The 227,186-nt window shown below is 71.4% G+C and carries 221 protein-coding genes, 1 tRNA gene and 1 riboswitch (2 of these 223 running past the window's edge); of the genes, 147 read left to right on the forward strand and 75 right to left on the reverse strand.

Annotated elements, in window-relative coordinates; all coding sequences use genetic code 11:
• The 12 genes from IEZ25_RS04540 to IEZ25_RS04595 all read left to right on the forward strand — a co-directional run.
• Positions 1-878 carry the 3' portion of an MCE family protein gene (locus IEZ25_RS04540; protein ID WP_191198232.1) on the forward strand. The gene continues 160 nt to the left of window position 1, outside the view, so 878 of the gene's 1,038 nt are visible here — the last part of the coding sequence; its start codon lies off the left edge, out of view; its stop codon occupies positions 876-878.
• The gene (locus tag IEZ25_RS04545; RefSeq protein ID WP_191198233.1) at positions 875-1,840 is read left to right on the forward strand and encodes an MCE family protein; all 966 of its coding nucleotides are present in this window, start codon (positions 875-877) and stop codon (positions 1,838-1,840) included. Before IEZ25_RS04540 ends, IEZ25_RS04545 begins: the two co-directional genes overlap by 4 nt.
• 1 nt (position 1,841) lies before the next feature.
• Positions 1,842-3,011 carry an MCE family protein gene (locus IEZ25_RS04550; RefSeq protein WP_191198234.1) on the forward strand — a complete coding sequence of 390 codons (1,170 nt, stop codon included), beginning with the start codon at positions 1,842-1,844 and terminating at the stop codon, positions 3,009-3,011.
• Positions 3,008-4,489 (forward strand): MCE family protein, encoded by a 1,482-nt coding sequence (locus IEZ25_RS04555; protein ID WP_191198235.1) that lies wholly within the window; start codon positions 3,008-3,010, stop codon positions 4,487-4,489. The genes IEZ25_RS04550 and IEZ25_RS04555 overlap by 4 nt, the downstream gene beginning before the upstream one ends.
• Positions 4,486-5,799 (forward strand): MCE family protein, encoded by a 1,314-nt coding sequence (locus IEZ25_RS04560; RefSeq protein WP_191198236.1) that lies wholly within the window; start codon positions 4,486-4,488, stop codon positions 5,797-5,799. The genes IEZ25_RS04555 and IEZ25_RS04560 overlap by 4 nt, the downstream gene beginning before the upstream one ends.
• A 51-nt stretch (positions 5,800-5,850) precedes the next feature.
• Entirely contained in the window at positions 5,851-6,546 is a 696-nt protein-coding gene (locus tag IEZ25_RS04565; RefSeq protein WP_191198237.1) for a hypothetical protein, read from the forward strand.
• Positions 6,543-7,310, forward strand: coding sequence for a DnaJ domain-containing protein (locus IEZ25_RS04570; protein ID WP_191198238.1), 768 nt, complete (start codon positions 6,543-6,545; stop codon positions 7,308-7,310). Before IEZ25_RS04565 ends, IEZ25_RS04570 begins: the two co-directional genes overlap by 4 nt.
• A 263-nt stretch (positions 7,311-7,573) precedes the next feature.
• Complete coding sequence (gene rpoB, locus IEZ25_RS04575) at positions 7,574-11,155, forward strand: DNA-directed RNA polymerase subunit beta (protein ID WP_191198239.1); 3,582 nt, start codon at positions 7,574-7,576, stop codon at positions 11,153-11,155.
• An 88-nt stretch (positions 11,156-11,243) separates the two neighbouring features.
• Positions 11,244-15,092 (forward strand): DNA-directed RNA polymerase subunit beta', encoded by a 3,849-nt coding sequence (locus IEZ25_RS04580; protein ID WP_191198240.1) that lies wholly within the window; start codon positions 11,244-11,246, stop codon positions 15,090-15,092.
• Positions 15,093-15,213: 121 nt separating this feature from the next.
• Positions 15,214-15,768 carry a DUF4232 domain-containing protein gene (locus tag IEZ25_RS04585; RefSeq protein ID WP_191198241.1) on the forward strand — a complete coding sequence of 185 codons (555 nt, stop codon included), beginning with the start codon at positions 15,214-15,216 and terminating at the stop codon, positions 15,766-15,768.
• Positions 15,769-15,838: 70 nt separating this feature from the next.
• Positions 15,839-17,119 (forward strand): geranylgeranyl reductase family protein, encoded by a 1,281-nt coding sequence (locus IEZ25_RS04590; protein ID WP_191198242.1) that lies wholly within the window; start codon positions 15,839-15,841, stop codon positions 17,117-17,119.
• A gap of 61 nt (positions 17,120-17,180) precedes the next feature.
• Complete coding sequence (locus IEZ25_RS04595) at positions 17,181-17,966, forward strand: lysophospholipid acyltransferase family protein (RefSeq protein WP_191198243.1); 786 nt, start codon at positions 17,181-17,183, stop codon at positions 17,964-17,966.
• Here the strand turns inward: IEZ25_RS04595 and IEZ25_RS04600 are convergent.
• Positions 17,941-18,963, reverse strand: coding sequence for an acyltransferase family protein (locus tag IEZ25_RS04600; RefSeq protein WP_191198244.1), 1,023 nt, complete (start codon positions 18,961-18,963; stop codon positions 17,941-17,943). The genes IEZ25_RS04595 and IEZ25_RS04600 overlap by 26 nt on opposite strands.
• Positions 18,964-18,994: 31 nt before the next feature.
• Between IEZ25_RS04600 and IEZ25_RS04605 the strand changes: the two genes are divergently transcribed.
• Both IEZ25_RS04605 and IEZ25_RS04610 read left to right on the forward strand, forming a co-directional pair.
• Positions 18,995-19,885 carry an NUDIX domain-containing protein gene (locus IEZ25_RS04605; protein ID WP_191198245.1) on the forward strand — a complete coding sequence of 297 codons (891 nt, stop codon included), beginning with the start codon at positions 18,995-18,997 and terminating at the stop codon, positions 19,883-19,885.
• Positions 19,886-20,009: 124 nt separating this feature from the next.
• Positions 20,010-21,230, forward strand: coding sequence for a class I SAM-dependent methyltransferase (locus IEZ25_RS04610; RefSeq protein ID WP_191198246.1), 1,221 nt, complete (start codon positions 20,010-20,012; stop codon positions 21,228-21,230).
• Between the two features lie 18 nt (positions 21,231-21,248).
• On the opposite strand, the gene IEZ25_RS04615 is transcribed toward IEZ25_RS04610, so the two are convergent.
• Both IEZ25_RS04615 and IEZ25_RS04620 read right to left on the reverse strand, forming a co-directional pair.
• Positions 21,249-21,389, reverse strand: coding sequence for an MFS transporter small subunit (locus IEZ25_RS04615; protein ID WP_191198247.1), 141 nt, complete (start codon positions 21,387-21,389; stop codon positions 21,249-21,251).
• Positions 21,386-22,780: an OFA family MFS transporter gene (locus tag IEZ25_RS04620; protein WP_224748488.1), complete on the reverse strand. Its 1,395-nt coding sequence runs from the start codon at positions 22,778-22,780 to the stop codon at positions 21,386-21,388. Before IEZ25_RS04620 ends, IEZ25_RS04615 begins: the two co-directional genes overlap by 4 nt.
• A gap of 143 nt (positions 22,781-22,923) precedes the next feature.
• On the opposite strand from IEZ25_RS04620, the gene IEZ25_RS04625 reads away from it, so the two are divergent.
• Entirely contained in the window at positions 22,924-23,802 is an 879-nt protein-coding gene (locus tag IEZ25_RS04625; protein WP_191198249.1) for a hypothetical protein, read from the forward strand.
• Between the two features lie 115 nt (positions 23,803-23,917).
• Here IEZ25_RS04625 and IEZ25_RS04630 read toward each other — a convergent pair whose 3' ends face one another.
• Both IEZ25_RS04630 and IEZ25_RS04635 read right to left on the reverse strand, forming a co-directional pair.
• The gene (locus IEZ25_RS04630; RefSeq protein WP_191198250.1) at positions 23,918-24,607 is read right to left on the reverse strand and encodes an aspartate/glutamate racemase family protein; all 690 of its coding nucleotides are present in this window, start codon (positions 24,605-24,607) and stop codon (positions 23,918-23,920) included.
• Positions 24,608-24,624: 17 nt separating this feature from the next.
• Positions 24,625-25,380: an SDR family NAD(P)-dependent oxidoreductase gene (locus IEZ25_RS04635; protein WP_191198251.1), complete on the reverse strand. Its 756-nt coding sequence runs from the start codon at positions 25,378-25,380 to the stop codon at positions 24,625-24,627.
• Between the two features lie 41 nt (positions 25,381-25,421).
• Between IEZ25_RS04635 and IEZ25_RS04640 the strand changes: the two genes are divergently transcribed.
• The 4 genes from IEZ25_RS04640 (at position 25,422) to IEZ25_RS04655 (ending at position 28,587) form a co-directional block, all read left to right on the forward strand.
• Complete coding sequence (locus tag IEZ25_RS04640; RefSeq protein WP_191198252.1) at positions 25,422-26,300, forward strand: RNase H family protein; 879 nt, start codon at positions 25,422-25,424, stop codon at positions 26,298-26,300.
• A 38-nt stretch (positions 26,301-26,338) separates the two neighbouring features.
• A complete protein-coding gene (locus IEZ25_RS04645; RefSeq protein WP_191198253.1) occupies positions 26,339-26,713 on the forward strand; it encodes a hypothetical protein in 375 nt (124 codons plus the stop codon).
• 105 nt (positions 26,714-26,818) lie between these two features.
• Entirely contained in the window at positions 26,819-28,075 is a 1,257-nt protein-coding gene (gene mshA / locus IEZ25_RS04650) for a D-inositol-3-phosphate glycosyltransferase (RefSeq protein WP_318152044.1), read from the forward strand.
• Positions 28,072-28,587, forward strand: coding sequence for a type III secretion system chaperone family protein (locus tag IEZ25_RS04655; RefSeq protein WP_191198255.1), 516 nt, complete (start codon positions 28,072-28,074; stop codon positions 28,585-28,587). The genes mshA and IEZ25_RS04655 overlap by 4 nt, the downstream gene beginning before the upstream one ends.
• Before the next feature lie 33 nt (positions 28,588-28,620).
• Here the strand turns inward: IEZ25_RS04655 and IEZ25_RS04660 are convergent, their stop codons facing one another.
• From IEZ25_RS04660 to IEZ25_RS04670, 3 genes are all read right to left on the reverse strand, one after another.
• On the reverse strand, positions 28,621-29,529 hold the full coding sequence (locus IEZ25_RS04660) for a DMT family transporter (protein WP_318152045.1): 909 nt from the start codon (positions 29,527-29,529) through the stop codon (positions 28,621-28,623).
• A gap of 227 nt (positions 29,530-29,756) precedes the next feature.
• Entirely contained in the window at positions 29,757-30,434 is a 678-nt protein-coding gene (locus IEZ25_RS04665; RefSeq protein ID WP_191198256.1) for a response regulator transcription factor, read from the reverse strand.
• Positions 30,431-31,669, reverse strand: a complete 1,239-nt coding sequence (locus IEZ25_RS04670; RefSeq protein ID WP_191198257.1) for a sensor histidine kinase — start codon at positions 31,667-31,669, stop codon at positions 30,431-30,433. The genes IEZ25_RS04665 and IEZ25_RS04670 overlap by 4 nt, the downstream gene beginning before the upstream one ends.
• A gap of 121 nt (positions 31,670-31,790) precedes the next feature.
• Here IEZ25_RS04670 and phoU point away from each other — a divergent pair, with 121 nt between their 5' ends.
• Positions 31,791-32,441, forward strand: a complete 651-nt coding sequence (gene phoU, locus IEZ25_RS04675) for a phosphate signaling complex protein PhoU (RefSeq protein WP_191198258.1) — start codon at positions 31,791-31,793, stop codon at positions 32,439-32,441.
• A 236-nt stretch (positions 32,442-32,677) separates the two neighbouring features.
• Here the strand turns inward: phoU and IEZ25_RS04680 are convergent, their stop codons facing one another.
• From IEZ25_RS04680 to IEZ25_RS04690, 3 genes are read right to left on the reverse strand one after another with little or no spacing between them, the layout of a single operon-like run.
• Positions 32,678-33,421, reverse strand: a complete 744-nt coding sequence (locus IEZ25_RS04680; RefSeq protein ID WP_191198259.1) for a phosphoglyceromutase — start codon at positions 33,419-33,421, stop codon at positions 32,678-32,680.
• Positions 33,418-33,888 (reverse strand): hypothetical protein, encoded by a 471-nt coding sequence (locus IEZ25_RS04685; protein WP_191198260.1) that lies wholly within the window; start codon positions 33,886-33,888, stop codon positions 33,418-33,420. Before IEZ25_RS04685 ends, IEZ25_RS04680 begins: the two co-directional genes overlap by 4 nt.
• Before the next feature lie 21 nt (positions 33,889-33,909).
• Positions 33,910-34,608 (reverse strand): UbiA family prenyltransferase, encoded by a 699-nt coding sequence (locus tag IEZ25_RS04690; RefSeq protein WP_191198261.1) that lies wholly within the window; start codon positions 34,606-34,608, stop codon positions 33,910-33,912.
• 167 nt (positions 34,609-34,775) lie between these two features.
• On the opposite strand from IEZ25_RS04690, the gene IEZ25_RS04695 reads away from it, so the two are divergent.
• A complete protein-coding gene (locus IEZ25_RS04695) occupies positions 34,776-35,261 on the forward strand; it encodes a CarD family transcriptional regulator (protein ID WP_191198262.1) in 486 nt (161 codons plus the stop codon).
• 98 nt (positions 35,262-35,359) lie between these two features.
• A complete protein-coding gene (locus IEZ25_RS04700; RefSeq protein WP_191198263.1) occupies positions 35,360-35,932 on the forward strand; it encodes a 2-C-methyl-D-erythritol 4-phosphate cytidylyltransferase in 573 nt (190 codons plus the stop codon).
• Here the strand turns inward: IEZ25_RS04700 and IEZ25_RS04705 are convergent.
• Together IEZ25_RS04705 and ispF are read right to left on the reverse strand one after the other, a co-directional pair.
• Positions 35,913-36,608: an IspD/TarI family cytidylyltransferase gene (locus IEZ25_RS04705; RefSeq protein ID WP_191198264.1), complete on the reverse strand. Its 696-nt coding sequence runs from the start codon at positions 36,606-36,608 to the stop codon at positions 35,913-35,915. The two genes, IEZ25_RS04700 and IEZ25_RS04705, sit on opposite strands and share 20 nt — an antisense overlap.
• Positions 36,605-37,081: a 2-C-methyl-D-erythritol 2,4-cyclodiphosphate synthase gene (gene ispF / locus IEZ25_RS04710; RefSeq protein ID WP_191198265.1), complete on the reverse strand. Its 477-nt coding sequence runs from the start codon at positions 37,079-37,081 to the stop codon at positions 36,605-36,607. Before ispF ends, IEZ25_RS04705 begins: the two co-directional genes overlap by 4 nt.
• A gap of 36 nt (positions 37,082-37,117) precedes the next feature.
• On the opposite strand from ispF, the gene IEZ25_RS04715 reads away from it, so the two are divergent.
• Positions 37,118-38,635, forward strand: coding sequence for a molybdopterin-dependent oxidoreductase (locus IEZ25_RS04715; protein WP_191198266.1), 1,518 nt, complete (start codon positions 37,118-37,120; stop codon positions 38,633-38,635).
• Between the two features lie 18 nt (positions 38,636-38,653).
• On the opposite strand, the gene IEZ25_RS04720 is transcribed toward IEZ25_RS04715, so the two are convergent.
• The gene (locus IEZ25_RS04720; protein WP_191198267.1) at positions 38,654-39,883 is read right to left on the reverse strand and encodes a C39 family peptidase; all 1,230 of its coding nucleotides are present in this window, start codon (positions 39,881-39,883) and stop codon (positions 38,654-38,656) included.
• Between the two features lie 100 nt (positions 39,884-39,983).
• On the opposite strand from IEZ25_RS04720, the gene cysS reads away from it, so the two are divergent.
• Genes cysS through IEZ25_RS04735 form a run of 3 tightly spaced genes read left to right on the forward strand, consistent with a single transcriptional unit; the run spans position 39,984 to position 43,911 of the window.
• Positions 39,984-41,402 carry a cysteine--tRNA ligase gene (gene cysS / locus IEZ25_RS04725; RefSeq protein ID WP_191198268.1) on the forward strand — a complete coding sequence of 473 codons (1,419 nt, stop codon included), beginning with the start codon at positions 39,984-39,986 and terminating at the stop codon, positions 41,400-41,402.
• A gap of 6 nt (positions 41,403-41,408) precedes the next feature.
• A complete protein-coding gene (gene rlmB, locus IEZ25_RS04730) occupies positions 41,409-42,368 on the forward strand; it encodes a 23S rRNA (guanosine(2251)-2'-O)-methyltransferase RlmB (RefSeq protein WP_191198269.1) in 960 nt (319 codons plus the stop codon).
• 22 nt (positions 42,369-42,390) lie between these two features.
• Positions 42,391-43,911, forward strand: a complete 1,521-nt coding sequence (locus IEZ25_RS04735; RefSeq protein WP_191198270.1) for a metallophosphoesterase family protein — start codon at positions 42,391-42,393, stop codon at positions 43,909-43,911.
• Here IEZ25_RS04735 and IEZ25_RS04740 read toward each other — a convergent pair.
• Entirely contained in the window at positions 43,895-45,103 is a 1,209-nt protein-coding gene (locus tag IEZ25_RS04740; RefSeq protein ID WP_191198271.1) for a DUF4032 domain-containing protein, read from the reverse strand. The two genes, IEZ25_RS04735 and IEZ25_RS04740, sit on opposite strands and share 17 nt — an antisense overlap.
• Positions 45,104-45,114: 11 nt before the next feature.
• Positions 45,115-46,944, reverse strand: coding sequence for a glycoside hydrolase family 13 protein (locus tag IEZ25_RS04745; protein ID WP_191198272.1), 1,830 nt, complete (start codon positions 46,942-46,944; stop codon positions 45,115-45,117).
• 60 nt (positions 46,945-47,004) lie between these two features.
• On the opposite strand from IEZ25_RS04745, the gene IEZ25_RS04750 reads away from it, so the two are divergent.
• Positions 47,005-47,077 (forward strand) — tRNA-Thr (locus IEZ25_RS04750).
• Positions 47,078-47,095: 18 nt separating this feature from the next.
• Here the strand turns inward: IEZ25_RS04750 and pdxY are convergent.
• From pdxY to IEZ25_RS04780, 6 genes are all read right to left on the reverse strand, one after another.
• Positions 47,096-47,959, reverse strand: a complete 864-nt coding sequence (gene pdxY, locus IEZ25_RS04755; RefSeq protein WP_191198273.1) for a pyridoxal kinase PdxY — start codon at positions 47,957-47,959, stop codon at positions 47,096-47,098.
• Positions 47,960-47,981: 22 nt separating this feature from the next.
• A complete protein-coding gene (locus tag IEZ25_RS04760) occupies positions 47,982-48,755 on the reverse strand; it encodes a dioxygenase family protein (RefSeq protein ID WP_191198274.1) in 774 nt (257 codons plus the stop codon).
• A 128-nt stretch (positions 48,756-48,883) separates the two neighbouring features.
• Positions 48,884-49,603 carry a uracil-DNA glycosylase gene (locus tag IEZ25_RS04765; RefSeq protein WP_191198275.1) on the reverse strand — a complete coding sequence of 240 codons (720 nt, stop codon included), beginning with the start codon at positions 49,601-49,603 and terminating at the stop codon, positions 48,884-48,886.
• Positions 49,600-51,039, reverse strand: coding sequence for a pyridoxal phosphate-dependent decarboxylase family protein (locus IEZ25_RS04770; protein ID WP_191198276.1), 1,440 nt, complete (start codon positions 51,037-51,039; stop codon positions 49,600-49,602). The genes IEZ25_RS04765 and IEZ25_RS04770 overlap by 4 nt, the downstream gene beginning before the upstream one ends.
• Positions 51,036-52,406, reverse strand: coding sequence for an MFS transporter (locus IEZ25_RS04775; RefSeq protein WP_318152046.1), 1,371 nt, complete (start codon positions 52,404-52,406; stop codon positions 51,036-51,038). The genes IEZ25_RS04770 and IEZ25_RS04775 overlap by 4 nt, the downstream gene beginning before the upstream one ends.
• A complete protein-coding gene (locus IEZ25_RS04780; RefSeq protein ID WP_224748489.1) occupies positions 52,403-53,719 on the reverse strand; it encodes an alpha/beta fold hydrolase in 1,317 nt (438 codons plus the stop codon). Before IEZ25_RS04780 ends, IEZ25_RS04775 begins: the two co-directional genes overlap by 4 nt.
• Positions 53,720-53,816: 97 nt before the next feature.
• Between IEZ25_RS04780 and IEZ25_RS04785 the strand changes: the two genes are divergently transcribed.
• From IEZ25_RS04785 to IEZ25_RS04800, 4 genes are all read left to right on the forward strand, one after another.
• Entirely contained in the window at positions 53,817-54,455 is a 639-nt protein-coding gene (locus IEZ25_RS04785; protein WP_191198277.1) for a fasciclin domain-containing protein, read from the forward strand.
• Positions 54,456-54,551: 96 nt separating this feature from the next.
• Positions 54,552-55,142, forward strand: coding sequence for an RNA polymerase sigma factor (locus IEZ25_RS04790; protein WP_318152047.1), 591 nt, complete (start codon positions 54,552-54,554; stop codon positions 55,140-55,142).
• Positions 55,129-55,866, forward strand: a complete 738-nt coding sequence (locus tag IEZ25_RS04795; RefSeq protein ID WP_191198278.1) for an anti-sigma factor — start codon at positions 55,129-55,131, stop codon at positions 55,864-55,866. Before IEZ25_RS04790 ends, IEZ25_RS04795 begins: the two co-directional genes overlap by 14 nt.
• Before the next feature lie 67 nt (positions 55,867-55,933).
• Positions 55,934-57,487 (forward strand): FMN-binding glutamate synthase family protein, encoded by a 1,554-nt coding sequence (locus tag IEZ25_RS04800; protein ID WP_191198279.1) that lies wholly within the window; start codon positions 55,934-55,936, stop codon positions 57,485-57,487.
• Between the two features lie 28 nt (positions 57,488-57,515).
• Here the strand turns inward: IEZ25_RS04800 and IEZ25_RS04805 are convergent, their stop codons facing one another.
• Positions 57,516-58,958 (reverse strand): alpha,alpha-trehalose-phosphate synthase (UDP-forming), encoded by a 1,443-nt coding sequence (locus IEZ25_RS04805; RefSeq protein ID WP_191198280.1) that lies wholly within the window; start codon positions 58,956-58,958, stop codon positions 57,516-57,518.
• A gap of 181 nt (positions 58,959-59,139) precedes the next feature.
• Here IEZ25_RS04805 and IEZ25_RS04810 point away from each other — a divergent pair, with 181 nt between their 5' ends.
• From IEZ25_RS04810 to IEZ25_RS04835, 6 genes are all read left to right on the forward strand, one after another.
• On the forward strand, positions 59,140-59,433 hold the full coding sequence (locus tag IEZ25_RS04810) for a DUF3263 domain-containing protein (RefSeq protein WP_191198281.1): 294 nt from the start codon (positions 59,140-59,142) through the stop codon (positions 59,431-59,433).
• 125 nt (positions 59,434-59,558) lie between these two features.
• Complete coding sequence (locus tag IEZ25_RS04815) at positions 59,559-60,038, forward strand: LytR C-terminal domain-containing protein (protein ID WP_318152048.1); 480 nt, start codon at positions 59,559-59,561, stop codon at positions 60,036-60,038.
• Positions 60,039-60,111: 73 nt separating this feature from the next.
• Positions 60,112-60,942 (forward strand): trehalose-phosphatase, encoded by an 831-nt coding sequence (otsB, locus tag IEZ25_RS04820; protein ID WP_191198283.1) that lies wholly within the window; start codon positions 60,112-60,114, stop codon positions 60,940-60,942.
• Positions 60,943-61,017: 75 nt separating this feature from the next.
• Positions 61,018-61,156, forward strand: a riboswitch (SAM riboswitch).
• 10 nt (positions 61,157-61,166) lie between these two features.
• Positions 61,167-62,438: a threonine synthase gene (thrC, locus tag IEZ25_RS04825; protein WP_191198284.1), complete on the forward strand. Its 1,272-nt coding sequence runs from the start codon at positions 61,167-61,169 to the stop codon at positions 62,436-62,438.
• 32 nt (positions 62,439-62,470) lie between these two features.
• The gene (locus IEZ25_RS04830; protein ID WP_191198285.1) at positions 62,471-62,746 is read left to right on the forward strand and encodes a MoaD/ThiS family protein; all 276 of its coding nucleotides are present in this window, start codon (positions 62,471-62,473) and stop codon (positions 62,744-62,746) included.
• A 45-nt stretch (positions 62,747-62,791) separates the two neighbouring features.
• On the forward strand, positions 62,792-63,262 hold the full coding sequence (locus IEZ25_RS04835) for a DUF6174 domain-containing protein (RefSeq protein WP_191198286.1): 471 nt from the start codon (positions 62,792-62,794) through the stop codon (positions 63,260-63,262).
• A gap of 18 nt (positions 63,263-63,280) precedes the next feature.
• Here IEZ25_RS04835 and IEZ25_RS04840 read toward each other — a convergent pair whose 3' ends face one another.
• Both IEZ25_RS04840 and IEZ25_RS04845 read right to left on the reverse strand, forming a co-directional pair.
• Positions 63,281-63,754, reverse strand: coding sequence for a GDYXXLXY domain-containing protein (locus IEZ25_RS04840; protein WP_191198287.1), 474 nt, complete (start codon positions 63,752-63,754; stop codon positions 63,281-63,283).
• Positions 63,751-64,962, reverse strand: a complete 1,212-nt coding sequence (locus IEZ25_RS04845) for a DUF2157 domain-containing protein (protein WP_191198288.1) — start codon at positions 64,960-64,962, stop codon at positions 63,751-63,753. The genes IEZ25_RS04840 and IEZ25_RS04845 overlap by 4 nt, the downstream gene beginning before the upstream one ends.
• 136 nt (positions 64,963-65,098) lie before the next feature.
• Here IEZ25_RS04845 and IEZ25_RS04850 point away from each other — a divergent pair, with 136 nt between their 5' ends.
• From IEZ25_RS04850 to IEZ25_RS04935, 18 genes are all read left to right on the forward strand, one after another.
• Positions 65,099-65,938: an SGNH/GDSL hydrolase family protein gene (locus tag IEZ25_RS04850; protein ID WP_318152049.1), complete on the forward strand. Its 840-nt coding sequence runs from the start codon at positions 65,099-65,101 to the stop codon at positions 65,936-65,938.
• Between the two features lie 9 nt (positions 65,939-65,947).
• Positions 65,948-66,784, forward strand: a complete 837-nt coding sequence (locus tag IEZ25_RS04855; protein WP_191198289.1) for a class I SAM-dependent methyltransferase — start codon at positions 65,948-65,950, stop codon at positions 66,782-66,784.
• Positions 66,781-67,641, forward strand: coding sequence for an ATP-grasp domain-containing protein (locus IEZ25_RS22110; RefSeq protein WP_191198290.1), 861 nt, complete (start codon positions 66,781-66,783; stop codon positions 67,639-67,641). The genes IEZ25_RS04855 and IEZ25_RS22110 overlap by 4 nt, the downstream gene beginning before the upstream one ends.
• A gap of 213 nt (positions 67,642-67,854) precedes the next feature.
• Positions 67,855-68,523: a TadE/TadG family type IV pilus assembly protein gene (locus IEZ25_RS04865; RefSeq protein WP_318152050.1), complete on the forward strand. Its 669-nt coding sequence runs from the start codon at positions 67,855-67,857 to the stop codon at positions 68,521-68,523.
• Positions 68,510-70,357: a pilus assembly protein TadG-related protein gene (locus IEZ25_RS04870; protein WP_191198291.1), complete on the forward strand. Its 1,848-nt coding sequence runs from the start codon at positions 68,510-68,512 to the stop codon at positions 70,355-70,357. Before IEZ25_RS04865 ends, IEZ25_RS04870 begins: the two co-directional genes overlap by 14 nt.
• A gap of 237 nt (positions 70,358-70,594) precedes the next feature.
• The gene (groL, locus tag IEZ25_RS04875; RefSeq protein ID WP_191198292.1) at positions 70,595-72,226 is read left to right on the forward strand and encodes a chaperonin GroEL; all 1,632 of its coding nucleotides are present in this window, start codon (positions 70,595-70,597) and stop codon (positions 72,224-72,226) included.
• A 93-nt stretch (positions 72,227-72,319) separates the two neighbouring features.
• Positions 72,320-72,967 (forward strand): hypothetical protein, encoded by a 648-nt coding sequence (locus IEZ25_RS04880; RefSeq protein WP_191198293.1) that lies wholly within the window; start codon positions 72,320-72,322, stop codon positions 72,965-72,967.
• A gap of 123 nt (positions 72,968-73,090) precedes the next feature.
• On the forward strand, positions 73,091-73,579 hold the full coding sequence (locus tag IEZ25_RS04885; protein WP_191198294.1) for a hypothetical protein: 489 nt from the start codon (positions 73,091-73,093) through the stop codon (positions 73,577-73,579).
• Positions 73,576-74,127 carry a nucleotidyltransferase family protein gene (locus tag IEZ25_RS04890; RefSeq protein ID WP_191198295.1) on the forward strand — a complete coding sequence of 184 codons (552 nt, stop codon included), beginning with the start codon at positions 73,576-73,578 and terminating at the stop codon, positions 74,125-74,127. Before IEZ25_RS04885 ends, IEZ25_RS04890 begins: the two co-directional genes overlap by 4 nt.
• 55 nt (positions 74,128-74,182) lie before the next feature.
• Positions 74,183-75,061, forward strand: a complete 879-nt coding sequence (locus tag IEZ25_RS04895; protein WP_191198296.1) for an AAA family ATPase — start codon at positions 74,183-74,185, stop codon at positions 75,059-75,061.
• A complete protein-coding gene (locus IEZ25_RS04900) occupies positions 75,058-76,194 on the forward strand; it encodes a vWA domain-containing protein (protein ID WP_191198297.1) in 1,137 nt (378 codons plus the stop codon). Before IEZ25_RS04895 ends, IEZ25_RS04900 begins: the two co-directional genes overlap by 4 nt.
• Positions 76,187-77,320, forward strand: a complete 1,134-nt coding sequence (locus IEZ25_RS04905) for an XdhC family protein (protein ID WP_191198298.1) — start codon at positions 76,187-76,189, stop codon at positions 77,318-77,320. The genes IEZ25_RS04900 and IEZ25_RS04905 overlap by 8 nt, the downstream gene beginning before the upstream one ends.
• Before the next feature lie 71 nt (positions 77,321-77,391).
• Complete coding sequence (locus IEZ25_RS04910; protein ID WP_191198299.1) at positions 77,392-78,618, forward strand: transcriptional regulator; 1,227 nt, start codon at positions 77,392-77,394, stop codon at positions 78,616-78,618.
• Positions 78,619-78,731: 113 nt separating this feature from the next.
• Positions 78,732-79,793 carry a ScyD/ScyE family protein gene (locus IEZ25_RS04915; protein WP_191198300.1) on the forward strand — a complete coding sequence of 354 codons (1,062 nt, stop codon included), beginning with the start codon at positions 78,732-78,734 and terminating at the stop codon, positions 79,791-79,793.
• A gap of 93 nt (positions 79,794-79,886) precedes the next feature.
• Complete coding sequence (locus IEZ25_RS04920) at positions 79,887-80,360, forward strand: (2Fe-2S)-binding protein (RefSeq protein ID WP_191198301.1); 474 nt, start codon at positions 79,887-79,889, stop codon at positions 80,358-80,360.
• Entirely contained in the window at positions 80,357-82,852 is a 2,496-nt protein-coding gene (locus tag IEZ25_RS04925; protein WP_191198302.1) for a xanthine dehydrogenase family protein molybdopterin-binding subunit, read from the forward strand. Before IEZ25_RS04920 ends, IEZ25_RS04925 begins: the two co-directional genes overlap by 4 nt.
• Entirely contained in the window at positions 82,849-83,694 is an 846-nt protein-coding gene (locus IEZ25_RS22115) for an FAD binding domain-containing protein (RefSeq protein WP_191198303.1), read from the forward strand. Before IEZ25_RS04925 ends, IEZ25_RS22115 begins: the two co-directional genes overlap by 4 nt.
• A gap of 4 nt (positions 83,695-83,698) precedes the next feature.
• Positions 83,699-84,397 carry an SRPBCC family protein gene (locus tag IEZ25_RS04935; RefSeq protein WP_191198304.1) on the forward strand — a complete coding sequence of 233 codons (699 nt, stop codon included), beginning with the start codon at positions 83,699-83,701 and terminating at the stop codon, positions 84,395-84,397.
• Between the two features lie 4 nt (positions 84,398-84,401).
• On the opposite strand, the gene IEZ25_RS04940 is transcribed toward IEZ25_RS04935, so the two are convergent.
• Positions 84,402-85,013 (reverse strand): alpha-ketoglutarate-dependent dioxygenase AlkB, encoded by a 612-nt coding sequence (locus tag IEZ25_RS04940; protein ID WP_318152051.1) that lies wholly within the window; start codon positions 85,011-85,013, stop codon positions 84,402-84,404.
• 117 nt (positions 85,014-85,130) lie between these two features.
• On the opposite strand from IEZ25_RS04940, the gene IEZ25_RS04945 reads away from it, so the two are divergent.
• Positions 85,131-85,853, forward strand: coding sequence for a GntR family transcriptional regulator (locus IEZ25_RS04945; protein WP_224748490.1), 723 nt, complete (start codon positions 85,131-85,133; stop codon positions 85,851-85,853).
• On the opposite strand, the gene IEZ25_RS04950 is transcribed toward IEZ25_RS04945, so the two are convergent.
• From IEZ25_RS04950 to IEZ25_RS04970, 5 genes are all read right to left on the reverse strand, one after another.
• Positions 85,854-86,444, reverse strand: a complete 591-nt coding sequence (locus IEZ25_RS04950; RefSeq protein ID WP_191198306.1) for an HD domain-containing protein — start codon at positions 86,442-86,444, stop codon at positions 85,854-85,856.
• A complete protein-coding gene (locus tag IEZ25_RS04955) occupies positions 86,441-87,325 on the reverse strand; it encodes an oxygenase MpaB family protein (RefSeq protein WP_318152052.1) in 885 nt (294 codons plus the stop codon). Before IEZ25_RS04955 ends, IEZ25_RS04950 begins: the two co-directional genes overlap by 4 nt.
• Before the next feature lie 75 nt (positions 87,326-87,400).
• Positions 87,401-89,047, reverse strand: coding sequence for a DNA repair helicase XPB (locus IEZ25_RS04960; protein WP_191198308.1), 1,647 nt, complete (start codon positions 89,045-89,047; stop codon positions 87,401-87,403).
• A 16-nt stretch (positions 89,048-89,063) separates the two neighbouring features.
• A complete protein-coding gene (locus tag IEZ25_RS22120) occupies positions 89,064-89,588 on the reverse strand; it encodes a CGNR zinc finger domain-containing protein (protein ID WP_191198309.1) in 525 nt (174 codons plus the stop codon).
• Positions 89,589-89,717: 129 nt separating this feature from the next.
• A complete protein-coding gene (locus IEZ25_RS04970; protein WP_318152053.1) occupies positions 89,718-91,733 on the reverse strand; it encodes a helicase C-terminal domain-containing protein in 2,016 nt (671 codons plus the stop codon).
• Positions 91,734-92,054: 321 nt separating this feature from the next.
• Between IEZ25_RS04970 and IEZ25_RS04975 the strand changes: the two genes are divergently transcribed.
• Genes IEZ25_RS04975 through IEZ25_RS22125 form a run of 3 tightly spaced genes read left to right on the forward strand, consistent with a single transcriptional unit; the run spans position 92,055 to position 95,270 of the window.
• Positions 92,055-92,870, forward strand: coding sequence for a PP2C family protein-serine/threonine phosphatase (locus IEZ25_RS04975; RefSeq protein WP_191198311.1), 816 nt, complete (start codon positions 92,055-92,057; stop codon positions 92,868-92,870).
• Positions 92,867-94,069 carry an FHA domain-containing protein gene (locus tag IEZ25_RS04980; protein ID WP_191198312.1) on the forward strand — a complete coding sequence of 401 codons (1,203 nt, stop codon included), beginning with the start codon at positions 92,867-92,869 and terminating at the stop codon, positions 94,067-94,069. Before IEZ25_RS04975 ends, IEZ25_RS04980 begins: the two co-directional genes overlap by 4 nt.
• Positions 94,070-94,076: 7 nt before the next feature.
• The gene (locus tag IEZ25_RS22125) at positions 94,077-95,270 is read left to right on the forward strand and encodes an RDD family protein (RefSeq protein ID WP_191198313.1); all 1,194 of its coding nucleotides are present in this window, start codon (positions 94,077-94,079) and stop codon (positions 95,268-95,270) included.
• Between the two features lie 39 nt (positions 95,271-95,309).
• Here the strand turns inward: IEZ25_RS22125 and IEZ25_RS04990 are convergent, their stop codons facing one another.
• On the reverse strand, positions 95,310-97,424 hold the full coding sequence (locus IEZ25_RS04990; protein WP_191198314.1) for a S8 family serine peptidase: 2,115 nt from the start codon (positions 97,422-97,424) through the stop codon (positions 95,310-95,312).
• Positions 97,425-97,670: 246 nt separating this feature from the next.
• On the opposite strand from IEZ25_RS04990, the gene IEZ25_RS22130 reads away from it, so the two are divergent.
• Entirely contained in the window at positions 97,671-98,066 is a 396-nt protein-coding gene (locus tag IEZ25_RS22130) for a cold-shock protein (protein ID WP_191198315.1), read from the forward strand.
• A 12-nt stretch (positions 98,067-98,078) separates the two neighbouring features.
• Here the strand turns inward: IEZ25_RS22130 and IEZ25_RS05000 are convergent, their stop codons facing one another.
• Positions 98,079-99,518 carry an MFS transporter gene (locus IEZ25_RS05000; protein WP_318152054.1) on the reverse strand — a complete coding sequence of 480 codons (1,440 nt, stop codon included), beginning with the start codon at positions 99,516-99,518 and terminating at the stop codon, positions 98,079-98,081.
• A 97-nt stretch (positions 99,519-99,615) separates the two neighbouring features.
• Here IEZ25_RS05000 and IEZ25_RS05005 point away from each other — a divergent pair, with 97 nt between their 5' ends.
• On the forward strand, positions 99,616-100,401 hold the full coding sequence (locus IEZ25_RS05005) for a DUF3027 domain-containing protein (RefSeq protein WP_191198316.1): 786 nt from the start codon (positions 99,616-99,618) through the stop codon (positions 100,399-100,401).
• Between the two features lie 24 nt (positions 100,402-100,425).
• On the opposite strand, the gene IEZ25_RS05010 is transcribed toward IEZ25_RS05005, so the two are convergent.
• Positions 100,426-101,025 (reverse strand): class I SAM-dependent methyltransferase, encoded by a 600-nt coding sequence (locus IEZ25_RS05010; RefSeq protein WP_191198317.1) that lies wholly within the window; start codon positions 101,023-101,025, stop codon positions 100,426-100,428.
• Positions 101,022-101,309 carry a DUF2530 domain-containing protein gene (locus IEZ25_RS05015; protein ID WP_318152055.1) on the reverse strand — a complete coding sequence of 96 codons (288 nt, stop codon included), beginning with the start codon at positions 101,307-101,309 and terminating at the stop codon, positions 101,022-101,024. Before IEZ25_RS05015 ends, IEZ25_RS05010 begins: the two co-directional genes overlap by 4 nt.
• A 70-nt stretch (positions 101,310-101,379) precedes the next feature.
• Here IEZ25_RS05015 and IEZ25_RS05020 point away from each other — a divergent pair, with 70 nt between their 5' ends.
• From IEZ25_RS05020 to IEZ25_RS05060, 9 genes are all read left to right on the forward strand, one after another.
• The gene (locus IEZ25_RS05020; protein ID WP_191198318.1) at positions 101,380-102,867 is read left to right on the forward strand and encodes an NCS2 family permease; all 1,488 of its coding nucleotides are present in this window, start codon (positions 101,380-101,382) and stop codon (positions 102,865-102,867) included.
• Between the two features lie 101 nt (positions 102,868-102,968).
• Positions 102,969-103,415 carry a MarR family winged helix-turn-helix transcriptional regulator gene (locus IEZ25_RS05025; RefSeq protein ID WP_224748492.1) on the forward strand — a complete coding sequence of 149 codons (447 nt, stop codon included), beginning with the start codon at positions 102,969-102,971 and terminating at the stop codon, positions 103,413-103,415.
• Between the two features lie 56 nt (positions 103,416-103,471).
• The gene (locus tag IEZ25_RS05030; RefSeq protein WP_224748573.1) at positions 103,472-104,728 is read left to right on the forward strand and encodes an MFS transporter; all 1,257 of its coding nucleotides are present in this window, start codon (positions 103,472-103,474) and stop codon (positions 104,726-104,728) included.
• A 204-nt stretch (positions 104,729-104,932) separates the two neighbouring features.
• Entirely contained in the window at positions 104,933-105,304 is a 372-nt protein-coding gene (gene rpsL / locus IEZ25_RS05035; RefSeq protein WP_056599611.1) for a 30S ribosomal protein S12, read from the forward strand.
• Positions 105,304-105,774 carry a 30S ribosomal protein S7 gene (rpsG, locus tag IEZ25_RS05040; protein ID WP_191198320.1) on the forward strand — a complete coding sequence of 157 codons (471 nt, stop codon included), beginning with the start codon at positions 105,304-105,306 and terminating at the stop codon, positions 105,772-105,774. Before rpsL ends, rpsG begins: the two co-directional genes overlap by 1 nt.
• A gap of 86 nt (positions 105,775-105,860) precedes the next feature.
• Positions 105,861-107,975 carry an elongation factor G gene (gene fusA, locus IEZ25_RS05045; protein WP_191198321.1) on the forward strand — a complete coding sequence of 705 codons (2,115 nt, stop codon included), beginning with the start codon at positions 105,861-105,863 and terminating at the stop codon, positions 107,973-107,975.
• Positions 107,976-108,049: 74 nt separating this feature from the next.
• A complete protein-coding gene (tuf, locus tag IEZ25_RS05050) occupies positions 108,050-109,243 on the forward strand; it encodes an elongation factor Tu (protein WP_191198322.1) in 1,194 nt (397 codons plus the stop codon).
• A 113-nt stretch (positions 109,244-109,356) separates the two neighbouring features.
• A complete protein-coding gene (locus IEZ25_RS05055) occupies positions 109,357-109,728 on the forward strand; it encodes a VOC family protein (RefSeq protein ID WP_191198323.1) in 372 nt (123 codons plus the stop codon).
• A gap of 118 nt (positions 109,729-109,846) precedes the next feature.
• On the forward strand, positions 109,847-110,455 hold the full coding sequence (locus IEZ25_RS05060; RefSeq protein WP_318152056.1) for a mismatch-specific DNA-glycosylase: 609 nt from the start codon (positions 109,847-109,849) through the stop codon (positions 110,453-110,455).
• A gap of 46 nt (positions 110,456-110,501) precedes the next feature.
• On the opposite strand, the gene IEZ25_RS05065 is transcribed toward IEZ25_RS05060, so the two are convergent.
• From IEZ25_RS05065 to IEZ25_RS05115, 11 genes are read right to left on the reverse strand one after another with little or no spacing between them, the layout of a single operon-like run.
• Positions 110,502-110,945: a VOC family protein gene (locus IEZ25_RS05065; RefSeq protein ID WP_191198324.1), complete on the reverse strand. Its 444-nt coding sequence runs from the start codon at positions 110,943-110,945 to the stop codon at positions 110,502-110,504.
• A 9-nt stretch (positions 110,946-110,954) separates the two neighbouring features.
• Positions 110,955-111,413, reverse strand: a complete 459-nt coding sequence (locus tag IEZ25_RS05070; protein ID WP_191198325.1) for a helix-turn-helix domain-containing protein — start codon at positions 111,411-111,413, stop codon at positions 110,955-110,957.
• Positions 111,410-112,768 carry a transaminase gene (locus IEZ25_RS05075; RefSeq protein WP_318152057.1) on the reverse strand — a complete coding sequence of 453 codons (1,359 nt, stop codon included), beginning with the start codon at positions 112,766-112,768 and terminating at the stop codon, positions 111,410-111,412. The genes IEZ25_RS05070 and IEZ25_RS05075 overlap by 4 nt, the downstream gene beginning before the upstream one ends.
• Positions 112,769-112,817: 49 nt before the next feature.
• Entirely contained in the window at positions 112,818-114,272 is a 1,455-nt protein-coding gene (locus tag IEZ25_RS05080; protein WP_191198327.1) for an NAD-dependent succinate-semialdehyde dehydrogenase, read from the reverse strand.
• On the reverse strand, positions 114,272-115,627 hold the full coding sequence (gene gabT, locus IEZ25_RS05085) for a 4-aminobutyrate--2-oxoglutarate transaminase (protein ID WP_191198328.1): 1,356 nt from the start codon (positions 115,625-115,627) through the stop codon (positions 114,272-114,274). Before gabT ends, IEZ25_RS05080 begins: the two co-directional genes overlap by 1 nt.
• Positions 115,624-116,919 carry a saccharopine dehydrogenase family protein gene (locus IEZ25_RS05090; RefSeq protein WP_224748493.1) on the reverse strand — a complete coding sequence of 432 codons (1,296 nt, stop codon included), beginning with the start codon at positions 116,917-116,919 and terminating at the stop codon, positions 115,624-115,626. Before IEZ25_RS05090 ends, gabT begins: the two co-directional genes overlap by 4 nt.
• A 20-nt stretch (positions 116,920-116,939) precedes the next feature.
• Entirely contained in the window at positions 116,940-117,824 is an 885-nt protein-coding gene (locus tag IEZ25_RS05095) for an ABC transporter permease (protein WP_191198329.1), read from the reverse strand.
• Position 117,825: 1 nt separating this feature from the next.
• A complete protein-coding gene (locus IEZ25_RS05100) occupies positions 117,826-118,746 on the reverse strand; it encodes an ABC transporter permease (protein ID WP_191198330.1) in 921 nt (306 codons plus the stop codon).
• Complete coding sequence (locus IEZ25_RS05105) at positions 118,743-119,843, reverse strand: ABC transporter ATP-binding protein (protein ID WP_191198331.1); 1,101 nt, start codon at positions 119,841-119,843, stop codon at positions 118,743-118,745. Before IEZ25_RS05105 ends, IEZ25_RS05100 begins: the two co-directional genes overlap by 4 nt.
• 1 nt (position 119,844) lies before the next feature.
• The gene (locus IEZ25_RS05110) at positions 119,845-121,095 is read right to left on the reverse strand and encodes an ABC transporter substrate-binding protein (RefSeq protein ID WP_191198332.1); all 1,251 of its coding nucleotides are present in this window, start codon (positions 121,093-121,095) and stop codon (positions 119,845-119,847) included.
• Between the two features lie 4 nt (positions 121,096-121,099).
• Positions 121,100-122,545 carry a gamma-aminobutyraldehyde dehydrogenase gene (locus tag IEZ25_RS05115; protein ID WP_191198333.1) on the reverse strand — a complete coding sequence of 482 codons (1,446 nt, stop codon included), beginning with the start codon at positions 122,543-122,545 and terminating at the stop codon, positions 121,100-121,102.
• Positions 122,546-122,713: 168 nt separating this feature from the next.
• Here IEZ25_RS05115 and IEZ25_RS05120 point away from each other — a divergent pair, with 168 nt between their 5' ends.
• The 29 genes from IEZ25_RS05120 to IEZ25_RS05260 all read left to right on the forward strand — a co-directional run bounded on the left by IEZ25_RS05120 (position 122,714) and on the right by IEZ25_RS05260 (position 140,606).
• Positions 122,714-123,172 carry an Lrp/AsnC family transcriptional regulator gene (locus IEZ25_RS05120; protein WP_191198334.1) on the forward strand — a complete coding sequence of 153 codons (459 nt, stop codon included), beginning with the start codon at positions 122,714-122,716 and terminating at the stop codon, positions 123,170-123,172.
• 2 nt (positions 123,173-123,174) lie between these two features.
• The gene (locus IEZ25_RS05125) at positions 123,175-124,548 is read left to right on the forward strand and encodes an aspartate aminotransferase family protein (RefSeq protein ID WP_191198335.1); all 1,374 of its coding nucleotides are present in this window, start codon (positions 123,175-123,177) and stop codon (positions 124,546-124,548) included.
• Positions 124,549-124,642: 94 nt separating this feature from the next.
• Positions 124,643-125,368 (forward strand): tRNA (guanine(46)-N(7))-methyltransferase TrmB, encoded by a 726-nt coding sequence (gene trmB / locus IEZ25_RS05130; RefSeq protein ID WP_318152058.1) that lies wholly within the window; start codon positions 124,643-124,645, stop codon positions 125,366-125,368.
• 2 nt (positions 125,369-125,370) lie between these two features.
• Entirely contained in the window at positions 125,371-126,153 is a 783-nt protein-coding gene (locus IEZ25_RS05135) for an alpha/beta hydrolase family protein (protein ID WP_191198336.1), read from the forward strand.
• Between the two features lie 403 nt (positions 126,154-126,556).
• Positions 126,557-126,865 (forward strand): 30S ribosomal protein S10, encoded by a 309-nt coding sequence (rpsJ, locus tag IEZ25_RS05140; protein ID WP_008360994.1) that lies wholly within the window; start codon positions 126,557-126,559, stop codon positions 126,863-126,865.
• 10 nt (positions 126,866-126,875) lie between these two features.
• On the forward strand, positions 126,876-127,541 hold the full coding sequence (gene rplC / locus IEZ25_RS05145; RefSeq protein ID WP_191198337.1) for a 50S ribosomal protein L3: 666 nt from the start codon (positions 126,876-126,878) through the stop codon (positions 127,539-127,541).
• Positions 127,542-127,543: 2 nt separating this feature from the next.
• Complete coding sequence (rplD, locus tag IEZ25_RS05150; protein WP_191198338.1) at positions 127,544-128,470, forward strand: 50S ribosomal protein L4, sunset domain variant; 927 nt, start codon at positions 127,544-127,546, stop codon at positions 128,468-128,470.
• Positions 128,467-128,772: a 50S ribosomal protein L23 gene (gene rplW / locus IEZ25_RS05155; RefSeq protein WP_090969261.1), complete on the forward strand. Its 306-nt coding sequence runs from the start codon at positions 128,467-128,469 to the stop codon at positions 128,770-128,772. Before rplD ends, rplW begins: the two co-directional genes overlap by 4 nt.
• Positions 128,773-128,796: 24 nt before the next feature.
• Positions 128,797-129,633, forward strand: coding sequence for a 50S ribosomal protein L2 (rplB, locus tag IEZ25_RS05160; protein ID WP_090969262.1), 837 nt, complete (start codon positions 128,797-128,799; stop codon positions 129,631-129,633).
• Positions 129,634-129,638: 5 nt separating this feature from the next.
• On the forward strand, positions 129,639-129,920 hold the full coding sequence (gene rpsS, locus IEZ25_RS05165) for a 30S ribosomal protein S19 (protein WP_056599671.1): 282 nt from the start codon (positions 129,639-129,641) through the stop codon (positions 129,918-129,920).
• Positions 129,917-130,366, forward strand: a complete 450-nt coding sequence (gene rplV / locus IEZ25_RS05170; RefSeq protein WP_191198339.1) for a 50S ribosomal protein L22 — start codon at positions 129,917-129,919, stop codon at positions 130,364-130,366. The genes rpsS and rplV overlap by 4 nt, the downstream gene beginning before the upstream one ends.
• Positions 130,366-131,172 carry a 30S ribosomal protein S3 gene (rpsC, locus tag IEZ25_RS05175; RefSeq protein ID WP_191198340.1) on the forward strand — a complete coding sequence of 269 codons (807 nt, stop codon included), beginning with the start codon at positions 130,366-130,368 and terminating at the stop codon, positions 131,170-131,172. The genes rplV and rpsC overlap by 1 nt, the downstream gene beginning before the upstream one ends.
• Positions 131,173-131,175: 3 nt before the next feature.
• A complete protein-coding gene (rplP, locus tag IEZ25_RS05180; protein ID WP_191198341.1) occupies positions 131,176-131,595 on the forward strand; it encodes a 50S ribosomal protein L16 in 420 nt (139 codons plus the stop codon).
• A complete protein-coding gene (rpmC, locus tag IEZ25_RS05185; RefSeq protein WP_224748494.1) occupies positions 131,595-131,837 on the forward strand; it encodes a 50S ribosomal protein L29 in 243 nt (80 codons plus the stop codon). The genes rplP and rpmC overlap by 1 nt, the downstream gene beginning before the upstream one ends.
• Positions 131,834-132,118 (forward strand): 30S ribosomal protein S17, encoded by a 285-nt coding sequence (gene rpsQ, locus IEZ25_RS05190; RefSeq protein WP_191198342.1) that lies wholly within the window; start codon positions 131,834-131,836, stop codon positions 132,116-132,118. The genes rpmC and rpsQ overlap by 4 nt, the downstream gene beginning before the upstream one ends.
• A gap of 103 nt (positions 132,119-132,221) precedes the next feature.
• On the forward strand, positions 132,222-132,590 hold the full coding sequence (rplN, locus tag IEZ25_RS05195) for a 50S ribosomal protein L14 (protein ID WP_056887123.1): 369 nt from the start codon (positions 132,222-132,224) through the stop codon (positions 132,588-132,590).
• A 15-nt stretch (positions 132,591-132,605) separates the two neighbouring features.
• Entirely contained in the window at positions 132,606-132,947 is a 342-nt protein-coding gene (gene rplX, locus IEZ25_RS05200; protein WP_191198343.1) for a 50S ribosomal protein L24, read from the forward strand.
• A 1-nt stretch (position 132,948) separates the two neighbouring features.
• Positions 132,949-133,524 carry a 50S ribosomal protein L5 gene (gene rplE / locus IEZ25_RS05205; RefSeq protein ID WP_191198344.1) on the forward strand — a complete coding sequence of 192 codons (576 nt, stop codon included), beginning with the start codon at positions 132,949-132,951 and terminating at the stop codon, positions 133,522-133,524.
• A gap of 1 nt (position 133,525) precedes the next feature.
• Entirely contained in the window at positions 133,526-133,711 is a 186-nt protein-coding gene (locus IEZ25_RS05210) for a type Z 30S ribosomal protein S14 (RefSeq protein WP_056599702.1), read from the forward strand.
• Between the two features lie 69 nt (positions 133,712-133,780).
• Positions 133,781-134,200 (forward strand): 30S ribosomal protein S8, encoded by a 420-nt coding sequence (gene rpsH, locus IEZ25_RS05215; protein WP_191198345.1) that lies wholly within the window; start codon positions 133,781-133,783, stop codon positions 134,198-134,200.
• A gap of 34 nt (positions 134,201-134,234) precedes the next feature.
• Positions 134,235-134,777 carry a 50S ribosomal protein L6 gene (gene rplF / locus IEZ25_RS05220; protein ID WP_191198346.1) on the forward strand — a complete coding sequence of 181 codons (543 nt, stop codon included), beginning with the start codon at positions 134,235-134,237 and terminating at the stop codon, positions 134,775-134,777.
• Between the two features lies 1 nt (position 134,778).
• Positions 134,779-135,162, forward strand: a complete 384-nt coding sequence (gene rplR, locus IEZ25_RS05225) for a 50S ribosomal protein L18 (protein WP_191198347.1) — start codon at positions 134,779-134,781, stop codon at positions 135,160-135,162.
• Between the two features lie 46 nt (positions 135,163-135,208).
• Positions 135,209-135,826: a 30S ribosomal protein S5 gene (gene rpsE, locus IEZ25_RS05230; protein WP_191198348.1), complete on the forward strand. Its 618-nt coding sequence runs from the start codon at positions 135,209-135,211 to the stop codon at positions 135,824-135,826.
• A complete protein-coding gene (gene rpmD / locus IEZ25_RS05235) occupies positions 135,826-136,008 on the forward strand; it encodes a 50S ribosomal protein L30 (RefSeq protein WP_191198349.1) in 183 nt (60 codons plus the stop codon). The genes rpsE and rpmD overlap by 1 nt, the downstream gene beginning before the upstream one ends.
• Before the next feature lies 1 nt (position 136,009).
• On the forward strand, positions 136,010-136,450 hold the full coding sequence (rplO, locus tag IEZ25_RS05240) for a 50S ribosomal protein L15 (protein ID WP_191198350.1): 441 nt from the start codon (positions 136,010-136,012) through the stop codon (positions 136,448-136,450).
• Positions 136,451-136,642: 192 nt separating this feature from the next.
• Complete coding sequence (secY, locus tag IEZ25_RS05245; protein WP_191198351.1) at positions 136,643-137,938, forward strand: preprotein translocase subunit SecY; 1,296 nt, start codon at positions 136,643-136,645, stop codon at positions 137,936-137,938.
• Positions 137,939-138,514, forward strand: coding sequence for an adenylate kinase (locus IEZ25_RS05250; RefSeq protein ID WP_191198352.1), 576 nt, complete (start codon positions 137,939-137,941; stop codon positions 138,512-138,514).
• A gap of 19 nt (positions 138,515-138,533) precedes the next feature.
• Entirely contained in the window at positions 138,534-139,358 is an 825-nt protein-coding gene (gene map / locus IEZ25_RS05255; protein ID WP_191198353.1) for a type I methionyl aminopeptidase, read from the forward strand.
• A gap of 222 nt (positions 139,359-139,580) precedes the next feature.
• Positions 139,581-140,606, forward strand: coding sequence for a TerC family protein (locus tag IEZ25_RS05260; protein ID WP_191198354.1), 1,026 nt, complete (start codon positions 139,581-139,583; stop codon positions 140,604-140,606).
• Between the two features lie 9 nt (positions 140,607-140,615).
• Here the strand turns inward: IEZ25_RS05260 and IEZ25_RS05265 are convergent, their stop codons facing one another.
• From IEZ25_RS05265 to IEZ25_RS05275, 3 genes are read right to left on the reverse strand one after another with little or no spacing between them, the layout of a single operon-like run.
• Positions 140,616-141,305: an HNH endonuclease family protein gene (locus tag IEZ25_RS05265; RefSeq protein WP_191198355.1), complete on the reverse strand. Its 690-nt coding sequence runs from the start codon at positions 141,303-141,305 to the stop codon at positions 140,616-140,618.
• Positions 141,293-142,699: a serine/threonine protein kinase gene (locus IEZ25_RS05270; protein ID WP_191198356.1), complete on the reverse strand. Its 1,407-nt coding sequence runs from the start codon at positions 142,697-142,699 to the stop codon at positions 141,293-141,295. The genes IEZ25_RS05265 and IEZ25_RS05270 overlap by 13 nt, the downstream gene beginning before the upstream one ends.
• Positions 142,696-143,877, reverse strand: a complete 1,182-nt coding sequence (locus IEZ25_RS05275; protein ID WP_318152090.1) for an FHA domain-containing protein — start codon at positions 143,875-143,877, stop codon at positions 142,696-142,698. The genes IEZ25_RS05270 and IEZ25_RS05275 overlap by 4 nt, the downstream gene beginning before the upstream one ends.
• A gap of 162 nt (positions 143,878-144,039) precedes the next feature.
• On the opposite strand from IEZ25_RS05275, the gene IEZ25_RS22135 reads away from it, so the two are divergent.
• From IEZ25_RS22135 to rplQ, 11 genes are all read left to right on the forward strand, one after another.
• Positions 144,040-150,303, forward strand: coding sequence for an Ig-like domain-containing protein (locus tag IEZ25_RS22135; RefSeq protein ID WP_191198358.1), 6,264 nt, complete (start codon positions 144,040-144,042; stop codon positions 150,301-150,303).
• 49 nt (positions 150,304-150,352) lie between these two features.
• A complete protein-coding gene (locus tag IEZ25_RS05285; RefSeq protein WP_191198359.1) occupies positions 150,353-151,324 on the forward strand; it encodes an AAA family ATPase in 972 nt (323 codons plus the stop codon).
• Positions 151,325-151,332: 8 nt separating this feature from the next.
• Entirely contained in the window at positions 151,333-152,514 is a 1,182-nt protein-coding gene (locus IEZ25_RS05290; protein ID WP_191198360.1) for a DUF58 domain-containing protein, read from the forward strand.
• Positions 152,511-155,060, forward strand: a complete 2,550-nt coding sequence (locus IEZ25_RS05295; RefSeq protein WP_191198361.1) for a DUF3488 and transglutaminase-like domain-containing protein — start codon at positions 152,511-152,513, stop codon at positions 155,058-155,060. Before IEZ25_RS05290 ends, IEZ25_RS05295 begins: the two co-directional genes overlap by 4 nt.
• A gap of 202 nt (positions 155,061-155,262) precedes the next feature.
• Positions 155,263-155,484, forward strand: coding sequence for a translation initiation factor IF-1 (gene infA, locus IEZ25_RS05300; protein WP_056599768.1), 222 nt, complete (start codon positions 155,263-155,265; stop codon positions 155,482-155,484).
• A gap of 31 nt (positions 155,485-155,515) precedes the next feature.
• On the forward strand, positions 155,516-155,629 hold the full coding sequence (gene rpmJ, locus IEZ25_RS05305) for a 50S ribosomal protein L36 (RefSeq protein WP_004008316.1): 114 nt from the start codon (positions 155,516-155,518) through the stop codon (positions 155,627-155,629).
• A 186-nt stretch (positions 155,630-155,815) separates the two neighbouring features.
• A complete protein-coding gene (gene rpsM, locus IEZ25_RS05310; protein ID WP_036490072.1) occupies positions 155,816-156,190 on the forward strand; it encodes a 30S ribosomal protein S13 in 375 nt (124 codons plus the stop codon).
• Between the two features lie 67 nt (positions 156,191-156,257).
• On the forward strand, positions 156,258-156,653 hold the full coding sequence (gene rpsK, locus IEZ25_RS05315) for a 30S ribosomal protein S11 (RefSeq protein WP_010831742.1): 396 nt from the start codon (positions 156,258-156,260) through the stop codon (positions 156,651-156,653).
• A gap of 30 nt (positions 156,654-156,683) precedes the next feature.
• Positions 156,684-157,292, forward strand: a complete 609-nt coding sequence (gene rpsD, locus IEZ25_RS05320; RefSeq protein WP_191198362.1) for a 30S ribosomal protein S4 — start codon at positions 156,684-156,686, stop codon at positions 157,290-157,292.
• Positions 157,293-157,416: 124 nt separating this feature from the next.
• Positions 157,417-158,433 carry a DNA-directed RNA polymerase subunit alpha gene (locus IEZ25_RS05325; RefSeq protein WP_179619758.1) on the forward strand — a complete coding sequence of 339 codons (1,017 nt, stop codon included), beginning with the start codon at positions 157,417-157,419 and terminating at the stop codon, positions 158,431-158,433.
• Between the two features lie 66 nt (positions 158,434-158,499).
• Positions 158,500-159,108 carry a 50S ribosomal protein L17 gene (gene rplQ / locus IEZ25_RS05330; protein WP_191198363.1) on the forward strand — a complete coding sequence of 203 codons (609 nt, stop codon included), beginning with the start codon at positions 158,500-158,502 and terminating at the stop codon, positions 159,106-159,108.
• Between the two features lie 65 nt (positions 159,109-159,173).
• Here rplQ and IEZ25_RS05335 read toward each other — a convergent pair whose 3' ends face one another.
• The 6 genes from IEZ25_RS05335 to IEZ25_RS05360 all read right to left on the reverse strand — a co-directional run bounded on the left by IEZ25_RS05335 (position 159,174) and on the right by IEZ25_RS05360 (position 162,802).
• Positions 159,174-160,133, reverse strand: coding sequence for a ketopantoate reductase family protein (locus IEZ25_RS05335; RefSeq protein ID WP_191198364.1), 960 nt, complete (start codon positions 160,131-160,133; stop codon positions 159,174-159,176).
• Between the two features lie 20 nt (positions 160,134-160,153).
• Positions 160,154-160,753 (reverse strand): dihydrofolate reductase family protein, encoded by a 600-nt coding sequence (locus tag IEZ25_RS05340; RefSeq protein WP_191198365.1) that lies wholly within the window; start codon positions 160,751-160,753, stop codon positions 160,154-160,156.
• The gene (locus IEZ25_RS05345; RefSeq protein WP_191198366.1) at positions 160,750-161,328 is read right to left on the reverse strand and encodes a TIGR03086 family metal-binding protein; all 579 of its coding nucleotides are present in this window, start codon (positions 161,326-161,328) and stop codon (positions 160,750-160,752) included. Before IEZ25_RS05345 ends, IEZ25_RS05340 begins: the two co-directional genes overlap by 4 nt.
• Entirely contained in the window at positions 161,328-161,837 is a 510-nt protein-coding gene (locus tag IEZ25_RS05350) for an SRPBCC domain-containing protein (RefSeq protein WP_191198367.1), read from the reverse strand. The genes IEZ25_RS05345 and IEZ25_RS05350 overlap by 1 nt, the downstream gene beginning before the upstream one ends.
• The gene (locus IEZ25_RS05355; protein WP_191198368.1) at positions 161,834-162,211 is read right to left on the reverse strand and encodes an ArsR/SmtB family transcription factor; all 378 of its coding nucleotides are present in this window, start codon (positions 162,209-162,211) and stop codon (positions 161,834-161,836) included. The genes IEZ25_RS05350 and IEZ25_RS05355 overlap by 4 nt, the downstream gene beginning before the upstream one ends.
• 81 nt (positions 162,212-162,292) lie before the next feature.
• Positions 162,293-162,802: a hypothetical protein gene (locus tag IEZ25_RS05360; RefSeq protein ID WP_191198369.1), complete on the reverse strand. Its 510-nt coding sequence runs from the start codon at positions 162,800-162,802 to the stop codon at positions 162,293-162,295.
• Positions 162,803-162,881: 79 nt separating this feature from the next.
• On the opposite strand from IEZ25_RS05360, the gene truA reads away from it, so the two are divergent.
• Positions 162,882-163,718, forward strand: coding sequence for a tRNA pseudouridine(38-40) synthase TruA (truA, locus tag IEZ25_RS05365; RefSeq protein WP_191198370.1), 837 nt, complete (start codon positions 162,882-162,884; stop codon positions 163,716-163,718).
• Positions 163,711-164,319 (forward strand): class I SAM-dependent methyltransferase, encoded by a 609-nt coding sequence (locus IEZ25_RS05370; protein WP_191198371.1) that lies wholly within the window; start codon positions 163,711-163,713, stop codon positions 164,317-164,319. Before truA ends, IEZ25_RS05370 begins: the two co-directional genes overlap by 8 nt.
• A gap of 5 nt (positions 164,320-164,324) precedes the next feature.
• Here IEZ25_RS05370 and IEZ25_RS05375 read toward each other — a convergent pair whose 3' ends face one another.
• Both IEZ25_RS05375 and IEZ25_RS05380 read right to left on the reverse strand, forming a co-directional pair.
• Positions 164,325-165,056, reverse strand: a complete 732-nt coding sequence (locus tag IEZ25_RS05375; RefSeq protein WP_191198372.1) for a sortase domain-containing protein — start codon at positions 165,054-165,056, stop codon at positions 164,325-164,327.
• Between the two features lie 33 nt (positions 165,057-165,089).
• Positions 165,090-166,334, reverse strand: coding sequence for a cytochrome P450 (locus IEZ25_RS05380; RefSeq protein ID WP_224748496.1), 1,245 nt, complete (start codon positions 166,332-166,334; stop codon positions 165,090-165,092).
• Between the two features lie 99 nt (positions 166,335-166,433).
• Here IEZ25_RS05380 and mgrA point away from each other — a divergent pair, with 99 nt between their 5' ends.
• Together mgrA and IEZ25_RS05390 are read left to right on the forward strand one after the other, a co-directional pair.
• The gene (gene mgrA / locus IEZ25_RS05385) at positions 166,434-167,468 is read left to right on the forward strand and encodes an L-glyceraldehyde 3-phosphate reductase (protein ID WP_191198373.1); all 1,035 of its coding nucleotides are present in this window, start codon (positions 166,434-166,436) and stop codon (positions 167,466-167,468) included.
• Positions 167,465-168,847, forward strand: a complete 1,383-nt coding sequence (locus tag IEZ25_RS05390) for an FAD-dependent oxidoreductase (protein WP_318152059.1) — start codon at positions 167,465-167,467, stop codon at positions 168,845-168,847. Before mgrA ends, IEZ25_RS05390 begins: the two co-directional genes overlap by 4 nt.
• A gap of 2 nt (positions 168,848-168,849) precedes the next feature.
• On the opposite strand, the gene IEZ25_RS05395 is transcribed toward IEZ25_RS05390, so the two are convergent.
• Positions 168,850-170,109: an Nramp family divalent metal transporter gene (locus tag IEZ25_RS05395; RefSeq protein ID WP_224748497.1), complete on the reverse strand. Its 1,260-nt coding sequence runs from the start codon at positions 170,107-170,109 to the stop codon at positions 168,850-168,852.
• Between the two features lie 75 nt (positions 170,110-170,184).
• Here IEZ25_RS05395 and IEZ25_RS05400 point away from each other — a divergent pair, with 75 nt between their 5' ends.
• Both IEZ25_RS05400 and IEZ25_RS05405 read left to right on the forward strand, forming a co-directional pair.
• On the forward strand, positions 170,185-171,864 hold the full coding sequence (locus IEZ25_RS05400; protein ID WP_191198375.1) for an ABC-F family ATP-binding cassette domain-containing protein: 1,680 nt from the start codon (positions 170,185-170,187) through the stop codon (positions 171,862-171,864).
• Positions 171,861-172,208 (forward strand): GNAT family N-acetyltransferase, encoded by a 348-nt coding sequence (locus IEZ25_RS05405; protein WP_191198376.1) that lies wholly within the window; start codon positions 171,861-171,863, stop codon positions 172,206-172,208. Before IEZ25_RS05400 ends, IEZ25_RS05405 begins: the two co-directional genes overlap by 4 nt.
• Positions 172,209-172,537: 329 nt before the next feature.
• Here IEZ25_RS05405 and IEZ25_RS05410 read toward each other — a convergent pair whose 3' ends face one another.
• The 6 genes from IEZ25_RS05410 to IEZ25_RS05435 all read right to left on the reverse strand — a co-directional run bounded on the left by IEZ25_RS05410 (position 172,538) and on the right by IEZ25_RS05435 (position 180,409).
• Positions 172,538-173,686, reverse strand: a complete 1,149-nt coding sequence (locus IEZ25_RS05410; protein ID WP_191198377.1) for an acyl-CoA dehydrogenase family protein — start codon at positions 173,684-173,686, stop codon at positions 172,538-172,540.
• Entirely contained in the window at positions 173,686-174,825 is a 1,140-nt protein-coding gene (locus IEZ25_RS05415) for an acyl-CoA dehydrogenase family protein (RefSeq protein ID WP_191198378.1), read from the reverse strand. The genes IEZ25_RS05410 and IEZ25_RS05415 overlap by 1 nt, the downstream gene beginning before the upstream one ends.
• A gap of 10 nt (positions 174,826-174,835) precedes the next feature.
• Positions 174,836-175,987: an acyl-CoA dehydrogenase family protein gene (locus IEZ25_RS05420; protein ID WP_191198379.1), complete on the reverse strand. Its 1,152-nt coding sequence runs from the start codon at positions 175,985-175,987 to the stop codon at positions 174,836-174,838.
• A gap of 92 nt (positions 175,988-176,079) precedes the next feature.
• A complete protein-coding gene (locus IEZ25_RS05425; protein WP_224748499.1) occupies positions 176,080-177,474 on the reverse strand; it encodes a S1C family serine protease in 1,395 nt (464 codons plus the stop codon).
• A 162-nt stretch (positions 177,475-177,636) separates the two neighbouring features.
• The gene (locus IEZ25_RS05430; RefSeq protein ID WP_191198380.1) at positions 177,637-178,941 is read right to left on the reverse strand and encodes a citrate synthase; all 1,305 of its coding nucleotides are present in this window, start codon (positions 178,939-178,941) and stop codon (positions 177,637-177,639) included.
• A 142-nt stretch (positions 178,942-179,083) separates the two neighbouring features.
• Entirely contained in the window at positions 179,084-180,409 is a 1,326-nt protein-coding gene (locus tag IEZ25_RS05435; RefSeq protein WP_318152060.1) for an NAD(P)/FAD-dependent oxidoreductase, read from the reverse strand.
• A gap of 245 nt (positions 180,410-180,654) precedes the next feature.
• Here IEZ25_RS05435 and rplM point away from each other — a divergent pair, with 245 nt between their 5' ends.
• The 3 genes from rplM to glmM are packed head-to-tail and all read left to right on the forward strand — an operon-like array spanning position 180,655 to position 182,974.
• On the forward strand, positions 180,655-181,098 hold the full coding sequence (gene rplM / locus IEZ25_RS05440) for a 50S ribosomal protein L13 (protein ID WP_191198382.1): 444 nt from the start codon (positions 180,655-180,657) through the stop codon (positions 181,096-181,098).
• 14 nt (positions 181,099-181,112) lie between these two features.
• A complete protein-coding gene (gene rpsI / locus IEZ25_RS05445) occupies positions 181,113-181,625 on the forward strand; it encodes a 30S ribosomal protein S9 (protein WP_191198383.1) in 513 nt (170 codons plus the stop codon).
• A gap of 2 nt (positions 181,626-181,627) precedes the next feature.
• Entirely contained in the window at positions 181,628-182,974 is a 1,347-nt protein-coding gene (gene glmM, locus IEZ25_RS05450) for a phosphoglucosamine mutase (protein WP_191198384.1), read from the forward strand.
• Here glmM and IEZ25_RS05455 read toward each other — a convergent pair.
• The gene (locus IEZ25_RS05455) at positions 182,971-183,333 is read right to left on the reverse strand and encodes a GatB/YqeY domain-containing protein (protein ID WP_191198385.1); all 363 of its coding nucleotides are present in this window, start codon (positions 183,331-183,333) and stop codon (positions 182,971-182,973) included. The two genes, glmM and IEZ25_RS05455, sit on opposite strands and share 4 nt — an antisense overlap.
• 83 nt (positions 183,334-183,416) lie before the next feature.
• Between IEZ25_RS05455 and IEZ25_RS05460 the strand changes: the two genes are divergently transcribed.
• A complete protein-coding gene (locus tag IEZ25_RS05460; protein ID WP_191198386.1) occupies positions 183,417-184,409 on the forward strand; it encodes a GNAT family N-acetyltransferase in 993 nt (330 codons plus the stop codon).
• 234 nt (positions 184,410-184,643) lie between these two features.
• On the forward strand, positions 184,644-185,600 hold the full coding sequence (locus IEZ25_RS05465) for a hypothetical protein (RefSeq protein WP_191198387.1): 957 nt from the start codon (positions 184,644-184,646) through the stop codon (positions 185,598-185,600).
• 120 nt (positions 185,601-185,720) lie between these two features.
• Here IEZ25_RS05465 and coaA read toward each other — a convergent pair whose 3' ends face one another.
• Positions 185,721-186,692 (reverse strand): type I pantothenate kinase, encoded by a 972-nt coding sequence (gene coaA, locus IEZ25_RS05470; protein ID WP_191198388.1) that lies wholly within the window; start codon positions 186,690-186,692, stop codon positions 185,721-185,723.
• Positions 186,693-186,757: 65 nt separating this feature from the next.
• Between coaA and glmS the strand changes: the two genes are divergently transcribed.
• Genes glmS through tsaD form a run of 9 tightly spaced genes read left to right on the forward strand, consistent with a single transcriptional unit; the run spans position 186,758 to position 195,678 of the window.
• A complete protein-coding gene (gene glmS, locus IEZ25_RS05475) occupies positions 186,758-188,602 on the forward strand; it encodes a glutamine--fructose-6-phosphate transaminase (isomerizing) (RefSeq protein WP_191198389.1) in 1,845 nt (614 codons plus the stop codon).
• Between the two features lie 15 nt (positions 188,603-188,617).
• On the forward strand, positions 188,618-188,971 hold the full coding sequence (locus IEZ25_RS05480) for a holo-ACP synthase (RefSeq protein WP_191198390.1): 354 nt from the start codon (positions 188,618-188,620) through the stop codon (positions 188,969-188,971).
• A 10-nt stretch (positions 188,972-188,981) separates the two neighbouring features.
• The gene (locus tag IEZ25_RS05485; RefSeq protein ID WP_191198391.1) at positions 188,982-190,385 is read left to right on the forward strand and encodes an NAD(P)H-hydrate dehydratase; all 1,404 of its coding nucleotides are present in this window, start codon (positions 188,982-188,984) and stop codon (positions 190,383-190,385) included.
• Positions 190,386-190,393: 8 nt separating this feature from the next.
• Positions 190,394-191,584: an alanine racemase gene (gene alr, locus IEZ25_RS05490; RefSeq protein ID WP_191198392.1), complete on the forward strand. Its 1,191-nt coding sequence runs from the start codon at positions 190,394-190,396 to the stop codon at positions 191,582-191,584.
• Entirely contained in the window at positions 191,581-192,651 is a 1,071-nt protein-coding gene (locus IEZ25_RS05495) for an alpha/beta fold hydrolase (protein WP_191198393.1), read from the forward strand. The genes alr and IEZ25_RS05495 overlap by 4 nt, the downstream gene beginning before the upstream one ends.
• Positions 192,648-193,538 carry a tRNA (adenosine(37)-N6)-threonylcarbamoyltransferase complex ATPase subunit type 1 TsaE gene (gene tsaE / locus IEZ25_RS05500; protein WP_191198394.1) on the forward strand — a complete coding sequence of 297 codons (891 nt, stop codon included), beginning with the start codon at positions 192,648-192,650 and terminating at the stop codon, positions 193,536-193,538. Before IEZ25_RS05495 ends, tsaE begins: the two co-directional genes overlap by 4 nt.
• Before the next feature lie 10 nt (positions 193,539-193,548).
• Entirely contained in the window at positions 193,549-194,187 is a 639-nt protein-coding gene (gene tsaB, locus IEZ25_RS05505; protein WP_318152061.1) for a tRNA (adenosine(37)-N6)-threonylcarbamoyltransferase complex dimerization subunit type 1 TsaB, read from the forward strand.
• On the forward strand, positions 194,184-194,639 hold the full coding sequence (locus IEZ25_RS05510) for a GNAT family N-acetyltransferase (RefSeq protein ID WP_191198396.1): 456 nt from the start codon (positions 194,184-194,186) through the stop codon (positions 194,637-194,639). Before tsaB ends, IEZ25_RS05510 begins: the two co-directional genes overlap by 4 nt.
• Entirely contained in the window at positions 194,632-195,678 is a 1,047-nt protein-coding gene (gene tsaD, locus IEZ25_RS05515; protein ID WP_191198397.1) for a tRNA (adenosine(37)-N6)-threonylcarbamoyltransferase complex transferase subunit TsaD, read from the forward strand. The genes IEZ25_RS05510 and tsaD overlap by 8 nt, the downstream gene beginning before the upstream one ends.
• 93 nt (positions 195,679-195,771) lie before the next feature.
• Here tsaD and IEZ25_RS05520 read toward each other — a convergent pair whose 3' ends face one another.
• Both IEZ25_RS05520 and IEZ25_RS05525 read right to left on the reverse strand, forming a co-directional pair.
• On the reverse strand, positions 195,772-197,214 hold the full coding sequence (locus tag IEZ25_RS05520; protein WP_191198398.1) for a hypothetical protein: 1,443 nt from the start codon (positions 197,212-197,214) through the stop codon (positions 195,772-195,774).
• A gap of 4 nt (positions 197,215-197,218) precedes the next feature.
• Positions 197,219-197,632 (reverse strand): hypothetical protein, encoded by a 414-nt coding sequence (locus IEZ25_RS05525; protein ID WP_191198399.1) that lies wholly within the window; start codon positions 197,630-197,632, stop codon positions 197,219-197,221.
• Positions 197,633-197,726: 94 nt separating this feature from the next.
• Between IEZ25_RS05525 and IEZ25_RS05530 the strand changes: the two genes are divergently transcribed.
• Positions 197,727-198,335, forward strand: a complete 609-nt coding sequence (locus IEZ25_RS05530; protein WP_191198400.1) for a hypothetical protein — start codon at positions 197,727-197,729, stop codon at positions 198,333-198,335.
• Here the strand turns inward: IEZ25_RS05530 and IEZ25_RS05535 are convergent.
• Together IEZ25_RS05535 and IEZ25_RS05540 are read right to left on the reverse strand one after the other, a co-directional pair.
• On the reverse strand, positions 198,332-199,564 hold the full coding sequence (locus IEZ25_RS05535) for a hypothetical protein (protein WP_191198401.1): 1,233 nt from the start codon (positions 199,562-199,564) through the stop codon (positions 198,332-198,334). The genes IEZ25_RS05530 and IEZ25_RS05535 overlap by 4 nt on opposite strands.
• Entirely contained in the window at positions 199,561-200,121 is a 561-nt protein-coding gene (locus IEZ25_RS05540) for a SigE family RNA polymerase sigma factor (RefSeq protein ID WP_191198402.1), read from the reverse strand. Before IEZ25_RS05540 ends, IEZ25_RS05535 begins: the two co-directional genes overlap by 4 nt.
• 204 nt (positions 200,122-200,325) lie before the next feature.
• Here IEZ25_RS05540 and IEZ25_RS05545 point away from each other — a divergent pair, with 204 nt between their 5' ends.
• Together IEZ25_RS05545 and IEZ25_RS05550 are read left to right on the forward strand one after the other, a co-directional pair.
• Positions 200,326-201,432, forward strand: a complete 1,107-nt coding sequence (locus IEZ25_RS05545; RefSeq protein ID WP_191198403.1) for an S-(hydroxymethyl)mycothiol dehydrogenase — start codon at positions 200,326-200,328, stop codon at positions 201,430-201,432.
• Complete coding sequence (locus tag IEZ25_RS05550; protein ID WP_191198404.1) at positions 201,432-202,052, forward strand: MBL fold metallo-hydrolase; 621 nt, start codon at positions 201,432-201,434, stop codon at positions 202,050-202,052. The genes IEZ25_RS05545 and IEZ25_RS05550 overlap by 1 nt, the downstream gene beginning before the upstream one ends.
• A 9-nt stretch (positions 202,053-202,061) precedes the next feature.
• On the opposite strand, the gene IEZ25_RS05555 is transcribed toward IEZ25_RS05550, so the two are convergent.
• The gene (locus IEZ25_RS05555; protein WP_191198405.1) at positions 202,062-202,622 is read right to left on the reverse strand and encodes a TOPRIM nucleotidyl transferase/hydrolase domain-containing protein; all 561 of its coding nucleotides are present in this window, start codon (positions 202,620-202,622) and stop codon (positions 202,062-202,064) included.
• A gap of 91 nt (positions 202,623-202,713) precedes the next feature.
• Between IEZ25_RS05555 and IEZ25_RS05560 the strand changes: the two genes are divergently transcribed.
• Complete coding sequence (locus IEZ25_RS05560; protein WP_191198406.1) at positions 202,714-204,498, forward strand: glycoside hydrolase family 3 protein; 1,785 nt, start codon at positions 202,714-202,716, stop codon at positions 204,496-204,498.
• Between the two features lie 24 nt (positions 204,499-204,522).
• On the opposite strand, the gene IEZ25_RS05565 is transcribed toward IEZ25_RS05560, so the two are convergent.
• Positions 204,523-205,698: a class I SAM-dependent methyltransferase gene (locus IEZ25_RS05565; protein ID WP_191198407.1), complete on the reverse strand. Its 1,176-nt coding sequence runs from the start codon at positions 205,696-205,698 to the stop codon at positions 204,523-204,525.
• Between the two features lie 228 nt (positions 205,699-205,926).
• Here IEZ25_RS05565 and groES point away from each other — a divergent pair, with 228 nt between their 5' ends.
• From groES to IEZ25_RS05585, 4 genes are all read left to right on the forward strand, one after another.
• Entirely contained in the window at positions 205,927-206,220 is a 294-nt protein-coding gene (gene groES, locus IEZ25_RS05570; RefSeq protein WP_191198408.1) for a co-chaperone GroES, read from the forward strand.
• 104 nt (positions 206,221-206,324) lie between these two features.
• Positions 206,325-207,947 carry a chaperonin GroEL gene (gene groL, locus IEZ25_RS05575; RefSeq protein ID WP_191198409.1) on the forward strand — a complete coding sequence of 541 codons (1,623 nt, stop codon included), beginning with the start codon at positions 206,325-206,327 and terminating at the stop codon, positions 207,945-207,947.
• A gap of 172 nt (positions 207,948-208,119) precedes the next feature.
• Positions 208,120-208,998: a GNAT family N-acetyltransferase gene (locus IEZ25_RS05580; RefSeq protein WP_224748500.1), complete on the forward strand. Its 879-nt coding sequence runs from the start codon at positions 208,120-208,122 to the stop codon at positions 208,996-208,998.
• A 131-nt stretch (positions 208,999-209,129) separates the two neighbouring features.
• A complete protein-coding gene (locus IEZ25_RS05585) occupies positions 209,130-209,975 on the forward strand; it encodes a glycoside hydrolase family 16 protein (RefSeq protein WP_224748501.1) in 846 nt (281 codons plus the stop codon).
• 17 nt (positions 209,976-209,992) lie between these two features.
• Here IEZ25_RS05585 and IEZ25_RS05590 read toward each other — a convergent pair whose 3' ends face one another.
• A complete protein-coding gene (locus tag IEZ25_RS05590) occupies positions 209,993-211,585 on the reverse strand; it encodes a hypothetical protein (RefSeq protein ID WP_191198411.1) in 1,593 nt (530 codons plus the stop codon).
• A gap of 45 nt (positions 211,586-211,630) precedes the next feature.
• On the opposite strand from IEZ25_RS05590, the gene guaB reads away from it, so the two are divergent.
• The 3 genes from guaB to IEZ25_RS05605 all read left to right on the forward strand — a co-directional run bounded on the left by guaB (position 211,631) and on the right by IEZ25_RS05605 (position 216,205).
• A complete protein-coding gene (guaB, locus tag IEZ25_RS05595; RefSeq protein WP_191198412.1) occupies positions 211,631-213,133 on the forward strand; it encodes an IMP dehydrogenase in 1,503 nt (500 codons plus the stop codon).
• A 159-nt stretch (positions 213,134-213,292) separates the two neighbouring features.
• A complete protein-coding gene (locus tag IEZ25_RS05600) occupies positions 213,293-215,269 on the forward strand; it encodes a pre-peptidase C-terminal domain-containing protein (RefSeq protein WP_191198413.1) in 1,977 nt (658 codons plus the stop codon).
• Positions 215,270-215,572: 303 nt separating this feature from the next.
• Positions 215,573-216,205: a TetR family transcriptional regulator gene (locus IEZ25_RS05605; RefSeq protein WP_191198414.1), complete on the forward strand. Its 633-nt coding sequence runs from the start codon at positions 215,573-215,575 to the stop codon at positions 216,203-216,205.
• 4 nt (positions 216,206-216,209) lie between these two features.
• Here the strand turns inward: IEZ25_RS05605 and IEZ25_RS05610 are convergent, their stop codons facing one another.
• Positions 216,210-217,937: a CHAP domain-containing protein gene (locus IEZ25_RS05610; protein WP_191198415.1), complete on the reverse strand. Its 1,728-nt coding sequence runs from the start codon at positions 217,935-217,937 to the stop codon at positions 216,210-216,212.
• Positions 217,938-218,046: 109 nt separating this feature from the next.
• Here IEZ25_RS05610 and IEZ25_RS05615 point away from each other — a divergent pair, with 109 nt between their 5' ends.
• From IEZ25_RS05615 to IEZ25_RS05625, 3 genes are all read left to right on the forward strand, one after another.
• Positions 218,047-219,156: a GuaB3 family IMP dehydrogenase-related protein gene (locus IEZ25_RS05615; protein ID WP_191198416.1), complete on the forward strand. Its 1,110-nt coding sequence runs from the start codon at positions 218,047-218,049 to the stop codon at positions 219,154-219,156.
• A 280-nt stretch (positions 219,157-219,436) separates the two neighbouring features.
• Complete coding sequence (locus IEZ25_RS05620) at positions 219,437-219,940, forward strand: hypothetical protein (RefSeq protein ID WP_224748503.1); 504 nt, start codon at positions 219,437-219,439, stop codon at positions 219,938-219,940.
• Entirely contained in the window at positions 219,937-221,661 is a 1,725-nt protein-coding gene (locus IEZ25_RS05625) for a glycerol-3-phosphate dehydrogenase/oxidase (RefSeq protein ID WP_191198417.1), read from the forward strand. Before IEZ25_RS05620 ends, IEZ25_RS05625 begins: the two co-directional genes overlap by 4 nt.
• 9 nt (positions 221,662-221,670) lie before the next feature.
• Here IEZ25_RS05625 and IEZ25_RS05630 read toward each other — a convergent pair whose 3' ends face one another.
• A complete protein-coding gene (locus IEZ25_RS05630; protein ID WP_191198418.1) occupies positions 221,671-222,177 on the reverse strand; it encodes a hypothetical protein in 507 nt (168 codons plus the stop codon).
• 104 nt (positions 222,178-222,281) lie between these two features.
• On the opposite strand from IEZ25_RS05630, the gene IEZ25_RS05635 reads away from it, so the two are divergent.
• The 3 genes from IEZ25_RS05635 to guaA form a co-directional block, all read left to right on the forward strand.
• Positions 222,282-223,910: a succinic semialdehyde dehydrogenase gene (locus IEZ25_RS05635; RefSeq protein WP_191198419.1), complete on the forward strand. Its 1,629-nt coding sequence runs from the start codon at positions 222,282-222,284 to the stop codon at positions 223,908-223,910.
• A gap of 1 nt (position 223,911) precedes the next feature.
• Positions 223,912-225,645, forward strand: coding sequence for a GMC family oxidoreductase (locus tag IEZ25_RS05640; protein WP_318152062.1), 1,734 nt, complete (start codon positions 223,912-223,914; stop codon positions 225,643-225,645).
• A gap of 249 nt (positions 225,646-225,894) precedes the next feature.
• A protein-coding gene (gene guaA / locus IEZ25_RS05645) for a glutamine-hydrolyzing GMP synthase (protein WP_191198420.1) crosses the window boundary here: on the forward strand, positions 225,895-227,186 show its 5' portion. Its footprint extends 286 nt past the window's final position; the window shows 1,292 of its 1,578 coding nt (coding positions 1-1,292); its start codon is at positions 225,895-225,897; its stop codon lies off the right edge, out of view.

A 227,186-nucleotide genomic window follows, 5' to 3' on the forward strand; every position in this document is an offset into this window, starting at 1 on the left:
GCGTCAACAAGGGCGACGACGTCCGGGTCGCCGGCGTGCGGGTCGGCACGGTGCGCGGCGTCGAGGTGGTCGACCGCACGCGGGCGCTCATCACGTTCACCGTCGACGACGACACCTCGGTCAACGGCGGCACCAACGCCGCCATCCGCTACCGCAACCTGGTCGGCCAGCGCTACGTCTCGCTCACCCAGGAGGTCGGTGACACCGCGCGCATGCCGGAAGGCGCGACGATCCCGGTCTCGCGCACGAAGGCGGCCCTCGACCTGACCGTGCTCTTCAACGGCTTCAAGCCGCTCTTCCAGGCACTGTCGCCCGCTGACGTCAACCAGCTGTCGTTCGAGCTCGTGCAGGTCTTCCAGGGCGAGGGCGGCACCCTCGAGGGACTGCTCGCCCACACCGCCTCGGTCACCTCGACGCTGGCCGACCGCGACGAGGTCATCGGCGAGCTGATCGACAACCTGTCGCTGGTGCTGGACCACGTCGCCGACCGCGACCAGCAGCTGACCCGGCTGATCACCTCGTTCCGCGACCTCGTCGGCGGGCTCAAGAAGGACCGCAACGCCATCCTCGGCTCCCTCGAGGACGTGTCCTCGCTGTCGGTCGAGACCGCCTCGCTCCTCGACGGGATCCGCGAGCCCTTCGTGAAGGACATCAAGGAGCTGCGCGCGGTGGCCGGCAACCTCGACGAGAACAAGGCCGAGCTCGACCGTGCCCTGCAGGTGCTGCCGATCAAGCTCGACAAGATCGGCCGCACGGCGATCTACGGCTCGTTCTTCAACTTCTACCTCTGCGAGTTCCAGGGGCGGGTCAACCTGCCCGGCGACACCCAGATCCCGGTGACGTACAGCACCGGCTCCGACAGGTGTGACCTCGGGTGAAGCCGTTCCGGGAGCGCAACCCCGTCGTCGTCGGTGCGGTGAGCATCGTCGTGCTGGTGATGCTGCTCGTCGCCGCCTTCCGCGCCGACGACCTGCCGGTCATCGGCGGGGGCGACACCTACCACGCGATGTTCTCCGAGGCCGGCGGCCTCCGGGTCGACGACGAGGTACGCATCGCGGGCGTCCGGGTCGGCCAGGTCGACGACATCGAGCTCGCCGACGACCAGGTCCGGGTGAGCTTCACCATCGACGAGTCCGCCGCGTTCGGCCCCGACACCCGGGCCGCGATCAAGGTCAAGACGATCCTCGGGTCGATGTTCCTGGCCCTCGAGCCGGCCGGTGGCGGTCAGCTCGCCCGCGGCGCCACGATCCCGGTCGCGCACACGTCCTCGCCCTTCGACGTGGTGGAGGCGTTCGAGGGGCTGGCCTCCACGACCGAGCAGATCGACACCGACCAGCTCGCCGAGTCGCTGACCACCCTCGCCGACCTGACCCGCAACACCCCCGAGGAGTTCAAGGGCGCACTCGACGGCCTGAGCAGGCTCTCGGCCAACGTCGCCGCCAAGGACGAGCAGCTCGAGGGTCTGCTGGTCAACCTCGAACGCGTCTCCACGGTGCTCGACGAGCGCGACGAGGACATCATCGCGCTGATGAAGGACAGCGACGTGCTGTTCCGGGCGCTGGTGGCCCGCCGCGACGCCGTGCACGAGCTGCTGGTGTCGACCTCCCAGCTGTCGCGGGAGCTGACGACGCTGATCCGCCAGTCCCGCGCCGACCTGGCGCCCGCGCTCGCCCACCTGGAGAACGTCGTCGCGGTGCTCAACAAGAACGAGGACAACCTAGACAGCAGCCTGCGGCTGATGGCGCCGTTCTACCGGGTCTTCGCCAACACGCTCGGCACCGGTCCGTGGTTCGACACCTGGATCGCCAACTTCCCTCCCGTCCCGCAGGTGGGCGGCTGACATGGACCTCGTGAAGCGCCTCCTCGTCCCGCTCGTCGTGCTGGGCTTCGTCGTCGCGGCCGCCGTCAGCGTCCTCGGGGGCGACACCAGCAGGACGGTCGTCGCCCACTTCCCGCGCACCATCTCCGTCTACGAGGGCAGCGACGTGCGCGTGCTCGGCGTGCCGGTCGGCACCGTCACCCGCGTCGAGCCGACCGGCACCGACGTCACGGTGACGATGACGTACGACGACGAGGTCCGGCTGCCGGCAGACGCGAGGGCCGTGATCATCGCGCCGTCGGTCGTCGGCGACCGCTACGTGCAGCTCACCCCGGCCTACCCGGGCACCGGCGACGTGCTGGCCGACGGCGCCGTGCTCAGCCTGGAGCAGACCTCGCAGCCGCTCGAGCTCGACCAGATCTACGACAGCCTCGACCGGCTCAACGTCGCGCTCGGCCCCCGGGGAGCCAACGAGGACGGGGCGCTGTCCGACCTGCTCGCGGTGACGGCCGACAACTTCGGCGGCCAGGGCACCACCTTCCGCCAGACCGTCCGGGACTTCTCGCGGCTCACGTCCACGCTGGCGGGCAACAAGGAGGAGCTGTTCGGCTCCGTCGAGGCGCTCGAGGGCTTCATCGGCACGCTCGCGGACAACGACCAGACCGTGCGGCGCTTCAACCAGTCGCTCGCCGACGTCTCGACGATGCTGGCGGGGGAGCGCGAGGAGCTCGTCGCCGCGACGCAGAACCTCTCGGTCGCGCTCACCGACGTCCAGGGGTTCGTGGAGGAGAACAAGGACTCCCTGAGCCGCAACATCTCCGGCATCAACCGGGTCGCCAAGGTCCTGGTGCGCCAGCGCGACGCGCTCGACGAGATCCTCCACGTCGCCCCCGGCGCCCTCAACAACCTCGCGCTGACCTACAACCCCCAGGCCGGCACGCTCGACACCCGCGCCAACCTCGGTGAGGCGATCAACCAGGTCCGGTACGACCCGGCCGCGCTGCTGTGCGGCTTCGTCAGCCAGGCCGAGCGGTCCGGCCAGGTGTGCGACACGATCACCCAGCTGCTCGCGAACAACCGGCCCGGTGCGCTGGGGGAGAAGGGCGGCGAGCGGGCGAAGCTGCCGGCCCGCGACGTGTTCGACCCGACCCTCGGTGGTCTCGTCCCGTCCGACGCGGAGGTGGCGCGATGACCCGCTCGACGACCCGGTTCGCGGCCCGGTTCAGGGTCCTGGTGCTCGGCGTCCTCGCCGCGATGGCGATGTCGGCGTGCGACGCGAGCGTCTACTCGCTGCCCCTGCCCGGCGGGCCCGACGTCGGCGACGACCCGATGACGATCAAGGTGGAGTTCGCCGACGTCCTCGACCTGGTGCCCCAGTCGACGGTCAAGGTCAACGACGTCAACGTCGGCAAGGTCACCGCGATCGACCTCGAGGGCTACCAGGCCCTCGTCACCCTCCAGGTGCGGCGCGACGTCGACCTCCCGGGCAACGCGGTCGCGCAGCTGCGCCAGACCAGCCTGCTGGGGGAGAAGTTCGTCGAGCTCGGCCCCCCGGCCGACGGCGCCGTCGAGGCCCGTCTCGGTGACGGCGCGACGATCCCGATCCAGCGGGCGGGTCGCAACCCCGAGGTCGAGGAGGTGCTCGGCGCGCTGAGCCTGCTGCTCAACGGTGGCGGCGTCGCCCAGCTGAAGACCATCACCCAGGAGCTCAACCAGGCGCTCGAGGGACGGGAGGACTCGGCGAGGTCGGTGCTGCGCAACCTGCGTGGGCTCACCGGCCAGCTCGACGACAACAAGGCCGACATCGTGAACGCCATCGAGAAGCTCAACCGGCTGGCCGTCGAGGCCGAGAAGCAGCTGCCGACGATCGACCGTGCCCTCGACGAGCTGCCCAGCGCGCTCGACTCGATCAACCGTCAGCGCGACGACCTCGTCGAGATGCTGCAGGCCCTCGACCAGCTCTCGTCGGTCGCCGTCGACGTGATCACCCGGTCCAAGGGCGCCACGATCACCTCCCTGCAGCGGCTCGACCCGGTGCTGACCCAGCTGGCGGCCTCGGGCGACGACCTCACCAACGCCTTCAACGTCTTCCTCACCTACCCCTTCGTCGACGAGGTCGTCGGCCGGGACCCGCAGGTGGCCCGCAACCTGCACATGGGCGACTACACCAACCTGTCGATCACCCTCGACGTCGACCTGACCGGGATCCCGACGACGATCCCCACCACGCTGCCCACGGAGGCGTGCATCCCCCTCAGCGCTCTTCCGCAGGACGGCCCCCTGCCGGACACCAGCCGGCTGTGCCAGGACGCCCTCGACGCGATCAACGCCTGCCTCGAGGGGCTGCGCCGCGGAGACGTCTCCGCCTGCGTGAACCTGCCCGGCTCGGTGATCGAGGTCGTCTGCCAGCAGTACCCGGTGCCGGGACTGTGCGGTGCCTCCGGCACCCCGACGCTCCCGCTGCCCACGCCGACCGTGCCGACGCTCCCGATCCCCACCACCCTGCCGACGATCACCCTGCCGGGCCTGCCGCGCGTCGGGACGGCGTACGACGACCCACCCGACGCCGCTCCCGACCCCTCGCGCGGACCGACGATCGGGCAGCTCAGCGAGGTCTACGACCCGGCCCTGGTCAGCCTGCTCGTGCCCGGGATGGTGGTGGAGCGATGATCACCCGCCGGACCAGGCTGCAGCTGCTGGTGTTCGCCCTCATCACGATGGTCGGCGTCAGCTTCGTCGGTGCGCGCTACGCCCGGCTCGACCGGCTCCTCGTCGACCGCACCTACACCGTCGTGGCGCACTTCGCGGAGTCCGGCGGCGCGTTCCAGGGTGCGGAGGTCTCCTACCGCGGGGTCCGGGTCGGGGAGGTGAGGGAGCTGGTCCTCACCGACGACGGGGTGGACCTGGTCCTCGACATCGACAAGGAGGCCGGCGGCATCCCGGCCGACGCGCGGGCGCTGGTGGGCAACCGGTCCGCCGTCGGCGAGCAGTACGTCGAGCTCCAGCCGCAGAGCGACCGCGGCCCGTTCCTGCGCGACGACTCCCAGATCCCGCGCGAGCGCACGAGCACGCCGATCCGCACCGACACGCTGCTCACGCACCTCGACGAGACCGTGCGCAGCGTCGACCAGGACGACCTCCGCACGGTCACCTCCGAGCTCGGCCTCGCCTTCAACGACGCGGGCGGCGACCTGCAGACCATCCTCGACAGCAGCAACGAGTTCATCGAGGCCGCCGACCAGAACTTCGAGGTGACCGTCGACCTGATCCGCGACGCCAACACGGTGCTGCGCGGACAGGTCGACTCCGAGGGCGCCTTCCGCCGCTTCGCGCGCGACCTCTCGACGTTCTCCACGACGGTGGCCGACCACGACGACGACCTGCGCACCCTCATCGACAACGGCTCGCTCGGGGCCAACGAGCTCCGCGCCTTCCTGGAGGCCAACGAGGTCGAGCTCGGCGACCTGATCAACAACCTGGTCACCACCGGCGACGTCGTGGTCGAGCACCTCGACGGCATCGAGCAGCTCCTGGTGATCTACCCCTACGTGGTCGAGGGCGCCTTCACGGTCGTGGCCAAGTCGCCGGGCACCGGCCTCTACGACGCCCACTTCGGCCTGGTGCTGACTCAGGACCCCGCCGTGTGCCACGCGGGATACGAGGACACCGACCGGCGCTCGCCGCTCGACGGGACCAACCGGCCGATGAAGGAGGACGCCCGCTGCACCGCGCCGGCCTCGGAGAGCAACGCCCGGGGCGCGCAGAACATCCAGGCACCGCGAGCGGCGACCGGGTGGGGGCCGGCGGACCTCGCCTACGACCCCGACACCGGCACGCTCACCTCCGACCCCGCGACCGTCCAGCGGCTCGTCGGGCAGCGCGAGAGCGCCCCGCGCACCCTCGGGGAGGACTCCTGGAAGTGGCTCTACCTCGAGCCCCTGCTCGGTGGCGGCGTGACCCCGGAAGCCCCGGCTCGTTGAGCCAGCGGGACCCGGGAGGGGGTCCTGAGGCGTTCTCGAGGGAGGGGACACATGTCCGTGCTGACCACGTCCGAACGGCGCGAGGACCTCGCGCCGGGGATCTCCGGCAGCCCAGGCAACCCTGATGGGTCCGGTCCTCGCGACCGGTCGCGGGTGCGTCGGCTGCTCGCCGGACTGCTGGTGATCGTGGTGGTGGCCAGCGCCGCGGTCCTCGTCTGGCTCGCGACCGGTGGTCGCTCCTCCGCGCAGGGCACCGACCTGCCCGCGGAGCGCGAGCAGGTGATGAGCCTGACCAGCCAGTTCGTCAAGCGGCTCGGCACCTACAGCCCCGACATGCTCGACGAGGCGGGCCGGATGCCGGACTACCGCGACCAGGTGCGCGAGGTCATCACGCCCAAGTTCGCGGCCGACTTCGACCAGGAGGTCACGACCGCAGAGCAGCTGGTCGCGCAGGGCGGCATCACCCGCAGCGCCGACGTCTTCGCCACCGCCGTGTCCGCGATCGACGACGACTCGGCCCGGGTGCTGGTCGCCGGGGCCTTCACCGACAGCTACACCCAGGCCGCCGGCACGAAGGGCGGCAACGACACCGGCAAGCAGGACCGCACGGTCGACCAGGAGCCGCTCCCGTTCCGCTTCACGGTCGACCTGGTGCTGGTCGGCGGCGAGTGGCTCGTCGACGACTTCGCTCCGGTGGCCTCCCCGGGCGGCCCGGGCCAGGGCGCGACCGAGGGGAGCGCGCCATGAGCGACGTCCCCACCTGGTACGACCTGCTCGACGTGGCGCGTGACGCCTCGACCGACGAGGTCCGCGCTGCCTGGAAGGCCCAGATCGCCGACCTCGAGCCCGGCGAGCGCCGCTTCGACGCCCTCAACCGCGCGGCCAGGGTGCTGCTCGACCCCGCCGCGCGGGCGGCGTACGACGCCGAGCACCCAGTGGTCGACGACCAGCACTGCGATGAGCGCGAGCCCGAGGAGCCGCTGGTGGCGTCCCTGCCTTCCTGGGACGGCCGCAACGGCGGGGTGCCGTCGTGGCTGCTCGCCGGGCTCGCGGTCGTGGCAGCCGGCCTGGTCACGATCACCGCGTGGACGTGGACGAGCAGCAGCGCCGGTGCGTCCGGGACCGACCCGTCCGTCCGGCAGGCGCAGGTCGCGGCGGAGCGGGCGGTCGTCCCCGTGCTGTCCTACGACTACGAGCACCTCGACGACGACCAGCGTGCCGCCCAGGCGCTGATGACCGGCAGCTATCGCCAGGAGTACGACAAGCTCTTCTCGGTGCTCCAGGAGAACGCACCCCGGACGCAGACGAGGGTGACGGCGTCGGTGGTCGCCTCGGGCATCGTCCGGGCGAGCGGGGACCGGGTGCAGGTGCTGGTGTTCGTCGACCGGCCCACGACCAACAAGCTGGGCTCGGAGCCGGTCGTCTACAAGGACCAGGTGACGCTCTCGATGCAGCTCGTCGACGGCGAGTGGCTGGTCGACGACCTCATCACCTCGCCGGTCCAGGGCTGAGGCGAGCCGGGAGGGCAGGCCACGCGTCGTCCACAGAGTCGTCGATTCCGCGCGTCCGGCTTGACCCCGGCGGCATCAGAGTTCATAGTCATGGCCAACGCGTGGCACTCTCCCATCGGGAATTCGACCCCGCGTTTGTGGCGTGTCCTCATCTGCGCTATCGTGGGCCCTTGCGCCTGCCCTCAGATGCCCGACGCCCTCCGGACGGCTGTTGCGGTGGTCGGCCGGCGCCGAGATCACTTGATCATTTGTGAGGACACCTCTTGGCCGCGCGCAGCTCCGCTGGTAACCACCGTCGCACCTCTTTCGCAAAGATCACCGAACCTCTCGAGGTTCCCCCCCTCATCTCGCTCCAGACGAGCAGCTTCGACTGGCTGGTCGGCGGAGAGCGTTGGGAGGAGGAGGTGGCTGCCCGCAAGGCCGCCGGTGAGGACGTCTCCGAGAAGACCGGTCTGCAGGAGATCTTCGAGGAGATCTCCCCGATCGAGGACTTCTCCGAGACGATGATGCTCTCCTTCGACAATCCCGTCTTCCTGGACGAGAAGTACACCGAGGAGGAGTGCAAGGAGAAGGACTTCACCTACTCCCGGCCCCTCTACGTCTCGGCCGAGTTCATGAACCACGAGACCGGTGAGATCAAGGGCCAGACGGTCTTCATGGGCGACTTCCCCATGATGACCAAGAAGGGCACCTTCATCATCAACGGCACCGAGCGGGTCGTCGTGTCCCAGCTCGTCCGCTCGCCGGGCGTCTACTTCGAGTCCTCGCCCGACAAGACGTCCGACAAGGACATCTACACCGCCAAGCTCATCCCGAGCCGTGGCGCGTGGCTCGAGTTCGAGATCGACAAGCGCGACCTCGTCGGCGTGCGCCTGGACCGCAAGCGCAAGCAGAACGTCACCGTCCTGCTCAAGGCGCTCGGCTGGACCACCGACCAGATCCGCGAGGAGTTCGGTCAGTACGAGTCGATGATGCTGACCCTCGAGAAGGACAGCGTCCGCTACGAGGTCGTCCACGAGGAGCTGCAGAAGAAGGCGCGGGGCGAGGCCCCGACCGCCGAGCAGGTCAACGACGAGGTCACCCGTCTCGCGCTGCTCGACATCTACCGCAAGCTCCGCCCCGGCGAGCCGCCGACGGCCGAGGCCGCGCAGACGCTGCTGAACAACTACTACTTCAACGGCAAGCGCTACGACCTGGCGAAGGTCGGCCGCTACAAGATCAACAAGAAGCTCGGCCTCCACGAGGCGTTCGACCAGCAGACGCTGACCATCGACGACGTCGTCGCCGCCATCCGCTACGTCGTGCAGCTGCACGCCGCGGGTGTGCAGGCCCCGGCGCCGGACCTGGTCGACGCCGAGGGCAACGTCGTCGAGGGTCCTGACGGTGCTCCCGTCAAGGTCCAGGCCGACGACATCGACCACTTCGGCAACCGGCGCATGCGCACGGTGGGCGAGCTCATCCAGAACCAGCTCCGCACGGGCCTGGCCCGCATGGAGCGCGTCGTGCGCGAGCGGATGACGACGCAGGACGTCGAGGCCATCACGCCGCAGTCCCTGATCAACATCCGTCCCGTGGTCGCGGCGCTGAAGGAGTTCTTCGGCACCTCGCAGCTGAGCCAGTTCATGGACCAGACCAACCCGATCGCCGGCCTGACGCACAAGCGTCGCCTCTCGGCGCTCGGTCCCGGTGGTCTGTCCCGCGACCGTGCCGGCATGGAGGTCCGTGACGTCCACCCGTCGCACTACGGCCGCATGTGCCCGATCGAGACCCCGGAAGGCCCGAACATCGGCCTGATCGGCTCGCTCGCGTCCTACGGTCGGATCAACCCGTTCGGCTTCGTCGAGACCCCCTACCGCCGCGTGGTCAAGGGTGTCGTCACCGACGAGATCGACTACCTGACCGCCGACGACGAGGACCGCTACGTCATCGCGCAGGCCAACGCCCCGCTCGACGCGAAGATGAAGTTCGCCGAGGAGCGCGTCCTGGTCCGGCAGAAGAACGGTGAGGTCGACGCGATCCTCGCCGAAGAGGTCGACTACATGGACGTCTCGCCGCGCCAGATGGTGTCGGTCGCGACGGCCCTGATCCCGTTCCTCGAGCACGACGACGCCAACCGGGCGCTCATGGGCGCCAACATGCAGCGCCAGGCCGTCCCGCTGGTCGTCAGCGACAGCCCGCTGGTCGGCACCGGCATGGAGTACCGAGCCGCCGTCGACGCCGGTGACGTGGTCGTCGCCGACAACGCCGGAGTGGTGAAGGAGGTGTCCGCCGACGCCATCGAGACGATGAACGACGACGGCACCTACCAGACCTACAAGCTGGCCAAGTTCAAGCGGTCCAACCAGGGCACCTGCATCAACCAGCGTCCGCTGGTGAAGTCCGGTGACCGTCTCGAGGTCGGCACGCCGATCGCCGACGGTCCGTGCACCGACGACGCCGAGATGGCGCTGGGCACCAACCTGCTCGTCGCCTTCATGCCGTGGCAGGGCCACAACTACGAGGACGCCATCATCCTCAGCCAGCGCCTGGTGCAGGAGGACGTCCTCACCTCGATCCACATCGAGGAGCACGAGGTCGACGCCCGCGACACCAAGCTCGGCCCCGAGGAGATCACCCGGGACATCCCGAACATCTCCGAGGAGGGCCTGGCCGACCTCGACGAGCGCGGCATCATCCGCATCGGCGCCGAGGTCACCACCGGTGACATCCTGGTCGGCAAGGTCACGCCCAAGGGCGAGACCGAGCTCACCCCCGAGGAGCGCCTGCTCCGCGCGATCTTCGGTGAGAAGGCGCGCGAGGTGCGCGACACCTCGATGAAGGTGCCGCACGGTGAGTCCGGCACGGTCATCGGCGTGCGGGTCTTCGACCGCGAGGACGGCGACGACCTTCCTCCGGGCGTGAACCAGCTGGTCCGCGTCTACGTCGCCCAGAAGCGCAAGATCTCCGTCGGTGACAAGCTCGCCGGCCGTCACGGCAACAAGGGCGTCATCGCCAAGATCCTGCCGGTCGAGGACATGCCGTTCATGGAGGACGGCACCCCGGTCGACGTCGTGCTCAACCCGCTGGGTGTGCCGCGACGGATGAACATCGGCCAGATCCTCGAGCTGCACCTCGGCTGGCTCGCCAAGCAGGGGTGGGACCTCAACCTCTCCGGTGAGAAGGGCGAGGCGGACTGGAAGAAGCGCCTGATCAAGATCGGCGCCGAGAAGGCCGACCCCAACACCAAGGTCGCCACCCCGGTGTTCGACGGTGCGCGCGAGGACGAGATCACCGGCCTGCTCGGTGCGACGCTGCCCAACCGTGACGGTGAGCGGATGGTCAAGGAGGACGGCAAGGCCGCCCTCTTCGACGGTCGCTCGGGTGAGCCGTTCCCGGAGCCGGTGGCCGTGGGCTACATGTACATCCTCAAGCTCCACCACCTCGTCGACGACAAGATCCACGCTCGCTCGACCGGCCCCTACTCGATGATCACGCAGCAGCCCCTGGGCGGTAAGGCCCAGTTCGGCGGCCAGCGGTTCGGCGAGATGGAGGTCTGGGCGATGGAGGCCTACGGCGCCGCCTACGCCCTCCAGGAGCTGCTGACGATCAAGTCCGACGACGTGCCGGGACGCGTGAAGGTCTACGAGGCCATCGTCAAGGGCGAGAACATCCCCGACTCCGGCATCCCCGAGTCGTTCAAGGTGCTCGTCAAGGAGATGCAGTCGCTCTGCCTCAACGTGGAGGTGCTGTCGCAGGACGGCTCCACCATCTCGCTCAAGGACGCCGAGGAAGACGTCTTCCGGGCGGCCGAGGAGCTCGGCATCGACCTGTCGCGCCGCGAGCCCAGCTCCGTCGAAGAAGTCTGAGTGGTGCGTACGGCGACCGCACGCCGGTCGCCGTACCCCCTCAGTCACCAGCATCTACACCACGTACTAACGAAGGACTGCAGCCATCGTGCTCGACGTTAACTTCTTCGACCAGCTTCAGATCGGCCTGGCCACCGCGGACGACATCCGCACGTGGAGCCACGGCGAGGTCAAGAAGCCGGAGACCATCAACTACCGCACGCTCAAGCCCGAGCGTGACGGCCTCTTCTGCGAGAAGATCTTCGGTCCCACCCGGGACTGGGAGTGCTACTGCGGCAAGTACAAGCGGGTGCGCTTCAAGGGCATCATCTGCGAGCGCTGTGGCGTCGAGGTCACCCGTTCCAAGGTGCGCCGCGAGCGCATGGGCCACATCGAGCTCGCCGCTCCCGTGACCCACATCTGGTACTTCAAGGGCGTCCCCTCGCGCCTGGGCTACCTGCTCGACCTGGCGCCGAAGGACCTCGAGAAGGTCATCTACTTCGCCGCCTACATGATCACCTCGGTCGACGAGGACGCCCGTCACCGCGACCAGGACTCCCTCGAGAACAAGGTCGGCCTGGAGCGCGAGCGCCTCGAGAAGCGCCGCGACACCTCCGTCGACGACCGCGCCAAGAAGCTCGAGGAGGACCTCGCCACCCTCGAGGCCGAGGGCGCCAAGGCCGACGCCAAGCGCAAGGTGCGCGACGGTGCCGACCGCGAGATGAACCAGCTCCGTGACCGCGCCAACCGCGAGATCGCGCGGCTGGAGGAGGTCTGGGACACGTTCAAGAACCTCAAGGTGCAGGACCTGCTCGGCGACGAGCTCCTCTACCGCGAGATGAAGACGTGGTTCGGCAAGTACTTCGAGGGCCACATGGGCGCCACGGCGATCCAGAAGCGCCTCCAGGACTTCGACATCGAGGCCGAGGTCGAGTCGCTGCGCGACACGATCGCCAACGGCAAGGGCCAGCGCAAGGTCCGCGCCCTCAAGCGCCTCAAGGTCGTCGACGCCTTCCGCAAGACCGGCAACCAGCCCATCGGCATGGTGCTCGACGCCGTCCCGGTGATCCCGCCGGACCTGCGTCCGATGGTCCAGCTCGACGGTGGCCGCTTCGCGACCTCCGACCTGAACGACCTCTACCGCCGCGTCATCAACCGCAACAACCGCCTCAAGCGACTGCTCGACCTCGGTGCGCCCGAGATCATCGTCAACAACGAGAAGCGGATGCTGCAGGAGGCCGTCGACAGCCTCTTCGACAACGGCCGTCGCGGCCGCCCCGTCACCGGCCCGGGCAACCGGCCGCTGAAGTCGCTGTCCGACATGCTCAAGGGCAAGCAGGGGCGCTTCCGCCAGAACCTGCTCGGCAAGCGCGTCGACTACTCGGGTCGCTCCGTCATCGTCTCGGGCCCGACGCTCAAGCTGCACCAGTGCGGTCTGCCCAAGCAGATGGCGCTCGAGCTGTTCAAGCCCTTCGTGATGAAGCGCCTGGTCGACCTGTCGCACGCGCAGAACATCAAGTCCGCCAAGCGGATGGTCGAGCGCGGCATCCGGGCCGAGGTCTGGGACGTGCTCGAGGAGGTCATCACCGAGCACCCCGTGCTGCTCAACCGTGCGCCCACCCTGCACCGCCTCGGCATCCAGGCCTTCGAGCCGCAGCTGATCGAAGGCAAGGCCATCCAGCTCCACCCGCTCGTGTGCGGTGCGTTCAACGCCGACTTCGACGGCGACCAGATGGCCGTGCACCTGCCGCTGTCCGCGGAGGCGCAGGCCGAGGCGCGCATCCTGATGCTGTCGACCAACAACATCTTGAAGCCGTCCGACGGTCGTCCGGTGACCATGCCCTCGCAGGACATGATCATCGGCCTGTTCTGGCTGACGTCGGACCGTGACGGCGAGGTCGGCGAGGGCCGCATCTTCTCCACCCCGTCGGAGGCGATCATGGCCTACGACCGTGGCGAGATCGGCCTGCAGAGCAAGATCAAGATCCGCCTCGACGACATCGTCCCGCCGCTCGACCTCGAGCTGGGCTCGGACTGGGAGGAGCGGACCGCGATCCTGCTCGACACCACGCTGGGCCGCGTCTACTTCAACGACACGCTGCCGGTCGACTACCCCTTCGTCAACGAGGAGGTCGGCAAGAAGCGTCTCGGTGCGATCGTCAACGACCTGGCCGAGCGCTACACCAAGGTCCAGGTCGCTGCCTCGCTCGACGCCCTCAAGGACGCCGGCTTCCACTGGGCCACGCGCTCGGGTGTGACCGTCTCGATCGACGACGTCACCACGCCCGACAGCAAGGTCGAGATCCTCGGCCGCTACGAGGCGCAGGCGGAGAAGGTCCAGAAGAACTACGAGCGCGGCGTGATGACCGACGACGAGCGTCGTCAGGAGCTCATCGAGCTGTGGACCCAGGCGGCAGCCGAGGTCGGTCGCGCGATGGAGACCAACTTCGACCGCAAGAACCCGATCTACATGATGGTCGACTCGGGTGCGTCGGGAAACATGAACCAGATCCGGCAGGTCGCGGCCATGCGTGGTCTGGTGGCCAACCCGAAGGGCGAGATCATCCCGCGCCCGATCAAGGCCAACTTCCGCGAGGGCCTCTCGGTGCTCGAGTACTTCATCTCGACCCACGGTGCCCGCAAGGGTCTGGCCGACACCGCGCTCCGCACCGCGGACTCGGGCTACCTGACCCGTCGCCTGGTCGACGTGTCGCAGGACGTCATCATCCGTGAGGACGACTGTGGCACCGAGCGTGGCCTGCCCAAGCGGATCGACGACGAGCACGTGGAGACCGCGGCCTACGCCCGTGCCTCCGCGGTCGAGATCACCCACCCGGAGACCGGCGAGGTCCTCGCCGCCGCCGGTGAGGACCTCGGCGACGTCAAGATCGGCGAGCTCGTGGCGGCCGGTGTCACCGAGGTCAAGGTCCGCTCGGTCCTGACCTGCGACGCCCGCACCGGCACGTGTGCCAAGTGCTACGGCCGCTCGCTGGCCACCGGCCAGCTGGTCGACATCGGTGAGGCGGTCGGCATCATCGCCGCCCAGTCCATCGGTGAGCCCGGCACGCAGCTGACCATGCGCACCTTCCACACCGGTGGTGTGGCCTCGGCCGACGACATCACGCAGGGTCTGCCCCGCGTGGTCGAGCTCTTCGAGGCCCGCTCGCCCAAGGGTCGTACGCCGATCTCGGAGTCGGCCGGTCGCGTCAAGATCGAGGAGACCGACAAGGCTCGCGTCGTCCTGGTCACCCCCGACGACGGCTCGGAGGTGCAGGAGATCCCGGTCTCGAAGCGCTCGCGCCTCAACGTCGAGGACGGCCAGCACATCGAGGTCGGTCACCACATCACCTCCGGTACGCCCGACCCGCAGGACGTGCTGCGCATCCTCGGCGTCCGCAAGGCGCAGGAGCACCTCGTGGACGAGGTCCAGGAGGTCTACCGGTCGCAGGGTGTGTCGATCCACGACAAGCACATCGAGATCATCATCCGGCAGATGCTGCGCCGCGTGACGGTCATCGAGTCCGGTGACACCAACCTGCTCCCGTCCGACCTGGTCGACCGGGTGCGGTTCGAGGAGGAGAACCGTCGCGTGGTCTCCGAGGGCGGCAAGCCGGCCTCGGGTCGCCCGGTCCTCATGGGCATCACCAAGGCCTCGCTCGCGACCGAGTCGTGGCTCTCGGCGGCCTCCTTCCAGGAGACCACCCGGGTGCTCACCGACGCCGCGATCAACGGTCGCTCCGACAGCCTGCGCGGTCTGAAGGAGAACGTGATCATCGGAAAGCTCATCCCGGCCGGCACCGGCCTCGAGCGCTACCGCAACATCCGGGTGGAGCCCACCGAGGAGGCGCGCGCCGCGGCCTACTCGGTCACCGGCTACGACGCCTACGACTACGACTTCGGTCCGTCGTCGCAGGCCGTCGCACTCGACGACTTTGATTTCGGTTCCTACCAGAACTGACCCGAGGTCGTAGCAAGGCAACCCGGACCCCGGTCTCCCGCGAGGGAGACCGGGGTCCGGTGCATCTGCGGCACATCGCGGACCCTTGGCCTCGTGTCCGGGCCGACGCACACTGGAGGACATGGCTCGATCGCTCTGGCACCGGTCCCTGTGGTCCATGCTCGCCCTCTGCGGCTTCGCGCTGGCCGCCTCGCTCCACCTGAACGGCGCGCCGCCGGCGCAGGCGGCGGCCGTGTCCGCCCCCAGCTCGTCGAGCGCGGTGCCCGAGTGCCGCAGTGCCGACCTGCGCGCCGACTACCGCGCGCGCGACGCCGCGACCGGGCACCGCTTCGGCGTGATCCGGCTGCGCAACGTCTCCGACCGCACCTGCGTGGTGCAGGGCTACGGCGGGCTGTCGTACGTCGGCGGAGGTGACGGCACCCAGGTCGGCGCCGCTGCCGACCGCGATCCGGGGCAGGCCCGGCGCGTCGTGCTGCAGCCGGGGGAGCGGGCCCGCAGCGAGATCTCGGAGACCGTGGCGCAGAACTACCCGCGGGCCAGGTGCCGCCCGACCCCGGTCGACGGCTTCCGGGTCTATGTGCCGGACTCCACGCGCTCGCAGTTCGTCGCGCGCCCGACCACGGGCTGCCGCAACGACGCCGTGCACCTCCTCTCGCACAAGCCGTTCCACCGCTGAGCCGGCGGTGCCGTCGCCGGCACCCGTGCGGCTTTCCTGACCCGAGGCGTCATCTGACACAATCCGCCGCGTGACACCGCCCACCCCGCGTCCCGCCTCGACCGACGTGCTCGTCGTCGGCGCCGGCCCCGCGGGGTCGGCTGCTGCGGCGTGGGCGGCCCGCGCCGGGCTCGACGTGGTGCTCGCGGACGCCGCGACCTTCCCGCGCGACAAGACCTGCGGCGACGGCCTGACCCCGCGTGCCATCGGCGAGATGCAGAAGCTCGGCCTCGAGGACTGGCTCCGGTCCCACACCGTCAACCAGGGGCTCCGCGCCCACGGCTTCGGCCAGACCCTGCTGCTGCCCTGGCCGGGCGGATCCCTGCCCGACTGGGGTTCGGCGGTCGCGCGCACCGAGCTCGACGACCACCTGCGCACGGTGGCCCTCGACAGCGGGGCCGTCGGGGTCGAGGGCGCCCGCGCGGTCGGCGTACGACGTGAGGGCGAGCGGGTGGCGGCGGTCAGGTTTCGAGGCTCGCAGGCTCGCGCCGCGACCGACGACGGTGGGGACGACGGCACGTTCGAGATCGCCTGCCGCTGGCTCGTGGTGGCCGACGGCGTCCGGTCGCCGCTCGGCAAGGTGCTCGGGCGAGAGTGGCACCGCGACACGGTCTACGCCGTCGCGGGGCGCTCCTACGTCGACTCCGTCATGTCGGACGACCCGTGGATCAGCTCGCACCTCGAGCTGCGCGACGAGCGCGACGAGCTGGTGTCGGGCTACGGCTGGATCTTCCCGCTCGGCGACGGCACGGTGAACCTCGGCGCCGGCACCCTCGCGACCAGCAGGCGACCGGCCGAGGTGGCCATCAAGCCGCTGATGCAGACCTATGCCGACACCATCGGCACGGACTTCGGGCTCTCGGGCGAGCTGCGGATGCCGACCTCGGCGCTGCTGCCGATGGGCGGCGCGGTGTCCAACGTCGCCGGCCCCAACTGGGCCCTCATCGGGGACGCCGCCGCATGCGTGAACCCGCTCAACGGCGAGGGCATCGACTACGGCCTGGAGACCGGACGCCTGGTCGCCGAGCACATCTCCAGCGGCACCGGTCTGGGCGAGGCCTGGCGCGCCACGCTCCTCGAGCACTACGGCGAGTCCTTCTCCATCGCCCGTCGCCTGGCCGGCATCGCGACCCAGCCGAAGGTGGTCGCAGCGCTCGGTCCGGCCGGCATGCGCTCGGACTGGCTGATGACGCTGGCCCTGCGGTGGATGGGCAACCTGGTCGACGACGCCGACCGTGATCGCGCCGCCCGGGTCTGGCGCTGGGCGGGCAGGCGGTCGATCGCGCGCGACGCGAGGCCTCCGTTCTCGTGAGCGGGGACGTCGAGTGACGCGCTGGTCCGATCCGGCCCGGAGCTGGCGCCGAACCACGGGCGTGAACGAGCACGTCTACCGCGCGACCAACCTCGTGGGTCGCACCGCGCTGCGGCTGCTCGACGTGCGGATGAGCTGGACGGGCCTCGAGCACCTGCCCCGGAGCGGTCCGGTGATCCTCGCCGCCACCCACGTGTCCTATCCCGACTTCCTCTTCATCCAGGCCGCCGCACGACCGGTGCGTCGCTACATCCGCTTCATGTCGCGCCACGAGCCGTGGGGCATGCGCGGTCTGTCCCGGGCGATGGTCTCGATGCGCCACATCCCGGTCGACCGCAAGGCACCCGCAGCGGCGTACGTCATGGCACGCCGGCTGCTGGACGAGGGCGAGGCCGTCTGCGCGTTCCCCGAGGCCGGGATCAGCTACTCCTACACGGTCCGCTCGCTCATGCGCGGCGTGGCGGCGCTGGCCCAGGAGACCGGTGCGCCGGTGGTGCCGGTCGCCCTGTGGGGTGCGCAGCGGATCTACTCCGTCGGGGTCCCCGACGAGCACGGCAGGGAGCCTCGACCCGACCTGACGCGCGGGCGCCGCGTCGACGTCGACTTCGGGGCCCCGCTGACGGTGGCCCGGGGTGAGGACCTGACCGAGTGGACCCGCCGGCTCGGCCACCTGCTGACCGACCAGCTCGAGGCACTCCAGCGCCTCCCGCACCACCAGCCGCGGCCGGGCGAGTGCGCCCCGTGGCACCCGGCGCACCTCGGCGGCCACGCCCCGACGCGCGCGGAGGCGGCCCATCTCGACATCGTGCCGCGCTCGGCGATCAGCCCGACGTGGGGGCCTTGCTAGCGCGTCGCCTGGCCTCGATCCACCCCAGCGGGTTGGTGAACGGCTCCAGCACGCGGCGCACGGGCGGGCTGGCCAGCAGCAGCGCGAGACCGACCGCGCCCAGCACGGTGAGCACCAGCCCGAGCACGGCGTGCTGCGCGGTGAAGTCGGGCCAGCCGAGGGCCTTGACGGTCTTGATGACGAAGCCGTGGAAGAGGTAGACCACCAGCGTGGCCGTGCCCATCGTGGTGAACCAGCCGAGGTTGCGCCGGGGCACCAGCGACATCGCCGCGAACGCGCCCACGAGGCCGACCATCATCACGGTCAGCCTGGTCTGGAAGACGACCTCGTTGTCGATCGGGATGTCGGCGTAGCCGGTGTCGTACCAGAGCAGCGCGGCCGCGGCCCAGGTGTCGGTGTAGGCCGCCATGACGCCGATCCCGATGAGCATCGGGACCGCGGCGAGGCGCACCCACATGTCGTCGAGGTGCTTGAGGTGTCGCGGCTTGAGGTGGAGGCCGAGCACGAAGAACGGCAGGAGGCCGAGGAACCGCGGGATCATCAGGGTGTCGTCGGTCCAGAGCCCGCCGAGCAGGCTGACGATCACCGACAGCGGCAGGAAGAGCCAGTGCAGCTTGAGGATCGGCGTGATCAGGCGCCACATGAGCAGCACGATGAGGTACCACATGGTCCAGTGCGGGACGAGCCACAGCGGGCCCTGCACGCCCTCGTCGGCGACGTACCTGCGGAAGTAGAACAGGGCCGGCTCGAAGAGCAGGTAGGGGACCAGGAGCGTGTAGACGAGGTTCTTCAACCGGCGCCGGTCCCACTCGAACGACTTCGACAGGTAGCCGCTCACGAAGACGAACGCAGGGATGTGCCAGAGGTAGATGAAGTCGTAGACCCAGTGGCTGCCGGCGGTCGACTCGGCGAGGCTGATCGCGTGCCCGATGACGACCAGGGTGACCAGGACCATCTTGACGTTGTCGAGCCACGGATCACGGGACGGGGGAGCCACGGCGGACACCGTACTTCACTAGGTTGGGCCCATGAGCTCCCTCCCGAGACGACAGCGAGTGGCCGCGTACGCCGTGGTGCTCCGCGAGCGTGAGGGACGTGTCGAGATCCTCCTGAGCCGGCTCGCGCCGAAGGTCTCGCGCACCGAGCTGTGGACCCTGCCGGGAGGCGGTGTCGACCACGGCGAGGACCCGCGCGCGGCGCTGGTCCGCGAGATCCACGAGGAGACCGGGCTCGACGCGACGGTGGGCGAGACGGCCCACGTCTACAGCGCCCACCTGCCCCGGGCCACCCGAGACGGCCGGCTGGTGGACGCGCACGCCATCCGGATCGTGTACGACGCCTGCGTGCCCGCCGACGCGCCGGTGCCGCACGTGGTCGAGGTCGACGGCTCCACGGCCGAGGCCGCCTGGCACGCGCTGGAGGACGTCGCGTCGGGCGCCGTCCCGGTGGCCGCACAGGTCACCGACGCGCTGGTCGACCACCAGCCGTTCCGGCTGCAGCGCGTCGCCGCCTACGCGCTCGTCACCCGCCCCGAGCAGGTCCTGCTGACGCGGCTCTCGCCCCGCGCGGCCCACCCCGGCCGGTGGACGCTGCCCGGGGGTGGCGTCGACCACGGCGAGCACCCGTCGGACGCGCTCGCGCGCGAGGTCGAGGAGGAGTGCGGGCTCACCTGCCGGGTCGGCGACCTGCTCGGGGTGCACGACACCCACTTCGCCGGGCATGCGCCCTCCGGCCGGATCGAGGACTACCACGGCATCCACCTGATCTTCCGCGCGAGCGTCGCCGACGGTGAGCCGCAGGTCCAGGACGTCGGCGGCACCACCGACGAGGTGGCGTGGGTCGACCTCTCCGCGGTCGACTCGGGTCAGGTCCCGGTCCTCGACGTGGTCATCCACGCCCTGGCCCTGGGCGAGGCCTGAGCCGTGACCGCACCTCCTGCGACCGCGCCACCTAGACTGACGAGGTGAATCCCCGTCAGCGTCGCCTCGTGATCCCGGTGGCGCTGGTGGCCCTCCTCGTCATCGTCGTCGTCGCCGCCGTCCTGTGAGCGAGTGGGCGCAGCTCCGCGCTGCCATCCTCGAGACCGACCACCTGGTGCGCGCCCTGGCCAGCGGGCGGCGCAAGGGACAGCCGGCACCGGTCGTGGAGGGTCGCGAGGTCCGCCGCGTGGAGCTGCGGGTCGTCGACCTCAAGGGTGGCCGCCACCTGCAGGTGGTGTCGTACGACGCCGTGCAGGCGCACACCACCAACCACCTGCTCGGCGACGCGGCCGCCGCCGCGGTGGACGGCCTGCTGGCCCAACCCTTCGCCAACTGGCACGTGGACACCGCGACGGAGACCCACCAGCTCCGGGTGACCAAGAAGGGTGTGCCGATGCTCCACACGTCGACGCGTGCGGAGCCGGTCGAGGTCTCGCGCGACCACGACCGTGACAAGGACCGGTTGCTGCGTGAGGACGACCCGGCCCTCGTCGCGCTCGGTATCAGCGACGCCCAGGGACGGGTCAAGCCGAGCCGGCAGGCGAAGTACCGCCAGGTCGAGGAGTTCCTGCGGCTGCTCGACGCGAGCCTGACCGACGGCCTGGCCAAGGGGCACCTGCGCACGCCCACGGCCGACGACCCGCTCCGCGTCGTCGACCTCGGGTGCGGCAACGCCTACCTCACCTTCGCCGCCCACCAGCTCCTCACCGGCCCGGTCGAGGCGGGCGGGCGCGGCCTGCCGGTCCGGATGACCGGCGTCGACGTCCGCCAGCAGTCGGCCGACCACAACTCCCGGATCGCCGCCGAGCTCGGCATCGAGACCGACTTCGTCGTCGGCACCATCTCCGACGCCTCGCTCGAGCTCGCGCCCGACGTCGTGCTCGCGCTGCACGCCTGCGACACCGCCACGGACGACGCGCTGGCCCGCGCCGTCGAGTGGGGGGCGCCGCTGGTGCTCGCGGCGCCGTGCTGCCACCACGACATCGCCAGCCAGCTGCGCAAGGCCCCGCCGCCTGCGCCCTACGCGGCGCTGACCCGCGACGGGATCCTGCGTGAGCGGCTCGCGGACACGCTGACCGACGCCCTGCGCGCCGAGCTCCTCCGGGGGCTGGGCTACCGCGTGGACGTGGTGCAGTTCGTCGAGAGCGCCCACACGCCCCGCAACACGCTCATCCGCGCCGTCCGGGTGGGCGAGGCGAGCGAGGCCGCGACGCACGACGCCCCACACGACCTGGCGGTCGCATGGGGCGTACGTCCGAAGCTGGCGGAGCTGCTCGGCCGGTGACCGGTCGGCGCTCGACCCTCAGCCGGTGAACAGCGCCGAGGCGCGGTCGATCGTCTGCCAGAGTCCGTAGGCGAGCGGGATGCCCACCATCAGCCAGGCCAGGGCGATCAGGATCGGGCTCGTGGTGGTCGTGTCGGCGGTGGTCTCGTCGGTGCTCATCGGCTCGCCTCCTGGCGCTTGGAGATGCGGTCCTCGTTGGCGGAGTTCGCCTCCTGGTCGAAGTGGCTCTCGTCGACCGGCCTGATCATCAGGTTGGCCACGAAGCCGACCGCGAGCACGCCGACCATCGTCAGCAGCGCGGGACGGTAGTCGGAGGCCACGAGGTTCCCGGGCTCACCGATGCGGTCGAGGATGCCGTTGACGATGAGCGGGCCGGCGACGCCGGCCGCGGCCCAGGCCGTGAGCAGGCGACCGTGGATGGCGCCGACCTCGAGGGTGCCGAACAGGTCCTTGAGGTAGGCCGGGACGGTCGCGAAGCCACCGCCGTAGTAGGACAGGATCACCACGGCGAGGACCACGAAGACGACGGTCGAGCTGCTGCCGAAGAGGGCGAGCAGCAGGTAGAGCACCGCGCCCACGCCGAGGTACATGACGTACGTCGGCTTGCGGCCGATGCGGTCCGAGAGGCTGGACCACGCGATGCGGCCGAGCATGTTGGCCAGCGACAGCACGCCGACGAAGCCACCCGCCGCAGCGGCCGAGACCGAGCTCGTGCCGTTGTCGCGGAAGAAGTCCTGGATCATCGGGGCGGCCTGCTCGAGGATGCCGATGCCCGCGGTGACGTTGCAGAAGAGCACGACCCACAGGAACCAGAACTGGCGCGTGCGGATCGCCTTCGAGGCCCGCACGAGCGCGCCGTTGGTGCCGGGGGAGTGCTCCGCCGTCGTGTCGTCGCCGTGGCCCGGTGGCACCCGGATCAGCGCCGCGCCGATCAGCATGAACACGGTGTAGACCACGCCGAGCGTGACGAACGTCTGGGCCAGGGCCGACCCGGAGGCCACCGCGCCCGGCTCCGTCGGCGCGAAGCTGGGGTCGTACATCCCCATCAGGCGGTTGGAGAGCGGGGAGGCGATGAGCGCACCGCCGCCGAAGCCCATGATCGCCATGCCGGTGGCCAGACCCGGACGGTCGGGGAACCACTTGATCAGCGTGGACACCGGGGAGATGTAGCCGATGCCCAGGCCGATGCCGCCGATGACGCCGTAGCCGAGGTAGAGCAGCCACAGCTGCGAGGTCGCGATGCCGGCCGAGCCGATCATGAAGCCGACGCCCCAGCACAGCGCAGCAGCGAGCATCGCCTTGCGCGGACCGGAGCGCTCCACCCACGTGCCGAGCACGGCGGCCGAGAGACCGAGCATCACGATCGCGATCGAGAACACCCAGCCGATCGCCGTGAGGCTGGTGTCGAAGCTGTCGACCAGGGAGTTCTTGAACACCGAGAAGGCGTAGACCTGCCCGATCGAGAGATGGACCGCCAGTGCGGCGGGTGGGATCAGCCAACGGCTGTAGCCCGGTCCGGCGACGATCGCCGACTTGTCGAGACGCGACATGCGCATCCTTTCCGCGAGAGAGAACCTCTCGCCACGCTACGGACGGGTGATTGATCTGTCACCTACGCGTAGGGGTGGCACGACGAGCGGTAGGTCAGGCACGACCAACGGTCCGCGAGGACGTCCCCGGCTACCGTGGCCGTGTGGGAGCGAGACGGCTGGCGGCGGCGACGGTCGTGGCCCTGCCCTTCCTGCTGGGTGCTGCCTCCGGCTCCCCGGACGTGCCTGCGGACCCCGTGTTCCGCTTCGGCGACCCCGACGTCGTGGAGTCGAGCGGCCTGGTCGTCGTCGACGGGCTCGTCGTCACGGTCAACGACTCCGGTGACTCCGGGCGCGTGTTCGTGGTCGACCCGACCAGTGGCGAGACCGTCGGGGTGACATCGTGGAGCCCGGACCCCGTCGACGTCGAGGCCCTGGCGCCGGCCGGCGCGGGGCACGTGTGGGTCGCCGACACCGGCGACAACCGCCGCGTGCGCGACTCGGTCTCGGTGCTCCGGGTGCCGGTGGGCAGGGGAGACCGCACGGTCGACCCGGAGGCGTACGAGCTCGTCTACCCCGACGGGGCCCGCGACGCCGAGGCACTGGTCCGGCACCCGCTCACCGGACGCCTTTTCGTGATCACCAAGGGCGTCTTCGCCGGCAGCGTGTACGCCGCCCCACCGAGGTTGCGTGCCGACCGGCCCAACCCGCTGGTCGAGGTGGGGCAGGCGCCGGGCATCGTGACGGACGCGACCTTCCTCCCCGGCGGTGGCGGGGTCGTGATGCGGACCTACTCCAGCGCCCACCTGGCGGCCCACCCCTCGTGGGAGCAGGTGGCCTCGTGGACGCTGCCGCGGCAGGACCAGGGCGAGGGCATCGCGCTCGCCGGCAGTGGCCTGCTGCTCAGCACCGAGGGCGCGCGGTCGGAGGTGCTCCGGGTCCCGCTCCCACCCGAGGCGCGCACGACCGACCTCGGCTCGCCGGCCTGGACGGCGCTCCGCTGGCTCGCGCTCGCCCGGGGGCTCCCGCTGTCCGTCGGTTGAGCAGGTCGGCCAGCCCGTGGGCCGGCGGCGCTGATCGGGTGAGGGTGGCGGCGCGCGACATCAGATCGGGCGTCGCGGGTGTCGTACGCCGCCAGGGTCGGCGGGTCCGGCGGCCTCAGGCGAGTGCGGCGTCCAGCGCGGCCTGGACGTGCAGGGTCGTGCAGGGGAAGACGGGCAGCTCGACGTCGGCCTGCTTGACCAGCAGCTCGAGCTCGGTGCAGCCGAGCAGCACACCACCGGCGCCCGCGTCCCAGAGCTCCTCGATGATGGCGACCACACGGCTGCGGGTGCGGGGGAGCACGACGCCGTGGACGAGCTCCTCGTAGATGGCGTCGTTGAGGAGGTCGTGGTGACGCGCGTCGGGGACGACCACGCTCAGGCCGTGGCCCTCGAGCCGGTCGGTGAAGAACGACTCCGACATCGCGACCTTCGTGCCGATGAGGCCGACGGTCGAGATCCCCGCGGCGCGGACCGCCTCGGCGACCACGTCGGCGAGGTGCAGCACGGGGATGTCGACGGCCTCCTCGACCTGGTCGGCGACCTTGTGGAACGTGGTGGTGCACAGCAGCAGGAAGTCGGCGCCGGCGCGTTCGACGCCGCGGGCGGCGTCGGCCAGCAGCGTGCCGACCTGGTCCCACTGCTCCTCGTCCTCGAGGTGGGTCACCTCGGCGAAGTCGACCGTGGTCAGGGCCAGCTTCGGCGAGGACAGCCCGCCGAGGCGCTCGCGCATCCCGAGGTTGAGGTCGCGGTAGTAGGCCGCGCTGCTCTCCCAGCTCATCCCGCCGACGAGTCCGATGGTCTTCACGCGCGGAAGTCTGCCATCTACTCCCTGCGGTGCACCTTGTGTGCCGCAGCCTGGGCACGGGGCTTGATCACGATCTCGTCGATGTCGACGTGGGAGGGACGCGTCGCGACCCAGGCCACCGCGTCGGCGACGTCCTCGGCGAGCAGCGGCTGGTCGACACCGGCGTACACCGCGTCGGCCCTGGCCTGGTCGCCGCCGAAGCGGACCAGCGCGAACTCGTCGGTGCGCACCATGCCGGGGGCGACCTCGCAGATGCGGATCGGCTCGCCGTTGAGCTCGAGCCGCAGCGTCTCGGAGACGACCTTCACCGCGTGCTTGGCGGTGGTGTAGCCGGCGCCACCCTCGTAGGCCCAGCGACCGGCCGTCGAGCCGAGGTTCACGATCACGGCGTCACCGCTGGCGCGCAGTGCGGGCAGCAGTGCCTTGGTCACCCGGACCAGCCCGAGGACGTTGACGTCGTACATCCATCGCCAGCCATCGAGGTCGGCGTCGTCGACCCGGTCGGTGCCGATCGCGCCGCCGGCGTTGTTGACCAGCACGTGGCAGGTCGGCACCGCGGCCGCCAGCGCGTCGACCGACTCCTGGTCGGTGATGTCGCAGGTGATCGCCTCACCGCCGATCTCCGCGGCCAGCTCCTCGATGCGGTCGGTGCGGCGGGCCGCGCAGACGACCCGGAAGCCCTGGGCGGCGAGGGCGCGGGCCGAGGCGGCGCCGATGCCGCTGGAGGCGCCGGTGACGACGGCGGTGCGGGCCTGGGGCAGGTCGTTGCTCATGCGCCCATCCTGCCAAGATCCCGTGCTGGAACAATGACGGGGTGATCATCGCGGCAGCCGACGGTTCGGCACTCGGCAACCCCGGTCCGGCCGGATGGGCGTGGTACGTCGACGACGACTGCTGGGCATCCGGCGGCTGGCCGCGTGGCACCAACAACATGGGCGAGCTGATGGCGGTCCTCGACCTGCTCCAGCAGACCGCCCACATCGACGACGACCTGCACGTCATCTGCGACAGCAAGTACGTCATCGACTCGATCACCAAGTGGATGAAGAACTGGAAGCGCAAGGGCTGGAAGAAGAGCGACGGCAAGCCGGTGCTCAACGTCGAGCTGATGAAGGCGCTCGACGAGGCCATGCAGGGACGCCGGGTCGAGTTCGAGTGGGTCAAGGGCCACGCCGGTCACGAGCTCAACGAGGCAGCCGACCGGCGCGCCAACGCCGCCGCCTCGGCGTACAAGCGCGGGGTCGAGGCCGAGGCAGGCCCCGGCTTCGCCGGCAGCAGCACCGCCCACCCGGCCGCCGCGGTCGGTCAGGTCGAGGAGGAGCCCGACCTGTTCAGCGACCTCGAGGACGTGGGGCCGACCACCGACGAGGAGCACGTGGTCGCCCTGGAGCGCGCCCTGCTCACCGACGAGGTGCGCGGGGACCGTGCCGCGGTCGCCGCGCTGCTCCACCCTGCGTGGCAGGAGATCGGCCGGTCGGGACGGCTCTGGAGCCGCGACGACATGCTCGAGGCCATCGCCCCGGGCGAGCCCGTCACCCTCGACGTGGTCACCCTCGATCGCGTCGACGCCGACACGATCCTGCTCGTGTGGCGGGCGCTCGCCGACGGTCGGTCGACACTGCGCAGCAGCCTGTGGGTCCGCTCGCGCGGTCGGTGGCAGCAGCGCTTCCACCAGGGCACCGACGAACGGTGAGCTGGAGCGCGCCCGTCGCGCCGTGGCATCATCGCGGGATGCCTCCAGCGAAGCTCGCAGCGACCGCTGCCGTCCTCGGCGGAGCCCTGTGGGTCCTCCACGCCGTGCTCGGCGGCGGTGACGACCCGCTCTCCCGCACCCTGTTCCTCGTCGGCTTCGCCGCGCTGGTCGTGGCTGCTGCGGTCTTCGGCACCAGCCTGGTCAAGAGCGACGCCGTGGGCATGCGCATCGTCGTCGGCCTCGCCTCCGGCCTGCTGGTGGTCTCGCTCGTCGAGGCGTTCCGACCCGCGGCGACTCACTGGTACGACGGCGTGTGGGGCATCCTCGCCCTCGCCGCCGGAGGTGCCTCGCTGCTGCGCAGTCGCTCCAGCGGCGCGGGAGGACGTCCGGCCCAGGGCGCGCACGCCCGCTGACCCCTCCTCCGGGTGAGGACCCGGGAATCCCGGGGCCGGCGGCGCAGTTGCACCGGAGGTGCGCTCTCCCGGGCGCTGAGACAGATGTGCACGAAGGAGGCAGCGGTGGGCGAGCGCGTGGCGATGATCAGCCTGCACACCTCACCCCTGGACCAGCCCGGGACCGGTGACGCGGGCGGGATGAACGTCTACGTCATCGAGCTCTCCCGCAGGCTGGCAGCGCAGGGCATCGCCGTCGACGTCTTCACCCGCGCCACGTCCTCGACCCTGCCGCAGGTCGTCGAGGCGGCCGACGGCGTGCTGGTGCACCACGTGGCCGCCGGCCCCTTCGAGGGGCTCACCAAGGGCGAGCTCCCCGGCCAGCTGTGCACCTTCGCCCGCGAGGTGCTCCGCACCGAGGCCATGCAGCCGCTCGGCCACTACACCGCCGTGCACTCGCACTACTGGCTCTCCGGGCAGGTCGGTGCGCTCGCGCGCGACCGGTGGAACGTGCCGCTCGTGCACTCGATGCACACCATGGCCAAGGTCAAGAACGCCGCGCTCGCCGTCGGCGACACCCCCGAGCCCGTCTCGCGGGTGATCGGCGAGGAGCAGGTCGTCGAGGCGGCCGACCTGCTCGTCGCGAACACCGACGCCGAGGCCCGCGAGCTCGTCGACCTCTACGGCGCCAGCCCCGACGCGGTCGAGGTGATCCACCCGGGCGTCGATCTCACCGTCTTCACCCCGCGCGACCGCCGCGAGTCCCGCCGCTCCCTCGACCTGCCCGAGGACGCGGTCGTGCTGCTCTTCGCCGGCCGGATCCAGCCGCTCAAGGCCCCCGACGTGCTCCTCCGCGCGGTCGAGGTGCTGCTGCGGGACGACCCGTCGCTGCGGCACCGGCTCGTCGTACCCGTCGTGGGCGGGCCGTCCGGCTCGGGCCTCGAGCACCCGTCGGCGCTGGCCGACCTGGCCGCGGACCTGGGCATCGAGGACGTCGTCCGGTTCGTCCCGCCGGTGACCCAGGGCGACCTCGCCGTGTGGGCGTCCGCGGCGACCGCGGTGGCCGTGCCGTCCTACAACGAGTCCTTCGGGCTGGTGGCCGTCGAGGCGCAGGCCACCGGCACGCCCGTGGTCGCCGCCGCCGTCGGCGGTCTGACGACCGTGGTGCGCGACGGGGTGAGCGGCCTGCTCGTCGACACCCACGAGCCGCGCGACTGGGCGGCCAGCCTGCGTCGCCTCATCGACGACCCGACGCTCGCCGAGCGCCTCGGTCGGGGTGCCGTCGCCCACGCCCAGGAGTTCTCCTGGGAGCACACCGCCGAGCTGACCCTCGCCGCCTACCAGCGGGCGGCCGGCCGGATGCGTGCTGAGATGGCCTCATGAGTGCCGTCGACATCGTCCGGTCCTACCTCGCCGACAACGAGATCGAGCACCAGGAGACCAGTCGCGAGGGTGTCGAGGGCACCAGCTTCTCGCTGACGCTCCCGGGCGAGAAGAAGCTCCAGACGCCGGTGCGGCTCGACGTGGGCGCGCACGCCCTCGGCGTGCACGCCTTCGTGTGCCGCAACCCCGACGAGAACCACTCCCGCGTGCACCGCTGGCTGCTCGAGCGCAACCTGCGGATGTACGCCGTCTCCTTCGCCGTCGACCGGCACGGTGACATCTACCTCGAGGCGCGGCTCCCGCTCGCCGCGGTCGCCGCCGACGAGCTCGACCGGATCCTGGGCTCGGTGCTGGCCAACGCCGACGAGTCGTTCAACGCGATCCTCGAGCTCGGGTTCGCCTCCTCCATCCGCAAGGAGTGGGAGTGGCGGATCTCGCGCGGTGAGTCGACCCGCAACCTCGAGGCCTTCCGGGGCTGGCTCGAGGCGGGCAAGGATCCCGACACCGACTGACCGCCGTTGGTCGAGGAGGGCGCCCCGCGCCCGTCACGAGACCCGTGGCCTCCGTCGGGTCATCAGCACCCCTGCGATCGCCAGTGCGCCTCCGACGAACGTCAGCGACGGCGGCACCTCGTCGATCGTGAGCCAGGCGATCAGGGTCGCGATCAGCGGGACCAGGAAGGTCGTCAGCGACAGCGCGCCCGCGTCGGTGTGCGTGAGCGCGAACGCCCACGTGGTGAAGGCGATCGCCGTCGGGAAGACGCCGAGGTAGACGATCCACCAGAGCTCCGGGCCACCGTCGGCCACGATGCCCGGCAGGTCGCCGGAGAACGGCAGGCAGGTCACCGCGCCGATCAGGAACGAGACCAGCACCACCTGGACGGACGGGATGCGGCGCAGCAGGACCTTCTGGGTCAGCACCCCGACGGCGTACATCGCCGCGGCGACGAGCACGAGCACCACGCCGAGCAGGCTCGCATCGGCATCGCTCGAGGACCCGCGGGCGATCACCGCCACCCCGGCGAAGCCCACGAGCATGCCCGCGACGAGCCAGCGGTGCAGCACCTCGCCGAAGAGCGGGATCGCGAGCAGCGCCACGATCACGGGGCCGATCTGGATGATCATCGCGGCGGTGCCGGCGTCGACGTGCCGCTCGCCGGCGTTGAGGGCGAGGTTGTAGACGCCGAACCAGCCGACACCCCCCAGTGCCAGCAGGGCCCACTCGCGTCGGGTGGGACGCACCCAGCCGCGACGCAGCACCAGCGGCAGCATCACGAGCGCGGCCACGACCAGGCGGCCGGATCCGAGCGCGCCGGGGCTCACGTCGTGCGCCACGTGACGGATGACGACGAACGCCGAGGCCCACAGGACCAGCGTGACCGCGCCCGCCGTCACCGGCAGCCAGGCCGGGGGAGCAGCGGTCGCGGAGTCGTGGTCGGTGCGCGTGGTCGTCACGGGTCAAGGCTAGGTACGGTCATGACTGCGTGCCAGCGCATTTCGGACGCCGTACGACGACATCCCGCCGCGTGCGGTCGTCCTACGGTCTGGTCGGGGTAGATCTCGACACGCCGTCGCTGCCTCGTGCCTCGCAGCAGGGCTGCTCGATCTGTCCGGGCGCACGCGGCGTGCTCGCTCGTCGCGCGCGACGGCCCGGCACGGCGCGCTGGACCTCTTCCCTGCGGTCAGAGGTCCAGCTTGTAGCCCAGGCCGCGGACGGTGACGAGGTACTTCGGCTCGCCCGGGTCGGGCTCGAGCTTGGCGCGCAGCCGCTTGACGTGCACGTCGAGGGTCTTGGTGTCGCCGACGTAGTCGGAGCCCCAGACCCGGTCGATGAGCTGGCCGCGGGTGAGCACCCGGCCCGGGTTGCGCAGGAACATCTCGAGGAGCTCGAACTCCTTGAGCGGCAGGCGCTGCTCACTGCCGTCGACGGTCACCACGTGGCGCTCGACGTCCATGCGGACCGGACCGGCCTCGAGGGTGTCGGGCATCAGGTCGGGCTCCTGGCCGCGACGGAGCACCGCGCGGATCCGGGCGACCAGCTCGCGCGGGGAGTAGGGCTTGGTGACGTAGTCGTCGGCGCCGAGCTCGAGGCCGACCACCTTGTCGACCTCGTCGTCCTTGGCGCTGACCATGATCACCGGGACCGACGAGGTCTGCCTGATCTGGCGGCACACCTCCGTGCCGGGGACGCCCGGCAGCATCAGGTCGAGGAGGACGATGTCGGGGCCGAAGCGGTCGAACTCGGTGAGGGCGGTGTTGCCGTCGGCGGCGATGACCACCTCGTAGCCCTCCTTGCGGAGCATGTAGGCGAGCGCGTCGCTGTAGCTCTCTTCGTCCTCGACGACGAGTACCCGGGTCATCTCTTGATCTCCTGCTGGTTCGTGCGCGTGGTGGACCCGGTCGCGGATCCGCTGGCGGACGTCGCGGGTGCGACGACCTCGACCGGGGTGCTCGGGCGGCCCAGTGACTGACCGGGCTCGGGGTTGCGGGGAAGCGTGAGGGTGAACGTCGAGCCCTGGCCCTGGACGGACCACACCGAGATGTCGCCGCCGTGGGTGGCGGCGACGTGCTTGACGATCGCCAGGCCGAGCCCGGTGCCGCCGGTGGAGCGGTGGCGTGCGGGGTCGACGCGGTAGAACCGCTCGAAGATGCGGTCGATATCCTCGGCCGGGATGCCGATGCCCTGGTCGACGACCGAGACCTGGACCTGCTCGCCCTCGGAGCGGGTGGTGACGACCACCCGCGAGCCGCTGTTGGAGTAGGCCACGGCGTTGGCGACCAGGTTGCTGACGGCGGCGCCGATCTGCTCCTGCGAGCCGAAGACCTCGAGGCCGTGCTCGCCGCGGGACTCGACCGAGATCTGCTTGGCGGCGGCCTCCATGGCGCTGGTGTCGACCGCAGTCGCCACGGCGGCGTCGAGGTCGACCATCACCGGCGTCTCGAGGGGGTCGTGCCCCTGGAGGCGGGAGAGCTCGATGATCTGCTGCACGAGCTTGGAGAGACGGTCGCTCTCCTTGAGCATCCGGTTGGCGAAGCGCTGCACGGCCTCGGGGTCGTCGGAGGCGTCGGTCACGGCCTCGGCGAGCAGGCGGATCGCGCCGACCGGTGTCTTGAGCTCGTGGCTGACGTTGGCCACGAAGTCGCGGCGCACGGCCTCGACCCGGCGCTCTCGGGTGCGGTCCTCGACCAGGGCCAACACCAGCCGCGCGCCGAGCGGGGCGACGCGTGCGGTCAGGGTGCGTCCGAACCCGCCGTCGGCGGCCGGCATCTCGATCTCGCTCTCGCGGATCTGGCCGTCGCGGCGCACGAGTGCGACGACCTCGAGCAGCTCGGGCACGACGACGGTGTTGCCGCGCACCAGCCCGAAGGCGTACGCCGGCGCGGAGGCCTTGAGCACGTGGTCGGACTGGTCGACGACGACCGCGCTCGAGCGCAGGATGCTGAGCACCGCGGCGACCCCGGCCTGGACCACCGGCTCGTCCTGCGCGGGGAGGGTGTGACGCTGGCGGTCGCTGATGTGCCAGGCGAGCACTGCGCCACCGGCCACGATGGCCCCGATGATCGCGGCCAACCCGGCCTGCATCGTCGGATCCACGCTCACCATCGTACGCATCCGATGTCCCCGGCCAGTCCCGCTGGACAGCGGGCACCGACTGTTCATCGGGCGTTCATCGGGCACCCACGAGCGTTCGTCTTGGCTGCCTAGGGTGGTGGGCATGCGTGAGGCTTTCCATGACCAGCTCGACGGCATCTTCGCCGACCTGTCCGAGATCTGCGGGCAGGTCGAGGTGGCAGTCCGCGAGGCCACCAAGGCCCTGATGACCGGTGACATCCACACCGCCGACCAGGTGATCGGCAACGACAAGGCGATCGACGCCGCCCGCGAGCGGGTGGACGACACGGCCTTCTCCCTGCTCTCCCTGCAGCAGCCCGTCGCGGGTGACCTGCGCGTCATCGTCTCCGCGCTGCGGATGGTCAGCGAGCTCGAGCGGATGGGCGACCTGTCGGTGCACGTCGCGAAGATCGCGCGTCTGCGCGTGCCGGCCGTGGCCGTGCCCGACGAGCTCCGGCCCACCATGGAGCGGATGGCAGAGACGGCCGAGGACATGGTGCGCCGGGTGCGCGGGATCATCATCGAGCGCGACGTCGAGGCGGCCATCGAGCTCGGCCGTGACGACGAGGTGATGGACCAGCTGCGCCGCCGCAGCTTCACCGAGCTGCTCTCCGCCGACTGGCAGCACGGCGTCGAGGCGGCCGTCGACATCGCGCTGCTCGGGCGCTACTACGAGCGCATCGCCGACCACTCGGTGTCGGTCGCGAACCGCGTCGTCTTCGTGGTCACCGGCGAGGTCCCGGCGCGCGACTGACCGGCTCCTGGCGCCCGTCGCGCGGCGGCGGGAACGGGACATCGTGGAGTCGGTGAGTCACTGAGTGACTCGCGGACTCCACGACCCCGGTGGAGTCACCGGATATCCGGAGACTCCAGCCGGCGTGGGCGCAGGCCGACCGTTCGTGGAGCCGGTGAGCCACAGGGTGGCTCGGACGTTCCACGATCATGGCGTACGCGGGTGGCTGGGCGTGGTGCCCGGCTGCTCGTCTGAGCTCAGCGACCCTGGTTGGCGACGGCTGCGGCTGCGGCCGCGGCGGCCTCCGGGTCGAGGTACCGGCCACCGGCGACGGTGGGGCGCAGGTCCTCGTCGAGCTCGTAGACGAGCGGCATGCCGGTGGGGATGTTGAGGCCGGCGATGTCCTCGTCGCTGATCTGGTCCAGGTGCTTGACCAGCGCGCGCAGGCTGTTGCCGTGGGCGGCCACCAGCACCGTCTTGCCGTCCTTCAGGTCCGTGACGATGTCGCTCTCCCAGTAGGGGAGGAAGCGGGCGATGACATCCTTGAGGCACTCGGTGCGGGGGAGCTCGTCGCCGAGGTCGGCGTAGCGCGGATCGCCTGCCTGCGAGAACTCGTCGGAGTCGTCGAGCGGCGGCGGCGGGGTGTCGAAGGAGCGGCGCCAGAGCATGAACTGCTCCTCGCCGTACTCGTCGAGCGTCTGCTTCTTGTCCTTGCCCTGCAGGGCTCCGTAGTGGCGCTCGTTGAGCCGCCAGCTGCGCTTGACCGGGATCCAGTGGCGGTCCGCCGCGTCGAGGGCCAGTGCGGCGGTGTTGATCGCGCGGCGCTGGAGCGAGGTGTGCACGACGTCGGGCAGCACGTCCGCCTCGCGGAGCAGCTGGCCCCCGCGGACCGCCTCCCCCTCACCCTTCTCGGTGAGGGCCACGTCGACCCACCCGGTGAAGAGGTTCTTGGCGTTCCAGTCGCTCTCGCCGTGACGGAGCAGGACCAGGGTGTAGGTCATGAGGCGTCCATGCCCTTCCAGTAGCCCGTCTCGTCGGAGACGACGGGGACGTTGAGCGTGACCCGCTCGCCGTTGCCGAAGTCGAAGGCCAGCGGGACGAAGTCGCCGGCGCCGAAGTCGCCGGTCAGGATGATGTCGGCCGGCGGGTCGGCCAGGTTGACCAGGCCGCCCGCGGCGACCGCGATCGGCTCGAAGTCGGCGGGTGCGACGGTGTCGTCCTGGCCCGCGACGCCGGTGAAGGTCTGCTCCTCGTCGGCGTCGTTGTTGGCCAGCGAGGCGACGAAGGTGCCGGACCCATCGGACGCCGAGACCACGACGGCCGAGAGCACGTCGATGACCCCCTCACGGTTGTTGGCGCCACCGGCGGGGGTGTAGTCCCGCTCCGTGGCGTAGTCGAAGCCACAGGAGGAGAGCGGGGCGGCGAGCGCGAGAACCGCGGCGGCGGTCGCGATGGATCGGAGTCGCATGGCGCACAGCCTAGCGTCGCCTCAGGTCAGTCCGACCGTCCGCCCTGCGATGAGGATGCCGACCACCACGAGGGCGGTGCAGACGCTCGCGATCACGAGCATCCGGGGGGTGCCGGTGCGCAGCGCCAGGAGCAGCGGGAGCGAGCGCTCGCCCTCCTCGTGGTCGTGCACGAGGCCGGGCAGGGCGAGGAGGACGTGCACGCACAGACCCAGCGCCGCGGCGAGCACCACCATCGCGGCGGTCGGCGGCGTCGTCGCCCCCGTGCCGTTCCAGCCGCCGTAGGAGAGGAAGGCGGGGTAGAGCGCGAAGCCGGCCATCCAGGGCACGAAGGACAGCGGCCGGGCGTGCAGGAGCCGGTCGCCGACCACGGAGACCAGCAGGAGGGCGAGGTACGCCGCCGCGGACTCTCGACCGTTGGCCACGGACAGGGGTACGACGAGCAGCGCCGCGCACGCCACCGCGAACCAGACGGTCCCCGTGTCGAGCACCTCGCCGCTGAGCGGCTTGTCGGGCCGGTGGCGACGGTCGCGTGCCCGGTCGGCGAGGTCGTCGGCCCACCCGAGGATCGCCTGTCCGACGAGCACGGTGAGCGCCACCAGGGCGACCTCCCGGAGCGGGCGCCCGGCGGCTGCGGCGGCGACCGCGAGGGCGGCCGCGGTGCCCAGCGCCTGGCGCGGGTGCGCGGCCCGCAGGAGGAGCAGCGCCGGGGTCGTCGGCATGGCCCGAAGTATGTCCCAGGGCTGCCTCCGCAGTGGCGCAGGCCGGGTGCACGACCACGGAACCGGCGATCTGTCAAGCCCGGAAGTGGCCTCTGACCTGCGGAAACGCGAAAGGAGCCCATTCGAACCCGTGTTAGAATGGACACCTAGGAAGGGGAACTAAACATATGACTTTCACCGTCGGCGAAACGGTCGTCTATCCCAATCACGGGGCCGCTGTCATCGAGGACATCGAGATGCGGCAGATCAAGGGAGAGGACCGGCAGTACCTCGTCCTCAGGATCGTCGCCCAGCAGGACCTGGTCGTGCGCGTCCCGGCCTGCAACCTCGACCTCGTCGGAGTCCGCGACGTCGTCGACAAGGAGGGTCTCGACCGCGTCTTCGACGTGCTGCGAGCTGCTCACGTCGAGGAGCCGACCAACTGGTCGCGTCGCTACAAGGCGAATCTCGAGAAGCTGCACTCCGGCGACGTCATGAAGGTGTCCGAGGTCGTGCGCGACCTGTGGCGCCGCGAGCGTGACCGTGGCCTGTCGGCCGGTGAGAAGCGGATGCTGGCCAAGGCTCGCCAGATCCTCGTCTCCGAGCTGGCCCTGGCCGAGAAGACCAACGAGGACAAGGCCGAGGCCACCCTCGACGAGGTCCTCGCCTCCTGAGGCTCGCAGCACCCAGCACGACAGATCGACCCCCGGCGCACGTCCCGCGCCGGGGGTCGAGTCGTCTGTGGCCCCTCGGGGGATAGCGTGACCCGGCGATGAGCATCTACGACGACGATGACGTGGTCCGCGCGCTCGGCGTGGTGGTCGACGAGGGCCGGGGCACCCTGCCCTACCGGCTCGTCCACGGTGAGTCGTTGGTCGCCTGCGCGGCCTGGGCCCTGGGAGAGGCCGGCGTCGACATCGTCGACGCGAGCGTCCCGTGGGCCGGGCTGGTCGAGTCCGGCTCCGACCTCGTCCTGCACGACCCGCTGTGCCCGATGACGCCGGCTGCGTTCATCGCGACCTGCCTGCGCCTGGCTCGCGAGGGCGACCGGCCCGTGGTCGGCGTACGACCCGTGACCGACACCGTCAAGGCGGTCGCCGGCGGTGTGGTCGGACGGACCCTCGACCGCGACGCGATGCTGGCGGTGACCTCGCCCCTGGTCGTTCCCGCCGCGGTGCTGTCGCGACTGCCCGGACGACCGGTGCCGGACCTGGCTCGCACGGTGTCGGACCTGGCTGCCGCAGGGCACGAGGTGCAGACGGTCCAGGCGCCGCCCGAGGGCCGACGGGTGACGTCGAGCGACGAGCTGCGCCTGCTCGAGGTCCTCACCACGCCGCAGGGCTGAGCTCCTCGGCCACGGCCACGTCCTCGGCGAAGGTGACCTTCAGGTTGAGGGGACTGCCCGGAACGGCCGCGACCGCCACCTGGCGGTAGGTCGCGACACAGGCCGCGGTGTCGGTGCCCTCGAACCCGTCCCGCGCGGCGTCCCGGTAGGCCGAGAGGACCTCGCCGGCCAGGAACGCCTGCGGAGTCTGGACGCCGCCGACGTCCTCGGTCACCGCGGTCAGGTCGTCGTGGAGCAGCTGGGTCACCGGCACGACCGGGATCGCTCCGCCCCGGTCACGGGCGGCCGAGATGACCGCCTCCCACAGGCCGGGGGCGGCGAGCGGCCGGGCGGCGTCGTGCACGACGACGACGTCGACCTCGCCGGCCTCGATCGCGGGCCCGAGCACCCGGAGCGCCGCCCACTCCGAGGCGTGGCGGGTGGCGCCGCCGTCGACCAGCAGCACCTCGCGATCACCCAGGTGCGGCGCGAGGGCCTGCCCCACGGCGTCGCGGTCCTGGGGCCGCACGACGACCACGAGGCGGCGTACGTCGGGCAGGGCGAGCGCCGTGCGCACCGACCAGGCCAGCACCGGGAGACCGCGCAGGGGGAGGAGCACCTTGTTCGTCCCCGCGCCGACCCGGCTCCCCGAGCCGGCGGCCACGATGACGACCGCGGTGGACGCCGACCCCGTCATCGACCGGTGACCAGAGCCGTGGCGATCGCGGCGACGCCCTCGCCGCGACCGGTCAGGCCGAGGCCGTCGGTCGTCGTCGCGGACACGCTGACGGGGGCACCGACGGCGGCCGAGAGCGCCGCCGTGGCCTCGTCGCGCCGGGGTCCGAGGCGCGGGGCGTTGCCGATGACCTGGACGGCCACGTTGCCGATGTCGAAGCCTGCCGCGCGCACCCTGCGGGCGGTCTCGGACAGCAGGGCGGCACCCGAGGCGCCGGCCCATCGGGGCTCAGCCGTGCCGAAGTGGCTGCCGAGGTCGCCGAGTCCGGCGGCGGAGAGGAGCGCGTCGCAGGCCGCGTGGGCGGCGACGTCGGCGTCCGAGTGACCCTCGAGCCCGGCAGGCTCGTCGGGCCAGGAGAGCCCGGCCAGGTGCATCGGGACGCCGGGGACCAGGCGGTGGACGTCGGTGCCGATGCCTATCCGGGGAGTGGTCACGTCGGCATCATGCCGGACGGGCGTCACAATAGAGGGGTGAGCACCCGTCGTCTGCACTGGAGGATCGCCGGCGTCCTGGCCGGAATGGCCGGACTTGCCACCAGCTATGCGGCCGCGACGGTTCTCACCGTCCGCGCGTCGCCGCTGGTCGCGGTGGCCGAGCTGGTCATCAAGGTGACGCCCGGCTCGACGGCCGAGCGGGCGATCTCCGTGCTGGGCCACCTCGACAAGCCGGTCCTGCTCCTCGGCGTGATCGTGCTGCTGCTCGCGTGCTTCGCCTGGGCCGGCTCGCTGGCGCGGGGCGGCTGGTGGCGGGCGATGGTGGTGTGGGTGGTGCTGGCCGGCGTGGGACTCGTCGCCGTCATGTCCCAGCGGGGCGCCGGTGTGGTCGACGTCGTGCCGGTCGTCGTCGGGCTGCTCACCTGGATGTCGGTGCACCCCGCGCTGACCGACGCGCTCCGTCGCGGCCTGAGCCGACCCGACCTGCAGTCCAGCGAGCGACGTGTCTTCCTCGTCGTCGCCTCGGTGGTCTCGGTGGCCTCGCTCGGCATCGCGGTGGCAGGACGGCTGGCGAGCGCCGGCAGGCGCAGTGTCGAGACGAGCAGGCAGCTGCTCCGCATCCCGGGTGTGACGCGCCACTCGGCACCTCCGGCGACGTCGGTCGGGCTGGAGGGGGTCACCCCCTGGCAGACCGCCAACGAGGACTTCTACCGGATCGACACGGCGATCTCGGTGCCCGCCATCGACCCGTCCGACTGGAAGCTGCGGATCCACGGCATGGTCGAGCGCGAGCTCACGCTCACCTACTCCCAGCTCGTCGCGCGTGAGCTGACCGAGTCGTGGGTCACGCTGAACTGCGTCAGCAACGAGGTCGGTGGCGACCTGGTCGGCAACGCCCGCTGGAGCGGCGTGCGCCTCGCCGGGCTGCTGGCGAACCTCGGCGTCAGCGACGAGGCCGACTGCATCCTGCAGACCTCGCACGACGGCTGGACCTGCGCGACGCCGCTCGCCGCTCTCACCGACGACCGCGACGCGATGCTCGCCGTGGCCATGAACGGTCAGCCGCTGCCGATCGAGCACGGGTTCCCGGTCCGCACGGTGGTGCCGGGGCTCTACGGCTACGTCTCGGCCACCAAGTGGGTCGTGGACATGAAGGTCGGCACGTTCGCCGACTCCGTCGGCTACTGGACGACCCGCGGCTGGTCGTCGCAGGGACCGGTCAAGATCGCCTCGCGCATCGACGTGCCGCGTTCCGGCGACAAGGTCCCGGTCGGCGAGGTGTCGTTCGGAGGCGTCGCGTGGCGTCAGCACACGGGCATCGAGGCCGTGGAGGTCCAGGTCGACGGTGGCGCCTGGCAGCGGGCCGAGCTGGCCGAGGTGCCGTCCGTCGACACGTGGGTGCAGTGGTCGCTGACGACCGACCTGGCAGAGGGCGACCACGAGGTCCGCGTGCGCGCCATCGGCGCCGACGGCGAGACCCAGACCGACGTGGTCCGGGCACCCGCGCCGGACGGCTCCACGGGGTTGCACACCATCCAGGTGAGCGCCGGCTGATAGCGGCCCGCCGGGTCCTCAGCTGTTGCGGATGACGTACGCCGTCGCGCCGGACGCCCCGATCCAGAGCCGCTCGAACTGCGCGCGGTCGTAGGTCCGCCGCACCTGGCTGTTGGTCGCGCCGGCCGGGTCGTTGACGACCACGTTGCCCTGCGCGTCGAATCCCACGACCACCAGCAGGTGGCCGTTGCTCGCGGAGATCGGGGCGCCGGTGAGCTGGTTGCGGCCGAACGCGATCGAGACGATCAGCGGCACACCGGCCGCGATGTAGTCCTCCGCCTCGCGCAGGTCGCGCATCCGGGTGACGTAGGAGTCGCCGCCGACGAGCGTGGCGGCGTAGGCGGTGTTGAAGGCCCAGTTGCCGGTGCCGCGGTAGCCGTGGTCGTAGACCATCTTGGCCGTGTGGTCGACGACGGCGTCGGCGTGGCCGGCGGCGATGCCGGTCGGCGTCGGTGAGAGCCCGTAGTAGCCCAGGACCATCGCGGTCGACGTCGGCGAGCACCAGGCCTCACCGCCACCGCCCCACTGCGGGTAGTGCCCGGTGTGCACCATCTGGGAGTAGGCCGGCACGTCGAGCACCGTGCCCACGCCCGGGCCGGGCACCGAGGTGGGTCGGGGGGCAGAGGCGTCGGCCGAGGCCACGGCCCCGACGCGCTCGAGCGAGACGCCGAGGCTGGAGCCCTTCGGGCGCAGCAGCGTGACCCGCACCTGCCACGACGTGATCGTGCTGACGGCGTACCACGTGTCGGTGCTGACGCGACCGAGGTCGTCGGGCTGCCCGGAGTACGTCGTGCGCGCCACGGGGCGGTCGGTGGTCGCCCAGTCTGCCATGGTGTCCCAGCTGCCCGTGCGGCCGTCGGCGCCGCGGGCGCGGACCTCGACGCGGATCATGCTCCGCCCCGGCGTGGTGGCCTCCCAGGTCGGGACGAGGGCGGTCGCGCCGAAGCCCGGCGTCGCCCAGGGGGAGGTCCAGGTGCCGGCCTCGTACCTCTTGCCCGCGACGGTCCGCGGCCTGGGTGAGAGCATCGAGACCTGGCCGCGGCCGAGCTTGAGCCCGGCGCGCTTGCCGGCCTTGAAGTCGGCGTAGCTGCTCCACGACGTCATCGCGATCTGCGCCGTCGCGCGCGTGCGCGCGTCGGCGGGTGCGCCGGCCGCGGCGGGCGCGACCAGCGCGCCGCCCAGCAGGAGGGGGAGGGCCAGGGCCAGGGACGTGGCGGCCGTGAAGGCAGCGGCAGGGCGTCGGAGCACCGCACGACGATAACCCGCGACGTCCCACACGTCACAGGAGTCACAGAAGCCGGTCGCGTGACTTCGGCATCCGCACGACCGCGCACCTAGACTCGGCCGCGTGACTCTGAGGCTCCACGACACCGCGACGCGCGAGACCCGCGACTTCGTCCCCCTCGTCGAGGGCAGGGCGGGCATCTACGTGTGTGGACTCACCGTGCAGTCGGAGCCGCACGTCGGGCACGTGCGCTCCGCGGTCAACTTCGACGTGCTCCGGCGCTGGCTCTCCGCGACCGGCCACGAGGTCGACTTCATCCGCAACGTCACCGACATCGACGACAAGATCCTCACCAAGTCGGCCGAGCAGGGGGTCCACTGGTACGCCCTCGCCGCAGCGATGAAGCGTGAGCTCGACAAGGCGCTCTCGGCGATCAACGTGCTCCCGCCGACCTACGAGCCCGGGGCGACCGGCCACGTGCCCGAGATCGTCGAGCTGACCGAGCAGCTCATCGCGGCGGGCCATGCCTACGCCGCGGAGGACGGCAGCGGCGACGTCTACTTCGACGTGCGCAGCTGGCCGGCCTACGGCGAGCTGACGCGCCAGAAGGTCGACGACATGGAGCCCGCCGGTGACGCCGACCCGCGCGGCAAGCGCGACCCCCGCGACTTCGCCCTGTGGAAGGGACAGAAGGTGGGGACGGAGCCGGACACCGCAGCGTGGCCGTCGCCGTGGGGCAGAGGAAGGCCGGGCTGGCACATCGAGTGCTCGGCCATGGCCGGCAAGTACCTCGGCCCCGCCTTCGACATCCACGGAGGCGGCGTCGACCTCCGCTTCCCGCACCACGAGAACGAGCAGGCGCAGTCGCGTGCCGCCGGCCGGCCGTTCGCGTCGTACTGGCTGCACAACGCCTGGATCACCACCGCCGGCGAGAAGATGAGCAAGTCGCTCGGCAACTCGCTGCTCGTCCCCGAGGTGCTGAAGCGGGTGCGTGGCCAAGAGCTGCGCTACTACATGGTCGCGGCGCACTACCGCTCGCACGTCGAGTTCTCCTTCGACGCCCTCGACGACGCCGCCAAGGCCTTCCAGCGGATCGAGGACTTCCTCGACCGCGCCGCCCCCGTGGTCGGCGACTGGTTCGCCTCGATGCCGGATGCGTTCGTCGCTGCCATGGACGACGACCTGGGCACTCCGGCGGCCGTCGCGGTCATCCACGACTCCGTGCGCGAGGGCAACCGGCTGCTGGCCGCGGGACCGTCCGACGCGCTGAGCCAGAAGTTCGGCGAGGTGATCGCGATGCTCGACGTGCTCGGCCTCAACCCGGCCGACGACGCGTGGGCGGCCGCCGGTGGCGCCGGCGACAAGCTGACCGAGGTCGTGGACGCCCTGGTCACGGGACTGCTGGCAGAGCGGACGGCCGCGCGCGAGGCCAAGGACTGGGCCCGCGCCGACGCGATCCGCGACCAGATCAAGAACGCCGGCCTCGACGTCGAGGACACCCCGGCCGGCCCACGGTGGTCGATAGAAGCAGGGACGGTGTGATCGCACATGGCCGGTAACTCCAAGCGCAAGGGCGCCATCAAGAAGACCGGCAAGGGCAACCCCACCGCCGGGTCCGGAGGCCGCGTCCGGCGCGGCCTCGAGGGGAGGGGCCCGACGCCGAAGGCCAAGGACCGTCCCTACCACCAGGCGCACAAGGCCGCGAAGCGCGCCGAGCGCGCGAAGGACACGCGGCCCAAGCGGCGTACGTCCTCCGACGCCGAGTGGGCGGCCGGGCGCAACTCGGTCGTCGAGCTGCTGCAGGGCGGCGTCCCGGTGTCGGCGATCTACGTCGCCGAGGGTGCCGAGCGCGACAGCCGCATGCGCGAGGCGTTCAAGCTCGCCGCCGACCAGGGGCTGACCCTGCTCGAGGTGACCCGCAACGAGATGGACCGGATGACCAGCGGCGCCGTGCACCAGGGTCTCGCCGTGCGGCTGCCGGCCTACGACTACGCCCACGCCGACGACCTGCTCGAGCGGGCGGCGGAGGCCAAGGAGCCGGCGCTCGTCGTCGCACTCGATCAGGTGACCGACCCCCGCAACCTCGGTGCGGTGATCCGCTCGGCGGCCGGCTTCGGCGCCCACGGCGTGCTCATCCCCGAGCGTCGCGCCGCCGGGATGACCGCCTCGGCGTGGAAGACCAGTGCCGGTGCCGCCGCACGGCTCCCGGTCGCGCAGACGGTGAACCTGACCCGCCAGCTCAAGGCCTACCAGGACGCCGGCTGCATGGTCGTCGGCCTGGCGGCCGACGGCGACCTGTCGCTGCCCGAGCTGGTCGCCCCCGGCGGCCTGGCCGAGGGTCCGCTCGTCGTGGTCGTCGGGTCCGAGGGCAAGGGACTGGGCCGGCTCGTCGCCGAGACCTGCGACCAGATCGTCTCGATCCCGATGGCCGGGCAGCTGGAGTCGCTCAACGCCGGAGTGGCCGCGTCGGTCGCGCTCTACTCGATCTCGCAGGCCCGCGTGGGATGAGTCCCTCGCACCGGGTGGCCTGATGGGCCGCCGACGTCGCATCGCCGGCGGCATCGTGGTGGTCTGCCTCAGCGCCCTGCTCGGTGTCGCGGTCGCCGTGTCGCTGTTCCTCAACAGCAGCCGCACGGTCGTGCTGGTGGGGCACGACACCGTCGTGCGCCCCACGTTCGACCGGGACGCCGTCGTGGAGACCGGCCCCCTCCTGCCCGACTTCCGCTTCCGTGACGTCGGGCCGATCGGTGTCACCCTGACCCTCGGCAAGACCGAGGTGGGCTCGGTCGAGGAGCTCGTCGAGCGCTACGCCTACATCGCCGGCGACCCGACCGCCCCGATCGAGAAGGTCGGCGACGTCGTGGCGGACATGGCGGTCACCGCCGCGCTGCGCGGGCTGGGCGTCGGCCTGGTCCCGATCGCGTTCTACCTGCTGCTGGGCCGGCACCGCCGCGGCGAGCTGTTCCGCGGCGTGCGCACCCGCAACGGCGTCCTCGCGCTCGTCCTCCTGCTCGCGCTGCCCGTCCTGGTGTGGCAGCCCTGGGAGGCCGACGAGGAGACCCAGGAGGATCTCGGCACGTGGCAGACGCTCGCCGAGCTCGCCGGTCCCGACGTCGAGCTGCCCACCGAGGCCCGCGACATCGAGGTGCGCACGGGCCCGGTCACGACCGAGAGCAAGAAGCTGGTGCTCAGCGCGGTCGACACCTACGAGAAGAGCAAGGAGTTCTACTCCGACGCTGCGGAGGAGGCGGCGGACCTCGAGGACATCCGCCGTGCCGAGGAGGGTGAGACGGTCGCCCTGCTGGTCACCGACCGCCACGACAACATCGGGATGGACCGCGTCGCCCGGGCGATCGGCGAGGCCGCAGGTGCCACCGTCGTGCTCGACGGCGGCGACGACACCTCGACGGGCCAGCCGTGGGAGGGCTTCAGCCTCGACTCGCTGTCCGCGACGTTCGAGGACTTGGACCGCTACGCCGTGGCAGGCAACCACGACCACGGCACCTTCGTCAGCAGCTATCTCGCCGACCAGGGCTGGACGATGCTCGACGGCGAGGTCGTCGACGCACCGTGGGGCGGCACGATGCTCGGCGTCGACGACCCGCGCAGCAGCGGCCTGGGCAACTGGCGCGACGAGTCGGGACTGAGCTTCGCCGAGGTGGGTCTCCGCCTCGCCGACGAGGCCTGCGCGGCGATGGAGGACGGCGAGCGGATCAGCACGATCCTCGTCCACGACGCGAACCTCGGCCGCGAGACGCTGCAGCGCGGGTGCGCCGACCTGGTCCTCGGCGGCCACACGCACGTGCAGGCCGGGCCGGACGCCGTCGAGGGCGACGACGGCGCGGTCGGCTACACCTGGACGAACGGCACGACCGGGGGAGCGGCGTACGCCTTCGCGCTGGGCAGCAAGCCGCGCCGTGACGCCGACGTCAGCCTGGTGACCTACGCCGACGGGCGCCCGATCGGACTGCAGTGGGTGCGGCTGCGCACCAACGGCACCTGGCTCGTGGGCGAGTGGACGCCCATCGAGCCGGTCACTCCTGACCCGTGATCGCCTCGTCCGGCCGTCGGGTGAGGAACCGGTCGATGTAGTCGCGAGCCGTCTCGTGGATGTCGACCTCGCGCCCGGCCTGCTCCGAGAGGTACCAGCGGTGCTCGAGGATCTCGTGGAAGATCTCGGCCGGCTCGAGCTTGCCGGTCGCGTCGGGCGGGATCATCCGCATGATCGGCTCGAAGATCTCGTGCATCCACCTGCTCGCCACGAGCTGCCGGTCCTCGCGGCCGAGGTCGAAGTGGGCGGTGAAGGCGGCGAGGTCGTTGAGCAGCCGGCGGGCCTGGTTCTCCTCCACCGACATGCCGGTGAGGGCCTGGACCTCGCGGGAGTGGTGCCCGAGGTCGACGACCTTCGGCTGGATGCGGATGGTGTCGCCGCCGAGGTCGGTGACGATGTCGAGCTCGTCGACGTCGAAGCCGAGGTCGTTGAGGCGCTCCACGCGGCGCTCGATGCGCCACATCTCGTCGGCGCCGAACTCCTCCAGGTCGGTGAGCTCGCGCCACAGCGCCTCGTAGCGCTCGCGCAGGTGGGTGATGATCGCGAAGCCGTCGATCGGGTGCTGGACGGCGCCGCTGGCGCTGAGGTCCATCAGCTCGGCGAAGACGTTCTCGCACCCGACGGTGATGTCGTACTCCCGCATCCGGTCGCTCACCGCGTCGTGCAGCTCACCGGTCTCGGCGTCGACGAGGTAGGCCGCGAACTCACCGGCGTTGCGGCGGAAGAGCACGTTGGAGAGGGAGACGTCGCCCCAGTAGAAGCCGGCCAGGTGCAGCCGCACGAGCAGGACCACGATCGCGTCGACGAGGGTCGGCACGTGCTCGGCGGTCATCCCGCGGCTGAAGAGGCTGCGGTAGGGCAGGGAGAACTGGAGGTGCCGGGTGATCAGGGCCGCGGGCAGCTCGCCGCCGTCGGGATCCTCGCGCCCGGTGACCACGCCCTGCGGCACGACGGCCGGCATGCCCATCCGCTGCAGGTCGCGCAGCATCCGGTACTCGCGGAAGGCGATGTCGTCGTGGGTCTCCTTGACCGCGTAGACGCGCTCGCCGAGGCGCACGATGCGCACGACGTGGCGCGACAGGCCACGCGGGAGGGGGACGACGACGTCGTCGGGCCACTCCTCCAGGGGTGTGTCCCACGGCAGGCCGAGGATGGCCGGGTCGGGCCGGCTGGCGACGATCCGCAGGGGCATGCGGCCTGAGGCTACTCCGTCGCGAGGCTCCACAGGTCGACGCGCGGTCCGTCGCTCGCCGGGACCTCGATCCCGTCGGTGCCCACGACCAGGTCGCCGCCGCCGGGCTCGGAACCGAGGAGGTGGCGCCCCGCACCGAGGGGCAGGGTGAACGCCCCGCCTGCGGCGCGTCGGGCGACCACGAGGACCGACTGGGCCGGCAGCTCGCGCAGGTAGGCGATCGTGTCGGCCTCGACGTGGGCCCACCGCAGGCCGCCACGGCGAAGCGCCGGGTGGTCGCGTCGCAGCCGCGCCAGGTCGGCGTACGTCGTGAGGGTGCGGGTGTCCCACGCGTCACGGCGGTGCCAAGGCATGGTCCGGCGCGCGTCCTCGCCGGTGACGCCCTCGAGCCCGATCTCGTCGCCGGCGAACACCATCGGCACGCCGGGCAGCGTGAACTGGAGGCCGGCGGCGACCCGGTGGACTCCCGCGTCGCCGCCGACGACGGTGCGGATGCGCGCGGAGTCGTGGGAGCCGAGGATGTTCCAGCTGTTCGAGGTCGCCCGCCACCCGAGCGTGCCCTGCCAGGCCCGGAAGGTGTCGACGACCGCGGCGCCGTCGCGCCGGGGGACCGGCACCGGACGGCCGAACGGGCGGGCCGGCGACGAGGGGTCGCGCAGCCACGACCACACCGGCCAGGAGAACCCGGAGTAGTTCATCGTGCCGTGCCAGCCGTCGCCGTCGACGTCGCCGGTGGCGTCGTGGTTGTGCTCGCCGATGACCCACGGGTCCTCGCGCAGGTCGGCCGCCGTCGCCCGCACCGCTCGTGCCACTTCGTGGGCGACGTCGAGCGCGCCCAGCCGTCCGGTCATGTTGGCCACGTCGATGCGCCAGCCGTCGACGTCGAAGGGCGGACGCAGCCAGCGCCCAACGACCGAGTCGGGCCCCTCGACCATGGCGTGGCGGACGTCGAGGTTGGCGTGGTTGATCTTCGGCAGGGTGCCGTGGCCCATCCAGCAGGCGTAGGTGCCGTCGTCGGCGAAGGAGTAGAACGAGCGGTGCGGGTCGTCGTGGCCGTCGACGGCGGCGAGGAACCACTCGTGGGTGTCGCCGGTGTGGTTGGTGGTGAGGTCGCCGAGGATCCGCCACCCGCGCTCGTGCACGGCGGTGCTGAGCCGGTCGTAGGCCTCGTCGCCGCCCAGCAGCGGGTCGACGTCGGTGAAGGTGGTCGCGTTGTAGCGGTGGTTGCTCTCGCCCGGGAAGACCGGCGTCGTGTAGAGGACGTCCGCGCCGACCTCCGCGACGTGGTCGAGGTGCTCGGTGATCCCGTCGAGGTCGCCGCCGAAGAGCTGCATCGGCGTGCGCGGGTCGTCGGGCTCGAAGGCGACCTCGTCGTCCCAGCCCGCCGGCAGCGCCCAGTCGGGGTGCTCGCGCTCGTCGGCTGCCGCGGACCGGGCGAACCGGTCGGGGAAGACCTGGTAGACCACCGCGTCACGACCCCAGTCCGGGGCGGCCGGAAAGGCGGCCAGCCGGAAGTCGGCCGAGTCCGGGACGTCGTGGGCCACCAGGCCGGCGCCGGTCAGCCACTCCTGCTCGACACCCCTGACCACCAGGAAGCGGTAGTGGGTCACCGGGTTGTGGACCGGCAGCTCGGCCGACCACCACACCGCGTCACCCTCGGCCGTGGAGGTCGTCGGGTGGAACACCGGCTCGGCGTCGTACGTCGTGCGCAGCCAGACCGCGTCGACCGGGTCGGCGGCGCTCGTCCGCATCCGCACGGTGACCGTGTCGCCCAGGTCCGGCGCCTCGTCCGAGACGTAGGAAGGGGAGCCGTCGTGGTGGGGGAGGTGGAGGAGGCTCACGGGCCCCATCCTCCCTCACCTAGGATGGCCGCCGCGCCTCCACTGCGTGGTCGGGCGCACGCCGGTGTAGCTCAGTTGGTAGAGCGCCATACTTGTAATATGGATGTCGCGGGTTCGACTCCTGTCACCGGCTCTCCGCCGCTGTGGAGCCTCAGCGGACCTGCTCGACCGCGAACTCGTTCGCCGGCGCCGCGATGGCGTCCTGCGCGGCAATGAGGCGCAGCTCGCGCTCGCCGGAGTCGAGGGTCTCCTTCAGCACGGCGAAGACCGACGAGGCCGTGCGGGCCAGCGCGTCGGCGGCGGAGCCGGTGCTCTTCAGGTGTGCGGTGAACAAGGCGGCGGTGATGTCACCCGAGCCGTTGGCCTTCATCGGCAGCCGCGGCGTCGTCACCAGCCACGCCTCGTCGCCGGTGACGGCCAGCATCTCGATCGTGTCGACGGCCGCACCGTCGCGGTCGACGGAGGTCACCAGGACGGTCGAGGGGCCCAGCCCGCGGACCTCGTCGACCGCGCTCAGGATGTCGGGGAGCGACGACGGGGCGCTCAGCGCCTCGCGATCGGTGATGAAGCCGAGCTCGAACTGGTTGGGCGTCAGCACGTCGGCGACCGGGATGATCGTGGAGCGGTACTTCGGCGGGATCGCCGGGTTGACGAAGCAGCCCGAGGTCGCGTTGCCCATGACCGGGTCGCACGTGTAGGTCGCGTCGGGGTTGGCGGCCTTCACCTGTCGCACCGCGTCGACGATGACGTCCGCGATCTCCGGCGAGCCCTGGTAGCCCGACAGGATGGCGTCGCAGGTCTCGAACGCACCTCGCTCGCCGATGCCGGTGATCACCGCGGCGACGTCCTCGGCCCCGATCAGCGGCCCGCGCCACGCGCCGTAACCGGTGTGGTTGGAGAAGTTCACCGTCAGCACCGGCCACACCTCGTGACCGAGGCGCTGGAGCGGGAAGACGGCTGCGGAGTTGCCGACGTGGCCGTAGGCGACGTGGGACTGGATCGAGAGGACGCGCACGGACCGAGGGTAGCCCCGTCGCTCAGGCCACCTGCAGGGACCGCTTCGAGAGACCCATCCAGTAGCCGTCGATGACCTGGATGCCGGGCTCGTCGGCCGTGGTCGCGGCGCCGAGGGTCACGAAGAGAGGCGTGTAGTGCTCGACGGTCGGGTGGGCGTACGGCATGCCGGGCGCCTTCGCCCTGAAGTCCGAGAGCGTGTCCACGTCACCCCGGGCGAGCGCCTCGGCGGCCCAGAGGTCGAAGTCGGTCGACCAGCCCGGAGCGGCGGCATCGATCCGGAACTCCTCCAGGAAGGGCAGCCCATGGGTCAGGAAGCCCGAGCCGACGATCAGCACGCCCTCCTCGCGCAGCGGGCGCAGTCGCTCGCCGAGCCGCATCAGGCGGTGCGGGTCGTCGGTGGGCAGCGACATCTGGAGGACCGGGATGTCGGCCTCGGGATACATGATCTTCAGCGGCACCCAGGCGCCGTGGTCGAGGCCGCGTGAGGTGTGCTGGTGGACGGGCTCGCCGGTCGGCATCATCGCGGCGACCCGCTGGGCCAGCGCCGACGCGTCGGGCGTCTCGTAGGTCATCTGGTAGTACTTCGGCGCGAACCCGCCGAAGTCGTAGACCAGCGGCGCGTGGCTGGCGGACAGGCTGACGGGTGCCGACTCCCAGTGCGCGCTGACGATGAGGATCGCCTTCGGGCGCGGCAGGTCCTTCGCCCAGGCGGCGAGCTGGCCGGACCAGATCGGGTCGTCGAGCAGCGGCGGCGCGCCGTGGCCGATGTAGAGCGCGGGCATGGAGTCAGTCATAGTCACCTCAATAGTTCGTGATTCAACTATATTCCCGCGACGGTCCAGTGGCAACGGGCTCCCCGCGCGGGGTAGTCCAGTGGCAGGTGGCCGGCCGGCGGGCCGGACGACGACCACCTGCCACGGGACTACCGCGGCTCGCGCGCCGGCACGTCGTCGTAGGTCGGCAGCGACCAGTCGACCGGGTCCGCGCCCTGCTCCTCGAGCAGCCGGTTGACCTGGCTGAAGGGCCTCGAGCCGAAGAACCCGCGCCGCGCGCTCAGGGGCGAGGGGTGCGCCGACTCGATCGACGGGATCTCGCCGAGCAGCGGCTTCAGCTTCCTCGCGTGGCTGCCCCAGAGGATCGCCACGCACGGGCCCCCGCGCTCGGCGAGGGCGACGATCGCGCGCTCGGTGATCGCCTCCCAGCCCTTGCCCTGGTGGCTGTTGGAGTCGCCCGGTCGCACGGTCAGCGACCGGTTGAGCAGCATCACGCCCTGGTCGGCCCATGCCGACAGGTCGCCGTGCCTCGGCGGCACGATGCCGAGGTCGTCGCGCAGCTCGACGTAGATGTTGACCAGGCTCGGCGGCAGCGGCCACACGTGGCGCTCGACCGCGAAGCTCAGCCCGATCGGGTGCGTCGGATTGGGATAGGGGTCCTGCCCGACGACCAGGACGCGTACGTCGGCGAGCGGGCGGCGGAAGGCGCGGAAGACCAGGTCGCCCGCCGGCTGGTAGCCCCGACCGGCCGCCACCTCCTCGCGCAGGAACCGACCCATCGCCGCGATCTGGTCGTCGACCGGGGCCAGGGCCTCGGCCCAGTCCGGTGCGACGAGGTCCTTCTCGACCAGTCCTGACAGTGCGCTCACGTCGTCGTCCTCCCTCGGGTCGGTCGCTGGAGCCGGTCGAGGAAGGCCACCAGCAGTGCCTCGCGCATCGCAGGGGAGGCCACGTCGAGCATCGCGTTGACCTCGGCCATCCGGGTCGGCAGGGCGAGGTCGCCGTCGGCGGTCTCTCCCACGAGCCCGGAGGCGGCCAGCAGCCCGTCGAAGTCGTCGTCGCCGAGCGACGCCGGGTCGAGCGCCTCGATGAAGGCCACCACTCCCGGGTCGACCCCGACCGGCCCCGCCGCCTGCGCGGCGGCGACCGACTCGACCAGTGCGGCCGCGAAGTCGTCGACGTGGGCGAGCGTCCCTGCACTCACGGACAGGTGGATGCTGGGCCCGTCGCCCGCGTGGGACAGCTGCGGCTGGACGTACCACCCGCGCGCCACCAGCTCGTCGGTCAGCGTGAACGGGTCGCAGGTCTCGTCGGTCGTCAGGGTCACCAGCGTCGAGTCGGGCGCGACCAGCACCTGCAGCGCGGGCGCGGCCCCGATGGCCGCGACGATGGCGTCGACCGCCTCGAAGGCCCGCCCGGCCAGTGTCAGGTAGCCCGCGTCGCCGACGTGCTCGACCACCGCCCAGGTGCCCGCGATCGGTCCGCCGGACCGGGTGGACTGGGTGGTCGCGTTGAGCATCGTGTAACCCGGCCAGGCGGCCGAGGCGAAGAGCTGCGGTCGGCGCAGGCCGGCGTCGCGGTGCAGCAGGATCGAGGTGCCCTTCGGGGCGTAGGCGTACTTGTGGGTGTCGACCGAGATCGAGGTGACGCCCTCGACGGCGAAGGTCCACGGAGTCACCTCGCGCCCCAGCCGGGCGGCGTACGGCAGCACCCAGCCGCCGATGCACGCGTCGACGTGGCAGCGGATCCCGCGGGCGGCGGCCGCGGCGGCGATCTCGCCGACCGGGTCCACCACCCCGTGGGCGTACGACGGTGCGCTGGCGACCACCAGCACGGTGGACTCGTCCATCGCCGCCGCCATCGCGGCGGGGTCGGCGCGGAAGTCGGGGCCGACGGGCACCAGGACCGCCTCGACCCCGAAGTAGTGCGCTGCCTTGTGGAACGCCGCATGGGCGGTGCTCGGCAGCACCATCCGGGGGCGGGCCACCTCCGGTCGAGCGTCGCGGACACCCTGCACGGCGAGCAGGATCGACTCGGTGCCTCCGGAGGTCACCGTGCCGACGGCGGTGTCCGGTGCGTCGAGCAGGTCGCAGGCGAAGCCGAGCAGCTCGTTCTCCATCTGCAGCAGCGACGGGAACGCCGTCGGGTCGAGTGCGTTGGACCCGGCATAGGTGGCCACGGCCTCCCGGGCGATCCGGTCGATCTCGGAGTCGCCCGCGTCGTAGACGTAGGCGAGCGTGCGGCCTCCGTGGACCGGCAGGTCGGCGCCCTGCAGTGCCTTCAGCCGGTCGAGCGTGTCGCTCACGAGCGGACTCCTTCCGCAGCCGCCACCTCGGCGGCGTCGAGGGTGTACTGGCGCAGCCACCACAGGCTGGCCAGGGTCAGCGCGGCCGGCAGCAGCGAGAACCCGAGGGTGATCGCGGTCAGCGCCGAGTCGGGCTGGACGATGTCGCGGCCCTGGCTGGAGAGGTAGCCACCGAGGGCGAGCACCACCGCGAACACCGCGGGCCCGAGGGCCAGACCGAGGGTCTCGCCCGCGGTCCAGACGCCGGTGTAGACGCCCGTGCGGTTCTCGCCCGTGCGGGCCGAGTCGACCGCCGCCGCGTCGGGCAGCATCGCCATCGGGAAGACCTGGCACCCGGCATAGCCCACGCCGACCAGGGCGGTGGCGGCGAACACGACGCCCGGGGGCGCGACCCGAGCGGTGGCCGCCAGCACGGCCCCGGCCGCCAGCACGCAGGATGCGATGACGTAGCCGCGGCGCTTGCCGATCCGCATCCCGACCGCGGTCCAGATCGGCGTGAGCAGCAGCGCCGGTCCGACGAAGCAGACGAACAGGATCGTGCCCGCGCCGCTGCGGCCGAGCACCTCGCGGGCCAGGTAGTCGACGCCCGCCAGCATGCAGCCGGTCGCCAGCGCCTGGAGCACGAACGTCGTCAGGAGCACCCGGAAGTCGCGGGCCCGTGCCACGATCCGCAGCTGCTCGCGCAGGGAGCCGGCTCCTGCGGCCACCGCGCCGACCGGCGCGTGCCGGGTGCCCCACCAGGCACTCACCACACCGACCACGATGACCACCGCCATGACCACGCCCATCACGCGGTAGCCGTCCCGGCCGCCGACGGAGTCACGGATGACCGGCGCCGTGGCGCCGGCCAGCATGATCGTGAACGCCAAGATCGCGACGCGCCACGTCATCAGCCGGGTGCGCTCGTCGTACGACGTGGTGATCTCGGCCGGCATCGCGACGTAGGGCACCTGGAAGAAGGCGTACGCCGACGCCGCCAGCACGAAGAAGACCAGCACCCAGCCGGCCTCGAGCGCGCGGCTCCCGAGGTCGGGCGCCGCGAAGATCAGGGCGAACGCGCCCGCGAGCATCAGGCCGGCGCGGATCAGCCACGGACGGCGCGGACCCGCCGGGTCGACCGTGCGGTCGCTCACCCGGCCCGCGACCGGGTTGAGCACCACGTCCCACGCCTTCGGCAGGAAGACGATCACGCCCGCCCACAGGGCGGCGATGCCGAGCTCGTCGGTCAGGTAGGGCAGCAGCATCAGTCCGGGCACGGTGCCGAAGGCACCGGTCGCCACCGAGCCGCTGCCGTAGCCGATGCGCGCGGACCGGGGGAGCCGTGCCACCTCGCCCGGCGCCGTCGCCGGTCCCAGCTCCGGGTTCACCGCTGGCCCAGCGCCCGCGAGCCTGCCGAGCCGTAGCGGCGCGAGGGATTGGAGCCGATCGCGCTCGACGACGCCTTCTTCGCGGACTTCGTGGCGGACGACTTCCTCGCGGGTGCCTGCTTCGCCGCCGCCTTCTTCGCGACAGCCTTCTTCCCGACAGCCTTCTTCGCGGGCGCCTTCTTCGCCGGAGCCTTCTTCGCCGGAGCCTTCTTCGCCGCAGCCTTCTTCCGGGTCGGCGGCGGCACCCCGCCCGACCACTGTTCGATCCACTCGTCGATGACGGTCCAGGTGGTCGCGCGGGCGGCGCGACCGGTGAGCATCCCGAGGTGGCCGCCGGGCACGACCTCGAACTGCACCTGCCGCGACCCGGACAGCAACGGCACCACCGCGCGCACCGCGGGCAGCGGCGCGATGCCGTCGGTGTTGCCGGCGAAGACGAGCACCGGCACCTCGATCGCGGCCAGGTCGATCGTCCGTCCGCCCATCGCCATGCGGCCCTCGACGAGCGCGTTGCACTTGACGAAGCGGTGGTAGAGCTGGCCGAACGTGCGACCCGGGTAGGCCGTCATGTTCGCCCGGAACCGGTCGACCGCCTCGAGCTGGGCGAGGTAGTCGGTGTCGTCGAGGTGGGCCACCACCGCCAGCGGCTTGGTGAGCAGCTTCTGCGCCGACGCTGCGCTGAAGGCCCAGTTGACCAGCGGGGTCGGCACCCCGCCGAGCGCGCGGTAGGCCCGGGTGACGAGGGCCGGGCCCTGGGTCAGGTTGAGCAGCGGGCGCACCGGTGCCACCAGCGGCACCTTGCGCACGTCGACGGGTGAGCCGAGCACGGTCAGCGAGGCGATCGGCAGGTCCTGGCGGTCGGCGGCGACCAGCAGCGCGAAGATCCCGCCCAGGCTCCAGCCCACGAGGTGCACGCCGCGTCCGTCGGCGTGCTCGCTGACGGCACGGATCGCCTCGGGCAGCACCTCGTCGACCCAGTGCTCCATCCCGAGCGCGCGGTCCTTGAAGGCGACCCGGCCGTAGTCCACCAGGTAGGTCGCTCGCCCCTGGGAGACCAGGTGCTCGACCAGTGAGCAGTCGCGTCGCAGGTCGAAGCAGAGCGCGGGCGCGGCCAGCGGCGTCACCAGCAGCACCGGGTCCCCGGTCTCGGGCACGCCCGGGGCCGCACGGTAGTGGTAGACCTCGCGCAGCTCCCCGTCGTCGATCAGGGTGCGGGGCATCGGACGCAGGTCGGCGAGACCGCCGTAGAGCACGGTGTGGGCGACGTTTCCGGCCGCCGCGACCAGCTGGTCGGGCTTGGGGATCAGGTCCATGGGAGGAATCTACGCACCCGGGTGCATCCGGTAGCGGGGCTCGAGGAGAGAAGGGGGTGACGGGCGCGATCGCGCGCCCCCGACGGAAGGACCTTCCATGAAGCGACGCCTCCCCGCCCTCCTCGCGGTGTCGACCCTGGCACTCGGCGCGGTCACGGCCACCGCCCCCGCCGCCAGCGCCAAGGCCGCGGGTGACGAGAGCCTGGCGACCCTGCTCACCTCGGACGGCAACACGTTCGACAAGAACGCCAAGGACTTCGACATCCTGACCGAGGCGGCGCTGGCCGTCGTCGCGGCCAAGCCCGACTCGCCGGTCGCCCTCGTGGCCGACGGGAGCAAGCGGGCCACCGTGTTCGCGCCGACCGACCAGGCCTTCCGCCTGCTGCTCAAGGACCTCACCGGCAAGACGGTCAAGAGCGAGAAGAAGGTGTTCCAGCAGCTGGTCGAGGTCGCCGGTGTCGACACCATCGAGACGGTCCTGCTCTACCACGTCATCGCAGGGAAGACGCTCACCAGCCCGAAGGTGCTCAAGGCCAACGGTGCCAAGCTCACCACGGCCCAGGGCGGCAAGATCACGGTGAAGATCAAGAAGAAGCCGCAGCTGAGCATCACGCTGAAGGACGCGGACAAGAACGCGCGGGACGCCAAGGTCATCCTCGGCTCCCTCGACCTCAACAAGGGCAACAAGCAGGTCGCGCACGGCATCGACCGCGTGATGCGCCCGGTCGACCTCTGAGGACCGACCTCTGAGGAGGCTGGATCGCCGGTCGGGGAGCTCACGTCGCTGCTCGACCGGCGGCACCGGCGGCATGTCGGACAGTAGGTTGGCCCCGTGGTCAGCGGGGTGAGGGAGTTCGAGGAGGACCAGGACGACGACGTCCGGTCCCTCGCCGCGCGCCTCGTCTCCGGTGAGGAGACCGCCCTCGAGGCGGTGTACGACCGCTGGTCGGCGCTGGTCCACACCTACGCCCTGCGCGCCCTCGGCGACGTCCACGACGCCGAGGACGTCACCCAGCAGGTGTTCGTCGCCGCGTGGCGCAGCCGCCACACGCTGACCCCGACGCCGGGAGCCCTCCCCTCGTGGCTGCTCGGCATCGCCCGCCATAAGGTCGCCGACGTCCGTGCCTCCCGCGCGCGCGACGCCGGCAGGATCGCCGCCGCGGCGTCCCTGCCGGAGGCTCGCGACGTCGCGGAGCAATCCGCGGACGAGGACGTCACCGAACGACTGGTGGTCAGGCAGGCAGTCGAGGAGCTGCCCGACCCGCGTCGCACGATCATGTTCCTCGCCTTCTGGGAGGGATGCAGCCACACCGAGATCGCCGAGGCCGTGGGCCTCCCGCTCGGCACTGTCAAGAGCCACGTCCGCCGTGGCCTGATCTCGCTCCACCAGCAGCTCGAGGGGGTACGCCGTGAGTCACGTTGACCTCGACGTCCTCGCCGACCTCGCCCTGGACCCGACCGACGCCCCCGAGGACGTCCGCGAGCACGTCGCGTCCTGTCCCGACTGCACCGCCCTCCTGGCCTCGCTGGGCGACGTACGCCGTCTCGCCGGCGCAGAGCCGCTGGTGTCCGCGCCGGCCGGTCTGCGCGACCGGGTCCTGGCCGAGGCCCGCTCGACCCCGCAGTCGACCGACCGGCCCGCGGACGACACCGCCGACCGACCTCCGCCGCCCGTGCCCCTCGTGCCGTCCCGGGCCCGCCGACGGCGGATCCCGGCCTGGGCCGCCGGCCTGGCAGCGGTCGTGACGCTGCTGGCCGGTCTCGGCCTGGGGCGCCTCACCGCGGGCGAGACCTCGCCCGCGCCGGAGGAGCGAGCCACGGTCGTGGCCGCGACGGCCCTCACCTCGCTCGACAGCGACGCGCCCCGCGGCACCGCCGAGGCGGTGCGCGACGACGGCGCGGTGACCCTGCGGGTCAGCGCACGTGAGCTCGGCGACGCCATCGGCTTCCACGAGGTGTGGCTGATCAACGTCGACGGCACCCGGATGGTCTCCCTCGGGGTCCTCGCCAGCGGCGACACCGGCGAGTTCCAGGTCCCGCGCGGAGTGCTCGAGGACGGCTACCGCATCGTCGACATCTCGGTGGAGCCCCACGACGGCGATCCCACCCACTCGGGTGTGAGCCTGGCCCGGGGCGAGCTCGCCTGAGCGCCTTCCTGAGCCCGCGCCGCGGGCAGTCCTCGACATCGCGACCCGTGGGGGCTAGGAACGACCCATGAGGTGGCGCTACGCGGTCCTGGGCGGTGCGGCGGTGGCCGGTGCTGCCACGGCGGTCCACGACCTGGTCCAGCGCAAGCACGCGATCCTGCGCAACTTCCCCGTGGTCGGCCACGGCCGTTTCCTCGTCGAGCGGATCGGTCCGGAGCTGCGGCAGTACATCGTGACCAGCAACGACGAGGAGCGGCCGTTCAGCCGTGACCAGCGCAGCTGGGTGTACGCCAGCTCGAAGCTGGAGAACAACTACTTCGGCTTCGGCACCGACAACGACGTCGAGCGCGTCGAGGGCTACCCGATCATCAAGCACCGCACCTTCACCGGTACGGGCGCGGCGGTCATGCCGCACGCGCAGGAGGAGATCGTGCTGCCGTGCGCCAAGGTGATGGGCGCGTCACGGGGCCGCACGCACGCCTTCCGGCCGCAGTCGGTCGTCAACATCTCGGGGATGAGCTTCGGCTCGCTGTCCGGCAAGGCGATCGAGTCGCTTAACAAGGGCGCTGCCATGGCCGGCTGCCTGCAGAACACCGGTGAGGGCGCGCTCGCGCCGCACCACCGCCACGGTGGCGACATCGTCTTCCAGATCGGCACCGCCTACTTCGGCTGTCGCGACGAGCACGGCCGCTTCGACCTCTCCCGGCTGGTCGACCTCGTGCAGTCGGCACCGGTCAAGGCGATCGAGGTGAAGCTCAGCCAGGGCGCCAAGCCCGGTCTGGGCGGCATGCTCCCGGGGGAGAAGGTCAGCCAGGAGATCGCCGACATCCGCGGCATCCCGGTCGGGCAGGACTGCGCCTCGCCGAGCCGTCACGCGGTCTTCCACGACGTCGACTCGATGCTCGACTTCGTCGAGACCGTCGCCCAGGCCACCGGGCTCCCGGTCGGCATCAAGTCCGCGGTCGGCAACCTGACGATGTGGGACGAGCTCACCGAGGCGATGGCCGGTGGCGACCGGGGGGTCGACTTCGTCAACGTCGACGGTGGGGAGGGCGGCACCGGCGCGGCGCCCATGATCTTCGCCGACTCCGTGGCCTACCCGTTCCGGATCGCGTTCTCGGAGGTCTACCGCCGCTTCGCCGCGGCCGGGCTCAGCGACGACGTCGTCTTCGTCGGCGCCGGCAAGCTCGGCATCCCCGAGAACGCCGTCGTCGCCTTCGCCCTCGGCGCGGACCTGATCAACGCCGGCCGCGAGGCCATGATGTCGATCGGCTGCATCCAGGCCCAGAAGTGCCACACCGACCACTGCCCCGTCGGGGTCGCCACGCAGGACCCGCGCTACACCCGCGGTCTCGACGTGTCCCTCAAGAGCGTGCGTGCGGCGAACTACGTCCGGAGCCTGCGTCGTGACCTGCTGAAGGTGTCCGAGGCGGTCGGGGTCGTCCACCCCGGTCTGATCTCGCCGCGCGACGTCGACCTCGTCGACGGGACGCGGTCCGCGGTCGGCCTGGCCGAGACCTACGGCTACGACCCGTCGTGGCCGCGGCTGGGGCCGGCGCTCGTGCAGGAGATCGAGGCGATCATGGTGGCCCAGGACGCGTCCGGGGCCGGCCGCGCCTGAAGCGCGCCTGAATCGCGCCTGGAGCGCGTCAGCTCGTGGAGGAGGGCCGCACGGACTTGTCGTGGTGCTCGGGGAGGGTCTCGAGCTCCTGCAGGAAGTCGGCCGCCCACCGGGCCACGTCGTGCTGGACCACGGTCTTGCGCATGGCGCGCATCCGGCGACCCGTCTCCTTGTCGTCGGCGGCGTACGCCTCGAGCAGCGCTGCCTTCATCCCGTCGATGTCGTAGGGGTTGACCAGCCAGGCCTGCCGCAGCTCCTTGGCCGCCCCGGCGAACTCCGAGAGCACCAGGGCGCCGTCGTCCTCGTAGCGGCAGGCGACGTACTCCTTGGCGACGAGGTTCATCCCGTCGCGGAACGGCGTCACGACCATCACGTCGGCGGCGCGGTAGAGGGCGGCCATCTCCTCGCGGGGGTAGGACGAGTGCATGTAGGAGATCGCCGGACGGCCGATGCGCCCGTGGTCGCCGTTGATCCGCCCGACGAGCCGCTCGATCTCGTCGCGCAGGATGCGGTACTGCTCGACCCGCTCGCGCGACGGGGTGGCCACCTGGATGAAGACGGCGTCCTCGACGTCGATGTGGCCGTCGCGGATCAGCTCGCCGAAGGCGCGGAGCCGGGAGTAGATCCCCTTGGTGTAGTCGAGCCGGTCGACCCCCAGGAAGATCTTGCGCGGGTTGCCGAGCGCGTCGTGGATCTCCTGGACGCGCTTCTCGACGCCCTCCGAGCGGGCCAGCTCCTCGAAGCCGGCCGTGTCGATGGAGATCGGGAAGGCGGTCGCCTTCACCGGCCGGCCGTCGGGCAGGTAGATCGTGTCGCGGTGGGTCTTGTGGCCGACCCGGCTGCGCACGAGGCGTACGAAGTTGGCGGCCGCGCCGGGCAGCTGGAAGCCGATCAGGTCCGCCCCGAGCAGGCCCTCGAGGATCTGGCGGCGCCACGGCAGCTGGGAGAACAGCTCGGCGGGTGGGAAGGGGATGTGGAGGTAGAACCCGATCCGCAGGTCGGGCCGCTGGTCGCGCAGCATCTGCGGGACCAGCTGGAGCTGGTAGTCCTGGACCCACACCGTCGCGCTCTTCGCGGCCACCTCGGCCGCCTTGTCGGCGAAGCGCTGGTTGACCCGGACGTAGGCATCCCACCACTCGCGATGGAACTCGGGCTTGGCGACGACGTCGTGGTAGAGCGGCCAGAGCGTGCCGTTGGAGAAGCCCTCGTAGAACTCCTCGACCTCGTCGGAGCTCAGTGAGACGGGGATCAGCGAGAGCCCGTCCTCGACAAAGGGGGCGAACTCCTCCTCGTCCGCGGCCCCGGGCCAGCCGATCCAGGCGCCGTCGTTGGCCCGCATCACGGGCTCGAGCGCCGAGACCAGGCCACCGGGGGAGCGGCGCCAGGAGACCTCGCCGTCGGGGTGGGTGACGCGGTCCACCGGGAGGCGGTTGGCCACGATCACGAGGTCTGCCTGCGGGAATCGGGTCACGCGGCCACCCTATCGACGGCCGGTGAGCGCCGGTTCACCCTGCGGTGGCCAGTGGTGGAGGCGTCGGCGTTCTGTCCAGACGACTCGCCGCAGGCGAATGACATCGTTGTCGTTCGTCGCCTAGAGTGGTCCCAGTCCACCCGGCCGACGGGTGGATGTGGGGTCGAGGAGGAACAGGCACATGGACGCCGCCAAGCACATCGCAGCCGAGCAGGAGACTGCCGCCGGGCTGAGCCAGCGCGACGGCGACATCCTCGAGTTCGAGCGTCACTGGTGGAAGTACGCCGGCGCCAAGGAGCAGGCCGTCCGCGAGAAGTTCGACATGTCGTCGACCCGCTACTACCAGGTCCTCAACGCCCTCATCGACCGCCCGGAGGCCCTCGAGGCCGACCCGCTGCTGGTGCGCCGGCTGCGACGACTGCGCGCCTCGCGCCAGCGCCAGCGCTCCGCCCGCCGCCTCGGCTTCGACGTCTGACGAGAGAGACCCGACCCGCCCACTCACGATTGGCTACCTTCCCCATGGCCTTCTTCCCCAGCAGTCCAGTAGGCGTGGGCGCGCTCGCCGGCCGCCTCGCTCACCGCTCCCGTGACGATCGAGGCGTGGCCTTCCCGTCCCCCCTCGTGATGCTCTCGGTCATCGCCGTGGCGATGGCGTCGATCACCTTCCTCGCCACCCGCGACGAGGCTCCGACCGAGCGCCGCGTCGACAACACCGCGACCATCGCGAGCGCCGAGCAGACCCCCGAGCCCGAGGCCGAGCCGCCCGCCGCGACCGAGAAGCCGAAGCCCAAGCCGCAGGTCCAGCGCGGCGAGGTCTACGTCGAGGTCTACAACAACTCCGGCATCAAGGGTCTGGCGGCCGCGACGGCCGCCAAGGCCACCACGGTCGGTTGGTCGGTCGCCGGGCAGGACAACTGGTACGGCGTCGTGCCGACCACCACGGTCTACTTCCCGCCGCGGCTCAAGGCCGCCGGCAAGCAGCTGGCACTCGACCTCGGCATCGGGCGCACGGCGCCCGCGGTGGGCGAGATGAAGATGGATCGGCTCACGATCATCCTGACGACCGACGCGCCGCAGTAGTCGGTCTCCGACCCGACCCGGCCGGCCGACGGCCGGTTGGCTGCCGGTCCCGGCACCATGGTTGGCTGGGCGCATGGAGTTCACCTCCGACGACGCGCGCGCCCACTACGACGACGTACGCGCTGTCCTCGACGGCGCGGTCGTCGGGCTCGACTTCGACGGCACGTTGGCACCCGTGGTCGACGACCCGGAGGCCGCGCGCCTCCATCCCGGGGCTCCGGGGGCACTGCTCGAGCTCGCCGAGGTCGTGCGCGCGGTCGCGGTGATCACCGGACGCCCGGCCCGCCAGGCGATCGCGCTGGGCGACCTCGACGCACTCGGCAACGCGATGCTCGACCGCGGCGCCGAGCTGTTCGTCTTCGGGCACTACGGCAACGAGCGGTGGTCGGCGACCGACCAGCGCATCCGCTCCCCCCGTCCGCCCGCCGGTCTGGCCACCTTCGAGCGCGAGCTGCCGTCCGTGCTCCGCGGAGCGGACGCGGGCGACGCCTTCATCGAGGAGAAGGGCCTGGCCGTCGCCGTCCACACGAGGCGGATGGACGACCCCGACGGCGCACTGGAGCGGCTGCGCGACCCCCTCGCCCAGCTCGCGGCGAAGCACCACCTCACCGTCGAGCCCGGCCGCCAGGTGATCGAGGTGCGCTCCGGGGACATGCACAAGGGCCTCGCCGTCCGCACGTTCGTCGACGAGCTCGACGCCAAGGGCGTGGTCTTCTGCGGCGACGACCTCGGCGACATCCAGGCCTTCGAGGCCGTGCGCGACCTGCGCGAGCAGGGTCTGCCCGGCCTCGTCGTCTGCTCCGCCTCCAGCGAGCAGCCCGGCCTCGTCGACCTCGCCGACGTGGTCGTCGACGGCCCCGCGGGTGTCGTGGGCCTGCTCGGCGAGATCCTGCTGCGGCGCTGACCGCGGACCGGACGTCACCGATCCACATGGTGGACTCGATGTGCGCATCGTGAGACGGCCTGCCTAGGCTGGTCCTGCTCATCACGAGGGACTGAGGGAACGGCCCGTCGAAGTCCCGGCAACCACCCATGAGCCTCCTGTCCGGCCACCGCCGACAGTCATGGGAGCAGGTGCCAAATCCGGCCCACGCGAGAGTCGCGGGGACAGATGAGAAGGAGGACTTCATGAGCACCCTGGTCGACGAGAGCACCACCCACACGCTGCGCGAGGGCGCCTTCGGCAACGCCAGGGTCCTGGCCTGCCGCGAGTGCGGCCACGAGGTCGAGCTCGGCCCGTCGTACGCCTGTCCGGAGTGCTTCGGTCCCCTCGAGGTGGCCTACGACTTCCCGACGGTGACCCGCGAGGAGATCGCCGCCGGTCCCCGCAACATCTGGCGCTACAAGGCGCTGCTGCCGGTGCCGACCGACATCGAGCAGAGCCCCAACACCGAGCCGGGCTTCACCCGCCTGCTCGAGGCGAAGAACCTCGCCCGCGAGCTGGGCATCGACAAGCTCTGGGTCAAGGACGACTCCACCAACCCGACGAACTCCTTCAAGGACCGCGTCGTCGCCTGTGCGCTGAGCGCGGCCCGCGAGCTCGACGCCAAGGTGTTCGCATGCCCGTCGACCGGCAACCTGGCCAACGCCGTCGCCGCGGCCGGCGCACGAGCCGGCATCCCCACGGTCGTGTTCATCCCGAGCAACCTCGAGACGCCGAAGAAGGTCAACTCGGCCGTCTTCACCGAGAAGCTCGTCGCGGTCGACGGCAACTACGACGACGTCAACAAGCTCGCCTCCGAGATCGCCGGCGAGGAGGAGGGCTGGGCGTTCGTCAACGTCAACGTGCGCCCCTTCTACGCCGAGGGCTCCAAGACCCTGGGCTACGAGATCGCCGAGCAGCTCGGTTGGCGGCTGCCCGACCAGATCGTCATCCCGGTCGCGTCCGGCTCCCAGCTGACGAAGGTCGACAAGGCCTTCCAGGAGCTCATCAAGCTCGGTCTCGTCGAGGACAAGCCCTACCGCGTCTTCGGCGCCCAGGCGACCGGGTGCTCGCCGGTCTCGGTGGCCTACAAGGCCGAGACCGACGCCATCCGCCCGGTCAAGCCCGACACCATCGCGAAGAGCCTCGCCATCGGCAACCCCGCCGACGGCATCTACGTCCTCGACGTCTGCCGTCGCACCGGCGGTGCGGTCGAGGACATCAGCGACGACGAGGTGCGCGAGGCCATCGTGCTGCTCGCCCGCACCGAGGGGATCTTCACCGAGACCGCCGGCGGCACCACGGTCGGCGTGCTGAAGAAGCTCGTCGAGACCGGCCAGCTCGACACCTCGCTCGAGACGGTCGTGATCAACACCGGCCACGGCCTCAAGACCCTCGACGCGATCTCCGACCGGGTCGGCCCGGCCGCCACCATCGCGCCCAGCTACGACGCCTTCGTCGCCGCCGGCATCCTCTGAGCGGCCGCTCAACCTGTGAAAGGAAACCCCACATGACGGTCTCGGTCCGGATCCCCACCATCTTGCGCACCTACACCGGCGGTGAGTCCGAGGTCAGCGCCGAGGGCGACACCCTGGCCGCGGTGCTCGACGACCTCGACGCCCGCTACTCAGGGATCAGGGGCCGCATCCTCGACGACGCCGGTGCCCTGCGCCGCTTCGTCAACGTCTACGTCGGCAACGACGACGTGCGCTTCCTCGACGACCTCGCGACGCCGACGCCGGACGGCGTGCAGGTCTCGGTCATCCCGGCCGTCGCCGGGGGCTGAGCGTCCCGACGGAACCAGCCGCAGGCGTCCGGGCGTCGGAGGGACATGACCTCCCTGATGCGCGTGTCCCTCGTCGCCCTGCTCGCTCTCACGATCGGGGCCGGTGCTGCTCCGTCGTACGCAGCCGCTGACCCGCACCCGGTGCAGTCCTTCGTGCCGGGTGTGGACGACGAGGTCACCCTCGCGAGGGCCTGGCAGCGGTGGGAGGAGAAGGGCATCGACGACTACGTCGTCACCGTGCGCCGGAGCTGCTACTGCCTGCCGGAGAAGCCTGTGCGCACGGTCATCCGCGGTGATCGGACGGTCCGGGTGACCCAGGGTGATCGTCGGCTGGCCGCTGAGCGCGGCTGGTCGATGGACGAGCTCTTCACCGTGATCCGCGACGCGCAGGGCGAGGCGGACACGGTCCGCGTGGACTACACCAGGCGCGGCGTCCCGAAGGCGATCGCGATCGACCGGAGCACGATGATCGCCGACGAGGAGATCTCCTACACGGTCTCCCTCAGTCGCCTCTGACACGACCTCGGTGCCGTCTCAGGGCGCGCGTACGTCGACCACGGCCGCGTGGCCGCGACCGTCGACCCGCACCTCGGCGACCGCTCCGTCCTGCAGCTGCTGCTCGGCCCGCGCGGCCTCGTCCTGGGGGAGGAACCAGCTCTCGATCCCGCAGCGCACCTGCCAGGCGCGGTCGTCGCAGGCGAGGTAGGGGCCCGAGTCGGGGCGTGCGCGGCTCCGCGTCCCCGCGCGCCACAGGTCGCCGTCCTGCACGAGGGTGACGTACAGGTCACCGTGACCTGCGTCGTCCGGGACGGTCTCGTCGTCGAGGTGCAGGCCCGGGTAGTCGAGGGCGACGTAGGCTCCCCGGAACGGGTCGATGGGATCGACGGGGGCGACCCGCATCAGATAGGTCTCGCCGGTGGTGCGGGCGGACAGCTGCGGCGCGACGGCGAGTCCGACCGCGGCCAGCTGGCCCACCGCGATCACGGCGGTGGTGAGGATCCGGTTCATCGGGTTGCTCCTTCATCGTCTGTAGCGGTGTCGAGTGCCTGGGCGAGCTCGCGACGTGCGCGGTCGACGAGGAAGCCGGTGCCGAGGAAGACCGTGCCGAGCACCACGAACAGCCAGGCGCCGGTGACGATGGGCGCGAACACCGCGAAGCTCTGGAAGGTCGTGAAGACCACGAGGCCGGTCATCGCCATCCAGGTGAGCGGCGCGTGCTCGCGCACGGTCCCGAGGGCGACGAGCGCCACGGCGAGCCCGACGTAGGCCGCCACGGAGATCGCCGCGTGCGCCCAGTCGGCGGCGTCGATGTCGGAGCTGTCCGCGCCGGTGCTCCAGAGGGCGAGGAGCACGGCTGCCGCCAGCACGACGACGGCGCCCAGGGCCTCCAGAGCCTGGTGGCCGGGGCGCGTGACGGCGGCAGCGACGGCGGCCACGCCGGCGACCGCGAGCAGCGCCACCAGCCACGGCGACCAGTCGATGCCGTCGCCGCCGATGTCGGGGATCGCGGCGACGAAGAGCGCCAGCAGCGCCATTGCGCCGGCCAGGGTGCGCCAGGTCCACGCGAACGCGTCGAGGCGATCGTCGTGGAGGACGGCGACACCGGCGGCGAGGACGGCAGCCGCGCCGATGAGCAGCACCACGGTCAGCCCGCTCTGCGAGTCCCACAGGGGCTGCATGAACCACCAGACGAGCCCGGTGAGGATGCCGACGAGGAAGGGGAGGTAGGCGCGGGTGAGGTAGCCGTGGAGCAGGGCGCCGGCGGCCCAGAGGCCGACGAGTCGCGGCTCGAACGCCGGCACCTGCAGGGACTGGGCCGCCTGGAAGAGCACCGCTCCCGTGCCCAGGGCTGCGAGGAGGCGGGCCGCGCCCACGAGCGGCGGTGATGCCCGTCGCGCGGCGAGGACCTCACCGCCGGCGAGGAACACCAGCCACAGCAGGGCGACCGCGCCGAAGCGGGTCATGGGGGAGAGCGCGTCGAGGTGGGCTGCGACGAGCCAGATCAGTCCGATGCCGACGAACCCGCCACCGAGGAGGAGCAGGACGCGGCCGATGCTGGAGCGCGCGTGGTCCTCGGAGCGGTAGCGGGTCCGGATCTGCTCGGCCTGCTCCTCGGTGATGAGTCCCTGGGTGCTCCAGGAGTCGACCTCGGTGCGGAGCCAGACGAGCCGGCGTGGCGGAACGGTGTGGGCGGTGAGCGTTGCTGAGTCATTCATGGGCCCAGCCTGTGCGCGCGCCAGGCGCGCTGTCGTGAGTACGACGACCCAAGTGCGGTGGGCCGTTGGGCCGCCCGACGCCGCCGGTTGCCCCGGGGGCCAGAGGGCGTTCACGTCCGCGTGGTTCAAGTAGGGCGTGTCGAGCAAGCACCTGACCCGGGCCGGGGTGGCGTTGGCCGTGGTGGGCGGCCTCGTGGGCGCGACGGCGTACGGCGCCCGCGAGCTGCTGCACCGGCAGGCCGCCCAGGCGCGCCGCGCCATCGGCAAGCCGCTGGGCGAGGCGGCACCGTCGGCCGACCGGCTCTACAAGAAGAAGTACGGCACCCCGGTGGACCTGCTCGTCCTCGGCGACTCGGTGGCCGCGGGGCTGGGGGCGGAGAAGCCCAAGCAGACGCTCGGCGGTCGGCTCGCCCGCGGAATCGCCCAGCAGACCGGGCGATCGGTGCGGCTGCGGACGGCTGCGGTCGTCGGCTCCGAGAGCAGCATGCTCGCCGAGCAGCTGGCCACGCTGCCGGCTTCCTACGGACCTGACGTCGCGATCATCATCGTCGGCGGCAACGACGTGACCCACCGGGTGCCGGTCTCGGAGTCCGTCCGCCACCTGGGCGAGGCCATCGACGAGCTGCGCGCCAGAGGGGCGGAGGTCGTCGTCGGCACCTGTCCCGACCTGGGTGCGCTACGACCGGTTCCCCAGCCGCTCCGGGCCCTGGGCTCCCGTGCCTCACGCCAGCTCGCGTCCGCCCAGCGCGCGGAGGCCCTCGGGCGAGGCGCCCGGGTGGTGTCGCTGGCGCACGTGGTCGGGCCGTTCTTCATCACCAACCCCGAGGAGATGTTCAGCCTCGACCGGTTCCACCCGAGCGCCCACGGCTACAAGCGCACCGCCAAGGCGATGCTGCCGTCGGTCCTGGCCGCGCTGGGGATCGCCGACGACCTGCCGTTCGGGCACCACGCGCCGGGAGAGGGTCGGTCGGGCTAGGGTCTGCGGGTGCGCACCACTGCTCGACGAGCCGGCCAGGCCGTCAAGAAGGCCGCCCTGAAGGCAGGTCGTCGGCAGCAGCCCGAGCCCGTGCCCGACGTGCCGGCCCCCGCCGACCCGAAGGCCGAGCGTCGTCGGCGACTGCTCGCCAGCAACCTGACGGAGCTCGCGATCGAGTTCCGCACCGACAAGTGGGGCGTCCACAAGTACACGCCCCACTACGAGCGCCACCTACAGCACCTGCGCCAGGAGTCCTTCACGCTGCTCGAGCTCGGCATCGGCGGCTACAAGAAGCGTCGCCGGAGCGGGGCGTCGATGAAGATGTGGCGCTGGTTCTTCCCCAGGGCGCGCATCGTCGGCCTCGACATCGAGGACAAGACGTGGCTGACCCGCGGCCACATCCACACGTACCTCGGTGACCAGACCGACCCCGAGGTCCTGCAGCGGATCATCGACGAGCAGGGCGTGCCCCTGGTCGTGATCGACGACGGCAGCCACATCCCGGCCCACGTGCGCGAGTCCTTCCGGATCCTGTTCCCGCTGCTGCCCGACGGCGCGATCTACTGCATCGAGGACACCCAGACCTCCTACTGGCCCGCCTGGGGCGGTCAGCTCGACCCACGCGCCCCCGGCACGTCGATGGACCTGGTCAAGGACCTCGTCGACGGACTGAACCACGAGGAGTTCCTCGTCGAGGGCTACGAGCCGACGTACACCGACCAGTGGGTGCGGGCCGTGCACTGCTACCACAACCTCGTGATCATCGAGAAGGGCGACAACCGCGAGGGCACCAACCGGGACAACGTCGCCCACGAGCTCTACGGCGCATCGGAGCTGCCCGAGTGACGATCCTCCTCGCCACCAGCGGTGACCTGCCCCAGGGCGAGCCTGGTGCGGCTGCGCTCAACGCTGTCCTCGACGAGCGTGGCATCGACTTCGCCTGGGCCAGGTGGGACGACGCCAGCGTCGACTGGTCGGGTTCCGACCTCGTTGCGGTGCGCTCCACCTGGGACTACGTCGTCCGGGCCCCGGAGTTCCTGGCGTGGACCGGCTCCCTCGACCAGTCGCGCCTGCTCAACGGGGCGGACGTCTTCGCGTGGAACCACGACAAGCGCTACCTCGCCGACCTCGGTGACCTGCCGGCCGTCCCGACGCTGCTCGCCGGCGACCGCGCGGAGCTCGCCGACGCCGTACGACACTTCGGCTCCGCTGTCGTGAAGCCGCGGGTCGGCGCCGGCGGGGCGGGCCTGATCGTGGTCTCCGACCCCGACGACCCGCGACTCGGCACGTCGGTGCGCAGCGCCCCGGGCTACCCGGAGGTCGGCGGCCCCTGGGTCGTCCAGCCCCTGGTGGAGTCGATCCGCACCCAGGGCGAGGTGTCGGTCTACGTGCTCGGCGGGGCCGTCGCCTCGCGGTTCGACAAGGTGCCCGGCGAGGGCGACGTGCGTGTCAACGAGGAGTTCGGCGGTCGCGTCCGCGAGGTCGGGATCGGCGACGTCGGCGACCTCGCGCTCGCGGCGCACGCCGCCATGGGGGAGCGCTTCGGCCGGCCGATGGACTACCTCCGCGTCGACCTCCTGCAGTGGGAGGGTGACTGGGTGGTCAGCGAGCTCGAGCTCATCGAGCCCGGTCTCTACCTCGACGTCTCCGACGCCAACGCTGCGCCGTTCGCCGATCTCCTCGAGCTCCGCCTGCCCGCGTAGTCACTTCAGGCCATGTCGCATGGCTCGTCGGGGCCATTTGGTCTAGACCCGAGGGCAAAATTACCCAGTTCGGGATAGCCGGTGTCCCGCCGGCCGATACCGTTCCCGCAGTTCGGCCGCACTGGGGGTGCGGCCCGATGTGTTTCCGGCACCGGCCGGGGACGCACAGTTGGCGTCGCATCGGGTGACGTCGCACGCGGGGAGGTATCACCAGTGCTGAAGTGGCGACGTCGTCGAGGCGACGAGCGGGGCGCGGCTGCGGTCGAGTTCGCCCTCGTGCTGCCGTTGCTGCTGATGCTGCTCCTCGGAACCGTCGAGCTGGGCCTCTACATGAAGGACTACGTGTCCATGAGCAGCAGCGTGCGCGGTGGTGCCCGCGCGGCTTCCGCCGCCGCCGACGCTGGCCCCGGGACCTGCCTCGCGAGTGCCAACCCCCCTCCGTGCACGCCGGCGAACGCACCCGCCTTCGCCCAGGCCGCTGCCGACACCATGCAGACCGCGGGCATGGCCATGAACTCGCGCGACATCCAGTGGGTGATGATCTACAAGGCCGACGCCGACGGCTTCCCGATCGGCGCGGGCGGCAAGGTGCCCGACAACTGCACGGGCGACTGCGTGAAGTACGTCTGGGACGCCGGCCTCAACGGCGGCAAGGGCAGGTTCCGCTTCGCGAGCGGGTCGTGGTCGTCGGCATCGGTCAATGCGTGCGTGAACCAGTCCGAGTCCGTGGGGGTCGCCTTACGAGCCGACCACAACTGGATGACCGGTCTCATCAAGGGGCTGATGGGCGGCAACAAGGTCATGACGGAACGCACGGTGATGAAGTTCGAGCCGCTGGAGCAGGACCGCTGCAAGCCGGGGACCCCCAATGCGCACAGCTGACGTGGGACGTCGTGCCCGGGCTCTCGCCCGCCGGCTGCCTGGACGCGACGAGGTCGGGGCGATCGCCCTGGTGGTGGCGTTGTTCTTCGCCGTGGTCGCACTGCCGCTGAGCGCCATCACGGTCGACCTGGCCCGGATGTACGTCCAGATCCAGCGCGTCCAGGCGGCCGCGGACGCTGCCGCCACGGCCGGTGTCACCTACATGCCCGACGACTTCGCCGCCGCGAAGGCGAGGGCCATCGAGATCGCCGAGGACAACGGATTCCGCAACTCGGGCACGAGCGCGGTCGCAGTGGCGGTGGGGGACAAGCCGACCCAGCTGAAGGTCACGGTCTCCTCCACTATCAAGAACGCCTTCGGCCGCTCCCTCGGCATCCCGGACTCGACCCTGTCGCGCAGCGCCGTCGCCGACTTCAACGGCCCGGCGCCCCTCGGGAGCCCGTGCAACACCTTCGGGAACGAGCCCCCCGGCTCGTCAATCCTGACCCCCGTCGGCAGCACGCTCAAGCCCGTCACCTACGCCACGTGCTCGACCAACCCTCAGTTCTGGGGAGCCATGGCAGGCCCGGAGACCTTCAAGGACCAGGGCTCCCAGTTCGAGGCGCGCAAGTGCAGCGGTGTCGAGATCGACTGTGCGTCGTCCGCAGTCGGCGCACTCAACAACGAGTTCGACGCCCGCGGCTACGTCTACCTGGTTCGCATCACCCCGGCAGCCGTGAACCAGTCCGTCAGGCTGCAGATCTTCGACCCCGCCTACGTCGACACCGGTTCGGGGTCCTGCAACGCCGGCCCGGTGAGCAGCTCCATCAACGCGACGACGAACTCGGCCTACCCCTACGCGACCACGGACGCCAGCACCCGCTACCAGAACGGCGCGACCGCCTTCTGCACAGGCGACTCCGACAACAGCGGCAAGCGGTTCCCCACGGCCAACAACACCAGTACGACCACCGAGGTGCCGACCATCACCTCGTTCGCCCTGCGCACGCCGGTCGACACGCTCAACCCGTACGCCGCACCGGTGCACAGTGCGGGTTGCGTCAAGCAGTACCCCGGCTACAGCAACACCTCTGGTTCCGGCGCCCTCACCACGAACAACCTGCGGACCGGCACCTCCTCGACCTACCGGCCGGAGATCGCCAAGGTCTACCGCCAGTGGGTCGACTTCTGCACCTTCACGCCCACGAAGGCAGGCGACTACTACCTCCAGGTCCGGACCAACGTCGCGCTCCCGACGTCGTACTCCCTGGACTCGACGGGAGCCGTGATGGGCAACATGGCGGTCGTCAACCAGACCGGTGACGACCTCAGCGTGAAGGGCAACGGCAACAACATGTTCGCCATCCGTGCCATCTCCGGGGCCCCGTCGGGCGCCGTGTCGGTGGCATCATGGGAGCGCATGCGCATCTACGCCAACGCGGACTCCGCCACCACGACCTTCAACCTGGTGCGGGTGGCGCCGGCGGCGGCCAGCAAGACCCTGGTCATCACCTACTACGACGTCGGCGAGGCGGCCAACACGACGTCCGGCAGCGTTCAGGTGCTGGCACCGGCCGACTCCAACATCTCGCCCACGGCAGTGGCCAACTGCAAGGGCGAGGGCGTGCACGTCGGCACCCTGGCCAACTGCAAGGTCCCCAACGTGACCTCCGCGACCAACAACGGCAAGACACAGACGGTGCGCGTCCCCATCCCGAGCAGCTACACCTGCCAGATCACCTCGACGGGCGGATGCTGGTGGCGGGTCACCATCAACTTCCCCAACTCGACGGTGACCGACGCCACCACGTGGACCGCCCGGATCGTCGGAGAGCCCGTCCGTCTCATCGAGTAGCCCCGATCGACCTATGGCAGACGCCGCCCCGGGCTCCCCGGGGCGGCGTTTGCACTCTCGGGGGTCGAGTGCTAAACATGAGGCTGGCACTCTCGTCACGAGAGTGACAACGACCTGGGTGACGCTGAGGTCCGCACAAGCCGCCGTGAATGGATCGCCGGCCGAACGGACCGTCCGTCGCGGGCAGCCCGCCCGGAGTCGACACACAGACTCACGTCGATAGGAATCGCACGCGATATGGCCAAGCTGATTGCTTTCAACGAGGAGGCCCGCCGCGGCCTCGAGCGGGGCATGAACACCCTCGCCGACGCCGTCAAGGTCACCCTCGGCCCCAAGGGCCGCAACGTCGTCCTGGAGAAGAAGTGGGGCGCCCCCACGATCACCAACGACGGCGTCTCGATCGCCAAGGAGATCGAGCTGGAGGACCCCTACGAGAAGATCGGCGCCGAGCTGGTCAAGGAGGTCGCCAAGAAGACCGACGACGTCGCCGGCGACGGCACGACGACGGCCACCGTGCTGGCCCAGGCGATGGTCCGCGAGGGCCTGCGCAACGTGGCCGCCGGCGCCAACCCGATGGGTCTCAAGCGCGGCATCGAGGCCGCCGTCACCGCTGTGTCCGAGCAGCTGCTCGCCATGGCCAAGGACGTCGAGACCAAGGAGCAGATCGCGTCGACGGCGTCGATCTCCGCTGCTGACACCACCGTCGGCGAGATCATCGCCGAGGCGATGGACAAGGTCGGCAAGGAAGGCGTCATCACCGTCGAGGAGTCCAACACCTTCGGGCTGGACCTCGAGCTGACCGAGGGCATGCGGTTCGACAAGGGCTACATCTCGGCCTACTTCGCCACCGACCTCGAGCGCATGGAGGCCGTGCTGGAGGACCCCTACATCCTCATCGCGAACTCCAAGGTGTCGACGGTCAAGGACCTGCTGCCGCTGCTGGAGAAGGTCATGCAGTCCGGCAAGCCGCTGCTGATCATCGCCGAGGACGTCGACGGCGAGGCGCTGTCGACCCTGGTCGTCAACAAGATCAAGGGCACCTTCCGCTCCGTCGCCGTCAAGGCGCCGGGCTTCGGTGACCGTCGCAAGGCCATGCTTCAGGACATCGCCATCCTCACCGGTGGCCAGGTCATCTCCGAGGAGGTCGGCCTCAAGCTGGAGTCGGCCGGCCTGGAGCTGCTCGGCCAGGCCCGCAAGGTCGTCATCACCAAGGACGAGACCACCATCGTCGAGGGTGCCGGCGACAACGGCCAGATCGAGGGTCGGGTCAACCAGATCCGCGCCGAGATCGACAAGTCGGACTCCGACTACGACCGCGAGAAGCTCCAGGAGCGCCTCGCCAAGCTCGCCGGCGGCGTGGCCGTCATCAAGGTCGGCGCGGCCACCGAGGTCGAGCTCAAGGAGCGCAAGCACCGCATCGAGGACGCCGTCCGCAACGCCAAGGCTGCGGTCGAGGAGGGCATCGTCGCCGGCGGCGGCGTGGCTCTCGTCCAGGCGGCTGCCACCGCGTTCGACAAGCTCGACCTGTCGGGCGACGAGGCCACCGGCGCGAACATCGTCCGCGTCGCCACCTCGGCACCGCTCAAGCAGATCGCCATCAACGCCGGCCTCGAGGGCGGCGTCGTGGCGGAGAAGGTCGCGAACCTGGAGGCCGGTCACGGTCTCAACGCCGCGACCGGTGACTACGTCGACATGATCGCCGAGGGCATCATCGACCCGGCCAAGGTCACCCGCTCCGCGCTGCAGAACGCCGCGTCGATCGCCGCGCTGTTCCTCACCACCGAGGCCGTCGTGGCCGACAAGCCCGAGAAGGCGCCCGCCATGCCCGGCGGCGGCGACATGGGCGGCATGGGCGGCATGGACTTCTGATCCACCGCACCTCGTTCCACCAGCTCCACCAGCAGGGCCTCCGCTCCGGCGGGGGCCCTGCTGGGCGTTTCGGGCAGCGGGTAGGAATAGCGCATGCGCCTTCCCGTGCCCGGTCCTCGTGACGTCCTGTCCGCCCTCGAACGCGGAGGGGACCAGCTCGAGGCCCTCGTCGGCGCGGTGCCCCGCCTCCTGGCCCTGCTGGACCAGGCGGAGGTCATGCTCGAGCGGGTCGCCGGCACGGTCGACCGGATCGACGCGGTCGTCGCCGACGCTGCCGCGGAGGTGGTCCGGGTGGGCGTCGTCGTCGACGCCTCGGCCCTGCAGGTGGATCGGGTGGCGACGGTGGTCGACGCCTCGACGCTGCAGGTGGATCGGGTGGCGACCGTGGTCGACGACTCAGGCGTCCAGGTGGCCCGGACCGCCGCGCTGCTCGACATGCTCGAGCCGCCACTCACCGCGCTGCAGCCGACCCTCCAGACGCTGGCGGACACCACGCACCCCGACGAGGTGGCGGCGCTGGTCACGCTCGTGGACCACCTGCCCGCCCTCACCGAGCAGGTCGAGCGCGACGTCCTGCCCGTGCTCCGGACCCTGGGCTCGGTGGCCCCGGACCTCAGCGAGCTGCTCACCGTCTCGCGCGAGCTCAACGAGATCCTGGGCAAGGTGCCCGGGATCGGTCGTCTCAAGCGCAAGGTCGAGCAGGAGGAAGAGGAGGACGCGGCGGGAGGGGGCCGAGTGTGACCCACGACGCGGAACGCCGCTCCGTCACCTGTCGTCCAACGCATGTGGCACGGTGAACGCACCGGCCCGGTCCCACCAGGAGGAATCGTGAACACCAGCCGACCCGCAACCCGAGTCCGTCGCATGCTCGCCGTCCCTGTCCTCCTCGCCGCACTGGCCGGCCTCGCTGCCTGTGGCGGGTCCGACGAGGCGGCCGACAGCCCCGGCGGCTCCGAGGTGACCTCGGCTCCGACGACCCCGCCCGGCACGGAGTCCCCGGCCGCCGGCGGCACGCTGGCCCTGGTCGCCGACGGCACGAGCACCGCGAAGTGCGCCGTGCCGTCGGCCGAGGTGCTGGCCGGCTTCGACACGGCCTTCCAGGGCACGGTCACCAGCATCGAGGGCGGCACGGTGACCCTCCAGGTCGACCAGTGGTACGCCGGGGACGAGGCGACCACGGTGACCGTCGAGGCGCCCAGCCAGGACATGCAGGACCTCCTGATGGCCGTCGACTTCGAGCAGGGCAAGACCTATCTCGTCAGCGCCACGGGCGACCGGGTCACGCTGTGCGGCTTCACCGCCGAGAAGTCTCCCGAGCTCGAGGCGATGTACACGCAGGCCTTCTCGCTGTGACCTCGGTCGTCGGGCTGCTCCTCGCCGCCGGCGCCGGGGAGCGGTTCGGCGGCCCCAAGGCCCTGGCCTGTGACGACGACGGCACGTCCTGGTTGCTGCGCTCGATCCAGGCGCTGCGTCCCTGCGCAGAGATCGTGGTCGTGCTCGGCGCCGAGGCCGAGCGTGCGGCGGCCCTGGTGCCGATGTCGGTGTCGAGGATCAGGGCCCACGACTGGGCCGAGGGGATGGGGGCCTCCCTGCGCGCCGGCCTCCGCGCACTGGCGTCCACCGACCACGATGCCGCACTCGTCTCGCTGGTGGACCTCCCGGACGTCGACGCACACGTCGTGGCCCGCCTCGTGGGCACCGTGGCCGGTCCCGGCGACCTCGCCCGAGCGGCGTACGACGGCGTGCCGGGGCACCCGGTCCTGATCGGCCGTGACCACTGGGCGGGTGTCGTCGACACCGCGATCGGCGACCGCGGCGCCCGCGACTACCTCGCGGGTCACGAGGTGGCGCTGGTGGAGTGCGGTGACCTCGCCACAGGTGTTGACGTCGACGCCCGCTGAAGTTCGGCCATCGGCCCCAACGTGCGACCAACGTGGTGGGTCGTAGCCTGAGCGCATGGTCGATGGACTGGACTCCGCCCGCGACGTGGCGGCACGGCTGGGCGCGACCGGCTACCTCGCGGACGACGACCTGGCCACCGTCGTGTTCCTCGCCGCACGGATGCAGCGGCCGCTGCTGCTCGAGGGTGAGCCCGGGACCGGCAAGACCGCGCTCGCCGAGGCACTCGCGCAGAGCCTCGGCCTGCCGCTGGTGCGACTCCAGTGCTACGAGGGCATCGACGCCAGCCAGGCCCTCTACGACTGGGACTTCCCTCGTCAGATCCTGCACCTGCGCGCGCTCGAGGCGGCCGGCGCCGTGGACTCCGACGAGGCCGAGAAGAGCCTCTACGACGAGCGCTTCCTGCTCTCGCGTCCGGTGCTCGCCGCTCTCCGCCAGGCGCCGGCCGTGCTGCTGGTCGACGAGGTCGACCGCGCCGACGACGAGTTCGAGGCCTTCCTGCTCGAGGTGCTCTCCACGTGGCAGGTCACCATCCCGGAGTACGGCACGGTGACCGCCCCGGAGCCGCCGCTCGTGGTGCTCACCTCCAACCGCACCCGCGAGCTCCACGACGCCCTCAAGCGCCGCTGCCTCTACCACTGGATCGACCACCCCGGGCTCGAGCGCGAGGTCGAGATCGTCCGCACGCGCGCGCCCGAGGTGGGCGAGGCGCTCGCCCGCCAGGTGGTCGGCCTGGTCCAGCAGCTGCGCACGCGCGACGACCTGCTCAAGGCTCCCGGCGTCGCGGAGACCCTCGACTGGGCGCGCGCCCTCACCTACCTCGGCACGGCGGAGCTCGACCTCGCCTCGGCCGCCGCCACCCTCGGCGCGCTGCTGAAGTATCGCGAGGACGCGGACCGGGTCAAGGCCGCCCTCGACCGCATGATGTCGACATGACCGGCCCGGACCTGCCGCTCGACCGGGGGGTGGACGAGGTGCTGCTCGGCTTCACCCGGGCACTGCGTGCGGCCGGTGTGGCCGTCACCCAGGACCGCTCGCAGGGGTTCCTGGTCGCGGTGGCCGCTGTGGGGGTCGATGACCGCCAGGCGACCTACTGGGCCGGTCGCGCCACGCTGTGCGGCTCGCCAGACGACCTCGCCCGCTACGACCAGGTCTTCGCGTCCTGGTTCGACACACGCGACGGGCTCCCGCGCGCGCAGCTCCGCGAGCACAGCCGGCCGCAGACCGCCCATCTCCTGCCGGAGTCCGAGACGACCGGTGGTTCGGGCGAGGGCGAGGAGGACGTCGTCCGGGCGATGGCGTCCGCGGCCGAGGTGCTGCGACACCGTGACGTGGCCACCCTCGACAGCGGCGAGCGGCGCCGCCTGGCCGGCATGTTCGCCCGCCTGTCGCTGAGCCCGCCCACCCGCCGCACGTCTCGTCACCGCAGGTCGCACCGCGGTGAGGTGGACGCCGCACGGACCCTGCGCCGCTCCCTCCGGCACCTCGGTGAGCCCGCCGAGATCGCCTGGCGCCGGCGCGGCACCCGCCCCCGTCGCGTGGTGCTGCTCGTCGACGTGAGCGGCTCGATGAGTGCGTACGCCGATGCACTGCTGCGGCTGGCCCACCGGCTCACCCAGTCGGCGCGGGCCACCGGCGGGTCCGTCGAGACGTTCACGGTCGGCACCCGTCTGACGCACGTCACCCGCGCCCTCCGCTCGCCCGACGCCGACCGCGCGATCGTGGCCGCGGGCGAGGTCGTCCCCGACTGGTCGGGCGGGACCCGGCTCGGCGAGACGCTGCGGGTGTTCCTGGACCGGTGGGGCCAGCGGGGGATGGCCCGCGGCTCGGTGGTGGTCGTCTTCAGCGACGGCTGGGAGCGTGGCGACACCGATGTCCTCGGCGAGCAGATGGCCCGGCTCCAGCGGATCTCGCACCGGGTGATCTGGGTCAACCCGCACCGCGGCAAGGAGGGCTACGCGCCGCTGCAGGCCGGGGTGGTGGCCGCACTGCCGCACTGCGACGACTTCCTCGCCGGTCACTCGCTCGCGACCTTCGCCGACCTGACGGAGGTGATCTCCCGTGCGTGACGTGCTGCCCGAGCTGATGACGTGGTGGGAGGCCGGCGAGACGATCGGCGTCGGCACGGTGGTGGCCACCTTCCGGTCGGCGCCACGCCCGCCGGGCGCGTCGATGCTCGTCGGGCCGGACGAGTCGGCCGTCGGCTCGGTCTCCGGGGGATGCGTCGAGGGGGCGGTCTACGACCTCGCCCAGTCGGTCCTCGACTCGGGCGCACCCGTCCTCGAGCGCTACGGCGTCTCCGACGACGACGCCTTCGCCGTCGGCCTCACCTGCGGCGGCATCCTCGACGTCTTCGTCGAGCAGGTCTCCCGCGAGACGTTCCCCGAGCTCGGCGACGTCGCCCGCGACATCGAGGAGGGCCGGCCCGTCGCGCTGGCCACCGTGATCGAGCACCCCGACGCTGCGTGGGTCGGTCGACGGATGGTGGTCCGCCCTGACGCCGAGCCCCAGGGGGGCATCGGCTCGGCCCGCGCCGACGCCGCCGTCCGCGACGACGCCCTCGGTCTCCTGGCCGTCGGCACCAACGCGACCCTGACCTACGGGCCCGACGGTGAGCGGCGCGGAGAGGGCATGCGGGTGTTCGTCTGGGGCTTCGCGCCCAAGCCCCGGATGCTCGTCTTCGGCGCGATCGACTTCGCCGCCGCGGTGGCCAGGGTCGGCTCGTTCCTCGGCTACCAGGTCACCGTGTGCGACGCCCGACCGGTCTTCGCCACCGCGTCGCGCTTCCCGGGCGCCGACGAGGTGGTCGTCGACTGGCCGCACCGCTACCTGCAGGCCGAGGTCGACGCGGGCCGCATCGACCGCCGGACCGTCCTCGCCGTGCTGACCCACGACCCCAAGTTCGACGTCCCGCTGCTCGAGGTCGCCCTGCGGCTCGACGACGACGTACGCCCCGGATACATCGGCGCGATGGGCTCGCGACGCACGCACGACGAGCGGATGTCCCGGCTGCTCGAGGCGGGGCTCTCGAGCGGCGAGCTCGAGCTCCTCTCCTCGCCCATCGGGCTCGACCTCGGCGCCCGCACGCCCGAGGAGACGGCCGTGTCGATCGCGGCGGAGATCGTCGCGCGGCAGTGGGGTGGGTCGGGGGAGCGGCTCGCCGCGACGCGGGGTCGCATCCACCACGACGACTGACGACTCCCCGCCCACCCTGTTGTCAGCGTCACACTCGGGCTAGGTTGGCCGCGGACCTCTGGGGGGCCGCCATGAGACGCGATGACCTGCACAGCCGGCGTGTGGACGCCGTGCGCGCCTGGACGCGCGTCGTCGCCGACGGTGACGACGGGGCGGACGCGGTCCGGCCCGAGATCCTGCGCAGCTGGCAGCTCTCCGGCGTGGTCTCGCCGGACGTGACCCGCGCGCCGCTCGCCGACGAGGGCGACACGGCCGACTTCTGGAACGCCTCGCCGCTGCAGACCGCGGTCGAGCGGGTCCAGGAGGAGCTGCGCCGCACCGCCGAGGACGGTGACCTCGTCATCGCGGTCACCGACGAGCAGACCCGCATCCTGTGGACCTACGGGGGGCGGGTGATGCGCCGCAAGGCCGAGACGGTGAACTTCGTTCCGGGCGGGCGCTGGGACGAGAAGAGCGTCGGCACCAACGCGCTGGCGATCGCCGGTCGCACCTCGGCGCCGTCGATGGTCTTCAGTGCCGAGCACTACGCCGAGGTCGTGCACAACTGGGTGTGCTGGGCCGCGCCGGTCTTCGACCCCGTCACCGGACGCTCGCTCGGGGTGATCGACCTGTCGACGACCTGGGACCGGACCCACCCCATCGGCCTGGCCACCGCGCGCGTGATGGCGCGGCTGATCGAGGGCGCGCTGCCCACGGGGCGGCGTACGACCTTCGCCGACGACGTCGGGCCGGACGAGCCCGGCCTCGTGCTGACCCTGCTCGGCACGGCGGAGGTGTGGCTCGACGGCCAGCGGTTGCTGCTCAACCGGAGGCAGACCGAGATCCTCGCGCTGCTCGCGATCCATCCGGCCGGCCTGTCCGTGGAGCACCTGCACGCGCTGCTCTACGGCGACGCCGCGGTCACCACCTCGACGCTCAAGGCCGAGGTCTCCCACCTCCGGGCGGCCCTGGCGGGCCAGCTCTCCTCGCGCCCCTACCGGCTGACCATGCCGGTGAGCACCGACGTGGAGGAGGTGCAGCGGCTGCTGCGGCGCGGCGACGTGCGCGCGGCGGTGCGGGCCTACGGCGGCGACCTCCTGCCCGGCACGGACTCGCCCGAGCTGGTCCAGATGGGCGACTACCTCGCGGTGAGCGTGCGCGAGGCGCTGCTGGCCGACCCCGACCCGGACGCCGTGCTCCGCTACAGCGAGCTGGCGCCGTACGACACTGCGGTGCTCGAGGCGTGCCTGGCCGCGCTGCCGGTGCACCACCCGGTAGCGCCGCTCCTCAAGGGCAAGCTCGCCGCCGGCCGCACCTGACCAGACCAGTTCGCGAATTCGTCGTCGGGTCTGGCGCCTCGCGGGCGCCGGGCAGATGCTGCGACGAGGTGCCGCGCCGGGAGGACGTGGCCACGAACGAGGGAGAACGACGCATGGTCACGACACGAAGTGGGGTCACGGCAGGCGCAGTCGTCCTGCTGGCGGGCAGCCTGATGGGCAGTGCCGCCGCGGGAGCCGCCACCGCCCCCGAACCCGTGACGGTGGCGAAGAAGCTGGTCTCGCCGCTCAGCATGGTGGTGGCCGGCGACGGCACCGCCTACGTCAGTCAGAACTTCGCCGGCCTGCTCACCGCGGTCCCGCCGGGAGGCAGGCCGAAGGTCGTCTTCGCCGCCCCCAGGAAGACCGAGGTCGGAGCCGTGTCCGAGTCACGCGGCACCGTCCACTTCGCGACCACGAAGGGCAAGAAGGCCCTCCTGTGGTCGATGCGTCCGGGTGGACGGCCGATGAAGCAGGCCGACCTCGGTGCCTACGAGCAGAAGAAGAACCCCGACGCCGACCAGGCCTACGGGTTCACCGACCTCGACGCGACCTGCCTGGCCGAGATCCCGAAGGAGGTCCCCGGGGCCTACACCGGCATCGTGGAGTCGCACCCCTACGGCTCTGCGGTCCACCGCGGCACGACGTACGTCGCCGACGCCGCCGGCAACACGATCCTCGCCGTCAACGGCAAGGGCAAGGTCTCGACGGTCGCGGTGCTGGCGCCGGTGCCGGTGGTCGTGACCGCGGAGATCGCCGCCGCCAACAAGCTGCCGGCCTGCTCGGTCGGCCACGCCTACAACTTCGAGGCGGTGCCGACCGACGTCGAGGTGGGGAAGGGTGGCTGGCTCTACGTCAGCATGCTCCCCGGTGGGCCTGAGGACGGCAGCGCGGGCGCGAACGGCATGGTCGTGAAGGTCAAGGCGAGGACCGGGAAGGTCCGCACCGTCGCGTCGGGCTTCGCCGGTGCCACGGGTGTGGCGCTCGCCGACAACGGTGACGTCTACGTCGCCCAGCTCTTCGGCGGCCAGGTCTCGCGCATCAAGGCCGGCTCGGACCAGGCCAAGCCCTACGCCATGGTGACGATGCCGGCCGCCGTCGAGTGGGCCGGCGGCCACCTCCTCGTGTCGGCCGACGTGCTGTCGCAGAAGCCGAAGGGCGAGGTGCTGCAGTACTGAGATCCCCTCCGGGCGTGGGAGGCAACCACCCGCCAACCACGCACGCCTAGCGTCGGCATCGAGTGATCCACCTCACACGCCCGGAGGCGACGCATGACGAAGATCGAACTCACCGTGGACGGATCCGCGGTCTCCGACGAGGTCGAGCCGCGGATGCTGCTCGTGCAGTACCTCCGCGAGAAGCTCGGCAAGACCGGCACGGTGATCGGCTGCGACACCTCCAACTGCGGGGCGTGCACCGTCCACCTCGACGGCACGAGCGTCAAGTCGTGCAACGTGCTCGCCGTGCAGGCCAACGGCCGCACGGTGACCACGATCGAGGGTCTGGCCGACACCGCCGACGGCGAGCTCCACCCGGTGCAGGAGGCGTTCCGCGAGTGCCATGGCCTCCAGTGCGGGTTCTGCACCCCGGGGATGATCATGCAGGCCGTCGACCTGCTGGGGGAGAACCCCGACCCCACGGAGGAGGAGGTCCGGCTCGGCATGGAGGGCAACCTCTGCCGCTGCACCGGCTACCACAACATCGTCAAGAGCGTGCTCCACGCGGCCGAAGGAGCCAAGGCATGACTGCGACCCAGGACCGCCCCGCGGCCGAGATCGGCAAGGACCGGCGGCGCAAGGAGGACCAGCGGCTGATCACCGGTCGCACCCGGTGGACCGACAACATCACCCTGCCGGGCATGCTGCACCTGGCGATGGTGCGCAGTCCCTTCGCCCACGCCGCCATCGCCTCCGTCGACGTCGAGGCCGCCAAGGCGTCCCCCAACGTGGTCGCGGTGCTGTCCGGCAAGGACTTCGGCGACGAGCTCGGCGTCTGCATCAACGCCTGGCCGATCACCCCCGACCAGAAGACGCCGACCCACTCTCCGATGCCCGCCGACCGGGTCGCCTTCGCCGGCGAGGTCGTCGCCGTGGTGGTCGCCCGCAGCGCTGCCGAGGCGCGCGACGCGGCCGAGCTGGTCGACGTGGAGTACGACGAGCTGCCGGCCGCGATCGGCATCAAGAACGCGCTGAAGGACGAGGTGTTGGCGCACCCCGACCTCGGCACGAACAAGTCCGCCCTCTGGGTCTTCGACTCCGCCGAGGCCGGCACCGGGAGCGACGTGGAGGCGGCCATCGAGGAGGCCCGCACCAACGGCATCCTCATCGAGCGCGAGTACCGCCAGCAGCGGCTCATCCCCGCCTTCATGGAGCCGCGCAGCGTCGTGGTCGACCCCACCGGCGAGCAGATCACCATGTGGTCGGCCACGCAGATCCCGCACATCCTGAGATTCGCGCTCGCAGCGACGACCGGTGTGCCCGAGTCCAAGATCCGGGTGATCGCCCCCGATGTCGGTGGTGGCTTCGGAGGCAAGCTGCAGACCACTCCGGAGGAGTGGATCGCCTGGGCGGTGGCGCGCCGGCTCTCCCGGCCGGTGAAGTACACCGAGACCCGCAGCGAGAGCCTGATGGCCGCCCATCACGGTCGTGACCAGGTGCAGACGCTCACGCTCGCTGCCGACAAGGACGGCAAGGTCACCGGCTTCAAGGTGCACCTCGACGCCGACCTGGGTGCGTACATCGCCGTCGTCGGCGGTGGCGTGCCCGTCCTCGGTGCCTTCATGTTCAACGCGATCTACAAGTTCCCCGCCTACCGCTTCGAGTGCCAGACGGTGCTGACCAACACCACCTTCACCGATGCCTACCGGGGGGCCGGCCGGCCCGAGGCGACCTACGCCATCGAGCGGATCATGGACGAGCTGGCCGCCGAGGTCGGCGTGGACCCCCTCGAGATCCGCGAGCGCAACTGGATCACGCACGAGGAGTTCCCCTTCATGACCGTGGCCGGTCTGGAGTACGACACCGGCAACTACGAGGCCGCGACCAGGCTGGCGAAGGAGTCCTTCGGCTACGACGCGCTGCGCGCCGAGCAGAAGGAGCGCCGCGACCGCGGGGACCGGGTGCAGCTGGGGATCGGGGTCTCGACCTTCACCGAGATGTGCGGCCTGGCGCCCAGCCGGGTGCTCGGCAGCCTCGACTACGGCGCCGGCGGCTGGGAGCACGCCAGCGTGCGGATGCTGGCCACCGGGAAGGTCGAGATCGTCACCGGCGCGAGCGCCCACGGCCAGGGCCACGAGACGGCGTTCAGCCAGATCGTCGCGGACCGGCTCGGCGTGCCCTTCGAGGACGTCGAGGTGCTGCACGGCGACACCCAGATCGCCCACAAGGGTCTCGACACCTACGGCTCGCGCTCGCTCGTCGTCGGCGGGGAGGCGCTCGTGCGGGCGGTCGACAAGGTCATCGACAAGGCCAAGCACCTCGCGGCGCACCTGCTCGAGGCCAGCGAGGACGACCTCGAGTACAACGACGGCCGGTTCACCGTCGCCGGCACCGACCAGGGGATCGCGATCCAGGAGCTCTCGACGGCCGCCTTCGCGGCGCACAGCTACCCCGAGGACATGGAGCCGAGCCTGGACGCCGAGGCGACGTACGACCCGGTGAACTTCAACTACCCCCACGGCACCCACCTGTGTGCGATGGAGGTCGACACCGAGACCGGTGCGGTGAAGATGCGGAAGTACACCTGCTGCGACGACATCGGCGTGATCATCAACCCGCTCATCGTGGCCGGCCAGGTCCACGGCGGGCTGGTCCAGGGCATCGCGCAGGCGCTGTGGGAGGAGGCGGTGCACGACGAGGCCGGCACGCTGGTCAGCGGATCGTTCGTCGACTACCTGCTGCCCACGGCGGCCGACACCATCTCCTTCGACGTCGTCCACACCGACGACCCGAGCGTCTGCACCACCAACACGCTGGGCACCAAGGGAGTCGGCGAGGCCGGCACCATCGCGTCCACGCCGGCGGTCGTGAACGCGGTCGTCGACGCCGTACGCCACCTCGGGATCGACGACATCCAGATGCCCTGCACCCCGGAGCGGGTGTGGCGTGCGATCCAGGGCTCGAAGGCCGGGGGAGCGACGGAGACCCCGCCGGACGCCGCCCCCCACTTCGCCGACGGCGAAGCCAACAGTGCCGGCGCGGACGGCGCACTCAACCAGGACGAAGGAGCGGGCCAGTGATCCCGGTGAAGTTCGACTACCTCGCCCCGACGTCGGTCGAGGAGGCGGTGTCCGCGCTCGGTGAGCACGGTGACGAGGCCAAGATCATGGCCGGCGGGCAGAGTCTGCTCCCTGTCCTGCGGATGCGGCTCAACGCGCCCGAGGTGGTCATCGACCTCGGTGGGATCAGCTCGCTGCGGGGCATCCGCGACGACGGTGACGCCATCGTGATCGGTGCGATGACCACCCACCACGACGTCCGCGACCACGAGCTCGTCCACCAGCACGCCCTGCTGCTCTCGAAGGCGGCCGCCGAGGTGGCGGACGCGCAGATCCGGCACCGCGGCACGTTCGGCGGCGCGCTGGCCCACGCCGATCCCGCGGGCGACCTCGGTGCCCCGGCGTTGGCGCTGGGGGCTCAGTTCGTCATCGCCGGTGCCGCCGGCACGCGCACCGTGGAGGCCGCGGACTTCTTCGTCGACCTCTTCGAGACCGCGATCGGCGAGGACGAGATCCTGACCGAGGTGCGGGTCCCCAAGCACACCGGGTGGGGAGCGCACTACGAGAAGTTCGTGCGGGTCGCCCACCAGTGGCCCATCGTCGCGGTCGCCGCCACCGTGAGGGGATCCATCGACGAGGCTCGGGTGGGCCTGACCAACATGGGCTCCACCCCGCTGCGAGCCTCGGCGACCGAGGAGGCCCTGGCCGGCGCGAGCGCGACCGAGGACGGCGTACGCGCTGCGGCGGAGCTCGCCGCGGAGGGCACCAGTCCGCCCTCGGACCTCAACGGCGCGGCCGACTACCGCCAACACCTGGCAAGGGTGCTGACCGGCCGGGCCGTGCTGAAGGCCGCAGGAGCGTAGCCACGTGGAGCTGAGCCACCGCTTCACCGTCCCGATCGGCGTCGAGGAGACCTGGGAGCACTTCAACGACATCGCATCCGTCGCCGAGTGCTTCCCGGGCGCCCAGGTCACCGAGGCCGACGAGGAGTCGTTCGCCGGCTCGGTCAAGGTCAAGCTCGGGCCGATCGCCCTGCTCTACAACGGCACCGGCACCTTCGTCGAGAAGGACGCGGCGGCGCACCGCTTCGTGGTGGACGCGAAGGGCAAGGACAAGCGCGGCAACGGCACGGCCGGCGCGAAGGTCACGGTCACGATGACCGACGCGGCCGGCTCCACCGACGTCGCCGTCGAGACCGACCTGGCCATCACCGGCAAGCCCGCCCAGTTCGGGCGCGGGGTGATGCAGGACGTCTCCGACAAGCTCCTGGGCCAGTTCGTCACCTGCCTCGAGCAGCGACTCACGGCTCCCGCCCCCGAGCAGCCGGCCGACCCCGGGACCGCGGCGGAGGCGGTGACTGCGCCACCCCCCGAGCAGGCGCCAGCCCCGTCTCCGTCGCCTGGCGCTCGCCCGACGCCTCCGCTCCCTCCGTCACGCGAGGCGGAGGCGCTCGACCTCGGGAGTGCGGTGCTGCCGGTGCTGCTGAGGTCCTACTGGAAGCACGCCGTCGCGGCGATCGCCGGCCTGGCGGTCCTCCGACGGGTGCTGCGGCGCTCGAGCAGGTAGGGCCTCAGAACACGCCCTGCGGCCGGAACTGCACCGAGATGCGAGGACCGGCGTGGGCGACCTTGGGCACGGCGTGCTCCCACGTGCGCTGGCACGACCCGCCCATCACGACCAGGTCGCCGTGCCCCATCGTCAGGGCGATCGACGCGCCACCGCCACGCGGGCGCAGCAGCAGTCGCCGGGGATCGCCCACGCTGACGATGGCCACCATCGTGTCGGCGGTCCGCCCCCTGCCGATGGTGTCGCCGTGCCACGCGACGGAGTCGCGACCGTCGCGGTAGTAGCAACAGCCGGCCGTCACGAACGGCTCGCCGAGCTCGGGGAGGTAGTGCGTGGTGAGGTCGGCGCGCGCCCGCACGAGCGACGGGTGGGGCAGGGGATCGTCGGCGAGGTAGGTGTGCACCAGCCGCGGGACGTCGACCACGCTGTCGTACATCGCGCGGCGCTCGGAGCGCCACGGCACCTGCTCGACCAGCGCGGAGAACACGGCGTCGGGGTCGGTCAGCCAGCTGCGCTGCACCTCGATCCAGGCGCCGTGGGAGAGCCGACGACGCTCGGGCGCGAGCGGCGCCGAACCGGTGGTCAGCTCGGCGAAGAGTGACGTCTGGAAGTCCACGGAGCGATCATACGCCAGGATCGAACGCACGTTCGAACATAAAGAAATCGTCAAGGGCATCCAGAAGGCTTCCTCAATTCGATGACACCGGTCCAGCCCAGTCCTAGCCTGAGCGCTATGGATCCCATGGACCTCGTCGTCCCGCGTCAGCGGGCGTTGAAGCACGTCCAGGTCCGTGAGCACGTCCGCGGCCTCATCGAGGCGCAGCCCCCGGGCTCCGCGGCACCCTCGGAGCGCGAGCTGGTCGCCCGCTTCGGAGTGGCCCGGATGACGGTGCGACAGGCGCTCGACGCGCTCGTCGCCGAGGGGCTGCTGGAGCGCATCCCGGGACGTGGCACGTTCGTCGCGCAGCCGCCCAAGACCGCTGGTCGACTGACCTCCTTCACCGAGGAGATCCGTCGTCGGGGGATGCTGCCGGAGTCCCAGACCCTCCTCGCCCGCGTGGAGCAGGCCGGCCCGGGTGTCGCCCGCGCGCTCGACATCTCACCGGGCGACCCGGTCCTGCACTGGCGCCGCCTGCGTCGTGCCGACCAGGCCATCGTGTGCGTGGAGGACGCCTACCTCAACGAGGTGCTGCTCCCGGGCTTCCTCCAGCACGGCACCCCGACGAGCCTCTACGACGCGCTCGCCTCGCGCGGCCTGCGGCCGACGGAGGTCGAGGACTCGATCAGCGCCGACCGCGCCAGCGCGGAGGAGGCGGCGGTCCTGGAGGTCGCCGAGGGTGACCCGGTGCTGCGGCACTCACGTCGAGCGGTCTCCGACGGGCGCATCGTGGAGGTCTCGCGCACCTGCTACCGCCACGACCGCTTCACCGTCTACCTCCAGCTCGCCGACCGCTAGTCAGCCCGGCTCGCGCCCGAGCTCCTCGAGCTCGCGCGCGAGGTTGGCGCGCGCCGGCTCCTCCCAGAGCTCGCGCGCGGCCGGGGTGTGGAAGAGGTGCGGCGCGGCGGCCAGGTCCGCCAGCACGGCCGCGCGGCCGGCGCGGAAGTCGCTGTCCGACACGTGGGCGAAGTCGGCGCGCACGCCGGCGGCGTAGGTGTCGTAGCGCTCGCGCGGCGCAGCCAGGATGGCGAGGTCGGCGTCGCTGAGCGCACAGCCTGCGGGGTCGTCGTCGGCGGGGCGGTGGTGGACGGTCATCCGGACCAGCCGCGCCACCTCCTCGGCGTACGCCGTCGGCAGGGCGCGCTCGGCCCACTGCGCCGAGCGCTCCTCGTCGTCGGCGTCGCCGTCGTAGACCGCGTCGTGGAACCAGGCCGCCAGTGCGGCGGTCGTCCGGTCGAAGGCCGCTGCCTGCTCGGACAGCAGGTCCAGCCGGTCGAGCACCTCGGTCAGGTGGAGCTGGTCGTGGTAGCCGTCGCGGTCCCAGGCAGCGAGCAGCTCGGTGCGCAGGTCGTGGTGGTCCTCGAGGGGCCAGCGCTCGGCGAGGCTCACGCCCGTGCCTCCTCCATGGTGCGTGCCTGCTCGCGTCCGGAGGTCATCGCCCACCGGATCGCTCCCGTCGAGACCTTCCCGAGGGCGCGGCCCACGGTCTGGTCGAGCGCCTTGTCGAGGACCGGGGGATGGGGCAGCCCCAGCTCGCGGCGGGCCGACTCCGAGGTCAGCGAGACCGCCGCTCCGACGAGGGAGAGGTAGGCGGGCCGGGCAGCCAGAGGAAGGTCGGGGTGCCACACGAGGAAGCTGATCGCGTCACGTGCGGCCGGGGTGCCGCGCAGCTCCGGCGCATAGGCGGCCAGCGTCGCGCGCAGCCCGGACTCGGACGTGGGCGGGTCCACCACGCCCAGGACAGCGGCGACGTGCGCGGCCTGGGCGACGTACTCGTCGCGCTCGAGGCCGACCAGCGGCCGCTGGCCGAACCGGTCGTGGGCGACCAGGAAGCTGTCGATCTCGGCGGCGTGCACCCAGCCGAGCAGGTGCGGGTCGGAGGCTGCGTACGGGGTGCCGTCGGGCATCGTGCCGGTGACCGACTCGTGGGCGCGCTGCACGGCGCGGATCACCGCCCGTGCGTCGCTCTCCGCGCCGAAGGTCGTCATCGCGATGTAGGTGGAGACCTGCGCGAGCCGGCCCCACATGTCGCCGCGGTAGCCGGAGTGGTCGGCGACGCCCTGCATGGCTGCCGGGTGCAGGGACTGGAGCATGATCGCGCGGATCCCGCCGACGAACATCGAGGCGTCGCCGTGGACCCGGGTGATCGGCGACCCCGGCTCGAACCAGCGCGGCCCCGGCGTGCTGTGCACCCGCTCGCGCTGGCGTGGGCCGTCGGGGCCGGCGACCTTGCGGAAGATCTCGGCGCCGACGCGGTCTCTGAGGCTCACGGTCCCGAGGCTAGCCGGGCTCGCCTGACCCGCCCTCTGCATCCCATGGTGACCCAGCGGGAGTGCAAGGGCCGATCAGGCCGGGGACTGCAGGTCGCCGGCATCGACGATCCGGTAGGCGTAGCCCTGCTCGGCGAGGAAGCGCTGCCGGTTCTGGGCGAAGTCGGCGTCGACGGTGTCGCGCGACACGATGGTGTAGAAGTGCGCGCTGCGCCCCTCGGTCTTGGGACGGAGCAGCCGACCGAGGCGCTGGGCCTCCTCCTGGCGCGAGCCGAACGAGCCGCTGACCTGGATCGCGACCTCGGCCGAGGGCAGGTCGATGGAGAAGTTGGCGACCTTGCTGACCACCAGCAGCCCGATCTCGCCGGAGCGGAAGGCGTTGAACAGCCGCTGCCGCTCCTTGACCGGGGTCTCGCCCTTGATCACCGGGGCGTCCAGCATCGCGGCGATCTCGTCGAGCTGGTCGATGTACTGCCCGATCACGAGGGTCGGCTGCCCGGCGTGCCGACGCACGAGGTCGCGTACGACGTCGATCTTGGCGTGGGTGCACGAGGCGAGGCGGTAGCGGGTGTCGGGGTCGCTCGTGGCGTAGGCCAGCCGCTCGCCGTCGGGGAGGGTGACGCGCACCTCGACGCAGTCGGCGGGAGCGATGTAGCCCTGCGCCTCGATGTCCTTCCAGGGGGCGTCGTAGCGCTTGGGCCCGATCAGCGAGAAGACCTCGCCCTCGCGTCCGTCCTCGCGCACCAGGGTCGCGGTGAGGCCGAGTCGCCGACGAGCCTGGAGGTCGGCGGTCATCCGGAAGATCGGCGCGGGCAGCAGGTGCACCTCGTCGTAGACGATGAGGCCCCAGTCGCGGGCGTCGAGCAGGTCCAGGTGCGGGTAGACGCCCTTCCGCTTCGTCGTCAGCACCTGGTAGGTCGCGATGGTGACCGGCCGGATCTCCTTGACCGCGCCGGAGTACTCGCCGATCTCGTCGGCCGTCAGCGACGTCCGGGCGATCAGCTCGTCCTTCCACTGCCGCGCGCTCACGGTGTTGGTGACCAGGATCAGGGTGGTGGCCTGCGCGTGTGCCATCGAGGCCGCACCGACGATCGTCTTCCCGGCTCCGCAGGGCAGCACGACGACGCCCGACCCGCCGTCCCAGAACGACTCGGCGGCCTCGCGCTGGTAGGGCCGCAGGGTCCAGCCGTCCTCGGCGAGGTCGATCGCGTGCGCCTCGCCGTCGACGTAGCCGGCGAAGTCCTCGGCCGGCCAGCCGAGCTTGAGCAGCGCCTGCTTGAGGTTGCCGCGCTCGCTGGGGTGCACCGCGACGCTGTCGTCGTCGATGCGGGCACCGACCATCCCGGCGATCTTCTTCGCGCGCAGCACCTCCTCGAGGACCGGGCGATCCGTCGATGACAGCACGAGGCCGTGGACGGGGTGCTTCTCCAGGCGCAGCCGGCCGTAGCGACCCATGGTCTCGGCGACGTCGACGAGCAGCGCGTGCGGGACGGCGTACCTGCTCCAGGTCAGCAGGGCGTCGACGACCTGCTCGGCGTCGTGCCCGGCCGCGCGGGCGTTCCACAGCCCGAGCGGGGTGAGCCGGTAGGTGTGGATGTGCTCGGGGGAGCGCTCGAGCTCGGCGAACGGCGCGATGGCCTTGCGTGCCTCGGGTGCGGACGGGTGGTCGACCTCGAGCAGGAGCGTCTTGTCGGACTGGACGATGAGCGGGCCGTCATTCACCTCTCGATCCTACGGATCAGCTGGCCGCCGCCCTCTGGCGCGCACGGTAGGCGGCGACGTTGGCACGTGAGGAGCACCGGTCCGAGCAGTAGCGCCGCGACTGGTTGGGCGAGGTGTCGACGTAGACCTGGTCGCACCTGACCTCCGAGCACGTGCCGAGCCGGGTGGCGCCGAGGTCGCAGACCAGCGTGGCCAGACCCATGAGCGACTCGCCGATGAGCAGCTCGGCCACCGATGACGCCCGGTTGGTGACGTGCATGTGGAGGTTGTCGGGGTCGTGGTCGGAGATCATCGGCGTCACCGGGTGCCGGGCGAGCAGGTCGTTGAGCTGGCTGACGACCAGCGACGCGTCGTCGGCGTCGCTGGCCTCGAAGACCGGTCGCAGCTCGACCTGGAAGGTCCGCAGCGCCGGCAGGTCGTCGTCCACCACCGACCGGTGCAGCCAGGAGCGGTCCGCGAGGTGCTCGTGCAGGGCGGCCTCGTCGGGGAGGTCGGTGTTGACGAGCGCCGCGGATTGCTCGGCGTAGCGGATGAAGTCCACGATTCAAGTTTACGAAACGCCGCCTCACGCGCCACCAGAACACCCGCGTATCCGGGGTCTCGCCAACATCCGGCGGCGTGCAAGCCCCTCGATGTTTGGAGACACCCGGACAGGCGGGGGTTCGAGTGGCTAGGCGCGGCGGACCCCGGTGATCCGGTGCACCGCGAACTCCCGGACGTCGTCCGCGCGGTGGTCGTACGCCGACAGCCGACCGCCGTCGAGCCGCCGCGGGTCGACGACCCGCTCGCCGGTGGCGCCGTGGTTGTCGACGTAGCCGATGACCACGGTGGTGCCGCCCTCGATGGCCTCGCGGAGCGCGGCGAGCGCGGCGGACGGGTTCGTCGCCTCGGCCGTCGGGGGACGCGAGGACTCGGCCCGGTCGCCGGCGCGGATCGCCGTGGCCACCGCCTGCACCTGCGCGGTCTGGCGTGCCTCGACCGCGCCCGCGGGTCGACGTCCCCGCCGGCTGCGTGCCCGGAGGAGGTCGGGTCGGCTGACCCGGACGGTGCCGTCGGCGGCCTCGACGACGGGTGCCGACCCGAGCTCGCGGAGGCGGGGGAGCAGCACGTCGAGCGGGGTCGTCGCGATCGCCACCGTCGGCGCCAGCAGGCGCAGGCCGAGGGTGCGGGCGCGCGGGTCGTGGACCAGGGCGGCGAGGGCGGCCTCGTCGTCGGAGCGCAGGAACGCCTCGGCGTGGCCGACGCGCACCGACCCGAAGGTGCGGGCCACGTCGTCGACGAGGAACTCGAGCGGCTGCGGCACCGGGGTCTGCGACACGGTGTGCAGGAAGTCGCGCACCTCGACCGAGGACCAGCCGGCGTCGAAGCCGCGGCGCAGGGAGCCCGAGGTGAAGCGGTAGACGGTGGCGCCGCCGCGCGACTCGATGTCGGCGAGCAGGTGCAGGCGGCGAGCGACCTCGGTCTCGAGGGGGCCGGGCGCCACCGCGGTGAGGTCGGCCTGCAGGAGCACGTGGTCGACCGGTCGGGGCAGCTCCGGCGCGATGGTCTCGGCGGCACCCGTCAGGTCACCGGCCGCGACGAGGCGTCCGCTCGGCGGCAGCCCGCCGGCCCCGCTCACGCCGAGGGCGGCGGCCTCGGAGAGCGCGGCGGCGACGAGGTCGGAGAAGACCCGCGGGCACCTTGGTCGCAACCAGTCGACCCGCTGGACCAGCGACGCGACGCCGGTGCCCGCGGCCAGCACCTCCCCGTCCGGCAGGTCGGACAGGACCCGCAGGGCGAGCAGGCGGGCCTCCTCGGCGAGACCGCTCGACAGCTCCGGAGCGAGGGCGTTCCAGGCCTTGCCCGCGGCGTCGCGCGAGCCGACGAGGGACGGGACGCGGGCACTGGTGACCCATCCGCCGACCAGCCGGGCCCAGCGCTCGGAGATGGGTCGTCCCGACCAGACGTCGAACTCGTCGGTCGGCAGCCACGAGGGCGTCCCGTCGGCGACGGCGGCCTCGGCGACGAGACCGGCCGACAGCGCGACCTCGACGACGAGCGCCGCCCCGGCCTCGTCGACGTGCAGCTCGGCGGCCACGGCCTTGAGGTCCCGCACCGCCAGCCCGCCGCTGCGCAGCACCCCCGGCGGCCGCACGCTCCACTGGTCGAGCAGCAGCTCGACACGTCGTACGACGTCGAAGGCGGCGCCCGCGGCGCTGCGCGCGACCAGGCCTGCGTCCCGGCTCGCGGTCGCCAGCTCGGGCACGCGGTCCACCGGCTCGGTGGTCGTCCGGCCACCCCGCAGGGCCAGGCCGACCTCGCCGGGAAGGACGACGGTCGAGCCTTCGCGGGGCACGAGCAGGCGCCGGCTGAGCAGCTCCTCGGCCGGGGTGCGGGCCTCGGCGGGCGACACCGTGCGGCGCGCCGCGCCGGTCGTGCCCTCGCCCCCGTGCTCGTCGACGTGCCGCAGCATCGCGGTCGCCGCCGGGCTGAGCTCGGCCAGCCGGGCCGCGATGTCGGCGGCCGCAGCGGGCTCGGGGCTGGAGGGTCGCAGCCCGCTTGCCAGGCCCGGCATCCCACGCATCGCGTCGGCGACGCCGGTCAGCGGCCGCAGGCCGCCGGGGCTCTCCCAGACGAGCGCGAGGTCGAGCAGCCGCTGGAGGGCGCTCGCGGTGCGGGCCGCGTCGGCGTGCACGATCGAGATCACCTGCTCGGAAGTGGTTTGACCCGCGACCAGCAGGGCATCAAGTACGGAAAGCTCCAGGCGGTCGAGGCCGTCGAGAGCGCGATGAATCGACGAACGAGTGGCAGCCCGGGTGGCCAGCTGCGAGGAATCCTGAGGGGCGGGTGTGGCGAGATCCGGACGGGCCCCGAGGAGCGCCACGAGACGCTCGTCGGGCCAGCTGCGCAGCTGGTCGGCGAGGGTGCGTGCGGGTGTCGGCCGCCCTGAACTGGACATCTCTCCTACGCTACTCGCCGGGCAGGCGCCGCCGCCCATGATCTCGACACGGGGCGAAGAGGGCCGGGCATGACGAACGTTGACCTGCACCACGGGGCGGCGACGGACGTCGGTCTGGTGCGCAAGATCAACGAGGACTCCTTCCTGGTGGCGCCACCGGTCTTCGTCGTGGCCGACGGCATGGGAGGGCACTCCGGCGGCGACGTGGCCAGCCAGATGGTCGTCGAGGAGTTCCAGCGTCTCGCCGACGCCTACGACCCCACCCGCGGCGCCGAGCAGGTCGCGGACACCTTCGCCCGGGCGCAGGCCAGGATCGTCGAGTTCGGCAACGCCCACCGCGCGCTCCAGCCCGGCTGGCATGCCGGCACGACCGCTGTCGTCGCGGTGCTGGTCGACGACAACGGCGTCGCCAAGTGGCTGCTGGCCAACCTCGGCGACTCCCGGATCTACCGGATCATCGAGGGCCGCCTCGAGCAGATCAGCGTCGACCACTCGGTCGTGCAGGAGCTGATCGACGCCGGACGGATCACGGCCGAGGAGGCGGCGGTCCACCCGGAGCGTCATGTGATCACGCGGGCCCTCGGCAGTCCTGAGGGCATCCACCCGGACTTCTTCCTGCTGCCGCTCGGCTCGGTCGAGCGGCTCCTGCTGTGCAGCGACGGCATCTCGGGGATGATCGAGGACAAGGAGATCGGGGAGATCCTGGAGGGCGTGGCCGACCCGCGCGACGCCGCCGACCAGCTGGTCCGGGCCGCCGTGGCGGCCGGAGGACGCGACAACGCCACGGCGATCGTCGTGGATGTGGTGGGATTGGTGAAGGACGCGACCTATGACTCCCAGCGCCAGCTGGAGAGCCTCGAATCGAAGCTGGGGGGACGACTGTGAGCACTGAGGCCAGGTTCGCGACGGGCGACTGGTACGCCGTCGTGGGTGAGCACGTGACTGTCCTGCTGCCTGGCAGCCAGCGAGGCCGGGTGGCAGGTCTCTGGGACCTCGCCGACGCCGGCGCGGACGCCGATGCCGTCTTGGACGCGCTGCTCGCCGGAGGGCTCTCCTCGCTCGACCACTTCGCCCTGGTGGCCCACGGCGACGACGCCACGCGCGTCATCGTGCGGGGGGCGCCCAGCGCGGCCGTGTCCGCCACCGACGGCGACGACATCGTGAGCGCCGTCCCGGGCACCGCCTGGGCCGAGCGGCTCGTCACGGGCGTGACGAGCATCCGGGTCACCCTCACCGGGGACGGTGCCGCCGAGCACCTGCTGACGCCGGGCCTCTCGCGGGTGTCGGTGGTCGAGTTCGGGGCGCCGGCCGCGCCCTCCGGGTCGTCGGCCACCGAGGCCCCGGCCGCCACCTTCGCTCCCGTCGAGCAGCCGACCGAGGAGTCCGTCGAGCAGACCGAGGTCGAGCCGGCGCCGTCCCCCGAGCCGGAGCCGGCCCCGTCGGTCGAGCCCGAGCCCGAGCCGTTCGTCCCGGAGCCGGCTGTCGAGGTGGACCCGCTCGGGGTCGATCCGCAGCCCCACGTGCCGGCGTTCGTCCCCGAGCCCGAGCCGGTCCACGCCGCGCCGCTGAGCTTCGGCGAGCCCGCGGTCGACCCGACCCCGACAGGTGAGAACCCGCTGGTGGACGAGTCGTGGTCGGAGCACGACGGCCACACGCAGGCGGGGGCACCGACCCCGGACTTCGAGCGCCCGCCGATCCCCGGTCAGGAGATCGCTCCCGACGTGGTCGCGCACCCGGTGGCGTCGCTGATCTTCTCCACCGGCGACGTGGTCCTGGTGGACCGGACCGTGCTGGTCGGTCGTGCGCCCGAGGCGCGTCGCTTCGCCTCCCACGACCAGCCCCACGTGGTGTCGGTCCCGAGCCCTCAGCAGGAGATCTCCTCCACCCACCTCGAGATCCGGCCCGGCGCCGGTGCCGACCACGGCGCCGCCATCGCGACCGACCTCGGCTCGACCAACGGCACCGTGCTCGCACAGCCCGGACTCGACCCCGAGGAGCTCAAGCCCGGCATCGCCGTGAGCCTGATCCCCGGTGCCGTCCTCGACCTCGGCGACGGCGTCACCATCCAGGTCACCAATCCCTGAGCGAGCCGTGACCACCCCCCACTCCCAGCCCGTGACGTACCCGATCGCCCAGCTCGAGCGACGGTTCACCGCGTTCGCGGTCGACCGTCTCCTGGCCTGGGGCCTGCTCGCGATCGTCGGCCTGGTGACCGCGTTGTTCGTCTCGGTGGAGTTCTGGACCGTGGTCGGCGCGGTCGCCGGCGCGATGGTCCTGCTCTGGCTGGTCCTCGCGATCGTGCTCGGGGTCAGCGGCACCTCGCCCGGCAAGGCGCTGACCGGTCTGCGTGTGGTCCACCACGGCACCGGCACCCCGATCGGCGTCGGTCCGGCCCTGCTGCGCTCGCTGGTCCTCGGGATCGGTGGCCTGCCCACCTTCGGCATCGGCGTGGCCACCCTGGCCTGGACGGCGGTCGAGGACCGCGGCCGGCAGCGTCGTGGCTGGCACGACCACCTGGCCAACACCGTGGTCGTCGACGTACGACCCGTGGTGGACGTGGCCGCGGACGTCGAGGAGGGTCCGCGCCACATCGTCAACCTCACCGCCATGCGCCTCATCCCCGCGCCCTCCGTGGAGTCCGTGCGCACCCCCGAGCGTCCCGAGCACGCGGTGCGCCGCCCCTCCCCGTCCGGCGAGGTCGCCACGCCCGTGGCCCCGCCCCAGGTGACAGCCGCTCCGGTGCCGGCCGCCCCGGCGCCCGTCCCGCCCGAGCACTCCGTGACCCAGCAGCCCTCGCCCCAGCAGCCCTCGCCCCAGCAGCCCTCGCCCCAGCAGCCCTCGCCCCAGCAGCCCTCGCCCCAGCAGCCCTCGCCCCAGCAGTGGGCCCCGCCTGCGGCCCCGCACCTGTCGCCACCGCCACCGCCGCCGACCGCCAGGCCGCCGCGACCGCCGTCGACCTGGCGTGTGCGCTTCGACAACGGCGAGAGCTTCGTGATCGCCGGCCTCGCGCTCGTGGGGCGGCGTCCCGAGGCGCGTACGGGTGAGCAGGTGGCCCATCTCATCCCGCTCGCCTCGGCGGACATGTCGGTCTCCAAGACCCATGCCCAGTTCGGGCCCGCCCCCGACGGCACGATCGTGGTGATGGACCGCGGCTCGACCAACGGGACCGTCCTGGTGCGTCAGGGCGTCTCCCGCCAGCTCGCGCCCGGGAAGCCCGCGGCCCTGGTCCACGGCGACAAGGTGGTCTACGGAGACCGCGAGATGACCATCACCCGCGAGGCCTGACGCCCGTCCGTCCCGGCGCAGGGCGCAACGACGGGCGGTTCAGCGCGTCAGCGCGACCGGGAGACGGGTGAGACCACCGCGAGCACCGAGCCAGACGAGCTCGCCGTCGTCGAGACGCCCCGGGGTGCCCGGACCGGTGAAGGTGATCGTGAACCTGGCCGACTGCCCGGGCGCGAGGCGTACGGCGAGGGGCTGGACCCGCACGCGGTGGTCGGCGAAGCCCCGCGCGGTGACGGAGAAGTACTCCGCTCGGCTGCCGATGTTGGTCAGGGTGCGCACGGCCGTGCGCTGCCGGGAGGACAGCAGGAGCGAGCTGGTGTTGAGGTCGGCGAGGCGGTGCGTGCGCAGGGCGCGGCGCCACGCGCCGGGCGCCACGTCGAGGGCGAGGTGCGCGGTGGGGGCCTGGCCCGGCAGCGCTCCAGCACCCTGCTCGAGCGTGGAGGCGCCGCGCACGGGGCGAGCGGCGGTGACGACGAGCGAGCGGACGACGGCGGCCGACCAGTCGGGGTGCTCGCCGCGGACCAGGGCCGCCAGCCCACTGGCGTGCGCGGTCGCGGCCGAGCTCCCGCTGAAGACCCCCCAGCTGCGGCCGCTGGAGTCGGGCAGGGCGCCGAGGACGGCGTCACCGTCGGCCACCGCGTCGGGCTTCAGGGCGGCACCGCGCGGGTCGCCGGCAGCGCTCCACGGTGCCGTACGCCGGGTGCCCGGGTCGCCGGTCACCCGGGAGATCCGCACCCGGGCGTCGGGGTGTCGGGACACCCAGCGGCTCAGCTGCCGGCCCGCCCTGGCGGCGAGGTGCACGGTCGGCACGGCGTGGAAGTCGGCGCTCACCGCGCCGGGGCGGTGGTTGACCAGCACCATCGCGCGCCCGCCCGCCTGGGCCACGGCTTCGGACTTGTCGATGCGCCCGATGCCGCCACGTCGGCACACCACGACGCGGTCGGCGACCAGGCGCGGGTCGAGGGAGCCGCGGCGGCACTGCGCGGCGTGCCTGCGGGGGGCGCCGGGCGCAGCCGCGTCGCGCGCGAGGACCGCCCTGCCCCGCACGGCCACCGGGCGACCGCCGCCGGTCCAGGACCGGCCGCCGGGCAGCGTGACCGTGCCGCGTGACATCCGGCCGACGGCCGCTCCGACCGTCGTGACCCAGGGTCCGGCGTGGGCGGCGTACGCCTCCCCGGCTGCGTTGCCGGCGGCGCCGACCACGACGATGTCGGCCTCGGCGGCGCCGAGCAGGGCACGTTGCAGGGTGTCGATGCGCTGGCCTCCGGCCAGGGCGAGGCTCAAGACGTCGACCCGGTCGGACACCGCGGCGTCGACGGCGCTCACCACGTCGGCGGTGGAGCAGCCGTCGTCCGCCGGATCGGGCGCGCCCCAGCAGGCCTTGTAGGCGGCGATCCGAGCCTGGGGAGCGACGCCACCGAACTGCCCGGCGTCGCGGCCGTCGACCCGGACGGTGACGCCTGCGTTGCCGGCGGCGACGGAGGAGACCTGGGTCCCGTGCCCGAGGTCGTCGAGTGCGGAGAGGGACTCCGACGAGCGGATCCGCTCGGCGCCGAACCCGTTGACGAACCAGCGCGCGCCGACGACCTTGCGCGTGCACTGGTCGACCGACCAGTTCTGGCCCTCGGTGCACTCGCCGGCGAAGTCGCGGGGGGGCGACCCCAGGCCGGGTACCGCGGCGAAGGCGGGGGAGTCGGGGGCGAGGCCCGAGTCGACCACGCCGACCACCACGCCGGCGCCGCCCCGGAGGCGCGGGCTGGCGGCGGCTCCACGCACCGTCGCGAACGACGTGCGGCCGGCGAGCGGACGGACCTCGTCGGCCTCGATGACGGCGATGCCGCGCTGGTCGTCGAGCGCGGTGAGCTGCGCCTCGGTGAGCGGGGCTGCGAACCCGTTGAGTGCCGTGGTCCAGCGGTAGACGGGCTCGCCGGCACCGATCGCCGCGAGGACGGCGTCCTGCTTCGCGAGCAGCTCGGAGGAGTCCTGGCGACCGGCCGCGGTGCCCGCGCCCTGGAGCGTCACGAGGGTGAGCCGCTCGCTCGCACCCGCTTCGCCGGGGGTGTCGTCGGCCGTCGCGAGGCCGATGGCGGGGACCGTGGCCGCGAGCGCGAGCAGTCCGCACCCGAGGATCCGTCCCACTGCCCGTGCGCCCACGGTGCCCACCCACTTCGTTCGTCGCTGCTGATCCTGGTCCGGCGCTCCGGTCGACCGGACGGGACCCCACGAGACGAGCATCGTCCCAGCAGTCACGGCTCCGGAACAATCCCCGGACCGTCTGCGGTCCGCAGAACCTGTTGGTGGCGACGGGCGCCGGCGCCCTATCCTTTGCCCGCACCCGCGAATCCGCGTGGTGCCACAGGTCAGATGTGACCGGCAGACCCGATGTGAGTGGAGTGGACCGTGCCCAGTGGCAAGGTGAAGTGGTTCGACGCGGAGAAGGGCTTCGGCTTCCTGTCCCAGGAGAGCGGGCCGGACGTCTACGTCCACACCGATGCGCTGCCCGAGGGCACCACCACCCTCAAGGCCGGCACCAAGGTGGAGTTCGGGATCGCGCAGGGCCGACGCGGTGACCAGGCGCTGCAGGTGCGGGTCCTCGACGCGCCCGCCTCGGTCACCCGCAACCAGCGCAACGCCCAGCGCAAGCAGCCCGAGGCGATGGTGACGATCGTGGAGGACCTCATCAAGATGCTCGAGGGGGTCGAGGAGAGCTACCGCCGCGGGCGCCACCCGGAGCGCGCTGCCGCGAGGGGCACCGCGAAGGTGCTGCGTGCGCTCGCCGACGAGCTCGAGGTCTGAGGAGCCCGCGGCTCAGTCGCGGACCGGCTCGACGGCCGCCCGCTGCGGACGGCTGATCAGCACGAACGCGGCCCACGCGCCCAGCACGCCGGCAGCGATGCCGAGCCCGAGCTGTGGCATGAGCGGCATGGCGATGCCGATGAAGCCGCCGATGACCCACGCCAGCTGGAGCGTGGTGTCGGAGCGGGCGAAGGCGCTCGCCTGGATCCGGCTCGGGATGTCGCGCTGGATGGTCGAGTCGAGCGAGAGCTTGGCCAGGGACTGGGCGAGGCCGGCCGTCAGGCCGAGCAGCACCAGCGGGATCAGTCCGTAGAAGAGGGCGGCCACGGTCGCGATGGCGACGTCGGCCAGCAGCGCGAGCACCACGGTCACGGCCGGGTTGATCCTGCGCAGCACGGACCCGATGGTGATGCCGAGGGTGTTGCCGAGGCCGGCGGCGCCGATCACCAGCCCGAGCAGGATCTCGGGTCGCCAGTCGCCGATGGGGTTCTCGCGCAGCAGGAACGCCATGAACATCGTGAGGAACCCCGAGAGCCAGCGGGGACCGCAGTTGGCCCGGAGGGCGAAGGCGACGGCGGCCGGGATCCGGGTCTTCGTACGGCGTCCGGTCGGCGCCTCGTCGGACTCGCCGGCGAGCACCAGGTCGCCCTCGCCGTGGCTGGAGTCGACCTTCTCGGGCAGCCGGATCGCCCAGATCGTGGCGAGCACGAAGACCACGAAGGCGTAGCGCAGCGACCACTCGGGGCCGAAGGTCGAGGCGAGGACCGCCAGCGGCGCCGAGACACCCGCTCCGACGACGCCGGCCAGGGACACCCGGGCGTTGGCCTTGACCAGTGTGAGGTCGGGCGGTCGCAGGCGCGGGACGGCCGCCGCGCGGGTGACGCCGTAGGCCTTCGAGGCGACCAGGACGCCCAGCGCCGCCGGGAAGAGCCAGGCCGACTCGGTCACCACCGCGGTGGCGAGCACCCAGCAGAGGAACCCCCTGATGGCCATCGTCGAGCCGACGGCCCACCGACGGCCATGGCTGAAGCGGTCGAGGAACGGTCCGATCAGCGGGGCCACGATGGCGAACGGGAGCATCGTCAGACCGAGGAAGAGGGCGACCTGGCCGCGGGCCTCACCCGTCGGCACCTGGAAGAACAGGGTCCCGGCCAGCGAGATCGCCACGGCCGCGTCGCCGGCGGCGTTGAAGGCGTGCAGCTCGATCAGGCGGGAGAGGCCCGAGTCGCCGGCGCCCTCCGCGCGTGCGGCACGACGGGCCTGACGGACGGCGAACTGACCGGCGGTGCCGGCGCCGCGACCGGCGGTGCGCGCCCCACGGCCGGCGGCCCGGGCGCCCCGGGCGGCGCCGGCGAGCGAGCGACGCACGGCCGAGCCGTGCGGCGGCGTGGTCGACTCCGACGAGTGCGCCGACGAGTGCCCCGAGGTCGAGTCGGGGTGGTCGTCGGTCACGGCACCATCTTCTCCTACGCGCCCGACAACGCGGGCCGGGACGCCCGGGTTCGACGTCGAGGAGACACCGCAGCCGGACGTTTGCGAGAATGCAGAGGTGTTCTCACTCCCCACACGTGCCGGCAAGCCGGACTCGACCCTCGCCAAGGCCGTCGACCTGGCGCGCGACGTCGTCCTCGAGGTCGCCGAGCCGGCAGAGGTGGGTGACCACCTGGGTGCGCACGCCGACGGCGAGCGCGTCGTCACGCACCACTTCGCGTGCGTCCGACCTGGCTACCCGGGGTGGTACTGGTCGGTCACGCTGACCCGCGCCAAGCGCGGCAAGGACCTCACCGTCAACGAGGTCGTCCTCCTGCCCGGCGACGAGGCCATCGTGGCCCCCGCCTGGGTTCCCTACAAGGAGCGCATCCAGCCCGGCGACCTCTCGCCCGGCGACCTGCTCCCCGTCGAGGACGAGGACGCACGACTGGTGCCGACCTACCTCGTCGGCGACGACCCGCTCGACACCCCGCTCGACGGCGACGCCCGGGCGCAGGTGCGTCGGGTGGCCGAGGACCTGGGGCTGGGTCGCGTCCGCACGCTGAGCCGGGAGGGCCTCGACATGGCCGCGGAGCGCTGGCACGCCGGCGACGGCGGCCCCGACGCACCCCTCGCGAAGAGCGCCCCCGAGCACTGCTGGTCGTGCGGCTTCCTGGTCCGGCTCAACGGCTCGCTGTCCGACGGCTTCGGGGTGTGCGCCAACGGCAACGCCAACGACGACGGCCGGGTCGTCACCCTCGACCACGGCTGCGGTGCGCACTCGGAGGTCAAGCTCGCCCGCAAGCAGCAGCCCCTCCCCATGCCCGAGCACGTCTTCGACACGCTCAACGACGACGAGGTCTGAGCCGCTCGGTCCCGACCGTCGGGATCAGCCCCGGGCGAGCACCCAGACGGCGTACTCGTCGTTCGGCTCGTGCAGCTCGTAGCTGCCGAACCGGTGCACGACCCGCAGCCCGGCCGACGCGACGTCCGCGATGAAGTCGTCGGCCGGATAGGTGCGGCTGCCGGCCTTGACCGCCGTGAGGTGGAAGCCGACCACGGCCCTCCCGTCGGGAGCCAGGAGGTCGCGCGTCTGCTCGAGGACCGCGACCTCGGTGCCCTCGCCCAGGTAGATCATCACGTTGCCCACGAGGGCCACGACGTCGAACGACCCGAGGTCGTCGGGGTCGAGGCCGAGCGCCTGGTGGGGGAGCACCGCCAGGTCCGGGTACGTCGCCTCCGACTGCGCGCGGAGGGCGGGGTCGGGCTCGGTCGCGACGACATCGTGTCCGCGCGCGTGGAGGGCGGCTGCGACGCGGCCCATGCCCGAGCCAACATCGAGGACACGGGCGCCACGGGGGGCCAGGGCGTCGACGAAGCGCGCCTCCCCGTCCACGTCGATGCCGCGGGCGACCCGGTCGGCGAAGTGCTCCCCGTAGCCGCGGTTGTCCGGTCCGGCCAGCTCCCAACGGGTCGGGGGCAGCGTCATCGCTCGACCTGCTGCGCGGCCCGCTCCCTGCGGCGACGCCGGCAGTACTCCAGCCCGCAGAGCCCGAGCCCGAAGCCGGCCAGGCACGTCCACAGCCACCAGGTGCGGCCGTTGTCCTGCAGGGTGCTCCAGAAGGGGAGCAGGCCGAGGAACCCCAGCAGCCAGAGCGCGGTGCCGACCTCGGTGGTGCGCACGCCGTCGACGTCGAGGGGCTCGACCTGCGCGACGATGTAGGTGCGGTTGCCGATCTCGTGCTGCGTCGGCTGCTCGTCGCCCAGGTCCACACGGTCACGCTACAACCCGCGGAACGAGACGAAACACAGCCGTAGCACGGGTCTGCCACACTGCCGTTCCGTGACCAGTGACTCGACGACCACCGCACCGCGCCCGAAGGCCACCGGCCTCGACGGCTACTTCCGCATCAGCGAGCGGGGCTCGGACGTCGGTCGCGAGGTCCGCGGCGGCCTCGTCACGTTCTTGACGATGGCCTACATCATCGTCCTGAACCCGCTGATCCTCGGCTACGTGCCGGACTCGACGGGCGCCTTCCTCGGCGGCGGCGCCGAGGCCGGGAGCGGCATCCCGGCGATCGCTGCCGGCACGGCGCTGGTCGCCGGCGCGCTGACCATCGTGATGGGCGGATACGCCAACTTCCCTCTGGCACTGGCGACCGGTCTGGGCCTCAACGCCTTCGTGGCCAACACCATCGCGCGCCAGTCCACCTGGGACGCCGCCATGGGCCTGGTGGTCCTCGAGGGGATCATCATCCTCGTCCTGGTGCTCACCGGCTTCCGCAAGGCCGTCTTCCACGCGGTGCCGCAGCAGCTCAAGGTCGCCATCTCGGTCGGGATCGGGCTGTTCATCGCCCTGATCGGCTTCGTCGACGCCCGGGTGGTGACCCGGATCCCGGACGCCTTCCAGACGACGGTCCCGGTCCAGCTCGGTGCCGACGGCCACCTCGGCGGCTGGCCGGTGCTGGTCTTCTGCCTCGGCCTGGCCCTCATGGTCGCGCTCTGGGTCCGCAAGGTCCGCGGCGCCATCCTGATCGCGATCGTCGCGACCACGGTCGTCGCCGTCGTCGTCGAGGCGATCGCCGGCGTCGGCGCCTCCTCCGCGGACAACCCCAAGGGCTGGTCCCTCAGCGTGCCGACGTTGAGCGGCGACATCGTCGCCCTGCCGAAGCTCGACACCTTCGGCAGCGTCGACCTGTTCGGCGCCTTCGGCAGCGCCGGGACCGGTGTCCTGGCGGCCATGCTGCTGATCTTCTCGCTGCTGCTGGCCGACTTCTTCGACACGATGGGCACGATGACGGCCATCGGGGCCGAGGCCGGGCTCAACGACGAGGAGGGTGTCCCTCCGAACGCGCAGCGGATCCTGGTCGTCGACTCCGTCGCCGCCATCGCCGGCGGTGCGGCCGGCGTGTCGTCCAACACCTCCTACATCGAGAGCGCCTCCGGTGTCGGGGAGGGCGCCCGCACGGGCCTGGCCTCGATCGTGACCGGCGCCCTGTTCCTGCTGGCGACGTTCTTCACCCCGCTCGTCAAGGCGATCCCGTCCGAGGCCGCCGTCCCCGCGCTCGTCCTGGTCGGCTTCTTGATGATGCAGCAGGTCACCGAGATCGACTGGCGCGACCTCGAGGTCGCGATCCCGGCGTTCCTCACGGTCGTGCTGATGCCGTTCACCTACTCGATCTCGGTCGGCATCGGCGCCGGCTTCGTGTCGTACGTCTTCCTCAAGGTGGTCCTCGGCAAGGTCCGCGACGTGCACCCGCTGATGTGGGTCGTCGCCGCGCTGTTCGTCGTCTACTTCGCCTACACGCCGATCAGCGGCTGGCTCTCCTGACGACGACCGCCTGACGGCCTCGGGGATCCTCGGCCAGCCGGGGATCGCCGGAGATCGCCGGGCCGGAATAGTTAGCACAGGTAATGAGTTATGCTCACGACATGACGCCGACCGCCGATCTCCGCTCCGACGCCGGGCTCACCTCCGAGCTCCGCAGCGGCGTGATGCGCCTGCGTCGCCGCCTGATGGGCGAGCGCCACCCCGACAACGACCTCAGCCTCGGGCAGATGGTCGTGCTGGGGCTGCTGGTGCGTCTGGGCGACCAGACCGTCGGCGACCTCGCCCGTGCCGAGCGGGTGCAGCCGCCATCGATGACGCGCACCGTCAACTGCCTCGAGGCGGGCGGCTACGTCGAGCGCCGTCCCCACGAGACCGACGGCCGCCAGGTGGTCGTCTCGCTGACCGACGCCGGTCGCGCGGCGGTCCTCGCCGACCGCCAGCGTCGCGACGCCTGGCTCTCCCAGCAGCTGGCCGCGCTCACGCCGGCCGAGCGCGCCACGCTCCGCGAGGCCGCGCCCATCCTGACCCGGCTGGCCCTGACCGACTGACCCGACCTGACCGACTGAACGACCGAGGAGTCACCACGAGTCCCACCTTCCGATCCCTGGCCAACCCCAACTACCGCCGCTACGCCGCCGGTGGTGTCGTGTCCAACACCGGCACCTGGATGCAGCGCGTCGCGCAGGACTGGCTGGTCCTCCAGCTCGCGGGCGCGTCCGGCGCGACCGCGCTGGGCATCACGACCGGCCTGCAGTTCCTGCCGTTCCTGCTGCTGACCCCGGTGGCCGGACTCGTCGCCGACCGCGTGCCGAAGCACCGGCTGCTCCAGCTCACCAACCTCGGCATGGCACTGCCCGCCGCCGTGCTCGGCCTGCTCGCCGTGACCGGCACCGCCGAGGTGTGGCACGTCTACGTGCTCGCCCTCCTGCTCGGCTCCGCGTCGGCCTTCGACGCGCCCGCGCGCCAGTCGTTCGTCTCCGAGCTCGTCGACCCCGTCGACCTGACCAACGCGGTCGGCCTCAACTCCGCCAGCTTCAACGCCGCCCGCCTGGTCGGACCCGGCCTCGCCGGCCTGCTCATCGCCGCCCTCGGCGGGGGAGCGGTGGGCACCGGCTGGGTCATCCTCTTCAACGCGGTGTCGTACGCCGCTCCGATCTGGTCGCTGCGCCACCTCGACGTCAGTCGGATCGACGCCGCCGCGCCCGCCGACCGCGGACCCGGTGCGATCAAGGAGGGTCTGGCCTACGTGCGTGCCCGCCCCGACCTGCTGCTGATGCTGAGCATGGTGTTCTTCGCCGGCACCTTCGGGCTCAACTTCCAGATCACCTCGGCGCTCATGGCGACCGAGGTCTTCGACAAGGGTCCCCAGGAGTTCGGCCTGCTCGGCACCTTCCTCGCGATCGGCTCGCTGAGCGGCGCCCTGCTCGCGGCCCGGCGCGCCGTGGTCCGGCAGCGACTGGTCGTGGGCTCGGCGCTCGCCTTCGGCGTGTCGGTCATGCTCGCCGGCCTGATGCCGACCTACCTGACCTTCGCGCTGCTGGCTCCGGTGACCGGCCTCACCGCGCTGACCTTCATCACCGCGGCCAACACCTACATGCAGCTGCACACCGACGCCGGGGTGCGCGGTCGGGTGATGGCGCTCTACCTGATGATCTTCATGGGTGGCACACCGATCGGCGCGCCCATCATCGGCTGGATCGGCCACGAGTACGGCGCCCGCTGGACGCTGCTGGGCGGTGGACTCATGACGATCGTCGGGGTTGCCCTGTCTGCGATGATGTACCTACGGCTCGAGCGGGCTCGTCGCGAGCGGGTCACCGCCGTCGCCGAGCCGGCTGCGACGGCTCCTGCGGCGTTTTGACCCTGCCGTAGCGCCCGAGTAGCCTCGCTCTTTGTGTCTGGCCTGTCCAGACCCATGCCCACGCTCAGCCGTACCGATCCTTGGTAGGCGGCCGTCAGCGCCGCACCCCGGCCTGCTGGCATCAGGCACACGCAGCAACGCACGACATCCGAGTCCGGCACCTCGCCGGGCCGTGACGAGAAGACAGAGAGAGGGAACCACCCGGTGCCCACCATCAACCAGCTGGTCCGCAAGGGCCGCCAGGACAAGGTGTCGAAGTCCAAGACGCCCGCCCTGAAGGGATCCCCGCAGCGCCGTGGCGTCTGCACCCGCGTCTACACGACCACCCCGAAGAAGCCGAACTCCGCCCTCCGCAAGGTCGCCCGCGTGCGCCTGAGCAGCGGCGTCGAGGTCACCGCCTACATCCCGGGTGTCGGTCACAACCTGCAGGAGCACTCGATCGTGCTCGTGCGCGGCGGCCGTGTGAAGGACCTTCCCGGTGTCCGCTACAAGATCATCCGCGGCACGCTCGACACCCAGGGTGTCAAGAACCGCAAGCAGGCCCGCAGCCGCTACGGCGCGAAGAAGGAGAAGTAATGCCTCGCAAGGGTCCCGCGCCCAAGCGCCCCCTCGTCGTCGACCCGGTCTACGGCTCGCAGCTGGTCACCCAGCTCGTCAGCAAGGTCCTCCAGGACGGCAAGAAGGCTGTCGCGCAGCGCATCGTCTACACCGCTCTCGAGGGTTGCCGCGACAAGACCGGCACCGACCCCGTCGTCACGCTCAAGCGTGCGATGGACAACGTCCGCCCGGCCCTCGAGGTCAAGTCCCGCCGCGTCGGCGGTGCGACCTACCAGGTCCCTGTGGAGGTCAAGGCCAACCGCTCCACCACGCTGGCCCTGCGCTGGCTCGTGGGCTACGCCGCCGACCGCCGCGAGAAGACCATGGCCGAGCGCCTGATGAACGAGATCCTCGACGCGAGCAACGGCCTCGGCGCCGCTGTCAAAAAGCGCGAGGACACCCACAAGATGGCCGAGTCCAACAAGGCCTTCGCCCACTACCGCTGGTGACGTCGGGAGGTCGTACGTCCGCCCGCAGCGGTCGTACGACCTCCCACCCACCGCCCCACCAACCTTCGAGGGACTGAGACACAGACGTGGCCGTCGACATCACCACCGACCTCAACCAGGTCCGCAACATCGGCATCATGGCGCACATCGACGCCGGCAAGACCACCACCACCGAGCGCATCCTCTTCTACACCGGCATCACCTACAAGATCGGTGAGGTCCACGAGGGCGCCGCCACGATGGACTGGATGGAGCAGGAGCAGGAGCGCGGCATCACGATCACGTCCGCCGCGACGACCTGCTGGTGGAAGAAGCACCAGATCAACATCATCGACACGCCCGGCCACGTCGACTTCACCGTCGAGGTCGAGCGCTCGCTGCGCGTCCTCGACGGCGCCGTCGCCGTCTTCGACGGTGTCGCCGGTGTCGAGCCGCAGTCCCAGACCGTGTGGCGCCAGGCCAACAAGTACGCCGTGCCGCGCATGTGCTTCATCAACAAGCTCGACCGCACCGGTGCCGACTTCTACAAGTGCGTCGACTCCATCGTCGATCGCCTGCACGCCACCCCGCTGGTCCTGCAGCTCCCGATCGGCGCGGAGTCCGACTTCATCGGCGTCGTCGACCTGGTCGAGATGCACGCCAAGGTGTGGCGCGGCGAGACCGAGATGGGCGAGGACTACGCCGTCGAGGAGATCCCGGCCGACCTGGTCGAGAAGGCGGCCGAGTACCGCGAGAAGCTCGTCGAGACCGTGGCCGAGGCCGACGACGACATCATGGAGGTCTACCTCGAGGACGGTGACGTCTTCGACGTCGCGACCCTGAAGGCCGCCATCCGTCGCGCGACGCTCGCCGACAAGCTCAACCCGATCCTCACCGGCACCGCGTTCAAGAACAAGGGAGTCCAGCCCCTGCTCGACGCCGTCGTCGACTACCTCCCCTCGCCGCTCGACGTGGACGCGATCGTGGGCCACAAGCCCAACGACGAGGAGTCGGAGATCCGGCGCCTGCCCAGCGACGACGAGCCCTTCTCCGGCCTGGCCTTCAAGATCGCCTCGGACCCGCACCTGGGCAAGCTGATCTACGTGCGCGTCTACTCCGGCAAGCTCGAGGCCGGCTCGACCGTGGTCAACTCGGTCAACGGTCGCAAGGAGCGGATCGGCAAGGTCTACCAGATGCACGCCAACAAGCGTGAGGAGATCGCGTCGGTCGGCGCCGGCCAGATCGTGGCCGTCATGGGCCTGAAGGACACCAAGACCGGTCACACGCTCTCCGACCCGCAGAACCAGGTCGTGCTCGAGTCGATGACGTTCCCGGCCCCGGTGATCGAGGTCGCCATCGAGCCGAAGACCAAGGGCGACCAGGAGAAGCTCGGCACCGCGATCCAGCGGCTCACCGAGGAGGACCCCACCTTCACCGTCAAGACCGACGAGGAGACCGGCCAGACCATCATCGCCGGCATGGGCGAGCTCCACCTCGAGGTCTTCGTCGACCGGATGAAGCGCGAGTTCAAGGTCGAGGCCACCGTCGGCAAGCCGCAGGTCGCCTACCGCGAGACCATCCGCCGCAAGGTGGAGAACCACTCCTACACCCACAAGAAGCAGACCGGTGGCTCGGGCCAGTTCGCCAAGGTGGTCATCTCCATCGAGCCGAACATCGACCCCGAGACCGGCACCGGCGCGGGCTACGAGTTCGTCAACGCCGTCTCCGGTGGCCGCGTGCCCCGCGAGTACATCCCCTCGGTCGACCAGGGTGCCCAGGAGGCGCTGCAGTTCGGCATCATGGCCGGGTTCCCGATGGTCGACGTGAAGGTCACGCTCGAGGACGGCGCCTACCACGACGTCGACTCCTCCGAGCTCGCCTTCAAGATCGCCGGCATCGCGGCGTTCAAGGAGGCCGCGCACAAGGCCAAGGCCGTGCTGCTCGAGCCGATGTTCGCCGTGGAGGTGACCACGCCGGAGAGCTTCCTCGGCACGGTCATCGGCGACATCAACTCCCGCCGCGGTCAGATCCAGGCACAGGAGGAGCGTCACGGCGACCTGGTCGTCAACGCCCTCGTGCCGCTGTCAGAGATGTTCGGGTACGTTGGCGACCTGAGGTCCAAGACCTCTGGTCAGGCGTCGTACTCGATGGAGTTCGACTCGTACGCCGAGGTTCCCGCGAACATCGCCGACGAGATCGTGAAGAAGGTCCGCGGCGAGTGATCGTCGCCGGATCCTCGGCACCCAGCTACACACCCCACCCACGAGTCAAGTAACAACAATCAGGAGGAGCCCCAGTGGCTAAGGCGAAGTTCGAGCGGACCAAGCCGCACGTCAACATCGGCACCATCGGTCACATCGACCACGGCAAGACGACGCTGACCGCGGCGATCACCAAGGTGCTGCACGACAAGCACCCGGACCTCAACGAGGCTTCGGCGTTCGACCAGATCGACAAGGCTCCCGAGGAGCGCCAGCGAGGCATCACGATCTCGATCGCGCACGTCGAGTACCAGACCGAGTCGCGCCACTACGCGCACGTCGACTGCCCCGGTCACGCCGACTACATCAAGAACATGATCACCGGCGCGGCCCAGATGGACGGTGCGATCCTGGTCGTGGCCGCCACCGACGGCCCCATGCCGCAGACGCGTGAGCACGTGCTGCTCGCCCGCCAGGTCGGCGTGCCGGCCCTGGTCGTGGCGCTCAACAAGTGCGACATGGTCGACGACGAGGAGCTCATCGAGCTCGTCGAGATGGAGGTGCGCGAGCTCCTCTCCGAGTACGAGTTCCCGGGCGACGACATCCCCGTGGTGCGCGTGGCTGCCTTCCCGGCCCTGCAGGGTGACGAGAAGTGGGGCGAGTCCATCGTCGAGCTCATGAACGCCGTCGACGAGGCGATCCCGACCCCGGAGCGCGAGACCGACAAGCCGTTCCTCATGCCCGTCGAGGACGTCTTCACGATCACCGGTCGTGGCACCGTCATCACCGGTCGCATCGAGCGCGGCATCGTCAAGGTCAACGAGGAGGTCGAGATCATCGGCATCCGCGACACCGCCCAGAAGTCGACCGTCACCGGCGTCGAGATGTTCCGCAAGCTCCTCGACGAGGGCCAGGCGGGCGAGAACGTCGGTCTGCTCCTGCGTGGCACCAAGCGCGAGGACATCGAGCGCGGCATGGTCGTCATCAAGCCGGGCACCACGACGCCTCACACGAACTTCGAGGCCTCGGTCTACATCCTCAGCAAGGACGAGGGCGGCCGTCACACGCCGTTCTTCAACAACTACCGTCCCCAGTTCTACTTCCGTACGACTGACGTGACCGGTGTTGTGACCCTGCCCGAGGGCACCGAGATGGTCATGCCGGGTGACAACACCGAGATGTCGGTCGAGCTCATCCAGCCCATCGCCATGGACGAGGGCCTGCGCTTCGCCATTCGCGAGGGTGGCCGCACGGTCGGCGCCGGCCGCGTCGTCAAGATCACCAAGTGATCACCGCCGGTCGCTGACCGGCACCTGGCACCACCGAGACCCCGTCTCCCGTGAGGGAGGCGGGGTCTCGTGCTCCAGCGCCGATGTCAGTGGGCGCGGGTACGGTCACCGGCATGACCCTGAGCATCGGCATGATCACGATCGACACCCCGGCGGCGACGCCACTCGCGACCTGGTGGGCGGAGCGGTTCGGCGCCGCGGTCGTGCAGGACTTCGGCGGGGAGTTCGTCATCCTCGGTGGGGGCGGCCTGCCGGTGCTGCTGGGGTTCCAGCAGGTCGAGGACGCCACCCCGGGGAAGAACCGCATCCACCTCGACCTGGCAGCATCCGACCTCGACGGCGCGGTCGACGAGCTCGTCGCGGCAGGTGCCGGGCTCGTGGAGCGCCGCGGTGACGACACCTTCCGCTGGGTCACCCTCACCGACCCCGACGGCAACCTGTTCTGCGTCTCCGGACAGCACGACGCCGAGCAGGCGCTCACCTGAGCCAGAGCCTCCTCGTCGCCCGCGCGGGCCGGGTGGCAGGATCTCGGTCCATGGATGTCCGGGCCCTCGAGGCCGCCGTCTCCCGCGCAGGGTCCAGGCCCCGGGTGGCGGTGCGCCCGTGCGGCGCACCGCCCGCCCCGTGCTGACGGCGATGGGGTTCACCAGGGCCGAGCTGGAGTCGTTCCGCGACACCGAGGTGGCCGACCTCCTCCCGGCCCGCGAGCAGGCGCTGCACCTGCTCTTCGTCGGCATCAACCCCGGGCTGTGGACGGCCGCCACGCAGACCCATTTCGCCCACCCCGGCAACCGCTTCTACCCGGCACTGCTGCGCGCCGGGATCCTGACGAGCCCGGTCGACCAGTCCGCGGGCATGAGCGACGACGACCGCGATGCCCTGCGTCGTCGCGGCATCGGCATCACCAACCTGGCGGCCAGGGCCACGGCGCGGGCCGACGAGCTCAGCGCGGACGAGCTGCGCGACGGTGGCGAGAAGCTCCGAGCCCTCGTGGACGATCGACGCCCCCGCGTCGTGGCGGTCGCCGGCATCACCGCCTACCGCAGTGCGTTCGGCGACCGGTCGGCCCGCGCCGGCGAGCAGGCCGAGCCCTGGGGGACCTCACGGGTCTTCGTCGTGCCGAACCCGTCCGGGCTCAACGCGCACGAGACCGTCGAGTCTCTCGCGAGGGCCTACGCCGAGGCGGCCCGCGCCGCCGGGGTCATCGGATAGTCCCCGAGGTCCTGGGTGCCCGGATCGTCGGGGCCACCGGCAGCCGTCAACCCATGTCGACACCCTCGAAGTCCTCGGGGGTGTAGTCACGCTTCTCGACCAGCACCATCCAGTTGCCGGAGTTGTCCCGCATGAGCGCCTCGACGCCGTACGGCCGGTCCTCCGGCTCCTGGAGGAACTCCACGCCCTTGGCCTTCAGCTCCTCGTAGGTGGCGCGGCAGTCGTCGACGTCCAGGCCGACGCCCGGCAGCCCACCCTCGTCCTGCGCGCGGCGCATCGCCTCGATCAGGTAGTCGGGGAGCGGGCCGCTCGGCGTGGTCAGGTGCAGGTGGATCTCGGGCTGCTTGGGGTGGAAGACGGTGCACCACCGGAAGTCGGGACCGAGCTGGAGGTCGTCGCCGGCCTCGAAGCCGAGGACGTCGGTGTAGAAGGCGAGGGACTCGTCGATGTCCTTCACCCACACGGACACGAGTGAGGTGTTGGTGATCATGGGACGAGCCTAGGAAGCGTCCTCGCCGTCCTGCTTCTCCTGCGTTGCGCTCCTCGCCTCGCGCTCGACGAGCCCGGCCATGAAGACGTAGCAGCCGGGGATCCGCGGATTGCCCCGCGCGCCGTAGCGCTTCTGGAAGTCGCTCGGGCTCTCGCCGACGATCGTGCGGAACGTCGAGCTGAACGACCCGAGGCTGCTGTAGCCGATCGCGTGGCACACCTCGGTCACCGTGAGGTTGGCGGCGCGGAGCAGGTCCTGCGCGCGCTCGATCCGTCGCTCGGCGAGGTACGCCGCCGGGGTGACCCGATAGGTCACGGAGAACGACCGGAGGAAGTGGTAGCGGCTCATCCCGGCGAGGCCGGCGAGGTGGTCGAGGTCGAACGGCTCGGCGAAGTGCCGGTCGAGGTGGTCGCGTGCGCGCCGCAGGTGGATGAGCACGTCGCCGGGAACTCGGCGCCCGGCACTCATCCGACCAGGGCCTCCACGGCTCCGCGGAAGGCCGAGGTGTGTGCGTCGACGTCCGCCTGAGTGTGGAACGGCGAGAAGAGCGACATGTTGTGGAAGGGCGCCAGCAGCACGCCGCGGTTGACCGTCCAGAGGTGGAAGAACGCGTCGAGCTCCTCGTCGACGGCGGCTGCCGCCTCCGCGCCGTGACGCGGGGGAGGGCAGAACCAGTACTCCGCCCGGCACCCGAGCCGCTGCACGTGCCACGGCAGGCCGTGCTCGTCGATGACGGCTCGGATGCCGTCGGTGAACGACTCGGCGAGCGGGACGGCCACGTCGAAGTCCTCCTGGCGCAGCGCCGTGGAGAGGGTCGCGCGGACCGCCGCCATCGCCAGTGCCGAGCCCGCGAGCGTCCCGCCGACCCCGGCCACGTCGATGTCGTGGCCGAGCATCGGACCCTCGAGCCGCGCTGCGACCTCCGCGCTCATGCCGTACGCCGCCACGGGTATGCCGCCGCCGATCGGCTTGCCGATGACGACGAGGTCGGGCTCGAGGTCCCAGGCGGCTGTCGCGCCGCCGGGTCCCGCGCAGATCGTATGGGTCTCGTCGTTGACCAGCAGGACCCCGTGGCGCCGGGTGATCTCACGGACGCCGGCGAGGTAGCCCTCGTCGGGCAGCACGATCCCGATGTTGGTCAGCGCGGGCTCCATCAGCAGGCAGGCGACGTCGCCCTCGGCCAGCCGAGCCTCGAGCGCGTCGAGGTCGTTGAACGGGACGACGGCCGTCGTGACGGAGACGTCGACCTGCGGTCCGAGTGCGCCGGGTCGGGGGACGACCCGGTCACCGGCGCGCCCGTGCTCGAGCACGCCGAGCGTCTCGTCGACGGTGCCGTGGTAGCACCAGTCCATGACCGCGATCCGCGGCCGCCCGGTCAGGTGGCGAGCGAAGCGGAGCACGAAGCGGTTGGCGTCCGTGGCGGTCATCGCCATCTGCCAGCGGGGGAGACCGAAGCGGCGACCGAGCTCGCCGGCGACCCACGTCGCGTCGGTCGAGGGCAGCATCGTGGTGATCCCGCGCTCGGTGCGCTCGCGCACCGCGTCGGCCACGGCGGGCAGGCAGTGACCGGTCATCGACCCGGTGTCACCGAGGCAGAGGTCGACGTGGTCGATGCCGTCGACGCACGTGAAGCGGCCGCCCTCCGCCGACTCGACGAAGAGCGGGAAGGACCCGGGCCACCGCGTCATCCACGGCATCGGCACGCCCGCGAGCAGGTGCTCGCCGGCCTCGGCCGCCAGCCGTGCGGACGTCGGGTGGAGGTCGACGAAGCGCCGCTCCTCCTCGGCGTGCAGCGCTGCCAGGCGCTCGCGGTCGATCCTCACCACGGGCGGCTCACAGCCCGTCGGCTCCGGACGTGTCCTGGACCGTGGGTCACAGGGCGCTGCCGACGTACTTGGTCTCGAGGTACTCCTCGATCCCCTCGAAGCCGCCCTCGCGGCCGAAGCCGGAGTGCTTCACCCCGCCGAACGGCGCCGCCGGGTTGGACACGACGCCGGTGTTGACGCCGACCATGCCGAACTCCAGCGCCTCACTGACCCGCAGCACGCGCGCGTGGTCGCGGGTGAAGACGTAGGCGACCAGGCCGTACTCGGTGTCGTTGGCGCGTGCGACGGCCTCGTCCTCGGTGTCGAAGGTGGCTACGGGCGCGACCGGGCCGAAGATCTCCTCGCGGAACAACCGCGCCGAGGCGGGTACGTCGACCAGCACCGTGGGCGGGTAGAAGTAGCCCGGCCCCTCGGGGATCGCTCCGCCGACGACGGCCTTCGCGCCGCCGGACACGGCGTCCTCGACCAGCTCGTGCACGCCCTCGCGCGCCTTCTCGGTGATGAGCGGCCCCACCTCGACGCCGTCCTCGGTGCCGTCGCCGACCCTGAGCGATCCCATCCGCTCGGCCAGCTTCGCGGAGAACTCCTCGGCGAGCGAGGTGTGGACGAGGAAGCGGTTGGCCGAGGTGCAGGCCTCGCCGATGTTGCGCATCTTGGCGAGCATCGCGCCGTCGACGGCCGCGTCGACGTCGGCGTCGGCGAAGACGAGGAACGGGGCGTTGCCGCCGAGCTCCATCGAGACGCGGAGCAGCTGGTCGGAGGCCTGCGAGACGAGCTTCTTGCCCACCGCGGTGGAGCCGGTGAAGGTGAGCTTGCGGAGCCGGAAGTCGGTGATGATCGGCTCGCAGACGCCACCGGAGTCGGTCGTGGTGAGGACGTTGAGCACGCCGGCCGGGAGGCCGACCTCCTCGAGCAGCGCGGCCAGGGCGAGCATGGTGAGGGGCGTCTCGGCGGCGGGCTTGACCACCATCGTGCAGCCGGCAGCGATGGCGGGCCCGATCTTGCGGGTGCCCATGGCGAGCGGGAAGTTCCAGGGCGTGATCATCAGGGTCGGGCCGACCGGCCCCTTCATGGTGACCAGGCGGGTGTTGCCGGCCGGCGCCTCGGAGTAGCGGCCGTGGATCCGCACCGCCTCCTCGGAGAACCACCGGAAGAACTCCGAGCCGTAGGCCACCTCGCCCTTCGCCTCCGACAACGACTTGCCCATCTCCAGGGTCATCAGCCGAGCGAAGTCGTCGGCGCGCTCGTGGAGGAGCTCGAAGGCGCTGCGCAGGACCTCGCCGCGCTTGCGGGGCTCGGTGGCGCGCCACTCCTGCTGCGCGGCGGCTGCTGCCGCCAGCGCGCGCTGACCGTCGGCCGGGGTCGCGTCGGCCACGGAGGCGAGCACGGATCCGTCGGCCGGGTTGGTCACCTCGAAGGAGGCGCCCCCGCTGGCGTCGACCCACTCACCGCCGATCAGCAGCTGGGTCGGCACGTGCTGGGTCGTCGTCAGGTCGCTCATCACTCCACCTTGCCACCAGCGACGGCCGCGTCGAAGGCCGCCTCGAAGATGTCGAGGCCCTCGGCGAGCAGGTCGTCGTCGATCGACAGGGGTGGGAGGAAGCGGAAGACGTTGCCGAAGGTGCCGCACGTGAGGGTCACCAACCCCTCGGACGAGCAGGCCCGGTGGACCGCGCCGGCGAGCGCGGCGTCCGGCGTACGTCCCGGGCCGTCGACGACCAGCTCGACGGCCAGCATCGCGCCGCGACCACGGATGTCGCCCACCCGGTCGGGGTGCCGCTCTGCCAGGGCGCGCAACCGTGGCAGGAAGATCGCCTCGATCTCGCGCGCGCGTCCGCGGAGGTCGGAGGACTCCATCGTCTCGATCGCGGCGAGCGCGGCTGCGCAGGCGACCGGGTTGCCGCCGTAGGTCCCGCCGAGCCCTCCGACGTGGACGGAGTCCATCACCTCGGCGCGTCCGGTGACGGCGGCCAGCGGGAGGCCGCCCGCCATGCCCTTGGCGGTGGTGACGAGGTCGGGCACGACGCCCTCGTGGTCGCAGGCGAACCAGTCGCCCGTGCGCGCGAAGCCGGTCTGGATCTCGTCGGCGATCAGCAGGATGCCGTGCTCGGTGCACCACTCGGAGACGCGCTTGAGCCATCCCGACGGCGGGACGATGAATCCGCCCTCGCCCTGGATCGGCTCGATCAGCACGGCCGCGCAGCTGTCCTCGCCCACCTGCGCGTGCACGGTCGAGACGAACGCGTCGAAGGCCTCGTCGGCGCACGCCTCGGCGCCTCCCGGCCAGCGGTAGGGGTAGGCCATCGGGGAGCGGTAGATCTCGCCGGCGAAGGGGCCGAAGCCGTGCTTGTAGGGCATGTTCTTCGCGGTCAGCGCCATCGTGAGGTTCGTCCGGCCGTGGTAGGCGTGGTCGAAGACGACGATGGCGTCGCGGCCGGTGTGGTGGCGCGCGACCTTCACGGCGTTCTCCACGGCCTCGGCGCCGGAGTTGAAGAGCGCCGAGCGCTTCTCGTGCTCGCCGGGGGTGAGCTCGGCGAGCTTCTCGCAGACCGCGACGTACTCCTCGTAGGGGGTGACCATGAAGCAGGTGTGGGTGAAATCGGCGACCTGGCGTTGCACCGCCTCGACGACCCGTGGCGAGGCGTTGCCGACCGTCGTGACCGCGATGCCGGAGCCGAAGTCGATGAGCTGGTTGCCGTCGACGTCGCGCAGGATGCCGCCGCCGGCCTGCTCGACGTAGACCGGCAGCGTGGTGCCGACCCCGGCCGAGACGCTCGCGACCTTGCGCGCCTGCAGCGCCTGCGAGCGCGGTCCCGGGATCTCGGTGGCGAGGATGCGTTGCTGGGTCAGGCTCATGCCTGGTTCTCCGTTCGGTCGTCGAGTCCCCACGGGGACCCGTACCCCTCGGGTCGGGGTGCTGACAGCAGGTCGAGGAACGGCTTCGGTGGCAGTGCCTCGGGGCCGAGCACGCCGGCGCCCGACCAGCTGCCGTCGGCCAGGAGCTCCAGGGCGACGACGGGGTTGATCGCGGTCTGCCACACGACGCACTGCGCGCCGTAGTCGCGCATCGAGTCGGCGTTGTCGACCACGTGGTAGAGGTACGTCGACCTCGGCGCACCGTCCTTGCCGGTGCCGGTGACCCAGAGGCCGGCGCACGTCTTGCCCTCCATGCGAGGTCCGATCGTGGCGGGGTCGGGGAGGCACGCGGCGACCACGTCGCGGGGGGACACTTGCACGCCCTTGACCGTCACCGGCTCGGTCGAGTCGAGCCCGAGCGTGTGCAGCGTGCGCAGCATCGCGATCATCTCCTCGCCGAGGCCGTACTTGAACGTCACGCGATCGGCCTCGACCCAGCGCGGCATGAGGAGCACCTCCTCGTGCTCCACGTGCACGCACTCCACCGGGCCGATGCCCTCGGGGAAGTCGAAGATCTCTGGCTCGGCGAACGGAGGAAGGGTGAAGAAGCCCCCCTCCAGGTCGCCACCGGCGCGCTCCCGCTCCCACACGACCGGCGGGTTGAGGCACTCCTCGATGATCGTCCACATCGAGAAGCCGGGCGCGAAGACCTCGTTGCCGTCGTCGTCGCGGATCACCAGGTTGGCGCCGTCGCGGGTGCCCAGCTCGTCGATGTGGTCGAAGAGCTCGTCGGCGGCGTAGCGCGCGAACACGTCGGAGAGCCCGGGCTCGACGCCGATGCCGAGCAGCGCCAGCCGACCGGCCGACTCCCACTCGCCAGCCATGGCGAACTGCTCGTCGCCGAGCTTCACGCCGACCTTCTCGTAGGGCGCGTCAGGGTGGCGTGCCGACAGGCTCATCGCCATGTCAAGGTAGTCGGCACCGGCGGCGAGGGCGCCGGTGAAGAGCGGCATCACGAAGCGGGGGTCGACGGCGTTGAAGACGTGCGTCGCCCGCACCTCCCGTGCCAGCGCGGCCACGGCGTCGGCGTCCGAGGCGTCGACCCGGGACGCCGAGAAGCGCTCCTCGCCCGTCCGTCGTTCGCGCACCGCGGCGACCGTGCGCTCGGCCCGTGAGAGGTCGTGGTCGGCGACGACCCATGCCTCGAAGAAGTCGCGCTCTGCGGCGATGCGCGCGGCAGCGTCGCCGACCCCGCCCGCCCCGACCATCAGCACCCGCATGGGGTCCGGCATGTGTGTCTCTCTCCTCGTGCTCATTGCTTCTGTCGTGACGCCCGCATCGAGCCCACGACCTGCGCACCTATGACGAGCAGGACCGCGAGCAGGAACATCGAGAACCCGATGACGTTGGCCTCGGCAGGGATGCCGCGGCGTGAGGCGACGTAGACGAACTTGGGGAACGTGGACTCGTTGCCGGAGACGAAGTTGGTGATGATGAAGTCGTCGAAGGACAGCGAGAACGCGAGCATCGCGGCGCCCGCGATGCCCGGCAGGATGAGGGGGAAGGTCACCTTCCAGAAGGTCTGCATCGGGCTGGCGTAGAGGTCCTGCGCCGCCTCCTCGATCCGGGGGTCCAGCGACTGGATACGCGCCTTGACCGTGACGACCACGAAGCTCAGGCAGAACATGATGTGCGCGAACACGATGGTGCCGAAGCCCAGGTGGATGCCGATGTTGGAGAATCCCTGCACGAAGATGGTCAGCAGGGCCGCGCCCATCACGATCTCGGGCGTGGCCATCGGCACGAAGATCAGCACGTTGCTGGCGGCCTTGCCGCGGAAGCGGTAGCGGACCATCGCCAGTGCCATGAGCGTGCCGAGCACGGTCGCGACGACCGTGGAGATCGCGCCGACCTGCAGCGACGTCACCAGCGACTCGCAGGCGCCCGCCACCCGGCAGGGGTCCTGCCAGTGCTTCCAGGTGAAGCCCTGCCACACGATGTTGGTCTTGCCGTGGTCGTTGAACGAGAACACGAACGTGTAGGCGACCGGCAAGAAGAGGTAGAGCAGCACCAGGATCGCCGACAGCATCGCGAAGTGGTTGGCCAGCCAGAGCTGGGCGCGCTTCGCCGCCGAGGGGCGGTAGGCCGGTGAGGACGGCGTGGACGTGGTGTCGGGTCGGGGCGTCGTCGTGGCCATGTCAGACCAGCTCCTCGGTGCCGAACCGGCGGACGTAGAGGAAGACCATCATCAAGATCGCCGCCATCAGCGTGAACGACAGCGCGGCTGCGACCGGATATCCACCGGGGATGGCGAGGAACTGGTCGTTGATGACGTTGCCGACCATCTTCCCGCGCTGGGGGCCGAGCAGCTCCATGTTGACGAAGTCGCCGGCCGCGGGGATGAAGGTGAGCAGCGTGCCGGCGAGCACGCCGGGCATCGACATCGGCAGGGTCACCGTGCGGAAGGTCGTGAAGCCGTTGGCGTAGAGGTCCCCGCCGGCCTCGATGATGCGCGGGTCGGCGCGTTCGAGCGAGGCGTAGATCGGCAGCACCATGAAGGGCAGGAAGTTGTAGGTCAGGCCGGCGATCACGGCGAGCGGGGTGTTGATGATGTGCCCGCTCGGCAGCAGGTGGAAGAAGTTCAGCGTCTGGGCGACCCAGCCCTCGTCGGCAAGGATCTGCGACCACGCGAAGGTGCGCAGGATGAAGGAGGTGAAGAAGGGCGCCACGACGCAGATCATCATGAGGTTGCGCCACTTGCCGGCCTTGAAGGCCATCGCGTAGGCGAGCGGGTAGGCCACCACGAACGCGAGGAACGTCGCCAGCCCCGCGTAGACGAAGGACCGCGCGAAGTGCGGCGCGTAGTCGGTCAGCGCACTGACGTAGTTGGCGAAGTTGAGGTCGCGGTAGTAGTAGCCGGGGAAGCCGGGATAGCGGCTCTGCAGGCTGACCGAGGCCAGCTGCACGAGCGGGAGGATGAAGAAGACGCCGAGCCACAGCACGCCCGGCAGCAGCAGGAGGTACGCCGTCCAGCTGCGCTTCTGTGTCTCGGGGGGCGGTGCCACGGGGTCGACCGACGGGTCCCCGGCGACCTGCGCCGCCTGGGCGAGCGACGTCACTGCGCGTCGGCTTCCACGCCGAAGGCGTGCCCGGGGTTCCAGGTCAGCCACACCTCGTCGCCGGGACGGAGGTCGATCGGCTCGACGTCGAGGTTCTGCTCGTAGCAGCTCCACGTGGTCCCGCTCGGCATGTCGACCAGGTAGCTGGTCGCGACGCCGAGGAACGACACGTCGCGCACGACGCCCTTGACGTCGTTGCCGGCGCCGTCGGGCTGCTTGCGCGAGACCGTCACCTTCTCGGGACGTACGCCGAACAGCACCTCGCCGTCGTGGACCTGCGAGCGGTCCCGGGCGATCCTCACCTTGGTGCCGAGCACGTCGGCCACGAGGTGGTCGCCGTCGGTGCCCTCGATCGTGCCCACGCCCGTGTTGGCCTGGCCCAGGAAGTTCGCCACGAAGCGGGTGCGCGGGAGGTCGTAGAGCAGGGCCGGCGGCCCGAGCTGCTCGATGCGTCCCCTGTTCATCACCGCGACCGTGTCGGCCATCGTCATGGCCTCCTCCTGGTCGTGGGTGACGTGGATGAAGGTGAGGCCGACCTCGGTCTGGATCCGCTTGAGCTCGACCTGCATCTCGCGCCGCAGCTTGAGGTCGAGGGCGCCGAGCGGCTCGTCGAGGAGCAGCACCTCCGGGTGGTTGACCAGCGCCCGTGCCAGTGCCACGCGCTGCTGCTGGCCGCCGGAGAGCTGGGCGGGCTTGCGCCCCGCGAACTGCGTCATCTGCACCAGCTCGAGCGCCTCGTCGGCGCGCGCCGCGGCGTCCTTCTCCTTGCGGCGCTTGGGCCCGAAGGCGACGTTGTCGCGGATGGTCAGGTGCGGGAACAGCGCGTAGGACTGGAAGACGGTGTTGACCGGCCGCTCGTAGGGGCGAGAGCCGGTGAGGTCGGTGTCACCGATCGTCACCCGTCCCGCGGTGGGCTGCTCGAGGCCGGCCACCATCCGCAGCGTGGTCGTCTTCCCGCAGCCGGAGGGCCCCAGCAGCGCGAAGAACGAGCCGCGCGGCACGAGCAGGTCGATGTCGTCGACGGCGGTGAAGTCGCCGAACGACTTGGTCACGTTGTGCAGCTCGAGGTCACCACGTGCCTCGCGGAATCCCGCCATGTCAGTTCCCCATCACCTTCGTGGACCACAGGTCGGCGAACTCGATGTCCTCCTCGGCATCGAGGACGCGGAACGACTGGATGTTGTTGTCCGCGATGTAGTCGGCGGTGGGGAAGATGAAGGGGCTCTCGGCGAGGTCGGGGTCGATCTTCTCCATCTCGGCCTGCGCTCCGTCGACGGGGCAGACGTAGTTGACCCAGGCGGCGACCTGTGCGGCCACGGCCGGCTCGTAGTAGTAGTTCATCAACGTCTCGGCGTTGCGCCGGTGGGTGGAGGTGATCGGCACCATGAGGTTGTCCGACCAGAGCGTGCCACCGGACTCGGGGATGGTGAAGGTCCAGGAGTCGTCGCCGGTGTCGGCGCCGAGCACGAAGATGTCGCCGCTCCAGGTGATGCCGGCGACGGCGTTGCCGCTGGTGAGGTCCTCGAGGTAGGAGTTGCCCTTCACCTTGCGGATGTAGCCCTCCTCGATCTTCTGCTCGATGAAGTCCAGTGCCGCCTCGAACTCGGCCTTGCCCCAGTCGCTCGAGATGTCGACGCCCTGTGACTGCATCACCAGGCCGGCGGTGTCGCGGAACTCCGAGAGCACGACGACGCGGCCCTTGAGGTCGTCGGTCCAGAGGTCGTCGAGCGACTTCAGCTCCCGTCCGACCTTCTGCCGGTTGTAGCCGATGCCCGCGAAGCCGCTCTGCCACGTGATGGAGTGCTCGCGGCCAGGGTCGAAGGAGACGTCCTTGAGCGGCTGCAGCAGGTTGCTGACCACGTGGGGCATCTGGATCAGCTCCAGCGGCTGGCAGAGCTGGTCGCGGATGACCCGTGCCGCCATCCAGTCGGTGAAGGTGAAGATGTCGCGGTCGATGCTCTGGCCCGCACGCAGCTGCGGACCGACCTTGGCGTAGTAGGAGTCGTTGTCGTCGACGTCCTCGCTGTAGCTGACGCGGATCCCGGTCTGCTCCATGAACGCCTCGAGGGTGGGCGACTGCGTCTCCTTGCCGTTCATGTCGAGGTACGCCGTCCAGTTCGCCCACTTGAGCGTCTTGTCGGTGTCGGAGACGTCGGTGGGCAGGTCGAGCGCCGCCGCTCCTCCGGCGGGTGGCTTCGGCGGGGCGCACGCGGTGAGGGCTGCGGCGGAGCCGGCCGCGAGTCCGGTGCCGAGGAGGGCCCGGCGGCTCAGCCCGCCGGACATCGCTCGGACCACCGCGGCGGCCTCGGGCGCGAGCGGGCGCCGTGACCGGCGTGGGATCGGTGTCATCGCCTCAACTCTCGATGTTGGCCATCACGTGCTTGATGCGGGTGTAGTCCTCGAAGCCGTACATCGAGAGGTCCTTGCCGTAGCCGGACCTCTTGTAGCCACCATGCGGCATCTCGGCGACGAGCGGGATGTGGGTGTTGATCCAGACGCAGCCGAAGTCGAGCGCCCTCGACATCCGCATCGCGCGGCCGAAGTCCCTGGTCCACACCGAGGACGCGAGCCCGTAGTCGACACCGTTGGCCCACCGGACCGCCTCGGCCTCGTCGTCGAAGCGCTGCACCGTGATGACGGGGCCGAAGATCTCGTTCTGGACGGCCGAGTCGTCCTGGCGCAGCCCCGACAGCACGGTGGGCTCGAGGAAGTAGCCGTCGCCGAGGTCCGTGCGTCGGTTGCCGCCGGCCGACACCGTGGCGTGCGACGGGAGGTCGTCGATGAAGCTCGTCACGTGGGCGAGCTGCCGGGCGTTGTTGACCGGCCCGAACAGCGCGTCCTCGTCGTCGGGCAGCCCGACCGGTGCGGAGCTCCTGGCGTAGTCGGACAGCGCGGCGACGAAGTCGTCGTGGATGGCGGGGGCGGCGAGCACGCGGGTGGCCGCCGTGCAGTCCTGGCCCGCGTTGAAGTAGCCGGCGATCGCGATGCCCTCCACCGCGGCCTCGATGTCGGCGTCGTCGAAGACCACGACCGGGGCCTTGCCGCCGAGCTCGAGGTGGACCCGCTTCAGGTGCGGGGCGGCGCTCGCGGCGACCTCGGCACCGGCACGCACCGAGCCGGTGATGGCGACGAGGCTGGGTGTGCGGTGCTCGACGAGCAGGCGTCCGGTCTCCCGGTCGCCGGTGACGACGTTGAGGGTCCCCGCCGGCAGGAACTCCGAGGCGAGCTCGGCCAGCCGGAGGGTGCTCTCCGGAGTGGTGTCGCTCGGTTTGAGCACGACGGTGTTGCCGGCCGCGAGCGCCGGGCCGATCTTCCAGATCGCCATCAGCAGCGGGTAGTTCCAGGGCGTCACCTGGCCCACGACGCCGATCGGCTCGCGCCGGATCCACGACGTGTGGCCCGCGAGGTACTCGCCGGCCGCCTTGCCCTCGAGCACGCGGGCGGCGCCGGCGAAGAAGCGGAGCTGGTCCACCATCGGCGGGATCTCCTCGCTCGCCACGAGCGCCTTGATCTTGCCGGTGTTGCCCGACTCGAGGTCGATGAGCTCCTCGGAGTGCGCCTCGATGGCGTCGGCGAACCCGAGCAGCGCCTGCTGACGCTCGCTGGGCGTGGTCCGCCCCCACTCGGCGAACGCCGCGTCCGCGGCGGCATAGGCGGCGTCGACCTCCTCCGCTCCGCTCACCGGGGCGTGCGCCACGACCTCGCCCGTGGTCGGGTCGATGACGTCGCTGGCGGACCCGGAGCCGGCGTCGACGTAGGAGCCGCCGATGAAGTTGCGGAGCGTGCGTGGGCCTGTCACGTGGATCCTCCCTGTCGGGTGCGGTGCAGGGAGACTAGGCCCGCAGGCGTGTCAATCTCCAGAGGTGCACGGAACAAATGTGCGGGAATCGCGGAATTAATCCGCTCGAAATGCGGATTCCGCGCTAGGTGGCTTGCTAAGTCGCGGTCCGCGCATCACCATGGGCGCATGACAGACGGTCCCGTGCGCCTCGATGCCACCGCGAAGCGGATCATCGAGCTGCTCCAGGAGGACGGCCGGATCTCGTACGCCGCGATCGCGAAGGCGGTCGGCCTGTCCGAGGCCGCGGCCCGCGCGCGGGTCCAGAAGCTGCTGGACTCCGACGTCATGCAGGTGGTGGCGGTCACCGACCCCACCCAGGTCGGCTTCACCCGCCAGGCGATGATCGGCGTCCGCACCGAGGGCGACCCCATGACGGTGGGGGACCACCTCGCCGAGGTGCCCGAAGTCGACTACGTGGTCACCACGGCCGGCAGCTTCGACCTCCTCGTCGAGGTGGTGTGCGAGGACGACCCGCACCTGCTCGACGTCATCCGCCAGATCCGCGAGGTCGACGGAGTGGTCTCCTCGGAGACCTTCGTCTACCTCAAGCTCAACAAGCAGCACTACAACTGGGGAACACGATGAGCATGAACGAGTCCTTCGACTACCAGGCCGCGGGGCGTGACCACCTGTGGCTGCACTTCACCCGGCACTCGACCTACGAGGACGGCGGCGAGATGCCGCTGATCGTCAAGGGCGAGGGGCACAGGATCTGGGACAGCCACGGCCGCGAGTACATCGACGGCCTGGCCGGACTGTTCGTCGTCCAGGTCGGCCACGGGCGTGACGAGCTCGCCGAGGCGGCGGCGAAGCAGGCCAAGGAGCTGGCGTTCTTCCCGCTGTGGTCCTTCGCGCACCCGAAGGCCGTCGAGCTGGCCGACCGGATCGCCTCGATGGCGCCGGGCGACCTCAACCGGGTCTTCTTCACCACCGGCGGTGGCGAGGCCGTCGAGTCGGCCTGGAAGCTGGCCAAGCAGTACTTCAAGCTGACCGGCAAGCCCAACAAGCACAAGGTCATCTCGCGCGCCGTGGCCTACCACGGCACCCCTCAGGGGGCGCTCTCCATCACCGGCATCCCGCCGCTGAAGGAGATGTTCGAGCCGCTGGTCCCGGGTGCGCACAAGGTGCCCAACACCAACTTCTACCGGCGCCCCGAGTTCGTCGGCGACGACGAGAAGGCCTTCGGTCGCTGGGCCGCGGACCGCATCGCCGAGGCCATCGAGTTCGAAGGCCCCGACACGGTCGCCGCCGTCTTCCTCGAGCCGGTGCAGAACGCGGGCGGATGCTTCCCGCCGCCGCCCGGCTACTTCGAGCGGGTGCGCGAGATCTGCGACCAGTACGACGTGCTGCTCGTCTCCGACGAGGTCATCTGCGCGTTCGGCCGGGTCGGTCAGATGTTCGGTGCCGCCGAGTTCGGCTACCAGCCCGACATCATCACCTGCGCCAAGGGCATGACCTCGGGCTACTCGCCCATCGGCGCGATGATCGCCAGCGACCGCCTGTTCGAGCCCTTCAAGTCGGGCACGACGGCGTACGCCCACGGCTACACCTTCGGCGGCCACCCCGTCTCCTCGGCCGTCGCGATGGCCAACCTCGACATCTTCGAGCGCGAGGGCCTCAACGACCACGTCCAGCAGAACGCTCCTGCGTTCCGCGCGACGCTGGAGAAGCTGCTCGACATCCCGATCGTCGGCGACGTCCGCGGTCACGGCTACTTCTACGGCATCGAGCTGGTCAAGGACCGGGAGACCAAGGAGACCTTCGACGACGCGGAGTCCGAGCGGCTGCTCCGCGGCTACCTCTCCGGCGCGCTGTGGGAGGCCGGGCTCTACTGCCGCGCCGACGACCGTGGCGACCCGGTCATCCAGCTCGCGCCGCCGCTCATCATCGGCCAGCCCGAGTTCGACGACATCGAGCAGCGGCTGCGCTCGGTCCTCACCGGGGCGCTCGCCCACCTCTGACCCACTCGCCGCACGCCTCCTCGTCGCTGGTCGAGGAGGTCGCACGGGACCCGCGGATGTGGTGGGACGCGGACTGCCGGGCGAGAATCGGGGTGTGAACGACGTCGTACGCCCGGCCCGACCGCACCACAAGCTCACCGCGGACGGCCGGCGGATGCGCGAGGTCCTGACCTATTCTCGACGGGGCAGTCGCTTCACGCCGCGCCAGGCTGAGGCGTGGGCAGCGCACCAGGCCGACTGGGTCATCCCCGAGGAGGCCGTCGACAGGCCGGACTTCTCGTTGGCCGAGCGCTTCGGGCGCGAGGCGCCGCTGATCGTGGAGATCGGCTCCGGCATCGGCGAGGCGACGGCGGCGCTCGCGGCGGCGCGCCCCGACCACGACGTCCTGGCGCTCGAGGTCTGGCTGCCCGGTGTCGCCGACTCTCTGTGGCGCGTCGCCGAGGCCGGCGCCGACAACGTCCGGTTCTGCTCGGTCGACGCGGTCTGGTCGCTGGAGCACCTCGTCGAGCCGTCGAGCCTCGCCGAGCTCTGGACGTTCTTCCCCGATCCGTGGCGCAAGACCAAGCACCACAAGCGCCGCCTGGTCAACCCGGCCAACGCGGCGCTCGCCTCCTCGCGCCTCGTGCCGGGTGGCGCGTGGCGCCTGGCCACCGACTGGGCCGACTACGCCGTGCAGATGCGGGAGGTGCTCGACGCCGAGACGAGCCTCGACGGTGGTCGGGTCGAACGGTGGTCCGAGCGACCGGTCACGCGTTTCGAGCGCAAGGGTCGCGACGTCGGCCGCGACATCAGCGACTTCTGCTACTGGCGCCGGGACTGACGGTGCGGCGCGGGGGAGCGGTGCTGCTGGCGGGTCTGCTGCTCGCCTGCTCGGGCTGCGTGGGCGCGGACGGCCCACCACCGAGCCCGACGCCCTCCGTCGCGGGTGCCGACACCGTCGACCCCACGGCGGCCCTCCGCGAGCGCTGCGCCTCCGCGATCCCCGACGAGGCCGAGCTGGAGGCGTTCACCGTGGCCGGTGGCGTCGAGGCCGCACGCATCGGACCGGCGACCAACGACCGCGTGGCGATCCTGCTGCCCCAGACCAGCGGACTGTGCGGGTGGGGCCGCTGGGCCACCGCGGCGGTGCGGGAGGTCGGGCTCACCTCCCTGCTGGTCAACCCCTGCGGCTACGGCGGGTCGACATGCACCGGCGAGGAGGACGCCGACCCGCTCCACGAGGTGTCGGCGGCCGTCCGGGTCGCCCGGGAGGACCTCGGTGCCCGACGCGTGGTCCTCCTCGGGACGTCGATGGGTGGCTCGCTCACCGTGATCGCCGTCGCCCGCGGCGCCGACGTCGATGCGTGGGCGGACGTCAGCGGTCCGTCGTCGTGGGACGGCGTCGACCTGGCGACGCTCGCCGGGGAACTGCCGGCCGACGGTCTGGTGGCGATGGCTCGGAGCGACGGCCGGAGCGCCTTCCGGGAGGCCAGGGCACTGGCCCGGGCGGCCGGCGTGCCGTTCGTCCCGGGCCGGTCGGGTCACGGCTGGGAGCTGGTGGTCGACCCGGTCGACCAGGTCCTGACCCGCCTCGGACGGCGACTCCTGGCGCTCGCCGAGGGCTGAACGACGGCTCGTGGAGCGTGGACCTGATGGCCAGGTCATTGCGATTTGGCGTGGGCGTGCGGAGTCTGTCAAGATGTTCCGGTTGCTCCGGCGGGTCGCCGAGGCACGGCACACCTTGACTTCTGAATCGCGTCTCCTCGATCGAACCAGTCGTCTGCGTGCGCCGCACCAGATCAGGACACCTTGATCGGAGACCCGACCAGATCCGCCGACCGGCGGGTGCCACCCAGAGCATCACCGCTTCCCCTCGGGGTCGTGTCACGAGCCACGTAGTTTCAGTCGGCAGCGCGACACGCCCGACCGCGGGGGTCGGAGGGTGGAGGAGAGACAGGCGGCACTCGCCCACCAGGGGTGGAGAGCCGAAACCAGACCAGGCGTACGAGACCGAAGAGGACAGGGACCTATGGCGGGACAGAAGATCCGCATCAGGCTCAAGGCCTATGACCACGAGGTGATCGACACCTCGGCGCGGAAGATCGTGGACACCGTCACCCGCACGGGTGCGAAGGTCGCCGGCCCTGTGCCGCTGCCGACCGAGAAGAACGTGTACTGCGTCATCCGCTCGCCCCACAAGTACAAGGACTCCCGCGAGCACTTCGAGATGCGCACGCACAAGCGCCTGATCGACATCATCGACCCGACGCCGAAGACCGTCGACTCGCTGATGCGTCTCGACCTGCCTGCCGGTGTCGACATCGAGATCAAGCTCTGAGGCGACTGACATGGCTAAGACTTTCGAACGCAACGTGAAGGGGCTGCTGGGCACCAAGCTCGGCATGACCCAGCTCTGGGACGACAACAACGTGGTCGTCCCCGTCACCGTGATCGCCGCTGGCACCAACGTGGTGACCCAGGTCCGCCAGCCCGAGGTCGACGGCTACAACGCCATCCAGGTCGGCTTCGGCGAGATCGAGGCCCGCAAGGTGAACTCGCCCGAGACCGGACACTTCTCCAAGGCCGGTGTCACGCCGCGTCGCCACGTCGCGGAGATCCGCACGGCCGACGCCGCCAGCTACACCGTGGGCCAGGAGCTCGCGGTCGACACCTTCGCCGCAGGCGAGGAGATCGACGTGACCGGCACCAGCAAGGGCAAGGGCTTCGCCGGTGTCATGAAGCGCCACGGCTTCCACGGCGTGTCCGCCTCGCACGGTGCCCACCGCAACCACCGCAAGCCCGGCTCCATCGGTGCCTGCGCCACGCCGGGTCGTGTCTTCAAGGGCACGCGCATGGCCGGCCGCATGGGTAACGACACGGTCACCACCCAGAACCTGACGGTGCACGCCGTCGACGCCGACAAGGGCCTCATCCTCATCAAGGGTGCCGTTCCCGGCCCCCGCGGTGGTCTCGTGATGCTCCGTTCGGCCGCCAAGAACACGCAGGAGGCCTGAGCATGGCTGTCAAGACCGTCAAGGTCGACCTCCCCGCCGAGATCTTCGACGTCGAGGTCAACATCCCCCTGATCCACCAGGTCGTCGTGGCCCAGCAGGCCGCTGCTCGACAGGGCACCCACTCCACCAAGCGTCGCGGCGAGGTCCGCGGCGGTGGCCGGAAGCCCTACAAGCAGAAGGGCACCGGCCGCGCCCGTCAGGGCTCGACCCGCGCGCCGCAGTTCGCCGGCGGTGGCATCGTGCACGGCCCGCAGCCGCGCAGCTACGACCAGCGCACCCCCAAGAAGATGAAGGCCGCCGCCCTGCGCGGTGCCCTCTCCGACCGGGCCCGCAACGACCGCGTCCACGTGGTCGACTCCCTGGTGTCGGGCGACGTGCCCTCCACCAAGGCGGCACTGGCCGCGCTGGCGTCGCTGACCGACCGCGTGGGCTACCTCGTGGTGCTGGAGCGCTCCGACGCGATCACCTGGCTCTCGCTGCGCAACGCGGTCGAGGTCCACATCGTCGCCGTCGACCAGCTCAACACCTACGACGTGCTCAACGCCGACGACGTGGTGTTCACCAAGGGCGCCTACGACGTCTTCGTGGGTGGCGCCTCGAGCGCCGCGCCGGCGGCCCGGGCCGAGAAGCCCGCCGCCACGACCGCGAAGGCCGAGACCACCGAGGTCAAGGCGTTCGCCGACGTGCCCGCCGACGACGCCGCCGACGAGGCCCCCGCCCTCCCGAAGGGTGCCAAGGCGCCCCTCAAGAGCGGCAAGGCCCCCAAGGGCTACGAGGTCAAGGGCAACGCTGACTCCGGTCTCTTCCACGAGCCCGACGGCCAGTGGTACGACGCCACCGAGGCGGAGTTCTGGTTCAAGAGCGCCGAGGACGCCGAGGCTGCTGGCTTCACGCGTGCCGGCAGTTCCGCCAAGGAGGACGACAAGTGAGCACCCTGCACAAGGACCACCGCGACATCCTGATCGCGCCGGTCGTGTCGGAGAAGAGCTACGGCCTGCTCGACGCGAACAAGTACACCTTCATCGTCCGTCCGGACGCCAACAAGACCGAGATCAAGATCGCGGTCGAGAAGGTCTTCGACGTCAAGGTCACCTCCGTCAACACGATCAACCGCCAGGGCAAGACGCGTCGCACCCGCTACGGCCTGGGCAAGCGTCCCAACACCAAGCGCGCGATCGTCAGCCTCGCCGAGGGCCACCGCATCGACATCTTCGGAGGTCCGGTCTCCTGACCGGGCTCCTGACTAGGAACTGATATGGCTATCCGCAAGTACAAGCCGACCACCCCGGGCCGTCGTGGCTCGTCGGTGGCCGACTTCGTCGAGATCACCCGGACCACGCCGGAGAAGTCGCTGACGCGTCCGCTGCCGAAGAACGGCGGTCGCAACAACCAGGGACGCATCACCACCCGCCACAAGGGTGGTGGCCACAAGCGTGCCTACCGCATCATCGACTTCCGTCGCTACGACAAGGACGGCGTGCCGGCCAAGGTCGCTCACATCGAGTACGACCCCAACCGCACCGCCCGCATCGCGCTGCTGCACTACGCCGACGGCGAGAAGCGCTACATCGTCGCCCCCAAGGGCCTCGAGCAGGGCACGCCGGTCGAGTCCGGCCCCAACGCCGACATCAAGCCCGGCAACAACCTGCCGCTGCGCAACATCCCGGTCGGTACGACCATCCACTGCGTGGAGCTCCGTCCCGGCGGCGGCGCGAAGATCGCCCGCTCGGCCGGCAACTCCGCACAGCTGGTGGCCCGCGAGGGAAGCCGCGCGACGCTGCGCATGCCCTCGGGCGAGATGCGCTTCGTCGACGTGCGCTGCCGCGCGACGATCGGCGAGGTCGGCAACGCCGAGCAGTCCAACATCAACTGGGGCAAGGCCGGCCGCATGCGGTGGAAGGGCGTCCGCCCGACCGTCCGCGGTGTCGTCATGAACCCGGTCGACCACCCGCACGGTGGTGGTGAGGGCAAGACGTCCGGTGGACGCCACCCGGTCTCGCCCTGGGGACAGAAGGAAGGCCGCACGCGCAAGCGCAAGGCGTCCGACTCCCAGATCATCCGTCGTCGCAAGTCCGGCAAGGGTAGGAAGTAACCGACATGCCTCGCAGCCTGAAGAAGGGCCCCTTCATCGACGACCACCTTCAGAAGAAGGTGGACGCCGAGAACGAGAAGGGCAGCCACAACGTCATCAAGACCTGGTCGCGCCGGTCGATGATCGTGCCCGACATGATCGGCCACACCATCGCCGTGCACGACGGTCGCAAGCACGTCCCGGTCTTCGTGACCGACTCCATGGTCGGCCACAAGCTCGGGGAGTTCGCCCCCACCCGCACCTACCGCGGGCACGTCAAGGAAGACCGGAAGGGACGCCGTCGATGAGCACCACCGAGCGCAGCCGCACCAGTGCGCGCCGCGAGTCGCTGCTCGGCGACCAGCCGGGCGCGTTCGCCAGCGCACGCTACGTGCGGATCACCCCGATGAAGGCCCGCCGTGTCGTCGACATGGTCCGCGGCCTCCAGGTCGACGAGGCCCTGACCCTGCTGCAGTTCGCGCCGCAGGCAGCCTCCGAGACCGTCTACAAGGTGCTCGAGAGCGCCGTCGCCAACGCCGAGACGACCGAGAGCCTCAACCGGGCCGACCTCGTGCTGTCGGTCGCGATGGTCGACGAGGGCCCGACGATGAAGCGTTGGCGTCCGCGTGCCCAGGGTCGTGCGACCCGCATCAACAAGCGCACCAGCCACATCACCCTCGTGGTGCAGCCGGCCGACGCGCTCGACAAGCAGGGCAAGAACGCCCGTGCCAACAAGAACGGAAGGGGTGCCTGATGGGCCAGAAGATCAACCCGAACGGCTTCCGCCTGGGCATCTCCACCGACCACAAGAGCCGTTGGTACGCCGACAAGCTCTACAAGTCCTACGTCGGTGAGGACGTCGCGATCCGCAAGCTGCTCTCCAAGGGCATGGAGCGGGCCGGCATCTCCAAGGTCGAGATCGAGCGCACCCGCGACCGCGTCCGGGTGGACATCCACACCGCGCGTCCGGGCATCGTCATCGGTCGCCGCGGCGCCGAGGCCGACCGCATCCGCACCGAGCTGGAGAAGCTCACCGGCAAGCAGGTGCAGCTCAACATCCTCGAGGTCAAGCAGCCCGAGATCGACGCGCAGCTGGTCGCGCAGGGCGTGGCCGAGCAGCTCGCCGGGCGCGTGCAGTTCCGCCGCGCGATGCGCAAGGCCATGCAGACCTCGATGCGCTCCGGTGCCAAGGGCATCCGGATCCAGTGCTCGGGTCGTCTCAACGGCGCCGAGATGTCGCGCACCGAGTTCTACCGCGAGGGCCGCGTGCCGCTGCACACGCTCCGCGCCGACATCGACTACGGCTTCTACGAGGCCAAGACCACCTTCGGTCGCATCGGTGTCAAGGTCTGGATCTACAAGGGCGAGGTCGCCGGCACCCGTGCCGAGCGCCAGGCCCAGCAGGCTGCCCGCGCCGGTGCCCCCGGCCGTGGTGGTCGTCCCACCAACCGCGGCGGCGAGCGCCCGAGCCGTGGCTCGCGCGGCGACCGTGCTCCTCGCACCGAGTCCACCGAGGCTCCGGCTGCCGAGGCCGCCCCCAGCGCAGGATCGGAGGCCTGAGCCATGTTGATGCCCCGTCGCGTCAAGCACCGCAAGCAGCACCACCCCAAGCGCACCGGCGCTGCCAAGGGCGGCACCTCGCTGGCGTTCGGTGACTTCGGCATCCAGGCGATCGAGGGTCACTACGTGACCAACCGCCAGATCGAGTCGGCCCGAATCGCCATGACCCGCCACATCAAGCGTGGCGGCAAGGTCTGGATCAACATCTACCCGGACCGTCCGCTGACCAAGAAGCCTGCCGAGACCCGCATGGGTTCGGGCAAGGGCTCCCCCGAGTGGTGGGTGGCGAACGTCAAGCCCGGCCGCGTCATGTTCGAACTCTCCGGTGTCGACGAGGTGACCGCTCGTGAGGCCATGCGCCGCGCGATGCACAAGCTTCCGATGAAGTGCCGGTTCATCTCCCGTGAGGCCGGTGAATTCTGATGGCTACCAAGCTGAACGCCCACGAGCTCGACGAGCTCGACGCCACCGAGCTCGAGGCGAAGCTGCGCGAGGCCAAGGAGGAGCTGTTCAACCTCCGGTTCCAGGCGGCCACCGGCCAGCTGGAGGGCCACGGCCGACTCCGCGTGGTCAAGAAGGACATCGCCCGCATCTACACCGTGGTCCGCGAGCGCGAGCTCGGCATCCGGACCGCGCCGGGCACCAACGAAGAGGCGAAGGCATGAGCGAGAACACCCCGACCCAGTCGGCCGGCGAGCGCAACCAGCGCAAGGTCCGCGAGGGCCTCGTCGTGAGCGACAAGATGGACAAGACCATCGTCGTCGCCGTCGAGGACCGCGTGAAGCACGCCCTCTACGGCAAGGTCCTGCGCAAGACGTCGCGCCTGAAGGCCCACGACGAGACCAACCAGTGCGGCACCGGCGACCGGGTCCTGATCATGGAGACCCGTCCGCTGTCGGCCACGAAGCGCTGGCGCCTCGTCGAGGTCCTCGAAAAGGCGAAGTGACCTCGGGCCCCCGGGCCTCGAGCACCAGTTTCCACATATCAGTTCGGCCAGGCTCACTCTCCGCTGAGAGGGCGAGAACCAGCTCGACAACCAGGAGAAATCAATGATCCAGCAGGAGTCGCGACTCAAGGTCGCCGACAACACCGGTGCGAAGGAGATCCTCTGCATCCGTGTTCTCGGTGGCTCGGGCCGTCGCTACGCCGGCATCGGTGACGTCATCGTCGCCACCGTCAAGGACGCGATCCCCGGTGGCAACGTCAAGAAGGGCGACGTCGTCAAGGCCGTGATCGTGCGCACCGTCAAGGAGCGTCGTCGTGCCGACGGTTCCTACATCCGATTCGACGAGAACGCCGCCGTCATCCTCAAGAACGACGGCGAGCCGCGCGGCACCCGCATCTTCGGCCCCGTCGGTCGCGAGCTGCGCGAGAAGCGCTTCATGAAGATCATCTCGCTCGCCCCCGAGGTGCTGTGAGGGATGGGTAAGAACATGAACATCAAGAAGGGCGACACCGTCAAGGTGATCGCCGGCAAGGACAAGGGTGCCCAGGGCAAGGTCATCTCGGTCCTCCGTGAGGAGGACCGGGTGATCGTCGAGGGCGTCAACCTCGTCAAGCGCCACACCAAGTCCGTCCAGCAGACCAACACCACGGGCGGCATCATCACCCGCGAGGCGCCCATCCACGTCTCGAACGTGATGCTCGTCGAGGGCGATGGCGTGACCCGCATCGGCTTCCGCCGCGACGAGGTCACCAAGCGCCGCCCCGACGGCTCGACCTACAGCGCCAGCCGCTCGGTCCGCGTGTCCCGCAAGACCGGCAAGGAGATCTGAGATGGCTGAGACCACCTCTCCGGAGACCACCGAGATTCCGCGTCTCAAGGCGCGCTACCGCGAGGAGATCGTCCCCGCGCTGCGCACCGAGTTCGACATCGCCAACATCATGCAGGTCCCCGGTCTGACCAAGATCGTGGTCAACATGGGTGTCGGCGAGGCTGCTCGCGACTCCAAGCTGATCGAGGGCGCGATCCGCGACCTCACCGCGATCACCGGGCAGAAGCCGGCCGTGACCAAGGCCCGCAAGTCCATCGCGCAGTTCAAGCTGCGCGAGGGCATGCCGATCGGTGCGCACGTCACCCTGCGCGGCGACCGCATGTGGGAGTTCCTGGACCGGCTGCTCTCCCTGGCGCTGCCTCGCATCCGTGACTTCCGCGGCCTCTCGCCCAAGCAGTTCGACGGGCGCGGCAACTACACCTTCGGTCTCACCGAGCAGGTCATGTTCCACGAGATCAACCAGGACCGGATCGACCGGTCGCGCGGTATGGACATCACCGTCGTGACCACCGCCACCAATGACGACGAGGGGCGCGCGCTGCTCAAGCAGCTCGGCTTCCCGTTCAAGGAGAACTGACATGGCGAAGACTTCCCTCAAGGTCAAGGCCGCCCGCAAGCCGAAGTTCGCGGTCCGCGGCTACACCCGCTGCCAGCGCTGCGGTCGCCCCAAGTCGGTCTACCGCAAGTTCGGCCTGTGCCGCATCTGCCTGCGGGAGATGGCCCACCGCGGCGAGCTGCCCGGCGTCACCAAGTCCTCCTGGTAATCACCTCACACCCGTTGCAGGTCCTCAGGCCGCGAGCCTGAGGAAACCACGACGAGAAAGAACCACATCATGACGATGACTGACCCGATCGCAGACATGCTCACGCGTCTGCGCAACGCCAACCAGGCGTACCACGACGTGGTGTCGATGCCTTACAGCAAGATGAAGGCCGGCCTCGCCGAGATCCTCAAGCAGGAGGGCTACATCACCTCCTACGACGTCGCCGACAACCAGACGGCCGAGGGCGAGCCCGCCGTCGGCAAGACGCTGACGGTCACGCTCAAGTACGGCCGCAACCGGGAGCGCTCGATCGCGGGAGTCCGCCGCATCAGCAAGCCCGGCCTGCGGGTCTACGCCAAGAGCACGAACCTGCCCCGCGTCCTCGGCGGACTCGGCGTCGCGATCATCTCGACGTCGCAGGGCCTGCTCACCGACCGCCAGGCGAACCAGAAGGGCGTGGGCGGAGAAGTCCTCGCCTACGTCTGGTGACCCGGACCTACTGAGACCAGGAAGAGAGAGAAGCATGTCGCGCATTGGCAAGCTCCCCATCGCGGTCCCGTCCGGCGTCGACGTCGCGATCGACCAGGCACTGGTGACCGTCAAGGGCCCCAAGGGCACCCTGTCGCACACCATCGCCGCGCCGATCACGGTCGCCCGGGGCGAGGACGGCATCCTCGAGGTCAACCGTCCCGACGACGAGCGCACCAGCCGCTCGCTGCACGGCCTGACCCGCACGCTCATCAACAACATGGTGGTGGGCGTCACCGAGGGCTACGAGAAGAAGCTCGAGATCGTGGGCGTCGGTTACCGCGTCCTGCCCAAGGGGCCGACCCAGCTGGAGTTCCAGCTCGGCTACTCGCACCCGATCATCTTCGACGCCCCCGAGGGCATCACCTTCACCGTCGAGGGCCCGACCAAGCTCGGTGTCGTCGGCATCGACAAGCAGCTCGTCGGAGAGGTTGCGGCGAAGATCCGCAAGCTCCGCAAGCCCGAGCCCTACAAGGGCAAGGGCGTGCGCTACGCCGGCGAGCACATCCGCCGCAAGGTCGGAAAGGCCGGTAAGTGACATGGCGATCTCCCTGTCCAACAACAAGCACACCGCCAACCGCGTTCGTGCCCGTCTGCGCCGTCAGGCGCGCGGTCGCAAGCGGATCAACGGCACCACCGAGCGCCCGCGCCTGGTGGTCACCAAGTCGGCCAAGCACCTCTCGGTGCAGGTCGTCGACGACCTGAAGGGCGCCACCCTGGCCTACGCCTCCACCATGGAGGCAGACGTCCGCGGCACCGACGGTGACAAGACCGCCAAGGCCAAGCAGGTCGGCGAGCTCGTCGCCTCGCGCGCCAAGGCGGCCGGCATCGAGGACGTCGTCTTCGACCGTGCGGGCAACAAGTACCACGGTCGCATCGCGGCCCTCGCCGATGCCGCCCGGGAGGGCGGACTGTCCTTCTGATCGCCCACGCGACCAGAGAGCACACCTTAGATATGGAGCACATCTCATGAGCGGAGCCCAGCGCGGACAGCGCAGCGGTGGCTCGGGTGACCGTCGCGGACGCGACAACGGTCGTGGACAGGCTGAGAAGTCCGTCTACATCGAGCGCGTCGTGGCGATCAACCGTGTCGCCAAGGTCGTGAAGGGTGGTCGTCGCTTCAGCTTCACCGCCCTCGTGATCGTCGGCGACGGTGAAGGTCTGGTCGGCGTCGGCTACGGCAAGGCGAAGGAAGTTCCCGCGGCGATCGCCAAGGGTGTCGAGGAGGCCAAGAAGCACTTCTTCAAGGTCCCCCGCATCCAGGGCACGATCCCGCACCCGGTGCAGGGTGAGAAGGCCGCAGGCGTCGTCCTGCTGCGTCCCGCCGCTCCCGGTACCGGCGTCATCGCCGGTGGCCCGGTGCGCGCGGTCCTCGAGTGCGCCGGCATCCACGACGTGCTGAGCAAGTCGCTCGGCTCGTCGAACCAGATCAACATCGTCCACGCGACGGTCGAGGCCCTCCGGATGCTCGAGGAGCCCGAGGCCGTGGCCGCTCGTCGTGGCATGCGGGTCGAGGACGTCACCCCGGCAGCGCTGCTCAAGGCGCGTGCCGAGGGGCAGGCCGAGGCCGCGGGGGTGCAGGCCTGATGGCTCAGCTCAAGGTCCAGCAGAAGCGCGGCACGGTCGGCATCAAGGCCAACCAGCGCGAGACGCTTCGCTCGCTCGGTCTCAAGCGGATCGGCGACGTCGTCGTGAAGGAAGACCGCCCGGAGATCCGGGGCATGATCAACACTGTCCGTCACCTGGTGACGTTCGAGGAGGTGGAGTGACATGACGCTCAAGCTGCACCACTTGCGTCCCGCTCCGGGTGCCAAGACCGCCAAGACCCGCGTGGGTCGTGGCGAGGCGTCCAAGGGCAAGACCGCCGGCCGCGGTACGAAGGGCACCAAGGCCCGCTACCAGGTCCCGGTCGCCTTCGAGGGTGGCCAGATGCCGATCCACATGCGGCTGCCCAAGCTGAAGGGGTTCAAGAACCCCTTCCGCGTCGAGTTCCAGGTCGTCAACCTCGACCGGCTCGGGGAGCTGTTCCCCGACGGCGGCGCCGTGACGGTCGCCGACCTCGTCGCCAAGGGCGCGGTCCGCAAGGGCCAGCCCGTCAAGGTGCTCGGCCAGGGCGACATCGCCGTGGCCGTCCAGGTCAGCGTCGATGCGTTCTCGGCCTCCGCCAAGGAGAAGATCGAGGCCGCAGGCGGCACCGCGACCGTGGCCTGAGGCCGCGATCTCGCACATTCGGTGAAGGCCCGGCCGCACAGTGGGAACTGTCGGTCGGGTCTTCGTCGTTAGCGGTGAGAGCGGGCTGAACCGCTCCTTGTTAGGCTTCCACGGGCCCTTCACCCTCTCGGCGGTGATGGACTCTCGTCCGCCCGACGATCCTGGTCGGGCACCCTTACGAAAGAGGAACCAGTGCTAGGCGCGTTCGCCAACGCTTTCCGGACTCCGGACCTGCGGAAGAAGCTGCTGTTCGTCCTGCTGATCGTCACGATCTTCCGGCTCGGATCGCAGGTGCCCACCCCGGGCGTCCACGTGGCCAACGTCCAGGCCTGCATCAGCCAGCTGGAGGAGGGCGGCCTCTACAGCCTGATCAACCTCTTCTCCGGCGGTGCGCTGCTCCAGCTCACCATCTTCGCGCTGGGCATCATGCCCTACATCACGGCCTCCATCATCCTGCAGCTGCTCGTCGTGGTGATCCCGCGGCTCGAGGCGCTGAAGAAGGAGGGCCAGGCCGGCCAGGCGAAGATCACCCAGTACACGCGCTACCTGACCCTCGGCCTGGCCGTGCTCCAGGCGACCGGGATCGTGGCGCTCGCGCGCAACAAGGCGCTGCTGCAGGGCTGTGACCGCGACCTGCTCCACGACGACGGCACCACGACGTTCCTCGTCATGGTCATCACCATGACCGCCGGCACCGCGGTCATCATGTGGCTCGGTGAGCTCATCACCGACCGCGGCATCGGCAACGGCATGTCGATCCTCATCTTCACCCAGGTCGTCGCGACCTTCCCGGCCTCCCTGTGGAGCGTCCAGACCTCCAAGGGCTGGGTCGTGTTCTCCATCGTCATGATCATCGGTCTGATCCTGGTCGCGGCCGTCATCTTCATCGAGCAGGCCCAGCGCCGGATCCCGGTGCAGTACGCCCGGCGGATGGTCGGTCGCAAGATGTTCGGCGGCAACTCGACCTACATCCCGCTGAAGGTGAACCAGGCCGGCATCATCCCGGTCATCTTCGCCTCGTCGCTGCTCTACCTGCCGGCGATGGCGGTGCAGTTCAACCCGGAGACCACCAACCCGGTCCTCGACTTCATCGGCACCTACCTCGTCGGTGGCGACCACCCGCTCTACATGGCGTGCTACTTCGCGCTCATCATCTTCTTCACGTACTTCTACGTCTCGATCACCTTCAACCCTGTCGAGGTGGCGGACAACATGAAGAAGTACGGCGGCTTCATCCCCGGGATCCGGGCGGGCAAGCCGACCGAGGACTACCTGTCCTACGTCCTGTCCCGCATCACGTTCCCTGGAGCTCTCTACCTCGGCCTGATCTCGTTGGTCCCGCTCGTCGCGTTCGCGATGATCCAGGCCAACCAGAACTTCCCGTTCGGTGGCACGTCCATCCTCATCATGGTCGGCGTGGCGCTCGACACGGTGAAGCAGATCGAGAGCCAGCTCCAGCAGCGCAACTACGAAGGATTCCTCCGCTAAATGAGACTCATCCTCATGGGCCCGCCCGGCGCGGGCAAGGGCACCCAGGCCAGGTACGTGGCCGACCACTTCGGTGTCCCGGCGATCTCCACGGGAGACATCTTCAGGGCCAACGTCTCCGAGGGCACGCCGCTCGGCGTGGAGGCGCAGCGCTACATGGACGCCGGCGAGTACGTCCCCGACGAGGTCACCAACAAGATGGTGCGCAACCGGATCGACGAGCCGGACGCCGAGCCCGGCTTCCTGCTCGACGGCTACCCCCGGACCCTGGCCCAGGTCACCGAGCTCGACGGGATGATCGAGTTCACCGGTCACCGCCTCGACGCGGTGGTCGTGCTGACCGTCGACAGCGAGGAGCTCGTCCAGCGCCTGCTCCAGCGTGCCCAGACCGATGGTCGCGCCGACGACACCGAGGACGTGGTCCGGCGCCGGCAGGAGGTCTACTCCGAGCAGACCGCACCGCTCATCGAGGTCTACCGCGAGCGCGGCATCCTGGTCGAGGTCGACGGCATGGGTGAGGTCGACGAGGTCACCAGGCGCGTCTTCGCAGCCCTCGACGTGGTCCCGCAGAGCTGACGAGCAGGGCACCGACGCGATGGCGTTCCGCGACCGCGGGATCGAGATCAAGACGCCTGCCCAGATCGAGCTGATGCGGGTCGCCGGGCGGCTGGTGGGGGAGACCCTCGAGCTGCTGCGCTCGGCCGTGCGCCCGGGGGTGACGACGCTCGAGCTCGACACGCTCGCCGAGACCCACATCCGCGACCACGGCGGCATCCCGTCGTTCAAGGGCTACAGCCAGCCGCCCTTCCCGGCCACGATCTGCGCGTCGGTCAACGACGAGGTCGTGCACGGCATCCCGGGCGCCCGCGTCCTGACCGATGGAGACGTGATCTCCATCGACTGCGGCGCGATCGTGGAGGGCTGGCACGGCGACGCGGCGCTCACCGTCCCGGTCGGCGAGGTCGCTGACGACGTACGCCGCCTGCTGGAGGTGACCGAGGAGTCGCTGTGGCGCGGGATGGCGGCCGCCCGGCTCGGCGGCCGGGTCACCGACATCAGCCACGCGATCGAGGCCCACGTCCGCTCGCAGGGCCGCTACGGGATCCTCGAGGACTACACCGGCCACGGCATCGGCACCGAGATGCACATGTCCCCGAACGTGCCCAACTACGGTCGTCGCGGACGCGGACCCACGATCGTCGAGGGCCTGGCCCTGGCGGTCGAGCCGATGGTCACCCTCGGCAGCAAGCACACCGATCTGCTCGAGGACGAGTGGACCGTCGCCACCGTCGACGGCTCGGTCGCGGCCCACTTCGAGCACACCTTCACCGTCACGCCGCAGGGGGCGTGGGTCCTCACCGCGATCGACGGCGGCGCAGCGCGCCTGGCCTCGCTCGGCGTCCCGTTCGGCGGACGCTGACCGCCGGGGTCGCGCCCGGCGCTGCCGGCGTGGAAGACTGATCGGAGTTGGAGGGGAGTATTTCCCCGCGGTGGTGTCGTCAGCACGGCGTTCGCGCGAGCGGGGCCCGGTGCCACCGGTTCGCTCCCGGGCAGATGTTGCCCGCCGGGCGGGCGGAAGAGACCTCCGGCGTCCGCGTGCTGCGCGGACACCGAAACGACCCCCACCCCTAGGAGCAACCGAGTGGACGTCCCCACCTGGGTCTGGATCGCGACCGGCGTCGTGACCCTCGCGATCTTCACCTTCGACCTCGCCATCGTCGGGCGGCGCCCGCACGAGCCGAGCATGAAGGAGTGCGCGACCTACCTCTCGATCTACGTCGGTCTGGCGATCCTCTTCGGCCTCGGCGTCTGGTACACGTGGGACGGCACCCATGCGCTGGAGTTCTACTCCGGCTGGCTGGTGGAGTACTCCCTCTCCATCGACAACCTGTTCATCTTCATCATCATCATGGCCAAGTTCGCGGTGCCACGTGAGCTGCAGCAGTACGCCCTGATGATCGGCATCGTGATGGCGCTCATCATGCGCGCGATCTTCATCGGCGTCGGCGCCGCAGCGATCAACAACTTCAGCTGGGTCTTCTACCTCTTCGGCCTCTTCCTCATCTACACCGCGGTCAAGCTGGCCAAGGAGGGCGCCGAGGACGAGGACGACGAGTTCGAGGAGAACAAGCTCGTCGCCTTCGTGGAGCGCCGCTTCCCGGCCACGTCGGAGTGGCACGGTCGCGAGCTGTTCCACAAGGACGCCGGCAAGCGGATGATCACGCCGATGTTCATCGTGATCATCACGCTCGGCACGACCGACCTGCTGTTCGCGCTCGACTCGATCCCCGCGATCTTCGGCATCACCAAGGAGCCCTACCTGGTGCTGACGGCCAACATCTTCGCGCTGATGGGGCTGCGCCAGCTCTACTTCCTCATCGGCGGCCTGCTCCAGCGCCTCATCTACCTGTCCTACGGCCTGGCGTTCCTGCTGGCCTTCATCGGCGTCAAGCTGATCCTGCACGCGATGCACGAGAACGAGCTGCCGTTCATCAACGGCGGCGAGCACATCACGTGGGCGCCCGACGTCCCGATCTGGCTGTCGCTCGTGGTCATCGTCGCCACCCTGGCCGTCACCGCCGTCGTCTCGCTGTGGGCCTCGGCCCGGATGGACGACAAGGAGCAGGACGCCGCCACCGGCCCGCGCCGTGACTGGGAGGACGGCTGACCTGACGCCTCAGCAGGTGCGCGCGACCTGTCGTACGACGTCCGCGTCGGCGGTGGTGAGGGGCAGGTCCCACGCCACCGCCACGCGGACGTAGCGCCACACGTAGCCGCAGTGGGATCGCCGCCACGGAGGCAGCCAGTCAGACGGGCCGTCGGCCCCCTTGGCCTGGTTGCTCCGGGCCGAGACGGCCAGCAGCTCGCGGCGTACGTCGTTGGCGAAGGCGACGCGCCGGCGCTGGGTCCACGCCCACGCGCCACCGTGCCACGCGCGCGCCAGAGGAAAGACGTGGTCGATCGAGATGACGTAGCCGTCCTCGCGCCAGGTCAGCCGGCTGCCGGTGTAGGGGTCGCGCAGGCGCGCGTCGTATATCCGGCACCTCGAGCCCCAGCGCATCTCGACGTCCTTCATCTGCAGGAGCAGGACGTCCTCGCGGGTGGTGCACCCGTTGTGTCCCTTCGGCCCGTCGTGGTCGTCGGTCCACGGAGCGCCGAACACGCACGCTCCCGGGTCGCAGTCGCGGTCGTAGCCTGGCTGGTGGCCGATCGCGGGCACGACGCGAGCGCGGTCGAGGAGCCGCAGGATGCGGTCCTGCGCGGGCTGGACGCGGGTCGTGGGGCCGGCCGAGTCCTCGGACGGGGTTGACCCGGCCGGTCCACCGAGGCCGAGGGCGAGCACGCACGCGGCGATCAGGACACGCACTGGTTCGCACTCGGTGAGACGTCGGCCCCGCGGGTCATCTGCAGGGAGAGGCACACGGGGTCCGACGTGCGCAGCAGGAGTCGCCGCTTGGTCGTGGTGCCGGCCTCCTCGGTGTCGTCGCGGCGCCAGGTGAAGGAGTCGCCGGGCTCGATCTCGACCGGAGAGGTCCACTCGAACAGCACCCCGCGCGCCGTTCGGCTCCCGCTGAGCAGCGGGGCCTGCGTCAGCACATCGGCGACGGCGTCGTCCGGGGTCTGGCTGACCGACGGGTTGCCCACCCCGGGGTCCTCGTCGCGACCGTCGCCGCGGAAGACCAGGAATCCCACGAGGAGCGCGAGCGCAGCCGCGCCGACACCCGCCCACACGAGGCCCGACACCTTGTCGCCGTCCTCGTCGCGTGCCGACTCGGGGACCGGTTCCTGCGCCGCGATCCGGCGCGGACCACTCGCGGAGATCACCGTCACCGGCTTCATCGCCGTCGCGTCCTCGGGGGCCTCGCCGACCTTGGTCGCGGCCACGGAGGCGTCGGGGCGATCGCCCTCGACGGCGACCGACGTGCGGGCCCAGCCGGCGGCCGACTCGATGCGCTGCAGCGCCCGGGCGAGCTCGAGGGCGCTCGAGGGCCGGTGCTCGGGGCGCTTGGCGAGGCACTGCTGCAGCAGCCGGTCGAGCGCGGGAGGCACGTCGGGGCGCTGGGTGGCCGGGGGAGTGGCGTGCAGGATGCGTGCGCTCAGGGCCCTCGTGGAGTTGTCGCCCGACGGGATCGAGAACGGAGACCGGCCCACGAGCAGGTGCCAGATGGTCGCGCCGAGCGAGTAGACGTCGGAGGCGACCGAACCGTTGGAGCGCCCGTCGAGGAGCTCGGGCGGTGACCACGGGTAGGAGATGCGTACGTCGTTGTCGCCCTCGACCTCGGCCATGTGCCCGGCGATGCCGAAGTCGGTGAGTGCGGGCTCGTGGTAGGTGGTGACGAGCACGTTGCTGGGCTTGATGTCGCGGTGCAGGATCCCGGAGCGGTGTGCGGTCTCGATCGCGCTCGCGAGCTTGATGCCGGTGGACACCGCGTCCATCGGGGCCATCGGGTTGGAGCGCACGCGGATGCCGAGGTCGGGCGGCGGGCAGTAGCGCATGACCAGGAACGGACGGCCGCCGTCGGCCGTCACGCCGGCGGTGATCACCGAGACGATGTAGGGGTGGTCGGCCAGCCGCGCCATCGAGTTGGCCTCGGCGGTGAAGAGGTACTTCTCCCGGTCGGTCAGGGGCACGTCGGGGCGCACGACCTTGACGGCGACGCGCTGTCGGGGCCACTGCTGCTCGTAGAGGAAGACGTCGGCGAACCCGCCGCTGCCCAGGTGCTCGACGAAGGCGAACCCGGGGATCTGGGGGGCGCTCACCGCGCGACCGCGCCGGTCTCGAAGCGGACGGCGTAGACGTGCGCCATGTCGAGGACCGTGCCCGGCTCCAGGACGTAGGCGTCACCGGGACGCATGCGCTCGGGCTCGCGACCGGGTGTGGCGATCGTCGTGCCGCCGCGGCTGTCCAGGTCGCGAGCGACGACGTCCCAGCCGTCGAGCTCGACGTGGAGGTGTCGTCGCGACACGAAGGAGTGGTCGCGGGGCAGGTGTACGAGGTGCGGCCAGTCGACGCTCCCCTCCGCGGGCGCGGGCTTGCGACCCAGGATGACGCCGCGGTCCAGCGGCACGACCTCGCCGGTCGGCAGCCGCAGCCCGCCGAGCGAGGGACGCTCGACGCGACGAGGCTCCTGCGGCGCGACGCGCTGGTGGCAGACCCGGCACTGCGGGGAGGCGGGGGGCGTCAGGTGGCCCAGCGGACAGCTGACGGCGAGCACCGTCGGCGACGTGTGGTGGGACAGGTGCGAGGGGCGCAGCGTGGTCGAGCCGTCGTGGTCCTCGGGGTCTGAGCCCGGCGCGGTGTGCGGGTCGGACTCGGATCGGATGGTCGTGCGGGTGCCCTCCTCGATCCGCTCGACCACGAGCGGGTCCGGCTCGGAGGTGTCCATCAGCGAGCCGGTGTCCTCGGCACGCTGACGCACGCGCGCGCGAGGGGGCGGGCCGTCGGGACCCTTCGCGGCCAGGATGGCCGCCGGGATGCCGTCGATCAGCGCCGCGGACGCGGGCGGTGCCGGAACCTCCGTGGCCCTCGCCGCCGGAGCCGTACGAGCCGAGAGGGGGGTCAGCACGACGCGGTCCGCCGCCACGACCCCACCGACGAGACGACGGGTGCCGCGGAGGTGGTCGGGGTCGGCGCCGTGGTCGAGGCTGAGCACCCGCGATGGTCCGGCGAGGCGGACGTGGCCGCTCCCGCGCGAGAGCGTGGTGGAGGCACCCGAGGTGAAGTCGACGAGGGCCAGGCCGGGCGGGTCACCGTCGAAGGCCTTCTCGACGATCGCCATCACCTGCTCGACGACGGGGGCGTCCGAGAGCCCCGTCGCGGTCGAGAGGGCATCCCAGAGGGACTGGACGACCTGCTCGTCGCCGGGGTCGGTGAGCAGCACCCAGTGGGCGCCGCTGCCGAGCAGCACGCCCGTGCCCCCGGCGTACGTCGCCTCCACGATCAACGTCGGCCCCCCTCGTACACGCCCACCACTCCATCATCACCCATCGCGACGTCCCGGCGCACGCGGTCCCGACTTGTCGGATCCCTCACCCCTACATACCCTCCTCTGGGTAGACAGCGGCGGGCGCGCGTCACCCGCAGGTCAAGGGGGAACGGCGTGGCACGAGCGACTGCTCTGCGACGACACCGGGCGGCGATCGCCTCAGGTGTCGTGCTCGCGCTCGCATCGGGGGCCGTGCTGACCTACGCCGTCACGGCGAGTGGCTACAAGAAGCACGAGGCGGAGCTCAACGACGGCGGCATCTGGGTCGTCAACGGGAAGAAGGGCTGGTCCGGCCGGCTCAACAAGCCCATCAACCAGCTCGACGGCGTGGTGCCCGGACAGGACGGCAAGGCCCGGCTCGACGTGGTCCAGGACGGGGCGTCCGTGGTGACCCTCGACCTCAACGCCAGCCGCGGGCAGTCCGTCGACGCCAGCCGTCTGGTCTCGCAGGACGGTGGCGCGGCCGCGGTCCCGGCCGACGGCGAGGTCCGCATGAGCGGCGGCACGCTGGCCAGCGTGGACGCCGAGACCGGCGAGGTCTGGGCGGTCCGCTACGACGACCAGCTCGGCAAGCCCGTGATGACTGCCGTGGACCGGCAGGCCGAGCCGCTCGTCGAGGCAGGCGAGGGTGCGGCCCTGGCCGTCAGCCAGGCCGGCACGGTCGTCGCGACGTCGTCTGCCGAGGGCACGGTCACGACCGTCCCCGCCACGGCGATCTCGTTCCGCGGGCCGGCGACGCAGGACCTCGGTGGGGACGCCGGCCAGGTCGACGCGGTCACCACCGTCGGCGAGCGCATCGTCGCCCTCGACACCGGCGCCGGTGCGCTGAGCGTCGTCGACGGTCCGACTGCCTCCGTGCCGAGCGACAGCGTGCTGCAGCAGTCCGGTCCCGACAGCGACGTCGTCCTCGTCGGCTCGCCCGAGGCCCTGCTCGCCGTCGACCTCACCTCCGGTGAGGTCACCACGGTCGCGGAGGGCGCCGGCACTCCCGTCGCACCCGTCCGGCTCGGTTCGTGCTCGTTCGGGGCGTGGTCCGGTGGAGTGGGCCAGCGGGCCGTGCAGTGCGGGACGCAGGAGGCGATCGTCTCCAACCTCGGCGGCGACGCGACGAGTCTGGCCTACCGGGTCAACCGCGGGCAGATCGTGCTCAACGACGCCAACAGCGGCGCGGTCTGGGACGTGGAGCAGGACAAGCCGATCCGGATCGACAACTGGCAGGCGTTCACCTCGAAGAAGAAGAACAACGACGAGGAGGACGAGAACGACAACCAGAGCGAGGCCGACCGGCGTCCGCCGGAGGCCCGTCCGGACTCCTACGGCGTCCGGGCCGGTCGCACCACGGTGCTGCACCCGCTCGACAACGACTCGGCCCCCGAGGGGCGGCTGCTCAGCATCGTCGACGTCGAGCAGCCCGGGGGTGGTGCCCGGGTGGAGATCAGCCCCGACGGTCAGACCCTGGTCCTCGAGATGCCCGAGGACGGGCGGCCGGCGAGCTTCGCCTACTACATCGACGACGGACGCGACGGTCTGTCGGCCAACGCCACGGTCGACGTACGCCTGCGTGACCCCGGTGCCAACGAGCCCCCGGACCTGCGCCAGGGCTACGAGCGGCCCACCTTCAAGGTCCCGGACGGAGGCTCGCTCGCCGTGCCGGTCCTCGCCGACTGGCGAGACGACAGTGACGGCGACACGCTCCTGCTCGACTCCGCCAGCGTGGTGGGCGGGGACGAGAGCGGGGCCTCGGCGCGGACGACCGCCGACGGCCGGATCCGCTTCACCGCCCCGACCGCGACCACCGACAGCCAGCAGACGGTGCGGGTCGACTACGCCGTGACCGACGGCAGGTCCGAGCCGGTGCGCAAGGCCATCAACTTCCAGGTCCAGGCCCCGAAGGACCAGAAGGCGTTCGCGCCGACCGCCGAGCCCGACGTCGTGCGCGGCGAGGTGGGCGAGCCGATCAAGATCCGTCCGCTCCTCAACGACCTGCCCGGGTCGGACCCAGGATCGCCCAACGCCGAGCTGAGCCTCGGCGGGAAGGTGCCGCAGCAGCCCAACGTCGAGGTGGTCACCGACCTCGACTCCGGCCAGCTGACGGTGACGGCCTCACGCGCCGGCACCTACTTCCTGAACTACGACGCCGCCTACGGCAACGCGCCGCTCGACGCAGGTGTCATCCGCGTCGACGTGAAGGCGCGGCCCAAGCGCGCCGCGGACCCCATCGCGATGCCCGACACCCTGACCCTCTACGGCCAGGCGCCCGGCATCGTCGACGTGCTGGCCAACGACCTCGATCCCGCGGGCGGGCTGCTGGTCGTGCAGCGAGCGGTGCCCGACAACCAGGACCAGCTCGACGTGGCGATCATCGACGGTCGCTGGCTCCGGGTCTCCTCGGTGCAGCCCACCATGGCGCCCACCACCCAGACCGTCGCCTACACCATCAGCAACGGCGCCAACTCGGGCGTGCGCGGCGAGGTCGTGGTCACCCAGCGTCCGGCGCCCGCGGACAACACCCCCATCACCGTGGCCGACAAGGCGGTCGTCCGGGCCGGGACCTCGGTCTCGGTGCCCGTGCTCGACAACGACGTGTCGCCCTCCGGGGACCGGCTGACCCTGCTCGGAGACCTCGCCGACACGCCTGCGCCGGGGCAGCTCCCGGTGGTCGCCCCGGTCGACTTCACCGGCGACGTCGGCAAGGCGTACGTCTCCGGGCGGGTCGTGCGCTACGTGGCTCCGCTGCAGATGGAGGAGCGTGACACCTTCGACGTCACCTACGTCGCGCAGAACCTGGACGGCGAGCGCGCCCCCGGCGTGCTGCGCGTCACGGTCGTGCCGCAGGACGACCCGAACGATCCCCCCGAGCCGCCGACCCTCGAGGGCCGCGTCGTCTCGGGCGACTCCGTCAAGGTGCGGGTGCCGGCTGTCGGTGTGGACCGCAACGGCGACCCGGTCACGGTCACGGGCATCACCTCGGCCCCGCGGTTGGGGCGCATCGTGAGCTACGGCGGGAACTTCCTCGAGTACCAGGCCTACCCGCGCACGGTCGGCACCGACGAGTTCACCTACTCGGTGGTCGACTCCCAGGGTGCCTTCGCCACCGGCACGGTCCGAGTGGCCGTGGTGGGTCCCGGCGAGCCACAGCCACCACTCGCCGTCGAGGACCGGCTCAGCATCGAGCCGGGTCGCACCGCGACCTTCGACCCGCTGGCCAACGACTTCATCGCCGCCGGCGACTCCGTGGAGCTCAAGCTGCTCGACCCGCCCGACGGAGTCACGCTGGACCCCGACACCAACCTCGTCACGGTGCCGGCGCCGGCCACGACCGAGGAGCCGCCGGTCGTGGTCGTCTACAGCGTCACCAACGGTCTCAGCGAGTCGCGCGCGACGATGACGTTGGAGACGCGCGAGGACTTCAACAACCCCCCCGTGGTCTACGACGCCTTCGGCAGCGCGGACGACAGCGGCAGCGTCGTGGTCGACGTGCTCGAGGGCGCCTACGACCCCGATGGCGACGCGGACGACATCCGGGTCACCTCCGTGTCCGGAGCCACCGTGGTCGGCAACGGCACCCAGGTGCGCGCCAACCGCACCGCGGCACCCCAGGTGCTGCCGTTCGAGGTGCGCGACGCCGACGGGGCGGTCGCCTCGGCCTCGGTCTACATCCCCCCGACGGGCAACGGGCTGCCCTACGTCGTCGACGGCGCGCTCATCGAGCTCGACTCCGGCGGAAGCGTGACCGGCAAGCTCTCCGACTACGTCGCCGCGCCCGACGGTGCCGACGTGCGGCTCGCGTCCGGACGCCGCTCGTGGTCGGCCTCCCCGTCCGCGCTGTCGGCCGGACCCGACGGCGACGCGGGCTTCTCCCTCAGCTCGTCCCCCGGGTTTCGCGGGGTCGGCGCCGTGCTGGTCGAGGTCACCACCGCCACCGACGACGCGGGCAACGAGGACACCTCGACGACCGCCGACGGGGCGACGGTCCTGCTGTCGATCCCCGTCCAGGTCGGCGACGACACGCCCTCCCTCGAGTGTCCGGCGACCATCGTGCCGATGTCGGCCGGCCAGGTCTACGACCTCGACATCGCCGCCTTCTGCAAGGTGTTCACCCTCGACCCCCGCGACGCCGCGGACCTCGACTACACCGCGGAGTGGAGTCAGTCCGTCGACGGGGTGAGCGTGGCTCGGCCGGCGGGCTCCGTCGCCCGGGTGACGGCCTCGGAGTCCGCCACCGAGGGCGGCGTGGCGGTGCTGACCGTCCGCGCCGGGGACAGCAACGCCCAGGAGGTGCGATTCCGCCTGGCCCAGGCGCCTCCGCCCCGGCTCCTCCCGATCCGCGTGGAGACGATGCAGGCCGGCCAGAGCCGCACCTACGACATCAGCAGCTACCTCAGGTCCAGCATCGCCGGTGCGACACCACGGATCGTCTCGGTCGAGAGCACCGGAAACCCCGCGGTGCGGGCCACGAGCGACGGCAGCCGGCTGACCCTGACCGCCACCGCGGACGCCCGCGGCGCCGACGCCAGCTTCCGCCTCGTCGTCAGCGACGTCTCGTCCTCCGACCCGCCGTCGTCTCGCCGCGCCGAGGGCCGGATCCAGTTCGAGGTCGTCGGCGTGCCCGATGCGCCGGGTGAGCCGCGCCCCTTCCCGCTCTCGGACGAGGTGGGCACGATCAAGATGTCCTGGGCGCCACCGAAGAACGACGGCGGAGCGCCGGTCCAGGGCTACGTCGTGCGCGAGGAGAGGACCGGCGCCACGCAGCGGTGCGACACGAACATCTGCGTGTTCCGCAAGCTCAAGACCGGTGGCAACTACACCTTCCGGGTCAAGGCGGTCAACCGCGTCGGTGAGAGCGGGTGGAGCGGACTGTCCCGCTCGGCGCGGGCCGACACCGCACCCGGTCGCGTCGGCGAGATCCGGATGAAGGACCGGGGCAACGGCACCATCACCATCGAGTGGACCAAGCCCACGACGGACACGTCCAAGATCCTCACCTACTACATCAGCTATCCCGGCCTGTCCGAGCCGGTGCCGGTGCCCGGCAACACGACCCAGTACACCGCGGGCGGACTCAACAACAACGAGCGCTACGTGTTCCAGATCCGCGCGGAGAACCAGGTCGGGCTCTCGCTCAACAAGTCCTCGGGCGAGATGCAGCCGCTCGGGACCCCGGTCCCGCCCCCCGCGCCGACCGTGGCCGACCTCGAGGCCGGCGCCAACCAGACCGCCATCCAGATCTCGTGGCAGGGAGTCCTTCCCGAGGGCCCCGGCCCCACGACGTACACCGTCACCTACAGCACCGCGACGTCCGCGCCGGCTGCGGTGCCGGGCTGCCAGCGGGTGGTCGCGCTGACGTGCACCCACGCGGGGGTGCCCTACGACGGGCAGGTCTACACCTACCGGGTGGTCGCGGCGAACTCACCGGTCGGGGAGCCCGGCAACCGCTCGGTGCCGAGCGAGCCCACCTCGATCGAGGCCGTCGGCCGCCCGGCGCAGTGGGGGGCGTTCTCCGCGGTGGCCACGGGAGCCAGCCAGGAGGTCCAGCTGCAGTACACCGTGCCGGACGCACGTGGCAGCACCAGCAAGGTCGACGTCCTGGTGAACGGTGCGGTCGCCAGGACCTTCGCTCAGCAGACCGGGCCCGTCACGGCGCGCGTCCCCGTGCCCAGCAACGAAGGGCCCTACCCGGTGCAGCTGCGGGTGTGCAACGAGAACGCGCCCGCGGGCTGCACGCTCAGCGGCACGGTGAACGTGCAGACCTACGGTCCGCTCGACAACATGCTCGACGACGTCGGCCCGGCCGTCGTCGACGGGAAGTCGGTGACCTGGACCATCAACGGATCGAACAACGGCAACCCCGCGGTGGTCGAGGTGCGGATCAACGGAGGGCCTGCCGAGGTGTTCCGTCCCGGCGGCCCGGGCCGCTTCTCCTTCCAGAAGACGGCGACAGCCGACAGGTACGGCTCCGACGTCAGCATCTCGGTCCGGCTCTACGACGACGACCCGGGCAACCGGGGCGAGGACCGGTCGTCTCGCACCGACAGGTCCGGTCCGCCACCGCCGCCGACGATCTCGATCTCCCGGGGGGCGAACTGCAACGACGGCGACGACGACGTGACGAACAACTGCTCGTTCCCGCCCGACACTCCGTGCGACGTCGTCACCTGCGCGTTCGCCAACGTCACCGTCACGTTCGCGGAGGGTGCGCCCGACGCGATCTGGAGGTGCCGCTTCGACAGGTACCGGACGCGCTCCGCCGAGGGTTCGGGGAGCGGGACGTCGAGCTCCCGGGCCTACTTCAACGCCTACGACCAGGTGGCGGGAACCTGCGAGTTCAGCTCGGGCTACGCCGACCAACGGTTCAACCAGACCTTTCCCGTCCCCTGACGGGGACAGCCCAGACCGCCCCCACCCCGTCCACGACACAGGAGCACCGTTGACCATCAGCCACGAACAGGCCGAGTGGTTCAAGTCCACCTTCGACCAGCTCACCGACAACATGGAGAAGGCCGTCCTCGGCAAGCGCCACGTGGTCCGGCTGGCGCTGACCTGCCTGCTCTCCGAGGGACACGTCCTGCTCGAGGACTTCCCCGGCACCGGCAAGACGATGCTCGCCCGTGCGCTCGCCAACACCGTGCAGGGCAGTCACGCGCGCATCCAGTTCACGCCCGACCTGCTGCCCTCGGACGTCACCGGCGTCACGGTCTACGACCAGCACAAGGGCACCTTCGAGTTCCACCCCGGCCCGATCTTCCACACCATCGTGCTCGCCGACGAGATCAACCGCGCTTCTCCCAAGACCCAGTCGGCGCTGCTCGAGGTGATGGAGGAGGGGCAGGTCACCGTCGACGGCGTCGCGCACCCGGTGGGCAAGCCCTTCCTCGTCATCGCGACCCAGAACCCGATCGAGCAGGCCGGCACCTACCGGCTGCCCGAGGCGCAGCTCGACCGCTTCCTGATGAAGACCTCGATCGGCTACCCCGACCGCCAGGCCACCGTCGAGCTCCTCAACAACGCCGCGGTCCGTGACCGCGCCGCCCTGGTCACCCCGGTCATCACGGCCGCCACCATCGCGCAGATGAGCGGTCTGGCCGACGAGGTCTACGTCGACCCCGCCGTCATCGGCTACGTCGCCGAGCTCGCCGAGGAGTCGCGTCGCCAGCCTCACGTCAAGCTGGGTCTCTCGGCGCGCGGCTGCCTGGCCTTCGTGCGTGTCGCCAAGACCTGGGCCGCTGCCGACGGCCGTGACCACGTCGTGCCCGACGACATCAAGGACCTCGCCGAGCCGGTCCTCTCCCACCGACTGCTCCTCGACGCCGAGGCCCAGTTCAGCGGCATCGACGTGCAGACCGTGATCTCCCGCCTGCTCGACGCCGTGGCGCCCCCGACCGATCGCGTGGGGGCCTGAAGCTCTCCATGAGGCAGCGGTTGAACGAGGCGCTCGAGGTCATCAAGCCGATCGGCTGGCTGGTCCTCATGCTCGGCCTGGGCGCGCTCCTGGTGGCCACCTTCGCGCACTGGCGCGAGCTGGCCGTCCTCGGCACGGCGTGCCTGGCACTGCTCGTCCTCGCCCTCCCGTTCCTCCTCGGCCGCACCCACGTGACGGTGGACCTGCGGCTCCAGCCCGAACGGGTCGCGGCGGGGGAGTCGGTCGCCGCCGGGGTCCTGGTGGTCAACCGGGCCTCGACGCGCCTGGTGCCGACCACGCTCGAGGTGCCGGTGGGATCCGCCATCCATCGCTACGGCATCGCCTCGCTGGCGACGGGTGCCGCGCACGAGGAGTCCTTCACGATCCGCACGGAGCGGCGTGGTGTGATCGCCGTGGGTCCTGCCATGACCCGGCGCGGCGACCCCGTCGGCCTGTTCTCCCGCGACGTGGTCTGGACCCCCGTGCGCGAGGTGCTGGTGCGACCGCCCCTGGTGCCGATGGAGTCGCTCGGTGCCGGCCTCCTGCGCGACCTGGAGGGCGTCTCGACCGATGCCGTCAGCCAGAGCGACCTGGCCTTCCACGCCCTGCGCGAGTACGTCCCGGGCGACGACCTGCGCCACATCCACTGGCGCTCCTCGGCCAAGGTGATGGCCTCGACGGGGGAGTCGGCCCTGCTGGTGCGCCAGTACCTCGACACCCGCCGCAGCCACGCGACGATCGTGGTCGACGACCGGGTCACCTCCTGGCCGGACCCCGAGGACTTCGAGACCGCGATGGCCGTGGCCGCCTCGATCGCCGTGCGGGCGGTCCTCGACGAGTTCGACGTCTCCTTCGTGTGCGGGCGCCACGCCTCCACCGGCTCGGACGGCTACCTCGCGCTCGATGCCGTGTGCCGGGCCGAGCTCGGTGACCGCGGTCTCGTCGAGTCGGGGCGCCAGGCCAGCATGATGGCGCCCGACACCAGCCTGGCCTTCTTCGTCGGCGGCAACGTCACCGAGTTCACCGACCTCCTGCGCGCCGCCGCGGCGTTCCCGCCGGAGGTGCGCCGCTTCGGCATCGTCGTCGACCCCGCGAGCAACAGCCGCGTCACCGAGACCGGCGGTCTGCCCGTGCTCCACCTCGGCGCCAAGGAAGACCTCGGCGGCCTGCTGCGCTGGAGCGTGCGATGACGGCGCGCCGCTCCAGCCAGGACTCGGTCCGGCGCCAGACCACCGGCACCCGCACCCGGGTCCGCGCGCACCCCCTCGTCCCGGACCGGGACTCGTGGATCGACATCGCCTTCACGCTGCTGCTCGTCGTGGTGGCCCTGACCGCACTCGGCACCTCCTTCACCGGCTCGTCCTACCTGGTCGTGGGGGTGCTCGGCGCGGTCATCGCCGTCGTCGTCACCCACCTGACCCGCGCGGCCGGGTGGCCGATCATCTCCGCGGTGGTCATCTGCCTGGTGCTGTTCTTCCTGCTCGGCGGTCCGCTGTGCCTGCGCTCGCTGGGCGACACGTCGGTGCTGCCGGGAGCCTCGACCCTGGGTCGCGTGGCCGACGAGGCGATCTTCGGGTGGAAGGACCTGCTCACCACCCTCCCGCCGATCGACGGCGACGGCCCGCTCCTCGTGCTGCCGTGGATGGCGGGGATGGTGGCCGGCCTGGTCGGCCTCGGCCTGGCCCAGCTCCCTGTCCGTCGCGCGTGGCTCGCCGCGCTGCTGCCCGTCCTCGGTCTGACCCTCGTGCTCTCGGGCGCGATCGTGGTCGGCGTGCGCCACCCGCAGTCGCTGCTGCTCCAGGGATCCGTCTTCGCCGGGCTGGCGCTGGCCTGGCTCGCGGTGCGCGCCCGCCGGGCCAGCGCCGACGTGCAGGGCGGCAGCGCGTCGTACGTCCGCGGTGTCGGTGCGGTCGTCATGCTCGCCGTCGCCGCCGGGATCGCCTTCCCCGCGAGCGCCTTCTTCGCCGGCGACGAGGGCGATCGGGCTGTGGCGCGCAACTGGATCGAGCCGCCCTTCGACATCGGCAAGTACCCCTCGCCGCTCGCGGGGTTCCGCCAGTACGTCGACCTCAAGGGCCGCACGGACCCGACCAACGTCTACGACAAGACGCTGTTCGACATCGAGGGCGTGGAGCCCGGCACGCTCGTGCGCTTCGCCACCATGGATCGCTACGACGGCATGGTCTGGGGAGCGACCGACGACGCACTCCCGGGGCCGGCCGACGACTCCTTCCAGCGTGTGTCGTCCACCATCGACAACCCGGTCGAGGGCGACGAGGTCGAGGTGACCATCACCCTCGACGAGGGCTACAAGGGCGTGTGGCTGCCGACCGTGGGCGCGTTGCAGTCGATGGACTTCCTGACCGGCGACGCCCGCGCCAAGGCCGAGATCTTCCGCTACAACCTCGCCACCTCGACCGCAGTCGTGCCGAGCGGGCTCCAGCGGGGCGACCGCTACACGTTCACGGCGATCGAGCCCGACGCCGAGCTCACTCCCGAGACCGTGGCCTCCGCCGACGTCACCGGGCTGCCGCCCACCGCGACCTTCATCCAGGGCCCGGCCGAGAAGTGGACCGAGGAGGCCGGACCGGACCCGATGGCCCGGGTGCTCGCAGCGGCCGCTCACCTCAAGCGCGAGGGCAAGTACTCCGACGGCATCGGTCGCACCGAGCGCATCTACGTCGCGGGACACAGCGCGTGGCGTCTCTCCGACGAGTTCGTCAACGCCCCCCAGATCGTCGGCAACGACGAGCAGTACGCCGCGACGATGGCCTTGATCGCCACCAGCATCGGCGTGCCGGCCCGGGTCGTGCTGGGTGCCACCGTCCCGGAGGGCGGTCGCGTCACCGGCAAGGACGTCTCGGCCTGGGTCGAGCTGCGCGCGGCCGACGGGTCGTGGCGCACGCTGCCGACCGACGCGTTCATGTCGACGACCCCGCCGGCCGACCAGATCCCCGAGACCAACACCCCGATGTCCGGCACCGTCATACCGCCGCCCAACCCGATCCCGCCGCCGTCCGACGCGGGGGAGCAGAGCGACGCCGACCTCAAGGAGCGACGCGCCACCCGCAAGAACGCCGACGAGGACGACGAGGGCCTGATCGTCGGCCTGCCCGCGTGGGTCGGCGTGGTCCTCACCTATGTCGGCGGGCCGCTGCTGCTGCTCGCCCTCCTGCTGGGGGCGATCGTCGGGCTCAAGGCCGTGCGCCGGCATCGTCGCCGCAGCGCGGACTCACCCTCGGCTCGCTTCGTCGGGGCGTGGCGCGAGCTCGTCGACCACGCCCGCGACCTGGGGCAGGTCGTGCCGCTCGGGCCGACGGTCACCCGCCGCGAGCAGTCGGTCGGCATCGTCTCCGGGGAGGCCGTCGCGCTGGCCCGACGGGCGGACAGCTTCGTCTTCGGCCCCAGCACGCCCGAGGTAGCCGCCGCCACGACGTACTGGGCCTCGGTCGATGCCGAGCGCCGCGCGATGTCGGCAGGCGTCGGACGCCGCCAGCGCCTGCTCGCCGCCATCAGCCTCCGCTCGCTGCTGCGCGGGTCTCCGCGGGCGGGACTGGCCGCCGCGACCGACGTCCCCGATGCGGCGCCTGCTTCGGCTGCCCCGTCACCGACGGCGACGGAGGCCGCCTCGGGAGGCGAGGTCGTCGAGGGTGGTCGACGCGCGGGGCCGCGAGCAGGACGGCTCGCGTCGCTGCGCAGGCGCGCTGATTGGCGTTCTCGTAGGACGCCTGACTAAACTGGTGCGTCGGCCCAACGTGGGCTGTGTTTCGTGGTGCCTCGCGGCTGCCCGGATCTCGTGTGTTCGTCCTCGACGACTGCGCGCGTGCCCGGGAATGGGGCTCCCGGAGCCGCCTCACGAGGTCCACCGGACACCTGTTCGCAGGAGCCGGGCGGTTCCCGGGCCACGGTAGACAACACTGCTACAGATTGTGGAGGACATGCCGAAGAAAGAAGGCGTGATCGAGATCGAGGGCACCGTCGTGGAGGCCCTTCCCAATGCCATGTTCCGGGTCGAGCTGGCCAACGGACACAAGGTGCTCGCCCACATCAGCGGCAAGATGCGCCAGCACTACATCCGGATCCTCCCCGAGGACCGGGTCGTGGTGGAGCTCTCGCCGTACGACCTCACGCGGGGTCGGATCGTCTACCGCTACAAGTAACCAGACAGCCGAGTAGCAAGGATTCGTTGACATGAAGGTCAACCCCAGCGTCAAGCCCATCTGTGACAAGTGCAAGGTCATCCGCCGTCACGGCCGGGTCATGGTCATCTGCGAGAACCCGCGCCACAAGCAGCGGCAGGGCTGATCGCCGCGGCCGGCCTCGCCGTCCGCGCCGATCAGGGCACGACCAGCAACACCACCACAACGTGATCGCTAGGCCAGGCACCGCCTGAGTCGAATCACCTCCGGAGCACCGGCCGGAGCCCACCCGAGGCGGGATGGGACGCGACACGAACCGAAACCGTTGCGAGAACAGAGAAGGAAACGCCACATGGCACGCCTCGTTGGTGTCGACCTCCCGCGCGACAAGCGCATCGAGATCGCACTCACCTACATCTACGGCATCGGCCGTACCCGCTCCCAGCAGCTGCTCGCTGCCACCGGGGTGGACCCCAACGCTCGGGTCCACACGCTCGGTGACGAGGAGCTGGTCAAGCTTCGCGACGAGATCGAAGCCAACTTCAAGATCGAGGGTGACCTCCGACGTGAGGTCCAGGCGGACATCCGCCGCAAGATCGAGATCGGCAGCTACCAGGGTCGCCGCCACCGCATGGGCCTTCCGGTCCGCGGCCAGCGCACCAAGACCAACGCGCGCACCCGCAAGGGCCCGAAGCGCACCGTCGCCGGCAAGAAGAAGGCGAAGTGATCGGCGCCCTGCGCTGATCGTCGTCGTCACCGAAGCTTCCAGACCAGACCTCATCAGGAGTTAATGCATGCCTCCCAAGAGCCGCGCGACCAAGGTCCGCCGCAAGGAGAAGAAGAACATCGCTCAGGGCGAAGCCCACATCAAGAGCACGTTCAACAACACCATCGTCACCATCACCGACCCGACCGGTGCGGTGATCTCGTGGGCCTCTGCCGGCACCGTCGGCTTCAAGGGCTCGCGCAAGTCCACCCCGTTCGCCGCGCAGATGGCTGCCGAGGCCGCCGGGCGTCGCGCCATGGACCACGGCATGAAGAAGATCGACGTCTTCGTCAAGGGCCCGGGCTCGGGTCGTGAGACCGCCATCCGTTCGCTGGGTGCCATCGGCCTCGAGGTCGGCACCATCCAGGACGTCACGCCCACCCCGCACAACGGATGCCGGCCGCCCAAGCGCCGTCGCGTCTGAGACCCGAGACTGAGAAAGAGAGACTGAAACATGGCCCGCTACACCGGTCCCATGACCCGCAAGTCGCGCCGTCTCGGTGTCGACCTCGTCGGCGGTGACGCTGCCTTCGAGAAGCGTCCCTACGCTCCCGGCCAGCACGGCCGCGGCCGCATCAAGGAGTCCGAGTACCTCCTGCAGCTGCGCGAGAAGCAGAAGGCTCGCTTCACCTACGGCGTGATGGAGAAGCAGTTCGTCCGCTACTACAAGGAGGCCAGCCGTCGCCAGGGCAAGACCGGCGACAACCTCCTGCAGCTGCTCGAGTGCCGCCTCGACAACGTGGTCTACCGCGCCGGCTTCGCCCGGACGCGCCGTCAGGCCCGCCAGCTCGTCGTGCACGGTCACTTCCTGGTCAACGGCAAGAAGGTCGACATCCCGTCCTTCCAGGTCACCGACCACGACATCGTCGACGTGCGCGAGAAGTCGCTCGAGCTGACCCCGCTGATCGTGGCTCGCGAGACCCACGGCGAGCGCGTCACCCCGGCGTGGATGGAGGTCATCCCGTCGCGGATGCGCGTCCTGATCCACCAGGTCCCGGTCCGCGCACAGATCGACGTGCCGGTCCAGGAGCAGCTCATCGTCGAGTACTACTCCAAGAAGTGACTCTCCGTCGGTGGCCGTCCGATCGCTCGGGCGGCCGCCGACGCCCCTCTTCCCTGTTTCTCCACCACTCCTCACCATGTTCGGATCCGTCAAATAGCGGGTGGATCCGGAAAGGAAGAACTCCGTGCTCATTGCTCAGCGCCCCACCCTCACGGAAGAGACCGTCGACGAGTTCCGCTCGCGGTTCGTCATCGAGCCCCTCGAGCCCGGCTTCGGCTACACGCTCGGCAACTCGCTGCGTCGCACGCTCCTCAGCTCGATCCCGGGTGCGTCCGTCACCAGCATCAAGGTCGACTCCGTCCTCCACGAGTTCTCGACCATCGAGGGCGTCACCGAGGACATGACCGAGATCATCCTCAACCTCAAGGGCATCGTCGTCTCCTCCGAGCACGACGAGCCTGTCGTGATGTACCTGCGCAAGTCCGGTGCCGGTGACGTCACCGCTGCCGACATCACCCCGCCCGCCGGCGTCGAGGTGCACAACCCCGACCTCAAGATCGCCACCCTGTCCGACAAGGGCAAGCTGGAGATGGAGCTCGTCGTCGAGCGTGGCCGCGGCTACGTCTCCTCGGTGCAGAACAAGGGCGCCGACAACGAGATCGGCCGCATGCCGGTCGACTCGATCTACAGCCCCGTGCTGAAGGTGACCTACAAGGTCGAGGCCACCCGTGTCGAGCAGCGCACCGACTTCGACAAGCTCGTCATCGACGTCGAGACCAAGCCCTCGATCCGTCCCCGCGACGCGATCGCCTCGGCCGGCAAGACGCTCGTCGAGCTCTTCGGCCTGGCCCGCGAGCTCAACGTCGAGGCCGAGGGCATCGACATCGGACCGTCGCCCGTCGACGAGCAGCTCGCCGCCGACCTCGCGCTGCCGGTCGAGGACCTGCAGCTCACGGTCCGCAGCTACAACTGCCTCAAGCGTGAGGGCATCCACACCGTGGGTGAGCTCATCTCCCGCTCGGAGCAGGACCTGCTCGACATCCGCAACTTCGGCGCCAAGTCCATCGACGAGGTGAAGGCCAAGCTCGTCGAGATGGGCCTCTCGCTCAAGGACAGCGCGCCCGGCTTCGACCCGCACGCCGCCCTCGCCGCCTACGGCGACGACGACGACGATGCGTTCATCGAGGACGAGCAGCTCTGACAAACCGACCGGCGCCCGCCGGTCGTCTACCCGGGTACCTGACACGGCCCGAGAGAAGGAAATGACATGCCCAAGCCCAAGAAGGGTCCCCGCCTCGGCGGAAGCCCGGCCCACCAGCGCCTGATGCTGTCGAACCTGGCGACCGCCCTGTTCGAGCACGGCCGGATCACGACCACCGAGACCCGCGCGCGCCTGCTGCGTCCGGTCGCGGAGAAGCTCATCACGAAGGCCAAGCGGGGCGACCTGCACAACCGTCGTGAGGTCCTCAAGACCGTCCGCGACAAGTCGGTCGTCCACACGCTGTTCACCGAGATCGCCCCGACCTTCGCGGAGCGTCCCGGCGGCTACACCCGCATCACCAAGATCGGCCCCCGCAAGGGCGACAACGCCCCCATGGCGGTCATCGAGCTGGTGACCGAGGCGTACAACCCGAAGGCTCCCTCGACCAAGAAGACCGAGGCTGCTGCCGCTCCCGCGCCGGCTGCCGAGGAGCCGGTCGAGGACACCACGGCCGAGACCGCCGCCGAGGAGCACGAGGCTGCCGCCGAGGAGCACGAGGCTGCGGCCGAGGAGCACGAGGCTGCGGCCGAGGAGCACGAGGCTGCCGCCGCCGAGCACGAGGCTGCTGCCGAGGCTGCCGAGGGCGAGTCCACCGAGGACGAGTCGAAGGCCTGATCCACGCGTCATCCCGAAGGCCCGTCACCCCGCTGGGGTGGCGGGCCTTCGCGCTGTCCGACGGCTCAGGGGAGCGAGCGGAGGACCCTGGCGGCGTCGAGGCTGCGGGGCGGGCCTCCGCTCGTCGCGAGGTGCCGCGTGGCAGCGACGACCGCCTCGTTGACCGGGGTCGGGACTCCGAGCAGCCGGCCCTGGAGGACCACCTCGCCGGCGAGGTAGTCGATCTCGGAGTCGCCGGTGCCCCGGCTGAGGCTCTGCCAGGTCGAGCCGCCTCCCCGCTCGATGTCGGATCGGCGCTGGAGGACGCTCCCGCGCCGGGCAGCGTCGTCCTCGGCGCTGACGACCGTGAGCCCGGCCGCGGCCAGCACGTGCTCGCCCTCGGCCGAGGCGCGCTCGGCGAGCTCGTCGGCGGCCGGGCCGCGGGCGAACGAGGCGTCCACGCCGTTGCCGAGGTTCATCACCAGCTTGCGCCGCTTGGCGGCCATGATGTCCTCACGTTCCACCGAGTCGATCCCCGCCGCACGAAGGTCCGCGGAGACGGCTGCGGTGGTGTCGTCGGTGCCGTGCGGGATCCGGCCGATGTCGAGGATCGCCGGCGTCGGGTGGCACGACGCCACGACGACCCCCGGCTCGAGGTGCGAGGCGGGCAGCATCACGCACATGGCGTAGGTCCGGGCGAAGAGCCGGAGGGTGCTCACCTCGGTGGCGATGCCGTTGGTGGCGCACACGACCGGGGTGTCCGCTGGGGCGTGGGCCCGGAGGTCGGCGAGTGCTGCCGCCGCCTGGTGGGACTTCACCGCGAGGAGCACCACCGTGTCGTCGGTCCACCCGATGTCGGCGGCGGAGTCGGTCGCCGGCGCGTCGACCCGGTGGCGGCCGTCGCCGGCATCGAGGGTCAGTCCGCGGGCTCGGATCGCGGCGAGGTGGTCCCCCCGGGCGACGAGCGTGACCGCGCTGCCCGCCAGGTGGAGGTGGCCCCCGATGACCCCGCCCACGGCGCCCGCGCCGTACACCACGTAGTCCATGGAGCCACTCTAGGAGCGGGTCAGTGGCGCACCCAGAACCGCAGGTGGAGGACCCGGTCGCCCTGGACGACGACGTGCGGGTCGTTGAGCAGGTGCCGTGCCTCGTTGGTCCCGAAGAAGCGCTTGCCGCGGCCGAGCACCACGGGGGCGACGTCCATGGCCACCTCGTCGACCAGCCCGAGCGCGAGCGCCTGCCCGCCGACGTCGCCCGCGGACACCGACACGGTGGCGTCGCCGGCCAGGCTGCGCGCGAGCTCGACGGCCGGACGCACACCGTCGACGAAGTGGTACGGCGCCTCGGGGTGCCAGCCGTCGGGCTTGCCGCGGTGGGAGACCACGACGACGTGCGCGCCCGTCGGCGGGTGCCCCTCCCACCCGTTGGTGATGTCGAAGAGACGACGCCCGATGACCATGCAGCCGATCCGGTCCCACGTCTCGCGGACGTGGTCGTAGGACGCTCGCGAGACGCGGAGGCCTCCGGGTGCGGGGTCCGCCATGTCCTGGGCGTCGAGGGGGCGGTCGCCGTTGAAGTACCAGTCGAAGAGCGGCCCGGGGTCGTCGTCGGGATCTGCGACGTAGCCGTCGAGCGAGACCACGTTGCTCAACACGACGGTGCTCATGACGGCGCCCCTGCCGTCGGTCGCCACCCGGGATCGCGGCCGACGAAGCCCATCAGCCGGTCGACGGCGGGTGCGTCGTCCGGCACCGCGACCGGCGGACCGTAGTGCCCGGAGTCGCGCAGCACCTGCTCGATGGGCTGCATGCCGGCCAGCATCGACGCGGCCTCGTCCTCGTCGAGCCGGGCATCCTGGCCGGTTGCCCGGGCGAGGTCCCAGGAGTGCATGAACACGTCGGCGGTGTAGAACCGGTCGACGGTGGTGTCGAGCTGTCCGGGCCCGACGTGCGGGTGGGTGAAGGGCTCGCCGCCACGCTCGTCAACGAGGGCCTGTACCGCGTCCGCGTGGTGCCGCCACGCGGTGGCGGGGTCCTCGGCGGCCGACGGGCCGGGCGGGAGGTCGACGCCGCCGGCGGACAGGAAACCGGTGGACCACGTGACGAGGTGGTCCACGACGTCGCGGGCGGTCCAGCCGTCCACGGGCGCCGGCGCGTCCCAGTCGGTGGTGCCGGCCACCAGCCGGGAGAGCTCCCCGGCCACCAGCTCGTGGCGGGCGGCCGGGGTGCGGGGGAGGGCCATCAGCGCGCGTCGCCGGCGAGGATCCGGTCGAGCTTGGCGTAGCCCTCGTGGATGCCGGTCTCCATGCCGCTGGCCAGCATCGCGTCGCGGCCCTCGAAGGAGTCGCAGAGCGAGAAGCCGTGGAGGCGCGTACGACCGTCGCCGAGGTCCTCGAAGGTGAGCGTCTCCAGCGCGATCGCCTCCGGCATGCCCTCCCAGGCGAAGGTCTGGACGATCTTGTCCTCGGTGACGAGCGGGAAGGTGCCGCGGAAGGCGTACTCCTCCTCGCCGCGGGTCGAGACGTAGCGGTAGGCGCCGTTGGTGCGGCACGACCACTCGTCGATGCGGGTGGTGAGCGAGTGCGGACCGATCCACTGGGCGAACAGGTCGGGGTCGGTGTGGGCCCGCACGAGCTGGGCGGGGGTGGCGTCGAAGTCGCGCCAGATGTGGACGGCGGGCACGTGCTCGTCTGCCAGGATCGCGGCCTCGGGGTAGCGGGTGGTGGTGTCCGGGCTCTGCGTGGTGGTCATGATGCGGTTCCTGTCTGCTGGTCGGTGGTGGTGCCGGTGTGGGTGGCGTCCTCGTCGTCCTGCATCCGCGCGAGCACGGCGTCGAGGCGCGCGTAGCGCTCCTCGGCCTGCCTGCGGTAGCGCTCGATCCACTTCGTCATCAGGTCGAACACCTCGGCTTCCAGGTGCACCGGTCGGCGCTGGGCCTCCCGGGTCCGGGTGACCAGCCCTGCGTCCTCGAGCACCTTCAGGTGCTTCGAGACGGCCTGGAGGCTCACGTCGTAGGGCGCGGCCAGGTCGTTCACCGTGTGGTCGGCCTCGGTGAGGCGCGCCACCATGTCGCGACGGGTGGGGTCGGCGAGCGCGGCGAAGACGCGGGAGAGCTGGTCGGTCACGGGGACACCTTCTTCAACTGATTGGTTGAATAGAAGGTAGATTGGCGACCGCTGCGTTGTCAACCATTTGGTTGACAATCCTCAGCGCGGGACGCGCACCGTCCGTGAGACCGCCTTGCCGCACTCCGCGACACCGGAGGCGTAGGTGGGGGTGACGAGGGCGTAGTAGCGGGCACCTCCCGGCACCGCGAACCTGCGCCTGCCCTCGTACGACGCGTCGGACGCGAGCAGCTTGTCGGTGCCGCCGCGCCGGTCGAGGAAGAGCTTGATGCGGGCACGAGCGGCGCAGGCGGTGACCGGTGAGGTCACCCGTGCCTCGAGGCGGCGCTTGCCAGCGAGCCACTTCAGCGAGACCTTGCGCCACGCGGTCGGGCACCCCGTCGCCGTGGCGGCCGCGACCGCGGGGCACCCGTCGAGCGAGTCGTCGAGGCCGTCCCCGTCGGTGTCCACGGCGGCGGCGGTGCGGGCTACGGCAGTCGTCGCCGCCTCCGCCGACGCGGCCCCGCCGGGTGCGAGGAGGGCGCCCGTGGCCACAAGGGCTAGGGCGAGGGGGAGGAGGAGGGCGCGGAGGAGCAGCGATGACCGAGACATGACCGCTCCAGCGTAGGCAAGGATCGCCGGGGACGCACCGCTTCGGGGGATCCCGTCCCGCGCACCTAGGATCGTCGGCGTGCGTCTGCGGATCGACTGTGCCTACGACGGCGCCGACTTCTCGGGCTGGGCCGCCCAGCCGTCGTTGCGCACCGTGCAGGGCACGCTCGAGGCCGCGCTGGCCACGGCGTTGCGGGTGTCCGGGGTCCGGGTGACCGTCGCCGGGCGCACCGATGCCGGCGTGCACGCTCGCGGCCAGGTCGCCCACGTCGACGTCGATGCCGAGGTCGTCGCCGCCTCCGCGGGCCGCTCCGCCGACCCGCCCCTGGACGCCCTGGCGCGCCGGGTCGACGGCATCCTCCCGCCCGACCTGCGGGTCCGCCGCGTCACGGAGGCGCCCGCGGGCTTCGACGCGCGGTTCTCGGCGATCTGGCGCCGCTACGCCTACCGGGTCGCCGACGCGCAGGAGCTCGCCGACCCGCTGGTGCGCGGGCACGTGCTGTCCTGGGGCCGTCGGCTCGACCTCGACGCGATGAACGCGGCCTCCGCGCCACTGGTGGGCCTGCAGGACTTCGCGGCCTTCTGCAAGCAGCGCGAGGGTGCGACCACGGTGCGTACGCTCCTCGACCTCGACTGGCACCGCGACGACGCCGGCCTGCTCGTGGGGTCGGTCCGGGCCGACGCGTTCTGCCACAACATGGTCCGCGCGCTCGTCGGCAGCCTGATCGCCGTCGGCGAGGGCCGGCGGCCGGCCACCTGGCCCGCCGAGGTGATGGCCGGGCGTCGCCGCGACGCCGGCGTGCGCGTCGTACAGGCCCACGGCCTCACGCTGGAGGAGGTCGGCTACCCCGACGACGACGAGCTCGCGGCGCAGGCCGACCGGGCCAGAGCCAAGCGAGAGGCGATCGATGTCTGACCAGCCCACGGAGCACTACTTCTCCGCCGACCCGAGCGTGCCGTTCGAGCGGGAGAGCTTCACCGTCGAGCTGTGGGGGAGCGAGCTGACCCTCGAGACCGGCTCCGGTGTCTTCAGCCGCGGCCACCTCGACCACGCCACGGCGGTGCTCTTCAGGGAGCTCGAGCCGCCGGCGCAGGGCCAGGTCCTCGACCTCGGCTGCGGCTACGGCGTGATCGGTCTCGCCATCGCGCGGGCGGTGCCCCTCGCCAACGTCACCGGCGTCGACGTCAACGAGCGCGCGCTGCTCCTGGCCAACGACAACGCCCGCGCCGCCGGGCTCGCCCCGCGGTTCGTCGCGTGCCTGCCCGAGCAGGTGCCCGGCAACCAGGTGTTCGACGAGATCTGGTCCAACCCGCCGATCCGCATCGGCAAGGAGGCGCTCCACGAGCTGCTGCTCACCTGGCTGCCGCGCCTCGCGCCGGGCGGTCGGATGGTCATGGTGGTCGGCAAGTTCCTCGGCGCCGACTCGCTCCAGCGCTGGCTCGGTGAGGAGGGCTGGCCCACCGTGCGGCTGGCCAGCCACAAGGGCTTCCGGGTCCTGGAGACCCGCCGGGCGTAGGCGCGTCAGGCCGGGCGCGTGGCGACGAGCACGCCGATCTTGTCGATCCGGTGCTCGGGGTTGTCGAACTCGTCGGACCAGTAGTTGCCGTTGGCGTGGTCCTCGAGGGTCGCGCAGGTCGAGAGCGTGATCATCGGCTGCGTGGCGTCGACGCCGGGCCGACCGGGCACCTCGGCGCGCTGCGCGCGGAGCGAGGCCGGCTGCCGGAAGGACGTCCAGCGGGTGCGGCGCACCTCGTAGACGAAGACGGTGTCGCCGGTGCGCACCCGGATCCGGTCGCCCGCGACCAGCGACGGCGAGTCGCGCAGGGGTGCGGTGCCGGTGAGCCGGTGGCCGGTGACGATGAAGTTGCCGACCTCGCCGGGCCCGGTGCCGCCGCGCGGGCCGCGGGGCGAGGCCATCTCCCCGGCGTTCTGCAGGGCGGTGCCGGGGGCGTCGTCGGGGGAGCCGCGGTAGCGGACCACGGGGAAGTCCCGCAGGCCGATCGCGGGGATGGTGACGAAGGACCGCTTCGGCTCGGGGCGCTCGGGCTCCGGTGCGGGCTCGGTGGTGGGGCTGGTTGTCGGGCTCGGCGTCGGCGCGGTCGTCGTACGCGGCTCGCCGGGGCTCGAGGTCGGCGCGGAGGTCGGTGCGGACGACGGGGCGGTCCGGCCGTCGCGTCGCGGGTCCTCGGCGGTGCAGGCGGTGGCGACCGCGGCCAGCGCCGCGGCGAGCACGACGACGGACCGGCCTGCCACGTCGTCCACCGTACGCAGCGGGTCCCAGCAGCCTCAGCCCAGGCGGACGGGCAGGCTCTCCACGCCGTGGACGATGGCGAGCTCGGTGAAGCGCAGGTCGGCCGGGTCGCACGCCAGCGAGAGGTCCGGGAACCGGCGGGCGAGGGCGACCAGGGCGGTGCGCAGCTCCATCCGGGCCAGCTCGGCGCCGACGCAGCGGTGGAGGCCGTGGCCGAAGGCGAGGGTCCCGGCGGTCTCGGTCATCGGGTCGAAGCGCGAGGCCTCCTCGTGGCGGGCCGGGTCGCGCTCGGCGCCGGTCAGCGACACCACGAGGACGTCGCCCTTGCGGACGGTGCGCTCGCCCACGCGCACCTCGTGGCGCGCGATGCGTGGGAAGGCGACCTGCACGGGGCACACGAAGCGCAGCAGCTCCTCCACCACGAGGTCGACGTCGGCCGGGTCGCCGTGCTGGAGCATCTTCCAGGCCTGCGGGTGCTGCAGGAGCACCCAGGTGCCGAGGGAGAGCATGCTGGCGCTGGTCTCGTAGCCGCCGAGGAAGACGCCGTCGGCGAGCCCGCCGAGCTCGACGTCGTCGAAGGAGTCGGCGTGGTCGGCGACCATCCGGGAGACGATCCCGTCGGGCAGGTGCGGCTCGGCGCGCTCGGTGGCGACCAGGTCGATGAGGAACTGGCGGGTGCCGGCTGCGGTGTCGAAGATGCCGGCCCCGGCGTCGCGCAGGTCGAAGCGGGCCGCTCCCTGCTGACGGAAGGTCGCACGGTCGACCTCGGGCATGCCGAGGAGGTCACAGATCACGCCGAAGGGGACGGCGAACCCGAAGCGCTCGACGAGGTCGACCTCGGGCCCGTGGGCGGCCATGTCGTCGAGCGCCGCCTCGACCACCCGGTCGATGTCGTCCTGCAGCTCGGCGAGGCGCCGACGGGTGAAGTAGGGCGTGAGCACGCCGCGCAGCCGGCCGTGGTCGGGCTGGTCGGTCATCCCGAGCCCACCGATCCGCTCCGCCGGTGTGCGGCCCTGACGGCCGATGAGCCCCCGCACGTCGTTGGCGAACGCCTCGGAGTCGGCGAGCACGGACCGGGCGACGTCGTACCCCGTGACCAGCCACACCCGGGTGCCGAGCAACCGGCCCAGCTGCACCACGTCGCCGTCCCGGCGGCTCTCGTCGAGGCGGGCGACGGGATCGACCCCGTCGCGCTGCAACGGGTAGCGGATGCTCGCCGGGACCCGACGGGCCGACTTGAGCGCCACACGGAGTGCGGCGCTGCGCAAGGAGACTGCCATGGCCCTAGTCAACAACGCCGCGGGCCCGATCCACCATCAGGCATGACCCCGGGCACGTCTCGGGGAGACCCCCGACACAGGAGCGGGCAGGATGGGGACATGGTCTACGAAGCAGCTCCCGACAGGTACGACGACTCGACCGGCATGCACTACCGGCCCACCGGGAGGAGCGGCCTCAAGCTCCCGGCGCTCTCGCTCGGCCTCTGGCAGAACTTCGGTACCGACCGCCCCGAGGAGACGCAGCGGGCGATCCTGCGCCGCGCGTTCGACCGGGGGGTGACCCACTTCGACCTGGCCAACAACTACGGACCGCCCTACGGCCGCGCCGAGGAGAGCTTCGGGCGCTACCTCAAGGACGACTTCAAGCCGCACCGCGACGAGCTGATCATCTCGACCAAGGCCGGTTGGGACATGTGGCCGGGACCCTACGGGCAGGGCGGCGGCTCGCGGAAGTACGTCCTGGCCTCGCTGGACCAGTCGCTGGAGCGGCTCGGCCTCGACTACGTCGACATCTTCTACAGCCACCGCTTCGACCCGGAGACGCCGGTGGAGGAGACGATGATGGCGCTCGACGCGGCGGTCCGGTCCGGACGTGCGCTCTACGTCGGCATCTCGTCGTACTCCGCGGCGAAGACCAAGGAGGCGGCCGACATCGCCCGCGACCTCGGCACGCCGCTCCTCATCCACCAGCCGTCGTACTCGATGCTCAACCGCTGGATCGAGGGTGGGCTGCTCGACGAGCTCGAGGCGCAGGGCATGGGCTGCATCGTCTTCTCCGCGCTCGCGCAGGGGCTGCTGACCGACCGCTACCTCGACGGCGTGCCGGAGGACTCGCGGGCCGCCCGTGAGGACTCGACGATGACGGGGCTCGACGAGGAGACGCTCGAGCGGGTGCGCAACCTCGACCGGATCGCGCAGGAGCGCGGCCAGAAGCTCGCCCAGCTCGCCCTGCAGTGGGTGCTGCGCGACGAGCGGGTGACTAGTGCGGTCATCGGCGCCTCCAGCGTCGAGCAGCTCGACACCAACCTCGACGCGCTCGACGGCCCGCCGCTGAGCGGCGTCGACCGTGCCCAGATCGACCGCTACGCCGTCGAGTCGGGCATCAACCTCTGGGCGAAGCAGACCGAGGAGTGAGCGAACCGGGGCCGGTGCAGCGGGTGGTCGTCGTCGGGGCCGACGCGGCCGGGATGTCGGCCGCCCACCAGGCGCTGCGCACCGCGAGGCACGGGGGTCGCGAGCTGGCGATCACCGTGCTCGACCGGGGCACGCACACGTCGTACAGCGCCTGTGGGATCCCCTACTGGATGGCGGGCGACGTCGGGAGCGGCGAGGACCTCGTCGCCCGGACGGCCGAGGAGCACCGCGAGGCCGGCATCGACCTGCGGCTCGGGGTCGAGGCGGTCTCGGTCGACCTGGCCGCCCGGACCGTCACGACGGCCGACGGCGAGACGCTGTCCTACGACGACCTGGTCGTCGCCACCGGCGCCCCGGCCGTGATGCCCGACTGGGCGCTGCGCGCGGACGGGACGGCCTACGACGGCGTCGGCGTGGTCAAGACCCTGGACGACGGCGCCGCCTGGATCGAGCGCTTCGCCGCGGCCGGTGACGGCGCGCGCGTGGTGGTTGTGGGGGCGGGCTACGTCGGGGTGGAGGTGGCCGAGACGGCCCTCGAGCGCGGCTTCGAGGTCACCGTGCTGACGCGCGGGCGCGGCATGTCGATCCTCGAGGAGGAGATGTCGGACCGGGTCAACGCCGGACTGGTCGCGGCCGGCGTGGAGGTGGTGCTCGGGGCCGAGGTGAGCGGACTCGACGTCGTCGGCGACCGGGTGGCCGGGGTGCACTGGGACGGCGGCAGCCGCGCGGCCGACCTGGTCGTGGTCGCGATCGGCGTACGCCCTGCGACCGGGCTCCTGGCAGGTTCGGGCCTCGAGATGGCCGCCAACGGGGCGCTGCGGCCGGACCGCCACGGGCGGGTGGCCGAGCGTGTCTGGTCCGCGGGCGACTGCTGCGAGGTACGTCGTCGCGTCGACGACGCGTGGGTGTTCCGCCCCCTGGGCACCCACGCCGCCAAGCACGGCCGGGCGCTGGGCGACAGCCTCGCCGGCGGTGACCTGGCCTTCGACGGCATGGTCGACACCGCGATCACCCGCTTCGCCCACGGCGAGGTGTACCTGGAGATCGCCCGCACCGGGCTCTCGCGCGCCGAGGCGGAGGCGGCCGGTCACGACCCGGTCGCACTGGTCACGGAGGGCACCACCGCCACCGGCTACATGCCCGAGGCCGAGCCGATCGCCATCTGGGTGATGGCCGACCGCACCACCCGGCGTCTGCTCGGCGTCCAGGTCGTCGGTGGGCACGGCGCGGGCAAGCGCGTCGACACCGCCGCGGCGGTGCTGTGGGCGGGCGGCAGCGTCGACGACCTGGCGTGGATGGACCTCGCCTACGCGCCGCCCTTCGCGACGACCTGGGAGGTGCTGCAGGTCGCGGCGCGGCGGGTGGCGGAGCGGATCTAGGGTCAGGCCCCGCGGACGGCCTTCTGCACCTCGTTGACGCAGAGGGCGATGAAGGCGAGCGCGCAGAGCGCCATCAGCACGTTGGAGTGCAGCTTGTTGCGCCACTCGGCGGGCGTGCGGTCGGTGTTGAGCAGCCACAGCAGGGTGATCGCGAGGAAGGGCATGAAGAACGCGCCGAGCACGCCGTAGGCCAGGATCAGCCAGACGGGCTTGCCGAGGAACATCATCACCATCGGCGGGAAGGTCAGCCAGAGGATGTAGGCCTTGTACCACTTGCCGCCGGCGCGGGCGTCGGTGTCCTCGCTGGTCCCGCCCCGCACGTTGGTCATGAAGTCGGCGAACATCAGGCTGACGCCGTTCCACACGCCGACCAGCGACGACATCGCGGCGGCCCAGAAGCCGACCAGGAAGACCTTGCCGGCCCACTGGCCGTAGCGGTCCTGCAGGACCACGGCGAGGTCCACGAGTCCCTGGTCGCCGTTCTCGATGGCGACGCTGGTCGAGTAGAGCAGCTCGGCGCCGACGATCAGGGTGGCGAGCACGAAGATGCCGGTGACGACGTAGGCGATGCTGTTGTCGAGGCGCATGACGCGCATGTAGGTCGGTGTCGACCAGCCCTTCTCGCGCAGCCAGTAGCCGTACGCCGCGAGGGTGATCGTGCCGCCGACGCCGCCGGCCAGCGCGAGGGTGTTGACCAGGCCGCCGTCGGGGATGCGGGGAGCCAGACCGGTGAGCAGCTCGCCGAGGTTGGGCAGGGTGAGCAGCGCGGCGCCGACCATCGTCACGAACATGACGCCGACGAAGGCGGCGAGCACCTTCTCGAAGACGCTGTAGCGCCCGCTCCACACGAGTGCCAGTCCGAGCAGCCCGGACAGGATGCCCCACCACGTCACCGACAGGACGCCGGTGAGGCCGGCGAGCGCGAGGCCGGTGCCGGCCATCGCGGCGGCGCCGTAGACGAATCCCCAGACGACGATGTAGGGCCCGAAGTACCACGTCGTCCACGGCCCGAGCGAGCGCCAGCCCTCGAAGATCGTGCGTCCGGTGGCCAGCGAGTAGCGGCCCGCGCCCTCGACGAGGACGATCTTCATCACACAGCCGACGACGACGCACCACAGCAGCGTGTAGCCGAACTTCTGCCCGGCGATGAGCGTGGCGACCAGGTCGGCCGCCCCCACCCCCGTGGCGGCCACCACCAGCCCGGGGCCGACGATCTTCCACTTCGTCGCGGGTGCCTGGTCTGCCGAGGTCGTCGAGGACATGCCCGTCACCCTAACCATGGTCTAGACCGCATATCCATGCGACGACTCAGGGGTCGTCTTGCCACAATCATCGGTGTGGGACATGTCGACGTTGCCGGAGTGCGCTACGAGCTGCCGGACGGGAGGGTCCTCCTCGACGACGTCAGCTTCCGCGTCGGCGACGGGCAGAAGGTCGCGCTCGTCGGCGCCAACGGTGCGGGCAAGACCACGCTGCTGCGCATCGTCACCGGCGACCTGACTCCGCACGCGGGCGTGGTCACCCGCTCCGGCGGACTCGGGGTGATGCGCCAGTTCGTCGGCCACGGCGGTGGGGACGAGACCGTCCACGACCTGCTGCTCTCGGTCGCCCCGCCGCGGGTCCGGGCGGCGGCCGAGGCGGTCGACGCCGCCGAGCTCGCGCTGATGGACGTCGACGACGAGAGCACGCAGATGGCGTACGCCACGGCGCTGGGGGAGTACGCCGACGCCGGCGGCTACGACACCGAGGTGACGTGGGACGTGTGCACCACGGCGGCCATGGAGCTGCCCTTCGACCGTGCGCGGCACCGGCTGCTGAGCACGCTGTCGGGTGGTGAGCAGAAGCGGCTGGTCCTCGAGTACCTCCTGCGCGGTCCTGACCAGGTGCTGCTGCTCGACGAGCCCGACAACTACCTCGACGTGCCCGGCAAGATCTGGCTCGAGGGCCGGATCCGCGAGTCGGCGAAGACGATCCTGTTCATCAGCCACGACCGCGAGCTGCTCGACAACACCGCGACCCGCATCGTCACCGTCGAGCTCGGCAGCGCCGGCAACCTGGTCTGGACGCACCCCGGTGGCTTCGCGAGCTACCACGAGGCGCGCAGCGACCGCTTCGAGCGCTTCGAGGAGATGCGTCGCCGCTGGGACGAGGAGCACGCGAAGATCAAGGCGCTGGTGCTGCGGCTCAAGATCAAGTCCGAGTACAACGACGGCATGTCCTCGCAGTACCGCGCGGCGCAGACCCGGCTGAAGAAGTTCGAGGACGCCGGCCCGCCGATGGAGCAGCCCCGCGAGCAGCAGGTCACGATGCGCCTCAAGGGCGGACGCACGGGCAAGCGCGCCGTCGTCGCCACCGGGCTCGAGCTGACCGGGCTGATGAAGCCGTTCGACCTCGAGGTCTGGTACGGCGAGCGGGTGGCCGTGCTCGGCTCGAACGGCTCGGGCAAGTCGCACTTCCTGCGACTCCTCGCGGCCGGCGGCAGCGATCCCGACATCGAGCACCAGCCCGTCGGCGACCCGCCCGAGCCGGTGGTGCACACCGGCAACGCCAAGCTCGGCGCGCGGGTCCGGCCGGGCTGGTTCGTGCAGACCCACGCCCACCCCGAGCTCACCGGTCGCACGCTCCTGGAGATCCTGCACCGCGGCGACGACCACCGCGACGGGATGGGACGCGAGGCCGCGAGTCGCGTCCTCGACCGCTACGAGCTCGCGCACGCGGGCGAGCAGACCTTCGAGTCGCTCAGCGGTGGCCAGCAGGCGCGCTTCCAGATCCTGCTCCTCGAGCTCTCCGGTGCGACCCTGCTGCTCCTCGACGAGCCGACCGACAACCTCGACGTGCAGTCGGCCGAGGCGCTGGAGGCCGGGCTCGAGGCGTTCGAGGGCACCGTGCTCGCGGTGACCCACGACCGGTGGTTCGCCCGCGGCTTCGACCGCTTCCTGGTCTACGGCGCCGACGGCGAGGTCTACGAGTCGCCCGGCCCGGTCTGGGACGAGGGTCGCGTGAGCCGGGCGCGATGACGCTCACGATCCACCCGCTCAAACCCTGGGACGCGGCTGCGCACGACCGGTGGCACCACGTCTACCTGGTCGCCGAGCGGCACGACCTCGGCCCCGCGGAGACCGCGTGGCAGCTCGAGGAGGTGCGGGCGATGATGCAGGACACCGGCACCCAGGCGTCGTACGCCGGCTGGTGGGGAGCCGTCGACGGCGAGGTCGTGGTCGCCGGATGGATGCGCGCGCCGCTGCTCGACAACGTCGAGCTGGCCGAGGTGATGGTGCACGTGCTGCCGGAGCACCGTCGTCAGGGCCACGGCTCCGCGATGCTCGCGCACGTCGAGACCCACATCGCCTCGCTCGGCTGATGACGTACAACGCCGAGGTCGACGAGCACATGATCGGCGTCAACGAGGCGCTCGGCTTCCGGCCCGTCGCGCGGCTCGGGGACTTCCAGAAGAAGCTCTGAGGCTTGCCCTGGAGTCACCGGATATCCGGCGACTCCGCTGAGATCGTGGAGTCCCTCTGCCACATACTGGCTCACGGACTCCACGATGATCAGGCGGGCACCGAGTCGCCCGGGAGCTCCGCGCAGGCCGGGGTCCCCGCCGACGTGACGCTCCCGGCGAGGGTGGCGGCGGACGACATCGATCCGGGGTCTGCGGATGTCGTGTGCCGCCACCTTGGAGGCGCCGCCTCAGAACGCGCTGATGCCCGTCTCGGCGCGCCCGATGAGCAGCTTCTGGATCTGGGAGGTGCCCTCGTAGAGGGTCATCACGCGTGCGTCGCGGAGGTACTTCGCGACGGGGAAGTCGTCGACGTACCCCGCCCCGCCGTGCACCTGGATCGCGCTGTTCGCGGCGCGGACGGCCGCCTCGGAGGCGAAGAGCTTGGCCTTCGACGCAGCGGTGCCGTAGGGCTCGCCGCGGTCGATCAGGTTGGCGCAGCGCCAGGCCATCAGTCGCGCGGCGTCGGCGTCGACCGACATGTCGGCGATCAGGTCCTGCACGAGCTGGAAGGACGCGATCGGCTTGCCGAACTGCGTGCGCTGTGTGGCGTACGCCACCGAGGCCTCCAGGCAGCCCTGCACGATGCCGACGCAGCCGGAGGCCACCGCGAGGCGCCCCTTGTCGAGGGTGCCCATCGCGATCTTGAAGCCCTCTCCGACCTCGCCGAGGCGCGCGGAGTCCGGGACCCGTACGCCGTCGAGGAACAGCTCGGCGGTCGCCTGGCCGCGCAGCCCGAGCTTGTTCTTCACCTCGCGCGCGGTGAAGCCGGGGGAGTCGGTCGGCACGAGGAAGGCCGTGACGCCGCGCGGGCCGTCGTCGCTGGTGCGCGCGAAGACGAGCGCGACGTCGGCCCAGGTGCCGTTGGTGATGAAGAGCTTCTGGCCGTCGACCACCCAGTCGTCGCCATCTCGCACGGCGCGCGAGGTGAGGTTGCCCGCGTCGGACCCGGTGCCGGGCTCGGTCAGCCCGAAGCAGCCGAGCTTGGTCGCGGACGCCAGGGCCGGCAGCCACTCCTGCTTCTGCTCCTCGCTGCCGTGGAAGAGGATCGACCTGCCGACCAGGCCGCTGCTCACCGACACGATGCCGCGCAGTGCGGAGTCGGCGCGGCCGAGCTCCTCCATCGCGAGGGAGTACGTCACGTAGTCGCCGCCGACGCCGCCGTGCTCCTCGGGGATGGTGAGCCCGAAGAAGCCGAGCTCGGCCATCTTCGGCACGATCGCCAGGTCGACCGACTCGTCGTGATCCCACTGCATGCGGTTCGGGATCGCCTCCCGCTCGAGGAAGTCGCGGGCCAGGTCGCGGAAGGCCTGCTGCTCCTCGGTGAGCGAGAGGTCCATCAGATCGCTTCCACCAGCTCGTGGTCGTCGACCCGCTCGGACAGCCGGGTGAGGTGGTGACCGGCGTTGCCGAGCCACTGCTCGAGCACGGTGAGGTGGGCGGTGCCGACACCGACGGAGTACTCCGCGGTCATCGCGATGCCGCCGTGGAGCTGGATCGCCTCCTGGCCGATGTGCCGCCCCGACCGGCTGACCTGCAGGCCCACCCGGTCGGCCGCGACGGCCACCGCGTCGGGGTCGCCGCCGGCGATGGTCATCGTGGCCCAGTCGACCATGCTGTGGGCGAGCTCGAGCTCGACGTACATGTCCGCGGCGCGGAAGGTCAGCGCCTGGAACGTGTTGAGCGTGACGCCGAACTGCTTGCGGCTCTTGAGGTATTCGGTCGTCGCGCGGACCTGGCTCTGCATCACGCCGAGCGCCTGGTTGGCGCCCATGATCCGGGTCAGGTCGCTGATGGTGGCGACGTTGTCGGCGAGGTCCCGACCCGCCTCGCCGAGGGGCGTGGCGGCGCTGCCGTCGAAGGTGACGCTCGCGGCGCGGGTGAGGTCGGCCGTGGCATAGCCCGAGACGGTCGCTGCGGACGCGTCGACCACGAAGACCCCGGTGCCTCCGCCGTCGGGCAGGGTCGCGGTGACCACGAACATGTCGGCGGACTCACCGCCGACGACGGGGTCGGCCACGCCGTCGAGCGTCCAGGCATCTCCTGACACGGAGGCACGTACGCCGTCCGGCTCCGCGGTCCAGCGGCCACCCGGTGACGTGTCGGCCGCGGCGAGCAGCAGCTCGCCGGAGCTCAACCTGCCCAGCAGGTCGGCCTTCTGCTCAGGTGAGCCCAGCGCGGCGACCAGGCCCCCGGCGTGCACGACCGAGGCCAGGTAGGGCTCGGGGGCGAGCACCCGACCGAGCTCCTGGCACACGATGCCGATCTCGACCGGCCCGGCGCCGACGCCGCCGTCGTCCTCGCTGAAGGGCAGCCCGAGGATGCCCATCTCCGCCAGTCGGCCCCAGAGCGCGCGGTCGAAGCCCGGCTCCTCGGCCACCGTGCGGCGTCGCGCCTCGTGGTCGGCGTACGCCGTCGCGAGCAGGCCGCGGACGGCCTCCCGCAGTGCCTGCTGCTCGTCGTCGTAGGTGAAGTCCATCGCGTGCTCCTCAGAGTCCCAGGATCGTGCGGCTGATGATCTGGCGCTGGATCTCGTTGGACCCGCCGTAGATCGACGCCTTGCGGAGGTTCAGGTAGGTCGGGGCGGTGCGGCGCGCCCAGCCCTCCTGCGGTGAGTCGTCGTCGGCGCGCGCGGCCAGCGCGGCCGGGCCGGCGAGGTCGAGCGCGAGCTCGCTGACGGCCTGCTGGAGCTCGGTGCCCCTGAGCTTGAGCACCGACGAGGCCGGGTGCGGCTCGCCGCCGGCGGAGTGCGCGACGACCCGGAGCGCGGTCAGCTCGAGGGCGAGCAGCTGGTTCTCCAGCTCGGCGACGCGGGCCCGGACGAGCGGGTCCTGCAGCTGGTCGGCGGCGGTCTCCTTGAGCGTGGCCAGCGCGCGCTTGGTGGCGCCCACCGGTGCGACGCCGACACGCTCGTTGCCGAGGAGGAACTTGGCGATGGTCCAGCCCTGACCGGGCTCGCCGACGAGGAGGTCGCCGGGGACGCGGACGTCGGAGAACCAGACCTCGTTGACCTCGTGGCCGCCGTCGATGAGCTCGATCGGTCGGACCTCCACGCCGGGGGTGGTCATGTCGATCAGCAGCATCGAGATGCCCTGCTGCTTCTTCACCTCGGTGTCGGTGCGCACGAGGGTGAAGATCCAGTCGCCGTACTGGCCGAGCGTGGTCCACGTCTTCTGTCCGTTGACGACCCAGTCGTCACCGTCGCGCACCGCGGTCGTGCGGAGGCTGGCCAGGTCGGAGCCGGCGTCGGGCTCGGAGAAGCCCTGCGACCACCAGATGTCGAGGCTCGCGGTGTCCGGCAGGAACCGCTGCTTCTGCTCCTCGGTGCCGAACTGCGCGATCACCGGGCCGATCATCGAGGCGTTGAACGCCAGGGGGAGCGGGACGCCGGCGCGCTGCATCTCCTCGTGCCACAGGTGGCGCTGCAGGTCGGTCCAGTCCTGGCCGCCCCACTCGGTCGGCCAGTCGGGGACGGCCAGGCCCTCGGCGTTCAGGGTGCGCTGGCTCTCCACGATCTGGTCGCGGGTGAGGTGGCGCCCCTCGAGGACGGTGTCGCGGATCTCCTGCGGGACCTTGCTGGTGAAGAACTCCCGCATGCGGTCGCGGAACTCCGCGTCGGTCGGACTCAGCTCGAGCTGCATGTGACTCCTCGGTAGAACGGACCAGGCCGGCCGCACCATCATGGCGCGGCCGGCCTGAGCCTGGCGAAGGAGATCCCCCAAGGGGGTGGGGATCAGCCGTTCGTCGACGTGGCGTCGCTGTCGAGCACGAGGGTGGCGTTCTGCTCCTTGCCACCGCTGGTGGTCCAGGTGACGCTCACCGAGTCGCCCGGGCGGTAGGACCGGATGGTCGCGACCAGCGAGTCGGCGCCGGTGACCTGGTGGTCGTCCACCTTGGTGATCACGTCGCCCGAGGTGAGGCCGGCCTTCTCGGCCGTGGACCCGGCGGTCACGTCACGCACCAGCGCACCGGTCTGGTCGCTGGACTGGGGGTCGCCGACCTGGATGCCGAGGCGCGCGTGGGTCGGGGTCTCGCCCTTGGCCATCTGGTCGACGATCGGCATGACCTCGTCGATCGGGATCGCGAAGCCGAGACCGATGGAGCCCGACTGGGGCTCACCGCTCAGGCCGGACCCGGACGACGCGGTGCGGATCGAGGAGTTGATGCCGATCACCGCGCCGGTCATGTCGACCAGCGGGCCGCCGGAGTTGCCGGGGTTGATCGCCGCGTCGGTCTGGATCGCGGGGTACGTCGTGGAGTTGCCCTGGTCGTCCGAGCCGACGTTGACCGGTCGGTTGAGCGCACTGACGATCCCGCTGGTCACGGTGGCGTCGAGGCCGAACGGCGAGCCGATCGCGACCACGCCCTCGCCCACGCCGAGGTTGGCCGACTTGCCGATGGTGGCCGGCGTCAGGCCGGAGACGTCCTGGGCCTTGATGACCGCGGTGTCGGTGAGCGGGTCGGTGCCGAGGATCTGCGCCGTCGCGCTGGTGCCGTCGTCGAAGGACACCCGGAGCGAACCGCCGTTCTCGGCCATCTCGACCACGTGGTTGTTGGTGAGGATGGTGCCGTCGGCGGTGAGGATGATGCCGGAGCCGGACGCCTCGCCCTCCTGCCCGCGGACGTCGATCTTCACGACGCTCGGCAGCACCTTCTGGGCCACGGACTCGACCGAGCCGTCGGCAGCCGGGGGACGGGTCGGGTTCGAGACGGTCGAGGTCGACACCTGGCTGGACGGGGAGGCGGTCGCGGTGTCGTCGTGCACGGCGTCCCAGAACGCGGCTCCGCCGATGCCGGCGCCGCCGCCGACGAGCAGCGAGGTGGCCACGACGGCAGCCGCCAGGCCCGTGCGGCGCCGCTTCGGGGGACGCTCGGCGGTGGTCACGCCGCCGGGCCGCGCGAAGGCCTCGGTGCGGTCGGGCGCGGTGGTGCCCCACGCGGGACGCTGGCCATAGGGGTCGGTGGAACCGTAGGGGTTCGGCGAGCCCGGTCCCTGCGTGGCCGGGAAGTCCTGGCCGGACGCGGCCTGCTGGTAGGGATTCGTGTCAGCCGGCCGCTGCGGGCCCTGCTGGGGATCGTGCTGCGGACCCTGCTCGGGGTCGTGCTGGGGGTTGTGTCCGTCGCTCATGTCCTCGACTCTGCGTGCGCTGCCTGTGACCTCCCTGAGAAGTGGCTCGGCATCGGCGAAGAAACTCCCGGGCGTCGCCGCGGTCCCGACACCCGTCGCGGACGCACGAACGCCCCCGGCCGGTGGCCGGGGGCGTTCGTGCGTGGTGCGGGAGAGGAGCGGTCAGCTCCAGCGCTCCGAGGCCGCGGTGAACCTGAGCTCGCGGTCGCCGGTGTAGATCTGCTTGGGGCGGGCGATCTTCTGGTCCTTGTCCTGCACGAGCTCCGACCACTGCGCCAGCCAGCCCGGCGTACGGCCGATGGCGAAGAGCACGGTGAACATCTCCGGCGGGAACTGGAAGGCCTCGTAGATGAGGCCGGAGTAGAAGTCCACGTTGGGGTAGAGCTTGCGCTTGACGAAGTACTCGTCCTCGAGCGCGATCTTCTCCAGCTCGAGCGCGATGTCGAGCAGCGGGTTGGTGCCGGTGACCTCGAAGACGTCCTCGGCGGACTTCTTGATGATCTTGGCGCGCGGGTCGTAGTTCTTGTAGACCCGGTGGCCGAAGCCCATGAGGCGCTCGTTGCCGTCCTTCACCCCGTCGATGAAGGCGGGGATGTTCTCCTTGCTGCCGATGCGCTTGAGCATCCGCAGCACGGCCTCGTTGGCGCCGCCGTGCAGCGGGCCGTAGAGCGCGCCGACGCCGGCGGAGACGGCCGAGTAGGGGTCGACCTGCGAGGAGCCCACCGAGCGGACCGCGTTGGTCGAGCAGTTCTGCTCGTGGTCGGCGTGGAGGATGAAGAGCACGTCGAGGGCCTTCACCAGGCGCTCGTCGGCCTCGAACTTCGACTCGCTCATCTTGAAGAGCATCGAGAGGAAGTTGGCGGTGTAGCCGAGGTCGTTGTCGGGGTAGACGTAGGGCTTGCCCTGCGCGTGCCGGAACGACCAGGCCCCGAGGGTCGGCATCTTGGCGATCATGCGGACCATCTGCATGTGGCGGTTGTCCGCGTCGCTGATATTGCGGGCGTCGGGGTAGAACGTCGACAGCGCGCCGACCGAGGCCATCAGCATGCCCATCGGGTGGGCGTCGTAGCGGAAGCCCTGCATGAAGGTCTTCACGTTCTCGTGCACGAACGTGTGGTAGGTGATCTCGTGCACCCAGCCGTCGTACTGCTCCTTGGTGGGCAGCTCGCCGTGGATGAGGAGATAGGCCACCTCGAGGAAGTTCGACTTCTCGGCCAGCTGCTCGATCGGGTACCCGCGGTACTCGAGGATGCCCTTGTCGCCGTCGATGTAGGTGACGGCCGAGCGGCACGAGGCGGTGTTGACGAAGCCGGGGTCGTAGGTGGCGAGGCCGGGCTGCTCCTCGTCGAGGCGGATCTGCCCCAGGTCCTTGGCCGCGATCGTGTTGTCGGTGATCGCGATGTCGTACGTCTGACCGGTCCGGTTGTCGGTGACAGTCAGGGAATCCTTGGCCGCAACGTCGGTCACGTCGGCTCCTGTTCAATACGTCTTTGTACGTCTTCGGGTCCACTCAACTTAGTCCGGGCCTCGACGCGACGGCCAATCAGGTGTCCACCTTGAGACCCGACCCCTACTTCAGTACGAGACGCCGGCGACGACCGCCGTCACGTCAGCGGCCCGCCACGCGATCGGCCACCCGGGCGATGCGACTGGTGCGCGCGAGACCGGCGTCCTCGCGTCGGTCGGCCGCCCGGTAGAGGCGGTAGAGGGCGTGCACGCCGAGCCATCGCAGGGGCTCGGGCTCCCACCTGCGGACGTGGTGGCCGGTCCAGGGGAGCGCGGTCAGGTCGGTGTCGCGGCCGAGCACCAGGTCGCGCAGCGTGCGGCCCGCGAGGTTGGTCGCGGTGAGCCCCGACCCGACGTAGCCGCCGGCGTGGCCGAGGCCGGTCGTCGGGTCGAACGAGACGCTGGCGCTCCAGTCGCGTGGCACCCCGAGCACCCCGCACCACGCGTGGTCGAGCCCGATGCCCTCGAGGGCGGGGAAGAGCGCGGTCAGGGTCGCGCGCAGCGACTCGACGGTCCAGCGCTGGGTGCGTCCGTCGTCGTCGGTGCGCGACCCGAAGCGGTACGGGACGCCGCGCCCGCCCATCGCAATGCGTCCGTCGGCGGTCCGCTGCGCGTAGCAGTAGGCGTGCGCCTCGTCGCCGAGCAGCTCCTCGCCGCTCCATCCGACGGCACGCCACTGGTCGGCGCTCAGCGGCTCGGTCACCACGAGGGCGGAGTTCATCGGCAGCCAGTCGCGACGGTGACCGGCGAGTCCGGCCGTGAAGCCCTCGAGGCAGCGCAGCACGACCGGCGCCCGGACGGTGCCGCGCTCGGTGCGGACCCGGCCCGGCTCCACCGACGTGACGCGGGTGCCCTCGTGGACGCGCACGCCGCGATCCCGCACGACGCGGGCGACGCCAGAGACCAGCTTGGCGGGGTGGACACGGGCGCAGTCGGGGTCGAAGTGGCCCGACACGGCTCCGGCCACCCGGATCCGGTCGGCCACCTGCTCGGCGGTGAGCTCGCCGTCCAGCCGCTCGGCCTGGGCCCGCGAGCGTGCGACCGTGAGCACGCCGCTGCGGACGATGTCGGCGTCGATCCCCTCGCGGTCCGCGACGCCGATGACCTCATCGACGCTGGCGCGCAGTGCCGCTCGCAGCCGGTCGACGCCGGCCTCGCCCGCCACCTCGGCGTACGTCGACGCGCTGCCGGCCAGCTCGCTCGAGAGCCAGCCGCCATTGCGCCCCGAGGCCCCGAAGCCGGCGAACTCCGCCTCGAGCACGCGGATGTCGAGGGACGGGTCGGCCTCGTGGAGGTAGAACGCCGCCCAGAGGCCGGTCAGGCCGCCGCCGACGATCGCCACGTCGCAGCTCGTGTCGCCCACCAGGACGTCGGAGGGTGAGGGGCGACCGACCTGGTGCCACCAGAAGGAGACGTCACCGTTGCGCACGCCGCCCATTGTGACGCCTCGTCGTTTTGACCCTCACGCGCGAGTCGCCGTACTCTTGCTGGTCGCGACTACTGCCGCGTCCGCTCCCTCCCCACGGAGATCGGAGCGGGTGCAGATCCGGACGTCATCCCCTGTCTCCGCGCGCGGAGCGAGGGAGCGAACCGGGCCGTGTTCGTCAGGAGCCGCAGCACCACTCCGCCCCTCGTCCGAGGGACGGGACCAACGAACCAGAACGGGATACCGCCGTGCGCACGTACAGCCCCAAGCCCGCTGACATCCAGCGCGAGTGGCTCGTCATCGACGCCACCGACGTGGTCCTGGGCCGCCTCGCCGTCCAGACCGCCAACCTCCTCCGCGGCAAGCACAAGCCGACCTTCGCTCCTCACATGGACATGGGCGACTTCGTGATCATCGTGAACGCCTCCAAGGTGTCGCTGTCGGGGACCAAGAAGACCACCAAGATGGCCTACCGCCACTCCGGCTACCCGGGCGGCCTCTCGGCCACGCCCTTCGGTGAGCTCCTCGAGAAGGACCCGCGCAAGGCGATCGAGAACGCCGTGTGGGGCATGCTCCCGAAGAACAAGCTCGGTCGCCAGATGCTGAAGAAGCTGAAGGTCTACGGAGGCCCCGACCACCCGCACCTGGCCCAGCAGGCCACTCCTTTCGAGATCACGCAGATCTCCCAGTGACTGAGGACGCACAGATGACTGAGAACAGCACCCAGGAGACCGGCGAGGTCGAGGAGACCTTCGAGACCGACGCCGACGGCGTGGCCTACACGTCCGAGAGCGACGCCTCCGCCGACACCCCCGCCCGCCCGGCCACGATCGAGCCTGGCGCGGCCACCGGTCGCCGCAAGGAGGCCGTCGCCCGCGTCCGCATCGTCCCGGGCACCGGCGAGTGGCGCATCAACGGCCGCACGCTCGACAACTACTTCCCCAACAAGCTGCACCAGCAGATCGCGAACGAGCCGTTCGTCGAGCTGCAGCTCGAGGGCCGCTTCGACGTGATCGCCCGCATCCACGGCGGCGGCATCGCCGGCCAGGCCGGCGCGCTGCGTCTCGGCGTGGCTCGCTCGCTCAACGGCATCGACGCCGAGGCCAACCGCCCGGCGCTCAAGAAGGCCGGCCTGCTCACCCGCGACGCCCGCGTCGTGGAGCGCAAGAAGGCAGGGCTCAAGAAGGCCCGCAAGGCGTCGCAGTTCAGCAAGCGCTGACCTTGCCGCGACTCTTCGGCACGGACGGGGTCCGGGGCCTGGCGAACGCAGATCTCACTGCCGAGCTGGCCCTGGACCTCTCCGTCTGTGCGGCACACGTTCTGGCCGACCGCGGCGAGTTCGAGGGGCACCGCCCGCTCGCCGTGGTGGGTCGGGACACGCGCATCTCCGGGCAGTTCCTCGAGGCGGCGGTCGTCGCAGGCCTCGCGTCGGCCGGTGTCGACGTCCTGCTCCTCGGCGTCCTGCCCACACCGGGCGTCGCCTACATGACCGACACGCTCGGCGCCGACCTCGGCGTCATGCTGTCGGCCTCGCACAACCCGATGCCCGACAACGGCATCAAGTTCCTCGCCCGCGGCGGGCACAAGCTCGACGACGCCATCGAGATCGCCATCGAGAAGCGGATGGGCGAGCCGTGGCGGCGACCCACCGGCGGCAACGTCGGCCGCGTCAAGGTCTACGACACCGCCGTCGCGGAGTACGCCGCCCACCTCGAGAGCACGATCACCCACCCGCTCGTCGGTCTCAAGGTGGTCCTCGACTGCGCCGAGGGCGCCGCCCACGCGGCCGGCCCCCGCGCGCTGGAGGACGCCGGCGCCACGGTCATCGCGATCCACGCCGATCCCGACGGCCTCAACATCAACGACAACTGCGGCTCGACCCACCTCCAGGACCTGCAGGCCGCGGTCCTCGAGCACGGCGCGCACGCCGGCTTCGCCCTCGACGGTGACGCCGACCGCTGCCTCGCGGTGGACGCCGACGGCACCGTCGTCGACGGCGACCAGATCCTCGCGATCCTCTCGCTCTCGCTCCTCGAGCAGGGCCGGCTGGCCAAGGACACCGTCGTCGCCACGGTGATGAGCAACCTCGGCTTCGTCCAGGCCCTGCGCGCCCACGACGTCGGCGTACGCCAGACGAAGGTCGGGGACCGCTACGTCCTCGAGGCGATGAAGGTCTCCGGCTACAACCTCGGCGGCGAGCAGTCGGGCCACGTCATCCTCAGCGACCACGCGACCACCGGCGACGGCATCCTCACCACGCTGCACGTGATGGAGCGGATGGCCACGACCGGCAAGTCGCTGGCCGAGCTGGCCTCGGTCATGACGCGGCTGCCGCAGGTGCTGCTCAACGTCGCCGGCGTCGACAAGTCGCGCGCCGACGAGGACGCCGTCCTCGCGGCTGCCGTGGCCGAGGAGGAGGCGGCGCTCGGCGAGCGCGGTCGCATCCTGCTGCGCCCGTCGGGCACCGAGCCCATCGTGCGGGTGATGGTCGAGGCGCCCACGCCGGAGGAGGCCCAGGACGTCGCGTCCCGGCTCGCCGACGTGGTCAAGCGCCAGCTCTCGCTCTAGGCCTCGCCCGGAGCCTGGCGCAGTGCCGTGAGCCGCTCGGCGGCACGCCGTGCGGCGAAGGCACGCTCGGGCACCGAGCACGCGTAGGCACGTCCGGCCTCCTCCAGCGACGTGATCTCGGCGTCGAGGACCGCCCGCTCGTCGGCGTCGCTCAGCCGTCGTCGCTCGGCCTCGGTCGCGCCGACCCCGACGGGCGCCTCCTCGAGGGCACCCGCGGTCGCCTCAACCGGCACCGCCTCGGCGTTCTCCAGCGCGGCGATCGCCGTGCGCAGGGTCGCCGCCGTCTCGGCATCGCGTGCCCGCCTCGCCTCGAGCAGGGCGGTGCGCAGGCGGGTGCGGAGCGGGGAGTCGGTGGTCACGGGCCGAGCCTGCCAAGTCCGGGCCTCGCGCGCAGCCGGATATCCGTGTGCTGGCCACCCGGTGGTGGGGCTACGGTCGGCCCGTGGTCGACATCGAGCAGCTCAACCCGCGCAACGAGGCCGCCCTCCGCGCGTGGTGGGAGGTCGGGCGGGCCGCGACGGCGTACCGCCCCGGCAAGCCGTGGCCGGCGTGGGAGCTGAGCCGTCTCGCGCTTCCCGCGGACAACCCCGAGCGCGGGACCACGCTCATCGGTGCGATCGACGGGCGGGAGATGATCGGTGCCGGGCTGCTGACACGCCCGTTGCAGGACAACCTCCACGCGGCCAACGCCTACGCCTACGTGCAGCCCACGCGCCAGCGCGAGGGGATCGGGACCGCGCTCCTGGCCGAGCTGGAGGTGGTCGCGGCCGGTGACGGGCGGACGACGCTCCAGAGCGAGGTCTACCTGCCGCCCGGGACGGACGGGGGGCCGGCCGCGTTCGCCGCCGCGCGCGGATTCGCGGTGGCGAACCGCGAGGCGCTCAAGGAGCTCACGCTCAGCCACTACGTCGCCCGGCGAGACGACCTCGCCGCCTCGGCCCCGGTGCCGTCCGGCTATCGGATCGTCACCTTCGACACCGTGTGCCCCGACGAGCACCTCGCGTCCTACTGCCGCCTGCTCGGGATGCTGCTGGCGGAGGTGCCGCTCGGTGAGCTCGACCTCACCGACTCCGGGTGGGACGAGGCGCGCGTGCGCGCGGCCGAGCGGCGGCTGGTCGACATCGGCCGGCACATGCTGACGGCCCTGGCGATCGCCCCCGACGGCGCGGTCGCGGGTGTCAGCGACGTACGCATCAACGACGCGGACCAGACCGCGGGCGAGGTCGGCATCACCCTCGTTGACCCGGCCCACCGCGGCCACCGCCTCGGCACGGCCCTCAAGCTCGCGACCCACGACCTGGCCCTGGCGAACTACCCGCAGCTGGTCTCGGTCGACACCGCGAACGCCGACGTGAACGTCCACATGAACGCCGTGAACGACGCCCTCGGCTACCGCACGATCGAGACCGTGCTGGAGCTCCAGAAGAAGCTCTGAGGCCTGGGCCTGACGTCATGAGACGCGGTCGGCCGCACGACCGGCTGCCATGACGTGGTACGACAACGTCATGGCGGCGAGCTTCTCGCGCGACCACCGACCATGACGTCCGTGTCCTGCGTCCGATCCGGGTGACGGGCCACCGCGCCTCCACAGGTGACGTTCAGGTCGAGTGTCCACAGGCCGGAGGCCACGGACGCGCGCTCCGTCTGCTGCGTTGTCGAGGCTCGTTGCATGGACGGAAGCGAGAAGAAGCGGCACAGCGCGGCCGAGCGTCGGCGCATCCTCGAGGAAGTCACCGTGCTCGGCCGACGACAGGGTGGCGTGCTCTCGCGGTCCCAGGCCTACGCCGCCGGTCTGACGCGTGGCGAGCTGCGCGCGCAGGTCCGCGCCCAGAGATGGCAGCGGGTCTGGACCCGGTCGATCTGCCTCCACACCGGTGAGGTGTCGCCCCTCGGTCGGCGGTGGGCCGCGGTCTTCGAGGGCGGCGATCGCGGGATGCTCGACGGGGAGTCGTCCCTCGTCGCCTCGGGCCTGAAGCACTACGAGGTGGACGTGCACCGGGTGTCGGTCCCTCGTGGGGTCAAGCCGTTGCGCGGCGCCGGCCTCGACATCCGCCGCACACGGAGATGGTCGGCGGACGATCTCGTCGCCACGGGAGTGCCGCGAACGCGCGTCCCCGTCGCCGCGGTGCGGGCGGCGATGTGGGCGAGGGGCGACCGGCAGGCTGCGCTCCTGCTGACGATGCCGGTCCAGCAGGGAATGACCACCGCGGAGCTGATCGGGCGTGCGCTGCTGGCGGTCCGACGAGACCGCCGTCGCGAGCTCATGCATGCCGTGGTCACCGATCTCCTCGGTGGCGTCCGGTCATTGGGAGAGCTCGACTTCGCCCGGGAGTGCCGGCGCCGGGGGATACCCGAGCCCGACCGCCAGGTGGTCCGGCGGGGCAAGGACGGTCGCCACTACCTCGACGTCTGCTGGGACGACTTCCACCTGGTGGTCGAGATCGACGGCATCCACCACACCTGGGCGAGCGAGGTGGTGCCGGACGCACTGCGGCAGAACGACGTCACCCTCGCCAGCGCGACGGTGCTGCGGATGCCGCTCCTGGGCCTCCGCGTCGCCGCCGACGACTTCTTCGAGCAGGTCGAGCGCGGACTGCGTGCCGGCGGATGGTGTGCTGCGGCCTGAGCTCCACGGCGTACGTCATGGTGAGCGGTCGCCTTCGCCGCCGATCGTCATGACGTACGACGACAACGTCATGGTGAGCGGTCGTGCGGATGACCCGCGGCCATGACGTCCGGGTCGCCGCTAGAGCTTGCGCAGCCGGACGTAGCGGACGGAGTGGTCGGCGTCCTTGCGAAGCACCAGGTTGGCGCGGGAGCGGGTGGGGGCGACGTTCTGCACGAGGTTGGGCTCGTTGATGGACTCCCAGATGCGCGAGGCCTGGTCGACGGCCTCGTCGTGGGAGAGCACGGCGTACTTGCGGAAGTACGACGCCGGGTCGCGGAAGGCGGTCTCGCGCAGGCGCAGGAAGCGGTCGACGTACCACCGCTTGATGTCGGTCAGCGCGGCGTCGACGTAGACCGAGAAGTCGAAGAAGTCGCTGACCGCGAGCCCGGTGCGGCCGTCGTCGCGCACCCGCGCGGGCTGGAGGACGTTGAGGCCCTCGATGATGACGATGTCGGGCCGCTTCACCACGACCCGCTCGTCGGGCAGCACGTCGTAGACGAGGTGGGAGTAGATCGGCGCCTCGACCTCGTCCTTGCCGGACTTGATGTCGACGACGAACTTCAGCAGCGCGCGGCGGTCGTAGGACTCCGGGAAGCCCTTGCGGTGCAGGATCCCGCGGCGCTCGAGCTCGGCGTTGGGGAGCAGGAAGCCGTCGGTGGTCACGAGCGCGACGTTGGGGTGCTCGGGCCAGTGCGCGAGCATCTGCTGCAGCACGCGCGCCGTCGTCGACTTGCCGACCGCGACCGAGCCGGCCAGCCCGATCACGAACGGCGTACGCGGTGGGGTGACGCGGTGCAGGAACTCCTCCTGCTCGCGGTGGAGGCGGGAGTTGGCCGCGACGTAGAGGCTAAGCAGCCGGGAGAGCGGGAGGTAGACCTGCTCGATCTCGCGCAGGTCGAGCTGGTCGCCGAGACCGCGGAGCCGGACGACCTCCTCGGGCGTCAGCGTGGTCTCGGCCGTGCCGGCGAGCTGGGCCCACGCCCCGCGCTCGAGCTCGACGTAGGGGGAGGCCTCGCCGCCGTTGGAGGACGACGACGTGGCCTCGGACATGGGTGCGATTGTGGCACCGGTCCGTGATGCTGCCGCACGGAGCCCAGCCGATAGACTTCGCGGCCATGTGCGGAATCGTCGGATACGTGGGCAGCAAGCCGGCCGAGGGCGTGGTCATCGAGGGTCTGCGACGACTCGAGTACCGCGGCTACGACTCTGCGGGCATCGCCCTCATCGACGACGGCCAGGTCGTCTCCGACAAGCGCGCCGGCAAGCTCGCCAACCTCGAGAAGGCGATCGCCGAGTCGCCGCTCCCGCAGGTCACGACCGGCATCGGCCACACCCGTTGGGCCACCCACGGCCCGCCGACCGACCGCAACGCGCACCCGCACCTGGGACGTACGCGCCGGGTGGCGCTGGTCCACAACGGCATCATCGAGAACTTCGCCGAGCTGCGCGGCCGTCTCGAGTCCGACGGCGTGGAGATGGCCTCCGACACCGACACCGAGATCGCGGCGCACCTGCTCGAGGAGCAGCTCGAGACCGGTGTCGACCTCACCGTCGCCATGCAGAACGTGTGCCGCGGGCTCGAAGGCGCGTTCACCCTCGTCGCGGTCGACGCGCAGGACCCCGACCGGGTGGTCGCGGCCCGCCGCAACTCACCCCTCGTGGTCGGCATCGGCGAGGGGGAGAACTTCCTCGGCTCCGACGTCGCCGCCTTCATCGAGCACACCCGCGAGGCGCTGGAGCTCGGCCAGGACCAGGTCGTCACCATCACCCGCGAGGGCGTCAGCGTGTCCGGTTTCGACGGCTCGCCCGCCGAGGGCACCCGCTACCACGTCGACTGGGACCTGTCGGCCGCCGAGAAGGACGGCCACGACTGGTTCATGCGCAAGGAGATCTTCGAGCAGCCGCGCGCGGTGGCCGACTCGCTGCTCGGCCGGCGCGGCGCCGACGGCCTGCTCCAGCTCGACGAGATGCGCCTGTCCGACCAGGACCTGCGCGACATCGACAAGATCATCATCATCGCGGCCGGTACGTCGTTCTACGCAGGCATGGTGGCCAAGTACGCCATCGAGCACTGGTGCCGCATCCCGGTCGAGGTCGAGCTGGCCAGCGAGTTCCGCTACCGCGACCCGATCCTCACCGCCTCCACGCTGGTCGTCGCGATCAGCCAGTCGGGCGAGACCGCCGACACCCTCCAGGCGATCCGGCACGCCCGTGTCCAGCGCTCGAAGGTGCTGGCGATCTGCAACACCAACGGCTCGACGATCCCGCGCGAGTCCGACGGCGTCATCTACACCCACGCCGGTCCGGAGATCGGTGTCGCGTCGACGAAGGGCTTCCTCACCCAGCTCGTCGCCTGCTACCTGCTCGCCCTCTACCTCGCCCAGGTCAAGGGCACCCGCTACGGCGACGAGATCGCCCAGGTGATGGACCAGCTCGAGCAGATGCCCGACCACATCGCGACGGTGCTGGCCAAGGCCGAGCAGGTCTACGGACTCGCCCGCGACCACGTCGGCAGCCGGTCGGTGCTCTTCCTCGGCCGCCACGCGGGCTACCCGGTGGCGCTCGAGGGCGCGCTCAAGCTCAAGGAGATCGCCTACCTCCACGCCGAGGGCTTCGCCGCCGGCGAGCTCAAGCACGGCCCGATCGCCCTCGTCGAGGAGGGTCTGCCGATCCTCTGCGTGGTGCCGCCCCGCGGTCGCGACCAGCTCCACGACAAGATGGTCAGCGGCATCCAGGAGGTGCGCGCCCGTGGCGCCCGCACCCTGTGCCTCGCCGAGGAGGGCGACACCACGATCGAGCCCTACGCCGACGTGCTGATCACGCTGCCACAGGTGCCGGTGCTGCTCCAGCCGCTGGTGGCGGTCGTGCCGCTGCAGCTGTTCGCGTGCGAGCTCGCCACCCAGCTCGGGCACGACGTGGACCAGCCGCGCAACCTCGCCAAGTCCGTCACGGTCGAGTAGACCGGCCCAGGCACAGTGCCCGTCATCGGCGTCGGCATCGACGTGGTCGACATCGACCGCTTCGTGACGTCCCTCGAGCGCACGCCCTCCCTGCGGGCGCGCCTGTTCACGCCCGCCGAGGCCGTCCGCCCGCCGGCGTCGCTGGCCGCGCGGTTCGCGGCCAAGGAGGCGATCGCCAAGGCGCTCGGCGCGCCGGTCGGGATGGGCTGGCACGACGCCGAGATCGTCTCCGAGGACACCGGCCGGCCGCGGTTCGAGATCCGCGGCACCGTGGCTGCCCGCGCCGAGCAGCTCGGCGTCGCCCACGTGCACGTGTCGCTGTCGCACGACGCCGGGATCGCCTCGGCCGTGGTCGTGCTGGAGAGCTGAGGGCGACGCGATGCTCCGCGCCCACTCCGTGGCGGACGTACGCCGTGCCGAGTCGCTCGCCATGGCGCAGCTGCCCGACGGCGCCCTCATGCAGCGGGCGGCCGCCGGTCTCGCCGCCGCGGTGACCGACCTGCTCGGCGGCACCTACGGCCGTCGGGTCGTCCTGCTGGTCGGTGCGGGCGACAACGGCGGCGACGCGCTCTGGGCCGGCGCCCGCCTGGCAGGCAGGGGCGCTCACGTCGAGGCGCTGCTGCTCTCCGACCGCGTCCACGACGAGGGGCTCGCCGCCCTGCGACGGGCCGGGGGACTGGTCCGCGAGGACCTCGACGGCTTGGCCGCGGGTGCCGACGTCGTCCTGGACGGCATCGTCGGCATCGGTGGTCGCCCGGGGCTGCGGCCCGACGCGGTGGCGGCGCTCGATCGCTTCCCTGGCGTGCCCGTGGTCGCCGTCGACGTGCCCTCCGGGGTGGACGTCGACACCGGACGGCTCGACGGGCCGCACGTGCGGGCCGACCTCACCGTCACCTTCGGCACCCACAAGGCGGCCCACCTGATCGACCCGGCCTCGATGGCCAGCGGCGCGCTGCACCTCGTCGACCTCGGGCTCGACCCCTTCCTCGAGCACGCCGCCCCGGTCGTCGAGGCACTCCAGCCCGACGACGTGCGCGCGCTGCTGCCACGCCCGGGTCCGGACGCGCAGAAGTACACCCGCGGCGTCGTCGGCGTACGCGCCGGCTCGGGCACCTATCCCGGCGCCGCGCTCCTGGCGGTCGCCGGCGCGACCTCCGGCCTCGTCGGCATGGTCCGCTACGTCGGACCGGACGCGGTCGCCGACACCGTCCGCACCGCTCACCCCGAGGTGGTCGGTGCCGGTCGCGTGCAGGCGTGGGTCGTGGGGCCCGGCGGTGGCGACGACGGGGCCCAGATGCTCGCCGAGGCGCGCGCGGACGACGTGCCACTGGTGGTGGACGCCGACGCGCTGCGCCACGTGGACGGCCCCCTGCCCGGCTGCGTGCTGACCCCGCACGCCGGCGAGCTGTCGGCGATGCTCGATGTCGAGCGCACCGAGGTCGAGGCCGCACCGTTGCGCTTCGTCCGCGAGGCCGCCGGCCGGTGGGACTGCGTGGTCCTGCTCAAGGGTCACCACACGCTCGTGGCCGACCCGCGGGGTCGGGTCCGGGTGACGACCACCGGCGTGCCGTGGCTCGCGACCGCCGGCGCCGGGGACGTCCTGTCCGGGCTCGTCGGCTCGCTGCTCGCGGCCGGACTCGACTCCTACGACGCCGCGTCCGTGGGCTCCTGGCTGCACGGCGCCGCAGCGACCCAGGCCTCCGGCGGCGGGCCCCTGACCGCGGGCCGGGTGGCGGTCCAGATCCCGCGTCTGCTGCGCGAGCTGCTCGCGGGTTTGGGATGATCGCTCCCATGACCGGTCCCGCGCATCGTGCCGAGATCCCGTCCGGCGCAGGTGTCCGGCCCTCCGTCTCGGGTTCGCGCGCAGAGATCGTCGTGGACCTCGCTGCCGTGCGGCACAACGTCCGCATCCTCAAGGACCTCGTCACCGTCGACGGCCCCGTGCAGCTGATGGTCGTCGTCAAGGCCGACGGCTACGGACACGGGATGGTCGAGGTCGCCGGTGCGGCCCGGGACGCGGGTGCCGACTGGCTGGGCGTCGCGACCCTAGACGAGGCCCTCGCGCTGCGGGCGTCGGGCGACAGCGGTCCGCTCCTGTGCTGGCTCAGCGCGCCGGGCGACGACTTCGCCGCCGCGGTCGCCGCGGGCATCGAGGTCACCGCCTACACGGTCGCCGAGCTCGACGAGATCGCTGCCGTCGGCCCCGCCCGCGTCCAGCTCAAGGTGGACACCGGCCTGTCCCGCGGCGGCGCCCCGCACGCGGAGTGGGCGACGCTCTTCGCCGCGGCCGCCGCGCACGAGGCCGCCGGCCGGATCCGCGTCACCGGCCTCTGGTCGCACCTCGCCGCCAGCGACGAGCCGGCGCACCCGGCCAACGAGCAGCAGGAGGCGGCCTTCCGCGAGGCGCTGGCGCTCGCCGCCGAGTCCGGTCTCGACCCCGACGTCACCCACCTCGCCAACTCCGCGGCCGCGATCTTGCGCCCCTCCTCCCACTTCGACCTCGTCCGCTGCGGCATCGCGTCCTACGGCCTCGACCCCGCGCCCGGCGTGAGCCCACGCCTCGGGCTGCGCCCGGCGATGACGGTCCGCGCCCGGCTGGTGATGAGCAAGGCGATCGCGGCCGGTGACGGCGTCTCCTACGGCCACACGTGGCACGCCGCCGAGGACACGACCGTGGGCCTGGTCCCGGTCGGCTACGGCGAGGGCGTCCCGCGAGCCGCCGGCAACACCGCCTCGGTCTGGGTCGACGACTCGCGCCGCCCGATCCGCGGCCGGGTCTGCATGGACCAGCTCGTCATCGACCTCTACGGCGAGCTCCCTCCGCCCGGCACCGAGGTGGTGCTCTTCGGACCCGGCAACCTCGGGGAGCCCACGGCCCAGGACTGGGCCGAGGCGGTGGGCACCATCAGCTACGAGATCGTGACGCGCATCGGTGGTCGGTTCGTCCGGCGTCACGTGGACAGCGAGGAGACCACCCGATGAGCATCAAGGGACGGATCTTCGGCACCGTCGTGGGCGCGGCCGGCCTGGCCGCCGCGGCCGGCGCGGTCGGCATCGCGCGCCAGAGCCGGGTCATCGGCAACCGCGCCGCGGGTGAGAGCGTCGAGCTCGGTGCACTGCACAGCCCGGCCCGCGTCGTGGTCGCCGCCGACGGCACCGACCTGCACGTCGAGATCGACGAGCCGGAGGACTTCGGAGGCAGGCCGGCGACCGAGGACGACCTCACGGTCGTGTTCGTCCACGGCTACTCCCTCAACCTCGACTGCTGGCACTTCCAGCGCGCCGCCTATCGCGGCCAGATCCGCACCGTGTTCTTCGACCAGCGCAGCCATGGCCGCTCGGCGCGCTCCGCCGACGACCACTGCACCATCGAGCAGCTCGGCTCCGACCTGCGCCGCGTCATCGAGGACACCGTCCCGGGCCGCTGCGTGGTCGTCGGCCACTCGATGGGCGGGATGAGCGTCGTCTCGCTCGCCGAGCAGCATCCCGAGCTGTTCGGCGACACGGTCGTGGGCGCCGCGCTCATCGCCACCACGGCCGGCGGTCTCGACGCCGGGCGGATCCTCTTCCCGATGCTGCCGCTCGGCCTCGGCGGCCGGTTCGTCGGACGGGCCGTCCGCACCCTCGACCGCGGACACCTGCTCGTCGACGTCGCCCGCAAGTGGGGCCGCGCCGTGGGCGACGTGGTCACCGACCGCTACGCCTTCGGCACAGACGAGGTCCCGGCAGCGCTCGTCGAGTTCGTCTACTCGATGCTCAACTCCACGCCGTTCTCCGTGGTCGCAGACTTCTACCCGGCCTTCGCGACGCTCGACAAGTTCGAGCACCTCGAGCCGTTGGGCCGGGTGCCCACGTCGATCATCTGCGGCACCGAGGACAAGATCACCTCGGTCGCCCACAGCCGCAAGCTGCACAGCCGGATCCCCGGCTCCAGCCTGCTGGAGTGCGAGGGGGCCGGTCACATGGTGCTCCTCGAGCGCCACAAGGAGGTCACCGCCGAGCTCGACGACCTGATCTCGCTGGCCCAGGGGCAGGAGGAGGCCCGGTGAGCGTCGTCGTACGTCGTGTCGGTCCCGAGGCGGCCGCCGAGGTGCTGGCCGTGGTGCGGGAGGCGTTCGGGGCGCGCCCGACCCTCGACCCGCCGGCCGACGCCCTGTCGGAGGACGAGGGCTCGATCGCTCGGCTGCTGGGGCACCGAGGTGGGCTGCTGGCCACGCTCGACGGCGCTCCCGTCGGCTGCGTGGTCCTCGACCCGCAGGACGACGTGATGGTGCTGCGGCGCTTCGGGGTCACGCCCGAGGCCCAGGGGCGCGGCGTGGCGACCGCCCTCGTCGAGGCTGCCTGCGAGGCCGCGACCGGGCGCTCCGCCGTGGTGGTGGTGGCCCGCGAGGAGCTGCCCGGCACGGTCGCCTTCTGGGAGGCCCACGACTTCGTGGTCACCGACCGCAGGAGCCCCTACGTCGAGCTGTCGCTGTGGCTCGGCACGAGCTTCGATGCACCGGACGCCGAGACGATGCGGGCGCTGGGGGAGCGGGTGGGGGCCAGCCTGGCGGCCGGCGACCTCGTCGTGCTCACCGGTGAGCTCGGCGCCGGCAAGACGACGTTCACCCAGGGCCTCGGTGCGGGCCTGCAGGTGCGGAGCGGTGTCACGTCGCCCACGTTCGTCATCGCGCGGGTGCACCCGTCCCTGGTCGGCGGTCCCGACCTGGTGCACGTCGACGCCTATCGACTCGGTGGCCTCGACGAGCTCGACGACCTGGACCTGGACGCCTCGCTCGAGGACTCGGTCACCGTCGTCGAGTGGGGCGCCGGCCTCGCGGAGGGCCTGGCCGATGCGCGGCTCGAGGTGCTCATCGAGCGCACCGTCGGCGATGCGCCGGGCGAGGACGAGCTCGACCCCCGACGCGTGTCCCTGCACTGGGTCGTCGGGAAGTAGCCTCGACGCCGTGCTCCTCGCCTTCGACACCGCGACCCCGCTGGTCTCCGTCGCCCTCCACGACGGTGAGCGCGTCGTGGTCGAGCACTCCTCCGAGGCGCCGATGAAGCACGGCGAGCACCTCGCTCCTCTCATCGCTCGCGCCCTCGACGACGCCGGGATGGTGCGCCAGGACCTCACCGCGATCGCCGTGGGTGTGGGTCCCGGTCCGTTCACCGGCCTCCGCGTCGGCGTCGTGACGGCGCGCACGCTCGGCTTCGTGCTGGACCTCCCCGTCTACGGCGTCTGCTCGCTCGACGCGATCGCGCTCGAGGTCGTCGAGACGGGCGCCGCGGCAGGCAGCTTCCTCGTGGCCACCGACGCCCGCCGCAAGGAGGTGTACCTCGCCTCCTACGACGCGGACGGCCGCCGACTCGAGGGACCGGTCGTCACGAAGCCGGCCGAGGTCGCCACCGACGCACCGGTCGCCGGTGCGGGCCCGACGCTCTACCCCGACGACTTCGGCAACGCCATCGCGCCGGCCCGCCCGAGTGCCGGCTGGCTCGCGACCGGCGTCAGCGGCGAGCTCGTAGAATTGCTGGACCCCGAGCCCCTCTACCTGCGGCGTCCCGATGCGGTCGCCGGCGCACCCAGAAAGCCCGTCTCGTGATCCGTCCCGCCCAGCCGGCCGACCTGCCGGCCCTCGTTGCCCTCGAGCAGGAGTTCTTCGGTGCCGACGCCTGGAGCGAGGAGCTCGTCCGGCAGGAGCTCGACGGCCCCGGCCGCCGGTTCGTGGTCGCCGACGACCTCTCCGGCTACGCCGTGACGATGACCGGAGGCGACATCGTCGACCTGCTGCGCATCGGCGTACGTCCTGACGCGCGCCGCGCCGGAATCGCGTCCCGCCTGCTCGACGAGCTGCTCGTCGGCACCGACGACGCCTCCCGGATGCTCCTCGAGGTGAGCGTGGCCAACACCGAGGCGCTCGGCTTCTACGTCGCGCGGCAGTTCAGCGTGATCGACGTACGCCCCCACTACTACCGCGACGGGTCCGAGGCCCTGGTGATGTGCCGCTGGCTTCCCGGCGCCGCGCGCGCGGAGACGGCGACGAGCCATGACTGACGAGCCGCTCGTCCTCGGCATCGAGACCTCCTGCGACGAGACGGGTGTCGGGATCGTCCGCGGCCACACGCTGCTGGCCGACACCGTGGCGAGCAGCGTCGAGGAGCACGCCCGCTTCGGCGGCGTGGTGCCCGAGGTGGCCAGCCGCGCCCACCTCGAGGCGATGGTGCCGACGATCGAGCGCGCAGCCGAGACCGCCGGGGTCGCGCTGTCCGACGTCGACGCGATCGCCGTGACCAGCGGCCCCGGACTCGCCGGCGCGCTCCTGGTCGGCGTCGCCAGCGCGAAGGCACTCGCCATCGGCCTCGGCAAGCCGATCTACGGCGTCAACCACCTCGCCGCCCACGTCGCGGTCGACCAGCTCGAGCACGGCCCGCTGCCCGAGCCGTGCCTGGCGATGCTGGTCTCCGGCGGGCACTCGAGCCTGCTCGAGGTGAGCGACGTGACCGTCGGCGTGGAGCCGATGGGATCGACCATCGACGACGCTGCGGGGGAGGCCTTCGACAAGGTCGCGCGGTTGCTGGGCCTGCCGTTCCCCGGCGGTCCGCACATCGACAGGCAGGCCCGCAGCGGCAACAGCGTCGCGATCGACTTCCCACGTGGCCTCACCAGCCGCCGCGACCTCGAGCGGCACCGCTTCGACTTCTCCTTCTCGGGCCTCAAGACCGCCGTCGCCCGCTGGGTCGAGGCTCAGCAGCGCTCGGGCGCCACCATCGACGTGGCCGACGTGGCCGCGTCCTTCCAGGAGGCGGTGTGCGACGTGCTCACCCGCAAGGCGATCGACGCCGCCTCGAGCCGCGGCATCGAGGACATCCTCATCGGCGGTGGCGTGGCCGCCAACAGCCGGCTGCGGGCGATGGCCGAGGAACGCGCCGGGGCAGCCGGGATCCGGGTGCGGGTGCCGCGCCCCGGGCTGTGCACCGACAACGGTGCCATGGTGGCGGCGCTGGGGGCCGAGCTGGTCGCGCGCGGACGGACGCCCTCGCTGCTGGACCTGCCCGCCGACAGCTCGCAGCCGATCACCACCGTCGTCGCCTGACCACGACCGGGCGGTCGAGCCCGGTCACGACGAAGGTCACCGCCCGAGAGCGGGGACCTGCATCCTCGAGAACACCTCACCTGAGGTGTGGTCTCAGTCGAGCACTCCGGGAGCGACCTCGTCGTCGCCGAGCCAGTCCTGGTCGTAGACCAGCTTGTCGCGCTCGTCGGTCCTGTCGCGCTCACCCTTGCGCCCGCCACGACCGCCCTGGCCGCCGGCCCCGGCGCTGCGTGCGCCGCTCGACCCACGACCCCCCGAACGGGAGCCGGCCTGCGATCCGGTGGCCGCACCGCGGCCACCGGCCGAGCCTCGCGCCCCGGCCGAGCCAGTGCCGCGACCAGCGGCCGATCCCGCCGCTCCGCGTGACGTGGGGCTACCGGCGGTGCCAGCGCTGCGGACAGCAGCGGATCCGGAGGCAGCACCCGAGGGCCGCGACAGCGCCCCGGCGCTGCCGGCACGGGTGGTGGCGCCGATGGGCCGGGCCGGGCTCGCGCTCCTCGAGCCTCCGGACACCGCACCAGGACGGACGCCGCCCGCCATGCCCGCGCCAGCAGCACCGAACGCACCGGCAGCGGCTCCGCCGGCCCCGCCACCGGCCCCGCCGGCAGTGGCGGCCGGGGCCGACGTGGCGCCGGTGCCGGCAGTGGGGTTGTAGGCCACGCCCCCCTGCTCGCTCCCACTGACGGAGGTGGTCGGCGTCGAGACGGTCGGGTGGGTGGTCGGGGGGTGGTCGGGGGTCGGGTGGGTGGTCGGCGGATGAGTGAGGGTCGGCGAGATCGTCGTGGGCGGAGTCGTCGTGGTCGTGGTGGTCGTGGTCGTCGTCGTGGGCGTCTGGTCCACGATCGTGCCGTTCGACACGACCTGGCTGGTGACCGGACCGCCGTTGCCGTTGCCGCCCGAGGGCGACGGCGGGGCCTGGGTGCCCGGCAGCAGCGGACCCTGCGGGCCGGAGGGCACCTTGGGCGGCGGCTCGGTCGGGTCCTTCTCGCCGTGGATCTCCTTCATCGGGGGGATCGCACCGAGGAACGCGGCATCCATCTCCTTGGTGAGGGCCCGCGCCTTGGCCTCCTGCTTGTCGTAGGCGGTCTGCCAGGCGTTGCGCTCGTCGGTGCGGGCCTGCGAGGCATCGGCCTGCGCCTTCAGCTCCTCCGGTGTGGGCTCCACGCCCGGGGTGCCGGGCGGGGCCTGGTAGGTGGGCGGCTTCTCGCCGAGGTCCGCCATGTTGTCGCGGGTGGTGCGGGTGTCCTCGAGGTGCTGTCCGACCTGGCGGAGCGCCTCGCCGGCGGCGTCGAGCTGCTCGGACTTGGTGATCATCGAGGCGGACGACGCCTCCATCCCGGCGCGGAGTGCAGGCCCGGTGAGTGTCTGCTCGCCGATGCGGAGCTCGGCCTGGCCGGCGGCGCTCCTGAGCGCGTCGCCCAGCGTGCGCAGGTCGGCGGCCTTGTCCTTCCAGGCTTGGCCGGCGTTCTTGATCGTGCCCTCGGACGCGGAGTCGAGGTAGGTGTCGAGGATCTGGCGGGCGGGTCCCTTGGTCACGGTCTCAGCCCTCCTCGGTGGGCAGCGTGCACTGGCTGGAGGTCGAGGTGAAGTCGGGTGCGGCCACGCAGTCGGTCGAGGACTGGATGAGCACCATCGTGGCCTGCGTCTGCTCGGTGGTGGTCTCCATGTCGTTGCGGAAGGCCTCGACCGACTCGCCCATGCCACGCAGGCCGGCGGCGACCTTCTTCAGCTCGTCGGCCACGGCCTGGTGCGCCATCTCGGTGTTGGTGCCGAGGCGGTAGCCCCCGGTGTAGGACTCGCCGAACGACGCACTCTGGACGGGCATGATCGGGTTGGACTCCACGCCCTCGGCGGCCTTGTCGAAAGAGGCCATCAGCGAGGAGATCGTGTCGGGGTCGATGTTGAGCCCCACCATGGTCTGGTTGAGCAGTTCCCGGTCTTCCAACGGCAGCATGTGGAGTCCTTTCCCCGTGGTCGCCGAGACCGAAACCACTTTATGGGGGAGATCTGGACCACGTGGCATCTTCGCCGATGGGTAGGGTTCCGTCATGACTGCTCGGGTGGGCCACCGGCGCTGGCTGGCCGCGTCCGTCAGCGTCCTCGCGCTGCTGGCGGCGACCGGGTGCCAGTCCTCGGACGAGCCATCGGGTGCGGACACGTCCTCCTCGTCACCGACACCCACGCCGTCCCCGACGCCGACCGCGACCAGCACCGTCGTGGAGCCGGCCGACGGTCCGCTGGTCAAGGTGCCCGGCGCGAGGATGCGCGGGCTGTCGACCTACACGCGCAACAGCGACTTCGGGATCGTCCAGGGCTACCGTGACGGTCAGAGCGGTCTCACGCTCGCGCCCGCGCTCACCGACGCCGCGTCGCTCGACGCCTTCGCGAAGGAGTGGATCCGCGACCACGACGGTCCGAAGGTGCAGGTCCGCCAGGAGGACGCTGTGGTCGGCGGCAAGTACAGCGCGTGGCACGTGATCGACGAGACCACAGACCCGCAGCTCCGGACGCACACCTACGGCGTGATGTTCCTCGACTCCGCGTGGCTCGTCATCATGCGGCACAACCTCGACGGCGTTCCCGAGCCGCTGACCGACGACGAGATGCAGGGCGTCATGGACCGCGTGCTGCTCACCTTCAAGACCGACCTGGACTAGGTGCCTGCCTGGCTGGTCGCGAACTTGATCGGCACCAGCGTGGGGTCGACGCCCGAGAGGTCGACATCGATGCGCTCGACGGTCCCGTCCAGCCCGAGTCGTACGACGTACTGGGTCTGGCCACTGACGAGTGTCGCGAGCATCGAGTCGTCATCCTCCCAAGCGACCTCGTGGATGCCGGTGATGCCGTCGAGCGGACCGATGAGGTCGAAGTCGATGACCTCCTCGCCGGTGGCGGCGTCGAGGAGCGTGAGGGTGGCCGAGCCGTTGGCGTCGAGGTAGCTCGAGAAGCCCACGACTCGGGCACCGTCCGGGCTGAACGAGACGAGCGTGTGCTCGCAGGTGCTCCAGAGTGGCTGGCGCGTGCCTGCGAGGGCGTCCACGACTGCTGAGCACGACGACCCGTCGCCCTTGACCCGCGTGACGCCGGCCACCGCCCCTGTCGCGGAGGAGGCGGCCCAGGGCCGGAGGATCCCGGGGAGGTCGGCGGACCCGGATCCGTCGGCCACGAAGGTGGACAGGGAGTAGTCGGAAGGATCGGTCCTGCTGGCGAGCACCTCGGTGTCGGAGACGAACCCGACGGTGGTGACCGATGCCTCCTCCGAGCTGGGTGGCAGCTCGGTGCGGCGGTCCTCGCGGCTGCCGTCGGCGGCTCGGTCGACCACGACCCAGCGGACACCGTCGTACTCCGCCCAGGCGATGCGGGACTCGTCGGCTGACACGGTGAGCCCGGTGGTCGGGCGGCGGTCGCCGTCGAGCGGGCGGAACTCCGAGTCGAGGACCTGCACCGTCTGCTCACCCTCGACGTTGACCGTGGCGAGCCATCCGTTGCGGTAGGGGGTGATCGAGTCGTAGACCTCGGGCAACCGGAAGGTCTCGCCGTTGCGCAGGAGCGTGCCCTCGTCGATGTTGACCATCGCGACCGCCGGACCGCCGTCGACCGGGGCACTGCGCGGGTCGACCCGCACAGTGCCGGTGACGACCGGCGCCGGCGGTGAGGGCGCCGGCATGATCTCGCTGCGCTGGGCCGGTCCTGTCATGGACAGGCCGACCGGGACGGCGATCGCCAGGACCGCGGCGACGGCGGCGCCGACGGCGACGGCGCGACGGCGCTGGATGCGGCGGGCGCGGGTGCGGACGTCGACGACCGTGAGGGGTGCACGCTGGAGCTGCTCGGCCTCGCGGTGCAGCGCGTCGTGGACCTGGTCCTCGAGGGGAGTCGTGTTCATCGCGTGTCTCCGGACTCGCGGGCCCCGGGCCCGCGTGGATCGAGGGAGTGGGGTGCGCGGGCGCGCAGGGCGGCGAGGGCACGGCTGGCCTGGGACTTCACCGTGCCGGGGGAGATGCCGAGCACGTCGGCGATCTCGGCCTCGCTCAGCTGCTCGTAGTAGCGCAGCACGATGACGGCACGCTGCTTGGGGGAGAGGGTCTGGACGAACGACCAGAGGGCGCCGCCCGTGCCGTCGTCGTAGTCGTCGTGCGTCGAGGTCTCGGGCAAGGTGCCCGAGGTGGGGTCGGTGGCGTGCTCGCGACGCTTCCACGCGCGACGCCACAGGGAGTTGTTCTCGTTGACCATCACCCGGCGGACGTAGCCGTCCAGCGCCTGGGGGTCGCGGATCCTGTCCCACGACAGGTAGAGCTTGGCGAACGCGTTCTGCAGCAGGTCCTCGGCGCCGGCGTGGTCGCCCGCCAGGAGGTACGCCGTGCGGTAGAGGGCCGGCTGGCGGGCGGACATGTAGGCCGAGAAGTCGGCGTCCCTGTCGGCGCGCGACTGCGTCGTACCCATGTCGTGGTTCCTCGGTCCCGATCCGTCGACGAGTGTCATGGACAGCATTCACCTCCTCCTTCGTTGCGGGGCACTTGTCAGCGGCTTGGGGCCTGCGTGTCGGGGTGAGGACGCGGCCGGGTCGACGCAGGTTGCATCTGTTTGGGAGGCTCGTGGCACTCCCGGTCGGACGCCGACCCGGGCCCCGTCGTGCAGGAGGAACACATGCAGCAGGTCAAGGCCGTGGTCGCGCTCGCGAAGGGCGAGCCGGTGCAGCTCACCACCATCAACGTCCCCGATCCCGGACCGGGGGAGGCCGTGGTGAAGGTGCAGGCCTGCGGGGTGTGCCACACCGACCTGCACTACCGCGAGGGAGGCATCAACGACGACTTCCCCTTCCTGCTGGGTCACGAGGCCGCCGGTGTCGTGGAGAGCGTCGGGCCGGACGTCACGGACGTCGCGCCGGGCGACTTCGTGGTGCTGAACTGGCGTGCGGTGTGCGGCAGCTGCCGCGCCTGCAACCGTGGTGAGCCGCAGTACTGCTTCGCCACCCACAACGCGACGCAGAAGATGACCCTCGAGGACGGCACGGAGCTCTCGCCCGCCCTGGGGATCGGTGCCTTCGCGGAGAAGACCCTGGTGGCGTCCGGACAGTGCACCAAGGTCGACCCGGCTGCGCGTGCGGCCGCGGTGGGACTGCTCGGCTGCGGCGTGATGGCCGGGCTCGGTGCGGCCATCAACACCGGCAACGTCACCCGCGGCTCGACGGTCGCCGTCATCGGCTGCGGGGGTGTCGGCGCCGCCGCCATCGCCGGCGCCGCGCTGGCGGGTGCCGCGCGGATCATCGCCGTCGACATCGACGAGCGCAAGCTCGAGAACGCCCGCAAGCTGGGTGCGACGCACACGGTGAACTCCAAGGACGTGGACGCCGTCGAGGCGATCCGTGGGCTGACCCCGCCCGCGGACGACACCGGACACGAGGGCGGCGCCGACGTCGTCATCGACGCGGTCGGTCGGCCGGAGACGTGGAAGCAGGCGTTCTACGCCCGCGACCTGGCCGGCACGGTGGTCCTGGTCGGGGTGCCGACCCCGGAGATGAAGGTGCCCGACATCCCGCTGATCGACGTCTTCGGCCGCGGTGGTTCGTTGAAGTCGAGCTGGTACGGCGACTGCCTGCCGTCGCGCGACTTCCCGATGCTGGTCGACCTCTACCAGCAGGGGCGGCTCGACCTGGACGCGTTCGTCACCGAGGAGATCGGCATCGGCGACGTCGAGGCCGCCTTCGACAAGATGCACGGCGGCGACGTGCTGCGCTCGGTCGTGGTGCTCTGATGACCGCGCGCGTGGACCACGCCGTGGTCTCGGGCACCTTCAGCCTCGACGGTGAGACCCACCAGGTCGACAACAACGTGTGGGTGATCGGCGACGACGAGCAGTGCCTGGTCATCGATGCACCGCACGACGTCGACGCGATCCTCGAGCTCGTCGGCGGCCGGGCGGTGAAGGCGATCGTGTGCACCCACGCGCACGACGACCACGTGCGGGTCGCGCCGGCGCTGCGGGTCGCGACGGGCGCTCCGATCCTGCTGCACCCGGACGACCGGCCTCTGTGGGAGCTCACCCACGGCGGTGACGAGCCGGGGGCCGAGCTGTGGGACGTCGACCTCTCCGACGGCATGACGCTCACGATCGGCGGCGCGGCGGTGCAGGTGATCCACACGCCCGGCCACGCGCCGGGCGCGGTCTGCCTCTACGTCCACGACCTGGGCTGCGTGTTCACCGGCGACACCCTCTTCGAGGGCGGGCCGGGCGCGACCGGTCGGTCCTTCTCCGACGCCGACGTCATCGCGGACTCGATCCGTCGCCGGCTCTTCGACCTGCCCGACGAGACCGTGGTGCACACCGGCCACGGACCCGACACGACGATCGGGGCCGAGCGGGCCAACGTCTGACCCGGCCGGTCAGGTGATCGGTCGCACCCCGAGGTGGGCGAGCAGTGCACGCAGCGGCGCCGGCTCGCTCCCTCGGGGCATCGCCTCGACGAGGAGGCGCGCGTAGCGCTCCTTGCGGCCGCTCCTGGAGGTCATGAAGCGTGCCAGCAGGTCCTCTCGGGTCCAGCCGGCCTGTGCGGGCATCTGCGCCAGCATCTCCAGCGAGCGGGTCTCGCCGGCCGCCTCGATGACCTGCTCGACGCGCGCGGTGCCGAGCGCACGCCGGAGCTCGTCCTCGAGGTCGCGCTCGCAGCAGAAGAAGCCGCACGGCTCGAGCTCGGCGTCCTCGGCCTCGAGCACGCCCGCGGCCGTGAGACCGCGACGCACGAACCCCACCTCGGGCGCGTCGTACAGCCCGGCGAGCCGGTGGCCGGACACGTGCAGCCGCGTCGCGACCGCGCGGATGTGGGTGATGCCGCCCATCGGCAGCACGTCGACGTCCTCGTCGGCCAGCGACCGGCCCCACGCCCGGGCCAGCGCTCGCAGCGCCACCTCGTCGCTGCGACCCTCGACGAGCACGGTGGTGCGCACGCGTCCAGTGAACCCCGTCGGCCGGGGTCGCGACGAGGGAGTTCCGCTCCGCCCCGGCCGGGGGAGCCACCCGTCGTGCCACCATGACCTGATGCGTTCGCGACCGACGGCACTGCTGGCGACCCTCGCCCTGGTCGCCACGCTCGGCGCGTGCACGGGCAGCGGTGACGACGAGCGCGACGGTCGGTCGAAGGCCGAGAGCGCTGCTGCCACCAGCACGCCGACAGCTCCGCCGACGCCGTCGGAGGCCCTCGGGCTGACCGAGGGCTGGGGCCCCGACCGCGCCGAGCTGGACCGGGCGGCCCGGATCGTCGGCCGGATGCGACTGCCCGACCTCGCCGGGCAGGTCATCGTCGCCGACTGGAGCGGAACCTCCGCGCCGGTGGACCTCGTGCGCGACCTGCACCTGGGCGGGGTGATCGCGTTCGACTCCAACGTCGCGTCGGCCGAGCAGATCACGGGGGTCACCACCGCGCTGAAGCGACAGGTCCGCCGGCCCTACCCACTCTTCATCGGCGTCGACCAGGAGGGCGGTGTCGTCGAGCGCCTGCGGCGCGTGGCCACGCGGTTCCCCACCTTCTTGAGCGCCGGGGCGGCAGGCGACCCGGCGCTGACGCAGCGGGCGTACGCCGCCGGCGCGAGCGAGCTGCGCGGGCTGGGCTTCACGGCCGACTTCGCACCCGATGCCGACGTCACCTCCGGCCCGGGCGACCCGACGATCGGCTCGCGGTCGGCGTCGTCGCGCTCGTCGGTGGTGGCCGAGCACGTCGTCGCCGCGGCCGCCGGGTTCTCCGAATCCGGCGTGCTGCCGGTCCTCAAGCACTTCCCCGGGCACGGCTCGGTGCCCGCCGACAGCCACCTCACGCTGCCCGTGCAGCAGAAGTCGCTCGAGGAGCTGCAGGCGAGCGACCTGGTCCCGTTCGGCAGCGCCGTGGCGGCCGGGTTGCCCGCCGTCATGGTCGGCCACATCGACGTACGTGCCGTGGACCCGCGGGTGCCGTCCTCGCTGTCGCGCAAGGTGGTCACGGGGCTGCTGCGTGACGAGCTCGGGTTCGACGGCCTCGTCGTGACCGACTCGCTGGCCATGACCGGCGTGACCCAGGGACGCCCACCCGGCCGGGTGGCCGTGCAGGCGATGCGCGCCGGTGCCGACGTGCTGCTGATGCCGCCGTCGCCGGCCGCGGCCCGAGCCGCGCTCGTCGAGGCCGTCCGGGCCGGTGACCTCCCGCGGCGCCGCCTGGAGCAGTCCGCCGCGCGACAGATCGCCCTGCTCGTCCACCTCGCGCGCGCGAAGGGGCGCCCGGTCGGCTCGGCCGCGGATGCCTCACGCGCCCTGTCGGCCGCCGCGATCACCGTCACCGACGGCGCCTGCTCCGGCCGGCTCGTCGGCGATGCTGTGCACGCCTACGGCGACTCGGGCGCGGTGAGCACCTTCGCCGCGGCCGCCGAGCAGGCCGGGCTCGCGGTCCTGCTGCGCCGGTCGCCGCCCGCGTCGCTGGCCGAGGCCGTGCCCCGGCCGGACCGTCGCCCGAAGGAGCGCAGGAAGAAGTACCGCAAGCGGGTCATGGCGTGGCAGGCGGCGGAAGGAAGGCGCGAGCGGCGCCTCGAGGCGTGGATCACCCGCGAGGACGCTCGTCTGGCGGCCGGTACCCCGGTCGGGTTCACCGGCTTCCACGAAGCTCCTGTCGACGGGGCGGTCGCCGTGGCGACGGACAGTCCGTGGGTCCTCGGCCAGGTGTCCGCCCCCACCCGCATCGCGACCTACGGCGACACCCCCGGCGCCATGCGGGTGCTCGTCGAGGTGCTGCTCGGCAACGCCCCGGCACCCGGTCGGCTGCCGGTCAAGGTCCCCGGGGTGGCGCGCGACGGATGCTGACCGGGGGTCGGCCGCCGGCAGGCCTCAGAACGGCTCGACCAGCAGCGCCGTGCCCTGCCCGGCGACCCTCGTCATCACGAGCGTCGCCTCCTCGTCGCCCTTGAGCGCGAGTCGCTTGCGCAGCTCCTCCGGCACCACCTGGACCCCTCGCTTCTTGATCGTGAGCCGACCGATCCCGCGCTCGTGCAGGGCGGCCCGGAGCTGCTTCTCGCGGTAGGGGAGCTCCTCGACGACGCGGTAGCCGCGCGCGAACGGCGTGCGGAAGGCACCGTCGGCGGTCACGTAGGCGATGTGCTCGTCGACGAGCCCGCCCCCGACGCCGGCGGCGACCGCGGTGACGAGCCCGGCGCGGATCACGGCGCCGTCGGGCTCGTAGAGGTAGGGACCGACCGGACGCACGTCGGCGCCCGGGTCGTCGTCCTCGGTCAGGGTGGCCAGCCCGCCGTCGCCGATCACCGTGGCCCGGCGCTCGGTGGTCGACAGGGCAGGCGACCAGAGCACGGCCTCCTTGACGTCGCCGCCGTCGCTGACCCACTCGGCCTCGACGCCGGGGGGCACGAGGTCGTGCCCGATGCCGGGCGCCACCTTGACCAGCGACCGTCCTGACAGGAGGTCGAGGACCCACGGCCAGGGCGGCGTCCAGCCGTCGACGTCGAACACCCGGCCGCGACCGCCACGGCGGGCGGGGTCGGCGAACGCCGCTCCGAAGCCCTTCACCTCGATCGTCGTGGCGTCGCCGACCTGCACGGCGCCGGCCAGGCCGAGGGCCTCGAGGTTGGCTGCTGCCATCGCGACCCGCACGGGGTCCTGGTCGATGCCGGCGGCCAGGAGGCCCGCGCGGGCGAAGGCGAGGAGGTCGCCGCCGATGCCGCACCCGAGGTCGACCACGCTGCCGCCCGGGATCGCGGCGGCCAGCCGGGCCGCCCGGTGATCGGCGACCCGGGTGCGGGTGGCCTGCTCGAGCGCGTCGGGGGTGAAGAACATCAGCTGCGCGGCGTCGCCGAACTTGGTCACCGCCTTGTCCCGCAGCCGCGTCTGCGTGGTGGCCGCGGCCGCCTTCTCGGCGTCGGGCTCGAGGCGGCGTACGACGCTCGCGACCCGGACCGGGTCACCCGGGTGGTCGGCCCAGGCCTGGGCGGCGTGGACCAGCAGGCGACCACCGTCGGGGGTGCGCAGCCACTCCAGCGTCTCGATCTCCACCCGGGCATCTTGTCAGGGCCGCCGAGACGCCCTCGGTCTGGCACTCGATCGGGCAGAGTGCTAGCGTCTGTTCTGGCACTCTCACCCTGAGAATGCCAATGCTCGTGAGCCTGGCACGACCCCCGCGACGGCGTGCCGCCCGGACCACGAGCCCACGTCCTGGGAGACCCGGTCGACCTGACCGGCTCCTGAAGAATCTCGTGCAGAGAAAGTGGAGGTTGATCCGAAGTGTCGGTCAACATCAAGCCCCTCGAGGACCGCATCGTCGTCCAGGCGGTCGAAGCCGAGCAGACCACGGCCTCCGGCCTGGTCATCCCGGACACCGCCAAGGAGAAGCCCCAGGAGGGCGAGGTCGTGGCGATCGGCCCCGGTCGCATCGACGACAACGGCAACCGCGTCCCGCTCGACGTCTCGGTGGGTGACAAGGTCATCTACAGCAAGTACGGCGGCACCGAGGTGAAGTACTCCGGCGAGGAGTACCTGATCCTCTCCGCCCGCGACATCCTCGCGGTCGTTTCCTGATCCTCTTCGCCCGGAACGTCATGGCCGTCGGTAGCTCCGGCAACCACCGGCCATGACGTCCGGGCGAATCCCTTTCACGCAGCACTTTTCCTAGGAGCACTTCGATGCCCAAGATCCTGGAGTTCGACGAGAACGCCCGCCGCGCGCTCGAGCGCGGCGTCGACGCCCTCGCCAACGCCGTCAAGGTGACGCTCGGCCCCAAGGGCCGCTACGTCGTCCTCGACAAGAAGTGGGGCGCCCCCACCATCACCAACGACGGGGTGACCGTCGCCCGCGAGATCGAGCTCGACGACCCGTTCGAGAACCTCGGTGCCCAGCTCACCAAGGAGGTGGCCACCAAGACCAACGACGTCGCCGGTGACGGCACCACCACCGCCACCGTCCTGGCCCAGGCCATGGTGCACGAGGGCCTGCGCGCCGTCGCGGCCGGCGCCAACCCGATGGGCCTCAAGCGCGGCATGGACGCAGCGGCCGAGGCCGTGGGCGACGCCCTGCGCGAGGCCGCCCGCGAGGTCGAGTCCCGCGAGGACATGGCGTCCGTCGCCACGATCTCCAGCCGCGACAGCCACATCGGCGACCTGCTCGCCGAGGCCTTCGACAAGGTCGGCAAGGACGGCGTGATCACGGTCGAGGAGTCCAACACCATGGGCACCGAGCTCGAGTTCACCGAGGGCATGCAGTTCGACAAGGGCTACATCTCGGCCTACTTCGTGAGCGACCCGGAGTCGATGGAGGCCGTCCTCGACGACCCCTACATCCTTCTCCACCAGGGCAAGATCTCCTCGATCCAGGAGCTCCTCCCGGTCCTGGAGAAGGTCATCGCGACCGGCAAGCCGCTCTTCATCCTCGCCGAGGACGTCGAGGGTGAGGCGCTCTCGACCCTCGTCGTCAACAAGATCCGCGGCACCTTCAACGTCGCCGCGGTCAAGAGCCCGGCCTTCGGTGACCGCCGCAAGGCGATGATGCAGGACCTCGCGATCCTGACCGGCGGCCAGGTCGTCGCCCCCGAGGTCGGCCTCAAGCTCGACCAGGTGGGCCTCGAGGTGCTGGGCCAGGCGCGTCGCGTGGTCATCACCAAGGACAACACCACGATCGTCGAGGGCGCGGGCGACAGCTCGGCCGTCGAGGGCCGCGTCAACCAGATCAAGGCCGAGATCGAGAACACCGACTCCGACTGGGACCGCGAGAAGCTCCAGGAGCGCCTCGCCAAGCTCGCCGGCGGTGTCTGCGTGATCAAGGTCGGCGCCGCCACCGAGGTGGAGCTGAAGGAGAAGAAGCACCGCATCGAGGACGCCGTCTCCGCGACGCGCGCCGCGATCGAGGAGGGCATCGTCGCCGGCGGTGGCTCCGCGATCATCCACGCCGTGTCGGTGCTCGAGGACAACCTCGGCCTGACCGGCGACGAGGCTGCGGGCGTCCGCGTGGTCCGCAAGGCGGCCGACGAGCCGCTGCGCTGGATCGCCGAGAACGGTGGCGAGAACGGCTACGTCGTGACCGCCAAGGTCCGCGAGCTCGGCGTCGGCAACGGCTACAACGCCGCGACCGGCGAGTACGGCGACCTGGTCGCCCAGGGCGTCCTCGACCCGGTCAAGGTCACCCGCTCGGCTCTCGTCAACGCGACCTCCATCGCCGCGATGCTGCTCACGACCGAGACGCTGGTCGTGGACAAGCCCGAGGAGGAGGAGCCCGCCGCCGGTGGCGGTCACGGGCACGGCCACGGTCACTGACCGTCTGGCTCGATCGGCTCCGCCTGCCTGACGCAGGCTGCACGACGGCCCGCTCCGCACCCCGCCCACCGGCGGGGCACGGGGCGGGCCGTCGGCGTTCGGCGCGCCGGTGTCACCCACGCGTTACGCCACGCACTAGCCGCCGAAACATCGTGGGGGCACGATGGGCGACATGTTGTGGAGAGTGCGGACGACCTTGGCGGACCGGCCCGGAGCCCTGGCGGAGCTGGCCGCGGCCTGCGGCGCCGCCGGCGTGAACATCCTCGGCCTGCACGTCTTCCCCGGCGTCGACCGCGTCACCGACGAGCTCGTCCTCCAGACACCGGAGGACTGCGAGCTCGCCGACCTGGCCGACCTCGTCGAGCGCGCGGGCGGCACCCGCGTCAGCGTGCTGCCGTGCACCGAAGCCGCGCTGGCCGACCAGCCCACCCGCTACGTGCTCGCGGCGCGGAGCATCCTCACCGACCCCGCGGTCTTCCCCGACGTGGTCGCCCAGCTCTTCGACGCCGAGGCCGACCCGGTCGGTCCCGACGCCGCGTCGCTCACCGAGGGCATGGACCTCGAGATCGGCGACGTGCTGGTCCAGGTGCGACGGACCGCGCCCTTCACCGCCGCCGAGCACGCGCGCGGGACGGCGCTCGCCGAGCTGGTCACCGACGTCCTCGCCGCCGCCGCGCAGCGGTCGGCCCCCGACCCGGACTCGCCGACCTCCGAGGCACCCACCTTCGAGGTGGGTGAGGACGCAGTCCACGCCACGGTCGGCGGAGCCGTCGTGGGCTCGGCGAGCTGGACACTCGCGGACGACGACGCATGGGCCCTCGAGCTCGAGGTGCAGCCCGCGTGGCGGCGGCGCGGCATCGCCTCGCGCCTGCTCCTCGAGACGACGCGAGCCGCGCGTGCCGCAGGGGTCGGCGAGGTCGTCGTACGCACGGCTGCCGACAACCCGGCGGTGCTGCCGCTGGTGATGGGCAGCGGGCTGCGCGGACGGATCCGCATGGGCACCGACGACCTGACCGTCCGCATCCCCGTGCGTCAGCTCACCGACGCCTGAGGCCGGTCGTGCCGCCGGGGTTGATGAGGAGCCCGGACTAATCCGTCGTGGTGCCGCGCGGGTGACTCGTCCTAGTGTCGAGGCACGGAGCCGGGCCACTCGGGGTCCCGGCCCGAGACCGTAGGAGATGCATGCCCATGTGGCCTCTGTCGCGCAAGCACGCAGCACCCCTCGCCGTCGCCCTGACCGCGTCGGTCCTCACCACCCTGGCCGTCGCGCCACCCTCGGTGTCGGCGCCCGACCGCGAGTCGTTCGCGCCGGGCGACATCGTCTTCCAGCAGGAGTTCGACGGCCCGGCCGGCGCCGGTCCGGACACCTCCGTGTGGAACTACGACCTCGGCGGCGGGGGCTGGGGCAACGGCGAGCTGCAGACCTACACCGACTCGCGCGCCAACTCCGCGCTCGACGGCAACGGCAACCTCGTCATCACCGCGCGCCGCGAGGGCGACGGCTACACCTCGGCCCGACTCCAGAGCAACGACAAGGTCGAGATCCAGTACGGCCGGGTCGAGGCGCGCATCCAGATCCCGCGGGGCCAGGGCATCTGGCCGGCGTTCTGGATGCTCGGCGCCGACTTCCCGGGCACGGACTGGCCGCAGTCGGGCGAGATCGACATCATGGAGAACGTCGGCTACGAGCCGCACATCGTGCACGGCACCGTCCACGGACCCGGCTACTCCGGCGGTGGCGGCATCACCGGCAGCTACATGCACCCGCAGGGCTGGTCCTTCGCCGACACCTTCCACACGTTCGCGGTGGACTGGAGCCCGGGCCGCATCACGTGGTCGGTCGACGGCAACGTCTTCCACGAGGTCACCCGCGACCGTGTCGGCGCCAACGCGTGGGTCTTCGACAAGCCCTACTTCCTCATCCTCAACCTCGCGGTCGGCGGTCAGTGGCCGGGCTACCCCGACGGCAGCACCGTGCTGCCGCAGGAGATGAAGGTCGACTACGTCCGCGTGTACGACAACAGCTGAGACCCCGCACGCACGCCCTATCGGCCCCAGATCGTCCGGTAGGGCGTCGTGCAGTCGACGTCGAGCGTGACGGGGTCGACCGAGTTGAGCCGGTAGATCCGGTAGCGGCCGCAGGCGGTCGTCACGTAGTCGTACTTGCTGAGGAGGGACCGCTCGATCGGCCGGGTGCCGAGCTCGCTCCACGCGTTGACGAACGTCGCCTGGACGAACCAGGTGGGCGGGTTGGCACCGGTCAGCACCGAGTGCAGGTCCTTGAGCCTCGGGTCGAGCACGCGCATGGGGAGCGACCAGAGGTAGGGGTAGGGCGACTGCGCACCGCTGGCCCACTGGATGTCGGCGCGGCCGCCGTAGACCAGCACCCGGTCACCCAGCCGCTCCGCAGCGGCGATCGCCTCACCGGTGCGGACCTCGGTCGGCACCCGCCCCGCCACCCACGCGCTCGTCCAGCCGACCAGGGAGAACACGCTCGAGGCCACCACGAAGGCCACCGCGGCCGGGGTGACCAGGTGCCACCGCCGGTCGAGGTGGCCGTGCGCCACCAGTGCGGCCACCGCGAGCGCGATCCCGGGCATGGGCACGAAGAGGTACGGCGTCCAGTAGCTGCCGCTGACGGCGACGCCCGCCAGGTCGACGGCCAGCACGGCGACGATCGCAGACACCAGCACGAGGTCGCGCCGCACGAGGCCGCGGATGCGCGCGAGGAAGCAGACGAGCAGGAACACCATCCCGGAGCCCACGAAGACCAGCAGGAGCACGCTGATCCGGCTGGTGGCGGCCGCCGAGGTCTGGGCGGCGATCACCCGGCTGGCGTCGGACCGGAACGACACGACGACGTACCACAGGGTCCCGAGCCGTACGCCGGCCACGAGCGCCCAGCCGACCACCGTGAGCACCGGCACGGCAGCGCCCGCCGCCGCCGCGGCGCCGCACCGGGCGACCGAGCGCCAGGGCAGGTGACCGGCGAGTCCCGAGGCGACCAGCAGGACTGCGCCGAAGACCAGACCGCCCACGATGCTCTGCTTCATCCCGACGGCGAGCATCGCCAGCGCGCCGGCCCAGAAGGCGTCCCACGTCGAGACGCGACGCACGGCTCGGAGCGCCAGCCAGCACGCGCCCATCACGAGCGGGATGCCGAACAGCTCGCCCTTCGCCCCGGCGGAGTCGATCTGGGCGTTGACGACCAGGCCGGCCGCCGCGACCGCCACCCACCCGGGCAGCTGCCGCAGCGCCGTGTCGTCGACCACGCCCATGCGCCGTGCCACCTCGCGCGTCGCACCCGCCGCGCACAGCACCAGCGCCGAGCACGCGAGCGCGCCGACGAAGCGGTGGGCGTAGGGCCCGCCGACCCAGTCGGTCAGCTTCATCAGCGCGATGATCGGGGGAGGACGGTCCACCCAGTAGTGGCCGTAGACCGAGTCCGGCTCGGGGTGCCAGGCTCGTGCGACCAGCAGGAAGCCCGCCTCGTCGGGGCGCAGGGGCCACAACAACGAGGGGAACCGGGCGAGGAACGCGAGGACTGCTGCGACCCACACGACGCGGGAGAAGCCAGGCCCGGACCGCGAGCCCCACCACGTCCCGAACGGCACCTCGAACCGCGCCCCGACCCCCATCCGGCCACTGTCCCAGAGCAGACCACGCCGCCGTAGGATGACGGTGTGGAGATCCCTGAGAAGTTTGCCGCGCTGGGCCTCACCTATGACGACGTGCTGCTGCTGCCGGGCGAGTCCGACCTCGCCCCCAGTGACATCGACACCACCGCCCGCCTGACCCGTGAGATCTCGATCCGGGTGCCGCTGGTCAGTGCCGCGATGGACACGGTGACCGAGTCGCGCATGGCGATCGCGATGGCCCGCGAGGGCGGCATCGGCGTGCTCCACCGCAACCTGTCCATCGAGGACCAGGCCCGCCAGGTCGACCTCGTCAAGCGCACCCAGACCGGGATCATCTCCAACCCGGTCACCATCGGCCCCGACGCGACGCTGGAGGAGCTCGACCGCATCTGCGGGGAGTACCGCGTCTCCGGCCTGCCGGTCGTCGACCTCGACGACCACCTCCTCGGCATCATCACCAACCGCGACCTGCGCTTCACCCCGGTCGCCGAGTGGGCCACCACGAAGGTCGACGAGGTGATGACGAGCGAGGGCCTGATCACCGGCGCGGAGGGCATCTCCCGTGACGACGCCACCGCCCTGCTGCGGGCCCACAAGCGCGAGCGGCTCCCGCTGGTCGACGGCGAGGGACGACTGGTCGGCCTCATCACCGTCAAGGACTTCGTCAAGGGCGAGCAGTTCCCGCACGCGTCGTACGACGCCGACGGCCGGCTGCTCGTCGGTGCCGCCATCGGCTACTTCGGCGACGCCTGGGAGCGGGCCACCACGCTCATCGAGGCCGGCGTCGACGTGCTCGTCGCCGACACCGCCCACGGCCACGTCCACCTGCTGCTCGACATGGTGCGCCGGCTCAAGACCGACCCTGCCACCCGCCACGTCCAGGTCATCGGCGGCAACGTCGCCACCCGCGAGGGTGCCCAGGCGTTCGTCGACGCCGGCGCCGACGCGGTCAAGGTCGGCGTCGGCCCCGGCTCGATCTGCACCACCCGCGTCGTCACCGGCGTGGGCGTGCCGCAGGTCACCGCGGTCTACGAGGCGTCCCTCGCCACGAAGCCGGCCGGCGTCCCGCTGATCGCCGATGGTGGCATGAAGCACTCCGGCGAGATCGCCAAGGCCCTCGTCGCCGGCGCCGACGCCGTGATGGTCGGCTCGATGCTCGCCGGCTGCGAGGAGTCGCCGGGCGAGGTCGTCTTCGTCAACGGCAAGCAGTTCAAGTCCTACCGCGGGATGGGCTCCCTCGGCGCGATGAGCAGCCGCGGCAAGAAGTCGTACTCCAAGGACCGCTACTTCCAGGCCGAGGTCGCCAGCGACGACAAGATCGTGCCCGAGGGCATCGAGGGCCAGGTCGCCTACCGCGGCCCGCTGTCCGCCGTGACCCACCAGCTGGTCGGCGGCCTGAACCAGTCGATGTTCTACGTCGGGGCGCGCACCATCCCCGAGCTCCAGGACCGCGGCAGGTTCGTCCGCATCACCTCCGCCTCGCTCAAGGAGAGCCACCCGCACGGCGTGCAGATGACGGTCGAGGCGCCGAACTACAGCGGTTCGTGAGGTCGTCGACCAAAGTAGGGCCTGTGCGAACCGGCACGCATGGGTCTACGTTGACCTGTGTCAGGGGATCGGGCCCCGCGGCGGTGTGATCCACCGGCGATGACGTGCTCGGTCCCGGGTTCTCTCGGGAGGAGCGCTTCAGTGCGCAGAAATCTACTGGTGGCGACCGGCTGTGCCGGCCTGCTCGCCATCGTCACACCGGCCCTGTCGACCGCCGCACCAGCCGGCGGCGACGGCGTCACGCCGTCGCAGCAGACGGCCCTCGACCTGGGCATCCAGGTCGCCGACAAGGAGACGGGAGCCGCCGCACTCTCGGCGGCCACCAACCCCAACCCCTACCTCGCCAACCTGCCGGACATCGAGGATGCCGACTACTTCGGGTGGCAGCGCAAGATGGCGGCCGACGCCGCCGCGCGTGCCGACTCGGCCAAGCTGGCCAAGCTGCGCCGGGACGGCCTGACCGCCAACCGCACGGGCGTCGCCGCCCGCGCCGCGCTGACGCCGTTCGTGCACGACGAGGAGGAGCCTGCCGGCACCGCCGGTTCCAACGACTCGCACGCCGACGCCGAGCCGATCGCGCCGTTCGGCACCGGTGCCGCCAAGATGCCGGCCGTCCGGATCCTGGGCGAGCTGACCCCGCCCCCGGCCTCGACCCCCGCCGAGATCACCACCGAGGAGGACCAGGGCGCGATCCCGCTGGCCACTGACTCGGGCATCGACGGCTCGGGCTCCGCCACGACCGACTCCGTGCTCGGCGACGGCCCCCACGGACTCACCGGCGACGGCTCCAACGACTACGACTTCTTCGCGGTCGAGGTCGGTGCGGGCATGACGCTCACCGCCTCGACGGTCGGCAGCCCGGCGACCACCGACACGATCCTGGTCGTCTACACCGCCGACGGTGAGCCCGTCGCGGCCAACGACGACGCGGCCTTCGGCACGTTCGCGAGCGAGCTGACCTACAAGCCCACCGAGCCCGGCACCTACTACGTCATGGTCGGCGGCTATGCCTCCGACCCGCTGCCGGCCGACCCGTTCGACTCGGGCAGCGGCGCTGGCGGCGCAGACGTCGGCGACTACACGCTGGCGCTGTCGAGCACGAAGCTCGACGCCGACTTCTACTCCGTGCGACTGCGTCCCGGCGACACCATCGGCTCGACCGGCACCGGTGCGGTGACCGGCCTGACCGTGCGGACGCCGTCGGGGGAGCAGCGCGTGGGCGGCGTCCAGACCGACGCGTCCTCGCTCTACCCGCCGACCTCGCCGCTCCCCGGCGGCGGCAACACCACCATCGCCTACGTGGCCGAGGAGGCCGGCTGGTACTCCCTCGAGGTCTCCGGGGCCACGGGGTCCTACGACGTGACGCTCGAGGCCTACCGGCCCGGCACCCAGGCCGACCGCGGGCGCACGCAGACGGTGTTGCTCGACTTCGCTCCCGGCCGGGTCAACACCGGCACCTGGGGCGGACCGGGCGTGCGCACCGTGTCGCCGTTCGCGGCATTCGTCCCGCAGTGGGGCATCTCGCGCGCCGACGCCCGCAAGGTGGAGAACCGCATCGTCAACCAGGTGCGTCGCAACCTGCAGGCCGAGATCGCCGGCACCAACCCGGCGGTGAACGTCGAGGTGCTCAACGCCCGCACCAACCCCGAGCTGATCGGCCAGGAGAACGTGTCGCGCATCTACGTCGCCGGCACGATCGCCGAGACCGGCATCAGCACGATCGGCATCGCCCAGTACATCGACCCGGGCAACTTCGGGCACCAGGACGAGGCGATCGTGCTGCTCGACGTGCTGAGCGCGCCGGCCGGACCGGAGTCGTCGCTCAACACCTTCATGGGCGCCGAGAGCGACCGGATCGCGTTCGTCTCGCAGGCGGTCGCCAACGTGACCGCCCACGAGGTGGGCCACACGATCGGGAACTACCACACCGACAACGCCGACGACGTGCACAACATGATGGACTCCGGCGGCGCCAACTTCGGCCAGAACCTCTACGGCGTCGGGCCGGACAACATCGGTGGCACCGCGGACGACGAGAACATCGAGTTCGTGACCGACACCTATGCCCCCGTCGAGGGCTTCACGGGTGAGGAGGACACCGAGAACGTCACGTCCTGGGCCTACGCCGGACGCTGACGCCTCGCTGTCGATCCAGCAGGAGGAGCGGCGCGGTCACCCGGCGAGGTGGCCGCGCCGCTGCGCGCGCGGCCGCGTCGTCGTCCGGTGGTCCAGACCGCGCGTGTATCGCCTGCGGACGCCGCATCCATTCATTACAGTTGCGGGGTATCCAATGGGGGAGCCGGGTGTACGTGCGTGGGGCACGGCAGGTCGTCGTGGGGGCGAGACCAGCAGGATCACCCGGCCGGTGCGTTCGCGTCGACGCCGGGCCACGGGGCCGGCGTCGATGGCGAACGCCTCCGGTGACCTAGGGTTGGGGCCGTGAAGGGCGAGAAGTCGCCGACACGTCGGTCCTATGACGCCAGCGGTCGCCGAGCGGCGGCCGAGGAGCGTCGCGCCCGGGTCACCGCGACCGCCGCACGGCTCTTCACCGAGCACGGCTGGGCCGGCACGACGATCGCCGTGGTCGCCCGCGAGGCCGGCGTCTCGCCCGAGCTCGTCAGCAAGACCTTCGGCGGCAAGCAGGAGCTGTTCATGGCCGCGATGCGCTCGCGGAGCTTCGGCGACGGGCTCCCGCTGCCGCAGGCCTTCGCGGCGATGCGCCTCGAGGACGAGCCCGATCTCGAGGTGCGGCTGGACCGCATCGTGGCGTTCGTCCACGACTCGCTCGAGCCGATGGCGCCGTTCGTCCCGGTCCTGATCCAGGGCGCCGACCAGGACCCGCGTCTGAAGGTGCTGCTCGACGCCGCCCGGGACGGGCACCTCGTCGCGACGCAGGCGCTCGTCCGCGCGATCGCCACCGGCCCGCTCGGCCCGGACGCCGTCGACGAGGTCTACCTGCTGACCCGCGCGGAGACCTACCTCACCCTGGTGCCGCACCGCGGCTGGAGCCGCGAGCGCTTCACGGCGTGGCTGCGGCGTTCGCTCGTCGCGGCGGTCCGACCCGTCGACTGAGCCCTCAGGCGGTGAATCCGGCGCGCGTCGGCGTGGTGCGTCCGGCCACGGCCGACGCCGGACGGGCGAGCAGGCGCGCACGCGCGGTGCGGCCCTGGCCGTCGACCACGAAGACCCCGGCGTTGCTGCGGGTGACGAGCCCGGGGGACCGGGTCGGGTCCCCGGTGGAGCGGATCCGGCCGGCGACGCGCGAGCGCTCGCCCGGCACTGCGGCCCGCACGAGCAGCGTGCCTCGTGCGTCGAGCGCCGCGACCTGCAGCCCGCCGACGACCTCGCCGACCGCGGGCGAGGCGTAGGGCGACCAGTCGCCGTCGAGGGCGCGGGGCCTGCTCCACTGGCCGGCGGTCCGCGTGCGGACGACCAGTCGGCCGGACGCGGTGACCTGGTGGACGTACGTCGTCCCGTCGCCCGTGCTGGTCAGTGCCGGCGTCGAGGTGATGGATCCTGCCTCTCCGCGCAGCCGGACGAGCCGTCCGCGCTCGAGCGCACGGGTGTAGGTCGCCCCGGCGCGGCCCACCGCGACGAGGAGCGTGTCACCGGTGCCGTCGGGTCCGAGGACCGGCGCCGTGTGCGTGGCCCACGAGCCGGGCGCCCCGATCCTGGCTGCCCGGCTCCACCCGTGGTGCTGGGTCAGGCGCCGGACGGTGAGGGTGCCGGTCGGGGAGGTCGTGGCCAGGGTCGGACGACCGGTGCGCGACACGGCCAGCGCGGGGCTGGCGGTCGTCGCCGACGCAGCGAGGCCCCGGAGGGTGAAGCGCCCCTTGCGCAGGGTGCCGACGAGCACCCGGCCGTCGCGGGTCGTCGCGGCCACCCACGGGACGCCGCGGCGGTCGAGGACGAGGGCGGGTGCCACGACGGGCGAGAACACCTCCCGCGGACCCGCGACCCGGGCCGGTCGGCCGGGGCGGGAGACGAGGAGGGTGCCGGCGTCGTCGACGCGTGCGGTCCACGACTCGCCGAGCCGGTCGGCCACCGAGACGACCGGTCGGTCCGAGCCGATCAGCGGCGACGGGGCCACGTCGGCCAGGTGCAGGTAGCGGAAGTCACCGACCGGGACGGTGCGCGTGCCGTAGCCGCCCGGGACGGCGTGGTTGTACTCCTCGACCGTCACCGTGCCCGGTCCGACCGCAGAGACCCAGGCGACGTGGCCGACCCGGCCGTCGTCGGTCTGCGCGACGGCGCCGATCGCCGGCACGTCGTCCACGCGATAGCCCAGGCGGCGGGCGGTGTCGTCCCAGTTGTTCGCGTTGCCCCAGTGCTCGCCGGCCATGTCGTTGGCGAAGCCCCCCATGCCGTTGCGCTCGTGCAGGCGCCAGGCGACGAAGCTCGTGCAGTTGCGCAGCACGAAGCCCCACGGGTCGCCGATGGAGCCGTTGATCGCCCACACCCGTCGAGCGCACGTCGGCTTCGGGCCGCGCGGGTCGTAGAGGTGGCCCGACACCGGGTCGAGGACCGGTGGCGGAGGTGGTGGCGGTTCGGCCTCGGGCGCCACGGACTCGCCGGGCTCGCCGGGCTTGCCGGGCTTGCCCTGGTGCTCGGGGGACGGGGTGGGTGTCGGGGTCGGGGTGGGGGTCGGCTCCTCGATCGGCTCCTGCGGCACGATCGGGCACTGGCCCTGCCACGCGTACGGGTAGTCGTCGCTCGCCTGCGCGGACGCCACCGACACGCTCAGCAGCCCGGCTGCGATGCAGCCGACCGCGAGCGCACGCGTCCCTGTTCCCCAGATCCCCACCTGATCGACGGTAGGCACGGCGCGCGCCCCGCGTGGTGGTTTTGCCAAAGCGTTGCCGAGACGTGCACCACGCGGGGGGCGCCGCGGTCGGCGCCGATAGGCTGCGGCCGTGACCGAGATCGAGATCGGCCGTGCCAAGCGCGGTCGCCGCGCCTACTCCTTCGACGACATCGCGATCGTGCCCTCGCGGCGCACGCGCGACCCCGAGGAGGTCAGCACCGCCTGGCAGATCGACGCCTACCGCTTCGACATCCCCGTCGTGGCCGCGCCGATGGACTCGGTGATGTCGCCGTCGACCGCCATCGCACTGGGCCAGATGGGCGGGCTCGGGGTGCTCAACCTCGAGGGCCTCTGGACGCGGTACGACGACCCCACCGGGCTGCTCGAGGAGGTCGCGGAGCTCCAGGGCTCCGAGGCCACGCGGCGGATGCAGGAGATCTACACCGAGCCGATCAAGCCCGAGCTGATCACCGCCCGGCTGAAGGAGATGCGCGCCGCCGGCGTCACCGTGGCCGGGTCCCTGTCGCCGCAGCGCACCAAGGAGCACGTCAAGGCCGTCGTCGAGGCGGGTGTGGACATGTTCGTCATCCGTGGCACCACCGTCTCCGCCGAGCACGTCAGCAGCCGGTCCGAGCCGCTGAACCTCAAGGAGTTCATCTACGAGCTCGACGTCCCCGTCATCGTCGGCGGCTGCGCGACCTACCAGGCCGCGCTCCACCTGATGCGCACCGGCGCCGCGGGCGTGCTCGTCGGCTTCGGTGGCGGCGCCGCCCACACCACCCGCACCGTGCTCGGTGTCGCCGTCCCGATGGCCAGCGCCGTCGCCGACGTCGCCGCCGCCCGCCGCGACTACCTCGACGAGTCCGGCGGTCGCTACGTCCACGTCATCGCCGACGGCTCGATCGGCAGCTCGGGCGACATCGCCAAGGCCATCGCCTGCGGGGCCGACGCGGTGATGATCGGCTCCCCGCTCGCCCGCGCCACCGAGGCCCCCGGCCGCGGCTTCCACTGGGGGAGCGAGGCCACCCACTCCGAGCTGCCCCGCGGCGAGCGCGTCGGGTTCTCCCCGGTCGGCTCGCTGCAGGAGATCATGTTCGGCCCCTCGCGGGTCGCCGACGGCACGATGAACCTCGTCGGCGCGCTGCGCCGCGCGATGGCCACCACGGGCTACACCGAGGTCAAGGAGTTCCAGCGCATCGAGGTCGTCGTCCAGCACTGACGTGGTGGTGGGGTGATCGGGCTCCAGGCGGGCGTCGTCTCACGCCACCAGGCGCTCGAGCGCGGACTGCTCCCCCACGATCTCCGTCGCCTGGAGCGCCGGCGTGACCTGGTGCGGCTGCTGCCGCGGGTGTACGTCGCCCACACCGGCGAGGCGACGTGGATGCAACGCGCCTGGGCGGCGGTCCACTACGCCTGGCCGGCAGCTCTGGTCGGCACCTCGGCGATGAGAGCGGCCGACGGCCCGGGCCGCGCACGCGGGGACCACGGCCCGGTCCGAGATGGAGGCCATCGTCGCGGTCGCGCGCGCCGTGCAGACCCGCCGCACCACCGCCGTACGCATGGCGGAGCTGCTGACCACGCGGACGCGAGCCCGGCAGCGGGACTTCCTGCAGGGCGTTCTCATCGACGTGGCGGGCGGGACCTGCTCGGTCCTCGAGCACGCCTACCTCACCCGGGTCGAGCATCCGCACGGGTTGACCCCGGCCATCCGTCAGGTCCGCGTGGTGACGGCGAGCGGCGTCGTCTACCGGGATGCCGACGTCCTCGAGCTCGCGATCGAGCTCGACGGCCGGCTGTTCCACGACACCGCCGAGCAGCGTGATCGCGACTTCGAGCGCGACCTCGACCTGGCCGTCGCCGGACGAGACTCCGTACGCCTCACCTGGGGCCAGGTCGTCGGCCGACCCTGCCGCACCACCGCCAAGCTCGATGTCGTCCTCCAGCGTCGTGGCGCCCGGCTGCGCCCGACGCCCGAACACGCGCCTGACAGACTGGCGGCATGAGCCTCGCGCGCGCCCTCGACGCCGACCAGCGGGCGGACGCGCTCGACCACCTCGGCTCCGGCGAGCTCGACGTGCTCGTGGTCGGCGGCGGCATCGTCGGGGTCGGTGCGGCGCTCGACGCGGTGACGCGAGGCCTGAAGGTCGGCCTGGTCGAGCAGCGCGACCTGGCGTCCGGCACGTCGTCGCGCTCGTCCAAGCTCGTCCACGGCGGCCTGCGCTACCTGGAGATGCTCGACTTCGCGCTGGTCAAGGAGGCGCTCGAGGAGCGCGGCCTGCTGCTCACCCGGCTCGCGCCCCACCTCGTACGCCCGGTGCCGTTCCTCTACCCGCTCGAGCACGCGTGGGAGCGGCCCTACGTCGGTGCCGGCGTCGCGCTCTACGACGGCATGGCGATGGCCGGCAAGTACGACATGGGCGTGCCGAAGCACAAGCACGTCTTCCGCAAGCAGCTCGCGCGGATGGCACCCGACGTCCGCACCGAGAAGCTCCACGGCGCGATCCGCTACTACGACTGCCAGGTCGACGACGCGCGCCTGGTGATGACCATCGCGCGCACGGCGGCCAACAACGGCGCGCACGTCGCCACCCGCACCAAGGTCACGGGCTTCCTGCGGTCCGACGCCGACGGGACCGACCGGATCGTCGGCGTCACCGCCCGCGACCTCGAGGGCCAGCGTGACCTCGAGATCCGCGCCAAGGTCGTCATCAACGCCGCAGGCGTGTGGACCGACGAGGTGCAGGACCTCATCGGCGGCCGGGCCCAGCTCGACGTCGACGCCAGCAAGGGCATCCACATCGTCGTGCCGAAGGACCGGATCCGCTCCGAGTGCGGCTTCATCACCAAGACCGAGAAGTCCGTGCTCTTCGTGATCCCGTGGGGCCAGTTCTGGATCATCGGCACGACCGACACCGCCTGGGACTTCGACCTCGCCCACCCGGCGGCCAGCAAGACCGACATCGACTACCTCCTCGGCCACGTCAACCGGCTGCTGAGGGACCCGCTCGACCACCACGACGTCATCGGCGTCTGGGCGGGCCTGCGGCCGCTGCTCAAGCCGATGCGCAAGGAGGGCGAGATGGGGGAGACCACCAAGCTCTCGCGCGAGCACACGGTCGCCAACCCCGTTCCGGGCCTCGTGCTGGTCGCCGGCGGCAAGCTGACGACGTACCGCGTGATGGCGAAGGACGCCGTCGACCACGCCATCCGCGACTTCAGCTCGACGCCCGCCTCGATCACCGACCGGGTGCCGCTCATGGGCGCGTGGGGTCACGAGGCGCGCACCAACCAGCGGGTCGCGCTGAGCCGCTCCTCGGGGCTCGACATCGGCGTCGTCGACCACCTGCTCGGCCGCTACGGCGGGCTCGTCGACGAGGTGCTCGCCCTCATCGACGCGCGCCCGGACCTCGGCCGGCCGCTCGAGGGCGCGGAGCACTACCTGCGCGCCGAGGTGCTGTACGCCGTCACGCACGAGGGCGCGCGTCACCTCGACGACGTGCTCGCCCGGCGCACCCGCGTCTCGATCGAGACCTTCGACCGCGGCATCTCGGCCGCGCGACCGGCCGCCGAGCTGATGGCCGGCGCACTCGGGTGGGACGAGGCGCAGCTCGCGGACGAGGTCGACCACTACCTGCGACGGGTCGAGGCCGAGCGGCAGAGCCAGCTCATGCCGACCGACCAGGAGGCCGACGAGGCGCGGGTCAAGGCGCCCGACATCGTCTGAGGCCCGACCTCAGAGACGCTGGATCGGCCCGGAGCCGCCCAGCCCGAAGGCCTCGCGCACGCCCGAGCGCCGGCCGCCGGCCTCGAGCGCGTCGGCGGACCGGCCGACCGGGCGGGTCCACGGCCACACGTGCACGCCCATGAGCACCAGCGACACGACCGCGCCGCCGGCGAAGGCGAGGAAGCCGCCCTCGGGCAGCACGAAGGCCAGTGCGATCGACGCGATGGCGATCGACTCGATCAGGGCGAACCGCACGATCATCGCTCCCTGGTAGCGGACCATGGCCTGCGCGGTCGCGGCGTCGTCGTCGAGGGACGGGTCGAGCGCGGTCAGCCGGTAGCCGATCGTCTCCACCAGCACGTGCACCGCGACACCCGCCGCCAGCTGGGCCACCGGCACCCAGAGCGGGGGAGCCTCGTCGGTCGGCAGCACGAAGAAGAGGGCCAGCGCGATGAAGAACAGCCCGCTGATCAGCGTGCCGGCGACGAGGCGGTTCTGGGCGGCGAGGGGCGACATGCGCCCGACCCTAACGAGTGGACCGACCAGTCGCGGACGTCGAGTGACGGGATCGAAGTGACCAACCAGTAGCAACGTCCGGCGTCGCGACCTACGCTGGAGCGATGAGCGAGCAGACCCCCGCTGGTCCCGGTCGTCGAGGTCCCCTCACCGACGGCCCGCCCGACCCCGAGCACGACAGCACGGCGGCCTACGCCCTCGACCGGTCCTACGTCGCCGGCCTCACGCGGCGCGTGGTCAGCTCCACCGGCGAGACGGTCCCCGTGGCGTCGCCGATCGGCGGCACCCCGCTCGCGCACCTGCCGCAGTCCAGCCCGGCCGACGTGGCCGAGGCCTTCGCCCGGGCTCGCCGGTCGCAGGCGGGGTGGGCCGCCACGTCGCTCGACCAGCGGGCCGCCGCCCTGCTCCGGCTGCACGACCTCGTGCTCGACCGGCAGGAGGAGCTGATCGACCTCGTGGTGTGGGAGTCGGGCAAGGCCCGCAAGGACGCCTACCTCGAGGTCGCGCACGTCGCGCTCACCGCGCGCTACTACGCCCGCACCGCCCACGAGCACCTCGACAGCCGTCGCGTCGGCGGGATGTTCCCGGTGCTCACCCGGGCCGAGGTCCACCGCGTGCCGAAGGGCGTCGTCGGGATCATCTCGCCGTGGAACTACCCCCTCACCATGGCGCTCTGCGACGGCATCCCCGCCCTGCTCGCCGGCAACGCCGTCGTCGCCAAGCCCGACGCCCAGACCATGCTGACCGCGCTCCTGGCCGCCCAGCTGCTCGAGGAGGCCGGCATCCCGGCCGATGCGTGGCAGGTCGTGGCCGGTCCCGGCCCCGAGGTGGGCGGCGCGATCGTGGCCCACGCCGACTACGTCTGCTTCACCGGGTCGACCGCCACCGGTCGGCTCATCGCCCAGGGGTGCGCCGAGCGGCTCATCGGCTGCTCCCTCGAGCTCGGCGGCAAGAACCCGATGCTCGTCCTGCGCGACGCCGACGTGCACCGCGCGGCGGAGGGTGCCGTGCGCGCGGTGTTCTCCAACGCCGGCCAGCTCTGCGTCTCCATGGAGCGGCTCTACGTCGCCGACCAGGTCTACGACCGCTTCGTCGACGCCTTCGTCTCGCGCACCCAGGCCCTGACGCTCGGAGCCAGCCAGGACTGGTCGGTCGACATGGGCTCGCTGATCTCGCAGGCCCAGCTCGACACCGTCACGGCCCACGTCGAGGACGCCGTCGCCAAGGGGGCGCGTGTCCTCACCGGCGGCAGGCACCGCCCCGACCTCGGCCCCTTCGTCTTCGAGCCCACGATCCTCGAGGGCGTCTCGGCCGACATGACCTGCTTCGGCCAGGAGACCTTCGGTCCGGTCGTCTCGCTCTACCGCTTCCACAGCGAGGACGAGGCGGTCGAGCGCGCCAACGACGGGGGGTACGGCCTCAACGCGTCGGTCTGGACCCGCGACGGCACCCGCGGCCGGGCGATCGCGCGCCGGATCAGGTGCGGGACGGTCAACGTCAACGAGGCCTACGGCGCCACCTTCGGTTCGCTCGGCGCCCCGATGGGCGGCATGCGCGAGTCGGGCATGGGCCGGCGTCAGGGCGCGGAGGGCATCCACCGCTACACCGAGGCGCAGTCGGTCGCCACGCAGCGGCTGGTCCCGATCGCGCCGATGTTCGGGATGTCGGAGGAGACCAACGCCAAGGTGCTCACCGCCTCGCTCCGGCTGCTCGACAAGCTCGGTCGCGCCTGACGTGAGGGCCCCCGAGATCCAGCACTACGACGTCCTCGTCGTCGGGTCCGGCTTCGGCGGCTCGGTCACCGCGCTGCGGCTGACCGAGAAGGGCTACCGGGTCGGGGTGCTCGAGGCCGGGGCGCGGTTCGCGGACGACGACTTCCCCGCGACGTCGTTCGACGCGAAGCGCTTCCTGTTCGCGCCGGCGCTGGGGATGTACGGCATCCAGCGCATCGACATGGTCAAGGACTGCCTGATCCTCGCCGGAGCCGGCGTCGGCGGCGGGTCGCTGGTCTACGCCAACACTCTCTACGAGCCGCTCGACGCCTTCTTCCAGGACCCGTCCTGGGCCCACATCACCGACTGGAAGTCCGAGCTCGCCCCCTACTACGACCAGGCCAAGCGGATGCTCGGCGTGGTGGACAACCCGCGCCACACGCCCGCCGACGAGGTGATGAGGCAGGTCGCCGACGACATGGGGGTCGGCGACACGTTCCACCCGACGCCCGTCGGGGTCTTCTTCGGTGGTCCCGACGCGCAGGGCGGCGAGCGGGTCGAGGACCCGTTCTTCGGCGGTGCCGGACCGGCCCGCAACGCCTGCCGCAACTGCGGCGAGTGCATGACCGGGTGCCGCCACAACGCCAAGAACACCCTGGTGAAGAACTACCTCCACCTCGCCGAGCAGGCCGGTGCGGTCGTCCATCCGCTCACCACCGTGACGCGCGTCCGGCCCCGTGCGGGCGGTGGCTACGAGGTCACCACCCGCTGGACGAAGGCCAAGCTGTCACGTCTGACCGGGAAGCAGTCGGCCACCAGGACCTTCACCGCCGACCAGGTCGTCTTCTCCGCCGCCGCGCTCGGCACGCAGAAGCTGCTCCACCAGCTCAAGGGGGAGGGCGACCTGCCCGGCATCAGCGACCGGCTGGGCGTGCTGACCCGCACCAACTCCGAGGCCATCCTCGGTGCGCTCGCGCCCGCGGGCAGCCAGACCGACTACACCGAGGGTGTCGCGATCACCTCGTCGTGGCACCCCGACGACGTCACCCACGTCGAGCCGGTGCGCTACGGCCGCGGCTCCAACGCGATGGCGCTGATGCAGACCGTGCTCGCCGACCAGACGCCCGACCGGTCGCGGGTGCGCACGTGGCTGCGCGAGCTGTGGGCCCAGCGTCGCACCGCCCTCGACCTCTACGACTTCCGGCACTGGTCCGAGCGCACGGTCGTCGCGTTGGTGATGCAGACGCTCGACAACTCGATCACCACCCGCGGCGTCAAGGGCCGCTTCGGCTGGCGGATGACGAGCGTGCAGGGCCATGGCCGGCCCAACCCCACCTACATCCCGGTCGCCTACGACGCCGTGCGCCGGATGGCCGAGGTCATGGGCGGCACGCCGGGCGGCAACATCGGTGAGCCCTTCGACCGCCCGCTGACCGCGCACTTCATCGGCGGCTGCACCATCGGCGACTCGCCGGAGACCGGCGTGGTCGACCCGTGGCAGCGGCTGTTCGGTCACGAGGGCCTGCACGTGGTCGACGGCTCGGCCGTCTCGGCCAACCTCGGGGTCAACCCGTCGCTCACCATCACCGCCCAGGCCGAGCGGGCGATGGCGTTCTGGCCCAACAAGGGCGAGGCCGATCCGCGCCCCGCGCTGGGATCGGCGTACCGCCGTCTGACTCCGGTCGAGCCGAAGAACCCGGTCGTGCCGGACGCCGCGCCCGGCGCGCTGCGGCTGCCGATCGTCGGCGTCAGCTGAGCCGAGAACCAGCCGTCCGGAGGCATAACCACGGGTCGCAGGGGTCGTTGGGCCGGGTGAGGGGTCCGGCAGTCACGCTCCCTCCCAAGGGTCGGATCTCTCGGGTCCCGGGCGCTGCTGCAGCGCCCGGGATGTCCAGCGCCAGGGTCCGGTCACCCTCCCTCCCCGACCGGGCCCTGGTCCGGGGACCGGACTGGGCCGGGCCCACCGGAGCGTCGGGCACCGCTCGGGCGTCGATAGACTCCGAGCGTGACGCAGCCTGCAGAGCACGACCTGGTCCTCGTCGTCGACTTCGGGGCGCAGTACGCCCAGCTCATCGCGCGGCGCGTGCGCGAGGCGCGGGTCTACTCCGAGATCGTCCCGCACACGATGCCGGTCGCCGACATGCTGGCTCGCAACCCCCAGGCGATCATCCTGTCCGGCGGCCCCTCGAGCGTCTACGCCGACGGTGCCCCCGGCATCGACACCGGCGTCTTCACGGCCGGGGTCCCGGTCTTCGGCATGTGCTACGGCTTCCAGCTGATGGCCAAGGGCCTCGGCGGCGAGGTCGCCCACACCGGCGCGCGGGAGTACGGACGTACGCCGGTCACCGTGACCGAGCCGGGCACGCTGCTCGCGGGCATCCCCGCCGAGCACAAGGTCTGGATGTCGCACGGCGACTCCGTCGCGCAGGCACCCGACGGCTTCACCGTCCTGGCCTCGACCGAGGACACCCCGGTCGCGGCGTTCGAGGACGTCGATCGCGGACTCGCCGGCGTGCAGTGGCACCCGGAGGTGCTGCACTCCGAGCACGGGCAGAAGGTGCTCGAGCACTTCCTCCACCACATCGCCGGTGCCCGGCAGACCTGGACGATGCTCAACATCGCCGAGGAGCAGATCGAGCGGGTCCGCGAGCAGATCGGCGACACCGGCCTGGCCATCTGCGGGCTCTCCGGCGGCGTCGACTCCGCTGTCGCGGCCGCCATCGTGCAGCGCGCGATCGGCGACCGGCTGCACTGCGTCTTCGTCGACCACGGGCTGCTCCGCGAGGGCGAGGCCGAGCAGGTCGAGCGCGACTTCGTCGCCGCCACCGGCGTCAACCTCCACGTCTACGACGCGCAGGAGGTCTTCCTGCAGGCGCTCGCCGGGGTCACCGACCCGGAGGAGAAGCGCAAGATCATCGGGCGCGAGTTCATCCGCGCCTTCGAGGCCGCCGAGGCCGCCGTGCTCGGCGAGGCCGCGGACCAGGGCGAGAAGGTCGGCTTCCTCGTGCAGGGCACCCTCTACCCCGACGTCGTCGAGTCCGGCGGCGGCGCGGGCACCTCCAACATCAAGTCCCACCACAACGTCGGCGGCCTGCCCGAGGACCTCGAGTTCGCGCTCGTCGAGCCGCTGCGCACGCTGTTCAAGGACGAGGTCCGCCTCGTCGGCGAGCAGCTCGGCCTGCCCGCCGAGATGGTGTGGCGCCAGCCGTTCCCCGGCCCGGGCCTCGGCATCCGCATCATCGGAGAGGTCACCGCCGACCGCCTCGACATCCTCCGCCGCGCCGACGCCATCGCCCG

Origin of the sequence: Nocardioides hwasunensis (genome assembly GCF_014779665.1) — a bacterium.
GTDB lineage: Bacteria > Actinomycetota > Actinomycetes > Propionibacteriales > Nocardioidaceae > Nocardioides > Nocardioides hwasunensis.

What these genes read in the sequence shown, in the direction of transcription:
- IEZ25_RS04680 (WP_191198259.1), bottom strand. Translation starts at nt 33,421, where the DNA reads ATGACCTACACCCTGGTCCTGCTCCGTCACGGCGAGAGCGACTGGAAC.
- rplN (WP_056887123.1), top strand. Translation starts at nt 132,222, where the DNA reads ATGATCCAGCAGGAGTCGCGACTCAAGGTCGCCGACAACACCGGTGCG.
- IEZ25_RS05485 (WP_191198391.1), top strand. Translation starts at nt 188,982, where the DNA reads ATGCTCCGCGCCCACTCCGTGGCGGACGTACGCCGTGCCGAGTCGCTC.
- IEZ25_RS04785 (WP_191198277.1), top strand. Translation starts at nt 53,817, where the DNA reads ATGAAGCGACGCCTCCCCGCCCTCCTCGCGGTGTCGACCCTGGCACTC.
- IEZ25_RS05350 (WP_191198367.1), bottom strand. Translation starts at nt 161,837, where the DNA reads ATGACCACCACGCAGAGCCCGGACACCACCACCCGCTACCCCGAGGCC.
- IEZ25_RS05530 (WP_191198400.1), top strand. Translation starts at nt 197,727, where the DNA reads ATGACTGCTCGGGTGGGCCACCGGCGCTGGCTGGCCGCGTCCGTCAGC.
- IEZ25_RS04920 (WP_191198301.1), top strand. Translation starts at nt 79,887, where the DNA reads ATGACGAAGATCGAACTCACCGTGGACGGATCCGCGGTCTCCGACGAG.
- mgrA (WP_191198373.1), top strand. Translation starts at nt 166,434, where the DNA reads ATGGTCTACGAAGCAGCTCCCGACAGGTACGACGACTCGACCGGCATG.
- rpsJ (WP_008360994.1), top strand. Translation starts at nt 126,557, where the DNA reads ATGGCGGGACAGAAGATCCGCATCAGGCTCAAGGCCTATGACCACGAG.
- IEZ25_RS04835 (WP_191198286.1), top strand. Translation starts at nt 62,792, where the DNA reads ATGACCTCCCTGATGCGCGTGTCCCTCGTCGCCCTGCTCGCTCTCACG.
- IEZ25_RS04615 (WP_191198247.1), bottom strand. Translation starts at nt 21,389, where the DNA reads ATGAGCACCGACGAGACCACCGCCGACACGACCACCACGAGCCCGATC.
- IEZ25_RS04565 (WP_191198237.1), top strand. Translation starts at nt 5,851, where the DNA reads ATGTCCGTGCTGACCACGTCCGAACGGCGCGAGGACCTCGCGCCGGGG.
- IEZ25_RS04925 (WP_191198302.1), top strand. Translation starts at nt 80,357, where the DNA reads ATGACTGCGACCCAGGACCGCCCCGCGGCCGAGATCGGCAAGGACCGG.
- IEZ25_RS05095 (WP_191198329.1), bottom strand. Translation starts at nt 117,824, where the DNA reads ATGGCCACGACGACGCCCCGACCCGACACCACGTCCACGCCGTCCTCA.
- IEZ25_RS05335 (WP_191198364.1), bottom strand. Translation starts at nt 160,133, where the DNA reads ATGGACTACGTGGTGTACGGCGCGGGCGCCGTGGGCGGGGTCATCGGG.
- IEZ25_RS04810 (WP_191198281.1), top strand. Translation starts at nt 59,140, where the DNA reads ATGGACGCCGCCAAGCACATCGCAGCCGAGCAGGAGACTGCCGCCGGG.
- IEZ25_RS04800 (WP_191198279.1), top strand. Translation starts at nt 55,934, where the DNA reads ATGAGGTGGCGCTACGCGGTCCTGGGCGGTGCGGCGGTGGCCGGTGCT.
- IEZ25_RS05110 (WP_191198332.1), bottom strand. Translation starts at nt 121,095, where the DNA reads ATGACACCGATCCCACGCCGGTCACGGCGCCCGCTCGCGCCCGAGGCC.
- IEZ25_RS05495 (WP_191198393.1), top strand. Translation starts at nt 191,581, where the DNA reads ATGAGCATCAAGGGACGGATCTTCGGCACCGTCGTGGGCGCGGCCGGC.
- IEZ25_RS05290 (WP_191198360.1), top strand. Translation starts at nt 151,333, where the DNA reads ATGAGGCAGCGGTTGAACGAGGCGCTCGAGGTCATCAAGCCGATCGGC.
- rplQ (WP_191198363.1), top strand. Translation starts at nt 158,500, where the DNA reads ATGCCCAAGCCCAAGAAGGGTCCCCGCCTCGGCGGAAGCCCGGCCCAC.
- IEZ25_RS04760 (WP_191198274.1), bottom strand. Translation starts at nt 48,755, where the DNA reads ATGACTGACTCCATGCCCGCGCTCTACATCGGCCACGGCGCGCCGCCG.
- IEZ25_RS05525 (WP_191198399.1), bottom strand. Translation starts at nt 197,632, where the DNA reads ATGCTGCCGTTGGAAGACCGGGAACTGCTCAACCAGACCATGGTGGGG.
- IEZ25_RS04585 (WP_191198241.1), top strand. Translation starts at nt 15,214, where the DNA reads ATGGCTCGATCGCTCTGGCACCGGTCCCTGTGGTCCATGCTCGCCCTC.
- IEZ25_RS05580 (WP_224748500.1), top strand. Translation starts at nt 208,120, where the DNA reads ATGTTGTGGAGAGTGCGGACGACCTTGGCGGACCGGCCCGGAGCCCTG.
- IEZ25_RS04560 (WP_191198236.1), top strand. Translation starts at nt 4,486, where the DNA reads ATGATCACCCGCCGGACCAGGCTGCAGCTGCTGGTGTTCGCCCTCATC.
- tsaD (WP_191198397.1), top strand. Translation starts at nt 194,632, where the DNA reads ATGACTGACGAGCCGCTCGTCCTCGGCATCGAGACCTCCTGCGACGAG.
- IEZ25_RS04655 (WP_191198255.1), top strand. Translation starts at nt 28,072, where the DNA reads ATGAGTGCCGTCGACATCGTCCGGTCCTACCTCGCCGACAACGAGATC.
- IEZ25_RS05120 (WP_191198334.1), top strand. Translation starts at nt 122,714, where the DNA reads ATGACAGACGGTCCCGTGCGCCTCGATGCCACCGCGAAGCGGATCATC.
- IEZ25_RS05065 (WP_191198324.1), bottom strand. Translation starts at nt 110,945, where the DNA reads ATGATCACCAACACCTCACTCGTGTCCGTGTGGGTGAAGGACATCGAC.
- IEZ25_RS05545 (WP_191198403.1), top strand. Translation starts at nt 200,326, where the DNA reads ATGCAGCAGGTCAAGGCCGTGGTCGCGCTCGCGAAGGGCGAGCCGGTG.
- rpsE (WP_191198348.1), top strand. Translation starts at nt 135,209, where the DNA reads ATGAGCGGAGCCCAGCGCGGACAGCGCAGCGGTGGCTCGGGTGACCGT.
- IEZ25_RS04975 (WP_191198311.1), top strand. Translation starts at nt 92,055, where the DNA reads ATGACGAACGTTGACCTGCACCACGGGGCGGCGACGGACGTCGGTCTG.
- IEZ25_RS04635 (WP_191198251.1), bottom strand. Translation starts at nt 25,380, where the DNA reads ATGAGCAACGACCTGCCCCAGGCCCGCACCGCCGTCGTCACCGGCGCC.
- IEZ25_RS05465 (WP_191198387.1), top strand. Translation starts at nt 184,644, where the DNA reads ATGGACGGAAGCGAGAAGAAGCGGCACAGCGCGGCCGAGCGTCGGCGC.
- IEZ25_RS04740 (WP_191198271.1), bottom strand. Translation starts at nt 45,103, where the DNA reads ATGCCCCTGCGGATCGTCGCCAGCCGGCCCGACCCGGCCATCCTCGGC.
- IEZ25_RS05380 (WP_224748496.1), bottom strand. Translation starts at nt 166,334, where the DNA reads ATGGCAGTCTCCTTGCGCAGCGCCGCACTCCGTGTGGCGCTCAAGTCG.
- IEZ25_RS04845 (WP_191198288.1), bottom strand. Translation starts at nt 64,962, where the DNA reads ATGAATGACTCAGCAACGCTCACCGCCCACACCGTTCCGCCACGCCGG.
- infA (WP_056599768.1), top strand. Translation starts at nt 155,263, where the DNA reads ATGCCGAAGAAAGAAGGCGTGATCGAGATCGAGGGCACCGTCGTGGAG.
- rplV (WP_191198339.1), top strand. Translation starts at nt 129,917, where the DNA reads ATGAGCACCACCGAGCGCAGCCGCACCAGTGCGCGCCGCGAGTCGCTG.
- IEZ25_RS04910 (WP_191198299.1), top strand. Translation starts at nt 77,392, where the DNA reads ATGAGACGCGATGACCTGCACAGCCGGCGTGTGGACGCCGTGCGCGCC.
- rplX (WP_191198343.1), top strand. Translation starts at nt 132,606, where the DNA reads ATGAACATCAAGAAGGGCGACACCGTCAAGGTGATCGCCGGCAAGGAC.
- IEZ25_RS04840 (WP_191198287.1), bottom strand. Translation starts at nt 63,754, where the DNA reads ATGAACCGGATCCTCACCACCGCCGTGATCGCGGTGGGCCAGCTGGCC.
- IEZ25_RS04685 (WP_191198260.1), bottom strand. Translation starts at nt 33,888, where the DNA reads ATGCGACTCCGATCCATCGCGACCGCCGCCGCGGTTCTCGCGCTCGCC.
- alr (WP_191198392.1), top strand. Translation starts at nt 190,394, where the DNA reads ATGACCGGTCCCGCGCATCGTGCCGAGATCCCGTCCGGCGCAGGTGTC.
- IEZ25_RS04880 (WP_191198293.1), top strand. Translation starts at nt 72,320, where the DNA reads ATGCGCCTTCCCGTGCCCGGTCCTCGTGACGTCCTGTCCGCCCTCGAA.
- IEZ25_RS05560 (WP_191198406.1), top strand. Translation starts at nt 202,714, where the DNA reads ATGCGTTCGCGACCGACGGCACTGCTGGCGACCCTCGCCCTGGTCGCC.
- IEZ25_RS05080 (WP_191198327.1), bottom strand. Translation starts at nt 114,272, where the DNA reads ATGAGCGACCTGACGACGACCCAGCACGTGCCGACCCAGCTGCTGATC.
- rpsG (WP_191198320.1), top strand. Translation starts at nt 105,304, where the DNA reads ATGCCTCGCAAGGGTCCCGCGCCCAAGCGCCCCCTCGTCGTCGACCCG.
- IEZ25_RS05210 (WP_056599702.1), top strand. Translation starts at nt 133,526, where the DNA reads ATGGCGAAGACTTCCCTCAAGGTCAAGGCCGCCCGCAAGCCGAAGTTC.
- rpmD (WP_191198349.1), top strand. Translation starts at nt 135,826, where the DNA reads ATGGCTCAGCTCAAGGTCCAGCAGAAGCGCGGCACGGTCGGCATCAAG.
- rplC (WP_191198337.1), top strand. Translation starts at nt 126,876, where the DNA reads ATGGCTAAGACTTTCGAACGCAACGTGAAGGGGCTGCTGGGCACCAAG.
- phoU (WP_191198258.1), top strand. Translation starts at nt 31,791, where the DNA reads ATGCGTGAGGCTTTCCATGACCAGCTCGACGGCATCTTCGCCGACCTG.
- groL (WP_191198409.1), top strand. Translation starts at nt 206,325, where the DNA reads ATGCCCAAGATCCTGGAGTTCGACGAGAACGCCCGCCGCGCGCTCGAG.
- IEZ25_RS04690 (WP_191198261.1), bottom strand. Translation starts at nt 34,608, where the DNA reads ATGCCGACGACCCCGGCGCTGCTCCTCCTGCGGGCCGCGCACCCGCGC.
- rlmB (WP_191198269.1), top strand. Translation starts at nt 41,409, where the DNA reads ATGGCCGGTAACTCCAAGCGCAAGGGCGCCATCAAGAAGACCGGCAAG.
- IEZ25_RS05370 (WP_191198371.1), top strand. Translation starts at nt 163,711, where the DNA reads ATGTCTGACCAGCCCACGGAGCACTACTTCTCCGCCGACCCGAGCGTG.
- IEZ25_RS05345 (WP_191198366.1), bottom strand. Translation starts at nt 161,328, where the DNA reads ATGGCCCTCCCCCGCACCCCGGCCGCCCGCCACGAGCTGGTGGCCGGG.
- rpmJ (WP_004008316.1), top strand. Translation starts at nt 155,516, where the DNA reads ATGAAGGTCAACCCCAGCGTCAAGCCCATCTGTGACAAGTGCAAGGTC.
- IEZ25_RS05070 (WP_191198325.1), bottom strand. Translation starts at nt 111,413, where the DNA reads ATGAGTGCCGGGCGCCGAGTTCCCGGCGACGTGCTCATCCACCTGCGG.
- IEZ25_RS05630 (WP_191198418.1), bottom strand. Translation starts at nt 222,177, where the DNA reads ATGTCGCCCCTCGCCGCCCAGAACCGCCTCGTCGCCGGCACGCTGATC.
- IEZ25_RS05105 (WP_191198331.1), bottom strand. Translation starts at nt 119,843, where the DNA reads ATGGCGGGATTCCGCGAGGCACGTGGTGACCTCGAGCTGCACAACGTG.
- rplD (WP_191198338.1), top strand. Translation starts at nt 127,544, where the DNA reads ATGGCTGTCAAGACCGTCAAGGTCGACCTCCCCGCCGAGATCTTCGAC.
- IEZ25_RS04900 (WP_191198297.1), top strand. Translation starts at nt 75,058, where the DNA reads ATGACCGGCCCGGACCTGCCGCTCGACCGGGGGGTGGACGAGGTGCTG.
- IEZ25_RS04915 (WP_191198300.1), top strand. Translation starts at nt 78,732, where the DNA reads ATGGTCACGACACGAAGTGGGGTCACGGCAGGCGCAGTCGTCCTGCTG.
- IEZ25_RS04665 (WP_191198256.1), bottom strand. Translation starts at nt 30,434, where the DNA reads ATGACCCGGGTACTCGTCGTCGAGGACGAAGAGAGCTACAGCGACGCG.
- IEZ25_RS05250 (WP_191198352.1), top strand. Translation starts at nt 137,939, where the DNA reads ATGAGACTCATCCTCATGGGCCCGCCCGGCGCGGGCAAGGGCACCCAG.
- IEZ25_RS05550 (WP_191198404.1), top strand. Translation starts at nt 201,432, where the DNA reads ATGACCGCGCGCGTGGACCACGCCGTGGTCTCGGGCACCTTCAGCCTC.
- rplB (WP_090969262.1), top strand. Translation starts at nt 128,797, where the DNA reads ATGGCTATCCGCAAGTACAAGCCGACCACCCCGGGCCGTCGTGGCTCG.
- coaA (WP_191198388.1), bottom strand. Translation starts at nt 186,692, where the DNA reads ATGTCCGAGGCCACGTCGTCGTCCTCCAACGGCGGCGAGGCCTCCCCC.
- glmS (WP_191198389.1), top strand. Translation starts at nt 186,758, where the DNA reads ATGTGCGGAATCGTCGGATACGTGGGCAGCAAGCCGGCCGAGGGCGTG.
- IEZ25_RS05535 (WP_191198401.1), bottom strand. Translation starts at nt 199,564, where the DNA reads ATGAACACGACTCCCCTCGAGGACCAGGTCCACGACGCGCTGCACCGC.
- IEZ25_RS04780 (WP_224748489.1), bottom strand. Translation starts at nt 53,719, where the DNA reads ATGGACCTGATCCCCAAGCCCGACCAGCTGGTCGCGGCGGCCGGAAAC.
- IEZ25_RS05360 (WP_191198369.1), bottom strand. Translation starts at nt 162,802, where the DNA reads ATGTCTCGGTCATCGCTGCTCCTCCGCGCCCTCCTCCTCCCCCTCGCC.
- rplO (WP_191198350.1), top strand. Translation starts at nt 136,010, where the DNA reads ATGACGCTCAAGCTGCACCACTTGCGTCCCGCTCCGGGTGCCAAGACC.
- IEZ25_RS05410 (WP_191198377.1), bottom strand. Translation starts at nt 173,686, where the DNA reads ATGGACCTCTCGCTCACCGAGGAGCAGCAGGCCTTCCGCGACCTGGCC.
- IEZ25_RS05415 (WP_191198378.1), bottom strand. Translation starts at nt 174,825, where the DNA reads ATGGACTTCACCTACGACGACGAGCAGCAGGCACTGCGGGAGGCCGTC.
- IEZ25_RS05295 (WP_191198361.1), top strand. Translation starts at nt 152,511, where the DNA reads ATGACGGCGCGCCGCTCCAGCCAGGACTCGGTCCGGCGCCAGACCACC.
- IEZ25_RS04555 (WP_191198235.1), top strand. Translation starts at nt 3,008, where the DNA reads ATGACCCGCTCGACGACCCGGTTCGCGGCCCGGTTCAGGGTCCTGGTG.
- IEZ25_RS05055 (WP_191198323.1), top strand. Translation starts at nt 109,357, where the DNA reads ATGACCCTGAGCATCGGCATGATCACGATCGACACCCCGGCGGCGACG.
- IEZ25_RS04550 (WP_191198234.1), top strand. Translation starts at nt 1,842, where the DNA reads ATGGACCTCGTGAAGCGCCTCCTCGTCCCGCTCGTCGTGCTGGGCTTC.
- thrC (WP_191198284.1), top strand. Translation starts at nt 61,167, where the DNA reads ATGAGCACCCTGGTCGACGAGAGCACCACCCACACGCTGCGCGAGGGC.
- IEZ25_RS05090 (WP_224748493.1), bottom strand. Translation starts at nt 116,919, where the DNA reads ATGCCGGACCCCATGCGGGTGCTGATGGTCGGGGCGGGCGGGGTCGGC.
- rplE (WP_191198344.1), top strand. Translation starts at nt 132,949, where the DNA reads ATGGCTGAGACCACCTCTCCGGAGACCACCGAGATTCCGCGTCTCAAG.
- groL (WP_191198292.1), top strand. Translation starts at nt 70,595, where the DNA reads ATGGCCAAGCTGATTGCTTTCAACGAGGAGGCCCGCCGCGGCCTCGAG.
- rpsQ (WP_191198342.1), top strand. Translation starts at nt 131,834, where the DNA reads ATGAGCGAGAACACCCCGACCCAGTCGGCCGGCGAGCGCAACCAGCGC.
- rplR (WP_191198347.1), top strand. Translation starts at nt 134,779, where the DNA reads ATGGCGATCTCCCTGTCCAACAACAAGCACACCGCCAACCGCGTTCGT.
- IEZ25_RS05420 (WP_191198379.1), bottom strand. Translation starts at nt 175,987, where the DNA reads ATGCAGCTCGAGCTGAGTCCGACCGACGCGGAGTTCCGCGACCGCATG.
- IEZ25_RS05395 (WP_224748497.1), bottom strand. Translation starts at nt 170,109, where the DNA reads ATGTCCTCGACGACCTCGGCAGACCAGGCACCCGCGACGAAGTGGAAG.
- IEZ25_RS05585 (WP_224748501.1), top strand. Translation starts at nt 209,130, where the DNA reads ATGCCCATGTGGCCTCTGTCGCGCAAGCACGCAGCACCCCTCGCCGTC.
- gabT (WP_191198328.1), bottom strand. Translation starts at nt 115,627, where the DNA reads ATGAGCCTGACCCAGCAACGCATCCTCGCCACCGAGATCCCGGGACCG.
- IEZ25_RS04620 (WP_224748488.1), bottom strand. Translation starts at nt 22,780, where the DNA reads ATGTCGCGTCTCGACAAGTCGGCGATCGTCGCCGGACCGGGCTACAGC.
- rpsK (WP_010831742.1), top strand. Translation starts at nt 156,258, where the DNA reads ATGCCTCCCAAGAGCCGCGCGACCAAGGTCCGCCGCAAGGAGAAGAAG.
- rpsS (WP_056599671.1), top strand. Translation starts at nt 129,639, where the DNA reads ATGCCTCGCAGCCTGAAGAAGGGCCCCTTCATCGACGACCACCTTCAG.
- IEZ25_RS04700 (WP_191198263.1), top strand. Translation starts at nt 35,360, where the DNA reads ATGAGCATCTACGACGACGATGACGTGGTCCGCGCGCTCGGCGTGGTG.
- IEZ25_RS04735 (WP_191198270.1), top strand. Translation starts at nt 42,391, where the DNA reads ATGGGCCGCCGACGTCGCATCGCCGGCGGCATCGTGGTGGTCTGCCTC.
- IEZ25_RS04945 (WP_224748490.1), top strand. Translation starts at nt 85,131, where the DNA reads ATGGATCCCATGGACCTCGTCGTCCCGCGTCAGCGGGCGTTGAAGCAC.
- rpmC (WP_224748494.1), top strand. Translation starts at nt 131,595, where the DNA reads ATGGCTACCAAGCTGAACGCCCACGAGCTCGACGAGCTCGACGCCACC.
- rplF (WP_191198346.1), top strand. Translation starts at nt 134,235, where the DNA reads ATGTCGCGCATTGGCAAGCTCCCCATCGCGGTCCCGTCCGGCGTCGAC.
- rpsC (WP_191198340.1), top strand. Translation starts at nt 130,366, where the DNA reads ATGGGCCAGAAGATCAACCCGAACGGCTTCCGCCTGGGCATCTCCACC.
- IEZ25_RS05025 (WP_224748492.1), top strand. Translation starts at nt 102,969, where the DNA reads ATGACGCCGACCGCCGATCTCCGCTCCGACGCCGGGCTCACCTCCGAG.
- rpsD (WP_191198362.1), top strand. Translation starts at nt 156,684, where the DNA reads ATGGCCCGCTACACCGGTCCCATGACCCGCAAGTCGCGCCGTCTCGGT.
- IEZ25_RS04705 (WP_191198264.1), bottom strand. Translation starts at nt 36,608, where the DNA reads ATGACGGGGTCGGCGTCCACCGCGGTCGTCATCGTGGCCGCCGGCTCG.
- IEZ25_RS04695 (WP_191198262.1), top strand. Translation starts at nt 34,776, where the DNA reads ATGACTTTCACCGTCGGCGAAACGGTCGTCTATCCCAATCACGGGGCC.
- IEZ25_RS04885 (WP_191198294.1), top strand. Translation starts at nt 73,091, where the DNA reads ATGCTCGCCGTCCCTGTCCTCCTCGCCGCACTGGCCGGCCTCGCTGCC.
- rpsI (WP_191198383.1), top strand. Translation starts at nt 181,113, where the DNA reads ATGACTGAGAACAGCACCCAGGAGACCGGCGAGGTCGAGGAGACCTTC.
- map (WP_191198353.1), top strand. Translation starts at nt 138,534, where the DNA reads ATGGCGTTCCGCGACCGCGGGATCGAGATCAAGACGCCTGCCCAGATC.
- IEZ25_RS05625 (WP_191198417.1), top strand. Translation starts at nt 219,937, where the DNA reads ATGAGCCTCGCGCGCGCCCTCGACGCCGACCAGCGGGCGGACGCGCTC.
- IEZ25_RS05590 (WP_191198411.1), bottom strand. Translation starts at nt 211,585, where the DNA reads ATGGGGGTCGGGGCGCGGTTCGAGGTGCCGTTCGGGACGTGGTGGGGC.
- IEZ25_RS04870 (WP_191198291.1), top strand. Translation starts at nt 68,510, where the DNA reads ATGCGCACAGCTGACGTGGGACGTCGTGCCCGGGCTCTCGCCCGCCGG.
- IEZ25_RS05340 (WP_191198365.1), bottom strand. Translation starts at nt 160,753, where the DNA reads ATGAGCACCGTCGTGTTGAGCAACGTGGTCTCGCTCGACGGCTACGTC.
- IEZ25_RS04645 (WP_191198253.1), top strand. Translation starts at nt 26,339, where the DNA reads ATGCCTCCAGCGAAGCTCGCAGCGACCGCTGCCGTCCTCGGCGGAGCC.
- IEZ25_RS05010 (WP_191198317.1), bottom strand. Translation starts at nt 101,025, where the DNA reads ATGACGCTGCCCCCGACCCGTTGGGAGCTGGCCGGACCGGACAACCGC.
- IEZ25_RS04570 (WP_191198238.1), top strand. Translation starts at nt 6,543, where the DNA reads ATGAGCGACGTCCCCACCTGGTACGACCTGCTCGACGTGGCGCGTGAC.
- IEZ25_RS04895 (WP_191198296.1), top strand. Translation starts at nt 74,183, where the DNA reads ATGGTCGATGGACTGGACTCCGCCCGCGACGTGGCGGCACGGCTGGGC.
- IEZ25_RS04605 (WP_191198245.1), top strand. Translation starts at nt 18,995, where the DNA reads ATGAGCTCCCTCCCGAGACGACAGCGAGTGGCCGCGTACGCCGTGGTG.
- rpsH (WP_191198345.1), top strand. Translation starts at nt 133,781, where the DNA reads ATGACGATGACTGACCCGATCGCAGACATGCTCACGCGTCTGCGCAAC.
- IEZ25_RS05635 (WP_191198419.1), top strand. Translation starts at nt 222,282, where the DNA reads ATGAGCGAGCAGACCCCCGCTGGTCCCGGTCGTCGAGGTCCCCTCACC.
- IEZ25_RS05405 (WP_191198376.1), top strand. Translation starts at nt 171,861, where the DNA reads ATGACGCTCACGATCCACCCGCTCAAACCCTGGGACGCGGCTGCGCAC.
- otsB (WP_191198283.1), top strand. Translation starts at nt 60,112, where the DNA reads ATGGAGTTCACCTCCGACGACGCGCGCGCCCACTACGACGACGTACGC.
- IEZ25_RS05540 (WP_191198402.1), bottom strand. Translation starts at nt 200,121, where the DNA reads ATGGGTACGACGCAGTCGCGCGCCGACAGGGACGCCGACTTCTCGGCC.
- rpsM (WP_036490072.1), top strand. Translation starts at nt 155,816, where the DNA reads ATGGCACGCCTCGTTGGTGTCGACCTCCCGCGCGACAAGCGCATCGAG.
- IEZ25_RS05425 (WP_224748499.1), bottom strand. Translation starts at nt 177,474, where the DNA reads ATGAGCGACGGACACAACCCCCAGCACGACCCCGAGCAGGGTCCGCAG.
- IEZ25_RS05620 (WP_224748503.1), top strand. Translation starts at nt 219,437, where the DNA reads ATGGAGGCCATCGTCGCGGTCGCGCGCGCCGTGCAGACCCGCCGCACC.
- IEZ25_RS05125 (WP_191198335.1), top strand. Translation starts at nt 123,175, where the DNA reads ATGAACGAGTCCTTCGACTACCAGGCCGCGGGGCGTGACCACCTGTGG.
- IEZ25_RS04830 (WP_191198285.1), top strand. Translation starts at nt 62,471, where the DNA reads ATGACGGTCTCGGTCCGGATCCCCACCATCTTGCGCACCTACACCGGC.
- rplP (WP_191198341.1), top strand. Translation starts at nt 131,176, where the DNA reads ATGTTGATGCCCCGTCGCGTCAAGCACCGCAAGCAGCACCACCCCAAG.